General features: G+C 69.9%; 175 protein-coding genes, 1 tRNA gene and 1 pseudogene (1 of these 177 only partly in view). 103 read left to right on the top strand and 74 right to left on the bottom strand.

Annotation, left to right across the window (positions count from 1 at the left end; translation table 11 throughout):
• Window positions 1–330: 330 nt before the first annotated feature.
• The 4 genes from FKR81_RS23090 to FKR81_RS23075 form a co-directional block, all read right to left on the bottom strand.
• Window positions 331–2,883: a CHAT domain-containing protein gene (locus FKR81_RS23090; RefSeq protein ID WP_235921709.1), complete on the bottom strand. Its 2,553-nt coding sequence runs from the start codon at window positions 2,881–2,883 to the stop codon at window positions 331–333.
• Window positions 2,884–3,007: 124 nt separating this feature from the next.
• Window positions 3,008–3,484 carry a carboxypeptidase regulatory-like domain-containing protein gene (locus FKR81_RS23085; protein ID WP_407936542.1) on the bottom strand — a complete coding sequence of 159 codons (477 nt, stop codon included), beginning with the start codon at window positions 3,482–3,484 and terminating at the stop codon, window positions 3,008–3,010.
• Between the two features lie 5 nt (window positions 3,485–3,489).
• Window positions 3,490–4,095: an RNA polymerase sigma factor gene (locus FKR81_RS23080; protein WP_146354230.1), complete on the bottom strand. Its 606-nt coding sequence runs from the start codon at window positions 4,093–4,095 to the stop codon at window positions 3,490–3,492.
• 230 nt (window positions 4,096–4,325) lie between these two features.
• A complete protein-coding gene (locus FKR81_RS23075) occupies window positions 4,326–4,505 on the bottom strand; it encodes a hypothetical protein (RefSeq protein ID WP_146354228.1) in 180 nt (59 codons plus the stop codon).
• Window positions 4,506–4,657: 152 nt separating this feature from the next.
• On the opposite strand from FKR81_RS23075, the gene FKR81_RS23070 reads away from it, so the two are divergent.
• The 5 genes from FKR81_RS23070 (at window position 4,658) to FKR81_RS23050 (ending at window position 9,770) form a co-directional block, all read left to right on the top strand.
• A complete protein-coding gene (locus tag FKR81_RS23070; protein ID WP_146354226.1) occupies window positions 4,658–5,317 on the top strand; it encodes a copper homeostasis protein CutC in 660 nt (219 codons plus the stop codon).
• 88 nt (window positions 5,318–5,405) lie between these two features.
• A complete protein-coding gene (locus tag FKR81_RS23065) occupies window positions 5,406–6,683 on the top strand; it encodes an extracellular solute-binding protein (RefSeq protein ID WP_146354225.1) in 1,278 nt (425 codons plus the stop codon).
• Window positions 6,683–7,561: a carbohydrate ABC transporter permease gene (locus FKR81_RS23060; protein ID WP_146354282.1), complete on the top strand. Its 879-nt coding sequence runs from the start codon at window positions 6,683–6,685 to the stop codon at window positions 7,559–7,561. The genes FKR81_RS23065 and FKR81_RS23060 overlap by 1 nt, the downstream gene beginning before the upstream one ends.
• Window positions 7,558–8,391 carry a carbohydrate ABC transporter permease gene (locus tag FKR81_RS23055; protein WP_146354223.1) on the top strand — a complete coding sequence of 278 codons (834 nt, stop codon included), beginning with the start codon at window positions 7,558–7,560 and terminating at the stop codon, window positions 8,389–8,391. The genes FKR81_RS23060 and FKR81_RS23055 overlap by 4 nt, the downstream gene beginning before the upstream one ends.
• On the top strand, window positions 8,388–9,770 hold the full coding sequence (locus FKR81_RS23050) for a beta-N-acetylhexosaminidase (protein ID WP_146354221.1): 1,383 nt from the start codon (window positions 8,388–8,390) through the stop codon (window positions 9,768–9,770). The genes FKR81_RS23055 and FKR81_RS23050 overlap by 4 nt, the downstream gene beginning before the upstream one ends.
• A 12-nt stretch (window positions 9,771–9,782) precedes the next feature.
• Here FKR81_RS23050 and FKR81_RS23045 read toward each other — a convergent pair whose 3' ends face one another.
• Window positions 9,783–10,007, bottom strand: coding sequence for a PspC domain-containing protein (locus FKR81_RS23045; protein WP_146354219.1), 225 nt, complete (start codon window positions 10,005–10,007; stop codon window positions 9,783–9,785).
• An 80-nt stretch (window positions 10,008–10,087) separates the two neighbouring features.
• Between FKR81_RS23045 and FKR81_RS23040 the strand changes: the two genes are divergently transcribed.
• From FKR81_RS23040 to FKR81_RS23005, 8 genes are all read left to right on the top strand, one after another.
• Window positions 10,088–10,930: an AAA family ATPase gene (locus tag FKR81_RS23040; RefSeq protein WP_146354217.1), complete on the top strand. Its 843-nt coding sequence runs from the start codon at window positions 10,088–10,090 to the stop codon at window positions 10,928–10,930.
• A 19-nt stretch (window positions 10,931–10,949) separates the two neighbouring features.
• Complete coding sequence (locus tag FKR81_RS23035; protein WP_146354215.1) at window positions 10,950–11,957, top strand: vWA domain-containing protein; 1,008 nt, start codon at window positions 10,950–10,952, stop codon at window positions 11,955–11,957.
• Window positions 11,950–13,032, top strand: a complete 1,083-nt coding sequence (locus FKR81_RS23030; RefSeq protein WP_146354213.1) for an XdhC family protein — start codon at window positions 11,950–11,952, stop codon at window positions 13,030–13,032. Before FKR81_RS23035 ends, FKR81_RS23030 begins: the two co-directional genes overlap by 8 nt.
• A gap of 71 nt (window positions 13,033–13,103) precedes the next feature.
• Complete coding sequence (locus tag FKR81_RS23025) at window positions 13,104–13,634, top strand: (2Fe-2S)-binding protein (RefSeq protein WP_146354211.1); 531 nt, start codon at window positions 13,104–13,106, stop codon at window positions 13,632–13,634.
• Window positions 13,631–16,063 carry a xanthine dehydrogenase family protein molybdopterin-binding subunit gene (locus tag FKR81_RS23020; RefSeq protein WP_146354209.1) on the top strand — a complete coding sequence of 811 codons (2,433 nt, stop codon included), beginning with the start codon at window positions 13,631–13,633 and terminating at the stop codon, window positions 16,061–16,063. The genes FKR81_RS23025 and FKR81_RS23020 overlap by 4 nt, the downstream gene beginning before the upstream one ends.
• Window positions 16,060–16,896 carry an FAD binding domain-containing protein gene (locus FKR81_RS23015; RefSeq protein ID WP_146354208.1) on the top strand — a complete coding sequence of 279 codons (837 nt, stop codon included), beginning with the start codon at window positions 16,060–16,062 and terminating at the stop codon, window positions 16,894–16,896. Before FKR81_RS23020 ends, FKR81_RS23015 begins: the two co-directional genes overlap by 4 nt.
• The gene (locus FKR81_RS23010) at window positions 16,893–17,489 is read left to right on the top strand and encodes an SRPBCC family protein (RefSeq protein ID WP_146354205.1); all 597 of its coding nucleotides are present in this window, start codon (window positions 16,893–16,895) and stop codon (window positions 17,487–17,489) included. The genes FKR81_RS23015 and FKR81_RS23010 overlap by 4 nt, the downstream gene beginning before the upstream one ends.
• 26 nt (window positions 17,490–17,515) lie before the next feature.
• Window positions 17,516–18,607, top strand: a complete 1,092-nt coding sequence (locus tag FKR81_RS23005; protein WP_235921708.1) for a CapA family protein — start codon at window positions 17,516–17,518, stop codon at window positions 18,605–18,607.
• Here the strand turns inward: FKR81_RS23005 and FKR81_RS23000 are convergent.
• From FKR81_RS23000 to FKR81_RS22975, 6 genes are read right to left on the bottom strand one after another with little or no spacing between them, the layout of a single operon-like run.
• The gene (locus tag FKR81_RS23000; protein WP_146354204.1) at window positions 18,561–19,379 is read right to left on the bottom strand and encodes a CPBP family glutamic-type intramembrane protease; all 819 of its coding nucleotides are present in this window, start codon (window positions 19,377–19,379) and stop codon (window positions 18,561–18,563) included. The two genes, FKR81_RS23005 and FKR81_RS23000, sit on opposite strands and share 47 nt — an antisense overlap.
• Before the next feature lie 10 nt (window positions 19,380–19,389).
• The gene (locus FKR81_RS22995) at window positions 19,390–20,307 is read right to left on the bottom strand and encodes an o-succinylbenzoate synthase (protein WP_146354278.1); all 918 of its coding nucleotides are present in this window, start codon (window positions 20,305–20,307) and stop codon (window positions 19,390–19,392) included.
• A 34-nt stretch (window positions 20,308–20,341) separates the two neighbouring features.
• Complete coding sequence (phnE, locus tag FKR81_RS22990) at window positions 20,342–21,127, bottom strand: phosphonate ABC transporter, permease protein PhnE (RefSeq protein ID WP_146354202.1); 786 nt, start codon at window positions 21,125–21,127, stop codon at window positions 20,342–20,344.
• The gene (locus FKR81_RS22985; RefSeq protein WP_146354200.1) at window positions 21,124–21,759 is read right to left on the bottom strand and encodes a phosphonate ABC transporter ATP-binding protein; all 636 of its coding nucleotides are present in this window, start codon (window positions 21,757–21,759) and stop codon (window positions 21,124–21,126) included. The genes phnE and FKR81_RS22985 overlap by 4 nt, the downstream gene beginning before the upstream one ends.
• Window positions 21,759–22,637 carry a phosphate/phosphite/phosphonate ABC transporter substrate-binding protein gene (locus FKR81_RS22980; RefSeq protein WP_146354198.1) on the bottom strand — a complete coding sequence of 293 codons (879 nt, stop codon included), beginning with the start codon at window positions 22,635–22,637 and terminating at the stop codon, window positions 21,759–21,761. Before FKR81_RS22980 ends, FKR81_RS22985 begins: the two co-directional genes overlap by 1 nt.
• Window positions 22,637–23,728 (bottom strand): TIGR03364 family FAD-dependent oxidoreductase, encoded by a 1,092-nt coding sequence (locus FKR81_RS22975; protein WP_146354196.1) that lies wholly within the window; start codon window positions 23,726–23,728, stop codon window positions 22,637–22,639. Before FKR81_RS22975 ends, FKR81_RS22980 begins: the two co-directional genes overlap by 1 nt.
• 97 nt (window positions 23,729–23,825) lie before the next feature.
• Here FKR81_RS22975 and FKR81_RS22970 point away from each other — a divergent pair, with 97 nt between their 5' ends.
• Complete coding sequence (locus tag FKR81_RS22970) at window positions 23,826–24,572, top strand: GntR family transcriptional regulator (RefSeq protein WP_146354194.1); 747 nt, start codon at window positions 23,826–23,828, stop codon at window positions 24,570–24,572.
• Window positions 24,569–25,219 carry a phosphonatase-like hydrolase gene (locus tag FKR81_RS22965; protein ID WP_146354192.1) on the top strand — a complete coding sequence of 217 codons (651 nt, stop codon included), beginning with the start codon at window positions 24,569–24,571 and terminating at the stop codon, window positions 25,217–25,219. The genes FKR81_RS22970 and FKR81_RS22965 overlap by 4 nt, the downstream gene beginning before the upstream one ends.
• Before the next feature lie 15 nt (window positions 25,220–25,234).
• Here FKR81_RS22965 and FKR81_RS22960 read toward each other — a convergent pair whose 3' ends face one another.
• Complete coding sequence (locus tag FKR81_RS22960) at window positions 25,235–25,672, bottom strand: hypothetical protein (RefSeq protein WP_146354190.1); 438 nt, start codon at window positions 25,670–25,672, stop codon at window positions 25,235–25,237.
• Window positions 25,669–27,309, bottom strand: a complete 1,641-nt coding sequence (locus FKR81_RS22955) for a DNA repair helicase XPB (RefSeq protein ID WP_146354188.1) — start codon at window positions 27,307–27,309, stop codon at window positions 25,669–25,671. The genes FKR81_RS22960 and FKR81_RS22955 overlap by 4 nt, the downstream gene beginning before the upstream one ends.
• A 56-nt stretch (window positions 27,310–27,365) precedes the next feature.
• Between FKR81_RS22955 and FKR81_RS22950 the strand changes: the two genes are divergently transcribed.
• From FKR81_RS22950 to FKR81_RS43670, 4 genes are all read left to right on the top strand, one after another.
• Complete coding sequence (locus tag FKR81_RS22950) at window positions 27,366–27,995, top strand: LppU/SCO3897 family protein (protein WP_146354185.1); 630 nt, start codon at window positions 27,366–27,368, stop codon at window positions 27,993–27,995.
• 49 nt (window positions 27,996–28,044) lie between these two features.
• Entirely contained in the window at window positions 28,045–28,527 is a 483-nt protein-coding gene (locus tag FKR81_RS22945; protein ID WP_146354184.1) for an LppU/SCO3897 family protein, read from the top strand.
• A 106-nt stretch (window positions 28,528–28,633) separates the two neighbouring features.
• Window positions 28,634–29,170: an LppU/SCO3897 family protein gene (locus FKR81_RS22940; RefSeq protein WP_146354182.1), complete on the top strand. Its 537-nt coding sequence runs from the start codon at window positions 28,634–28,636 to the stop codon at window positions 29,168–29,170.
• Between the two features lie 126 nt (window positions 29,171–29,296).
• Window positions 29,297–30,076, top strand: a complete 780-nt coding sequence (locus FKR81_RS43670; protein ID WP_186763123.1) for an LppU/SCO3897 family protein — start codon at window positions 29,297–29,299, stop codon at window positions 30,074–30,076.
• Window positions 30,077–30,136: 60 nt separating this feature from the next.
• Here the strand turns inward: FKR81_RS43670 and FKR81_RS22930 are convergent, their stop codons facing one another.
• Window positions 30,137–31,117, bottom strand: a complete 981-nt coding sequence (locus tag FKR81_RS22930) for an ABC transporter substrate-binding protein (RefSeq protein WP_146354180.1) — start codon at window positions 31,115–31,117, stop codon at window positions 30,137–30,139.
• A gap of 484 nt (window positions 31,118–31,601) precedes the next feature.
• Here FKR81_RS22930 and FKR81_RS22925 point away from each other — a divergent pair, with 484 nt between their 5' ends.
• From FKR81_RS22925 to FKR81_RS22910, 4 genes are read left to right on the top strand one after another with little or no spacing between them, the layout of a single operon-like run.
• On the top strand, window positions 31,602–34,889 hold the full coding sequence (locus FKR81_RS22925; RefSeq protein ID WP_235921707.1) for a nitrate- and nitrite sensing domain-containing protein: 3,288 nt from the start codon (window positions 31,602–31,604) through the stop codon (window positions 34,887–34,889).
• Window positions 34,886–35,305 (top strand): roadblock/LC7 domain-containing protein, encoded by a 420-nt coding sequence (locus FKR81_RS22920; protein WP_033442969.1) that lies wholly within the window; start codon window positions 34,886–34,888, stop codon window positions 35,303–35,305. Before FKR81_RS22925 ends, FKR81_RS22920 begins: the two co-directional genes overlap by 4 nt.
• 30 nt (window positions 35,306–35,335) lie before the next feature.
• Window positions 35,336–36,058 (top strand): DUF742 domain-containing protein, encoded by a 723-nt coding sequence (locus FKR81_RS22915; protein ID WP_146354176.1) that lies wholly within the window; start codon window positions 35,336–35,338, stop codon window positions 36,056–36,058.
• A complete protein-coding gene (locus tag FKR81_RS22910; protein WP_030470877.1) occupies window positions 36,039–36,644 on the top strand; it encodes a GTP-binding protein in 606 nt (201 codons plus the stop codon). Before FKR81_RS22915 ends, FKR81_RS22910 begins: the two co-directional genes overlap by 20 nt.
• A gap of 118 nt (window positions 36,645–36,762) precedes the next feature.
• On the opposite strand, the gene FKR81_RS22905 is transcribed toward FKR81_RS22910, so the two are convergent.
• Both FKR81_RS22905 and FKR81_RS22900 read right to left on the bottom strand, forming a co-directional pair.
• Window positions 36,763–37,785 (bottom strand): hypothetical protein, encoded by a 1,023-nt coding sequence (locus tag FKR81_RS22905; RefSeq protein WP_146354174.1) that lies wholly within the window; start codon window positions 37,783–37,785, stop codon window positions 36,763–36,765.
• Window positions 37,786–37,901: 116 nt separating this feature from the next.
• A complete protein-coding gene (locus FKR81_RS22900; RefSeq protein WP_146354173.1) occupies window positions 37,902–40,148 on the bottom strand; it encodes a helicase-associated domain-containing protein in 2,247 nt (748 codons plus the stop codon).
• Between the two features lie 64 nt (window positions 40,149–40,212).
• Here FKR81_RS22900 and FKR81_RS22895 point away from each other — a divergent pair, with 64 nt between their 5' ends.
• The 4 genes and pseudogenes from FKR81_RS22895 to FKR81_RS46025 all read left to right on the top strand — a co-directional run bounded on the left by FKR81_RS22895 (window position 40,213) and on the right by FKR81_RS46025 (window position 43,321).
• The gene (locus FKR81_RS22895; RefSeq protein ID WP_146354172.1) at window positions 40,213–40,401 is read left to right on the top strand and encodes a hypothetical protein; all 189 of its coding nucleotides are present in this window, start codon (window positions 40,213–40,215) and stop codon (window positions 40,399–40,401) included.
• A 101-nt stretch (window positions 40,402–40,502) separates the two neighbouring features.
• Window positions 40,503–41,894: an NAD-dependent malic enzyme gene (locus FKR81_RS22890; RefSeq protein WP_146354171.1), complete on the top strand. Its 1,392-nt coding sequence runs from the start codon at window positions 40,503–40,505 to the stop codon at window positions 41,892–41,894.
• Window positions 41,895–41,958: 64 nt separating this feature from the next.
• Window positions 41,959–42,432 (top strand): cyclic pyranopterin monophosphate synthase MoaC, encoded by a 474-nt coding sequence (gene moaC / locus FKR81_RS22885; RefSeq protein WP_146354170.1) that lies wholly within the window; start codon window positions 41,959–41,961, stop codon window positions 42,430–42,432.
• An 8-nt stretch (window positions 42,433–42,440) separates the two neighbouring features.
• Window positions 42,441–43,321, top strand: a pseudogene (locus tag FKR81_RS46025) (molybdenum cofactor biosynthesis protein MoaE).
• 852 nt (window positions 43,322–44,173) lie between these two features.
• On the opposite strand, the gene FKR81_RS22870 reads toward FKR81_RS46025, so the two are convergent.
• From FKR81_RS22870 to moaA, 3 genes are all read right to left on the bottom strand, one after another.
• A complete protein-coding gene (locus FKR81_RS22870) occupies window positions 44,174–44,827 on the bottom strand; it encodes a transglycosylase family protein (RefSeq protein WP_146354167.1) in 654 nt (217 codons plus the stop codon).
• A 415-nt stretch (window positions 44,828–45,242) separates the two neighbouring features.
• Window positions 45,243–45,488: a MoaD/ThiS family protein gene (locus FKR81_RS22865; protein ID WP_146354166.1), complete on the bottom strand. Its 246-nt coding sequence runs from the start codon at window positions 45,486–45,488 to the stop codon at window positions 45,243–45,245.
• Between the two features lies 1 nt (window position 45,489).
• A complete protein-coding gene (gene moaA, locus FKR81_RS22860) occupies window positions 45,490–46,548 on the bottom strand; it encodes a GTP 3',8-cyclase MoaA (RefSeq protein WP_186763122.1) in 1,059 nt (352 codons plus the stop codon).
• Between the two features lie 113 nt (window positions 46,549–46,661).
• On the opposite strand from moaA, the gene FKR81_RS22855 reads away from it, so the two are divergent.
• The 6 genes from FKR81_RS22855 to FKR81_RS22830 all read left to right on the top strand — a co-directional run bounded on the left by FKR81_RS22855 (window position 46,662) and on the right by FKR81_RS22830 (window position 51,590).
• Window positions 46,662–47,126, top strand: a complete 465-nt coding sequence (locus FKR81_RS22855; RefSeq protein WP_146354164.1) for a MarR family winged helix-turn-helix transcriptional regulator — start codon at window positions 46,662–46,664, stop codon at window positions 47,124–47,126.
• 10 nt (window positions 47,127–47,136) lie between these two features.
• The gene (locus FKR81_RS22850) at window positions 47,137–47,925 is read left to right on the top strand and encodes an HAD-IIA family hydrolase (protein WP_146354163.1); all 789 of its coding nucleotides are present in this window, start codon (window positions 47,137–47,139) and stop codon (window positions 47,923–47,925) included.
• A gap of 84 nt (window positions 47,926–48,009) precedes the next feature.
• Window positions 48,010–48,807 carry a metallophosphoesterase gene (locus FKR81_RS22845; protein ID WP_146354162.1) on the top strand — a complete coding sequence of 266 codons (798 nt, stop codon included), beginning with the start codon at window positions 48,010–48,012 and terminating at the stop codon, window positions 48,805–48,807.
• A gap of 60 nt (window positions 48,808–48,867) precedes the next feature.
• On the top strand, window positions 48,868–49,440 hold the full coding sequence (locus FKR81_RS22840) for a hypothetical protein (RefSeq protein WP_146354161.1): 573 nt from the start codon (window positions 48,868–48,870) through the stop codon (window positions 49,438–49,440).
• 76 nt (window positions 49,441–49,516) lie between these two features.
• Window positions 49,517–51,133, top strand: coding sequence for an AMP-binding protein (locus FKR81_RS22835; protein WP_146354160.1), 1,617 nt, complete (start codon window positions 49,517–49,519; stop codon window positions 51,131–51,133).
• Window positions 51,134–51,197: 64 nt separating this feature from the next.
• The gene (locus FKR81_RS22830) at window positions 51,198–51,590 is read left to right on the top strand and encodes a VOC family protein (RefSeq protein ID WP_146354159.1); all 393 of its coding nucleotides are present in this window, start codon (window positions 51,198–51,200) and stop codon (window positions 51,588–51,590) included.
• Window positions 51,591–51,642: 52 nt separating this feature from the next.
• Here FKR81_RS22830 and FKR81_RS22825 read toward each other — a convergent pair whose 3' ends face one another.
• Entirely contained in the window at window positions 51,643–52,017 is a 375-nt protein-coding gene (locus FKR81_RS22825; RefSeq protein ID WP_146354158.1) for a YccF domain-containing protein, read from the bottom strand.
• An 18-nt stretch (window positions 52,018–52,035) separates the two neighbouring features.
• Here FKR81_RS22825 and FKR81_RS22820 point away from each other — a divergent pair, with 18 nt between their 5' ends.
• On the top strand, window positions 52,036–52,992 hold the full coding sequence (locus tag FKR81_RS22820; RefSeq protein ID WP_235921706.1) for a Gfo/Idh/MocA family protein: 957 nt from the start codon (window positions 52,036–52,038) through the stop codon (window positions 52,990–52,992).
• Between the two features lie 131 nt (window positions 52,993–53,123).
• Here the strand turns inward: FKR81_RS22820 and FKR81_RS22815 are convergent, their stop codons facing one another.
• On the bottom strand, window positions 53,124–54,329 hold the full coding sequence (locus FKR81_RS22815; RefSeq protein ID WP_146354156.1) for an Nramp family divalent metal transporter: 1,206 nt from the start codon (window positions 54,327–54,329) through the stop codon (window positions 53,124–53,126).
• Between the two features lie 59 nt (window positions 54,330–54,388).
• Window positions 54,389–54,943 carry a TetR/AcrR family transcriptional regulator gene (locus FKR81_RS22810; RefSeq protein WP_186763121.1) on the bottom strand — a complete coding sequence of 185 codons (555 nt, stop codon included), beginning with the start codon at window positions 54,941–54,943 and terminating at the stop codon, window positions 54,389–54,391.
• Between the two features lie 52 nt (window positions 54,944–54,995).
• On the opposite strand from FKR81_RS22810, the gene FKR81_RS22805 reads away from it, so the two are divergent.
• Complete coding sequence (locus FKR81_RS22805; protein ID WP_146354154.1) at window positions 54,996–55,610, top strand: HAD family hydrolase; 615 nt, start codon at window positions 54,996–54,998, stop codon at window positions 55,608–55,610.
• On the opposite strand, the gene FKR81_RS22800 is transcribed toward FKR81_RS22805, so the two are convergent.
• Window positions 55,585–55,785 carry a hypothetical protein gene (locus FKR81_RS22800; protein ID WP_146354153.1) on the bottom strand — a complete coding sequence of 67 codons (201 nt, stop codon included), beginning with the start codon at window positions 55,783–55,785 and terminating at the stop codon, window positions 55,585–55,587. The two genes, FKR81_RS22805 and FKR81_RS22800, sit on opposite strands and share 26 nt — an antisense overlap.
• A gap of 125 nt (window positions 55,786–55,910) precedes the next feature.
• Here FKR81_RS22800 and FKR81_RS22795 point away from each other — a divergent pair, with 125 nt between their 5' ends.
• Window positions 55,911–56,297, top strand: coding sequence for a cold-shock protein (locus tag FKR81_RS22795; protein ID WP_146354152.1), 387 nt, complete (start codon window positions 55,911–55,913; stop codon window positions 56,295–56,297).
• On the opposite strand, the gene FKR81_RS22790 is transcribed toward FKR81_RS22795, so the two are convergent.
• From FKR81_RS22790 to FKR81_RS22780, 3 genes are read right to left on the bottom strand one after another with little or no spacing between them, the layout of a single operon-like run.
• Window positions 56,298–56,762: a DUF2771 family protein gene (locus tag FKR81_RS22790; protein ID WP_186763120.1), complete on the bottom strand. Its 465-nt coding sequence runs from the start codon at window positions 56,760–56,762 to the stop codon at window positions 56,298–56,300. It abuts the gene before it with no gap.
• A gap of 11 nt (window positions 56,763–56,773) precedes the next feature.
• Complete coding sequence (locus FKR81_RS22785; RefSeq protein ID WP_235921705.1) at window positions 56,774–58,318, bottom strand: MFS transporter; 1,545 nt, start codon at window positions 58,316–58,318, stop codon at window positions 56,774–56,776.
• A 3-nt stretch (window positions 58,319–58,321) separates the two neighbouring features.
• Entirely contained in the window at window positions 58,322–59,092 is a 771-nt protein-coding gene (locus FKR81_RS22780; RefSeq protein WP_146354150.1) for a glutaminyl-peptide cyclotransferase, read from the bottom strand.
• Window positions 59,093–59,150: 58 nt separating this feature from the next.
• On the opposite strand from FKR81_RS22780, the gene FKR81_RS22775 reads away from it, so the two are divergent.
• Together FKR81_RS22775 and FKR81_RS22770 are read left to right on the top strand one after the other, a co-directional pair.
• Window positions 59,151–59,888, top strand: a complete 738-nt coding sequence (locus FKR81_RS22775) for a DUF3027 domain-containing protein (protein WP_146354149.1) — start codon at window positions 59,151–59,153, stop codon at window positions 59,886–59,888.
• Window positions 59,885–62,674 (top strand): sacsin N-terminal ATP-binding-like domain-containing protein, encoded by a 2,790-nt coding sequence (locus FKR81_RS22770; protein WP_146354148.1) that lies wholly within the window; start codon window positions 59,885–59,887, stop codon window positions 62,672–62,674. The genes FKR81_RS22775 and FKR81_RS22770 overlap by 4 nt, the downstream gene beginning before the upstream one ends.
• 252 nt (window positions 62,675–62,926) lie before the next feature.
• Here the strand turns inward: FKR81_RS22770 and FKR81_RS22765 are convergent, their stop codons facing one another.
• Complete coding sequence (locus FKR81_RS22765; protein ID WP_186763119.1) at window positions 62,927–63,190, bottom strand: DUF2530 domain-containing protein; 264 nt, start codon at window positions 63,188–63,190, stop codon at window positions 62,927–62,929.
• Between the two features lie 16 nt (window positions 63,191–63,206).
• On the opposite strand from FKR81_RS22765, the gene FKR81_RS22760 reads away from it, so the two are divergent.
• From FKR81_RS22760 to FKR81_RS22750, 3 genes are read left to right on the top strand one after another with little or no spacing between them, the layout of a single operon-like run.
• Complete coding sequence (locus FKR81_RS22760) at window positions 63,207–64,640, top strand: NCS2 family permease (protein ID WP_146354147.1); 1,434 nt, start codon at window positions 63,207–63,209, stop codon at window positions 64,638–64,640.
• Between the two features lie 39 nt (window positions 64,641–64,679).
• Window positions 64,680–65,108 (top strand): MarR family winged helix-turn-helix transcriptional regulator, encoded by a 429-nt coding sequence (locus tag FKR81_RS22755; RefSeq protein ID WP_146354146.1) that lies wholly within the window; start codon window positions 64,680–64,682, stop codon window positions 65,106–65,108.
• 60 nt (window positions 65,109–65,168) lie between these two features.
• Window positions 65,169–66,416: an MFS transporter gene (locus FKR81_RS22750; RefSeq protein WP_146354145.1), complete on the top strand. Its 1,248-nt coding sequence runs from the start codon at window positions 65,169–65,171 to the stop codon at window positions 66,414–66,416.
• Window positions 66,417–66,425: 9 nt separating this feature from the next.
• Here the strand turns inward: FKR81_RS22750 and FKR81_RS22745 are convergent, their stop codons facing one another.
• Complete coding sequence (locus tag FKR81_RS22745; protein WP_146354144.1) at window positions 66,426–67,727, bottom strand: esterase/lipase family protein; 1,302 nt, start codon at window positions 67,725–67,727, stop codon at window positions 66,426–66,428.
• Between the two features lie 124 nt (window positions 67,728–67,851).
• Here FKR81_RS22745 and FKR81_RS22740 point away from each other — a divergent pair, with 124 nt between their 5' ends.
• Window positions 67,852–68,616 (top strand): ABC transporter permease, encoded by a 765-nt coding sequence (locus FKR81_RS22740; RefSeq protein WP_146354143.1) that lies wholly within the window; start codon window positions 67,852–67,854, stop codon window positions 68,614–68,616.
• 113 nt (window positions 68,617–68,729) lie between these two features.
• On the opposite strand, the gene FKR81_RS22735 is transcribed toward FKR81_RS22740, so the two are convergent.
• A complete protein-coding gene (locus FKR81_RS22735; protein WP_146354142.1) occupies window positions 68,730–69,353 on the bottom strand; it encodes a superoxide dismutase in 624 nt (207 codons plus the stop codon).
• Between the two features lie 92 nt (window positions 69,354–69,445).
• Between FKR81_RS22735 and FKR81_RS22730 the strand changes: the two genes are divergently transcribed.
• Genes FKR81_RS22730 through FKR81_RS22720 form a run of 3 tightly spaced genes read left to right on the top strand, consistent with a single transcriptional unit; the run spans window position 69,446 to window position 72,745 of the window.
• Window positions 69,446–71,059 (top strand): ABC-F family ATP-binding cassette domain-containing protein, encoded by a 1,614-nt coding sequence (locus FKR81_RS22730; RefSeq protein ID WP_146354141.1) that lies wholly within the window; start codon window positions 69,446–69,448, stop codon window positions 71,057–71,059.
• A gap of 23 nt (window positions 71,060–71,082) precedes the next feature.
• Window positions 71,083–71,493: a hypothetical protein gene (locus FKR81_RS22725; protein WP_146354140.1), complete on the top strand. Its 411-nt coding sequence runs from the start codon at window positions 71,083–71,085 to the stop codon at window positions 71,491–71,493.
• A gap of 28 nt (window positions 71,494–71,521) precedes the next feature.
• Entirely contained in the window at window positions 71,522–72,745 is a 1,224-nt protein-coding gene (locus tag FKR81_RS22720; protein ID WP_146354139.1) for a penicillin-binding transpeptidase domain-containing protein, read from the top strand.
• Here FKR81_RS22720 and FKR81_RS22715 read toward each other — a convergent pair.
• On the bottom strand, window positions 72,742–74,238 hold the full coding sequence (locus tag FKR81_RS22715; protein ID WP_146354138.1) for a glutamate--cysteine ligase family protein: 1,497 nt from the start codon (window positions 74,236–74,238) through the stop codon (window positions 72,742–72,744). The two genes, FKR81_RS22720 and FKR81_RS22715, sit on opposite strands and share 4 nt — an antisense overlap.
• Before the next feature lie 211 nt (window positions 74,239–74,449).
• Here FKR81_RS22715 and FKR81_RS22710 point away from each other — a divergent pair, with 211 nt between their 5' ends.
• Both FKR81_RS22710 and FKR81_RS22705 read left to right on the top strand, forming a co-directional pair.
• Entirely contained in the window at window positions 74,450–75,241 is a 792-nt protein-coding gene (locus FKR81_RS22710; protein WP_235921704.1) for a TrmH family RNA methyltransferase, read from the top strand.
• Between the two features lie 42 nt (window positions 75,242–75,283).
• Window positions 75,284–75,898, top strand: a complete 615-nt coding sequence (locus FKR81_RS22705; protein WP_146354136.1) for a DUF2537 domain-containing protein — start codon at window positions 75,284–75,286, stop codon at window positions 75,896–75,898.
• A gap of 159 nt (window positions 75,899–76,057) precedes the next feature.
• Here FKR81_RS22705 and FKR81_RS22700 read toward each other — a convergent pair whose 3' ends face one another.
• The gene (locus FKR81_RS22700; RefSeq protein ID WP_222598369.1) at window positions 76,058–76,489 is read right to left on the bottom strand and encodes a MarR family winged helix-turn-helix transcriptional regulator; all 432 of its coding nucleotides are present in this window, start codon (window positions 76,487–76,489) and stop codon (window positions 76,058–76,060) included.
• Window positions 76,490–76,575: 86 nt separating this feature from the next.
• On the opposite strand from FKR81_RS22700, the gene FKR81_RS22695 reads away from it, so the two are divergent.
• Window positions 76,576–76,995 carry an SgcJ/EcaC family oxidoreductase gene (locus FKR81_RS22695; protein ID WP_146354135.1) on the top strand — a complete coding sequence of 140 codons (420 nt, stop codon included), beginning with the start codon at window positions 76,576–76,578 and terminating at the stop codon, window positions 76,993–76,995.
• A 109-nt stretch (window positions 76,996–77,104) separates the two neighbouring features.
• Here the strand turns inward: FKR81_RS22695 and FKR81_RS22690 are convergent, their stop codons facing one another.
• Together FKR81_RS22690 and FKR81_RS22685 are read right to left on the bottom strand one after the other, a co-directional pair.
• Window positions 77,105–78,940, bottom strand: coding sequence for an ABC transporter ATP-binding protein (locus FKR81_RS22690; protein WP_146354134.1), 1,836 nt, complete (start codon window positions 78,938–78,940; stop codon window positions 77,105–77,107).
• A complete protein-coding gene (locus FKR81_RS22685; RefSeq protein WP_146354133.1) occupies window positions 78,937–80,709 on the bottom strand; it encodes an ABC transporter ATP-binding protein in 1,773 nt (590 codons plus the stop codon). The genes FKR81_RS22690 and FKR81_RS22685 overlap by 4 nt, the downstream gene beginning before the upstream one ends.
• A gap of 121 nt (window positions 80,710–80,830) precedes the next feature.
• Between FKR81_RS22685 and FKR81_RS22680 the strand changes: the two genes are divergently transcribed.
• Window positions 80,831–81,055: a hypothetical protein gene (locus tag FKR81_RS22680; protein WP_186763117.1), complete on the top strand. Its 225-nt coding sequence runs from the start codon at window positions 80,831–80,833 to the stop codon at window positions 81,053–81,055.
• A 419-nt stretch (window positions 81,056–81,474) separates the two neighbouring features.
• Here the strand turns inward: FKR81_RS22680 and FKR81_RS22675 are convergent, their stop codons facing one another.
• The 6 genes from FKR81_RS22675 to FKR81_RS22650 all read right to left on the bottom strand — a co-directional run bounded on the left by FKR81_RS22675 (window position 81,475) and on the right by FKR81_RS22650 (window position 85,558).
• Window positions 81,475–81,903 (bottom strand): hypothetical protein, encoded by a 429-nt coding sequence (locus FKR81_RS22675; RefSeq protein ID WP_146354132.1) that lies wholly within the window; start codon window positions 81,901–81,903, stop codon window positions 81,475–81,477.
• Window positions 81,904–81,981: 78 nt separating this feature from the next.
• A complete protein-coding gene (locus FKR81_RS43665) occupies window positions 81,982–82,371 on the bottom strand; it encodes a hypothetical protein (protein ID WP_186763116.1) in 390 nt (129 codons plus the stop codon).
• Between the two features lie 44 nt (window positions 82,372–82,415).
• Window positions 82,416–82,649, bottom strand: a complete 234-nt coding sequence (locus tag FKR81_RS22665) for a hypothetical protein (RefSeq protein WP_146354130.1) — start codon at window positions 82,647–82,649, stop codon at window positions 82,416–82,418.
• Between the two features lie 106 nt (window positions 82,650–82,755).
• Window positions 82,756–83,691 (bottom strand): septation protein SepH, encoded by a 936-nt coding sequence (gene sepH / locus FKR81_RS22660; protein WP_146354129.1) that lies wholly within the window; start codon window positions 83,689–83,691, stop codon window positions 82,756–82,758.
• A 101-nt stretch (window positions 83,692–83,792) separates the two neighbouring features.
• Complete coding sequence (locus FKR81_RS22655; RefSeq protein WP_146354128.1) at window positions 83,793–84,902, bottom strand: sensor histidine kinase; 1,110 nt, start codon at window positions 84,900–84,902, stop codon at window positions 83,793–83,795.
• A complete protein-coding gene (locus tag FKR81_RS22650) occupies window positions 84,899–85,558 on the bottom strand; it encodes a response regulator transcription factor (protein ID WP_146354127.1) in 660 nt (219 codons plus the stop codon). The genes FKR81_RS22655 and FKR81_RS22650 overlap by 4 nt, the downstream gene beginning before the upstream one ends.
• A gap of 88 nt (window positions 85,559–85,646) precedes the next feature.
• Between FKR81_RS22650 and FKR81_RS22645 the strand changes: the two genes are divergently transcribed.
• The 5 genes from FKR81_RS22645 to FKR81_RS22625 all read left to right on the top strand — a co-directional run bounded on the left by FKR81_RS22645 (window position 85,647) and on the right by FKR81_RS22625 (window position 89,932).
• On the top strand, window positions 85,647–86,156 hold the full coding sequence (locus tag FKR81_RS22645) for a hypothetical protein (RefSeq protein WP_146354126.1): 510 nt from the start codon (window positions 85,647–85,649) through the stop codon (window positions 86,154–86,156).
• Window positions 86,149–87,189, top strand: a complete 1,041-nt coding sequence (locus tag FKR81_RS22640) for a peptidoglycan-binding domain-containing protein (RefSeq protein WP_146354125.1) — start codon at window positions 86,149–86,151, stop codon at window positions 87,187–87,189. The genes FKR81_RS22645 and FKR81_RS22640 overlap by 8 nt, the downstream gene beginning before the upstream one ends.
• Window positions 87,186–87,836, top strand: a complete 651-nt coding sequence (locus FKR81_RS22635; protein WP_146354124.1) for an ABC transporter ATP-binding protein — start codon at window positions 87,186–87,188, stop codon at window positions 87,834–87,836. Before FKR81_RS22640 ends, FKR81_RS22635 begins: the two co-directional genes overlap by 4 nt.
• 35 nt (window positions 87,837–87,871) lie before the next feature.
• Window positions 87,872–88,981, top strand: a complete 1,110-nt coding sequence (locus tag FKR81_RS22630; protein ID WP_146354265.1) for an ABC transporter permease — start codon at window positions 87,872–87,874, stop codon at window positions 88,979–88,981.
• A 66-nt stretch (window positions 88,982–89,047) separates the two neighbouring features.
• Window positions 89,048–89,932, top strand: coding sequence for a DUF2199 domain-containing protein (locus FKR81_RS22625; RefSeq protein ID WP_146354123.1), 885 nt, complete (start codon window positions 89,048–89,050; stop codon window positions 89,930–89,932).
• Here FKR81_RS22625 and serC read toward each other — a convergent pair.
• The 5 genes from serC to FKR81_RS22600 form a co-directional block, all read right to left on the bottom strand.
• On the bottom strand, window positions 89,925–91,055 hold the full coding sequence (gene serC, locus FKR81_RS22620) for a phosphoserine transaminase (RefSeq protein WP_146354122.1): 1,131 nt from the start codon (window positions 91,053–91,055) through the stop codon (window positions 89,925–89,927). The two genes, FKR81_RS22625 and serC, sit on opposite strands and share 8 nt — an antisense overlap.
• A gap of 152 nt (window positions 91,056–91,207) precedes the next feature.
• Complete coding sequence (locus tag FKR81_RS22615) at window positions 91,208–91,807, bottom strand: response regulator (RefSeq protein WP_146354121.1); 600 nt, start codon at window positions 91,805–91,807, stop codon at window positions 91,208–91,210.
• Window positions 91,804–92,862 carry a sensor histidine kinase gene (locus FKR81_RS22610; protein WP_186763115.1) on the bottom strand — a complete coding sequence of 353 codons (1,059 nt, stop codon included), beginning with the start codon at window positions 92,860–92,862 and terminating at the stop codon, window positions 91,804–91,806. The genes FKR81_RS22615 and FKR81_RS22610 overlap by 4 nt, the downstream gene beginning before the upstream one ends.
• Window positions 92,841–93,641 carry an ABC transporter permease gene (locus FKR81_RS22605; RefSeq protein WP_146354119.1) on the bottom strand — a complete coding sequence of 267 codons (801 nt, stop codon included), beginning with the start codon at window positions 93,639–93,641 and terminating at the stop codon, window positions 92,841–92,843. The genes FKR81_RS22610 and FKR81_RS22605 overlap by 22 nt, the downstream gene beginning before the upstream one ends.
• On the bottom strand, window positions 93,638–94,462 hold the full coding sequence (locus FKR81_RS22600) for an ABC transporter ATP-binding protein (protein ID WP_186763114.1): 825 nt from the start codon (window positions 94,460–94,462) through the stop codon (window positions 93,638–93,640). Before FKR81_RS22600 ends, FKR81_RS22605 begins: the two co-directional genes overlap by 4 nt.
• Before the next feature lie 250 nt (window positions 94,463–94,712).
• Here FKR81_RS22600 and FKR81_RS22595 point away from each other — a divergent pair, with 250 nt between their 5' ends.
• Complete coding sequence (locus FKR81_RS22595) at window positions 94,713–95,189, top strand: ricin-type beta-trefoil lectin domain protein (protein WP_186763113.1); 477 nt, start codon at window positions 94,713–94,715, stop codon at window positions 95,187–95,189.
• Between the two features lie 33 nt (window positions 95,190–95,222).
• Here the strand turns inward: FKR81_RS22595 and FKR81_RS22590 are convergent, their stop codons facing one another.
• Window positions 95,223–96,320, bottom strand: a complete 1,098-nt coding sequence (locus FKR81_RS22590) for a citrate synthase 2 (RefSeq protein WP_146354117.1) — start codon at window positions 96,318–96,320, stop codon at window positions 95,223–95,225.
• Between the two features lie 94 nt (window positions 96,321–96,414).
• Between FKR81_RS22590 and FKR81_RS22585 the strand changes: the two genes are divergently transcribed.
• The 8 genes from FKR81_RS22585 to FKR81_RS22550 all read left to right on the top strand — a co-directional run bounded on the left by FKR81_RS22585 (window position 96,415) and on the right by FKR81_RS22550 (window position 104,927).
• Entirely contained in the window at window positions 96,415–97,014 is a 600-nt protein-coding gene (locus FKR81_RS22585; RefSeq protein WP_146354116.1) for an urease subunit gamma, read from the top strand.
• Window positions 97,011–98,687, top strand: a complete 1,677-nt coding sequence (locus tag FKR81_RS22580; RefSeq protein WP_146354115.1) for an urease subunit alpha — start codon at window positions 97,011–97,013, stop codon at window positions 98,685–98,687. The genes FKR81_RS22585 and FKR81_RS22580 overlap by 4 nt, the downstream gene beginning before the upstream one ends.
• Window positions 98,684–99,298, top strand: coding sequence for an urease accessory protein UreF (locus tag FKR81_RS22575; protein WP_146354114.1), 615 nt, complete (start codon window positions 98,684–98,686; stop codon window positions 99,296–99,298). Before FKR81_RS22580 ends, FKR81_RS22575 begins: the two co-directional genes overlap by 4 nt.
• Window positions 99,288–99,923 carry an urease accessory protein UreG gene (gene ureG / locus FKR81_RS22570; protein WP_146354113.1) on the top strand — a complete coding sequence of 212 codons (636 nt, stop codon included), beginning with the start codon at window positions 99,288–99,290 and terminating at the stop codon, window positions 99,921–99,923. The genes FKR81_RS22575 and ureG overlap by 11 nt, the downstream gene beginning before the upstream one ends.
• Entirely contained in the window at window positions 99,920–100,651 is a 732-nt protein-coding gene (locus FKR81_RS22565) for an urease accessory protein UreD (protein ID WP_186763112.1), read from the top strand. Before ureG ends, FKR81_RS22565 begins: the two co-directional genes overlap by 4 nt.
• Window positions 100,652–100,688: 37 nt before the next feature.
• Window positions 100,689–101,852 (top strand): cytochrome P450, encoded by a 1,164-nt coding sequence (locus FKR81_RS22560; protein ID WP_146354112.1) that lies wholly within the window; start codon window positions 100,689–100,691, stop codon window positions 101,850–101,852.
• Window positions 101,853–102,002: 150 nt separating this feature from the next.
• The gene (gene pdxH, locus FKR81_RS22555; RefSeq protein WP_146354111.1) at window positions 102,003–102,659 is read left to right on the top strand and encodes a pyridoxamine 5'-phosphate oxidase; all 657 of its coding nucleotides are present in this window, start codon (window positions 102,003–102,005) and stop codon (window positions 102,657–102,659) included.
• Window positions 102,660–103,664: 1,005 nt separating this feature from the next.
• Window positions 103,665–104,927, top strand: a complete 1,263-nt coding sequence (locus FKR81_RS22550) for an MFS transporter (protein WP_235921703.1) — start codon at window positions 103,665–103,667, stop codon at window positions 104,925–104,927.
• Here the strand turns inward: FKR81_RS22550 and FKR81_RS22545 are convergent.
• Window positions 104,911–105,573 (bottom strand): hypothetical protein, encoded by a 663-nt coding sequence (locus tag FKR81_RS22545; RefSeq protein WP_146354110.1) that lies wholly within the window; start codon window positions 105,571–105,573, stop codon window positions 104,911–104,913. The two genes, FKR81_RS22550 and FKR81_RS22545, sit on opposite strands and share 17 nt — an antisense overlap.
• Window positions 105,574–105,646: 73 nt before the next feature.
• Here FKR81_RS22545 and FKR81_RS22540 point away from each other — a divergent pair, with 73 nt between their 5' ends.
• Window positions 105,647–107,032 (top strand): APC family permease, encoded by a 1,386-nt coding sequence (locus FKR81_RS22540; RefSeq protein ID WP_146354109.1) that lies wholly within the window; start codon window positions 105,647–105,649, stop codon window positions 107,030–107,032.
• Here the strand turns inward: FKR81_RS22540 and FKR81_RS22535 are convergent.
• Window positions 106,986–107,801 carry an MBL fold metallo-hydrolase gene (locus FKR81_RS22535; RefSeq protein WP_146354108.1) on the bottom strand — a complete coding sequence of 272 codons (816 nt, stop codon included), beginning with the start codon at window positions 107,799–107,801 and terminating at the stop codon, window positions 106,986–106,988. The genes FKR81_RS22540 and FKR81_RS22535 overlap by 47 nt on opposite strands.
• Window positions 107,802–107,841: 40 nt before the next feature.
• Between FKR81_RS22535 and FKR81_RS22530 the strand changes: the two genes are divergently transcribed.
• Both FKR81_RS22530 and FKR81_RS22525 read left to right on the top strand, forming a co-directional pair.
• Complete coding sequence (locus tag FKR81_RS22530; RefSeq protein WP_146354107.1) at window positions 107,842–108,726, top strand: aldose 1-epimerase family protein; 885 nt, start codon at window positions 107,842–107,844, stop codon at window positions 108,724–108,726.
• Window positions 108,727–108,924: 198 nt separating this feature from the next.
• Window positions 108,925–109,410: a hypothetical protein gene (locus tag FKR81_RS22525; RefSeq protein WP_146354106.1), complete on the top strand. Its 486-nt coding sequence runs from the start codon at window positions 108,925–108,927 to the stop codon at window positions 109,408–109,410.
• Between the two features lie 17 nt (window positions 109,411–109,427).
• Here the strand turns inward: FKR81_RS22525 and FKR81_RS22520 are convergent, their stop codons facing one another.
• Entirely contained in the window at window positions 109,428–111,170 is a 1,743-nt protein-coding gene (locus FKR81_RS22520) for a CocE/NonD family hydrolase (protein ID WP_186763111.1), read from the bottom strand.
• A gap of 84 nt (window positions 111,171–111,254) precedes the next feature.
• Between FKR81_RS22520 and FKR81_RS22515 the strand changes: the two genes are divergently transcribed.
• Complete coding sequence (locus tag FKR81_RS22515) at window positions 111,255–112,469, top strand: amidohydrolase (protein WP_146354104.1); 1,215 nt, start codon at window positions 111,255–111,257, stop codon at window positions 112,467–112,469.
• Between the two features lie 99 nt (window positions 112,470–112,568).
• On the opposite strand, the gene FKR81_RS22510 is transcribed toward FKR81_RS22515, so the two are convergent.
• Complete coding sequence (locus tag FKR81_RS22510; protein ID WP_146354103.1) at window positions 112,569–113,711, bottom strand: acyl-CoA dehydrogenase family protein; 1,143 nt, start codon at window positions 113,709–113,711, stop codon at window positions 112,569–112,571.
• Between the two features lie 84 nt (window positions 113,712–113,795).
• On the opposite strand from FKR81_RS22510, the gene FKR81_RS22505 reads away from it, so the two are divergent.
• The 4 genes from FKR81_RS22505 to FKR81_RS22490 all read left to right on the top strand — a co-directional run bounded on the left by FKR81_RS22505 (window position 113,796) and on the right by FKR81_RS22490 (window position 118,084).
• Window positions 113,796–114,380 carry a TetR/AcrR family transcriptional regulator gene (locus FKR81_RS22505; protein ID WP_146354102.1) on the top strand — a complete coding sequence of 195 codons (585 nt, stop codon included), beginning with the start codon at window positions 113,796–113,798 and terminating at the stop codon, window positions 114,378–114,380.
• On the top strand, window positions 114,377–115,300 hold the full coding sequence (locus tag FKR81_RS22500) for a carbohydrate kinase family protein (protein ID WP_146354101.1): 924 nt from the start codon (window positions 114,377–114,379) through the stop codon (window positions 115,298–115,300). The genes FKR81_RS22505 and FKR81_RS22500 overlap by 4 nt, the downstream gene beginning before the upstream one ends.
• A gap of 180 nt (window positions 115,301–115,480) precedes the next feature.
• Entirely contained in the window at window positions 115,481–116,794 is a 1,314-nt protein-coding gene (locus tag FKR81_RS22495) for a citrate synthase (RefSeq protein WP_146354100.1), read from the top strand.
• A gap of 72 nt (window positions 116,795–116,866) precedes the next feature.
• The gene (locus FKR81_RS22490; RefSeq protein WP_146354256.1) at window positions 116,867–118,084 is read left to right on the top strand and encodes a cryptochrome/photolyase family protein; all 1,218 of its coding nucleotides are present in this window, start codon (window positions 116,867–116,869) and stop codon (window positions 118,082–118,084) included.
• Here FKR81_RS22490 and FKR81_RS22485 read toward each other — a convergent pair.
• Window positions 118,074–119,252: an ABC transporter permease gene (locus FKR81_RS22485; protein ID WP_146354099.1), complete on the bottom strand. Its 1,179-nt coding sequence runs from the start codon at window positions 119,250–119,252 to the stop codon at window positions 118,074–118,076. The genes FKR81_RS22490 and FKR81_RS22485 overlap by 11 nt on opposite strands.
• Window positions 119,249–120,160 (bottom strand): ABC transporter ATP-binding protein, encoded by a 912-nt coding sequence (locus FKR81_RS22480; RefSeq protein WP_146354098.1) that lies wholly within the window; start codon window positions 120,158–120,160, stop codon window positions 119,249–119,251. The genes FKR81_RS22485 and FKR81_RS22480 overlap by 4 nt, the downstream gene beginning before the upstream one ends.
• A gap of 129 nt (window positions 120,161–120,289) precedes the next feature.
• Here FKR81_RS22480 and FKR81_RS22475 point away from each other — a divergent pair, with 129 nt between their 5' ends.
• The 4 genes from FKR81_RS22475 to FKR81_RS22460 all read left to right on the top strand — a co-directional run bounded on the left by FKR81_RS22475 (window position 120,290) and on the right by FKR81_RS22460 (window position 123,962).
• Window positions 120,290–120,733: a YbaB/EbfC family nucleoid-associated protein gene (locus FKR81_RS22475; protein ID WP_146354097.1), complete on the top strand. Its 444-nt coding sequence runs from the start codon at window positions 120,290–120,292 to the stop codon at window positions 120,731–120,733.
• Window positions 120,734–120,745: 12 nt separating this feature from the next.
• On the top strand, window positions 120,746–121,057 hold the full coding sequence (locus FKR81_RS22470) for a type VII secretion target (RefSeq protein WP_146354096.1): 312 nt from the start codon (window positions 120,746–120,748) through the stop codon (window positions 121,055–121,057).
• The gene (locus tag FKR81_RS45830) at window positions 121,054–122,988 is read left to right on the top strand and encodes a WXG100 family type VII secretion target (protein WP_186763110.1); all 1,935 of its coding nucleotides are present in this window, start codon (window positions 121,054–121,056) and stop codon (window positions 122,986–122,988) included. The genes FKR81_RS22470 and FKR81_RS45830 overlap by 4 nt, the downstream gene beginning before the upstream one ends.
• 137 nt (window positions 122,989–123,125) lie before the next feature.
• On the top strand, window positions 123,126–123,962 hold the full coding sequence (locus tag FKR81_RS22460; protein WP_146354095.1) for an alpha/beta fold hydrolase: 837 nt from the start codon (window positions 123,126–123,128) through the stop codon (window positions 123,960–123,962).
• Between the two features lie 136 nt (window positions 123,963–124,098).
• On the opposite strand, the gene FKR81_RS22455 is transcribed toward FKR81_RS22460, so the two are convergent.
• The gene (locus FKR81_RS22455) at window positions 124,099–125,535 is read right to left on the bottom strand and encodes a glycerol-3-phosphate dehydrogenase/oxidase (RefSeq protein WP_146354094.1); all 1,437 of its coding nucleotides are present in this window, start codon (window positions 125,533–125,535) and stop codon (window positions 124,099–124,101) included.
• A complete protein-coding gene (locus FKR81_RS22450; protein WP_146354093.1) occupies window positions 125,532–126,098 on the bottom strand; it encodes a TetR/AcrR family transcriptional regulator in 567 nt (188 codons plus the stop codon). The genes FKR81_RS22455 and FKR81_RS22450 overlap by 4 nt, the downstream gene beginning before the upstream one ends.
• A 16-nt stretch (window positions 126,099–126,114) precedes the next feature.
• Here FKR81_RS22450 and FKR81_RS22445 point away from each other — a divergent pair, with 16 nt between their 5' ends.
• Both FKR81_RS22445 and FKR81_RS22440 read left to right on the top strand, forming a co-directional pair.
• Window positions 126,115–127,662, top strand: coding sequence for an FAD-binding oxidoreductase (locus FKR81_RS22445; RefSeq protein ID WP_235921702.1), 1,548 nt, complete (start codon window positions 126,115–126,117; stop codon window positions 127,660–127,662).
• Window positions 127,662–128,807, top strand: coding sequence for an amidohydrolase (locus tag FKR81_RS22440; RefSeq protein WP_146354091.1), 1,146 nt, complete (start codon window positions 127,662–127,664; stop codon window positions 128,805–128,807). The genes FKR81_RS22445 and FKR81_RS22440 overlap by 1 nt, the downstream gene beginning before the upstream one ends.
• Before the next feature lie 102 nt (window positions 128,808–128,909).
• Here the strand turns inward: FKR81_RS22440 and FKR81_RS22435 are convergent, their stop codons facing one another.
• The 6 genes from FKR81_RS22435 to FKR81_RS22410 all read right to left on the bottom strand — a co-directional run bounded on the left by FKR81_RS22435 (window position 128,910) and on the right by FKR81_RS22410 (window position 134,373).
• Entirely contained in the window at window positions 128,910–129,926 is a 1,017-nt protein-coding gene (locus tag FKR81_RS22435) for an NADP-dependent oxidoreductase (RefSeq protein ID WP_146354090.1), read from the bottom strand.
• Window positions 129,927–130,061: 135 nt separating this feature from the next.
• Complete coding sequence (locus FKR81_RS22430; protein WP_146354089.1) at window positions 130,062–130,478, bottom strand: hypothetical protein; 417 nt, start codon at window positions 130,476–130,478, stop codon at window positions 130,062–130,064.
• Window positions 130,475–133,240, bottom strand: coding sequence for an FtsK/SpoIIIE domain-containing protein (locus FKR81_RS22425; protein WP_146354088.1), 2,766 nt, complete (start codon window positions 133,238–133,240; stop codon window positions 130,475–130,477). The genes FKR81_RS22430 and FKR81_RS22425 overlap by 4 nt, the downstream gene beginning before the upstream one ends.
• Window positions 133,241–133,492, bottom strand: a complete 252-nt coding sequence (locus FKR81_RS22420) for a hypothetical protein (protein ID WP_146354087.1) — start codon at window positions 133,490–133,492, stop codon at window positions 133,241–133,243. It abuts the gene before it with no gap.
• Between the two features lies 1 nt (window position 133,493).
• Window positions 133,494–133,754: a hypothetical protein gene (locus tag FKR81_RS22415; RefSeq protein WP_146354086.1), complete on the bottom strand. Its 261-nt coding sequence runs from the start codon at window positions 133,752–133,754 to the stop codon at window positions 133,494–133,496.
• A 211-nt stretch (window positions 133,755–133,965) separates the two neighbouring features.
• Window positions 133,966–134,373, bottom strand: a complete 408-nt coding sequence (locus FKR81_RS22410) for a hypothetical protein (protein ID WP_146354085.1) — start codon at window positions 134,371–134,373, stop codon at window positions 133,966–133,968.
• A 50-nt stretch (window positions 134,374–134,423) separates the two neighbouring features.
• On the opposite strand from FKR81_RS22410, the gene FKR81_RS22405 reads away from it, so the two are divergent.
• Entirely contained in the window at window positions 134,424–134,888 is a 465-nt protein-coding gene (locus FKR81_RS22405; protein ID WP_186763109.1) for a GNAT family N-acetyltransferase, read from the top strand.
• On the top strand, window positions 134,885–135,703 hold the full coding sequence (locus FKR81_RS22400) for a PhzF family phenazine biosynthesis protein (RefSeq protein WP_146354083.1): 819 nt from the start codon (window positions 134,885–134,887) through the stop codon (window positions 135,701–135,703). The genes FKR81_RS22405 and FKR81_RS22400 overlap by 4 nt, the downstream gene beginning before the upstream one ends.
• Here the strand turns inward: FKR81_RS22400 and FKR81_RS22395 are convergent.
• Both FKR81_RS22395 and FKR81_RS22390 read right to left on the bottom strand, forming a co-directional pair.
• Window positions 135,693–136,313 carry a response regulator gene (locus FKR81_RS22395; protein ID WP_146354082.1) on the bottom strand — a complete coding sequence of 207 codons (621 nt, stop codon included), beginning with the start codon at window positions 136,311–136,313 and terminating at the stop codon, window positions 135,693–135,695. The genes FKR81_RS22400 and FKR81_RS22395 overlap by 11 nt on opposite strands.
• Window positions 136,310–137,320, bottom strand: coding sequence for a sensor histidine kinase (locus FKR81_RS22390; protein WP_222598368.1), 1,011 nt, complete (start codon window positions 137,318–137,320; stop codon window positions 136,310–136,312). The genes FKR81_RS22395 and FKR81_RS22390 overlap by 4 nt, the downstream gene beginning before the upstream one ends.
• 160 nt (window positions 137,321–137,480) lie before the next feature.
• Here FKR81_RS22390 and FKR81_RS22385 point away from each other — a divergent pair, with 160 nt between their 5' ends.
• Together FKR81_RS22385 and FKR81_RS22380 are read left to right on the top strand one after the other, a co-directional pair.
• Complete coding sequence (locus FKR81_RS22385) at window positions 137,481–138,713, top strand: MBL fold metallo-hydrolase (RefSeq protein ID WP_186763108.1); 1,233 nt, start codon at window positions 137,481–137,483, stop codon at window positions 138,711–138,713.
• Between the two features lie 310 nt (window positions 138,714–139,023).
• Entirely contained in the window at window positions 139,024–139,971 is a 948-nt protein-coding gene (locus FKR81_RS22380) for a LysR family transcriptional regulator (protein ID WP_146354079.1), read from the top strand.
• On the opposite strand, the gene FKR81_RS22375 is transcribed toward FKR81_RS22380, so the two are convergent.
• The gene (locus FKR81_RS22375; protein ID WP_146354078.1) at window positions 139,964–140,725 is read right to left on the bottom strand and encodes an NmrA family NAD(P)-binding protein; all 762 of its coding nucleotides are present in this window, start codon (window positions 140,723–140,725) and stop codon (window positions 139,964–139,966) included. The two genes, FKR81_RS22380 and FKR81_RS22375, sit on opposite strands and share 8 nt — an antisense overlap.
• A 123-nt stretch (window positions 140,726–140,848) precedes the next feature.
• Here FKR81_RS22375 and FKR81_RS22370 point away from each other — a divergent pair, with 123 nt between their 5' ends.
• From FKR81_RS22370 to FKR81_RS22355, 4 genes are all read left to right on the top strand, one after another.
• Complete coding sequence (locus tag FKR81_RS22370; RefSeq protein WP_146354252.1) at window positions 140,849–141,166, top strand: winged helix-turn-helix transcriptional regulator; 318 nt, start codon at window positions 140,849–140,851, stop codon at window positions 141,164–141,166.
• Window positions 141,167–141,293: 127 nt separating this feature from the next.
• Complete coding sequence (locus FKR81_RS22365) at window positions 141,294–142,346, top strand: gamma-glutamylcyclotransferase (protein WP_146354077.1); 1,053 nt, start codon at window positions 141,294–141,296, stop codon at window positions 142,344–142,346.
• A 72-nt stretch (window positions 142,347–142,418) separates the two neighbouring features.
• Entirely contained in the window at window positions 142,419–142,982 is a 564-nt protein-coding gene (locus FKR81_RS22360; protein ID WP_146354076.1) for a DUF4232 domain-containing protein, read from the top strand.
• On the top strand, window positions 142,983–143,459 hold the full coding sequence (locus tag FKR81_RS22355) for an alpha/beta hydrolase (protein WP_146354075.1): 477 nt from the start codon (window positions 142,983–142,985) through the stop codon (window positions 143,457–143,459).
• On the opposite strand, the gene FKR81_RS22350 is transcribed toward FKR81_RS22355, so the two are convergent.
• The 3 genes from FKR81_RS22350 to FKR81_RS22340 form a co-directional block, all read right to left on the bottom strand.
• Complete coding sequence (locus FKR81_RS22350) at window positions 143,456–144,847, bottom strand: P-loop NTPase family protein (protein WP_146354074.1); 1,392 nt, start codon at window positions 144,845–144,847, stop codon at window positions 143,456–143,458. The two genes, FKR81_RS22355 and FKR81_RS22350, sit on opposite strands and share 4 nt — an antisense overlap.
• Entirely contained in the window at window positions 144,844–146,655 is a 1,812-nt protein-coding gene (locus tag FKR81_RS22345) for a dynamin family protein (protein WP_186763124.1), read from the bottom strand. The genes FKR81_RS22350 and FKR81_RS22345 overlap by 4 nt, the downstream gene beginning before the upstream one ends.
• Before the next feature lie 104 nt (window positions 146,656–146,759).
• Window positions 146,760–147,695, bottom strand: coding sequence for an IniB N-terminal domain-containing protein (locus FKR81_RS22340; protein ID WP_146354072.1), 936 nt, complete (start codon window positions 147,693–147,695; stop codon window positions 146,760–146,762).
• A gap of 236 nt (window positions 147,696–147,931) precedes the next feature.
• Here FKR81_RS22340 and FKR81_RS22335 point away from each other — a divergent pair, with 236 nt between their 5' ends.
• From FKR81_RS22335 to FKR81_RS22325, 3 genes are all read left to right on the top strand, one after another.
• Window positions 147,932–149,128 (top strand): Hsp70 family protein, encoded by a 1,197-nt coding sequence (locus FKR81_RS22335; RefSeq protein ID WP_235921700.1) that lies wholly within the window; start codon window positions 147,932–147,934, stop codon window positions 149,126–149,128.
• Window positions 149,125–151,452, top strand: a complete 2,328-nt coding sequence (locus FKR81_RS22330) for a helix-turn-helix transcriptional regulator (protein ID WP_186763107.1) — start codon at window positions 149,125–149,127, stop codon at window positions 151,450–151,452. Before FKR81_RS22335 ends, FKR81_RS22330 begins: the two co-directional genes overlap by 4 nt.
• Window positions 151,453–151,699: 247 nt before the next feature.
• On the top strand, window positions 151,700–153,676 hold the full coding sequence (locus FKR81_RS22325) for a putative bifunctional diguanylate cyclase/phosphodiesterase (protein ID WP_146354070.1): 1,977 nt from the start codon (window positions 151,700–151,702) through the stop codon (window positions 153,674–153,676).
• Here the strand turns inward: FKR81_RS22325 and FKR81_RS22320 are convergent.
• From FKR81_RS22320 to FKR81_RS22310, 3 genes are all read right to left on the bottom strand, one after another.
• Window positions 153,654–154,148: a DUF2165 domain-containing protein gene (locus FKR81_RS22320; protein ID WP_146354069.1), complete on the bottom strand. Its 495-nt coding sequence runs from the start codon at window positions 154,146–154,148 to the stop codon at window positions 153,654–153,656. The genes FKR81_RS22325 and FKR81_RS22320 overlap by 23 nt on opposite strands.
• Window positions 154,149–154,161: 13 nt before the next feature.
• Entirely contained in the window at window positions 154,162–157,947 is a 3,786-nt protein-coding gene (locus FKR81_RS22315; RefSeq protein WP_146354068.1) for an nSTAND1 domain-containing NTPase, read from the bottom strand.
• A gap of 251 nt (window positions 157,948–158,198) precedes the next feature.
• On the bottom strand, window positions 158,199–159,113 hold the full coding sequence (locus FKR81_RS22310) for an LCP family protein (protein WP_146354067.1): 915 nt from the start codon (window positions 159,111–159,113) through the stop codon (window positions 158,199–158,201).
• A gap of 70 nt (window positions 159,114–159,183) precedes the next feature.
• Here FKR81_RS22310 and FKR81_RS22305 point away from each other — a divergent pair, with 70 nt between their 5' ends.
• Window positions 159,184–159,732 (top strand): mycothiol transferase, encoded by a 549-nt coding sequence (locus tag FKR81_RS22305; RefSeq protein WP_146354066.1) that lies wholly within the window; start codon window positions 159,184–159,186, stop codon window positions 159,730–159,732.
• On the opposite strand, the gene FKR81_RS22300 is transcribed toward FKR81_RS22305, so the two are convergent.
• A complete protein-coding gene (locus tag FKR81_RS22300) occupies window positions 159,707–160,678 on the bottom strand; it encodes a nucleoside hydrolase (RefSeq protein WP_146354065.1) in 972 nt (323 codons plus the stop codon). The genes FKR81_RS22305 and FKR81_RS22300 overlap by 26 nt on opposite strands.
• A gap of 74 nt (window positions 160,679–160,752) precedes the next feature.
• Here FKR81_RS22300 and zapE point away from each other — a divergent pair, with 74 nt between their 5' ends.
• The 3 genes from zapE (at window position 160,753) to FKR81_RS22285 (ending at window position 162,950) form a co-directional block, all read left to right on the top strand.
• Window positions 160,753–161,616: an AFG1/ZapE family ATPase gene (gene zapE / locus FKR81_RS22295; protein ID WP_222598366.1), complete on the top strand. Its 864-nt coding sequence runs from the start codon at window positions 160,753–160,755 to the stop codon at window positions 161,614–161,616.
• Window positions 161,617–161,637: 21 nt separating this feature from the next.
• Window positions 161,638–162,405 carry a M12 family metallo-peptidase gene (locus tag FKR81_RS22290; protein ID WP_146354063.1) on the top strand — a complete coding sequence of 256 codons (768 nt, stop codon included), beginning with the start codon at window positions 161,638–161,640 and terminating at the stop codon, window positions 162,403–162,405.
• Between the two features lie 83 nt (window positions 162,406–162,488).
• Complete coding sequence (locus tag FKR81_RS22285; RefSeq protein ID WP_146354062.1) at window positions 162,489–162,950, top strand: GNAT family N-acetyltransferase; 462 nt, start codon at window positions 162,489–162,491, stop codon at window positions 162,948–162,950.
• 86 nt (window positions 162,951–163,036) lie between these two features.
• Here the strand turns inward: FKR81_RS22285 and FKR81_RS22280 are convergent, their stop codons facing one another.
• Window positions 163,037–163,570, bottom strand: a complete 534-nt coding sequence (locus FKR81_RS22280; protein ID WP_146354061.1) for a dihydrofolate reductase family protein — start codon at window positions 163,568–163,570, stop codon at window positions 163,037–163,039.
• Window positions 163,571–163,647: 77 nt separating this feature from the next.
• On the opposite strand from FKR81_RS22280, the gene FKR81_RS22275 reads away from it, so the two are divergent.
• From FKR81_RS22275 to FKR81_RS45080, 4 genes are read left to right on the top strand one after another with little or no spacing between them, the layout of a single operon-like run.
• Complete coding sequence (locus tag FKR81_RS22275) at window positions 163,648–164,340, top strand: class I SAM-dependent methyltransferase (protein ID WP_146354060.1); 693 nt, start codon at window positions 163,648–163,650, stop codon at window positions 164,338–164,340.
• A gap of 1 nt (window position 164,341) precedes the next feature.
• Window positions 164,342–165,424 (top strand): glycosyltransferase, encoded by a 1,083-nt coding sequence (locus FKR81_RS22270; RefSeq protein ID WP_146354059.1) that lies wholly within the window; start codon window positions 164,342–164,344, stop codon window positions 165,422–165,424.
• Window positions 165,421–166,113 (top strand): hypothetical protein, encoded by a 693-nt coding sequence (locus tag FKR81_RS45085; RefSeq protein ID WP_235921699.1) that lies wholly within the window; start codon window positions 165,421–165,423, stop codon window positions 166,111–166,113. The genes FKR81_RS22270 and FKR81_RS45085 overlap by 4 nt, the downstream gene beginning before the upstream one ends.
• Window positions 166,098–166,601 (top strand): PucR family transcriptional regulator, encoded by a 504-nt coding sequence (locus FKR81_RS45080; protein WP_235921698.1) that lies wholly within the window; start codon window positions 166,098–166,100, stop codon window positions 166,599–166,601. Before FKR81_RS45085 ends, FKR81_RS45080 begins: the two co-directional genes overlap by 16 nt.
• On the opposite strand, the gene FKR81_RS22260 is transcribed toward FKR81_RS45080, so the two are convergent.
• On the bottom strand, window positions 166,588–167,421 hold the full coding sequence (locus FKR81_RS22260; RefSeq protein ID WP_235921697.1) for an SGNH/GDSL hydrolase family protein: 834 nt from the start codon (window positions 167,419–167,421) through the stop codon (window positions 166,588–166,590). The two genes, FKR81_RS45080 and FKR81_RS22260, sit on opposite strands and share 14 nt — an antisense overlap.
• A 200-nt stretch (window positions 167,422–167,621) precedes the next feature.
• Here FKR81_RS22260 and FKR81_RS44385 point away from each other — a divergent pair, with 200 nt between their 5' ends.
• On the top strand, window positions 167,622–168,524 hold the full coding sequence (locus tag FKR81_RS44385; RefSeq protein ID WP_222598365.1) for a hypothetical protein: 903 nt from the start codon (window positions 167,622–167,624) through the stop codon (window positions 168,522–168,524).
• Window positions 168,525–168,580: 56 nt separating this feature from the next.
• Here the strand turns inward: FKR81_RS44385 and FKR81_RS22250 are convergent, their stop codons facing one another.
• Both FKR81_RS22250 and FKR81_RS22245 read right to left on the bottom strand, forming a co-directional pair.
• On the bottom strand, window positions 168,581–169,363 hold the full coding sequence (locus FKR81_RS22250) for a hypothetical protein (RefSeq protein ID WP_146354058.1): 783 nt from the start codon (window positions 169,361–169,363) through the stop codon (window positions 168,581–168,583).
• Window positions 169,364–169,575: 212 nt separating this feature from the next.
• A complete protein-coding gene (locus FKR81_RS22245) occupies window positions 169,576–170,091 on the bottom strand; it encodes a DUF6333 family protein (RefSeq protein ID WP_146354057.1) in 516 nt (171 codons plus the stop codon).
• A gap of 171 nt (window positions 170,092–170,262) precedes the next feature.
• On the opposite strand from FKR81_RS22245, the gene FKR81_RS22240 reads away from it, so the two are divergent.
• Together FKR81_RS22240 and FKR81_RS43660 are read left to right on the top strand one after the other, a co-directional pair.
• A complete protein-coding gene (locus tag FKR81_RS22240) occupies window positions 170,263–170,754 on the top strand; it encodes an SRPBCC family protein (protein WP_146354056.1) in 492 nt (163 codons plus the stop codon).
• Window positions 170,755–170,791: 37 nt separating this feature from the next.
• Window positions 170,792–170,947, top strand: a complete 156-nt coding sequence (locus FKR81_RS43660; protein WP_186763106.1) for a hypothetical protein — start codon at window positions 170,792–170,794, stop codon at window positions 170,945–170,947.
• A gap of 17 nt (window positions 170,948–170,964) precedes the next feature.
• Here FKR81_RS43660 and FKR81_RS22235 read toward each other — a convergent pair.
• Window positions 170,965–171,040: transfer RNA gene (locus FKR81_RS22235), tRNA-Arg, on the bottom strand.
• Between the two features lie 151 nt (window positions 171,041–171,191).
• Between FKR81_RS22235 and FKR81_RS22230 the strand changes: the two genes are divergently transcribed.
• The 4 genes in view from FKR81_RS22230 to FKR81_RS22215 are tightly spaced (at most 55 nt apart) and all read left to right on the top strand, a layout consistent with a single transcriptional unit that may run on beyond the window.
• Entirely contained in the window at window positions 171,192–172,043 is an 852-nt protein-coding gene (locus FKR81_RS22230; RefSeq protein ID WP_146354055.1) for a hypothetical protein, read from the top strand.
• A gap of 9 nt (window positions 172,044–172,052) precedes the next feature.
• Entirely contained in the window at window positions 172,053–172,787 is a 735-nt protein-coding gene (locus FKR81_RS22225) for an FkbM family methyltransferase (protein ID WP_146354054.1), read from the top strand.
• Window positions 172,787–173,413, top strand: coding sequence for a Crp/Fnr family transcriptional regulator (locus FKR81_RS22220; protein ID WP_146354053.1), 627 nt, complete (start codon window positions 172,787–172,789; stop codon window positions 173,411–173,413). Before FKR81_RS22225 ends, FKR81_RS22220 begins: the two co-directional genes overlap by 1 nt.
• Before the next feature lie 55 nt (window positions 173,414–173,468).
• Window positions 173,469–174,102, top strand: the 5' portion of a protein-coding gene (locus tag FKR81_RS22215; RefSeq protein WP_146354052.1) for a hypothetical protein. Its footprint extends 230 nt past the window's final position; only the first 634 of its 864 coding nucleotides appear in the window; its start codon is at window positions 173,469–173,471; its stop codon lies off the right edge, out of view.

Raw genomic sequence — 174,102 nt, 5'->3', positions numbered from 1 at the left:
ACACCCCAGCCGAGCGCCTGGCTAAGCTCCTGACCGAAGCCAGTTGATCATGCGTGTTGCAACGATCCCTCGAATCCGCCCCTTGCCCCCGCCTGGGCTCCGCCCCGGACCCCGGCACCACCGGAGGTCCCTGGTTGCTTTTCGTAGATGGTTGCTTTGGTGGTGGGGTCTCCGTACGGCGCACCAGAGGCAGCCGCATTTTTAGGGCGGGGTCAAGACAAAAGACGTCTTGACCCCGCCCTAAAAATATGGCAGGGCTTCGCCTGCGCCGTACGGAGACCCCACCACCCACTGGTTTTCTTGGTCGGCTCGCCTGCGGCTTCACTGTTGTCAGTGGCCTGAGCCGAAGCAGACGAATGGGCGGTGTAGTGGGTCTACCGCTGTTGCCTCTGCCAGTGCTCGGGCGATGGGTTTGCCCTCTGACAGGAGTTTGTGGAAGTCATCCATCGTCAGTGCTGCTGCTCTGTCGCCCACCTTGTTCACCGCTGCTACCACTGTGTGTGAGCCGCTGGCCAGCAATGCGCCTGCGAAGCCCAGGGCTTCGTCGCCTGGGCGGATGTGTGCGAGCGCCAGTTCGCAGGCGGCTAGGACTACCTGCTCCGGGGGGCGTCCTAGGCGTGCTGTTTCGTGGGCGAACAGGGGGCCGTCGAACAGTTCCAGGCGGGAGAACAACGCGTTGTCCGCCGCGTGTACGCCGTGGGCCGCTATGTGAGCCAGGCGGGCACCGTCCAGCTCGTGCAGAACGGTTTCGGTGGTGGCTTCTTCCAGCAGTACCGCTGATGGGTACGTGGTGCGCAGGCGGCGGACCTCGCCGAGGCTTTCGGGCAGGTCTGGGCCGCCTACCAGAACTACGCGGGTTGCGGAGGGCACTGCCTCGGACGCGGCCAGCCAGGCCGTTGCTGACGGAGCTACCACCACTGGGCGGCCGTGCAGTGAAGGCAAAGCGCCCCAAGGGACTGCGTACAGCTCGCCGGTCGGAACCACCACCAGGTCGCGGGTGCCGATCACCTGGTGCAGCGGGGAGATGAGTTGGGCGTCGAGAAGTGCGGCTCGGCGGGATGCGGATGTGGTTACCGCGTCCACCAGCATCGGGGGTAGGTGGTCCGGTGCCAGTACGTCCAGGTCGGCGTGGAGTTGGCGGGCTGTTTCTGCTGCTGTCAGGGCGGAGCCCAGGCGTACCAAGGAGACTGAGCCTGCGGAGACCACCACTGCGGCCAGTGAGTCGTCGTGGACCACGAAGGTCACCAGAGCTCGGTCGGCCAGGGCGGTGATCACGTCTGGGAGTGTCGTCACCGGGCGGGGGCGGCCCCACGGGGACGTGTGCCAGCCCAGGCGGGCCACCTCTCGGCGTAGCGCGTCGAAGCGGGATTCCTGGGCTGCTACTGGGCGGCCCTCCAGGCGGGCCTGTTGCATTGTTCTCGCCAGGGAGCGGAGTTCGGTCACCCGTGAGGCCAGGGTGGGATCGTCTATCACCGGGAGTGGTTCGTAGCGGTAGACCTGGGCTCGGGTTCGTTCCACCCAGTTGAAGATCTCGTGGGGATCGCCTGAGGACAGGACCAGGCCCACTGCCAGTTCGCCGAGTTCGCGGCCGTGTACTGCGGTGCCGCAGAGGAGGTCCAGGCCGCCCATTCTGTCGCGGACCTGGGACAGTTCGGTCATTCCTGCGTTCGCCTCGGCCAGGGCTCGTTGTGGAGTGGTGGCCAGTTCTGCCCGGCACAGGCGCAGGAGCATGCGGTGGTCGATCGGGGTGTGCGGGCCTGGGGACGGGACGGTGGCCACCAGGGCCCTTGCGATTTTCAGGGAGCCTCTGCGGCAGGCCAGGCGTACGGCCAGCATTCTCGCCATCGACGCCTCGTCGGAGAGGCCCTTGGACGCCAAGCGGTCGGCCAGGGCTGTGGCCTTGCTCGGGGACGCTGAGCGGGACGGGGTGCCGGCCAGTGCGATCAGGGCGTCTGCGCGCATGCGGGTCAGTGCTGCTACCTCGGCCCAGGCGCCGCTTCCTCTGCGGGCGAAGCGGGCCCTCGCCGCGCCTGCCATGGTGCGGGCCAGTGGGAGGTCGCCCAGTAGTAGGGCTGCTGCGGCTCGGGCCAGTTCGGCCTCGGCCAGGTCTTGGGAGGCTCGGTTCTTGCGCAGTTCTGGGAGGGCCTCGTCGAGGTGGTCTGCCGCTTCCTGTGGGAGGCCTGCGGCTAGCAGGGCTCTTGCCTGGTCGATCTGGGTGCGGGGGACCAGGTCCGGGGCCAGGCGGCGGAAGATTCGTTCGGCGTGTTCGTGGAAGTCCAGGGCGCCTGGGATGTCGCCCTGCAGTTGGGCGATGTCGCCCAGGTTGCCCAGGGCTTTGGCCTGCAGTACTTCCAGGCCGTGTTGTTCGGCCAGGTCCTGGCTGCGGCGCATGTCCTGCTCGGCCTCGGTGATCTGGCCGTTGTCGATGTAGCTGCGGCCGCGGTTGAGGATCGTGCGGATCAGGACCGCGGGATCGCCCACGCCTGCTGCTCTCGCCTGTTCGAAGAGGGGGACTGCCTTGTCGAACAGGGACAGGGCCTCGGTGATGCGCAGGGCGCGCAGCAGGACCAGGGCGTGCTGGCTGTGGACCAAGCCCTCGAGCTCGGCGCGGGCGGGGCCCTTGGGCACGGCGTGCAGCAGGTCTGCGGCTGTGCCCAGGTGGACCAGGCCGTCGGCCACCGAGGCGATCTCCGCCTCGGCGTAGGCCAGGGTGCAGAGGACTCGGACGCGGACGGCGATGGCCTCGTGGTCGCCGGTGCTCACGGGCAGGGTGCGCAAGGCCTGTCTGAGCAGGCGCACGGCCTCGGCCGGACGGCCCTGTGCGGCTGTCTTCCTGGCACGTTCGCGCAGTGCGGCAGCTGCCTCGACGCCCTCCGTCAGCACTGCGCGGGCCTGTTGGGGCACGACCAGCGAGTGATGAGTACGAGGCACGTACCCAATGGCAACACACCGAGTAGGTCCGGTGCGCCTTCCAAAGGGCCCTGTTCCTAGCCCGATCGGGTCACGTTCACAACATGATCGTCGGGGTGACTACCGTTCTGCCGGGTTCGCCGCGGGAGTTGACCAGGTGCACCAGGATCTGGGTCGTGCCGGTCGGCACGTCCGCCAGCACGAAACGGCCGCCGTCGTCGGCCTTCGTCGTGCTCGACTGGTGGTCGGCCACGCGTACCTCGACCGTGTGCTCGCCCGCGGGTACCAGCCAGCCGTCGATGCGGTGGCGGGAGCCGGTCGACGTGAAGTTGACCATCAGCGTCAGGTTGTCGACGGTGAACGTGATCGTGCCCGTCTGGCCGCCGCGCACGCCCGCGAACGATCCGGCGCGCTCCCAGCGTGCGACCTCGACGTCCAGATCCTCCAGCGCGATCGCGAACTTGACGCGGTCCAAGAGGTCCGCGGGCGGCGGATCGATTTCGTCCACCAGCCTGTTCAGTTCGGAGAGGACAGCGGTGTCCTCTTGGCCTCTACGGTTGTCGCGCGGGTCGATGTCGTTCACCGCGATCCTCCTTCCGTTTCCAGATAGCCCCGCAACAGGGTCAGGCACCGTCCCCTGGTCGGGCCGATGCTGCCGTGCGGCATGGACAGCGCCTCGGCGACCGCTCGGTACTCGGCGCGCCCCGCGAGCACGGTGAGCCGCAACAGTTCCTGGCAGCGCCTGTTCAGCCGCCCGAAAGCAGCCCACAGGCGACGGTCCCTGTCGTCGATGAGCGTCACGTCCTCCGGAAGTCCCGTCTCGGACTCCAGTTGCTCGGCGAACTCGTCCGACAGCGCTGTCTCACGCTTGTTGGGTTGCCAGGTTCGCCGCGCTTCACGCCTCGTTGTGACGACGAGCCACCCCACGAGCGCACGCGGCTCGTGCAGGTTCCCGAGGTTGCGCAGCAGAGCCAGCCAGACCGTCTGCACGACGTCCTCTGCGACGTTCCGGTCGAGACCCTGTCCGCGCGCCACGTGCCACACCAGCGGTGTCAGCTCCGCGACCAGCACGTCCAGTGCGAGCCGGTTGCCGTCCCTGGCCGCCTCGATGCACACGGCGTGGCGTTCGGTGCCTTCCAATCCGTCCCACGGCGGGTGTTCGTCTGCCGTGTGCAGCTCGCCCACGCCCAACACCTCCGATCGGCCGCCCTGGTCAGCGCCGTCCGCCAACTCAGGAGGAACTAACTGGGCGGTAGATACGTGATTCACTCGAATGGAGCAGTATCAGACCGCCGCTGAGTTCATCTTCCTCCGAGAACGCCAACGGCCCGTGACTCCCCCTCGTCATCACGGGCCGTCGTGGCGGGAGCTTGCGATCGGACCCCTCGAACCGATCGCTCACCTCGCCGGTTTTCTCAGGCGACCGGACCGCCGTTGGTCTCGTGGTGGCCGGTCGTCGTCGTGCCGCCACCATTGGTTTCGTGGTGACCGTTGGGGCCAACCACCCACCCCTCTGGGCAGTAGGGGCAGTTCGGGCAGGTCTTCACCGGTGGGGCGTAGCCGGGGATCTGCTCGGTCAGCGTTTGCTCACTCATCGTTACCCCTCCTTAGGCCGACATTCGAGGCCGGCTTACCTGTTCAGAGCAGTCAACTGAGACGCAGATACAGATGCGTGTGAGACGTTCGCGAACCGCGTCCCGTTCACCGTTTCGCCAAAGCAAATTGCAGTTCCAGTATGGTCTAGACCATGGATCTCCTCGAAGTGATCGCACTGGACGCCGCGGACGCCGAGGCCGCGCAGGCCGGTGGGGCGCACCGGCTCGAGCTCGTCGCGGACATGGACTCGGACGGGCTCACCCCGTCGGCCGAGACGCTTCGCGACGTCCTGTCCGCCACCGATCTGCCGGTCCGCGTGATGCTGCGCGACACGACCGGCTTCGCACCCAAGGACCTGAAGGAGCTGCGGCGCACCGCGGCCGAGCTGCGGGAGGCGGGTGCATCCGAGTTCGTGCTCGGTTTCCTCGACGCGGGCGACGAGATCGACGAGGGCGTCTGCCTCAACCTGCTCGCCGAGCTGGACGGCTGCCGCTGGACGTTCCACCGCGCGCTGGACAACTCCGCGGACGTGCGCCGGTCGTGGCAGACCGTCGCCGGGCTGGGCTGCGACACGGTGCTCGCGGCCGGCAGTCCGCGCGGTGTCGCCGATGGACTTCCGGTGTTGCGCGAACTGGCGGCGCAGCAGGACCGCGTGCGGCTGCTCGTCGGCGGCGGGCTGAAGCTGGCGCACCTGGACGAGCTGCGCGCGGCGGGCGTGACGGGGTTCCACGTGGGCAGCGCGGTGCGGTCCGGCTGGGACTCGCCGGTCTCAGCGGTGGCTGTCCGGGAATGGGTGGATCGTCTGGTCTAGACCCTTGCCGCAGACAGTTCTAGCATGCTCGTTGCTTCCTACGAAATAGCTGTTGCAGATAGTGCAACGCAAGATGAGGGGCGGGGTCATGCGGCTTAAGCGATTCGTGGCCGTACTGGGCGTGGGTGCGGTCGTCGCCTGCGCGCCGGTGCAGTCGGGACCGTCGAGCTCTGGTGCGGACGAGAAGACCGGGCAGCTGAGGGTGTGGCTGTTCGACGAGGTCAACCGCGGTCCGAAGGAGGCGGTGGTGAAGGACGCCATCGCCGAGTTCGAGTCCGCGCACTCCGGTGTCACGGTCGACGTGCAGTACATCCAGGTGCAGACGCGGGCGGAACGCTTCAAAGCCGCGTTCAGCGACCCGAAGAGCGCGCCGGACGTCGCCGAGTTCGGCAACACCGACCTCGCGGGGTACGTGTCGGCGGGCGGGTTCTCGGATCTCGACCTGTCCAAGTGGGGCGAGAGCAAGGACCTCGTGCCGACCGTGCTGGACACCGCGAAGGTCGACGGCAAGGTCTACGGCGTGCCGTGGTTCGTCGGCGTGCGCGCGTTGTACTACCGCACGGACGTGTTCGCCGAGCTGGGCATCCAGCCGCCGAAGACGCTCGACGAGATCGCTCCCATCGCGCGCAGGATCCGCCAGGCCAAGCCGGACATGCTCGGCATCTCGGCGGGCGGCAAGTACCTCTTCGCCGCGCTGCCGTTCATCTGGGCGCAGGGCGGCGACATCGCCAAGTCCGACGGCGGCAAGTTCACGTCCACTGTGGACAGCGAGCAGGCGAAGGCGGGCGTCGCGAAGTACGCCGAGCTGGTCAAGGACGACATCTGCCCGCCTGCGCAGTGCGCGGGCAACGGTGGTGACGCGAGCGTCGAGGGCTTCCGCACCGGCAAGGCGGCCATGACGATCGGCGGCGACTTCAACCGCAAGTCCGTCGACGCCAGCGCGGCCGCAGGCAAGTACGGAGTGGTCCCGCTGCCCGGCAAGACCGAGGGCTCGATCGCGCCCGCGTTCGCCGGCGGCAACCTGCTCGGCGTGCTCAAGGGCACCCAGCGCAAGTCGTTGTCGACCGAGTTCGTGCAGCTGCTGGCCAGCAAGAAGTACCAGCAGAAGATGTACGCGGCGATGGGCAACCTGCCGACGTTCAGCGACGTGCAGCAGCAGGTCGCCGAGTCCGACAAGTTCCTGGAGCCGTTCACGGCGACGCTGAAGTCCGGCACGAAGTTCGTCCCGGTCACGCCGAGCTGGGCGAAGATCGAGGCGCAGGCCGTGCTGCCGACGATGATCCAGGAGGTCGTCACCGGCGCGAAGGACGTGAACGCCGCGACCAAGACCGCCGCCGATGCGATGAACGCGGCCTTCGCGTCGTGATGCGCAACCAGGGGCGGGTCGCGTACGGCTACCTGACCCCGGCGCTGCTGGTGCTCGGCGGGCTGCTGGCCTACCCGATCTACCAGCTGGTGCTGATCTCGCTGTTCGACTACGGCCAGGAGCAGGTCAGCGGCGGTGCGCCGCTGACCTTCCTCGGCCTGGGGAACTACCGGACGCTGTTGGGGCAGCAGCAGTTCTGGACCGTGCTCGGGCAGACCGTCGGCTTCGCGGCGGTCTGCGTGGTCGGCTCACTGCTCGTCGGGACTGCGCTCGCGATCCTGTGCACGCGGGTGCGCACGTGGGCGCGGATGGTGCTGTTCCTCGCGGCTCTCGGCGCGTGGTCCACGCCCGCGGTCGCCGGGTCGACGATCTGGCTGTTCCTGTTCGACGCGAACTTCGGGTTCGTCAACGAGGTGCTCGGCACGACCGGGTTCTCGTGGACCTTCGACAAGTGGACGGCGTTCGGGCTCGTCGCGGCGCAGGTGATCTGGTGCTCGTTCCCGTTCGTCATGGTGACGCTGTACGCGGGCATCAAGGCGATCCCGACCGAGGTGCTGGAGGCGGCCGCATTGGACGGCGCGTCGACGGCGCGCACCGCGGTGAGCGTGACGCTGCCGCTGCTGAAGCCGCTGCTGATCGTCGTGACGATCCAGTCGATCATCTGGGACTTCAAGGTGTTCACGCAGATCTACGTCATGACGAACGGCGGCGGCATCGCCGGGCGCAACCTCGTGCTCAACGTCTACGCCTACCAGCAGGCGTTCGCGGCGTCGGAGTACGGGCTGGGCGCGGCGATCGGCGTCGTCATGACCGCGGTGCTGCTCGCGATCACCGTGTTCTACCTGCGGGCGCTCAAGCGACAGGGGGAGGTGCTGTGAGGCGCGGGGTGCTGGAGTCGATCACCGTCGTGATCGCGGGCGTCGTGGCGTTCCCGCTGTTCTGGATGGTGCTGAGCGCGTTCAAGCCGGAGGACGAGGTCATCTCGGCCGACCCGCGCCCGTGGACGCTGCGGCCCTCGCTGGACAGCTTCACCCGCGCGCTGACCGTGCAGAGCTTCGGGCGCTACTTCGTGAACAGCGTGGTCGTGGCGCTGATCGTGGTGGCGCTGAGCCTGTTGATCTCATTTCTCGCGGCGACGGCGTTGACGCGCTTCCGGTTCAGGTCGCGCACCACGCTGTTGATCATGCTCCTGGTCGTGCAGATGGTGCCGGTCGAGGCGTTGACGGTGCCGCTGTTCTTCCTGATGCGGTCGGTCGGCGACGCCGTGCCGTGGTTCGGGCTGAACCACCTCGGCTCGCTCGTGCTGGTGCACCTGGCGTTCAGCCTGCCGTTCGCGATCTGGATGCTGCGCGGCTTCGTCGCGGCCGTGCCGGTCGAGCTGGAGGAGGCCGCCACGCTCGACGGCGCCTCGCGGTTCCGCTTCCTGTGGCAGGTGCTCTTCCCGCTGGTGGCGCCTGGTCTGGTGGCGACGTCGGTGCTGTCGTTCATCCACGCCTGGAACGACTTCCTGTTCGCCAAGACGTTCATCATCTCCGCCGCGGAGAACCAGACGCTCCCGCTGGCGCTGCAGGTCTTCGTCAAGCCCGACCAGAACGACTGGGGCGCGATCATGGCTGGTTCGACCCTGATGACCATTCCGGTGCTGGTGTTCTTCGTGCTGGTGCAGCGGAACCTCGTGTCCGGGCTCGCCGGGGCGGTGAAGGGATGACGCTGCTGCCGCGCCCGGTCTCGTTCACGAGAGGCGAAGGGGAGTACCGCAGCGACGACGCCGTGCGGCCGCGCATCCGGGTGACCTCGGGTCCGCCGGAGGGCTACCGGCTGACGGTCACGCCGTCCGAGGTGGACATCGAGGCCTCCGACGAGGCGGGCGTGTTCTACGCGTGGCAGACGATCAAGCAGCTGCTCGGGCCGGACGCGTTGCGCGCGGCGCCGATCCATGATGAGCAGTGGGTGCTGCCCGCGTGCACGGTCGTCGACCACCCGCGGTTCGCGTGGCGCGGCTGCATGATCGACGTGGCGCGGCACTTCCTGCCCAAGCACGACCTGCTGCGGTACGTGGACCTGCTGGCGGCGCACAAGCTCAACGTCCTGCACCTGCACCTGACCGACGACCAGGGCTGGCGCTTCGAGGTGCAGAAGTACCCGCGGTTGACCGAGGTCGGCGGCTGGCGGCCGACCTCGCGTTATGGCGACCGGCGGGCGAAGCTGTCGACGGACCGGCCGCACGGCGGTTACTACACGCAGAACGACCTGCGTGAGATCGTCGAGTACGCGGCGCGCAGACACGTGACCGTGGTGCCCGAGATCGACGTGCCCGGCCACAGTCAGGCGGCGATCGCGGCCTACCCGGAGCTGGGCACCGATGGCGGTGGCGTGTGGACGGACTGGGGCGTCAACCCGCGCGTCCTCAACGACAAATCGTCCACTTTGGACTTCTATCGCGACGTGTTCGACGAGCTGATGGACGTCTTCGTGTCACCGGTGATCGGGTTCGGCGGCGACGAGGCGCCCGGTGGTGACGGCGAGTTCGTCCGGCAGATCGCGAAGCACCTGGTGCGGCGCGGCCGGCGGCCGTACGGGTGGGACGAGGTCGTCGAGGCAGGCCCGTTGCCGACCGGGACGGTCGTGGCGTCGTGGCGCGGTGTCGACGGCGGGCTGGTCGCGTTGCGCGACGGGCACGACGTCGTGATGTGCCCGGAGTCCTCGGTGTACCTGGACTACCGGCAGTCGTCCTCGCCCGACGAGCCGATCCCGGTCGGGACCGTGCTGTCGCTGGAGGACGTGTACGCCTTCGAGCCGGTGCCGCGGTCGGTCACCGGCTCGGAACCGGGCCGCGTGCTCGGCGCGCAGGCGAACCTGTGGACCGAGCACCTCGACTCGGCGCGGCGCCTGGACTACGCCGCGTTCCCCCGGCTCGCGGCGTTCGCGGAGGTGGTGTGGAGCCCGCCGGAGAAGGACCCCGGTTTCCTCGAGCGGCTGACCGCACACCACCTCCCCCGCCTGGACGCGCTCGGCGTGGAGTACCGGCCCCTGTCCGGCCCCCACCCCTGGCAGACGATGCCCGGCGTCCCCGGCTTCCCCCGTTAGTTCCCCCTGGGGTCACACCTCTTCCTCCGGCATGAGGATCCACGCGGCGATGTAGAGCACCGCCCCCGTGCCGAAGCCGAGGAGGGTGGCGGCCACGAGGCCGATGCGGATGAGCGCGGCGTCCACGCCGAGCAGCTTGGCGGCACCACCGCAGACACCGGCGACCATCTTGTCGCTGCGGCTGCGGCGGAGTTTCTTGATCTCGGTGGTCGCGTTGGCGAAAGCGTCGTTCGTCATGGCATCAATGCTCGTGATTTCGGAGCCCCGGCACATCGGTGACCACCCGGAACCCGACCCTGAGCCTTAGCATCGGACTCATGGACACCCCCGAGGAGCTGGCCTCAGGGCTCTCGGCCACCGGGTACCTGCCGGACGGCGGCATCGCGACGGCGGCGTTCCTCGCCGTCGCGATGGGGCGGCCGCTGTTCCTCGAGGGCGAGCCGGGCACCGGCAAGACGTCGCTGGCACTGGCCCTGTCGTCGGCTTTGGACGTGCCGCTGATCCGGCTCCAGTGCCACGAGGGCATCGACGCCACGCAGGCGCTGTACGACTGGGACTTCCCGCGTCAGCTGATGCACCTGCGGGTGCTGGAGTCGTCCGGTTCGGTCGACGAGGCGTCGCTCTACACGCGACGGTTCCTGCTCGCGCGGCCGCTGCTGCAGGCGCTGGAGTCGGCGCCGTGCGTGCTGCTGGTCGACGAGATCGACCGGGCGGACGACGAGTTCGAGGCGTTCCTGCTGGAGGTGCTCTCGGAGAACGCCGTGTCGATCCCCGAGTTCGGTGAGGTGCGCGCCTCGGTGCCGCCGCTGGTCGTGCTCACGTCCAACCGCACGCGCGAGGTGCACGACGCGTTGAAGCGGCGGTGCCTCTACCACTGGCTGGAGCACCCCACGTTGGATCGTGAAGTGGCGATCCTGCGGCGGCGGTTGCCGGATCTGTCGGAACGGCTCGCCGCGCAGGTCGCGGCCGCCGTGCACCGGTTGCGGGCGATGGACCTGGTGAAACCGCCGGGGGTGGCCGAGTCGCTGGACTGGGCGCAGGCGCTGCTGGCTCTCGGCCGCGACACCCTGGACACCGAGTCCGCGGCGGCGACCCTGGGCGCGGTTCTCAAGTACCGCGAGGACGCCGAACGCGCTCTCCGCGCCGGTCTGGCCGGCTGACTAGGCGCACAATCGAGGGATGAGCGACGCGCTCTCCGTCTGCGTGGGCTTCACCCGCGTGCTGCGCGCGGCCGGCCTCGCCTGCGGCCCGGACCGGGTGCAGGCGTACCTGCGCGCGGCCGGGCACGTCGACCTCTACTGGGCGGGCAGGCTGACGCTGTGCGCGGACCCGGACGACCTGCCGCGTTACGACAAGGCGTTCCAGGCGTGGTTCGGCGGCGAACGACCGCGGATGCGTCCCAGGATCGAGGTCACCGTCGAGCAGCTGCGGCTCGGTCTCGCGGCCAGTGACGTGGAAGTGCTGCGGCACAAGGACTTCTCCGAACTGAACCCGCGGGAGCGGGAAGCGTTCCGGCAGCTGCTGAAACAGCTGCGCCCGGTACCGCCGAAGCGCAGGGCGCGCCGGATGCGCAAGGCGGCCAAGGGACCGGTCGACCCGCGCCGCACGATCCGGAAGATGATCGAGGCCGGTGGCGAGATCGTCCTGCCCGAACACCGCAGGAGGACGCGCAAGCCGCGCCGGGTGGTGCTGCTGATCGACGTGTCCGGCTCGATGAGCGCCTACGCCGACGGCCTCATCAGGTTCGCGCACGTGCTGGCCAGGTCGATGCCCGTCGAGGTGCACACGATCGGCACCCGGCTGACCCGCGTGACGCGCCAGCTGCGGGAACGCGACCCCGAGCAGGCCATGCGGGCCGTCGCCAGGGCCGTGCCGGACTACGAGGGCGGCACCCGGCTCGGTGAGACGCTCCAGGCGTTCACCCGGCAGTGGCGGCAGCGCGGGGCCGTCGTCGTCCTGTTCTCCGACGGGTGGGAACGTGGTGATCCACAACTGCTGGCGGAGCAGATCCGAAGAATCAGAAGAACCTCCCACGCCGTCATCTGGGCCAACCCGCACGCGGGCAAGCCGGGGTACGAGCCGGTGCAGTCGGGCATCCTGGCGGCACTGCCGCACGTCGACCGGCTCGTCGCCGGTCACAGCCTGGAAGCGCTGCGAGAACTGCTGAGTGAGGTGCGTCGTGCGTGACGTGTTGTTCGAGCTGGCCGAACGGGTCGACTGCGGCGAGACGGTCGGGGTCGGCACGGTCGTCGCGACGTTCAGCTCCGCCCCGCGGCCACCGGGAGCGGCGATGCTCGTCGCGCCGGACGGCACGGTCACCGGCAGCGTGTCCGGCGGGTGCGTCGAGGGCGCGGTCTACGAGCTGGCACAGGGCAGTGAGACCCCGGTGCTCCAGCGCTACGGCGTGAGCGACGACGACGCGTTCGCGGTCGGCCTGACCTGCGGCGGGATCATCGACATCTACGTCGAGAAGATCAACCGGGAGAACTTCCCGGAACTACCCGACGTCGTTGAGACCGTCCGGGCCGAGCAGCCGGTCGCGATCGCCACCGTCATCACGAGCCCCGGCCGTCGCATGGTCATCTGGCCGGACCGCAGGGCGGGCACTCTCGGCTCGGCACGGGCCGACGACGCGGTCACCGACGACGCGCGCGGCATGCTCGCCAGCGGCCGCAGCGGGGTGCTCCACTACGGGCCGGACGGGCAGCGCCGGGGCGAGGGCATGGACGTCTTCGTCAACTCGTTCGAGCCGCCGCCGCGGCTGCTGGTGTTCGGCGCGATCGACTTCGCGGCCGCGATGGCCAGGCTCGGCTCGTTCCTCGGCTACCGGGTCACGGTGTGCGACGCGCGGCCGGTGTTCGCGACGAAGACGCGTTTTCCGGAGGCCGACGAGGTGATCGTCGACTGGCCGCACCGGTATCTGGCGAAGATCGCGGACAAGCTCGACGAGCGCACCGTCATCGCGGTGCTGACGCACGACCCGAAGTTCGACGTGCCGCTGCTGGAGGTCGCGTTGCGGCTCAAGGTCGGCTACGTCGGCGCGATGGGCTCGCGGCGAACGCACGAAGATCGCCTCGCGCGGCTGCGCGAAGCCGGGCTGACCGAGAGCGAACTGGCGACGTTGAGCTCACCGATCGGGCTCGATCTCGGCGCGCGCACACCGGAGGAGACCGCGGTGTCGATCGCCGCGGAGATCATCTCCCGGCGGTGGAACGGAAGTGGTTCGCGGCTCAGCGAGCTGAGCCTGCCGATCCACCGCTGATCGGGTTGTGTGAAGGCTCAACCGGGTGGAGGCTGGGGTGACCCTCGTCACACAGCCCCCTGGGAGGGTTCATGCACATCTCGGTCAACGTCGACGGAGTGAGGCACGCCGACGAGGTGGAACCGCGCATGCTGCTCGTGCACTACCTGCGCGAGCGGCTGGGGAAGACCGGCACGGTGGTTGGCTGCGACACGAGCAACTGCGGTGCCTGCACGGTGCACCTCGACGGACACAGCGTGAAGTCGTGCTCGGTGCTCGCGGTACAGGCGAACGGGCACGACATCACGACCATCGAAGGTCTCGCCCGTGACGGGAAGCTTCACCCGGTGCAGGAGGCGTTCCACGCCAACCACGCGCTCCAGTGCGGGTTCTGCACTCCAGGAATGATCATGCAGGCGATCGACCTGATCGCCGACGACCCGAGTCCGGACGACGAGGCCGTGCGCAAGGGCCTCGAGGGCAACCTGTGCCGCTGCACCGGTTACCAGAACATCGTCCGCGCGGTCCAGGACGCGGCGCACCGCATGAGGCCCGGCGCGGGGCCCGACGCCGAACGCGTGCAGGACGAGGCACGCGCGCACCACGTGGTGGGTGGCGAATGACCGCCACGGCGGAGCCCGAGGTAGGCAGGGCCCGGCTCCGCAAGGAGGACGCACGGCTCATCACCGGCCGGACCACGTGGACCGACAACGTCCAGCTGACCGGCCTGCTGCACATGGCCGTCCTGCGCAGTCCCATGGCGCACGCGCGCATCCGCGGCATCGACGTCACGCAGGCCGTCGCCATGCCGGGTGTGCTCGTCGTCCTCACCGGTGAGGACCTCGCCGCCGAGCAGGGCAGCCTGCCGTGCGCGTGGCCGATCACCGAGGACATGAAGGCACCGCCGGCGCCCGCGCTGGCAGTCGACCAGGTCAACTTCGCGGGCGAGGCCGTCGCCGTCGTCATCGCGGACAACGCCTATCGCGCGGTGGACGCGCTCGCGGCGATCGACGTCGACTACGACGAGCTGCCCGTCGTGCTCGACATGAACCAGGCGCTCGCCGAGGACGCCGACCTCGTGCACCCCGACCTCGGCACGAACAAGAGCGCCACGTGGGTGTTCGACTCCGCGGACGCGGGGTCGGGTGGCGACGTCGAGCAGGCCATCGCCGACGCCGAGGTCGTGCTGGAGCGGACGTTCCGCCAGCAGCGGCTGATCCCGGCGTTCATGGAGCCGCGCTCGGTCGTGTGCGACCCGTCGAACGACATGTTCACGGTCACGTCCGCGACGCAGATCCCGCACATCCTGCGCTGGATGCTGTCCGCCGTGCTGGGCATCGCTGAGCACAAGATCCGCGTCATCGCGCCGGACGTCGGCGGCGGGTTCGGCGGCAAGCTCCAGGTCACGCCGGAAGAGGTGCTCTGCGTGCTGGCCGCGCGGCGGATGGGCCGCCCGGTGAAGTGGACGGAGTCGCGCACCGAGTCGATGCTGTGCGCGCACCACGGCCGCGACCAGATCCAGAAGATCACGCTGTCCGCGCGGCGCGACGGCACGGTCACCGGCCTGAAGGTCGAGCTGCTCGCGGACATGGGCGCGTACCTGCGCCTGGTCACGCCGGGCATCCCGATCCTCGGCGCGTTCATGTACAACGCGATCTACAAGTTCCCGTCCTACCGGTTCGTCTGCACCAACGTGTTCACCAACAAGGTGCCGACGGACGCCTACCGCGGCGCCGGTCGCCCGGAGGCCACGTTCGCGATCGAGCGGATGATGGACGAGCTCGCGGCCGAGCTGGGCGTCGACCCGATGAAGCTCCGGCAGCAGAACTGGATCAAGCACGAGGAGTTCCCGTTCACCACGGTCGCCGGGCTCACCTACGACTCCGGCAACTACGAGGCCGCGACCGCGCGGGCGCTGGAGCTGTTCGGCTACGACGCGCTGCGCGCGGAGCAGGCCGAGCGGCGCGCGTCGAAAGACCCGGTGCAGCTCGGCATCGGCATCTCCACCTACACCGAGATGTGCGGCCTCGCGCCGTCCCGCATCCTCGGCGCACTTCGTTACGCCGCAGGCGGTTGGGAGCACGCGTCGATCCGGATGCTGCCCACCGGCAAGGTGGAGGTGATCACCGGGACGTCGCCGCACGGCCAGGGCCATGAGACGGTGTGGAGCCAGATCGTCGCCGACCGGCTCGGCGTGCCGTTCGAGGACGTCGAGGTGCTGCACGGCGACACGGCGTCGTCGCACAAGGGCATGGACAGCTACGGGTCCCGCTCGCTCGCCGTCGGCGGCACCGCGCTGGTGCGGGCCGCGGACAAGGTGCTGGCGAAGGCCCGCACGCTCGCCGCGCACATGATGGAGTGCGACGAGGGCGACGTGGACTTCACCGCAGGCCAGTTCTCCGTGCGCGGCACGGGAACCAGCCGCGCGCTCGGTGACGTGGTGCTCGCCGCGCACGTCGCGCACGACCTGCCGGACGGCATGGAGCCCGGCATGGACGCGGACGCCACGTTCGACCCGGACAACTTCTCCTACCCGCACGGAACCCACCTGTGCGCCGCGGAGGTCGACACGCAGACCGGTCAGGTCAAGATCAGGTCGTACGTGGCGGTCGACGACGTCGGCACGGTCGTCAACCCGCTGATCGTCGACGGCCAGGTGCACGGCGGCATCGCGCAGGGCATCGCGCAGGCCTTGTTCGAGGAGGCCGTGCACGACGAGGACGGCACGCTGACCACGGCGACGCTCGCCGACTACCTGGTGCCGTCCGCGGCCGACCTGCCCAGCTTCACCACCGCCCGCACGGCGACACCCGCGACGTCGAACCCCTTGGGAGTCAAGGGTGTCGGCGAGGCGGGCACGATCGCGTCCACTCCCGCTGTCGTGAACGGGATCATCGACGCGGTGCGGCACCTCGGCGTCTCGGACATCGAGATGCCGTGCACGCCGGAACGCGTGTGGCGTGCCGTTCGCGGGAGCTCGGACGGCGGCTCGACCGCGCCGGAAGCCGCGGGCGGGCTCGGTTCCATCGACGCGCAGGGAGGGCAGTCGTGATCCCCGCGGAGTTCGACTACCAATGTCCGTCCTCTGTGGACGAAGCGATCCGGATGCTCGCCGACGCGGGCGAGGACGCGAAGGTGCTGGCCGGTGGGCAGAGCCTGATCCCGGTGCTGCGGATGCGGCTCGCCGCGCCGTCGGTGCTGATCGACCTGTCCGCGTTGACGGAGCTGACCGGCGTGCGCGACGACGGTGACTCGCTGCTGATCGGTGCGATGACCACGCACTACGAGGTGCAGCGCGACCACCTGGTCCACGAGCACGCCCGGTTGCTGTTCGCGGCGACGAACACGGTCGCGGACCCGCAGGTGCGGCACCGCGGCACGTTCGGCGGCTCGCTGGCGCACGCCGATCCGGCGGGCGACCTGCTGGCCCCGGTGCTCGCGCTGGACGCCGTGATGATCATCGCGGGCCCGAACGGCAGGCGCGAGGTGCCCGCGGCGGAGTTCTTCGTCGACTACTTCACGACCGCGTTGGCTCCGGACGAGCTGCTGCTCGACGTCCGCGTCCCGAAGTGCAGCGGGTGGGGCGCGCACTACGAGAAGCTCAACCGGGTCGCGCAGGCGTGGTCGATCGTCGCGGTCGCCGCGGCCGTGCAGGTCTCGGGCGGCGCGATCACGCAGGCTCGGGTCGGGCTGACGAACATGGGCTCGACGCCGGTCCGCGCGCGTGCCGTCGAGGACGCGCTGGTCGGCCAGCCGGCGACACCGGAGGCGATCAACGCCGCGGCCGAACGGGCCGCGGAGGGCACGTCCGTCGGTGACGACTACAAGGAGAACCTCGCCCGAGTGCTCTGCGGGCGCGCGCTGACCTCGGCGGTCACCGCATGAAGCTGGAACACCGGTTCACCGTCCCCGCACCGCTCGACCAGGTGTGGGAGGCGTTGCTGGATCCGGAACGGGTGGCGCCCTGCATGCCGGGCGCCACCCTGTCCGGGGTCGACGGCAAGACGTTCAGCGGGACGGTGAAGGTCAAGCTCGGGCCGGTGAACCTGCTCTACCGGGGCACCGGCGAGTTCGTCGACATCGACCCGGTCGCGCATTCGCTGGTGCTGCGCGCCTCGGGCAAGGACACGCGCGGCAACGGCACGGCCAGAGCGACCGTGACGGTGCACGTCGACGAGGAGGTGCGGGTCGAAACGGACCTCAGCATCACCGGCCGTCCGGCCCAGCTCGGACGGGGCCTGATCGCCGAAGTGGGCGGGAAGATCGTGGCGCAGTTCGCGGAATCCCTGGCGACGGAGCTCGAGCCGGGGGAAGCTGGCGATGTGCAGCAACAGCATCTCCGAGTCGTCCGCGATGAGCCCGAACCCATCGATCTCATCGGCACCGCCGGCGTTCCGGTGCTGAAACGCCTGCTACCGGTGCTGGCGGTCGCGCTCGTCGTGATCGTCTTCGTCCTGCGGCGCAGGCGGAACCGCTGAACCTCGTCACCCGGCGGCTGGCCCTGGTGCTGGCCGCCGGGTTCTTCGCGTCCGCGTGCACCGGCTCACCCGTCGTCATGACGCCGGTGCCCGCGCCGCCGTCCTCCACGTCGTCGGACTCGCCACCGCCACCGCGCTCGTTCACGCTGGCCGCGGGCGGCGACATCCTGATCCACCCGGCGCTGACCGACCAGGCCGTCGCCGACGGCGGCGGTGGCCGCAACTTCCTGCCGCTCTTCGACGGCGTGCGCAGGGCCGTCGACGCGGACGTGTCGCTGTGCCACCTGGAGGTGCCGCTCGGCAAGCCGGAGGGCCCGTTCTTCGGCTACCCGTCCTTCCTGGCGCCGCCCGAGGTGGCTCGCGGCCTGAAGGACCTGGGTTACGACAGCTGCTCGACCGCGTCCAACCACACGCTCGACCGCGGCCCGTCCGCGATCCAGACGACCCTGGACGCACTCGACGCCGTCGGGCTGAAGCACACCGGCTCGTTCCGCACGCCCGAGGAGGCCGCCGCGCCGCTGATCCTGGACGCCGGTGGCGTGAAAGTGGCGCAGCTGTCGTTCACCTACGGCTTCAACGGCATCCCGCTGCCGCAGCCGTGGATGGCGAACCAGATCAACGTGCCGAAGATCCTGGCCGATGCCCGCGCGGCGCGTGCCGCCGGTGCCGAGGTCGTCGTGCTGTCCGTGCAGTGGGGCGCGGAGTACCAGCACGAGGCGACGGACGAGCAGAAGTCGCTGGCCCGCCAGATCCTGGCCGACCCGGCCGTCGACCTGATCATCGGCACGCACGTGCACGTGGTGCAGCCGTTCGAGAACATCGGCGGCAAGTGGGTCGCCTACGGCCTCGGCAACGAGGTCGCCCGGCACTCAGAGCCGCGCGGCGTCACCGAGGAGGGCGCGATCGCGCGCTTCAAGTTCGTGCAGGGACCCCAGGGCTGGAAGGTCGAGACGGCCGAGTACGTGCCCACGCTCGTCGAGTTGGGGCCGCCCATCCGGTTGGTGGACCTGACGCGGATGCCCGAGTCGCCGCGGCGCACCGAGGCGATCAAGCGGACCGAAGGTGTGCTGCTCAGCATGGGTGCGATGGGTGCAGGCCTGACGCGCGGGAAGCCCTGAGCCGTCCCGGCCGCACGGAGGACGCTCGCGGGATCAGGGCCAGGACCACTGCGGTCAGCAGGAGGTAGGCGGGGACGAGCAGCACCGCGTCGGGCGCGACCAGCTCCGCGGACCACCCGGCTCCGCGCGTGTCGCCGAACAGCACGACCCGGTTGACCGCCAGGAAGCTGAGGTGCAGCCCGACGCACGTCCACAGCGACCCGGTGCGGATCCGGGCGACGAGCAGCGTGATGCCGAAGACCGCCATGAGCACCGCGTAGGCCACCGGGTCCTCGCCCGCCGGCGCGAACGTCAGCGGGTGCGCGGGGTCGATCAGGTGCCGCACCGCGTTCGACGTCAGCGCGGCGCACGTGAACAGCGCCAGCGTGCCGGCGAACTTCAGGCCACGCGGCAGGGCGGTGAACACGTAGCCGCGGAAGACGAGCTCCTCCGGCATCGCCTCCAGCAGGAACGCGATCACGGTGTTGGTGAGCAGGAACAACGCCAGCTGCGGCCAGTCCGGCGTGCCCCACCGCAGCCAGCCGAGCGCTGTACCCGCGCCGAACACGATCGCCGCGGACAGCAGCGTCACCCCGGCACCGAGCACCACCAGACCTGGCCGGACGAGCCCGAGGGTGCGCAGCGGCGCGCGGTCCGCGAAGCGGCGCAGCAGCAGGATGAGCGGCACCACGATCGCGAAGCAGACGACCGCGGTGAGCCACCTGTCGCCCACGGCTCCCGCGACTCCGAGCCCCACCGCCATCACGGCGGTCCCCACCAGCGCCCTGATCATGCCGACCAGACTACCGGGGATTTAGCTCACTTGTGTCAGAAACGCGTTGGAGTCGGGAACGCCACAACTCCGCGGTCTCCTCGTCGGCCGCGAACGCGTCGTTCGGCACCGGTGGTGTGCTCAGGACGGGTATGAAACCGTCGACCGGCACCAGGGACGAGTCCGTCACGTCCCCGGTCATCAGCGCCATCGTGGCCAGTCCGCAGGCGTAGTCCAACGTCGGCAGCGCGCCCGCCAGCGCCAGTCCAGCGGCCAGCCCGACCGACGTCTCGACCGCGGACGACACGACGCACGGCAGCCCGCAGGCCTCGGCGACCCGCAACGCCCGCCGCACCCCGCCCAGTGGTGCCACCTTGATCACCGCGATGTCCGCGGCACCGGCGACGGCCACCTTCAGCGGGTCCTCCGCCCGCCGGATCGACTCGTCGGCCGCGATCGGCACCGAGACGCGCCTGCGGACGGCGGCCAGGTCCTCGATCGTCGGGCACGGCTGCTCCACGTACTGCAGGCCGCCTGCCGCCCGGTCGAGAGCGCGGATCGCCACGACGGCCTGGTCGACGTCCCACATCATGTTCGCGTCGACCCGGATGAAGCCGGACGGGCCCAGCGCGGCCCGCACCGCTTCCAGGCGTTCGCAGTCCTCGGCGAGCGGGGACTCCGCGACCTTCACCTTGGCCGTCGAGCAGCCGGAGGCGGCGACGATCTCGAACGCCCGTGCGGCGGAGACCACCGGAACCGTGCAGTTCACCGGGATGCGCGACCGCACCGGCGCGGGCCACCCCTCGAACGCCGCCTCGCGTGCGCAGGCCAGCCACGGCACGCACTCGGCGTCGGAGTAGTCGAGGAACGGGCAGAACTCGCCCCACCCCGCGGGTCCCTCGAACAGCAGGCCCGACCGGACGGTGATGCCGCGGAACCGGTTGCGCATCGGGATCGAGTAGACGAAGGACACGGACCGATCTTCACACGCCGAGCCGCCGCCTGACGAACGAGGACAGCTGGTCCACCGCGACGACCAGCACGAGCACCACCAGGATGTGCGTGACCATCTCGTCGAAGCGGAACAGCTTGATCGACTGGTTGATGAGGAAGCCGATGCCGCCCGCGCCGACCAGGCCGAGCACGAGCGACGACCGCACGTTCACGTCCAGCCGGTAGAGCAGCAGGCCGGCCAGCGACGGCAGCACGGTCGGCAGCACCGCGTTGACCGCGACCTGGGCGCGGGACGCGCCGGCGACGCGCAGCGCGTCGCGCGGGCCGCGATCGCTCTCGTCCATCGACTCGGCCCACAGCTTGCCCATCACGCCGGTGTTGTGGCACACCAGCGCGAGCACGCCGGCGAACGGGCCGAGTCCGACGGCCGTCACGAAGATCAGCGCGAACACCACGTCCGGGACCGAGCGCAGGAACGACAGGACCGAGCGCGCCGCCTGGGCGGTCACCGAACCAGGCGTCGTCGCGCGAGAAGACAGCAACGCCAGCGCCAAAGCGGACGGGATCGACAGCGTCGTGCCCAGCAGTCCCATGTAGAGGGTCACGACCGCGGCGTCGAGTCCCGCGCCCAGCACGGACAGGTCGGGCGGCAGGGACGACGCGAGGAAGTCGGCCATGCCTCGCCAACCTGAGACCAATGTGGACGGTGAGATGTCCGTGGCGCGCCAGGCGAGCACGTGCGCGGTCACGACGACCAGTGCGATGGCGATCGCGAGCTTCGACGGTGCCCTTCGGCGTGGAGGTGCGAGCGTCATCGCGTCACCTCCGGTGAAGCGGCCTTGCCGTTGTGCAGAGCCACGATCCGGTGCGCGTAGCAGTGGGCCAGCTCGGGCTGGTGCAGCACCGCGACCACGGCCAGGCCGTCGGAAGCGAGTTGCCGCAACAACTCCACGACCTGTGCGGCGGCGGCCGGGTCGAGCGCGGACACCGGTTCGTCGGCCAGGATCACCTCCGCGCGCTGGCACAGCGCCCGTGCGATGGCGACGCGCTGCTGCTGTCCGCCGGACAGCCGCGCGCACCGCTCAGCCGCGCGGTCGGCGAGCCCGACCCGGTCCAGACACTCCATCGCTTCGGACCGCAAAGTGTTGGGGAAGAAGAAGGACCGGCGCAGCGGCAGCCTGCCGAGCGCGCCCGTGCAGACGTTGTCCAGCGCGGTTCGCCTGCGCACCAGGTGGATGCCCTGGAACACCATCGCCGCCGGGGCCGAGGTGATCTCGCCGGCGTCCGGCCGTTCGAGCCCGACGGCGCAGCGCAGCGCGGTCGACTTGCCGGACCCGTTCGGGCCGAGCAGCGCCACGAACTCACCGGGCCGCACGTCGAGGTCGAACCCGTCGAGCACCGTGCGGCCGTCGTACGACTTGCGCAGGCCGCGGATCTCCAGCGACATCAGACGTCCTCTTCGGTGAGCCCGAGCGTGGCAGCGAGGTCGAACAGCGGCCGATAGGTGTCCTTCGTGACCGCGGCCAGCGGACCGGGCGGGTCGACGTCGAGCAGCGCGCCGACCTTCGCGACGTCCGCGGGGCCCAGCTGCAGCAACGCCTTGCGCACCCGGTCCTTGAACGCCGGGTCGAGGTCGCCGCGCACGGTGATCGGGTCGTTCGGGATCGGCTCGGACGTCCACACCGCGCGGAACCGCGTCTCGTCGAACGCACCCGCCGCCTTGGCCGTCGCGAGCTGCTGGCTGTTGATCTCGGCGGCCTCGACCTTGCCGTTGGTGAGCGCCAGCATCGCCTCCGGGTGCCCGCCCGCGTAGTCGAGCCTCGCCGTCACGCCCGCCTGCCGCAGCGCGTACCGGGGCAGCGCGTCACCCGAGGTCGAGCCGATGCTGCTCAACGCGAGCGATTTGCCGTCGAGGTCCTTGACGCTCTTGACCGGTGAGTCCTTCGGCACCCAGATCGCGGCCGTGTACGTGGTGAGTGCGCCCTTGGCGTCGCCGAAGGACACCAGCGGCTCGGCCTTCGCCTTGGTGCTGGCGAACACGTACCCGAGCGGCCCGAACTGGGCGATGTCGAGCCTGCCGTTGCGCATGGCGAGCACCTCGGCGGCGTAGTCGTCGACGACCTGGAGCTCGACCGGGCAGTTCAGCGCGCCCTGCAACGCCTTCGCCAGCACCTCGTAGGCGGGCTTGAGCTTCGCGGGGTCCTCGTACGGTTCGACGCCGAACCGGATCTGGCCGCCGGGGCACGTCCCGGCGCTGGTGTCGGTGAGGGATCCGCACGCGGTCAGCAGGACGGCGGCGGTCATCGTTGCGGCCAGCAGGCGCATCACAGCTCCTGGAAGAGGTCGTCGATCACGGTCGGAGCGAGTCCGAGCGCGGTGGTCATGCCGATGCCGGAGGTCACCGAGACCACCCGGACGTCGTCGGCGGGCGTGGCCACCAGGAACGGGCCGGGCGCGGACGCGTAGACACCGCGCCAGCGCTCGAGCACGGTCAGGCGCGGCACACCGAGCAGCCGCGCGGTCTCGGCGAGCACGCGCTCGTCCAGCTCCTCGGTGCGGTACGGCTCGACGGTCTGCCCGTAGGCGTGGGTGTCGCCGATGGTCAGCGAGCCGTCGGGCAGCTGGGTGAACATCAGGTTGAGCCCGATCTCGACGAGCTCGGGGTGCTCGCGCGCGAGCCGCTCCCGGACGAGCGGGTGGCTGGGACAGCGCGCGAAACCGTTGTAGCGCAACAGGGAGAAGCCGGTCAGCACGGCCGGCTCGACGGTCGTGCCGTGCGGGTCGGCGACGCGCAGCATGCGCAGTTCGCAGCGCCGCACGTCGTGTTGTTCGGCGGTGCCGGGGAAGTGCCGGTCGACGTCGTGGCCGACGGCCACCACGATCTTGCGCGCCGCCAGCGGGCCGCGGCTGGTGCGCACCAGTCCGGGCTCGATGGTGTGCGCGCTGGTGGACCAGTGGAACCGCACGCCCCGTTCCGCGAGGTACCGGGCGATCCGGTGCACCGCTTCGCGCGGGTCCACCCTGATGTCCAGCGGCAGCAGCGCCGCGCCGAGGACGCCGTCGAGCGGCACCGGCAGCTGGCGCGGTGAGAGCAGCCGCACATCGCGGATCTCGGCGAACTCCCGCAGCACGGCCAGTTCGTCGTCGGCGCGAGCGGCGACGAGCGTTCCCTTGTCGCGCAACCAGAACCCGGCTTCCTTCGCGAGCCGCAGCCACGCTTCGCGGGCGACGAGCGCGTAGTCGAGCGCGACGCCGTCCTGCGCGGTGAAGCAGCCGTGCCCGAAGTTGCGGACCGACGCCCCGGTCGCGTGCGCGTCGCGCTCGACCACGGTGACGGAGAGGCCGCGCTCGACCGCGTCGAACGCGTGCGCCAGCCCCACGATCCCGGCGCCGACCACGACCAGGTCACTTGTCATGACATGTACTCTCAGCTGGCCAGGCGGAGTTCGTCAACGCCGATGGTGACGTGTTCATGTGGTGTTCAGACTTGTCATGACAGGTAGGGTTCGGTTCATGGAGACACCGCTGCACGAGCGCATCGCCGCCGACCTGCGCCGGGCCATCGCGTCCGGCGAGCTCGCGGTGGGCGACCCCGTGCCGTCCGAGTCGCAGCTGAGCGCGATGTGGAACGCCTCCCGCGCGCCGGTGCGCCAGGCGCTGTCCGCGCTGCGGGCCGAGGGCATGATCGGCGGTGGTCGCGGCAAGCCCGCTGTCGTGCGGATGCAGGCGCTCAGTCAGCCGTTCGAGACGTTCCTGTCGTTCTCCAGCTGGGCGGCCGGGATGGGGCACACCCCCGGCCAGCGGACGCTGGAGATCGCGTTGCGGCCCGCGTCGGCGGAGGTGGCCGACGCGCTCGGGCTCGAGGAGGGCGCGCAGGTCGTCCAGCTGCTGCGGCAGCGGTCGATCGACGGGCGGCCGACGATGCTGGAGCGCACGACCTTCGTCGAGCCGGTCGGGCGGTTGCTGCTCGACTTCGACTGCGACTCGGGCTCGTTGTACGCGCACCTCGGGTCGTGCGGCGTCGACATGTCCGTTGCGCGGCACCAGATCGACGCGGTCGCGGCGGACGAGGTGGACAGCTCGCTGCTGGACGTCCCGGTCGGCGCACCGCTGCTGAGGGAACGCCGCCGGGCGTCCGGTGTGGACGGCCGGCCCGTCGAGTACTCGGACGACCGCTACCGGCCGGACATGGTCAGCTTCTCGATCGAGAACTCCCAGCAGGCGCGACCAGCTCTGCTGCGGGACTGGAGGGCGTCGTGATCTCACTCGTCGTGCTGGACGTCGCGGGGACGACCGTGCAGGAGCACGGCGCCGTGTACGACGCGCTGCGGGACGCGGTCGTCGCGGCGGGCGGCGACGCGGGCGACGTGCACCGGTGGATGGGCGCGTCCAAGCGGGAAGCCATCGCCGCCATGCTCGGACAGTCCGAAGTAGACGTTGTGGACGCCGCGTTCGCCGACTTCCGGCGACGGCTGGCGGCAGCCTACGAGGCCGTTCCGCCCGAACCGCTGCCCGGTGTGCCGGAGGCGCTGGCGAAGCTGCGCGCCGCGGGCGTCAAGGTCGCGCTCACCACCGGGTTCGACCGGGCCGTCGTCGACGGGCTGCTCGGCACGCTCGGGTGGGACTCCTCGGTGCTGGACGCCGTCGTGTGCGTCTCCGACGTGCCCGCGGGCAGGCCCGCGCCGTACATGATCTTCCGGGCGATGGAGCTGACCGGCGTCCGGTCGGTCGCCGAGGTGCTGGTCGCCGGGGACACCACGCGCGACCTCGAGGCGGGCGTGAACGCCGGGGCCGCGTACGTGGTCGGGGTGCTGAGCGGCGGGCACGACGCCGAGGAACTGGGCGTCGTGCGGCACACGCACCTGCTGCCGAGCGTCGCCGGGCTGCCGGAGCTGCTCGGCGTCTGAGTCAGTCCAGCGCAGTCAGTCCAGCGCCGCGGTGTGCCGCAGCTGCTCGGGCGACGGCGACGTGGCGAGCACGTGCAGCGCGTCGCCGAACCGGTCGAGCCGGCGGTCCAGCTCCATCAGCTCGCGCGACGGCTCGGCCACGAGCGCCGCACGGCCGGGACGGTTGCCCGCCGCGGTCAGCGCGTCGCGGATGGGCAGCGACCGGCGCAGCGCGACGAGCAACGTCCACAGGCGGCGTTCGACGATCGCGAGCTGCGCCGGGTCACCCGAGACGGTCAGGAAGTCCGCGCGGATCGACGTGGCCCTGCGGAGCTGGGCTGGACACGTGAAGTCGCTGCTCCGCACCACCTGTTCAGGGGGCGCGGACGCCGCCAGCGACGCCTCGGAGGGGCGGAAGAACCGCCGGCCCGCCGGACGCGGCGCCGACGGGTTCCACATCCACCAGAACGTCATCCGACCAGGTCGTCCGCGTCGACGATCTTGTACGCGTAGCCCTGCTCGGCGAGGAACCGCTGCCGGTGCGCCGCGTAGTCGGTGTCGAGGGTGTCGCGCGAGACGACCGAGTAGAAGTGGGCCTGCCGGCCGTCGCCCTTGGGTCGCAACAGCCTGCCCAGCCGCTGCGCCTCCTCCTGGCGCGAACCGAACGTGCCCGACACCTGTACGGCCACCGACGCCTCCGGCAGGTCGATCGAGAAGTTCGCGACCTTGGATACCACCAACACGCGCTGCTCGCCGCGCCGGAAGGCGTCGAACAGCTGCTCGCGCTCCTTGTTCTTCGTCGAACCCTGGATCACCGGCGCGTTCAGCGCCTCACCCAGTTCGTCGAGCTGGTCCAGGTACGCGCCGATCACCAGCGTCGGCTCGTCCGGGTGCCGGTCGAGGATCCGCTTGACCACCGGGATCTTCGTGGCCGCGGTCGAGCACAGCTTGTAGCGGTCCTCCGGCTCGGCCGTCGCGTAGTTCAGGCGCTCGTTGTCCGTCAGCGTCACCCGGACCTCGGTGCACTCGGCGGGCGCGATCCAGCCCTGCGCCTCGATGTCGCGCCACGGCACGTCGTACCGCTTCGGCCCGATCAGCGAGAAGACGTCGCCCTCCTGGCCGTCCTCGCGCACCAGCGTCGCGGTCAGCCCGAGCCTGCGGCGCGACTGCAGGTCGGCGGTCATCCGGAACACCGGCGCGGGCAGCAGGTGGACCTCGTCGTAGACGATCAGGCCCCAGTCGCGCGAGTCGAACAGCTCCAGGTGCTTGTACTCGCCCTTCGACTTGCGGGTGATCACCTGGTAGGTCGCGATGGTGACCGGGCGGATCTCCTTGCGCTCACCCGAGTACTCGCCGATCTCGTCCTCGGTGAGCGAGGTGCGCGCCACCAGCTCGCGCTTCCACTGACGGCCCGCCACGGTGTTCGTGACCAGGATCAGCGTCGTCGCCTGCGCCTCGGCCATCGCGGCCGCGCCGACCAGCGTCTTCCCGGCGCCGCAGGGGAGCACGACGACCCCGGAGCCGCCCGCCCAGAACGCCTGGGCGGCGAGCCGCTGGTAGTCGCGGAGCTTCCAGCCGTTCTCGTCGAGCGCGATCGCGTGGGCCTCGCCGTCGACGTACCCGGCCTCGTCCTCGGCGGGCCAGCCGATCTTGAGCAGCAGCTGCTTGAGCCTGCCGCGCTCGCTCGGGTGCACGACGACCGTGTCGTCGTCGATCCGGGCGCCGAACATCGGGGCGATCTTCTTGTGGCGCATCACCTCCTCGAGCACGGCTCGGTCGAGCGAGGTGAGCACCAGCCCGTGCACGGGGCTGTTGTGGAGCACGAGCCTGCCGAACCGGCTCATCGTGTCCACCACGTCGACCAGCAGGGGCTGCGGCACGGGGTAGCGCGAGAAGCGGACCAGCGCGTCGACCACCTGCTCGGCGTCGTGTCCGGCTGCTCGGGCGTTCCACAGCGCGAGCGGCGTCACCCGGTACGTGTGCACGTGCTCGGGTGCGCGTTCGAGCTCGGCGAACGGGGCGATCGCGGTACGAGCCTCGTCCGCCTGCGGGTGGTCCACCTCCAGCAGCAGGGTCTTGTCCGACTGGACGATCAAGGGGCCATCGGTCACGGTCACCAGTCTCTCAACAACGCACAAATCACATCCCTTCCCGTACCTTCCCGCGCATGAGCACCGAGTCGAACGAGTCCGTCGAGCCAGTGGAGTCCGAGGAGCCCTCCGCGGAGGAGACCCCCGAAGAGGAGTCCTCCGAGGAGGAGACCTCCGAAGACGAGTCCTCCGATGACCTGGACGACGACGAGACTCCGGCGAACAAGAACTGGGTGAAGTTCGCGGTCGTCGGTCTGCTGGCGGTCGTGCTGGTCGGTGGCGGCATCTGGCTGCTGACCAGGAGCGCCTCCGGCTGGGCCGTGGGCGACTGCGCCAGCGTCAAGCTGACCGAAGACGGCAAGACGGAGCCGACGTCCCAGTCGTGCGGGAGCGACGACGGGGCGTACAAGGTCGCGAAGATCCTCGCCTCCGACCAGGAGGTCTGCCCGGAGGAGGGCCTCTACGAGACGGCCCCGTGGGACTCCAAGCAGCTGTGCCTGATGCCGAACTTCGAGGAGGGCAAGTGCTACGTGCCCAACGACGAAGGCCTGTTCAAGAAGGGCGGCTGCACCGGTGAGGCGGTCGTGAAGGTGGTCAAGCGCATCGAGGGCAAGCCCGAGAAGATCGAGTGCCCTGGTGAGAGCTCGGACATGCAGTTCAGCGAGCCGCAGGTCGTCTACTGCCTGGGCACCGGCGACACCCCCTGATCCGGTGAATCGGGTCAGTTGATCTGACGACGGCGCCGATACCCAGGCCATGAAGAAGATCGGCCTGGGTGTCGCCGCTGTCTTCCTGCTCGTGCTGGTGAGCGGCTTCGTGCTGTCCCAGCTGCAGGGCAGTGCGTCGGACCAGGCGAAAGCCGGCGACTGCGCGCGCATCACCGGCGTCGAGGACAGCCCCGAGTACCGGGCGGCGGCCTGCGCCTCCGACGAGGCCAACGTGAAGATCGCCAAGGTCCTGCCGAGGGAGGACCGGGCCTGCCCGACCGGCGGCACCCCGTACTCGACCTTCACCGGCAACGCCACGTTCTGCCTCATGCCGAACTTCGCCGAGGGCAACTGCTACGGCCAGAACCCCGAGTCCGGCATCGCGAAGGTGACCTGCGGCACCCCGAACGCGGTGCGCGTCACCAAGGTCGTCACCGGCAAGAGCGACCCCGCTGCCTGCGGAAAGGCACGCTCGGCGACCTTCCCTGAACCCGCTGTCACGTTCTGCCTCGAACGCGGGGACGGCCGTTAGAACACGGTTTGGTAAACCGGGTGCGGTCCGAGCTTCCGTCTGACTACTTTCCTGTCGCCCGTGTCGGGGGACATCTGGGGAATCCACGGAAGCATTGGAAAGTCCATTGAGCACTGAGTCCGTCGCGCCTGCCAGCGAGCCCGTGCAGGAGCCGAAGAAGCAGAGCGTCGGCAAGCGCATCCTGATGTACGTCGTCGGCCTGGTGGTCGCCGGCGTCGCGTTCTACGGCATCAACTACTTCACCAGCGACGTCGCGCAGGCCAAGCCGGGCGACTGCGCCTCGGCCACGGGCACCGAGACGTCGGCCGACTACAAGACCGTGCCGTGCGACTCGGCCGAGGCGAACGTCATCGTCGGCAAGGTGCTGACCACCACCAGCGCGTCCTGTGGCGGCGACTTCACGCGTGAGTTCACCCAGCAGCAGCGCCGCGGCCCGGACACCAAGCTGTGCCTGGTCCCGAAGTACGTCGAGGGCAGCTGCTTCAAGGATGAAGCCGGTTACCCGAAGGTCGACTGCGGCACGCCCGCCGTCATGAAGGTGACCAAGGTCGTGAAGGACGACCCCGCGGCCGACTGCGGTGAGGCGAACGCCTTCTCGTTCACCGAGCCGAAGCTCACCTACTGCGTCGTCCCGCAGCAGTAACACCGTTGTACCGGAACCGGAGTCGCCGCCGCGGCTCCGGTTTCTATTTGGTCAAGTGGCGAGCGGCCGGTCTCGTGACGGGCTAGCGTCTGCGCGCCCGCGCGAAGCGAGAGGAAACCGCAGCAAGTGACGCCTCCCAACTACCCGCAGCAGCCTGGACCGTACGGGCCTCCGCCGCCGGGATACCAGCCCCCGCCGCCGCCGTACGGCACGCCGCCGCAGGGTTTCCCCGGCGCGCCCGGTCAGCCGGGAATGCCCGGTCAGCCCGGCATGCCGGGTCAGCCTGGGATGCCCGGACAGCCTGGGATGCCCGGTCAGCCGGGAATGCCGGGCATGCCGCCCGGTCCGCCGCCGATGGGCCAGCCGTTCGGCGCCGCCCCGATGCCCGCCCCGCCCGCGAAGAAGGCGGGCCCGGCGAAGTTCCTCGGCTGCGGTCTGCTGCTGGTCATCGTGATCGGAATCGGCGTCGTCGCGGTCATGAACTGGGGCACCGGCCCCGGTTCGGCGAAGGCCGGTGACTGCATCAAGGTCAACTCGGCGTCGGTGAGCAACGCGGACGTCGACAAGATCGACTGCAACTCGCCGGAGGCCGCGTTCAAGGTCGCGGTGAACCTCGACAGCAGCACCGACGCGTGCCCGGACGGCGACTACGCCGAGTTCCGCAGCAGCGGCAGGCGCAGCAACGGCTACAAGCTCTGCCTGATGCTGAACGCCAAGGAAGGCGACTGCTTCAAGGAAGAGGGCTCGTTCATCGCGGGCAAGACGACCAAGGTGACCTGCAGTTCCACCGCGACCTACAAGGTCACCAAGGTGGCCAACGCGGTCGACAAGTCGGCGTGCGAGGAAGGCGAGCGGTACACCACGTACAGCCAGCCCGCGACGACGATCTGCCGCGCCAAGCCCTGATCATCCGAGCATGCTGAAGGCCTCCCCGGGATTCCGGGGAGGCCTTTTCGCACTGCCTGGCTAACTGTTGTTCGTGCCTGGTGGCAGCAGTTGCTGGACGTCGAGACGACCGGAGAGGACGTCCTCGGTGTCCATCATGTCCGCCACCCGCTGAAGCCGGATCGGGTTCAGACCCAGCGGGAAGACGCCCACGGACACGAGCGCGGCGGTCGGCTGGTCGACGTCGGCGTAGCCGGTCAACGAGTCCTGCACGCCGAGCTTGTTGTTCGCGGCCGCCTGCTGCGCCTGGCGCAGCACGTCCCTGAAGAGCTTGAGCGTCTTCGGGTTCTGGTCGGCGAACTTCTTCGACGACGCGTAACCGGACATCGGGAAGTCCAGTGTCGGGCCGCGCGCCGTGTCGGTCACGATCTTCGCGCCGATTTTTCGCTGCGCCTTCGTGATGAACGGTTCGATCATGAACGCGGCGTCGACCGTTCCTGAGGTCAGCGCCTGTTCCATCTCGCCGAACGGCATGGTCTTGAACTTGATCCGCTGCTTCTCCACGCCCGCGGTGTCGAGCACCGCCCTGGTGGTCAGCGCGCCGATGTCGGTCTCGTTGTTCACCGCGATCGTGGGCGCCGGCTTCTTGGCGGGGTCGTCGTAGTCGGACGCGGCCGAAGTGACCAGCGCCATCGAGTTCGGACCCGCCTGGTACGCCTCGCCCTGCAGCTGCAGCTCGGTTCCCTCGGCGACCGCGCGGAAGAGGCTCACGTGCGTGGCCCACGTCAGGTCGAGCTGGGTGTCGAGCTGCTTGATGCTGTCGGCTTCGTTGGACTGCGGAACAAGCGTGACCTGCAAACCGGCCTTCTCGAACAGCTTCTCGGTCAGCGCGATCCGCAGCGGTGCGACGTCGACCACGGGCAGGACGCCGATCCGCAGGTTGGTGCGTTCGACATCGGCCGCGACGTTGTCCGACGAGCTGTCGAACAGGCCGCAGCCCGCGGTCAGGGCACACGTGATGAGCACTGCGGTGAGTCGCAGAGCATTGGCTCGGGTAGCCATGGCACCTCTCGCCGGTTGGCCTCGAGTAGTGTCGAGTTGATCAGTGAGTGTCGCCACAAGCCATACTCTCCAGGGCCCAACAGGGACTTCGGACAGGTATGAGGCATGCCGACGACCGGGGATGTTAACCACCTGAACGTATGAAAGGACACCCCGTCTCGATACGGTGAGTGCTTCTGGAGACTTCCCCCGAGGAGGGGGTGGCCGTTACGCTCCCCAGCCGGGTGGCACAGGTCGATGCGGACCACCGTGCCTCTGCTCGGGGGTGGGGCGCCTGACCGGCGCAACCGCCTCTGTGCTGCAATTCGGCCCGTTTGACGAGTCCATGCTCGGTCCTGGGGAGAGACCGGGACACTGCTGCTGGAAGAGGAAGCCCAGAGTGGCCCGACGTGAGAGAGGTCCCAGCCAGTTTGGCGTGGGGAAGTCGCCACGCTCCGAAAGGCCCGAATCGGGTGACGGACTGGCTGCGCTGGGTGACGAACAAGTGACCGACACAACTGTCACCGCGAAGACGGATTCGCAGCAGCAGTCGGCGCGTGCCGCGGGGTGGCGGCTTCGGAACTGGCGTCTGCGGACGAAGCTGTTCGCCGTCCTGCTCATCCCGACCATCGCCGCGCTCGCGCTCGGTGGCCTTCGGGTGCGTGAGGACCTGGGGAACGCGACCGACTTCAACCAGCTCGCGAACCAGATCCGGCTGGAGACCGCCGTAGCCGACCTGGTGCAGCAGCTGCAGCGCGAGCGCGACCTGAGCGTCAGCCACGTCGCGTCCGGCAAGAAGGTCGACCGGGTCGTGCTCGAGCGCCAGCTGAAGCGCGTGAACGACACGAGCGTCGCGTTCAACAACAAGATCACCGAACTGAGCTCCGACCTGCGGCCAGAGGCCGTGGAGCGGTTCCGCCTCGCGGCGGACCAGCTGGAGCGGCTGAACAGCCTCCGGAACGCGGTGCGCGAGACGCAGTACCCGTCCGAGGCCGTCATGCGGACCTACTCGGAGTCGATCGAATCGCTGCTCAACCTGGGTGAGCAGACGATTTCCGAGATCAACAACCCGGAGCTCGTGCGACTGCACCTGTCGACGAACGCGATCGCCCGGATCAAGGAGCAGGAGTCGCTCAAGCGCGGCATCCTCCTCGACGTCTTCCAGCGCAAGGCCTTCACGCCCGGCCAGTCGCGGTCCCTCCAGGCCGCCGACGCCGAGCTCGAGGCCGCGCGCAACGACTTCCGCAAGTCCGCGTCCGCCGACCAGGCCAAGATCTACGACGACACCGTCACCGGCCTCATCGTCGACACCGCGAACGACATGCAGGAGTCCGCGATCAACCGGCAGGCCGCCGGTCAGGACTTCACCGGCCTCACGCCGGAGAAGTGGGACATCGCGTCCACGCTGACCGTCAACCTGACCCGCGACGTGGAGAACCTGCTGCTCGAGAAGCTGCAGGCCCGCACGGACGAGCTGGCAGGCGACGCACGGGAGGCCGCGTACCGCGAGTCCGCCATCGTGCTCGCCGCACTCGCCCTCGCGCTGATCATGGCGTTCTTCGTCGCCCGCTCCGTCCTGAGCCCGCTGCGCACGCTGCGCCGCACGGCACTCGAGGTCGCCGACCACGGTCTGCCGGACGCGGTCGAGCGGATCCTCGCGGACCCGAACCCGGAGGACGCCGCCAAGAGCGCCGTCGAACCGGTGCCGGTGCACACCCGCGAAGAGATCGGCCAGGTGGCGCGCGCGTTCGACGCGGTGCACGGCGAAGCGGTGCGACTGGCCGCCCAGCAGGCCCTCCTGCGCGACAACGTCAACGCGATGTTCGTCAACCTGTCCCGCCGCAGCCAGGCGCTCGTCGAGCGCCAGCTGAACCTGATCGACCGGCTGGAGCAGGACGAGCAGGACCCGGACCAGCTGGCCTCGCTGTTCGAGCTCGACCACCTCGCGACCCGCATGCGGCGCAACTCCGAGAACCTGCTGGTCCTCTCCGGCACGGACCTCTCGCGGCGCCTCACGCGGCCCGTCCCGGCCGCCGAGGTCCTCGGCGCCGCGGTGTCCGAGGTCGAGCAGTACGCCCGCGTCCAGGTCGGCCAGACCCCGGAGCTCACCGTCCAGGGCCGCGCGGTCAACGACCTCGTGCACCTCGTCGCCGAGCTGCTGGACAACGCGACCGCGTTCTCCGACCCGGTCACCAAGGTCACCGTGCGCACCGCTCGCACCCGCAAGGGCGAGCTCGCGATCGAGATCCAGGACCGCGGCGTCGGCATGGGCGACCAGGAGATCATCGACGCCAACGAGCGGCTGGCGGACCCGCCGGACGTGGACGTCGCCGTCTCCCGCCGCATGGGTCTGTACGTGGTCGCGCGGCTGGCGAAGCGGCACGACATCAAGGTCCGGCTGCGCGGCAACGAGGACATCGAGGGCGGCACCACCGCGCTCGTCATCGTCCCCGAGACGCTCGTCGCGACGCCGGGTGCGGCCCCCGCGCCGTACCTGACGCCCGCCGAGCCCACGCAGGACTTCAGCGCGGCCACCGCCCAGCGGGCGAGCGGCATCGCAGGCGCCTTCACCGGCGCGATGCCGCGGGTCGAGGAGTCCAGCCCGAACCTGCAGCACAGCAACCCGCACCTCAACCTCAGCAGCCCGGATCTGCCGGTCAGCTTCGTGCAGAGCGAGCACTCCGGTGCCGGGGCCACCTCGGTGCCCGTGTTCGGTGCCGAGTCGCCGGTCGAGGTCTCCCAGCCGTCGCTGACGTGGCGGCAGGACCAGCTCGACGCGCTGGAGCCGGAGGGCTCCTTCGGTGAGCCCACCCTCTTCACGGCCTACGAGGACCGTCACGAGGACGAAGGCGCCATGGCCTTCGAGCCGGGCTACGAGACGACCCAGTTCGTGCCGATCCCGCCCGCGGAGTCGGACAGCGGGCACGGTGCGGACACCGGTGTGGTGCGGGTGCCCGTCGACCAGGAGCACGCGCAGCGCAACGGCACGTCCGAAGCCTCTCGCAAGGAGGTCGAGCACGACTTGGACGCGCCGACCGAGCGTCTTCCGATCTACGAGGCCGTGCTGTCGCAGTGGTTCCAGGCCGTTGGCAGTGAGACCCCGGCTTCCGCGGCTCAGGCGGTGCCTCCGGCTCCCGCGGAGCCCGCGCCGCCTCAGGCACCCCCGGCGCCCGTCGAGACGGTGGAGCCCGCTACAACAGAGCCGCCGTTAGCCGCTCCGGCGCAGAACGGCGCAGCACGACCCCAGAAGACCGAGGAGCAGGCGCTGCCGACCCGGAGCCCCAAGCCGGTGCCGTCCGTCGCTCCGACCACTTCGTCCGCTGGACTGCCGGTGCGCAAGCCGCGCAAGCAGACAGAGCCCGCGGTCGAGGAAACCCCGCAACCTGCCGAGCAGGAGCCCGTCGTGGAAACGCCGTCCGTCGAGCCGGAACCAGTGGCCGACGAGACAACGGACACCTCGGTGGCGCACACTGCTTCTGAGTCGGCTTGGCAATCGCCTGCCGACGAGGGCTGGCAGGCGGCTCGGGAGCTGCTCAACAAGGCTCCGGAGTCGAAGACGGCCGCGGGATTGCCGAAACGGACACCGAAGGCCCAACTCGTGCCGGGTTCCGCTGCGCCGAAGCCCTCAGCGGCGGAGCAGCAGACCCAGCGGCCGCCGTTGCCGCCTCGTACCGCTGACGCGGTGCGCGGGCGCATGTCGAGCCTTCAGAACGGTGTACGGCGAGGCCGGCACGCACTGATTGACGCATACGCTGGTGACCAGTCGAGCCGGCAGAACGAGGAGCAGGAGTGACGACCGCAGCGCAGCCAGGCAGCTTTGGTTGGCTTATCACCGACTTCGTGCGACGCGTGCCAGGAGTGGCACACAGCGTCGTGGTGTCGGCGGACGGGCTGTTGCTCGCAGGTTCCCAGGGACTGCCCAGGGACCGTGCAGAGCAGCTCTCCGCTGTTGCTTCCGGACTGGTCAGCCTCACAGCGGGCGCAGCGCGCTGCTTCGAGGCGGGCACGGTGAACCAGACGGTCGTCGAGATGGAGCGGGGTTACCTGTTCCTGATGTCGATCAGCGATGGTTCGTGTCTTGCCGTGCTGGCCGCCCCCAACTGCGACATCGGGCTCGTGGCCTACGAGATGACGCTGCTGGTGGAAAGAGTCGGACAACAACTCACCCCGGAACTGCGTGCGCAGCTCCAGGGTGTCGTCCGCCGCTAGACCTCACTGACCGTACGGGGTGAGAGGGAAATGGCTGGAAGACCTGGCGCCGGTGGCCGTCGCTTCGGTAGGAACTTCAACTACCAGGAGTGGGCAGCCGGCGGGTTCCAATTCGACGAGCCGGAAGCCGACCACCCCGAACTCGAGGAAGCCGAGGACGCACCCCACGATGAGCGGGTTACAGGGCAAGGGCTAGGCGATATGTCTCAGCGTGAGGTGGATGACTCGTCGTCGTACCCGTACGACGACGTGCCGAACCGGTTCGACATCGACGGGTACGGCAGCGGGCTGTTCGGTGGCCCCGGAGCTGATCTCTTCGGTCAGCACGAGGTCCCCGAGGCGGTGCCCGAACAACTGCCGTACACGACCGGCCCCCAGCCGGCGGTGCGGCACGAGGAGAGCTCGGCGGCCGATTCAGGCTCGCTGGTCCGTCCGTACACTCGCACCGGCGGGCGTACCAGGCCGGACTACGACCTGGCCATCGAGGCGCTGGTGTCCACCAGCGAGCGCGGGTTGGAGCGGGATGCCGCCGTTCTGCCCGAGCACAGGTCCATCTGCGGGCTGTGTGTGGACACTCGGTCGGTGGCCGAGGTCGCGGCACTCCTACGCTTGCCACTTGGCGTCGTGCGGGTGTTGATCGGCGACATGGCAAGCATGGGATTGGTTTTGATTCACCAGGGCGGCTTGGTCGTGGGGGACCGGCCTTCCATTGAATTCCTGGAGAGGGTGCTCAGTGGGCTTCGCAGGCTCTAGTCCCCAGGGCGCCGAGGGCGCACGGAAGCCGACGACGTCTGCCAAGATCGTGGTGGCGGGTGGCTTCGGTGTGGGCAAGACGACGTTCGTCGGCTCGGTGTCCGAGATCGTCCCGTTGACCACCGAGGCGGTGATGACCGAGGCCAGCGCGGGGGTGGACGACCTCTCCGCCACGCCGAACAAGGTCACCACGACGGTCGCGATGGACTTCGGTCGTGTGTCGCTGGACAGCGACCTGATCCTGTACCTGTTCGGCACACCGGGTCAGCACCGCTTCTGGTTCATGTGGGACGACCTCGTGCGGGGTGCCATCGGCGCCATCGTGCTGGTCGACACCCGCAGGCTCGCGGACGCGTTCGCGTCGATCGACTTCTTCGACGACCGGCAGCTGCCGTACGTCGTCGGCGTCAACTGCTTCGACGGCCTCCTGCACCACCGCTTGGAGGACGTGCGCGAGGCGCTGACGATCGACGAGTCGGTGCCGATCGTGACGTGCGACGCGCGCAACCGGCAGTCGACGAAGCAGACGCTCATCACGCTGGTGGAGCACGCGATGCGCCAGTGGATGTCCGTCCGCGCGGGCTGACCAACACCTGAAAACGCGAGACGCGCACCCCTGTCACGGGGTGCGCGCCTTTGTTGCGGCCAGATTCAGTTGGGAACGTCCAGCGGCGCTGTCCTCTCGTCGTGGGTGTGCTCGTTGATCAGCCGATGGTGAGGTTGGCGCCGACGTAGGCGTTGGCGCTCACGTCGCCGCTGCCGAGGTCGACGCTCGCGTCCACGCTGGCGTCCACACCCGCGTCGACGGTCAGCAGGTTGCTGTCCACGTTGACGCCGACACTCGCGTCGGCGTCGGCGTCGACGCTCGCGTCCACGTCGAGACCCGCGTCGACATCGACGCTGGCGTCGACACCGAGGTCCGCGTCCACGTCCGCACCCACGTCCGCGGATGCGTGCAGGTTGCCGAGGTCCAGGTCGACCCAGTTGCCGTTGCCCAGGTTGAGCGTCACGTCCGCGTCGGCGTTGATCCCGCCGACCGAGGCGTCCACATCGGCATCGACGTCCGCGTCCACACCGAGGTCGGCATCGACAGAGGCGTCCACATCAGCGTCCACGTCCGCATCGACGTTGGCGCCGACGTTCACGTTCAGCCCGCCCAGCAGGCTGCCCGCCGCGTGGAGCACGCCGTCCACGGTGCCGCCGAGGTCGACGCTCGCACTGATGCCGGCGTCCACGTCCGCGCCCACCGAGGCGTCCGCGTCGACGGACGCGTCCGCATCCACGTCCGCGTCGACTGAGGCGTCGACATCCGCATCGACATCCGCATCGACGTCCGCATCGACATCCGCGTCGACTGAGGCGTCGACATCCGCATCGACGTTCGCACCGAGGTCCACGTCCGCGCTGACGTCCGCGTCGACCCCGGCGTCGAGGCCGACCGAGGCGTCGACGTGCGCTCCGCCGCAGAGACCCAGCGCGACGGCGATGCCGGCGTTGGCCTCCAGGTCGAGCGTGACGCCGCCGCCTGTGTTGACGCTCGCACCGAGGCTCGCGGCGACCGGCACGGAGTCCAGGTTGCCGCTGACCGCGACGTTCGCGCTGACGTTGTTGTCGCCGAGGATCTGGATGATCGGATCAGCCTGAGCTGTGCCGGTCGAGAACGGCAAGGCGAACGCCAGTGCCGTGGCGGTGAGGACGGCTCTACGCGCCCACCGGGTGATGGCCATTGCGCTGCTCCTCCTTCGTCGATGCGAACGTCGGGAACGTTCACGCCAATCGACGCTAGGTGGCGAAGCGATCACGCACGGGTGGACGTGCGTCTCCAGAGGGGGATGACTGTCCGTCAGTCCTCGTCAACCAATGCGGCGGATGTGATGCGATGAAGGGGGAACCTTCGTACCTCGCCGTAGCTGTGGTCGAAGCCTTCGAGGACGCCGCCGCCCACGATCGTCGGCTCGATCACGCGCTGCGCGGCCGTGCCGTGCGAGTCGACGAAGCCGACCAGCACGCTCCGTCGCGCCCGCGCCGCCTGCTGGAGCAACGACAGGGTGGCCGACGGCCCCGCACCGAGGTTCGCGGGCACGGAGATGCGTTCACCCCGTGGTGTCGCAGCCGCACGATCACCCGCGCGCACCAGCCTTATGAGTTCACCCAACTGCTCGTCGCCGGGCACGGAGGGCGACAGGGGGCGCCGGGTGGCGCGGGCCCTCGGCGTGATCCGGCGTCCGCCGGGTCGCAGGTCGAGCACGCGTCCGTCCGGTCCTTCGGCCGCGGGCGCGAAGCCCGCCGAGCGCAGTCCGTCCAGCACGTCGGCCAGCGGCAACGGGCTGACCAGCACTGTTGGTGCGATGCGTTGCAGTTCGAGCTGGTGTGCCGCGGGGTGCGCGAGCACCTCGCTCACCAGCGCGAGGTCGTCGCAGCGGAGGAACGAGGCCGCCGCGCCGCCGCGCAGCCTCCCATGCCGCCGCGCGGTGTCGTCGACCAGGTAGGTCAACGACTGCGGGACGGGTGTGCGTGAGCGGCTCCTGAACAGCTCGTGCAGCTCGTCCGCGGTGCGCCCGGCGTCGAGCGCGCGCCGGATGGTGTGCTCGCCGACCCGGTAGACCGTCGCGCTGCCCGCCGACTCGACGTCCGCGACGAGCTTGATCTCGTCGGCGAGCTCCGGCTCGAGCCTGCCGGGCGCGATGACGGTGAGGTCGGCCTGGACGAGCACGTGGTCGATCGGCGCGGGCAGCGACTCGGCGAGCTGCTTGGCGGCGACGCCGGGGCCCTCGTCGAGCAGCACGCGGCCGGCCGACGTGATCGCGCCGTGCGCGAAGATCGCCACCGCGGTGGCCTCGTCGAACGTCCAGCGCACCAGCTCGTCGCGCTGCCGCCCGCCCCGGCGCGGTGCGCGCCAGCCCAGCACGGCGGCGAGCGCGGCCGGGTCCGGCACCGACGTGCCGGGCGGGAGCGCGGCGACCGCGTCGAGCACCCAGCGCCGGTCGCGCGGCGCCTGCTGGCGGCGGACCTCGTCGGCCAGCGGGTTGATCAGCTTGTCCCTGTCGTCGCGCTGGCCGACCAGCGCGGGCAGCCGCGGCAGGTCGAGCCACGCCTGCGCGAGCGTCGCCCAGCGGTTCTCCGCGTTCGCGGCGATCCAGACGTCCGCCTTCGTCGTCGGCACCCACTCCGGCTCGGTCGCCTCGCTGTTGCCGACGAGGTCCGCGCTGACGACGAGCTCGACGAGCAGCGCGGCGCGCCGCTCGTCCACGTCGACGTCCTTCGCGACCTTGCGCAGCTCGCGCACGCCGAGGCCGCCCGCCTTGAGCACCGGCGGTGGTTCCGCGGACCAGCTCGCGATGAGGGTTTCCACGTGCCGCACCAGCTCCAGCGCCTCACCGCCACCCGTCGCGTCCACATCGGACGGCGTGAGGTCGCGGGTGCGCAGCTTCGGCTCGGTGAGCTGGATCGTCCCCATCGGACGGTCGCCGCGCAGCACGAGCGCCACCTCGCGGGGCAGCTCGACGGTGATCGGGTCGCGGCGGACGAGCAGTCCGCGCGCGAGCAGCCGCTGGATCGGCGTCTCGGCGTTCTCCAGGCTGACCAGGCGCGCCGCGTCGCGGGTCTCGCCGATCGGGCGACCGGCGGACAGCGTGTCCAGCACCCGGCGCTCGGCGTCGGTCACGCCGGTCAGGTCGACGAGCTGCCCGGTCGAGCGGCCGAAGCCGCCGGGGAACTGCCCGAACGCCTCGCGCGTCACCGGCGGCACGCACAGCAGCGGGTCCTCGCCCCAGGCCAGCGCCCGGTCGCGCAGCCGCTGCACGGCCTGCTTGACCTGCTTCGGCTTGAGCTTGAGCAGGTCGGTGAGTGTGTTCAACGACACGGGGGCTGTGTCCGCGTCCAGCACCACCAGCGCCTCGAGGACGGTCAGCGTGAACGTGTCGAGTTCCTCGCAGGCCCGCGCGACGCTCGCCCGCGTCCCGATCCGCGTGGCCAGCACGGCCATGTCCGCAGGTGGGGGCGTGGCGATGTCGGGACGCGTGCGCAACAGCGCCACGAGCGTGGCGTCGTCCTGTGCGCGCAGCCAGTCGGCGAGTGTGATGCCGGACATCTGCACCACGGTATACGGGCGTGAGGCACACTTGTCCGGACACAGGCATCACCGAGGAGGAATCGTGGCCAAGGCCGCACGCCCGGAGCGGGTCGACCCCCAGTGGCCGGAGGGCCCGGACGGCGGGTACCCGGTGAGTGAGCTCGCGAGCGACATGCAGGGCGCGCTGTCGCCGTTCGGCATGGTGACGTTCCCGCTGCCCGCCGAGGAGATCGGCTACACGCACCCGGTCACGGAGATCAACAAGTCCTGAGTCAGGACAGCCTTAAGACTCGTCGAGTCGCGTGAGTTCCACAAAGGGGCCGGGGCTAGGCTCACTTCCCGCGTGAGCAGCAGATTTCGTGGGAGGATTCGATGCCGGTCCCCGGCCCTGGTTACTCGATCACGGTGCGCCTCGAGGCGCCGCCGTCCGCCAGCGCGGCGGGCGACCTGACGAGCGCGGTCGGCCGCGCCGGCGGCGTGATCACGGCGTTCGACGTCGTCGAGTCGCACGCCGACCGGGTGGTCATCGACCTCACCTGCAACGCGCTGTCGGCCAACCACGCCAAGGACATCACGGACACCCTGCAGACGCTGCCGGGCATCGTCGTGCGCAAGGTGTCCGACCGGACGTTCCTCGTCCACCTCGGCGGCAAGATCGAGATCTCGTCGAAGGTGCCGCTGCGCAACCGCGACGACCTCTCCCGCGCGTACACGCCGGGCGTCGCCCGCGTGTGCCAGGCGATCTACGAGAACCCGGACGATGCGCGCCGCCTGACGATCAAGCGCAACACCGTCGCGGTCGTCACCGACGGCTCGGCCGTGCTCGGTCTCGGCAACCTCGGCCCCGCGGCCGCGCTGCCGGTGATGGAGGGCAAGGCCGCGCTGTTCAAGAAGTTCGCCGGCGTCGACGCGTGGCCGGTGTGCCTGGACACCCAGGACACCGAGGAGATCATCCGCGCGGTCGAGCTGATCGCCCCGGTCTACGGCGGCATCAACCTGGAGGACATCTCCGCGCCCCGCTGCTTCGAGATCGAGGCGCGGCTGCGGGAGAAGCTCGACATCCCGGTGTTCCACGACGACCAGCACGGCACCGCGATCGTGGTGGTCGCCGCGCTGCGCAACGCTCTGCGCGTCGTCGGCAAGGACATCGGCGACTGCAAGATCACCGTCTGCGGCGTCGGCGCGGCGGGCTCGGCGATCATCCGCCTGCTGCTGTCGCAGAACCCCGGTGACGTGATCGCGGTCGACGTGGACGGCATCGTGCACCGCGACCGCCCCGGCCTGGACTCGAACCTGAAGTCCATCGCGGCGACGACGAACAAGGACAACACGTCCGGCCGCCTGCACGACGCGCTCGTCGGGTCGGACGTGTTCATCGGCGTGTCCGCGCCGAATCTGTTCGGTGCCGCGCAGGTGGCGACGATGGCCAAGGACGCCATCGTGTTCGCGCTGGCCAACCCGGACCCGGAGATCGACCCGATGGAGGCGCAGCAGCACGCCGCCGTCGTCGCGACCGGCCGGAGCGACTTCCCGAACCAGATCAACAACGTGCTGGCGTTCCCCGGCGTCTTCCGCGGCCTGCTCGACGCGCACGCCAGGACGATCACCGACGCGATGCTGCTGGCCGCGGCCACCGCGATCGCTGATGTGGTCGACGGCGACCGCCTGAACGCCTCGTTCATCGTGCCGTCGGTGTTCGACACCTCGGTGGCGCCCGCCGTCGCCGAGGCCGTCCGGAAGGCCGCGACCGAACGGACCTCGTGACCGCGCCGGGAAAGAAAGCCGATCGCAAGCGCGGCTCCCGGTTGATCAGGCATAACATCGCCGCATGACCAAGCAGTTCACCCACTTGGACTCCAGCGGCGCGGCCCGCATGGTCGATGTCTCCGGCAAGGAGGCGACGACGCGCACGGCGGTGGCCACCGGGGTGCTGCGCACGACGGCCGAGGTGATCGGCCTGCTCGGCGCGGACGACCTGCCGAAGGGCGACGCACTGGCCACGGCCAGGATCGCCGGGATCATGGCGGCCAAGCGGACCTGGGAACTCGTCCCGCTGTGCCACCCGATCTCGCTGTCGAGCGTCGCCGTCGAGCTGGCACTGGGGCCCGCCGAGGTGCTGATCACCGCGACGGTCCGGACCAACGACCGCACCGGGGTCGAGATGGAGGCGCTGACCGCCGTCTCGGTCGCCGGCCTGACCCTGCACGACATGGTGAAGTCCGTCGACCCGGCGGCCTCGGTGACCGACGTGCGGGTGGAACGCAAGGAAGGTGGCAAGTCCGGCCTGTGGGTGAGACCTTGATCGCTCGGGTGGTCACCGCGTCCAACCGCGCCGCGGCGGGCGTCTACCCGGACCGCAGCGGCCCGATCATCGTGTCGTGGCTGCGCGACCGCGGCTACGACGTGCCCGACGCGGCCGTAGTACCGGACGGCCCACCGGTCGCCTCGGCACTGCGCGACGCGGTGGCGTCCGGCGCGTCAGTGGTGATCACGACCGGCGGAACCGGGATCAACCCGACAGACCGGACACCCGAAGCCACCCGCGAGGTGCTGGACTACGAGGTGCCGGGCCTGGCGGACGCCGTACGGGGCGCCGGTTGGCCCCGTGTGCCCGCGTCGGTGCTCTCGCGTGGGGTGGCGGGGGTCGCGGGTCGCACGCTCGTCGTGAACCTCCCCGGCTCCACCGGCGGGGTGCGGGACGGCTTGGATGTGCTCGGCCTCGTGCTGGAACACGCGGTCGACCAGTTGCGTGGAGGTGACCACCAGTGAGTGTCGTACTGCGGGCGACCGTGACCGAAGAGCCGCTGTCCGTCGAGGAGCACGCCGCACTGGTCGCCGACGCTGCCGCGGGCGCGGTCGTGACGTTCTCCGGCGTCGTGCGCGACCACGACGGCGGCCGTTCGGTGCGCGAGCTCGAGTACCAGGGCCACCCGAGTGCGGCGGACATCGTCGCTTCGGTGGCCGCTGACCTCGTTGGCCGTTACCCCGGCGTGCGGGCGCTCGCCGTGTCGCACCGGGTCGGGCCGTTGAAGATCGGTGACGTCGCGCTGGCTTGCGCGGTGGCTGCTGAGCACCGCAAGGAGGCCTTCGCGTTGTGCTCCGACCTCGTCGACGAGGTCAAGAAGCGGTTGCCGGTGTGGAAGCGGCAGGTGTTCGCCGATGGCAGCGACGAGTGGGTCAACTGCCCCTGAGCCCGGCGGGCTGAGGTGGTGGCGGGCCGCGTGCGAGCCTGGGGCTCAGGTGGCCCCGCGCCGCGAACACGTCATGTGCGCCTGCTGCGGCGGCGAGCTTCGCGGACCAGTGGTGCCGTCAGCTCGCGAGTTGGGCGGTTCGCCGCCTGCCCGCGTGAGCTCACGTTCGCGCTGCTGCCGCGAACCTTCGTGCGCGGACCGGGCGGGTGTGCGTCTGCCGCCATGAGGCCGAGCACGGGCCCACACCGCCGCGAACACCTCAGGCGCGCCTGTTGTGGCAGTGAGCTTCGCGGAACAGCGGTGCGGTGAGCACTCGAGTTGGCCAGGTTCGCGCCTAGCTCTCCTGAGTTGTCCACAGGGCGCCAGTTGTCCACAGGGGCCGCTGTTGGCGCGCCGAACTGTCGGTGCTCGCTGGGAGAATGAAAGTCAGGGGATCCCCCGGCGGGGACGCCTGCGTGAGCTCGCGTTCGCTCGGCAGCTGTGATCTGTCCGGTGTGGTGACCGAGTAGATGGGCTGGGTGTGCGCTTGCCGCCATGCGGCGAGCGCCGGCTCACACCGCCGCGAACACGTCGTACGCGCCTGCTGTGGCGGTGAGCGCTTTGCGGAACAGTGATGCGGTGAGCTCGTGAGTTGGCCGGTTCGCCGCCCAGCCCGCGTGAACTCACGTTCGCCCCGCCGCCGCGAACGTCCTGCGCAGCACCGGGCTGGGTGTGCGCCTGCCGCCCTGAAGCGAGCGCCGGCCCTACACCACCGCGAACACGTGCCCGCGTTCACCGCGAGACAGGTAGGGCCCCCACCGCCGGGGGGACGCGGTGAGGGCCCTAGGTCTAGCTCCTGCTCAACTGCTCAGATCACTTGGTGGCGATCTTGTGGCCTGGGTAGATCAGGTCCGGGTTGGTCAGGAACGCCTTGTTCTTCTCGACCAGTGCCTGCCAGCCGCCCTGAACCTTGAGCTCGTCGGCGATCTTCGACAGGGTGTCGCCCGGACGGATCGTGAAGTCACCGTCGGGGTTGTTCTTCGAGCCCTCGGCGGTGGCGGCCACCGGTGCCGGGGCGCTCTGGCGCTGAGGCGCCGGAGCGGTCTTCTTCTGCGCCGGAGCCGGCGCGGCCTTCTTCTGGGCCGGCGCGGGCGGTGCCGCCTGGCCGGTCAGGCCCTTCGGGCCGCAGTTCGGCCACGCGTGGATGCTCTGCGAACGGAGCGTGTTCTCGGCGACGCGGATCTGCTCCTCGCGGGAAGCCTGGTGCGGCATGCCGGAGCCACCGTTGGCACGCCACGTCGAGAGCGAGAACTGCAGGCCACCGTAGTAGCCGTTGCCGGTGTTGATCGACCAGTTCTGGCCGGACTCACAGGCGGCGACGACATCCCAGTTGACTGCGGGGGCGGCCTCGGCGGTGCCGATGGCCAGACCCAGCGGAGCACCGGCGATGACACCGGCGACCGCGACCTTGGCGATGCTGCGAGCGGCGGAACCCTGCTTGCCGTGCTTGCCTCGGTTAAAAGCCATTTCCCTCTCGGCCCACCACACCTGCGGCGGGGAACTCGGGTTCGGGGGCCCGGTGCGTTCCCTCGTTCCTGTCCGGCGGTTTCTCTCGCTCGGGGTTTGTTCCGGAGTGCCTGCTGGACAGGATGCGGTGTTCGGCCCTCCGGGTCGTGCTCGTGGCTGGTCGGGGCCAGCCGAGAAGCGACGGTACGTAACCGCGAGCCGGTGCACCAAACGTTCCGAGCTGTGACGCACGTCACAGTAACACTCTGACAACGCTCCGATTTGGCCTCTTTCTGCAGGTCAGATGGGCCGTTATCGGTCCGTTTTCTTTCTGAGATTGGTCGTTATACATCACGCAAAGTGAGGCTTGCGTCACGTGGTTTGGGCCATCGGAGACGCCCCGCTCACGTCTGGGGGAGGCGATCAGGGGAGACGATCAGCCGCCGGCGAAGGGCGGCAGCACGTCCAGTTCGGCGCCCGCGTGCACGCGGGCGTGGCGGTCGCGGACGGCGACCCCGTCGAGCAGGAAGCTGGACGCCGCGAGCACGCGGCCCAGCTTGTCGCCATGGCGCTCGCCGACGAGCGCGAGCACGTCGGCCACGGTCGGCTCACCGGTCAGCTCGATGTCCTCGTAGGCCGTGCCGGTGGCCGCGCGGGCACCCGCGAAGTAGCGAACCTTCACTTCATCCTCCGATCGCGCTCATGGGCCGGTCGGGCTGGTGGAACCCGGCGTCGTTGATGCCGTGTCCCGCCGCCTTGGCCCACGAGTTGCCGCGCCACAGATCCGCGACCTCGTCGTCCGAGGCGCCCGCGCGCAGCGCACCGCGCAGGTCCGTCTCCGACTGGCTGAAGAGGCAGTTTCGCACCTGGCCGTCCGACGTCAGCCGGGTGCGGTCGCACGCGGCGCAGAAGGGCCTGGTGACCGACGCGATCACGCCGACGACCGCGGGCCCGCCGTCGACCAGCCACCGCTCGGCGGGCGCGCCACCGCGCGGCGCCTCCTCGGGCGTGAGCGTGAACGCCGTGCCCAGCTCGGTGAGGATCTCGGCGGCGGTGACCATGTTCGTGCGGGTCCAGCCGTGCTGCGGGTCGAGCGGCATCTGCTCGATGAACCGCAGCTGGTAGCCGTTCTCCACGCAGAACTTCAGCAGCGGGACGGCCTCGTCCTCGTTCTGCCCGCGCAGCAGCACCGAGTTGACCTTCACCGGGGTCAGCCCGGCCTCGCGGGCGCCGCGCAACCCGGCGAACACGTCGGAGATCCGGTCGCGCCTGGTGAGCGTGCGGAAGCGGGCGGGGTCGAGCGTGTCGAGCGAGACGTTGATCCGGTTGAGCCCGGCCTCCTTCAGCCCGGCGGCCCGCCGGTCGAGGCCGATGCCGTTGGTGGTCATGGACATCCGCGGCCTCGGGTGCAGCTCGGCGGTCGCCGCGATCACGTGCTCGAGCCCCTTGCGCAGCAACGGCTCGCCGCCGGTGAAGCGGATGTCGGTGACCCCGAGCCCGGTGACGGCGATCCGCATCAGCCGGACGAGCTCCTCGTCGGTGAGCTGGTCGGACTTCGGCAGCCAGTCGAGCCCCTCGGCGGGCATGCAGTACGTGCACCTGAGGTTGCACCGGTCGGTCAGCGAGACGCGGAGGTCCGTGGCGACCCTGCCGAAGCGGTCGACCAGCAGGGGGGAGTCCGGCCGGGCGGTCACATCGGGGGTGCCCCGCACGACGGGTAGGCCCAGATCCACTGCTGTCACCCATGCCAGGGTAATCCCCGAACTCTTGTGGGTGTCGCTACAAATAGGCCATACCGCGGCGTGACGATTGGCTCATCCCACAACGAGGTCTCTTAGTGGCTAAGATGTTTAACATGGAACGTGCTAACGAGGTCCCACCGGACGTGCTGGAGCGTTTCACCTGGTACATGCGCGAGCTCAGTGCGTTGACCGTCATGTTCCACTCGCGCATCGCCGAGCAGATGGGCCTGTCCGCGACCGACGAGAAGTGCCTCGACCTGGTCGCGCGCGCCGAGGGCCCGGTGACCGCGGGCCGCATCGCCGAGCTCTCCGGCCTGTCCACGGGTGCTGTGACCGGCGTGATCGACCGCCTGGAACGCGGCGGCTTCGTGCGCCGGGTCCGCGACCCGCACGACCGCCGCAAGGTGCTCGTCGAGATCGTCCCCGCGGACATAGAGAAGTTCATGCACCTCTTCGAAGGCGCCCGCGCGACGACCATCGAGGTGCTCGAGCACTTCACCCCCGAGGAGCGCGAGGTGCTCGACCGCTACCACCGCCTGCAGATCGACACGTTCCGCAGGCGTGTGATCGAGCGTTGATACTTGCTCCATGGCGGAGCAGTGGCACTACCTCATGGACATGGACGGCGTTCTGGTGCACGAGGAGCACCTGATCCCCGGCGCCGACGAGTTCGTCGCGGAACTGCGGGCGGCGGACACCCCGTTCCTGGTGCTCACCAACAACTCGATCTACACCCCGCGCGACCTCCGTGCCCGGCTGCAGCGCACGGGCCTGGACATCCCCGAGTCGTCGATCTGGACCTCGGCACTCGCGACCGCCAGGTTCCTGGACTCCCAGCGCCCGAACGGCTCGGCGTTCGTGATCGGCGAGGCGGGCCTGACGACCGCGCTGCACGAGATCGGCTACGTCCTGACCGACCGCGACCCCGACTACGTGGTGCTCGGCGAGACCCGCACCTACAGCTTCACCGCGATCACCAAGGCCATCCGGCTGGTCGAGGAGGGCGCGAAGTTCATCGCGACCAACCCCGACGCCACCGGCCCCTCACGTGAGGGCTCCCTTCCGGCGACCGGCGCCGTGGCCGCGCTCATCTCCCAGGCGACCGGCCGCGAGCCCTACTTCGTCGGCAAGCCGAACCCGCTGATGATGCGTTCCGCGCTGCGCGCGCTGGGCTCGCACTCCGCGCAGGCGTTGATGATCGGCGACCGCATGGACACCGACGTCCGCGCCGGCCTGGAAGCGGGCCTGCAGACCATCCTCGTGCTCTCCGGCATCTCCGCGGCCTCCACGGCCGAGATGTACCCGTACCGCCCGACCCGCGTGATCGACTCGATCGCGGATCTGGTCGGCCACGCGGCCAAGCCGTTCGGCCCCTGATCAGGGAGTACACGACCGGTCTCACAGCGTGGGCCCTGGGAAGCGGACGCACCGAAGCGGTCCCGATCGCTTATCGTCGCGTCCGTGGACACCGATCGACGCCCGCTGCACGTCGTGGGAGATGTGCATGGGCACCTGGCCGAGCTGGCCAGGGCCCTGCACAACGCGAACCTCATCGACTCGGAGGGGTCGTGGTGCGGTGGCACGGCTGAGCTGTGGTTCCTCGGTGACTTCGTGGACCGGGGCCCGGACGGCGTCGGCGTGATCGAGCTGGTCATGCGCCTCGGCGAAGAGGCGCGTGAGGCGGGCGGCACGGTCGACTCGCTGATCGGCAACCACGAGGTGCTGCTGCTGGGCATGCACCGGTTCGGCGACACGCAGGTGCCGGAGAGTCCCGGCCCGCGGTCGTTCGCGCGGAGCTGGTTGCTCAACGGCGGGCTGCGCAGCGACCAGGACAGGCTGACGGACAAGCACATCGAGTGGCTGACGACGCGTCCCGTGCTGAAGCTGGTGGACGACCACCTGCTGATGCACTCGGACACGACGGCGTACCTCGAGTGGGGTCAGTCGATCGACGAGGTCAACACGGCGGTCGAGGGCGTGCTGAAGGACGACGACCTCGGCAACTGGTGGGAGTGCTGGCGCAAGATGACCACGCGGTACGCCTTCCGCGGGCCGCAGGGCGGTGACGTCGCCGAGGAGCTGCTGGACGTGCTCGGCGGGAGTTCCATCGTGCACGGCCACAGCGTCATCGCCGACCAGGTCGGTCTCCCGCCCGAGGAGATCGACGGGCCGTTCCGGTACGCCGACGACAAGGTCCTCGCCATCGACGCGGGCCTGTACAGCGGCGGTCCCTGCCTGGTCGTCCCGCTGCCGTACTGAGCGGCACCGTTGGGGTGACTCGCCGTGCGCCGCGGCGACGGCACTGGCACCTTCCACCGAATGAGGATCAGGATCGCCGCGCTGGTGCTCGCCATCGCCATTGCCGGCACCGGCCTCACCTCGACCGGTGCGGACGCGGGTGCCGACCTCGGCTGCCCAGCCTTCGCGACTCCCGACGACGAGGTGCTCGTGGAGCAGCTCGCCGAGCGGATGACGGGTCTCATGCGCACGCACCTGAGACCCGCGACCGTCGCCTGCGCCAGAGCCGTCGTGCTCACGGTCGAGTTCCGCGGCCTGCCGGAGCACGCGGCGACGATCGCGATCACGACCGCGATCGTCGAGACCTACGTCCGCAACCTCGACCACGGCCACGGCAGCAGCGTCGGCCTGTTCCAGCAGATCAACTCGTGGGGCACCTTCGAGGAGCGCACGGACCCGGTGTGGGCGACGGACGCCTTCCTCGAGGAGATGGTGCAGCTCTACCCGGACGACTCGTGGACGTCGCCGCCGGTCGGCGAGGTGTGCCAGGAGGTCCAGCGGTCCGGGTACCCCGAGCGCTACGAACCGGAGGCGGGCGACGGGCGCACGATCGCCCGCGCGCTGTGGCGGTCGACGGCCGCCCCGGAGCGATGACAGGCCGAAACCCGGCCAGGTTTTCTGGGAGAAGTATGGGGAGACATTCGCACTCGGCGTGCCTACGTTGAGTGGCATGACCGTCAGCTACTCATCTGGCACTTCGGACGTTCCGCTGCTGGGCGACACGATCGGCGAGAACTTCGACCGCACCGTCGCCGCGTTCGGCGACCGCGAGGCGTTGGTCGAGTACGCCACCGGCCGCCGATGGACCTACCGCGAGGTCGCGCGAGAGGTCGACGCGCTCGCGCAGGGCCTGCTGAACCTCGGTGTCCGGGTGGGAGATCGCGTCGGCATCTGGTCGCCGAACCGCGCGGAGTGGTACTTCGTCCAGTACGCGACCGCCAAGATCGGCGCGATCATGGTCAACGTGAACCCGGCGTACCGGGTGCACGAGCTGGAGTACGTGATCAACCAGGCGGGCATCCACACGCTGATCGCCGCGCGCGAGTTCAAGACCTCCGACTACGCGGCCATGATCGACCAGGTCAGGCCCGACTGCCCGGACCTGCGCAACACGATCCTCTTCGACAGTCCTGAGTGGACGGATCTGCAGAAGCCTTCGGAGCGAAGGGAATGGCCGGAGCTCGGCGCCGACGAGGCGATCAACATCCAGTACACCTCAGGCACCACGGGCTTCCCCAAGGGCGCGACGCTGAGCCACCACAACATCCTCAACAACGGCTACTTCGTCGGTGAGCTCTGCGGTTACACGGAGAACGACCGGATCTGCGTGCCCGTCCCGTTCTACCACTGCTTCGGCATGGTCATGGGTAACCTGGCGGCCACCAGCCGCGGCGCGTGCGTCGTCATCCCCGCGCCCGCGTTCGACGCCACGCAGACGCTGGAGGCGATCGCGCGGGAGAAGTGCACGAGCCTCTACGGCGTGCCGACGATGTTCATCGCCATGCTGGACACGTCAGACGACTACGACCTCTCGAGCCTGCGCACCGGGGTCATGGCGGGCTCGCCGTGCCCGGTCGAGGTGATGAAGCAGGTCATCGAGCGGATGGGCATGCGCGAGGTGGCCATCTGCTACGGCATGACCGAGACGTCTCCGGTGAGCACGCAGACCCGCAAGGACGACTCCATCGACCGGCGCGTGTCGACGGTCGGCCGCGTCGTGCCGCACGTCGAGGTCAAGGTGATCGACCCGGAGACGGGCCGCACCGTCCCACGTGGAACGCCCGGCGAGCTGTGCACGCGCGGCTACTCCGTGATGCTGGGCTACTGGAACGAGCCGGAGAAGACTCGGGAGTCGATCGACGCCGCGCGCTGGATGCACTCCGGCGACATCGCGGTGATGGACGAAGAGGGCTACGTCAACATCACCGGCCGCATCAAGGACATGGTCATCCGCGGCGGCGAGAACATCTACCCGCGGGAGATCGAGGAGTTCCTCTACACGCACCCGGACGTGCTGGACGCGCAGGTCATCGGCGTTCCGGACGTCAAGTACGGCGAGGAGCTGATGGCGTGGGTGCGGATGCGCCCGGACGCCGAGCCGCTGACCGCGGAGGCGCTGAAGGCGTTCTGCACGGGCAAGCTCGCCCACTACAAGATCCCGCGCTACGTGCACGTCGTCGACGAGTTCCCGATGACGATCACGGGCAAGATCCGCAAGGTCGAGATGCGCGCGGAGGCCGTGCGACTGCTGAGTTTGGAGGCGGCGGCGGCCACCAGGCACGCCTGACGAAAGACCCTTGTCAGCGCGCGGACCGGGGCGCACGATAGGCCATCTGGTTGAAGGAGGCGCCATGCTCACTGCCACCAGGACCACGACGATGCTGCCCGTTTCGGACCCCGAGCGCGCGAGTCACTTCTACGCGGACCTGCTCGGCCTCAAGGCGGTCATGTCGGCTCCGGACGGCACCAGGATCTTCGAGCTCGGTCAGGGCGACGCGCTGGGACTGATGCCTGCGGAAGCCGGTGCGCAGACCAAGCACACGGTGATCAGCTTCGAGGTGCCGGACCTGGAGTCCGAGATCCGCGAACTGGAGGGCAAGGGCGTCAAGTTCGCGGACTACGACCTGCCGGACCTCAAGACGGTCAACCACATCGCGGTCATGGGCAGCGAGAAGGCCGCGTGGTTCTGCGACACCGAGGGCAACATCCTCTGCCTGCACCAGCTGACGGACAACGGAGCCTGACAGCGGTGCGAATGGTCCCCTGCGGGTGCCCCCGACACCCGCAGGGGACTTTTCACACGACCTCGACGATCTGCTTGCCCAGCGGCACCAGCGACACCGGCACGAGCTTGAAGTTCGCGACGCCCAGCGGGATGCCGATGATCGTGACGCACAGCGCGACGCCTGTGACGATGTGCGAGAGCGCGAGCCACCACCCGGCGAAGATGATCCAGATGATGTTGCCGAGCAGCGAGCCCGCACCGGCACCCCGCTTGTCGACGACCGTGCGGCCGAACGGCCAGAGCGCGTAGTTCGCGATGCGGAACGACGCGATGCCCCACGGGATCGTGATGATCAGCGCGCAGCAGATGAGACCGGCGATCGCATAGCCCACGGCGAGCCAGAACCCCGCGAGCACCAGCCAGACCACGTTCAGGATGAGACGCATACCCCTATGCTCCCGTACGTGCTGAACTGGGGAGTCGTCGCCACGGGCGGAATCGCCGACGTCGTGACCGCCGACATGCGGAAAGTGCCTGGTGTGAACGTGCTCGCGGTGTCCTCCCGGCAGCTCGCCAGAGCGCGGGAGTTCGCCGCGAAGCACGGCGTCGAGCGCGCGTACGGCGACTACCGCGAGCTGCTCGCGGACCCGGACGTCCACGTCGTCTACGTGGCCACGCCGCACGGCCAGCACCACGAGGTCGCCAAGGCCGCACTCGAAGCGGGCAAGCACGTTCTGTGCGAGAAGGCCATCACGCTGACCGTCGCGCAGGCCGAGGACCTGGTCGCGACGGCCCGCGCGCGGAACCTGTTCCTCATGGAAGCGATGTGGACGCGCTTCAACCCGCTGATCCGCGACGTCCGCGCGCTCGCGGCGAACGACGCGATCGGCGAGGTGCGCACGATCCGCGCGGACTTCGGCTTCCAGCACGACTTCGACGCCCAGGACCGCCTGTGGGCCAAGGAAGCCGGCGGCGGCGCACTGCTCGACCTCGGCATCTACCCCGTGGCGCTCGCGCACGCGCTGCTCGGCGAACCCGAGTCGGTCACCGCGGTCGGCGCGCTTGCACCGACCGATGTGGACGCCGACGCGGGCGTGCTGCTCAGCTACCCGCACGGCGCGCACGCGCTGCTGAGCTGCTCGCTCGTCGCGACGTACGAGACGAAGGCCGAGATCGTCGGCACCGCGGGCCGCATCCAGATCGCGGACCCGTTCTACAACCCGACGCGCATCGTCGTGAACGGGGTCGAGCACACCTGTGCGGACGGCGGCTACACGCACCAGATCCGCGAGGTCGTCGAGCGCGTCACGGCGGGGGACACCGAGAGCCCCGAGATGACGCTGGACGACACGCTCGCCGTCATGCGCACCCTCGAAGCCGCGCTGCACCAGATCGGCGTCGACTACACGACGGTGGCGTAGCCCGCGCGAACGCGTCGGGCGTAGTTGTCCACAGGCTGCGTCATCGCGCCCCGAAATTGTCGGTGTCGAGTGGGAGAATGAAATCAGGGGACCCCCTGGCGAGGACCCCTGCGTGAGCATGGTGTCGCCCATCAGCCGCTGACGGTCAGGTAGATCAGCGCCACGTTCAGCACCACGACGGCAACCGCCACGACCGAGGCGCCCACCGTCACCCCGCACCGGTTCGCGTAGGCACCCATCACGGACCGGCGAGCGGTGAGCCACACGAGCGGCACGAGCGCGAACGGGATGCCGAACGACAACACGACCTGCGACAGCACCAACGCCCACGTGGGATCGACACCGAGCGCCAGCACCCCCAAAGCGGGCACGAGCGTCACCAACCGCCGCACGAGCAACGGAATCCGCACGCGCAGCAAGCCGTCCATCACGACGGCACCCGCGTAGCAGCCGACCGCGGTGGACGCGAAACCCGAAGCCAGCAAAGCGATCGCGAACAACAGCGCGATCCCGCCACCCAAGGTGGACGCGACCGCCGCGTGCGCGCCTTCCAGAGTGTCCACACCGGACGAACCCTGCAGCGAGGCAGCGGCCAGCAGCAGCATGGCCATGTTCACCGCGCCGGCGAGCACCATCGCGATGACCACGTCGACCTTGGTGGTGGGCAGGAGATGAGGCGCGCGGCCGTGGCGGGCACGTGCCAGAGCGGAGTGCAGGTACACCGCGTGCGGCATCACGGTCGCGCCGAGCATGCCCGCGGCGAGCAGGACGCTGTCGGCGTCGGCGAAGCGGGGTGTCAGGCCGCCGAGCACGGAGGGCACGGAAGGTGGTGCCACGAACAGGCCGGCCGCGAAGCCGACGGCGATCACGACCAGCAGGGTGGTGATGACGCGCTCGAACGGGCGTTGCCCGCCGCGGTCCTGCACGAGCAGCAGCACGGTCGACACGACGCCGGTGATCAGGCCGCCGAGCAGCAGGGGCAGGTCGAACAGGAGGTGCAGCGCGATGGCGCCACCGAGCACCTCGGCGAGGTCGGTGGCCATCGCGACGACCTCGGCCTGGCCCCAGTAGGCGAGCCGGACCGGGCGCGGCAGTTCGTCGCGCACGGCCTCCGGCAGTGACTTGCCGGTGACGAGGCCGAGCTTCGCGGACAGGTACTGCACGAGGCCTGCCATGACGTTCGCCACGACCAGCACCCACACGAGCAGGTACCCGTACCGCGCACCGGCCGCCGTGTTGGTGGCCACGTTGCCCGGATCGACGTAGGCGATCGCGGCGACGAACGCCGGTCCGAGCAGCGCGGCACCCGCGCGCAAACGTGTGCCGACGGCGACCACGACGAACCCCCTCTGTTGCCAGTATCTTGCAACAAGGGGTCAGTCTGTGCGAACAGGGGTCAGCGGGACAAGGTCACCTCCATGGTCGCTCGGGAGACGGTGATCACGGCGTCGATCGCGTGGTCGATGTCCCCGGTCGGCAGCAGCAGGTGGCTCAGCGCCAGCCGGATGGTCGTCTCCGCGCACAGGTGCACGTCGGCGCCGGGGAAGTGGCGCGTCAGGTGCGCGGCGATGACCGCGGTGGCCGGCTCGAGCACCGGCATGCCCCGCGTCGTCAGGAACGGCAGCAGGTCTTCGGCGTCGGCGCCCGTCAGAACGGCCGACACGAGACGATCCTTCGCGGTCTGCTCGAAGGTGAACTTGAACGCCGACCGCATCGCTTCCCACGGCTCGCCGTCCTCCTCGAGCCTGGTCGCCACCCCCTTGAGGTACTCCGTGGTCCGGTGCGCTGCTACCGCCTGCACCAGACCTTCCTTGTTGCCGAACTCGTTGTAGACGGTCTGCCTGCTCACTCCTGCGCGGCTGGCGACCTCGATCATGCGCAACCCCTGGAACCCGTGTGCGGCGAGCAGGTCAGCGGCTGCGTCCAGTAACAGCGAGGTGATGTCGCTCACCTGATCAGCTTTACAGCTCAGTGGGAGTTGTAAAGACGTAAAGTGCCGCATTGTGGCGCTGACCGTGGGCTTCGACCTCGACATGACGCTCATCGACCCCAGGCCCGGCATGGCGGCCGTCCTCAACGAGGTCGCGACCCGCACCGGGTACGACCTCGACGGTGAGCATTTCGCCGCGAACCTCGGCCCGCCTCTCGACATGACCTACCGCGAGATGGGCGTGCCGGAGGAGGAGATCCCGGAGCTCGTCACGCTGTTCCGGTCGCTCTACCCGGAGCTCGTCATCCCGAACACGGTCGCGCTCCCAGGTGCCGCGCAAGCGCTTGCCGCGGTGCGCGAGCTGGGCGGGCGCACGATGGTCGTCACCGGCAAGTACCGCAAGAACGCCGCGCTGCACCTCGAGGCGCTCGGCTGGGAGGTCGACCACCTCTTCGGCGAGCTCTGGTCCACCGGCAAGGCCGAGGCGCTCAAGCTGCACGGCGCGTCGGTCTACGTGGGCGACCACGTGGGGGACGTGCACGGTGCGAAGGCCGCGGGCGCGCTGGCCGTCGGTGTCCTCACCGGACCGTGCAGCGGCGAGGAACTGGCCGAGGCTGGCGCCGACGTGGTGCTGGCCGACCTGACCGGCTTCCCGGCCTGGCTCAGCTCTTCCGGCGTGCGTTCCTGACCGCGGCGGCGACGCCGACCGCCAGCCCGATGGGGGCGAGCAGCGTCGCGGAGACGTTCAGCCACCACGGCAGGTCCGAGTAGCCGAGCGCGAAGAGCACGAAGACCGCGACGATCGCGAGTACACCGAGGGCGAACACGCCCACAGCCAGCGGCATCACCTTGTTAGCGGTCATGCGCGTGAGCGTAGTCGCGCTAACGGAGGTGCCTTCACAGCGGTGTTCTGGATACGCTGGTGTGACGCGTCCTGGGTACGCCTGGGGCGCGTTCGTTGTGTGGATTAAAGAAAATGGTGAGCGCGGTGCCGACCGGCAAGGTCAAGTGGTACGACACGGAGAAGGGCTTCGGATTCGTCACCCAGGACGGTGGCGAAGACGTCTACGTCCGCAAGTCCGCGCTACCTCCGGGCGTGCAAGGCCTCAAGGCCGGGCAGCGCATCGAGTTCGGCATGGCCGAGGGCAGGCGCGGCCCGCAGGCGCTGTCCGTGCGCCTCGTCGACCCCGTGCCGTCCGTCGCGGAGGCGCGTCGCCGCCCCGCAGAGGAGCTGCACGGCCTCATCGAGGACATGATCAAGCTGCTCGAGGCCAAGATCCAGCCGGACCTGCGCCGCGGCCGCTACCCGGACCGCAAGAACACCAAGCTGATCGCCGAGGTCGTCCGCGCCGTCGCGCGGGAGCTCGACCCGTAGTCAGGCGACGACGTCGACGACCCAGGCGCCACGGGGAGCGAGGCTGCCGTCGTCCAGCACGACGGCAGCGATCTCCTGCACCGCGATCTGCGTGATCTGGTCGGCCTTGTCGGGCACGGTCACCGTGTACGTGTAGTCCTCGCCGCGGCCGAGGATGTCCTTGCTCTGCTCGCCGACGACCTGGCTCTCGCTCGCGTCGACGTAGGTGAACGTGACCACCCAGCGGCCTGCGGCCAGCTGACCGGGCACGGAGATCTGCACCGGCTGGCCCGGCGGGACCTTCATCGTCGCCGGCTCGGCGCGCTGCCCGCAGTTCTGCTCGCCGCGCGCGTCGTCGCAGTAGAACGTCGGCGTGAAGCGGATCGTCTTGCCCGCGCTGTAGAACGTGACCTCGGGGTCGCGCGGGGTGCCGCAGCCCGTCAGCACGAGCGCGGCGCAGGCCAGGACAGTCAGAACTCGGCGCACGGTCAGCGAGCCTACGGGGTGAGCGGAGCGGGCCTGCGGATCGGGCGCAGGACGACCTGGCGCAGCGACGTGCCGTTGCGGTAGAGCCACGTCTGCGCCAGCCCGACCGCGAGCAGCACCGACATCACGGTGAACCCGAGCCAGAACCACGGCGGCAGCAGCACGCCGAGCGCGCCGCCGAACACCCAGGTGAGCTGCAGGATCGTCTCGGAGCGGCCGAACGCCGACGCGCGCGACGCCTCCGGCAGGTCGTCCTGGATCACCGCGTCGAGGCTGACCTTCGCCAGCGAGCTGGCCGTCGCGCCCAGCAGGCCGACGACCGCGGCGGTGGTGATGCCCGGCAGGACGGCCGCGACGACCGTGGCCGCGAGCGCCGCGGCCACGCAGCCGATCACCACCTCGTCCGGCTTGCCGAACTGCTGACGCGCGCCGATCGCGTTGCCGAGGAAGCTGCCGATGCCCGCCGCCGCGGCGATGCTGCCCAGCAGCAGCAACTGCCGCACCGCGTCGCCCTCGGTCTGCGCGCGCACGACGAACGCAGCGAACAGCGTGAGGAACCCGGTCAGCATGCGGATGGAACCGTTGCCCCACAACGAGACCACGATGTGCCTGCTGATCGGCTGCCTGGCGGGCTTCGGCGACAGCGATGCGGGCACCTCGCCCTCGGTCACCTCGACCCAGGCCGGGATCCGCATGCACTGCACGGCGTTCACGACGCACAGCGCGGCCATGAACCACAGCGCGCCCGGCGAACCGAAGATCTTCGCGAAGCCCGCCGCGAACGCGCCGAACACGGCGCCCGCCGCGAGGCCGAAGACGGTCATCCGGGCGTTGGTCTTGGAGAGCGTGATCTCCGGTGGCAGCACGCGCGGCGTGATCGCGGACTTGAGCACGGTGAACGACTTGGACAGCACCATGCTGCCCAGCGCCGCCGGGTAGAGCAGCCAGTTGTCGAAGTTCAGCGCCATCACGATCGACAGGAACACGCGCAGCACGCAGGAGAGCGCGAGCGAGATCCGGCGGCCGCGCTGGATGCGGTCGAGCAGCGGGCCGATCACCGGCGCGATCAGCGCGAACGGCGCCACCGTGATCAGCAGGTAGAGCGCGACCTTGCTCTTCGACTCGGCGGACGCGGCGCTGAAGAACAGCGTGTTCGCCAGCGCGACGGCCATCGCGGCGTCGGCGGCGTAGTTCATCATCACCGCGTAGGTGACGGCCGACATGCCGGACTTCTTCGCGCCGTCGGCGTGCGCGGCCCTGCGGAACGCGGCGACGGCCTGCTGCGAGAGCTGCTTGCCGCGGAACAACGCGACCCGCGTGACCGTGAGCTTCTTCGGCATCTTCGGGGTCGGTGCCGTGTCCTGCTCGTCGATCGGCAGCGGGCGGGTGTTGCGCGGCGGCTGGGGCGGTCCTTGCGGTGGACCCTGGCGCGGATTCCGGGGCGGTGGTTGCAGCCGGTGCTCGTGCTGACGCGGCTGGTACTCGTCGTCCTGCCACGGGTAGCGCTTCGGCTCGTCCGGCCTCCCGCCGTTCGTCCTGCCCCGGTTCCACGTCACACGTCAATCCTGCCTGACGCCGGTGAACCGCACACGGAAGATGGAAGGCCAGTTCTTGCCTGTGACCAGGAACTCGTCAGTTCCGGGGATGGCGGCGATCCCGTTGAGCACGTCCTCCTCACCGGTCTCGGACGGACGGAGCGAGGCGAGGTTCACCGTCGTGGTCACCTTTCCGGTCTTCGGGTCGATGCGGACGATCTCGTCCGACTTCCACACGTTGGCCCACACCGCGCCGTTCACGCATTCCAGCTCGTTGAGCTGCGTCAGCGGCTGGCCGTCCCGCGTGACCTGCACGGATCCGGTTTCGGCGAACGTGGCCGGGTCGCGGAAGGCGAGCTTCGCGGAGCCGTCGCTCATGATCAGCCGGTCGTTCGCGAGGCAGAGACCCCAGCCCTCGCCCTCGTACGCGATGCGCCGGGTCTCGGCGAGCGTGCCCCGATCGCGTTCGATCGCGAAGCCGTTGCGCCACGTCAGCTGCCAGATCCGCGGGCCGACCACGGTGATGCCCTCGCCGAACAGCTCCTGCGGCAGATCGACCTTCTTGCGCACCTCGCCGGTCGCCGGATCGAGCGCGCGCATCGTCGACTCGCCCTCGAGGCCCGTTCCCTCGTAGAGAACTCCGTCGACCAGTTCGAGACCCTGGGTGAACGCACCCGTGTCGTGCGGGATCTTCTGCAGCACTGTGACCTGCGGGGAAGCGGATTCTTGCGACGCTGGTCCCGCTGAGCAGGCGGCCAGGGACGCGACTACTGCTAGCCAGAGGAGGGGGCGCACCCCGTGGAGGGTGGCACGAGTTTTCGTCCCGGCGTAGACCTGCGGCACAATTCACCTCGTGACCGCCACGACTTTGCTCGCCGATGCCATTGACCTCGCTCGTGCCGCAGCGCAGGACGAAGCAGGCGCGGAACGCGTCGGTGCTCACGTCGGGGTGCTCGCCGAGGACGAATACTCGGTGACCCACCTGTTCGAAGCCGACCACGCCGGCTACCGCGGCTGGAACTGGGCGGTGACCGTCGCCTACGCGGGCGAGGGCACGCCGGTGTCCGTCAGCGAGGTCGTGCTGCTGCCCGGCAACGAGGCGCTCGTCGCGCCCGAGTGGGTGCCGTGGAGCGAGCGCGTCAGGGCGGGTGACCTCGGCGTCGGCGACCTGCTGCCGACGCGTGAGGACGACCCGCGCCTGATCGAGGCCTACGTCCACTCCGACGACCCCGCCATCGAGGAGGTCGCGCTCGAGATCGGTCTCGGCCGCCAGCGCGTGCTGTCCCGCGAGGGCAGGCTGGACGCGGCGGACCGGTGGGCCGTCGGTGACTTCGGGCCGCGCAGCGAGATGGCGCGCAGCGCGCCCGCGCACTGCGCCACCTGCGGTTTCTACACGCGGGTCGCCGGAGCGTTCGGTGCCGCGTTCGGCATCTGCGCGAACGAGATCTCGCCCGCGGACGGCCACGTCGTGCACGTCGAGTACGGCTGCGGCGCGCACTCCCAGGTCGAGGTCGACGCCAGCCCGCTGGTGCCCGTCGCCGACCTGGTCTACGACGACGCCCAGCTGGACGTCCTGGACGACTCGGAGTGACCGACCCCTTCGGGACCGCGGCACTGAGGGCCGCGGTTCTCTCCGCGTGGCGCGACTCCCCGACCCGGTTCCGCGAGGACGCCAACGCGGAGGAGGACCTGCGCATCGGGTCCTACCGCGACCGGCTGTTCGTCGAGCTGGCGCAGAACGCCGCCGACGCGGCACCGCCGGAGGGCGGGTTCCTGCGGATCTCGCTGGTCGACGGTGAGCTGCGCGCGGCCAACACCGGCGCCCCGCTGACCACCGCTGGCGTGGCAGCGCTCGCGTCGCTGCGCGCGTCGGCCAAGGAGAGCGGCGTCGGGCAGTTCGGCGTCGGCTTCGCCGCCGTGCTCGCCGTGACCGACGCGCCGCGAGTGGTTTCTCTTTCCGGTGGTGTGGAGTTCTCCGCGGCTCGCACGCGTGACGAGGTGCCCGAGCTGGCGGCTCAGCGCGGCGGTGACGTGCCCGTGCTGCGGCTCGTGTGGCCCTGCGTCGAGGACGTGCCGGACGGGTTCGCGACCGAGGTGCGCCTGCCCGTTTCGGGCGAGGTGTCGCTCGACTCCTTCGCTCTGCAGGCACCCGACCTGCTGCTGGCGCTGCCCGGTCTGCGCCGCATCGAGGTCGGCTCGCAGGTGTGGGAGCGGTCCGAGTCCGCCGACGGTGTGGTCACCGTCGGCTCGACGCGCTGGCTCGTGGAGCGTGCGTCCGGTGAGGTGCCCGCCTCGTTCGTGCAGGGCGTCGAGACCCGTCCTCAGTGGACGGTCACCTGGGCCTACCCGCTCGACTCGCCGTTGGGTGAGGACGTGCTGCACGCGCCGACGCCGACCGACGAACGGCTGTCGTTGCCCGCACGGCTGCTGGCCACGCTGCCGGTCGAGCCGTCGCGGCGGCGCATCCTGCCCGGCGAGGCGGCGTGGTTCGTGCTGGACCAGGCAGCCGCTCTGTACCCGGCGCTGGTCGCGCGCATCCCCGCTGTCGAGCGGACTTCTCTGGTGCCGCTGCCCGGCTTCCCCCTGTCCGAAGTGGACTCGCGGCTGCGTTCCTCGCTGCTGCAGTCGTTGCGGACGGCCGCGTGGCTGCCGTTGGCGAGCGGTGAATGGGCCGCGCCTTCGGCTGCTCGGGTGCTGGACGTCGTCAGCGATGAGCTGGTCGAGCTCGTCGAGGACGCTCTTCCCGGGCTGCTGGACGCGTCGTTGTCCGAGCCATCGCACGCGAAAGCCCTTGCTGCACTTGAGGTTCCGCGTCTCTCGGTGGCCGAGGTCGTCGCTGCCCTGTCGGGCGTGGGTGGCGATCCGGCGTGGTGGCGCGACGTTTACGCGGCCTTCGAGCCGCTGGCTGATGTTTCCTCGGACGTGCGCGAGGCGTTGTCCGCGCTCCCGGTCCCGCTGGCCGACGGCCGCCTCGTGACCGGTCCGCGCACCGTGCTGATCGCCGACGAACCGTTGCCGGGCCTGCGGATCGTGCACCCGGACGCCGTGCACCCGCTGCTGACGCGGCTGGGCGCGGTCGAGGCGGGCGCGTCGGAACTGCTGGACTCGGCCGGTCTGCGCGAGGCCGTGCAGCGCAGCGTCGAGGACGCCCAGGCGGGCCTCGACGGTGCCGAGCTGGTGGAGACCGTGCTGCGCCTGGTCGACCGCTCGTCGGTGCGTCCGGGTGAGCAGCCGTGGCTCTCGGCCCTGGCGTTGCGCGACTCCTCCGGCGACTGGCGCCGAGCCGACGAGCTGGTGCTGCCGGACTCGCCGTTGCGCGAGGTGCTGGAGCCGGACGCGTTCGCCGTGCTGGACAAGCGCGTCGCCGACGCGTGGCCGCGCACCGCGCTGGCCGCGGTCGGCGTGCTGGACGGGTTCCAGGTCGTCGTCGACGACGAGGCGACCGAGCCGGACCACGACCTGCCCGACGAGGGCTACTGGTGGGACTCGGCTGAGGAACCGCCGTCGCGCGTGATCGGCGTGCGCGACCTCGACCTCGTGGCGGACTGGCCCGCGGCTCTGCGCCTGCTGGCCGCCGACCCGGTGACGTGGCGCGCGGTGACCGAACCCGACGGCTACACCGGCTGGTGGATCTCGCAGTACGCGCGGCTCGCCGGCCAGGCGCCGGGGACGTGGTGCCTGCCGGAGGCCGCCGACCTGCTCGGGCTGTACGACCCGGTGCCCGATCTCGACCTGCCCCGGCACGCGCTCGTCGCGGCAGGCGTGCGGTCCGAGCTCGTGCTGCGCGGCGACGACGACGTGACCGACCTCGTCGCGCGGCTCGGCGATCCGTCGCGCGCCGTCCCGGACGCGCTGGCTCTGCGTGCTCACGCGGCGTTGGCCGAGGTGCCGCCTTCGGGCGATGTGCTCGACTGCGAGCGCGTGCGGGTGCTGTCCGGTGAGGCCGTACCCGCCGACGACGTCGTGATCCTCGACCAGCCGTGGCTGCTGGGTGTGCTGCCTCCTTCGCGGGTGCTGGCTTCGGCGGTCGCCACCGAGGAGCTCGCCGAGCTGCTCGACCTGCCGTTCGCCTCCGAGGAGGTGGGCGGGACCCCGTCGTCGGACGGGGAGCCGGTGCCCTGGCACTCGCTCGGTGCGGTGCGGGTGGCGTGTGAGCTGCTGGAGGTCGAGCTGCCTGCCGGGGTCGTGGTGGTGCACGACTCGCTGGTCGTGTCCGGGCAGGTCGTCTCCTGGTGGATGGTCGGCGGTGAGCCGCACGCCGAGGACACGCCCGAGGGGCTGGCCCGTGCGCTCGCGTGGACGACCGGGCGGTGGGCTGACCGGCACACGTTCGCCGCTCTGATCACCGACCCGACGCCCGCGGTGCTGCTGGGCTAGTCGGTGCTGCTGGGCTAGTCGGTGCTGCTGGGCTGGCTGTCCACAGGGTCCGAGTTGTCCACAGGGCTCGCCGCGGGCGCCCCGAATTGTCGGTGTCTCCTGGGATTCTGAAAGCAGGGGACCCCTGGCGGGGACGCCTGCGGCAGCGCGCTCGCGAAAGCGTTTGCGGGGCCGTGCTTGCGGGACCGGTGTTGAGCGTGCCTGCGAAAGCGCGCCGGCGGGCAGCTCTTCGGGGGCGCTGTCGAGTCTCGGCTAGATGTCCTCGAGGCCGGACTGAGCCGTCCGCGACCCTCGGCGCGCGGCGCGGCGTTGCCAGCGGAACACTCCATACCCGATGATCCCGAGCACGCCACCGGACAAGGTCGTCCAGAGCAGGGTCCCGTTGGCGCGGTCGAAGATCAGCACCAGCAGGAACCCGAGGAACCACAACGCGGTACCTCCGAGCACCACCGGCACCGGATCGGCGAGCCTGTGCGGCAGCGGCGGTGGACTGGGCGGGTTGTCGCGTTCGGACACGCCGTAAGGAGACCAGATGCTGGACGGGTTCTTCAAGATTTCCGAGCGCGGGTCGACGGTGAGTCGTGAAGTTCGCGGCGGTGTCGTCACGTTCTTCACGATGGCCTACATCGTGGTGCTGAACCCGTTGATCATCGGCAGCTTCGCCGCCGACGACGCGGGTGCGAAGAAGGACGTGCTCGGCAACATCCTGCCGGTCGGGCAGGTCGCGGCGGTGACGGCGCTGGTCGCGGGCGTGATGACCATCCTCTTCGGACTCGTCGCGAACTACCCGTTCGCGATGGCCACCGGCCTCGGCATCAACTCGTTCGTCGCGGTGGCGGTCGCCACGAAGATGACCTGGCCAGAGGCCATGGGCCTGGTGCTCGTCAACGGGCTCGTGGTGCTGATCCTGGTGGTCACGGGCGTGCGCACCGCGGTGTTCAACGCGGTGCCGAACGAGCTGAAAGCGGCGATCGCGGTCGGCATCGGCCTGTTCATCTGCTTCATCGGGTTCGTCGACGCGGGCTTCGTGCGCAGGCTGCCGGACGCCGCGAACACGACCGTTCCGGTCGGGCTCGGCATCAACGGGTCGATCGCCAGCTGGCCGACGCTCGTGTTCGTGCTCGGGCTGGTGATCACCGGTGTGCTGTTCGCGCGCAAGGTGAAGGGCGCGATCCTCATCGGCATCGTCTCCAGCGCCGTGCTCGCCATCGTGCTGGAGGCGATCGTCAGCGCCGGGCCGTCGCGCGGCACCAACCCCAAGGGCTGGAACCTCGGATATCCGGCGTTGCCCGACACGGTCTTCGGCATCCCGGACCTGTCGCTGCTCGGCGACGTGTCGTTCGGCGCGTGGACCCGCGTGCCCGCGCTGACCGCGGCGCTGCTGGTGTTCACGCTCGTGCTGACCGACTTCTTCGACACCGTCGGCACGATGACCGGACTCGGCAAGGAAGCCGGCCTGATCGGCAAGGACGGCCAGCTGCCGAACGTCAGCAAGGCGCTGTTCGTCGACGGGCTCGGCGCGGTCGCGGGCGGTGCGGCGTCCAGTTCGTCCAACACCGTCTACATCGAGTCGGCGTCCGGCATCGCGGAAGGCGCGCGGACCGGCCTGGCGAACGTCGTGACGGGCGTGTTGTTCCTGCTCGCGATGTTCTTCACGCCGCTGTACCAGGTGGTGCCGATCGAGGCAGCCGCACCGGCGCTGGTGATCGTCGGCGCGTTGATGATGATGCAGATCCGCGAGATCGACTTCGGCGACTTCACCGTCGCGCTGCCCGCGTTCCTGACGATCGTCGTGATGCCGTTCACTTTTTCGATCGCCAACGGCATCGGCGCGGGCTTCGTCAGCTATGTCTTGCTGCGAGCTCTGACCGGACGAGCGCGCAGCGTGCACCCGCTGATGTGGGTCGTCGCCGCTGCGTTCGTCGTCTACTTCGCCATCGGCCCCATCCAGGCCGCACTGGCCTGACGTTCGGCGGGAAACAATTTCGTGAGGTATGCTAAATACGTGGCGGAGACCGAGCAGATCGGGTTGGCGAGCAGGCTCAGACTTGCCGTCGTCCGGCTGAACCGACGACTGCGCGCGCAGCGCACCAACACGTCGGTCTCACTGACCCAGGTGTCCGCGTTGTCCACGCTGCACAAGTGCGGACCGCTGACGCCGGGTGAGCTCGCCACCAAGGAAGGCGTGCAGCCGCCGTCCATGACGCGCGTGATAGCAGCGCTGGAGGACTTCGGCTTCGCCACGCGGCGCCCGCACCCGACGGACGGCCGTCAGGCCATCGTCGAGCTGACGACCGCGGGGCTGGCCTACCTCGAGGACGAGATCACCGCGCGAGAAGCGTGGCTGGACAAGCGGATCGCCGAGCTGGCGCCGGAGGAGAGGGAGTTGCTCTCCCGCGCGGCCGAGATCATCGACAGGATGGCGGGGCAGTAACGCGTGTCGGGTTACGTGGGTGGCGAATCTTCGGACACATCGCCATCCACGCGTACCGGCATGTTCCGTTCGTTAGCCGTGCGCAACTATCGTCTTTACGCATCAGGCCAGGTCATTTCCCTGATGGGCGTGTGGATGCAACGCATCGCACAGGACTGGCTGGTGCTCGAGCTGTCCAACGGCTCACCGGTCGCGCTCGGCATCGCCGCGTCGCTCCAGTTCTTGCCCGCGCTGGGCCTGTCCCTGTGGGCCGGTCTCCTGGCGGACCGCATGGACAAGCGGAAGTTGTTGCTGGGGCTGGAAACCGCGCTCGGCCTGTGCGCGCTGGTGCTCGGCCTGCTGGACGTCACGGGCGTCGTCGTCCTGTGGCAGGTGTACGTCCTCTGCTTCCTGCTCGGCGTGTTCGCCGCACTGGAAACCCCGGTGCGCCAGTCGTTCGTGGTCGAGATGGTCGGCCGCTCGCAGCTGACCAACGCGGTGGCCCTGAACTCGATGATGTTCAACCTGGCCCGCATGGTCGGCCCGGCGATCGCCGGTTTCACGATCGTCAGCGTCGGCACCGGCTGGGTGTTCCTGGCCAATGCGATCAGCTTCGTCGCCGTCGTGCTCGGCGTGTACCTGATGGACCCGGCGAAACTGCACCGCGCGGACCCGGTGCCGCGCGAGAAGGGCCAGCTGCTGTCCGGGCTGAGGTACGTGTGGCACCGCCCCGACCTGCTCACCGTGATGGTGCTGGTGTTCTTCATCGCCACGTTCGGCATGAACTTCTACATGACCCTCGCGATCATGGCCCGCAACGTGTTCCGCGGCGACGCCGACGCCTACGGCCTGCTGTCGACGCTGATCGCCGTCGGCACCCTCGCCGGCGCCACGTGGGCCGCGCGCCGCAAGAAACCCCGCCTCGCGGTGTTCATCGGCGCCGCCGTCGTGTTCGGCGTGCTGGAGATCGTCGCCGGCCTGATGCCCACGATGCTGTCGATGGGCCTCGCGCTCATCCCCGTCGGCATCGCCATGATGACCTTCAACACCACCGCCAACGCCACCATCCAGCTCGCCGTCGAACCTGCGATGCGCGGCCGGGTCATGGGGCTCTACATGCTCGTGTTCCTCGGCGGGAACCCCGTCGGCGGACCGTTGATGGGGTGGCTCGGCGAGCACGTCCACGGGCGGGCGCCGATCGTCATCGGTGGTGTCGTGTCCGTGCTCGTCGCCGTGGTCGCGTGGGTGATCCTCCTGCGGCGCGGGGACGTCCGGCTGCCGCGGCGGCTGTGGTTCCGCCCGCGCCGAGAGGTCGAAGAGCTCGTCTGAGTACGACCGCTAGGACCACGCGACGACGTTGCGGATCTGCAGGATCCCGTCTCCTCGTTCCTCGAGTCCCTCGTTGATCCTCGGCCCGAAGATGGCGTAGAAGGCCTCCGCGAGGCTGGAGAAGTCGAACTGGATTCGCATGGCGTGCCATTCGCCGTCCGCGTAGTGCGCCAACGGGATGAACGAGCGCTGTCGGAACGGCGACCTCGGGTTCCGGTGGTCGCCCTGGACGTTCGTGCCGACCTCGATCAGCCCGGCTCGCCCAGGACCGGTCTCCTGCATCGGGATCACCGCGAAGTACATGTGCCCGCGGGATCCGCCCGAGTCCGCGACGCGGTATTCGAACTCGATCGTGCCGGACGTCATCGGGAGCGACTTGTTCAGGCCGACCGACTCCTGAAGCTTCGACTGAATTGCGAGTACACCGCGGTCTCCGACTGGGAACTTCTCCGGACGCACACCTCGCTCTGCGGTGTAGGTCCAGGTCCGCCACGCGTCCGCGTCGCCGCGACTGTCGTACTTCACGGTGGTGGGTGGTGCGGGTTGCGCCTGGTCGAACTGTGTGGTCGTCGAGCTCGGCCGGCGGTCCTGCTCGCCTCGGTCCGGGTTCAGCACGGCCTGCAGGTTCCACTTCAGCGTGGTGTACGACCGGTGGCTGAGCGAGTCGGGTCTGATGATGGAGCTGTGGTCACCCGGTATCACGCCGACATCCCGGAACACGCTCTTGGCCGACGACGGGGTGACGATGTTGTCCGAGTCGCCGGCGTAGGCGAACATCCGGATCGGGCACGTGGTCTCGGTGATCTGCTTCGCGGAGATCACGGAGTGCACGATCGTTCGCTGCGTCGCGGTGATGGACTCGTTGATGGGACGGAGTTCCTGCTCCTGCGGGTGCTTCCAGAACCGCAGACCGCGCCGGATCGTCAGGCCGAGCTCCGAACCGGAGTTGGGGCACGCGAACATGACGATCCTGCGGATCTTCGCCAGCTCGTAGCCGCGCGAGTCGGCGAGCATCCTGGCGAGGAATCGTTGTGCGACGAGGCCGCCCTGGCTGTGCGATATCAGCGCGATGCTGTCGTACTGGGTGGTTTCCACCTCGAAGAAGACCGCCAGGCTGTCCGCGATGTCGTTGAAGTTGGGGATCCGGCGCACCGGGTTGAGTCGCATCACCGGCGATTGGTACGAGAAGTGCAGGACGGCCAACCCGCGCAGGTCAGGATCCTGTTCCAGCAGGCTGTCGACGGCGGACCAGGTCGCCGGGGAGGAGAACAGTCCGTGGATGAAGATCGCGGCGGTCCGGCTGTCGTTCATCCTGGTGTTCCCCCGGTGAGAGTTCAGCGAGTGCAGGGCCGAAGATCCTAGGGGCGTTCGCGCGAGCGTCACCAGAGCAGAAGGTCATCGCGCTCTCGGTGCGCGAGTGCGGTGAGATCACCTCATGGTCATCGCGACGGACTGGCCCCGGCTGGCGATCATCTGCGTCCTCTTCACCGCCGCGGCGGGAGGCGTCGCGTGGTGGGCGGCCCTGACGACGGCCAGGCCCTTCGTCAGGGCCGCCGCGAGAGCGGTGGTCCAGCTGGCCGTCGTGAGCGCGGTGATCACCGTCGTCCTCACCCGGCTCCCGCTGACCGCGGCGTTCCTGGTCCTCATGGCATCGGTGGCCACGGCGACGAGCGCGGCCCGCACCAAGACGGGCAAGAAGGGCATCTGGGTGGGGGCGGCCATCCTGGCGGGCACGGTCCCGGCCATGGCGGCACTGATGCTCAGTGGCCTCGTCCCGCTCGAGGGCATCGCGCTGATCCCGATCGGCGGCATCCTGATCGGCGGCGCCATGACCGCGACGACCCTGTCGACGCGACGGGCGCTGGACACGCTGAGCGACCGCTACGGCGAGTACGAGGCGGCGCTCGCGCTGGGGTTCACCGTGCCCGAAGCGACGCGGGAACTGATCCGCAAGCCGGCCGCGGAGGCGCTGCTCCCGGCGCTCGACCAGACGAGAACGGTGGGCCTCGTCACACTGCCGGGCGCGTTCGTGGGCATGTTGCTCGGCGGCGCGCCCGTCTGGCAGGCCGGAGCGTTGCAGCTCGTGGTGCTGTTGGGCCTGCTCGCGGTGGAAGTCGTGGCCGTGACCACGGTGATCGAACTCGTGGCGAGAGGCCGGGTGAGACGGGCTTCCCAACAAGGCGAGCTTAGGCTAACCTAAGTCACGTCGCTTCGTGGTGGGAGCGGCAGTCAGTTCGGGAACAGAAGAGGCCCCGCTCCTGGGCAGGAGCGGGGCCTCTTCGTATCCAGCAGCAGAGCTTGTCGGAGCATCCACTACTGAAGGTTGAGGCCGTTCCGGCCGGCGCGGGCCGCCTCGAAGCGGGCCGAGACGTCCGTCCAGTTGACGACGTTCCACAGCGCGTTGATGTAGTCCGCCTTGAGGTTGCGGTACTGCAGGTAGTACGCGTGCTCCCAGATGTCGAACGCGAGCAGCGGGGTCGTCGCGATCGACAGGTTCGAGTGGTGGTCCTTCAGCTGCTGCGTGATCAGCTTCTGGCCGATCGGCTCCCACGCGAGGACGCCCCAGCCGGAGCCCTGGATGGACGACGCGGCAGCGTTGAGCTGCGCGCGGAACTTGTCGAACGAACCGAAGTGCTCGTCGATCGCCGCGGCCAGCTCGCCGACCGGCTTGTCGCCGCCGTCCGGGCTCAGGTTCTTCCACCACACCTGGTGCAGCGCGTGACCCGCGAGGTGGAACGCGAGCGTCGTCTCCAGGCCGACGATCGAGCCGAACGCGGACTTGTCGCGCGCCTCGTCGATCTGCTCGAGGGTGTCGTTCGCGCCCTTCACGTACGCCGCGTGGTGCTTGCCGTGGTGCAGCTCGTTGATCTCGCCGATGATCGCCGGCTCCAGGTCGCCGTAGTCGTAGTCGAGATCCGGCAGCACGTACTGGGCCATTGCCAACTCCCCATGTTGCAACTTCTTCTTATTTGCAACCTACTGGCAATAAGCGAAGTAATCCAGTTGCCCCGGCACGTACCGTCGAAGGCGTGTCCGTGCTGACAGCTAGGAACCTGTCGCTGTCGTTCGGTCCGAGGACCGTGATCTCGGAGGTTGATCTCGATGTTTCGCCTGGTGACCGCGTCGGCCTGATCGCGCCGAACGGTGTCGGCAAGTCCACGTTGCTCAGGTTGCTCGCCGGTGAGCTGACGCCGGACGGTGGCACCGTCTCGCGCATGGGGACCGTCGCCTTCCTGACCCAGGAAACCCAGGTGCGGGCAGGGGAGTCGCTCCGCGACCACCTCGCGCGGCGCACCGGTGTCCAGGCGGCGGAGGAGTGGCTGCAGAAGGCCGCTGAGGCGCTCGGGACCGGTGGCGGCGACGACTTCTCCGCGGCGCTCGACCACTGGACCGCTGTCGGTGCCGGTGACTTCGCCGAACGCGCGGAGGTCGTGTGCCAGAAGCTCGGGCTGCCCGCCGACCTGCTCGACGGGCGGGCCGCGCACGAGCTGTCCGGCGGGCAGGCCGCGCGGCTGCGGCTCGCGTCGGTGCTGCTGGTCAAGGCGGACGTGCTGCTGCTCGACGAGCCGACGAACGACCTCGACGCGTCCGGGCTGGACCTGCTCGAGTCGCACGTGCGCGGGTCGAACGCGGCGATGGTGCTGGTCAGTCACGACCGGGAGTTCCTGGCCCGCGTCACGACCGCGATCGTCGAGCTCGACGAGTTCACGCACGGCGTCACCGTGTTCGGCGGCGGCTGGGACGCCTACGTGGCGGAGAAGGAGAACGCGCAACGCCGTGCGCACGACGAGTACGAGGCGTACGCGGCCAAGCGCGACTCGCTCGTGCAGCGCTCGCGCCAGACGCGCGAGTGGTCGCGGCAGGGCGTGACGCGCAACGCGAAGTCCGACGAGAGCGACAAGTTCATCAAGTTCTTCCGCAAGCAGGGCGCGGAGAACCTCAGCTCCAAGGCGTCCATTGTGGACCGCCAGCTGGACAGGCTGGACGAGGTGGAGCAACCGCGCGAGGCGTGGGAGCTCCGGCTCACCCTGCCGTCGGCCGGACGCGGCAGCTCGATCGCGTTCACGCTGCGGCGGGCCGTCGTGCACCGCGGCGACGTGACGCTCGGACCGGTCGACCTGACGATCGGCGCGGGGGAGCGGTGGCGCATCACCGGCCCGAACGGGTCGGGCAAGTCCACATTGCTCGGTGCGCTGCTCGGCAGGCTCCCGCTGCAGTCGGGCGAAGCGACGATCGGGCCCGGTGTGGTGGTCGGCGAGGTCGACCAGCTGCGCGCGGAGTTCGCGTCGGACGAGACGGTGCTGCGCATCGTCGCCGACGCGACCGGCATGCGGGACGTCGAGGTGCGCACGCTGCTCGCGAAGTTCCGGCTGGGCGCGGACGCCGTGCTGCGACCCGCGCGCGAGCTATCGCCGGGTGAACGAACTCGCGCCGGGCTGGCGTTGTTGCAAGCTCGTGGCACGACGTGTCTGGTCCTTGACGAACCGACCAACCACCTCGACCTGCCTGCCATCGAACAGCTCGAGCAGGCGCTGGCGACCTACGAGGGAACGTTGTTGCTGGTCACCCACGACCGGAGGCTCGCGGAGGCGGTGCGCGTCGATCACGAGATCGACGTGTGCGACCTGCTCACGTTTGACTGAGCTGAGGGTGGAAGATAGACGTCATGACCACCGAGGAGGACTGGCCGGTCGAACAGACCTGGTCGATGCGCAACACCCACTGGCACGCCTACGTGGAGCACACGTCGCTCGACCACGCCTCGCCCCGGCAGGTCCGCCTGGAGCGCACCCCCGAGGAGGTGCTCACCAGCCCGGCCGAGGTGGCCGCGTGGCTCGAAGTGAACCTGCGCAGTGCCACCAGGCCGGAGGAGGCCGGCAAGAAGCGCGTCAAGGACGAGCGCGACTTCACGGACTCCAACCGCGTGCACGCCTCGCTGGCGTCACGTGGTGAGTCGATCTACACGGGTGTGAAGGGCATGCTGACGCTGGCCGTCGAAGCCGTCACGCCGGACGAGTGCCGCATCTCGCACGACGGCGCGGACGTCGCACCGCTGAAGTCGGGGCGCAGGCGGTAGATTCGGCCCCACTTGGCTGGGGGGTCGAATGAAGAAGCTGCTCGGTGTCATCGGCGTGCTCGCACTCGTCATCGGACTGGCGGTGTGGCAGCGGTCCGACGACGCCCCGCCGCCCGCGGTCGTGCTGAAGGACGTCGTGCTGCAGTACGCGGACGGTTCCGAGCTCGAGCGCATCCCCGGCAGCACCGCGCACGCGCTGAGGCTGAGCCGGGTCGCCACGCAGGTGGTCGCCGAGCTGCCGCGCACCGGGATGACGCTCGACCAGCTGCGCTCGGGCGGCGCGACGATCCGGACGACGCTGGACCCCAAGGCGCACACCGTCGCCGCCACCACGGCCGACCTGACGACCAGGGGACAGCCGGAGACGCTGCGCACGTCGCTGACCGCGATCGACCCGGCTTCGGGTGCGGTGAAGGCGTACTGGCCGGGCAAGGCGTACAAGGAGGACTACGCGCGCGGCATCCTGCGACAAGCGGGCTCGACGTTCCTGCCGATCGACCTCGTGGCCGCGCTGCAGGCGGGCAAGACGCTCGACACGACCTACGACGGCCGCTCACCGCGCAAGATCGGCGGGCAGACCATTCGCGGCCCGCAGCAGTGCAGCGCGACGTGCACGTTGCGCGAGGCCCTGGCGAAGTCGAGCTACCCGGTGTTCTACGACCTGGTCGTCAACGACACCGGCACCAACGGCGTCAAGAAGGCAGCTCACCAGGCAGGAGTGCCGCAGAGCGTCGAGCTGGACGGCAAGAAGGTCGCGCTGCTCGTGGGCGAGGACGGCAGTACGCCCAACGGAGGGATCGCGCTCGGTGCCGACAACGCGGAGCTGCGGCCGTTCGACCTGGCCGCGGCGTACGCGACGCTCGCGTCCGGTGGCGTGCGGAACGAGCCGTTCTTCATCGAGAAGATCACCGGCGCCGACGGTGCGCTGCTCCACCAGGCCGTGGCCAAGCCGGTCTCCGCGTTCCACGACGACCACGTCAAGAGCGGCGACATCGCCGCGCAGATCACCGGTGCGCTGCAGGCGAACCCGATCTGCGATGGCAAGGCGTGCCAGCCCGGCGCGTACGAGTCGCCGGGCAGCGCCGACCAGAACTCGACCGCGTGGATGGTCGGCTACACACCGACTCTGGCCGTCTCCGTGTTCGTCGGCTCCGATGACGAGCACACGGCGTTGAAGGACGCGGCCGGTGCGCCGATCGACGGCACCGGCCTGCCCGCCACCATCTGGAAGGGTTTCCTCGCCGGGCTCTAACCGACCGGCCAGCTGTGCACCGGCTCGCCGGCGTGCATCAACTCCATGTACCGCATCAGCATCCCGGCCAGCGCGGACTCCCGGTCGGCGCCACGCCTCTCCAGCAGCGCCACGGTCGCGCGCTGCCACGAGGAACCCGTGCGCCGCGCGAGGCAGCGCTGCTCGATCACGCCGAGGTAGCGCTCGCGCACCTCGTCCGACACACCGCAGTCGCGCAGGCCGTCGTGCGCCATCGGCAGGAGCTTGCGCAGCACCAGTTCGTCCGCGGGGATCCAGCCGATCCCCGGCCAGTACAGCTGGGCCGCCATGCCGTGCCGCGCACCGGTGTACAGGTTCTCCTCGGCCGCCTGGAACGACATCTGCGTCCACAGTGGACGTTCCTGGGACGCCAGCGCCCGCTGTGCGCCGTAGAAGAACGCCGCGTTGGCCAGCGTGTCGATGACGGTCGGACCGGCGGGCAGCACGCGGTTCTCGATGCGCAGGTGCGGCACGCCGTCGACCACGTCGTAGACCGGGCGGTTCCACCGCCAGATCGTGCCGTTGTGCAGCCGCAGCTCGGTGAGGTTCGGTGTACCGCCGCCGCTGAGGACGCCGACCGGGTCCTCCTCGTCGGTCTCCGGCAGCAGTGCGGAGAAGTACCGCGCGTTCTCCTCGAAGAGGTCGAAGATCGACGTGATCCAGCGTTCACCGAACCACACCCTCGGCCGGACGCCCTGGTTCTTCAGCTCGTCCGGGCGGGTGTCCGTCGACTGCAGGAACAACGGGATGCGCGTCTCGTGCCACAACGCCTTGCCCAGCAGGAAAGCCGAGTTCGCCGCGATCGCCACCTGCACGCCGGCCAGGCACTGCGCCGCGTTCCAGTGCGCGGCGAAGTCCTGCGGCTCGACCTGCAGGTGCAGCTGCACGGACGTGCACGCCGCCTCCGGCAGGATCGACTCCGCGTAGCTCAGCAGCTTCTCCGGGCCGTGGCCCGGCATCGGCGACCCTTCCATGTTCAGCACCATCTCCTCGCCGCGCGCGGCGAAGATCTGGTCGTTGAGCAGGCTGTAGCGCGGGCTCTGCGAGAGCCACTTCTTGTCGAAGTGCTGATCCCGCAACGTCGGCAGCACGCCGATCATCACGAGGTTCGCACCCGCGTCGTTCGCCTTGGTGTCCGCGGCGTTCAACGAGGTGCGCAGTTCCTCCTCCAGTCCGATGACCTCGTCCCCGTCCAGCGCGCGTGGCGGCACGTTCAGCTCGATGTTCTGCTGACCGAGCTCCAGCGTGTACGACGGGTCGTTGATCTTCTCGAGCACTTCGGCGTTGGCCATCGCCGGCCGCATCACGTCATCGACGAGGTTCAGCTCGATTTCCAGCCCCATCTGACGGCGGGGAAAGGAAAAAGTGTCCTCTGCCAGCATGGTCGCCAGTGCGTCCAGGCACCTCTGCACCTTGGAGCGGTAACGCTGGCGATCCTCCCTGGTGAACGTGCGGCTGGATACTTCGCTTCCCATGCCGCTACCCCTTCGGTCGGCGCCGGTAGGCGCGGGCCAGGCGGAAGTTCAAACGTGACACAGCGGTAACTTCGTTTCCATCGTCCATATCGGTGCTCTCAGTCACATGCGAGTAACAGCCCGCGATCATGTGCTGGTGGGCGCCTCGCTGTTCCGCCCTCTGGACTACCCGACCGTGTTTCCACGTCAGGCGGGGTGCGAAACTTCCGCGGTGGCGGAAGTGACCGAGATCAACGACCCGGCGGATCCGCGCCTCGACGACTTCCGGGACCTGTCGACCGCGGACCGTCGTCCTGACCGGCCGGGAGGTCGCGGGCTCGTCATCGCCGAGGGCGTCGTCGTGGTCGAACGACTGCTCGCCTCGCCCTATCCCGTGCGTGGTCTGCTGGGTGTGCGCCGCCGCATCGAGGCTCTTGACCTCGAAGAACTCGACGCGCCCGCTTATGTTACTTCCGCCGAGGTGATGGCGGAGGTGGTCGGATTCCACCTCAACCGGGGCGTGCTCGCGGCCGCGGACAAGTGCGCTCAGCCCTCGCTCGAGGACCTCGCGTCGAGCGCCCGCAGGCTCGCCGTGCTGGAGGGTGTCGGCGACCACGAGAACCTGGGATCGTTGTTCCGCAACGCCGCTGCGCTGGGCATCGACGGCGTCGTGCTCGGCCCCGGTTGCAGCGACCCGCTGTACCGGCGCAGCGTGCGCGTGTCGATGGGCCACGTGCTGCGTGTGCCGTTCGCTAGCACGGATGACTGGCCCGCAGGGCTGAACGTGTTGCGACAAAAGGGTTTTATCGTTGCTGCTCTCACACCGCGCGCGTCGGCCGCCGGACTGGCCGACGCGGGTCTGCGCGGTGAGCGGGTCGCGGTGCTGCTGGGCTCGGAGGGACCTGGCCTCACCGAGGAGGCCATCGAGGCGGCGGACCTCGCGGTGCGCATCCCGATGGCGGACGGCGTGGACTCGCTGAACGTCGCGACCGCTGCCGCGATCGCGTTCTACGCACTCGTCTGAGTCCGATACGTTTGGCTGCGGAGAAGACCGTAGGGAGGCTTCGTGGAGTTGCGCGTACGGGACGGCCGCGCCGTGCTCGCCGGTCAGGACGACACGGGTGAGCGCGAGGTCGACCCGCACAGCCTGCCGCTCGGCGCCGAACTAGCCGACGCCCTGCACCAGTGGGCCCAGGTCGCGGACGCCGTCGTCCGCACCGAGACGCCGGCGGACGGCGTGGCCACCGCGCTCGTCACGAGACGCGGCCGCCAGCTGGCGGGCCGCATCGCCGCCGCCATGGGCTCGCCCGTCGCGTACGTGGACCCGGTCACCGGCGAGCTGGTCACCGTGGAGGCACCCAGCCCGTCCGGCGCACCCGGTGATCCGGTCGCGGTCGAGCCGGTCGCCGCCGTCGAGGCGCCGGAGCCGACGCCGTGGGCCACCGGGCTCACGGTCTCGATCATCACCGCCGCGATCGTCACGGTGACCGTGGTGTCGCTGTCGCTCGGTCTCGGTGAGACGTCGCAGTGGCTCGCGCTGATCGCGAACGTGCTGGTGGTCGGTGGTCTCGCGCCGTCGGTGTGGCTGGGGCGGAAGACGCCCGTGTGGCGGTGGGTCGCCTACGGCGTGGTCACCGGCGTCGGCGTCGCCTGGTTCGTCCTGATCCTCACCCTGCTCTAGTGCGGTGACCACAATCCTCGCCGGCAATTCCGCGCCCAGGAGGCCGGCTCGCGGCACCTCCCCCACGCCCCCGTACTACCAGTACGAGGACGTGGGGGCGGCACCACGATCCGGCCGCCTGGACACGAAATGGCACGGCAAGGGTTAGCGGCCACCGCACTAGCCGGGCCGGAAGGCGTCCGTGGCGCGGGCGAAGTAGTCGAACAGCGTGTCGAGCTGCTCCGGCGAGTAGCTCTGGAGCACCTCGGCGACCTTGCGGCGTGCGGGTGCCAGCGCCTCGTCGAGCTCGGCGGGGGTGCCGACCTGCTCGACGATCACCTTCCTGCGGTCGCCCGGATCCGGGACCCTGCGCACGTAGCCGGCCTGTTCCAGGCGGTCGATCAGACGCGTGGTCGGACCGGTGGTCAGCCCGGTGCGGGCGGACAGCTCGCCCGGCGTCATCGGCCCGGTCGCACCGAGAACGTTCAACGCGTACAGGTCGGTCGCCCCCAGCCCGCACGCGCGCGCGGCCGCGAGCCCGTTGAGCATCACCGCGCCCAGGTACCGCCGGTAGACCTCGGTCGCGTCGTCCGGCATCCCCGTCGTTGACATGCGCCTGCCCTCTTCCTAATCTCTTCCTCAGAGAAGATAAATCTCTGAGGAAGTAACTTCCTCTACGAAGCTACCAGGGGGCTGCTGTGGGCACCATCGAGGACCTGTTCGACCGCCACCGCGACGCGTGGAACCGCGGCGACGGCGCCGCGTACGGCGCGACCTTCGCCGCCGACGCGACCTACGTGTCGTGGCTCGGCACGCTCTACCGGGGCGGCGAGGAGATCGGGCGCTCGCACCAGGCGCTGTTCGAGAGCTACCTCAAGGGCACCCGGATGACCGTGGAGGTGCTGGACGTCCGGCACTACGGGCCTGATGCCGCGGTCGTCACCACGCGCGGCGACGTGGGGCGGAAGGCGCCGGGCAGGCTGTCCAAGGTGCAGACCTACACGGTCGTGCGGCAGGACGGGGAGTGGCGGATCGCCGCGTTCCAGAACACCAAGCGCGCACGCCTGCGTGAGGCGGTGTCGTTCAAGCTCCAGCCGGAAACGGGCCCGAGGACATGACAGCCCACGACCGACTTCCCGGCGACCGAGCCGCCGTCTGCGGAGCAGCGGCAATCGAGCACAGCGGGGTTCGTGCCCCATCCCCAAGGGCACGAACCACCACTCCCTCCTACGCGAGCGAGTCGCGCCAGGCTGTGTGCAGAGCAGCGAACTGGCCGCTCTCGCCGATCAGCTCCTCCGGTGAGCCGTCCTCCACGACGATGCCGCCGTCCAGCACCAGCACGCGGTCGGCGATCAGGACCGTGGACAACCGGTGGGCGATGATGAACGCCGTCCGGTCGGCCAGCACGGTCTCCAGCGCCGACTGCACCGCACGCTCGGTCGGCACGTCCAGGCTGGACGTGGCCTCGTCGAGCACCAGCACCGCCGGATCGGCGAGGAACGCGCGGGCGAACGCGACCATCTGCCGCTGGCCCGCGGACAGTCGGCCGCCGCGCTTGCGCACGTCGGTGTCGTAGCCGTCCGGCAGCGCGGCGATGAACTCGTGCGCGCCGACGGACGCGGCCGCTGCCTCGATCTCGGCGCGCGTGGCGTCCGGGCGGCCGAGGCCGATGTTGTCCGCGACCGAGCCGGAGAACAGGAAGTTCTCCTGCGTCACCATCACGACCGCGCGCCGCAGGTCCGCGTCCGTCACCGCACGCAGGTCGGTGTCGTCCAGCCGGACTGAACCGGACGTCGGGTCGTAGAACCGGGCGACCAGCTTCGCCAGTGTCGTCTTGCCGGCACCGGTCGCGCCGACCAGCGCCACGGTCTGACCCGCGGGCACGTGCAGCGAGAACTGCGGCAGCACGACCCGCGTCGACGCGGTGTAGCGGAACTCGACGTCCGAGAACCGCACATCACCCCGCGAGTGGCCGAGCGGAACCGGTGAGGCGGGCTCGGGCACCGACGGCTTCTCCTCCAGCAGGCCGGAGATCTTCTCCAGCGCCGCCGTCGCCGACGAGTACGAGTTCGCGAACATCGCCAGCTCGTCGAACGGGTCGTAGAACCGCATCACGTAGAGCATGAACGCGGCCAGCACACCCAGTTCGAGCGTGCCGTTCGCGACCCGCCAGCCACCCCACGCGAGCACGATCGCGAGCGACACGTTGCCGATCGTGCGGATGGTCGCGATGAACACGGCCATCACCGACAGGGCGTCGGTGTTCGCGTCGCGGAACGACGAGTTGAAGCCCGTCATGATCTTCTCGTTGCGGTCCTCGCGGCGGTACGCGAACACCGCGCGGATGCCGTTCATGGTCTCCACGAACTGCACGATGATCTTCGCGATCGCGCCTCGGGTGCCGCGGTAGGCGAGCATCGAGCGGCGGCGGAACCAGCGCCAGATGAAGTACACCGGCAGGAAGCCCGCGACCACGACCATCGCCAGCGGCCAGTCCAGCCACAGCAGCACGACGGTGATGCCGATCAACGACAAGCCCGCGTAGAACAGGCTGTCCAGGCCTTCCTCGACGAGGTCCTGCAGCGCGTCGACGTCGGACGTCAGCCGCGCGATGACCTTGCCGGACGTGTACTTCTCGTGGAAGCCGACGGACAGCGTCTGCGCGTGGCGGAAGATCCGCTGCCGCAGGTCGAGCAGCACGTCCTGGCCGATCCGCCCGCACAGCCGCAGGAACGCGTACCGGGTGGACGTGGTCAGCACGGCGCACGCCAGGTACCCGGCGACGCACCACAGCATCGGGACGTAGTCGCCCCTGCGCGCCGCCGGGATGGCGCTGTCGATCGTCGCCGCGATCAGCAGCGGGAACGCCAGGTAGCCCAGGTTCGTGGTGATCACGGACGCCAGCGCGACCGACGCTTTGCGCGCGTGCGGGCGCAGCAGCGAGCCGAGCAGCTTGCGCGACCGCGCCTGCAGCTTCACGCCGGTGGCGTGGTCGAGCTCCTCGATCTCCTCGGACGCGACGCCGCGCCACGCCTCTTCTTCGGTGTCAACGGGTGTGGTCACGACGCCACCTCCTCCTCGATCAACTCTTCATCCATTGTGGACAGAAGCCTGCGGTACTCGTCGTTGGTGTGCAGCAGGTGCCGGTGCGTGCCGACCGCCGCGATCCGGCCGTCGACCAGCATCGCGACCCGGTCGGCGAGCTGCACCGTGCTCGGCCGGTGCGCGACGACCAGCGCCGTCACGCCGTGCAGGACGCGCCGCAGCGCGGCCTCCACCTCGGCCTCGGTGTGCACGTCCAGCGCCGAGAGCGGGTCGTCCAGCACCAGCACCGACGGCCTGCCGACGACCGCGCGCGCCAGCGCGAGCCGCTGCCGCTGACCACCGGACAGGGACATGCCCTGCTCGCCGATCCGCGTGTCGAGTCCCCACGGCAGCGCCTCGGTGAACTCCTCCGCCTTCGCGACCCGCAGTGCTTCGCGCACCCGGTCCTCGCCGACGTCCGGAGCACCCAGCGCGACGTTCTCCGTCACGCTCGCCGAGAACAGCACCGGCTCCTCGAACGCGGTGCCGACCACCCGGCGCAGCTCGGCCAGGTCCAGGTCGCGCACGTCGACACCGTCGATCGTCACGCGGCCGCCGGTCACGTCCGCGAGCCTCGGCACCAGCGCGGTGAGCGTCGTCTTGCCGGACCCGGTCGCGCCGACCAGCGCCACCGTCTCGCCCGGCCGGACGTCCAGGTCGACGCCGGCGAGCACGTCCTTGCCGTCGCCGAACGAGAAGTGCACGTCTTCGAACCGCACGTGCCCGGTCACCTGCTCCGGCAACGACTTCGGCTCGGCGGGCGACGTGATCGTCACCGGTGCGTCGATCACCTCGACGTACCGCTCGACCGCGGACGCCGTCTGGTTCGTCTCCGCGAGCAACCAGCCGATCGAGTCGACCGGCCAGCGCAGGTAGGCGGTCACCGTCACCGAGGCGACCAGCGTGCCGATGGTCATCGTGCCGTTCGCGATGCCGATCGTGCCGACCGCGAGCTGCCCGGCGATGCTCACCTCGGGCAGCGCGATCAGCACCGCCCACAGCGCGGCCAGGATGCGGACCTTCGCCAGCTCCGTGCTCCGCAGCTCGCGCGCCTGGGCGGCGAACTTCTTCGCCAGCTCCGGTCCGCGGCCGAACGCCTTGAGCACCCGGATGCCGAGCACCGACTCCTCGACCGTCGTGGTCAGGTCGCCGGCCTGGTCCTGCGCCCTGCGCGCCACGACCTTGAACTTCGCCTCGAACAGGTACGAGATCACCATCAGCGGCGCCGCGCAGCAGAGCGCGACCAGGAACAGGTGGAACGACAGCGTCGCGATGATCGACATGCCGATCAGCACGACCAGCGTGTTCACCACGATGAAGACCACGCCGAACGCGACCCACCTGCGCACGGTCACCAGGTCGTTCGTCGCGCGGGACAGCAGCTGGCCCGACTGCCAGCGGTCGTGGAACGAGACCGGCAGCCGCTGCAGGTGCCCGTACAGGTCCCCGCGCATCCGCGCCTCGACCTCGGCCGCGGGGCGGGCGACGACCCTGCGCCGCACGTAGAACAGCATCGCCTCGCCGATGCCCAACGCGGTCATGCCCGCGATCAGCAGCGGCAGCTGGTCGGTCGCGTGGTTCGTGATCGGTCCGTCGATGATCCGCTGCACGACCAGTGGAATCGTGATGCCGCACAGCATCGCGCCCATCGTCGCCGCGAACACGACAGCGAGCCGCGCACGGGCGGGCCGGACGTACGGCCACAACCTGCGCAGCGTTCTGAGTGTCGAGTTGCCTTGCTCGCTCACGCCGAGATCCCCTCTGGTCCTCACGACAGTACGAAGGACCACCGACAGTCGGCATCCGGTTTTCCGCCCCGACGAGCGTCCCGGCTCGACTTAGGTGGAGGTCAAGCGCACTATGAGGCACATGACAACGCGCTATCTGCGCAGCGAGGAGACCATGGCTTTTCCGCACGGCAGGCTGCTCGCGGCGACCGACGGGCACATGTTCGTGCTGGCGCCGGACGGGTGGGATCTGCTCGGCGGGACACGTCCGCGGCGGGCCTCGAGCCTGTCCCGCGAGGAGGCGGAGGACTGGTGCGAGCGCGAGGGGTGGGACCTGAACCTGCTGGACGCGCTACCCGCCGACTGAGTCCTTCGGGGCGGGTTGTCCACAGCCGGTGAGTTGTCCACAGGCTGCCTGCTGACGGCCCGGATCTGTCGGTGTCGAGTGGGAGAATGAAATCAGGGGACCCCCTGGCGAGGACCCCTGCGTGAGCGTGGTGTCGGGAGCGCGGCGTCGCGGGGCGGACGCGCTACTTGCCGATTGCGCGACGGATGCGCGACTGGGCTGCGGACGCGCGACCTGCTGACTGCGGGGCGGATGCGTGACGTGCCGGCTGCGCGGCGGACGCGCGACTTGTCGACTGCGGGGCGGACGCGTGACCTGCCGACTGCGGGGCCGACACGCGACCTGCCGACTGCGGGGCCGACACGCGACCTGCCGGCTGGGCAGGACGCCCGACATGCCCGACTACGCGGCGCACGCGCCCTGAGCGCGGTGTCGGGTGACTACCGGCCCGCCGACGGCCGGAACGTGATCAGCCCGACGACCCCGTAAGCGACGGCGGCCAGCGCGGCCTCGGCGTGGTGGCGGTTCGCGAACCACTGCAGCAGCGGCTCGTGCACCTTGAGGTACAGACCGAGCCCGAGCAGCACCGGGCCGAGCAGGATGATCGGCCACACCGGGCGCACCCCGAAGAGCCGCAGCAGCGGGCCGGCCAGCAGGAGCGACAGCACCAGCGCCATCGGCAGGCCGACCAGCACGAGGATCAGGAACTGCGACAGCGACGTGCTGTCGAGCCACGACTTCAGCCAGCCCGAGTCGTAGGCCCACGTCCAGCCGAGCACGAGCCCGGCGCCGACGACCATCGACATCAGGACGCGCATCAGCAGCCTGCGGCCGGTCCGGCCCGCGCTGACTGGAGTCTTCTCGGTCACGCGGGTCACCGTAACCACGTGCGGGCGGCCGGGGCTACACCGAACGAGTGGCAGGGTCCGAAGAGGACAGCGAATGCGTCAACTCGGAGTCCCTCGATTGATCAACGGTTCAGCCGCGAGCGCGGCCACGGCGTACGCGATCGCCCCCAGCGTGCCCAGCGCGATCACCGGGTCCGCGGAGAGCTTCAGGTCCACGGCGTTCACGAGGAACCCGATCACGAACACGAACACCGGGCCCAGCCCGGCGATCAGCCACGTCGGCCGCACCTGCGCCGCGGCCAGCACCAGCCATGCCAGCGCGGTCCACACCATCACCAGCACCGGTATCGCGAGGAACGCCACGCCGAGGCACTCCAGGCCTCCCGACCGGCACATCGCGTCGACCCCGTGCTGCAACGCGGGTGTGTAAGTCGCGCCGGCCACTCCGCCGACGACACCACTGATCAGAAAACGTCCCCAAACCCCCATGCGGAAATGATCGCCGAGCACCGAGGGAAAAATCTTGAGTAGGACTACCCGAAGATCGCGGCGAGCGCGTAGGTCGCGGCGAACACGAGCGGCGCCAGCACCGGCATGCCGGGCACGAGGATCAGCGCCAGCACCCCGATGACCGTGCCGAACAGGGCCACCAGCCACGGCATCCGCACGGAGAACGACCGCAGCGCGAACGACCCGAGCGCCCAGGCCACCACGGCGAAGATCGGGACCGAAACGACCGCGACACCGAGGCAGCCGAAGTTGTCCATGGAACAGACAACTCCGGCTGCGATCAGTTCGAACAGCCCCCACCAGGCAAGGCCCAGCAGGGCGCCGATTCCGGCTGCCAGGGAGAGTCGACGACCCACCACAGCGTCACCTGTTCGAGCGGACGCCCAGTAAAACGTCTTCCCACGAAGGCACGATGGGGTGGTTCTTCTTCCCTCGCTTCGGTGCTTCCTTGCGGACCGGCTTCTCCGCCGCGGGCTCCGCCTGCGGCTTCGGCTGAGCCGGAGCCTTCGGCTGTGGCTTCGGAGCGGGCTCCGGCTCCACGACCGCCTCGGGCTCGGGCTCGGGCAGCGCCTCCTGCACCGGCTCCGGTGCGGGTGGCGGCGCCGCGGGTGCCGGTGCGGGAGCAGCCGGTGCCGGAACGGGCGCGGCCTGCTGCTGAGCCTCCAGAGCCTGCCGCGCCAGCTGCGTCACCGGGCGCACCGTCCGCAGGGTGCGGTTCGGCTGCGGGTCCATCAGGTCGACGGCCGAGTCGTCCAGCGCGGTCACGGTGCCGCCCTGCGCACCGGGGTGGAACGCCCAGTGCGCACGGTTGTCCGACCGACCGGCCTGCCAGTGCAGCTGCACGACCCAACGGCCGTCCTCACCGCGCCACGAGTCCCACGAGACGTCCGTGTACTCCTGGCCGCGCAGACCGAACGAGTGCGCGACGACCTCGCCCAGCGTCTGCACGTCCGGGCCGTCCTCGCGGACCGGGTGCGCGCGCTGCGCGAGCTCGGCCGTGCGGGACCGCTCCAGCAGAACGGGGTAGGCGTAGCGCTCGACGCGGTGCGCGGGCAGACCGGAGGCAGCCGACACCTGCTGGATCGACTCACCGGCGCGAATGCGGGCCTGGATCTCCCGCGGCCGCATCTGGGCCTCGACCTCGATCTCGATCTGGCCGAGCCGGGTCAGGTCACCGCGCGCCGCGGCACGCAGGCGCTCGTCCGCGGGGAGCTCATAACGCTCGCCGCGGTTCTCGGGGTCCTCGAGGATGACGGACTTGCCGTCCTCGCTGAGCCCGATGACTCGCAGCGCACGCATCATGGCCTCCCTGAAATTGCACCTCGCCAGCGGATCACGTTAGGACAACGAGCCCCGTTCATGTGGGAGACTCGCCGATATCGCAACGTGATCTTGCCAGTTCACAGGGGCTGTCGCACCTGTGTTTCCCCGAGGTTCACCTCGACGACGAGACCACCTCCCCCGTTCGGACGCGCGCGGACCACACCCTGGTGCGCGCGAACCACCGAACGGACTATCGACAACCCGAGCCCCGAACCGGTCGTGCTGCCGGTGCGGTCGGCGCGCAACCTGCGGAACGGTTCGAACAGTCCGGGCACCGCGTCGGCGGGCACGACCGGCCCGGAGTTGGTCACCGTGAGGCTGCCGTCGACCCGCACGTCCACGTGGCCGCCGGGCGCGTTGTGCAGGATCGCGTTGCGCAGCAGGTTGCCGACGAGCTGCGCGAGCAGCACCGGATCGCCCTCGACGACCCACCGGCGCACGACGCTCTTGACCTCCACGTCGCGCTCGGCCGCGAGGTAGGCGCACGACTCGATCTCGTCGGTGACGATCTGGTCGAGCCGCACCGGTGACCGGGTGGCGAGGCCGCGGTCGCTGCGGGCGAGCTGCAGCAGCCCGTCGATGAGCCGTTCGCTGCGCTCGTTCGCGTCGAGCAGGTGCCTGCCGAGCCGCTCCAGCTCCGGTGTCGACTCGGGACCGCTCATCGAGACCTCGATGAGCGTGCGCTGCACCGCGAGCGGGGTGCGCAGCTCGTGCGACGCGTTCGCGACGAAGCGCTTCTGACTGTCGAACGCGCCCGCGAGCCGGTCGAGCATGCCGTCGAACGTGTCCGCGAGCTCCTTCAGCTCGTCGTCCGGGCCGTCCAGGCCGATCCGCTGGTCGAGGCGCTCGGCCTCCAGCCGGTGCGCGGTCGCGGTGATCGACTGCAGCGGTTCGAGCACCCGGCCTGCCACGACCCAGCCGAGCCACACGGCCAGCACGGCCGCCGCGACCAGCGCGACCACGGACCAGAGGAGCAGCGTGCCCAGCACGTCCGACCGGTACTCCTCGATCAGGAACACGCGGTCCTGCACGAGCCCCGGTGTCGCGGGCTCGGCCGCCGCGACGGCGAAACCCGCCGCGTCGGGCAGTGCCGCGACGGTCAGGAAGTAGTTGATCGCGATGAGCGCCGCGCCCGCGATCAGGAACACCCCGCCGTACCAGGCCGTCAGCCTGGTGCGCAGGTTCACGGGCCGAACCGGTAGCCGGCGCCGGGCACGGTCTCGATCACCTGCGGCTGGCCGAGCTTGCGCCGCAGCGTCATCACCGCCACCCGCACCGCGTTGGTGAACGGGTCGGCGTGCTCGTCCCACGCCTTCTCCAGCAGATCCTCGGCGCTGACGACCGATCCCTCCGCGCGCATGAGCACCTCCAGCACGGCGAACTCCTTGGGGGACAAGGGAAGGAACCGTCCGTCGCGGGACGCCTGGTGGCGCGGCAGGTCGAGCACGACGCCCGCGCACCGCAGCACCGGCGGCAGCGCGGGACGCACTCGCCTGGCCAGCGCCTGCACCCGCGCGACCAGCTCGGCGAACGCGAACGGCTTGGTGAGGTAGTCGTCCGCGCCCAGCCCGAGCCCGGCGACCCGGTCTTCGATCTCGCCTGCCGCGGTGAGCATCAGCACCCGCGTCGCCTGTCCGGCGCCGACCACGGCCTTGCACACGTCGTCGCCGTGCACCAGCGGCAGGTCGCGGTCCAGCACCACGACGTCGTAGTCGTGCACGCCGACGCGTTCCAGCGCCGCGTCACCGTCGTAGCAGACGTCCACCGCCATCGAGAACCGGCGCAGCCCCTCGGCGATCGTGTCCGCCAGCAGCTGCTCGTCCTCGACCACCAGCACGCGCATGCCGACAGTGTCCACGTATCGGGCATAAGCACCGGATAAAGCGATGCGCTTAGCGTCCCCAGATCACCCCGTCCGTAGACCTTCAGCCATGAAACCGACCATCGCGGTGCTCGTGCTGCTGCTGGCCGTTGGCTGCGGTAGCGCGCCGAAGGACAAGGTCGCCTCGGTATCCGGCGACGGCAAGACCACTTCCGAACAGCCGAAGAGCGACGGCGACGGGAAGTTCGACGAGAAGAAGATGCTCGAGTTCACGAAGTGCATGCGGGACAACGGCGTCGACATGCCCGACCCGGAGACGGACAAGGGCGGCGTCGCGATGCGCGTCGAGGAGGACAACGCCGAGCAGATGCAGAAGGCGACCGAGGCGTGCAAGCAGTTCCTGCCCAACGGCGGTGAGATGCGCAAGCCGTCGCCCGAGGAGATGGACAAGATCCGCGAGCAGACGAAGTGCATGCGGGAGAAGGGCTACGACATGCCGGACCCGGACTCGGACGAGCCCGGTGCGCTGGCGCTGCCGTTCGACGCCTCCGAGAAGACGGACAAGGACATGAAGGACTGCGGCTTCAAGATGGACGGCAAGGTGACGGTCGGTGGCTGATCGCACGCGCTGGCTGCTCGCCGGCCTCGTCACCGTTCTCGTCATCGGCACCGGGTCGGTCGTGGTGGTGACGCGGGTCGCCGCCGACCGGGCGAACGCCGAACCACCCAAGGCCGAGCCGGTGAAGACCGCTCCGGTGACGCGCACCGACCTCGCCGACACGCAGACCGTGTCCGGCACGCTCGCCTACGGCGCCGAACGCCCGCTCGCCGGGCGCAAGCAGGGCACGATCACCGGTCTGCCCGCGCAGGGCGCCGTCGTCGACCGCGGCAAGCCGCTCTGCTGGGTGGACGCCAAGCCGGTTCCGCTGTTCTACGGGCAGACGCCGCTGTACCGGGACATCTCCGTCGGCGTCACGAACGGGCCGGACGTGAAGGTCGTCGAGGAGAACCTGCGCGACCTCGGGTTCACCGGGTTCGGCGAACCGGACGAGAAGTACACGTCCGCCACCGCGACCGCGCTGCGCAAGTGGCAGAAGGCGAACGGGCTGGAGCAGAACGGCGTGCTCGGCATGGCCGACGTCGTCGTGCAGCCGGCTGCCGTGCGGGTCGCGTCGCTCGCCGCGCAGATCGGCGGCCCGGCTGGCGGTGAGCTGATGAAGGTCACCGGCACCGACCGCGCGGTGACCGTCGAGCTCGACGTCTCGAAGCTCCGCTCGAAGCAGGGCGAGAAGGTCGAGCTGGACATCGCGGGCGGCAAGCGCACGACCGGCACCATCACGTCGATCACCAAGACCACCAGCTCCGAGCCGGGCGCGAAGCCGAAGGCCGTCCTGACGATCTCCGTCGACGACGCCGCGGCCGCCGAGGGGATCGACTCCGCGTCCACCTCCGTGGTGTTCACGGTGGGCAAGCGGCAGGGGGTGCTCGCCGTTCCGGTGGGTGCGCTGCTCGCGCTGGCCGAGGGCGGTTACGCGGTGGAGACCGAGGATCGCAAGCTGATCCCGGTCAAGACCGGCCTGTTCGCCAAGGGCTTCGTCGAGGTCACCGGCGACGGGCTGCGCGAGGGCGTGAAGGTGGTGACGACGTCGTGATCGCGGTCGACCGGGCGAGCCGGACCTATCCCGGCGGTGTGGAGGCGTTGCGCGAGGTCTCGCTGACCGTCGGGGACGGTGAGATGGTCTCGATCGTCGGGCCCTCCGGCTCGGGGAAGTCGACGCTGCTGCACCTGATGGGGACGCTCGACCGGCCGACCACCGGCCGCGTCGAGGTGGCCGGTCAGGACGTGGCCACGTTGTCCGACCAGGGTTTGTCGGCTCTGCGGGCGCAGGAGATCGGGTTCGTCTTCCAGCAGTTCTTCCTCACCGACGGGCTGTCGGCCGTGGAGAACGTCGCGTCCGGGCTCGTGTACGCGGGTGTGCCTCGGGTGAAACGCCGTTCGCTCGCGATGTCCGCTTTGGACAGAGTGGGTCTGTTGCACCGCGCGTTGCACAAGCCGCACGAGCTGTCCGGCGGTGAACGCCAGCGCGTCGCGATCGCGCGCGCCGTGGTGAACCGGCCGGGCATCGTGCTCGCCGACGAGCCGACGGGGAACCTCGACACGGCGACGGGCTCCGGCGTGCTGGAGCTGCTGGCGGAGCTGAACTCCGACGGCACCACGGTCGTGATCATCACCCACGACCGGGACGTGGCGGCGTGGACGTCGCGCAAGATCGAGGTGCGCGACGGGGTGATCGTGTGAGCTTCCTCGACCTGGTGCGCCTCGGGTTCTTCGGGATGCGCACCCGACCGTTGCGCGCGGTGCTGTCCGCGCTGGGGATCGCGATCGGCATCGCGGCCGTGGTCGCGGTGATCGGGATCCCCGCGTCGAGCGCGCAGTCGTTGCGGGACAAGATGTCCAAGCTCGGCACGAACCTGCTGATGGCCGAGCCGGGCCAGACGTTCTTCGGTGACAACGCCTCCCTGCCGGACACCGCGGTGCCGATGGCGCGCCGGATCGGGCCGGTCACGGGCGCGTCGGCGACCGGCGCCGTGTCCGCGAAGGTGCGCCGGTCGGACGTCGTGCCGACCAGCGACACGCTCGGGTTGTCCGTGCAGGCCGCGCACCCGGACCTGCTGGACGTGCTGCGCGGCAAGGTGCGCACCGGCAAGTTCGTGTCCGACGGCAAGACGGTCGTGCTCGGGTCGACGGCGGCGTCGCGGCTCGGCGTCGAACGGCTGGGCGTGCAGGTGTGGATCGACGGCCAGTGGTTCACCGTCGTCGGCATCCTGGAGCCGATGCCGCTGTCACCGGAGGTCGAGCGGTCCGTGCTGGTGTCGTGGGACACCGCGCGCGAGGCGTTCGGCTTCGACGGCCACCCGTCGACCGTGTACGTGCGCACCGACGAGGACGCTGTCGAGGACGTGCGCGGTGTGCTCGGTGCGACGCTGAACCCGGCCAACACCAACGAGGTTCGCGTGTCGCGGCCGTCGGAGGCGCTGGAGGCGGCGCGCATCGCGGAGAGCTCCTACAGCGGCCTGTTCCTCGGTCTCGGCGCGGTGGCGCTGCTGGTCGGCGGCGTCGGCGTCGCGAACACGATGGTGATCTCGGTGCTGGAGCGGCGCAGGGAGATCGGACTGCGGCGGGCGCTCGGGGCGACCCGCAGGCAGGTGCGAGGGCAGTTCCTGGCGGAGTCGGTGCTGCTGTCCGGGCTCGGGGGCCTGGTCGGCGTGCTGGCCGGGATCGCCGTCACCGCCGGGTACTCGGTGTCGCAGCGGTGGCCCGCCGTGATCCCGCTGCCAGCCCTGCTGGGCGGAGTGGGCGCGGCGATGCTCGTCGGGATGGTCGCAGGGGTCTATCCCGCCGTGCGCGCGGCCAGGCTGTCGCCCACGGAAGCCCTCGCGTAGAAGGGATGAGGGGATCTTTCCTCGACGTGATCTTGAGGTGAGATCCCCTCATCTACCGTGTGCGGAGTGACTTCACCTGTGAGATGCGCGTGCTGCGGTGCGGAACTGGCCGATCCCCAGCGCATCGACGTGCGGTTCGGGCTCCCGGACGCCGCGCTCTCGCTGCCGGAGGACGAGGTGCTCCACGTCAACGGCGGGCTGCTCGCGGTCAAGGACCGGGGCTCGTTCGCGCGGTGCCTGCTGCCGGTGTCGCTGAGCGGTGACTTCGAGCTGGTGCTCGGCACCTGGATGAAGATCTCCGACGCCGACCTGGAGCGCACGGCCGCCGTGTGGGAGGAACCGGAGTACGCGGAACTGGTGCTGGGCGGCACGCTCGCGAACGACATCAGGCCGTGGGGCATGCTCGGGGCCGAGCTGACCGCCGAGGTCCGCGACACCGAGGACATCCCGTACGCGGCGTCGTCCACCGACGGGCTGCTCGACCGCGTGCTGCACGGCGTCTGGGACCGCGACGACGTGCTGAGCTGCTTCGGCCACGAGCTCCCGGTCGCCGTCCGGACCTCGCTCACCGAGGAGTGGAGCGTCGAGCGGTCGGCGGGTCTCATGGGCCAGGTCGTCGACGGCCGCTCGGAGTTCGCCGCCGAGGACCGCGCCGTCTACACCGAGGTGCTCATCGACAACGGCACGCGCACACCGGAGGAGTTCCTGGAGTCGATGCTCGACGGCGCGCCCGAGGTGCCGCCCGAGCACAGGACGACCTTCCGCGCGGACGACGGCATGCTGCGGCACGCGTTCTGGCACGCCGTCGAGGTGGACGACGAGGAGCGGCAGCAGTTCTACGGCTTCGTCGTCCGGCCGGGCAGCGCGGTGGTCGTCGGGTGCATGTACGGCGACCCCGCGCTGCACGGCTGGGCGATGCACGTGCTGCGTTCGGTGAACTACGTCAGCTGATCTGCTCGACGACCCACTCGATCGCCTGGGTCAGGATCGTGACGTCGTCCGGCTCGATGGCCGGGAACATCGCGACGCGCAGCTGGTTGCGGCCGAGCTTGCGGTACGGCTCAGTGTCCACGATCCCGTTGGCGCGCAACACCTTCGCGACAACAGCGGCGTCCACCTCGTCGGTGAAGTTGATCGTGCCGACGACCTGCGAGCGGTGCGCCGGGTCCGCGACGTACGGCGTCGTGTACGCGGTCTTCTCGGCCCACGAGTAGAGCCGGTCCGAGGAGTCCTTGGTGCGCGCGACGGCCCAGTCGAGCCCGCCGTTGCCGTTGATCCAGTCGATCTGGTGCCCCAGCAGGAACAGCGTCGACACCGCGGGGGTGTTGTACGTCTGGTCCTTCGTGGAGTTGTCCAGCGCGGTCGGCAGGGACAGGAACTCGGGGACCCAGCGGCCCTTGATCTCCTCGATGCGCTCCAGCGCCTTCGGCGACATCAGCGCGATCCACAGACCGCCGTCCGACGCGAACGACTTCTGCGGCGCGAAGTAGTAGACGTCGAAGTCCTCGGCGTCGACCGGCAGACCACCCGCGCCGGACGTGGCGTCGACGGCGATCAGCGCGTCACCCGAGCCCTCGGGGCGCAGCACCGGCATCGAGACACCGGTGGACGTCTCGTTGTGCGCCCAGCCGACCAGGTCGGCGCCCTCGGCGTAGAACAGCTCGGGCGCGGTGCCCGGCTCGGCCTTGGTGATCAGCGAGTCCTTGAGGAACGGCGCCTCGTTCGTCACCTTCGCGAACTTCGACGAGAACTCGCCGTTCGTGAAGTGCTGGGCCTGCTCGCGGACCAGTCCGAACGCGGCCGCGTCCCAGAACGCCGTGGTGCCGCCGTTGCCGAGCACGACCTCGTAGCCCTCGGGCAGCGAGAACAGCTCGCGCAGGCCGGAGCGCACCTGGCCGACCAGGTTCTTCACCGGCTTCTGGCGGTGCGACGTGCCGAGCAGCGCGGCACCCTCGGCCGCCAGCGCCGCGACGGCCTCCGGCCGCACCTTGGACGGGCCGCAGCCGAAGCGGCCGTCGGACGGCTTGAGCTCGGCGGGGAGGACCAGCGTGGTCGGGTCGGCGGTCTGGGTCATGTTCGACGCCTCCGGGCGGGGTACAGGGAACTGCCTGACCGGCGCCGTTGCCGGGCCTCCAGTGTTGCAGCCGGGTGGCCGACACGTGACGGCCGGGTGTCGGGGGTCACGACGCTCACGTCACGGTAGCCGTGGAGCAGCGGCGAAATTCCCTACAACAGCCCGCGATCCATCGCGGTCGTCACGGCGGCGGTCCGGTCGGACACGCCCAGTTTGTTGAACGCCCGCAGCAGGTGCGTCTTGACCGTGGCCTCGCTGATGAACAGGGTCCGTCCGATCTCGACGTTCGACAGGCCGCGGGCCACGCACTTCAGCACCTCGACCTCCCGTGCGGACAGCGGCGGCGTGCGGACCTGGCCGACCAGCTTCGTCACCATCGACGGCGCCAGCACCGTCTCGCCGCGCGCGGTGGCGCGGATGGCGTTGATCAGCTCCGCGGGCGTCGAGTCCTTCAGCAGGTAGCCAGAAGCACCCGCCTCGACCGCGCGCAGGATGTCCGAGTCGGTGTCGTACGTCGTGAGCACGAGCACCCGCCGTCCGGTCGGGACGATCTTCGCGGTCGCCGCGACCCCGTCCATGCCGGGCATGCGCAGGTCCATCAGCACGACGTCCGGGGTGAGCGCGGCCGCCTGCGCGACGGCCTCCTCGCCGGAGCTCGCCTCGCCGACCACCTCCAGGTCGTCGGCGACGAGCATGCCGCGCAGCCCCTGCCGCACGACCGGGTGGTCGTCCACCAGCAGAATCCTGATCACAACGGCACCTCCACCAGCACCGACGCCCCCGGAGCGCCGCCGAGCGTCAGCCTGCCACCCACCTGCTCCAGCCGTGCGCGCATCCCGCGCAGCCCGAAGCCCTCGGGTGCGTCACCGAACCCGCGGCCGTCGTCGCGCACCTCGAGCGACACCCCGGCCGGGTCGAACCGCAGCACCACGGCGACCGTCTTCGCGCCGGAGTGCTTGCGCACGTTGTGCAACGCCTCCTGCGCGGTCCGCAGCAACACCACCTCCACCGAGGTCGGCAGCGCGGCCGGATCGCCTATCACGCGGAACGACGACTCGACCTCGCTCGCGGACACCAGGCGCCGCACCGCGTCCTCGAGCGAGCTGCCGTCCAAAGGGGACGGTGCGGTCGCCGCGACGAGCGCCCGCGCCTCGCGGAGGTTCTCCCGCGCCGTCCGCAGCGCCAGCTCGACGTTCGGCTGCTGGGCCTGCAGCAGCGTGATGATCGACGTGAAGCCCTGCGCCAGCGTGTCGTGGATCTCCGCCGACATCCGGGCCCGCTCGGCCTCGAGGGTGAGCGACTCGATCTGGTCCAGCAACGCGCCGCGCTGCTCGTTCTGCTCGGCGATCCTGGTGATGGCCCAGCCGAACGCGTGCGAGAACACGATGATCAGCACCGCGAGCGCCAGCTGCAGAGCGGGTGACTGCCCGCTGATCAGCGTGAGGATCGACGGCGTCAGCACGAACAGCGCCATCGGCCAGAACGCCCACGACAGCGGCAGCACCATGTACAGCTGCGGCACCAGCCCGAACAGCGCGAACGTGGCCGAGCCGCTGAACCACACCGCACTGGCGAACGTGGCGAGCGACCCGGCCGCGTAGATGAACCCGCGCCAGTCGTCCGGGTGCCGCTCGACGAGCCTGCGGCCGTAGACGAGGAACCACACCGCGTTGAGCGCGAGGAACCCGGTCGCCGTCATGCGGCCGGCGACCGGGGTCTCGCTGTCGAACACGACGATCGTGGAGGTCGCGAGGTACGTCATCGCGAACAGCACGTACCAGGTCGTCAGCGGCGCTCGTTGTGCCACCGGAACGTCCGCGTCACCAGCACCAGCCCGACGACGCTCCAGACCCCGAGGATCAGCGCAGCCTTCCCCAGTTCCCATGACCCGGCCACCTCCTGGAGCGCGTACTCGTCACTGAAAGCGAACACCGATCGGAAACCCTGGCACACCCACCTGAGCGGGAAGATCGCACCTGCGGTCTGCAGCGAGCCGGGCAGTGCGCTGATCGTGATGAACACACCCGAGATGAACTGCAGGATGATGTACGGCAGGTTCAGCACGGCGGGCGCGCTGCGGGTGGACCGCGCGATCGAGCTGACGACCATGCCGAGCAGCGAGCACGAGACCACGCCGAGCAGGAACACCCACGTGAACGTCAGCCACTTGGCCGGGTCCGTCGGCACCTCGACGTCGAACCGCAGGATCGCGACGCCCAGCAGCAGCGCGACCTCGGCGAGGCTCGCCACCAGCACCATGATCGCCTTGCCGATGAAGTACGACGCGAGCGGCATCGGCGTGGTGCGCAACCGCTTCAGCGTGCCGTCCTCGCGGTCCGCGGCGACGCTGATGCCCAGCCCGACGAAGCTCGTCGAGATGATGCCGGCGCCGATCATGCTGGCCGCGAACATCTGGCCGTGGATCGGCTCGGTGACGTACACCGAGCCCAGCAGCAGCATGATCACGGCGGGCAGCGAGAACGTGAACACCACGTTCTCCTTCTGCCGGAAGAACTCCCTGAGCTCGGTCCCACCCCTCGCGAGGCCGAGGCTCAGAACTCCGGGCAGTGCGGCGACGGTGGTCATGCGATCAGCTCCAGGTACACGTCTTCGAGGCTCGGTCGGGTGACGGTGAGTCCGGCCAGCTCGCCGTGTCGTGCGAGTTCGGCGACGACCTTGGTGGGCTCGGACGTGAACAGCTCGCGCGGTCCGTTGGGGTCGGCCCACCGGATCCGCGCGTCGGCGTGCGCCCGGCCGCCCAGCGTCTGCGGCGTCCCCTCCGCGACGATCTTTCCCTTGGCCAGCACGGCGACCCGGTCCGCGAGCGCCTCGGCCTCGTCCAGGTAGTGCGTGGTGAGCAGGATCGTGGTGCCCTCGTCGGCGAGCTCGCGGATGAGCGCCCAGAACTGCCTGCGCGCCTCCGGGTCGAAGCCGGTGGTCGGCTCGTCGAGGAACACCAGCTCGGGCCGTCCGATGATGCCGAGCGCCACGTCCAGCCTGCGCCGCTGCCCGCCGGACAGCGTCCGCACCCGCGCCTTCGCCTTGTCGGTCAGCCCGACCAGGTCCACGACCTCGTCCGGGTCGCGCGGGTCGGCGTAGTACTTGGCGTAGTGCCGCACCGACTCGGCGACGGTCAGCTCCGCCGCGTCGTTCGCGGTCTGCAGGACCACCCCGATGCGCGACCGCCACGTCCGCGGCGCCTTGCCGGGGTCCTGCCCCAGCACGTGCACCTCGCCGCCGTCGCGCACTCGGTGCCCCTCGAGGATCTCGACGGTCGTGGTCTTGCCCGCCCCGTTCGGGCCGAGGACCGCGAAGACCTCACCGCGTGCGACGTCGAGGTCGACTCCGTCCACCGCCTGGTGGTTCTCGTAGGCCTTCATCAGGCCCCTCACTCGGATCGCGTTCATGTCCTCAATGCTGGTCCGGAGAGGGGGTCCGGCGGGACGACCGCGCGACTGACTCCGGCTGTCAACCGATCGGTGGACAGAGGGGTGCAACGGGAATTGCGCCGATTGCATCTTTGCCCGGCCTCACTCCAGGCGAGTACGGTTCTCGTAGCTGGGGGCTATTTGGGGGCTTCTGGTTTCTCGTGCGCCTTTTTGGGGAAAGGCTGTCTGAGTTATGGCTAATAGAAAGCTGGGTACGTTCCTTCTAGGATTGCTCGCGGTCGTGATGATGGTGTTCACGGCTGCGCCTGCTTCCGCGGCCGTGGATCCGTCGTCACTGGCGAAGGCGCCGAACACGGGAGACGTCAGTGCGCAGGCCTTTCGCGTGCTGCGCAATGTCGGCCTTTCGTCCGGCCTGTGTCTCGCGAACCATCATCCGGACGTGTTCCTGTTCGGCGGGTGCACCGGCCAGTACGCGGACCAGTACTGGCAGTGGTTCCCGAACGGTCAGATTCAGAACGGGCACAGCGGCGCGTGTCTCACCATGCATCCTGGCGGCAGGGTTTTCACGCATCCCTGCGTGCCGAGGTATGACGACCAGTTCTGGCGGAATTACAACGGCATCGCCGGAATGATCGAGAACGTGTTCCACCCGGGATGGTGCGTCGCGGCGCACGCCGACGGAAACGTGTTCGGGTTCCCGTGCACGTCCGCCTACAACGACCAGTACTGGTACTGGACCAACTAGGGTGATCGGTCGCGTGACCGTCCTGAGCGGCGGTCACGCGATCTCGGACCACCCCTCCACGTCCTCCGGCTGCCGGGGCCCAGGCCCGATGTAGGCGGCGGACGGACGCACCAGCCGCCCGGTCCGCTTCTGCTCCAGCACGTGCGCCGACCACCCGGCCGTCCGGGCGCAGGTGAACATCGCGGGCATCATGTGCGGCGGCACCTGGGCGAAGTCGAGGATGACCGCGGCCCAGAACTCCACATTGGTCTCGATGGCCCGGTCGGGCCGCCGGGTCCGCAGCTCGGCCAACGCGGCCTGCTCCAGGGCCGCCGCCACCTCGTAGCGCGGCGCGCCGAGTTCGAGGCACGTGCGGCGCAGCACCCGAGCCCGCGGGTCCTCGGCCCGGTAGACCCGGTGCCCGAAGCCCATCAGCCGGTCGCCCCGATCGAGAATCCCGCGCACCACAGCCGAAGGATCACCGCGTTCCGCCGCCTCGATCATCGGCAGCACGCGTGCGGGCGCACCGCCGTGCAGCGGCCCGGACATGGCACCGATCGCGCCGGACAGCGCGGCGGCGACGTCGGCGCCGGTGGAGGCGATCACGCGCGCGGTGAACGTGGACGCGTTGAGGCCGTGCTCGGCCGCGGACACCCAGTAGGCGTCCAAGGCCCTGACGTGCAACGGATCCGGGTCGCCGCGCCACCGGGTCAGGAAGCGCTCGGTGACGGTCGTGCACTCGTCGATGCGCCGCTGCGGCACGGCGGGCCGTCCGATGCCGCGCGCCGACTGCGCCGCGTACGACAGGGCCATCACCGACGCGCGGGCGAGCTGGGCGCGGGCCTCGGGAAGCGAGATGTCGAGCAGCGGCTCGTAGCCCCAGATCGGCGCGACCATCGCCAGCGCGGCCTGCACGTCCACCCGGACGTCGCCGGTGTGCACCGGGATCGGGAACGGCTCGGCCGGCGGCAGGCCGGGGCCGAAGCGGCCGTCGACGAGCAGTGCCCAGACGTTGCCGAACGACACGCGTCCGACCAGGTCCTCGATGTCGACCCCGCGGTAGCGCAGCGCGCCACCGTCGCGGTCCGGTTCGGCGATCTCGGTGCGGAAGGCGACCACGCCCTCCAGACCCTCGGCGGCAAGCTGAGTCATGACCCAACTCAACGCCTGTTGAGACGCTGACACAATCGTTTCGGGCTTGTTTCCACTCTGCGGTAGAGCGCTTCCGCGTGATAGACCATGTCGCATGCACCTGACTCCGCACGAGCAGGACAAGCTCCTCGTGCACGTCGCAGCGGACGTGGCTCGCCGCAGGCTCGAACGCGGTGTGCTGCTGAACTACCCGGAGGCCGTCGCGCTGATCACCGACCACGTGCTCGAAGGCGCGCGGGACGGGCGCACGGTGAGCGAGCTGATGCAGAGCGGACGCGCGGTCCTCGCGCCGGAGCAGGTGCTGCCCGGTGTGCCGGAGATGATCGAGTCCGTCCAGGTCGAGGCCACGTTCCCGGACGGCACGAAGCTCGTCACCGTGCACGGGCCGATCGCGCCGAGCGGTGCGCCCGCACCGGGTGAGGTGGTCGTCGGCAGCGAGCCGGTCGAGCTGAACCCCGGCCGGGAGCGCCGCACGCTCGTCGTCGTCAACACCGCGGACCGGCCGGTGCAGGTCGGGTCGCACTTCCACTTCGCGGCGGTCAACACCGGGCTGGAGTTCGACCGCGAGGCCGCGCGGGGCTACCGGCTCGACATCCCGGCGGGCACCGCGACCCGGTTCGAACCGGGTGTCGAACGCGAGGTCGTCCTCGTTCCACTCGCCGGGCTGCGCCGAGTTCCTGGACTGCAACGATGACGATCGATCGCGAGCGCTACGCCGAGCTCCTCGGCCCGACGACCGGTGACCGGATCCGGTTGGCGGACACGGACATCTACCTCGAGGTCACCGAAGACCGCTGCCGCGCCGGTGGTTCCGGCGACGAGGTCATCTTCGGTGGCGGCAAGGTCATCCGCGAGTCCATGGGGCAGGGCATGGCGACCCGTGCCGAGGGCGCCCCGGACCTGGTGATCACCGGCGCGGTGATCCTCGACCACTGGGGCGTCGTCAAGGCCGACGTCGCCGTCCGCGACGGCCGCATCGAGAAGATCGGCAAGGCGGGCAACCCGGACACCATGGACGGCGTCGACATCGTGATCGGCCCGTCGACGGAGATCCTGTCCGGCAACGGGAAGATCCTGACCGCCGGTGGCATCGACTGCCACGTGCACTTCATCTGTCCGCAGATCGTGGACGAGGCGCTGGCGTCCGGGCTCACCACGTTGATCGGCGGCGGCACCGGGCCCGCGGAGGGCACGAAGGCCACGACGGTGACGCCCGGCGCGTGGAACCTGGGCCGCATGCTGACCGCGATGGACCACCTGCCCGTCAACGTCCTGCTGCTGGGCAAGGGGAACACGGTTCGCGACGAGGCGTTGCGCGAGCAGCTCGTCGGCGGCGCGGGCGGGTTCAAGCTGCACGAGGACTGGGGCACCACGCCCGCCGCGATCGACGCGTGCCTGCGGATCGCCGACGAGTCCGGCGTGCAGGTCGCGATCCACACCGACACGCTGAACGAGGCGGGCTTCCTGGAGTCCACAGTGGACGCCATCGCCGGTCGGTCCATCAACGCCTACCACTCGGAAGGCGCCGGCGGCGGGCACGCGCCCGACATCATCCAGATCGTCTCCGAGCCGAACGTCCTGCCGTCGTCGACGAACCCGACCCGGCCGCACACCGTCAACACGCTCGACGAGCACCTCGACATGCTGATGGTCTGCCACCACCTCAACCCCTCGGTGCCCGAGGACCTGGCGTTCGCGGAGAGCCGCATCCGGCCGAGCACGATCGCGGCCGAGGACGTGCTGCACGACCTCGGCGCCATCTCGATGATCAGCTCCGACTCGCAGGCCATGGGCCGGGTCGGTGAGGTGATCATCCGGACGTGGCAGACCGCGCACGTGATGCTGAAGCGGCGCGGCGAGGACAACCTGCGCGCCCGGCGTTACGTCGCGAAGTACACGATCAACCCGGCCATCGCGCACGGCATCGACGACGAGGTCGGCTCGGTCGAGCCGGGCAAGCTCGCGGACCTCGTGCTGTGGGAGCCCAAGTTCTTCGGCGTGCGGCCGTCCGTCGTGCTGAAGGGCGGGTTCATCGCGTGGGCCGCGATGGGTGACGCGAACGCGTCCATCCCGACGCCGCAGCCGGTGTTCGCGCGGCCCATGTTCGGTGCGTCCGCCGGTGCGCAGAGCAGCGTGCACTTCGTGTCGGAGCAGGCGATCGAGGACGGCATCGCGGACCGGTTCGCGCGGCGCGTGCTGCCGGTGAAGAACACCCGCGGCGTCGGCAAGGCGGACATGATCCTCAACGACGCCATGCCGCGCGTGCGCGTGGACCCGGACAGCTTCGCCGTGCACGTCGACGGCGAGCTGATCGAGCCGCAGCCCGCCACCGAGCTGCCCATGGCGCAGCGCTACTTCCTGTTCTGATGATCACCGCGCTCATCCTCGCCGACTCCCGCTTCCCCGGCGGTGGTCACGTCCACTCGGGAGGGTTGGAGGAGGCGGCCGCGCGCAGGCTCGTCACGGACGAGAAGTCGCTGGAATCCTTCCTGTACGGGCGTTTGCACACCGCCGGACTGCTCGCGGCGGGGTTCGCCGCCGCGCGCGGGGACCTGGACGAGCTGGACGCGGAGCTCGACGCGCGCACGCCGTCACCGGCGCAACGGGCGGCTTCGCGAGCGCAGGGACGCGGCATGCTCAGGGCGGCACGGCGCGCGTGGCCCTCTGCGCGGCTCGACGAGCTGCCTCGCAACCCGCACCACCCGATCGTCGTCGGCGTGCTCGTCGAAGACCCGTACGAGGCCGCGCTGACGTGCGCCTATCTCGCCGTGAGCGGACCGGCGAGCGCGGCGGTGCGCCTGCTCGGCCTGGATCCCTTCGGTGTCAACGCGATCGTCGCGCGGCTGGCGCCGGACCTGCGTCAGGTCGCGGAGCAGGCGACGAAGGAACTACCGGCCATCGGTTCACCCGCACTCGACCTGCTGGCCGAGGCGCACGACCGCCACCACCAGGAAGAGGTGCGTCTCTTTGGGAGCTGATCACGGTCCCGACCAGCACGATCACCACCACGGACCGACGTTCCGCATCGGCATCGGCGGACCTGTCGGCAGCGGCAAGACCGCGCTGACCGCCGCGCTGTGCCGCGCGCTCGGCGAGCAGCTGGAGCTCGCCGTCGTCACCAACGACATCTACACCACCGAGGACGCGGACTTCCTGCGCAAGGCGGGCGTGCTCGACTCGGCGCGCGTCGAGGCCGTGCAGACGGGCTGCTGCCCGCACACCGCGATCCGCGACGACATCACCGCGAACCTCGATGCCGTGGAACGGCTGGAGGAACGCTTCGGGCACCTCGATCTGATCATCATCGAGAGCGGTGGCGACAACCTCACCGCGGTGTTCAGCAGGGGACTGGTCGACCGGCAGATCTTCGTCGTCGACGTCGCGGGCGGCGACAAGGTGCCGCGCAAGGGCGGTCCCGGCGTGACGACCGCGGACCTGCTGGTGATCAACAAGACCGACCTGGCGCCGTACGTCGGGGCGGACATGGACGTGATGACGTCCGACGCGCACCGCATGCGCGGCGAGCTGCCGGTGATCACCCAGTCGCTGGTCGAGACGCCGAACGCGCCCGACGTCGCCAAGTGGGTGCTGGACCAGCTGTGAAGGCTGCCGCGTTGGTCACCGTCACGCGGGACGCGCACGGCAACAGCGTCGTGCGCGACCTGCGGTCGATGACGCCGCTCACCCTGGTGCCGCACCGGAAACCGGGCCCGACCGCGCTCGTGCACCTGGTCAGCTCGGTCACCGCGCCGCTCGGCGGGGACGAGCTGACGCTGACCGTGCGGGTCGGCAGGGGAGCGCGGCTGGACCTGCGCGGTGTCGCCGCGACGGTGGCGTTGCCCGGCCCGCGCGACGACGGCAGCCGCATGACGGTGGACGTCGAGGCCGAGGACGACGCGGAGATCGTCTACCTGCCGGAGCCGACCGTCGTCACCTCCCGTGCGCGTCACGAGGCCGTGCTCTCGGTGTCGCTGGCCGCCACGGCCGTGCTGCACGCGCGGGAAGTGCTGGTGCTCGGGCGTTCCGGCGAGCAGGCGGGTCACCTGGCGAGCACGGTGCGCGCCAGTCGAGACGGGAAACCGTTGCTGCACCAGCGGGTCGTGATCGGTGACCCCGGTGTCGACCGGAGTCCGGCCGGACTCGCGGGCAAACGGGTGATGGGGTCTCATTTGGTGCTGGACAACGGGAATCCGGCGGTCGTCAGCGGCGACTGGTATTCGCTGGTCCCGCTCCCACGCGGCGGGTCGCTGGCGACGGTGCTGGCGGACGACGTGGTCACCGCCACTCGGCATCTCTCCGACCTCAATCGGCGTTTGATGCGTTGTCCCTGATGTGCACTCTGACGAACTAGAAGCGACCCTCCTGTCGTTGTGGACCGCGGAAGCCGGCATCGCCGACCCGTACCCGGTGTACGACGAGCTGCGCGAACGGCAGCCGGTCTACTTCAACGCCAACCTCGGCGCCTACTTCCTCACCCGCTACGCGGACGTCGAACAGGTGCTGACCGGCCCCGAGTTCCGCACGCCGGACGGCGCGTGGGCCGACGAGAACAAGCCGGGCTGGCGCGACCACCCGTCGACGCGGTTCATGCACACTTCGCTGCTGTACCAGAACCCGCCGGACCACAGCAGGTTGCGGCGGCTGCTCAGCAGGGGCTTCACCACGCGCCGCATCGAGGCGCAGCGCCCGACCGTCGAGGAGAACGTCGACCGCGTGCTCGGCAGGCTGGCCGACCTCGGCGCCGGTGGCGCGGTGGTGGATCTGCAGGACACCGTGTCGTTCCCGCTGCCGGTGTCCGTGATCGGCGACCTGGTCGGTGTGCCGCGGCCCGACCAGCCCCAGTTCCGCTGGCTGATCGACGACATGTCGAAGCTCTTCGACCCGGTGATCGACGGCGACACCCTCAAGCGCGCCGACGACGCGACCGTGCAGGTGCGCGCCTACTTCCAGGACCTGCTGACGTTCCGGCGCGGCACGCCCGCCGACGACCTCGTCTCGGTGCTGGCCGCCTCCGACGCCGAGGACGACGAGGCGATCGACCTGCTCGCACTCGTGTTCGGCGCCGGCTTCGAGACCACGACCGGCCTCGTCGGCAACGCCACGCGCGCGTTGGTGACTTTTCCTGATCAGGCACGCTTGCTGCCTGAGTTGGCGACCGCGGTGTTCGACGAGGCGCTGCGCTGGGACTCGGCCGCCCAGATGGTGCTGCGGGTGACCGGCAGAGCCACTCGAATAGGGGACGTGGACGTGCCCGAAGGCGTAGCCGTCACAGGCTTCCTGGGTGCGGCGAACCGCGATCCGGCCCGCTTCCCGGACCCCGCGTCGTTCGATCTGCGTCGTCAAGACGCACGTCCGCTGAGCCTCGGCGGCGGCACGCACTTCTGCCTCGGCGCCGCGCTCGCGCGGCTGCAGGCCGACGTGTTGTTCGCGCAGTTGTTCACCAGGTTCCCGAACCTCACCCTTGCCGGGGAGCCGGTCCGCCGGAAGGTGTTGGCCATGCGCGGATTCGACTCACTGCCCGTGGTCATCTGACTCGATCACGTGCTCGATAAAGAACGGCAACCGCACGGACAGTTACGAATAGGGGTGTTCGTCATCACCGCGCAGGCGGTTCCGTGATCGGTCGTTAACCCGTACGGTCGCTGGTCCGAGGACCACAAGTTCCCGCGCTGGAGGTAACCGATGACGGAGACCACGAACATCGCGCTGCCGGCGATGCGCGTGTCGTACGAGCAGGGCTCGCTCGGAGAGTCCGAGCTCGCCGCCACGTGGCACGAGCAGCTCCAGCTGTGGCTGGACCAGGCTGCCGGTGCTGGTCTCCCGGAGCCCAACGCGATGGTGCTCGCCACCACGGACACCAAGGGGCGTCCGTCGTCGCGCACCGTGCTCGCCAAGGGGCTCGACGACCGCGGGCTCGTGTTCTTCACCAACTACACGTCCAACAAGTCCCACGACCTGATGGCCACCCGGTACGCGTCCGCCACCTTCCCGTGGTTCGCGATGCAGCGGCAGGCCCATGTGCGTGGCACCGTCGAGAAGGTCGGGCCCGTCGAGACTGCTGCCTACTGGGCTTCTCGGCCTCGTGGGTCGCAGATGGGGGCTTGGGCTTCTCCCCAGTCGCGCGTCGTCGGTGGGCGGTCCACTTTGGAATCCGCGTTGCACAAGATTGAGCGGCAGTTCGCCGATACCGAGCAGATTCCTGTTCCTCCCCACTGGGGTGGGTGGCGGATTCGGCCCGAGGAGGTCGAGTTCTGGCAGGGGCGGCGGGATCGGATGCATGACCGGTTGCGGTTCCGGCTTGGGCGGGATGGGTGGCAGTTGGAGCGTGTTGCTCCCTAGAGCTTTGGGTTGCGGTGGTGGGTGGGGAGGGTCTCGCTGATCACCAGAGGTCGCCACATCGAAAATGCCCTGTCAAGGCGGAAAAGCTGCCTTGACAGGGCATTTTCGATGTGGCAAGGCTGCGCCTGATCAGCGAGACCCTCCCCACCCCCTGCCCTCCGGGAAAGTTTGTTCTGTTTATTTGGCCGCCGGTTTGTGCTCGGGGGCCGCGCCCGTTCGGCAGTGCGGGGGTTGCTAGCGCGGCGGGCGCTCTTTCTTTTGGTATCTGCCGGTTCGCTGGGGCTCCCTTGGCGCCTGCCGGTTGGGTGGGTGCTCCCTTGGTGCTTGCCGGTTCGGCTGGTGCTCCCTTGGTGCTTGCCGGTTCGGCTGGTGCTCGCTCGGCACCTGCCTTGGCCGTTGTGCCCGCCATGCACCTGCCGGTTCTCGCTTTGCCCTCTTCCGTTTCTGCGGGCGCAGAGTTGTCGGTGCTGGCTGAGAGCATGGATCGGGGGGTTCTCACGTGCGGGGACGCCTGCGTGAGCACGGCCGCGTGCCGTGTCCGCCACGCTTTTCGGCTCGGCTCGGCTCGGCTCGGCTCGGCTCGGCTGGTGCTCGCCGTGTTGACCGGTTGGTGTGTGGGCGGCCTTGGGGTCTGCCGGGTTCGTGGTGGGCCGCTGGGCGTGCTGGCCTCGCTCCGCTCGCGGGGGTCTCCGCCGCCCCGCAGAAAGTGCGGCCTTCCGTACCCCGGTTTCGCGGCTGACGTGTCGGCGCGGCCGGGATTGTCGGTGCCGGCTGCGAGCATCGATTCGGGGGTTTCTCGTGTCCGGGGGACGCCCGCGTGAGCGCGGGCGCGACCGGGCGGCCCGATGGGCATGTGCGTGAGTGGCCCGTTTCTGACCTGCGGGCCGTGTGTCGACGCGCCTGCGGAGCGCGGGGCGGGGCACACCGGCAACCCGCCTGAGCGGCTGGTCGTGGTCTCCGGCACAACCAGGTAAACCCGTTGTTAGTTGTCGTAAGCTAACCAACGTGGCTGCTCCGGGGGTTCGCGCGCGCTCGTTGTTCGTGATCGACACGCGTCCGCTGCGCATCCCCGCGTACCGGAGGTTGTGGCTCACCACGATCGTCACCGCGATCGGCAGTCAGCTGACCGCCGTTGCCGTGCCCAAGCAGGTCTTCGACCTCACCGGGTCGTCGGCCTGGGTCGGGGTCGCGGCGGGTGTGGCGTTGGTGCCGTTGCTCGTCTTCGGGGTGTGGGGTGGCGCGATCGCGGATACGCGTGACCGGCGCAAGCTCCTCATCGCCACGAACACCGGTATTGCGGTCGCCTCGGTGTTGTTGTGGGTGCAGGCTGCGTTGAACGTCGGGTCGGTGTGGCTGGTCATCGCGTTGCTGGGGTTGCAGCAGGTGTTCTTCGCGTTGAACTCGCCTGCGCGCAGTGCGTCGATCGCGCGGCTGGTGCCTGCTGAGCTGTTGCCTTCGGCTGGGGCGCTCGGGTCCACGGTCATGCAGTTCGGGGCGGTGCTCGGGCCGTTGCTCGCGGGTGCGTTCATGCCGGTCGTCGGACTGTCCACCTTGTACCTCGTGGACGCGGTGGCGTTGGTCCTCACGATCTGGGCGGTGTGGAAGTTGCCGCCCATGCCTCCCCTGAGCGGGCAGTCGCGGAGGGCCGGTATCCGGGACGTGCTGGACGGTTTCAGGTACCTGGCGTTGCAGAAGGTGCTGCTGGCCTCGTTCGTGCTCGACATCGTCGCGATGGTGTTCGGGATGCCGCGTGCGTTGTTCCCCGAGATGGCGCAGGAGACGTTCGGTGACCCGCCCGGTGGCGGGTTGGCGCTGGGGGTGTTGTTCGCGGCCATTCCCATCGGCGCGGTGGTGTGCGGGCTGACGTCCGGGTGGATCTCCAAGGTGTCGCGGCACGGTGCGGCGGTCGTGTGGGCCGTGGTCGCGTGGGGGATCGCGATCGTCGGGTTCGGGCTCAGTCACGCGCTGTGGCTGGCCGCGGTGTTCCTCGCGCTCGCCGGTGCCGCGGACATGGTGTCCATGGCGTTCCGGGGTGCGATTCTGCAGTCGGCTGCCACCGACGAGATGCGCGGACGCATGCAGGGCGTGTTCATCGTCGTGGTGGCCGGTGGGCCGCGGATCGCGGATCTCCTGCACGGCACCACGGGCGCGATGATCGGTACGTCCGGTGCGGTCGCCGGTGGTGGGGTGCTGGTCGTGGTGGCCGCCGTCGGGGCGACGTTGTTGTTGCCCGCGATCTGGCGGTACCGGTTCAGCTCCGCGGGCTGATCGAGTCCGGGCTCGGGGCGCTGATGTCGGCCACGGCGCCCCAGCTGAACGACGCCTCGTCCACGATCGGGCCCGTTTCGGAGGGCGTCGACACCACGATCCTGGTGGGCAGGCCGCCCTCGACGGTGATGGTGAACGTCGTGACCTCGACGGTCACCGCGTAGGTGGTCTTGCCGTCGCGCTCGACCGTCGACGTCAGCTTGCCCTGTGCCACGGCCTTCAGGTGGTGCTCGGTGAACAACGCCTGCTGCGCCGCCGCGTCGAAGTAGGCCAGCATGCCCGCGGTGAACTCGTCGGTTTGAGCCCGGTCGAGCTTGACCCACGGCTTCGCCTGCGGCAGGTCGAACACCGGGGGCAGGAGCACGTAGGTCTGGTCCGTGGAGACGAAGCGCAGGCGCTCGGGTTGCCCGCCGGTCCGCACGACGCGGTCCAGGGTCACGTCCAGCGACGGGCGGTCGGTCAGGCGCACGGTGCCGGACGCCGGGCCGCTGCGGGACGTGAGGGAGAAGCTGTAGCCGCCCTTCGCGCGTGCCGCCTGGGTCAGGGTCGTGGCCAGCTCGCCGGCCGTGCCCAACGCAGGGGGTGGCGTGTCCTCGGCACATGCCGTGAGCAGCGTTGTTGCCATCAGGAGACACGCGAGGCGCATGTCTTACACCATACGGGTGACGATCACGATCACTTCCGCTGGTCGTCTGGCATGTGGGGCACAATCTTCTGGCATGGCTGAAGCGACTCCGTCGACGGAACAACCGGAGCTCAAGCGGGCCATCGGCCCGAAGCTGCTGCTGTTCTTCGTGATCGGCGACATCCTCGGAACGGGCATCTACGCGCTCACGGGCAACGTCGCGGGGAAGATCGGTGGGGCGCTCTGGCTGCCCTTCCTGCTCGCGTTCGTCGTCGCTTTCCTCACTGCCTTCAGCTACCTCGAGCTGGTGGGCAAGTACCCCAAGGCCGCGGGCGCCGCGTTGTACACCAACAGGGCGTTCAAGATCCAGTTCTTGACGTTCATGGTCGCCTTCGCGGTCATGAGCTCCGGCATCACGTCCGCGTCGTCGGCGGCGCTCGCGTTCGGACGCACGTACCTGCAGTCGGTGATCAAGGAGTTCTTCTCCGACACGTTCACCGTCTCGGCGACGCTCGTCGCGATCCTCTTCATCATCGCGCTCGCCGGCATCAACTTCCGGGGTGTGTCCGAGTCGGTCAAGGCCAACGTCGTGCTCACCTGCATCGAGCTGTCGGGCCTGCTGATCGTCATCGCGATCGGCATCTACGCCATCGCCGTCGGCGACGGCGATCCCGGCAGGCTCACCGAGATCCACACCGCGCCCGGCCAGACCGCGCTGCTCGCGGTCACGTCCGCCACCGCGCTCGCGTTCTTCGCCATGGTCGGGTTCGAGGACTCGGTCAACATGGCCGAGGAGTGCCAGGACCCGGTGCGGATCTTCCCGAAGGCCATGCTGTGGGGCATGGGCGCCGCCGCGCTGATCTACGTGGCGGTCGCGATCACCTCGTCGCTGCTCATCCCGTCCGACGAGCTCGCCAAGGCCGGTAGCAGCGCGCTGCTGCGGGTCGTGCAGGTCGGCGCGCCCAGCTTCCCGCTGTGGGTGTTCTCCCTGATCGGCCTGTTCGCGGTCATCAACTCCGCGCTGATCAACATGCTGATGGCCAGCCGGTTGATCTACGGCATGGCGAACGAGCGCATCATCCCGAGATTCTTCGGGACGGTGCACCCGTTCCGCCGCACGCCGTGGATCTCCATCGTCTTCACCAGCGGCATCGCGGTCATCCTGGTGTCCACCGCGGACATCGCGAAGCTCGGTGGCACCACGTCACTGCTGCTGCTGATCGTCTTCACCATCGTCAACGTCGCGGTTCTGGTGCTGCGCAAGGAGAAGGCCGAGCACAAGCACTTCCGCGCGCCGACGTGGGCGCCGGTGCTCGGTGCGATCACCTGTGCGTACCTCGCGATGCCGGTGCTGTCCGGCCGTCCGTGGGACGACTACAAGATCGCCGGTTACCTGCTGGCCGCCGGCCTCGTGCTGTGGGGGATCAACCGCGTCACGCACGGGCGGGTCGAGATCCACCCGGAGAAGCTCTCGAAGTGAGCTCGACCGGATCGTGGGCGCAGAACACGTCGACCTCGTCGGCGTGTTCTGCCACCAGCTCCCGCAACCTGTCCTGATTGGACAGTCGCAGCTCGGGAACGGTCTCGACGGCGCGCTGGAACGTCTTCAGCAGCCAAGGACACGACGGCGGTCGCTGCACCTCGCCGCGGAAGAAGTACGCGTCACCCGCGTGCAGCAGCCACTTGTCGTCACCGCGCACCGCGACACCGGTGTGGCCGCGAGTGTGCCCGACGAGCGGCACCAGCAGGATGTCCTCCGGCAGGCCGGGGATGGACCTCACGGCCTCGAAACCGAACCACGGCTCGCCGCTCGCGGTGTGCGTCGCCCAGTTCTCGACGCCTGACCGCTGGATCGCCGGGTAGCGGCCGCGGTCGCCGCGGGTGACGGGGTTCATCGCCGCGGCCAACTCCTCTTCCAGCACGTGCACGGTGGCGTCCGGGAAGTCCCGCAGCCCGCCCGCGTGGTCGAGATCCAGGTGCGTGAGCACGATGTGCCGGACGTCGGAACGCTGGTAGCCGAGCCGCTCGACCTGGTGCGCGGCGGTCTCCGCCAGGTCGAGCGCGGGTCTCATCGCGGTCCGGAACAGCCGGTCCATCGTTTGCGCCGGCTCGCGCACGTCGTGCGTGCCGAACCCGGTGTCGACGAGCACGAGGCCCTGCTCGGTCTCGACGAGCAGCGTGTGGCACACCAGCTCGCCGCCGCCGAGCAGCGGCCGGAAGGTGCCGCAGTTCAGGTGGTGAGTCTTCATGGGCGCGAATCTCCTCCTCGGACCCGTACTCTTCTGCAACATGTTGGGGATCTCATACGGCGGCTCCAGCGCCGTGATCACGCTGGTCGGCGCGGGGCTCAGGTCGTTCGAGTCCGACGGCGTGCCGTACGTCGAGTCGTTCGGCCCCGACGAGAAACCCCCGATGGGCGCGGGCTCCGTCCTGGTGCCGTGGCCCAACCGCACCGCGGGCGCCACGTGGTCGCTCAACGGAACCGTCCAGCACCTCGACGTCACGGAACCCGCGCGCGGCAACGCGATCCACGGCCTCGTCCGGCGCAGGCCGTGGGACGTCGTCGAGCACACCGGGTCGCTGGTGGTGCTGGAGACGACGATCGAGCCGCAGCCGGGCTGGCCCATCGCACTGCACACCACGGTCAGCTACGCGCTCGACGAGCACGGCTTGACCGTCACGCACGGCGTCAACAACGTCGGTGACGGGCCGACCCCGTTCGGCGTCGGCACGCACCCGTACCCGAGGGCCGGCAACGCGCAGACCGACGACTGCGAGCTGACCCTGGCCGCCACGACCGTGCTCGACCTCGACCCGCAACGCATGGTGCCGACCGGCCCCGCGCGGAGCGTCGAGGGCACCGAGTTCGACTTCCGCGCGGGCAGGCCGTTGCGGACCGTGCACCTCGACACCCCCTTCGGCGGCTGCGAACCGGATTCTGACGGGCTGATCCACCACGTGCTGCGCGGCCCCGCTTCCGGCGTCGAGGTGTGGGCCGACCCGGACTTCCGCTGGGTCCAGGTCTACACCCCCGACGGGTATCCGGACCGGGGCCGCGCGTGCGCGATCGAGCCGATGACGTGCCCGCCGGACGCGCTGAACTCGGGCACCGGCCTCATTCACCTGGCACCGGGTGAGTCCTGGGGCGGCCGGTGGGGCATCCGTCCGCTGTAGTGCGGTGCCCGGCGAGTGCACAAAAGCGGGGTCGCCGCGCGTCTGGTGATCGTGGACGACTCGGGCGCCAGACGGCGCGGCTTCTGGTTGCTGCTGGGTCTTGTGTTCGTGGGTGCGCTGTTGGGCGGGATTTCGCGGAAACCCCGCCGACGACGCGCAGTTCGGCCGGTGCGAGCCGAAGCGACCCACCGCCCTCCGGTGGAGGTGGAAGCCGCCGGCGAGGGGTCGCTTGAGGATCCTCCCAGGGGCGTCGTGTGGCTGGCGGTCGCTTTCGGCTTCGCCGGTGTGCTGGTCGGTGGGTTCGTCTTCGAGCCCGTCGACCGCCTGCTCGACGCGCTGTACTGCACGCCGAGCGGGTGCTACTCCCTTCCGCTGGCCCTGTCGGGCTGGGCGCTCGCCGCTCTGCCGATGGCGGCCTGCCTGGTCGTGCCGAGGTACGCGGTGCACCTCTGCGTGTTCCTGGTGAGCTTCTTCTCCGTCTACTTCTGGACGGCGGCGCCGGATCACCCGTGGCGCGAGGAGGTGTGGCCGTTGCCGCTCAGCTACTTCCTCGTGCTGCTGCTGTTCGCCCCCGCCAGCTGGGGCTTCTCGTGGTTGTTCACTCATAGCCGGACCGCACGGCTCGCGATCGCCGGGGCGTGTCACTGGGTGCTGCTCGCGGCGCTCATCATCTGGCTGGCCTAGTAGTGCTTTTGCGAGCCCTAGCGCCGTGCGATGGGCAGGCTGATCGATCCGCTCCTCACGGTGATCTCGCCGGACGGCTGGGCAGGCCGGTAGGGCCACGAGGGGCCCGCCGCGTTGTTCGCCGCGATCACCACGCCGATGCGGTGTCCCGCCTTGAAGACGTAGTCGTTCGGCTGGAGCTCCCAGCGGAACGTCTCCGGCACGCCCGGCGTGAGCGGGAAGGCGCGGCTCAGCGTGTAGCGGTGCGCCGCGTCCAGCGTGCCGCGGGTGACGATCCGGTACGGGGCCGTCTTCGTCGCGTACTCGTAGTTCCGGTAGCAACCGGTGTCCGCGCCGAGCCCCTCGCCGAAGCACCGCTCGGGCCCGGCGACCACCTGCAGGCCCCATCCGTCGTCGACGACGCGGGTGTCCTCACCGAGGTCGACGAGGAACGCGTTCAGCGGTGTGTTGGGCACGTTCGCGGATACCCGCAGCGTGATCTTCGGGGTGCCGCTCATCCTCGAGTCGGAGGTCAGCGGCTCGGTCACGTGCAGCAGCCGGTGACCCTCGCCCTCCGGCCCGACGAGCTGGTCGCGGGTCAGCTCCGGGTCGTCGGTGAACACCTGCCCGCCCAGCGCGATCGTTCGCTGGGTGCCGGGCACGGGCCAGGTCCGGCTGGACTCCCAGATCTGGGGCGAGCGCTCCACGTCGACGGCGGGCTCGCGCATGATGCCGGTGTCGATGCCCCGCAGCCAGTGGTCGAACCAGCGGTGCACGGTCGCGACGTAGCGGTCGGGCGCGAAGTAGTGCGGGTTGGCGTGCCCGCTCTGCGACAGCCAGAGCTTGCGCGGCGCCTTCAGGTTCTGCCACCAGCGGCTGAAGTGGCGCGTGGTCACGTTGGTGTCGTTGAGGCCGTGGATCGCGAACACCGCGGCCTTGACCTTGTGCGCGTCATCGGTGATGTTCCGCTCTGCCCAGAACGAGTTGTAGTCGGCGTTCTGCTCGGCCCGCCGCACGAGCTCGGCGTGCTCCTCGGCGCACTTCGGCCGCGACTGCGTGCTCATCACGAGGTCCGCGAGCCAGTCCGCGTGGTCGGGGCTGCGCTTGATCCCGTCCACGCGCGTGTAGTCGTACCAGCTGGAGATCGCCCCGTTCGGCACGATCGTCTTCAGGTTCGGCACGTCCGTCGTGGCGACGTACTGGGGCAGGGTGCCGTCCCACGACGTGCCGTACATGCCGACGTTGCCGGTCGTCCAGTCCGGCGTGACCCGCCTGCCGTCGCGGTCGAACGCCTTCGCCCTGCCGCCCAGCCAGTCGATGACCGCCTTGGTGCCGAGCACCTCGTTCGGGCCGCCGAGGTCCGGGCAGCCCTCGGAGAACCGCGTGCCCGCCATGTCCACCGCGACGACGGCGTAGCCGCGCGGCACGAAGTAGTTGTCGTAGAAGTACGGGAACAGGTCAGGGTGCCCGTCGTCGACCAGGTCCTTGTGGCCCGAGTCGTGCGGCACGACCTGGTCCTCGTTGAACGCGGTCATGTTGCTCCACGGCGCGTGGTACGGCGACGCGCCCATGAGCACCGGGATCTTCTTGGTCGTTCTCGGCCGGATGACGTCCGCGACGATCCGGTCGAGCCGGCCGTCTCCGTCGCCGTCGATCGTCGACTCGACGTACACCGTCTCGCGGATCGCGTCCGCGTACGAGTAGATCGGCTGGGTCAGCTGGGGCGCGGCAGGCGAGGGCGGTGTGAGCCCGAGCAGGAGCAGGGTGACGAGTGTTTTCACAGCACGGGATGGTCGCGCTCTCACGTGCAACTTTGGGCTGGTTGAAGCTGTCGAGACGCTGATTCTTTGTTAGCGTAGCTAACCATGACAATCGCGATCACTGGCGGATACGTCGTCCCGGTCGAAGGCGAGCCCATCGACGGCGGGACCGTGCTCATCGAGGACGGCAGGATCGTCGCCGTCGGACCGGCCGGGTCGGTCGAGGTGCCGGACGGCGCGACCGTCGTCGACGCGGACGGCTCGTGGGTGCTGCCCGGCTTCGTCGAGGCGCACGGGCACCTCGGCGTGCACGAGGAGGCCGAGGGCTGGGCCGGTCAGGACACCAACGAGATGACCGACCCGATCGGCGCGCGGATGCGGGCGCTGGACGCGATCAACCCCGCTGACCTGGGCTTCGCCGACGCGTTGTCCGGTGGCGTCACCACCGCGGTGATCAAGCCGGGCTCCGGCAACCCGATCGGCGGCCAGACCGTGGCCGTGAAGTGCTGGGGCCGCACGGTCGACGAGATGCTGATGCGCGAGCCCGTCTCGGTGAAGTCCGCGCTCGGCGAGAACCCCAAGCGCGTCTACGGCGACCAGAAGAAGGTCCCGTCGACCAGGCAGGGCGTCACCGCGGTCATCAGGGACGCGCTGATCAAGGCGCAGGACTACAAGGCGAAGCGGGCCGAGGCGCAGTCCGACGGCAAGCCGTTCGACCGCGACGAGACGTGCGAGGTGCTGGTGCGCGTGCTCGACGGCGAGCTGCCGTGGTGCCAGCACGCCCACCGCGCCGACGACATCGCGACGGCCATCCGCCTGTCCGAGGAGTTCGGCTACAAGCTGATCCTCAACCACGGCACCGAGGCGCACCTGATCGCGGACGTCGTGGCGGAGAAGCAGATCCCGGTGATCATCGGGCCGCTGTTCACCACGCGGTCCAAAGTGGAGCTGCGCCACCGCTCGCTGCGCAACCCCGGCATCCTCGCGCGGGCGGGCATCGAGCTGGCGATCACCACGGACCACCCGGTCGTGCCCATCCACTTCCTGGTCCACCAGGCGACGCTCGCCGTCAAGGAGGGCTTGGACAGCGACGTCGCGCTGCGGTCGATCACGATCAACCCGGCCCGGATCATGGGCCTGGACGACCGGGTCGGCGCGCTCAAGCCCGGTCTCGACGCGGACGTCGTCATCTGGTCCGGCGACCCGCTCGACGTGATGAGCCGCGCGCTGCGGGTGTTCGTGCAGGGCCGCGAGGTCTACACGTTCTCCGAGGAGCTCGGTGAGGGCGTCGTCGCCGACCCCTACTACCGCGAGTCCTGATCTTTATATCGGGGTGGGCGGGTCGTCCCACGGGCGCGACGTCGTGCTGTCAGGCGCCTCGCGGGGCCCTGCCCACCCCCTGGTCTCACTTCCTCAGTGCTACTTCCTCAGCGACCGGCCGATCACCAGTCGCTGAATCTGGTTGGTGCCCTCGAAGATCTGCAGCACCTTCGCCTCGCGCATGTAGCGCTCGACCGGGAAGTCACGCGTGTAGCCGGCGCCGCCGAGCACCTGCACCGCATCCGTCGTCACCCGCATCGCCGCGTCGGTCGCGACGAGCTTCGCCACCGACGCCGCGCGCTGGAACGGCCTGCCGCGGTCGCGCAGCCGGGCCGCCGCGATGTACGTCGCGCGCGCCGAGTCGACGGCCGCCGCCATGTCGGCCAGCAGGAACTCCAGGCCCTGGAACTCCATGATCGGCTTGCCGAACTGGCTGCGGGTCTTGGCGTACGCCACGGCCTCGTCGAGCGCGGCCTGCGCCAGCCCGACGGCGCACGCGGCGATGCCGAGCCTGCCAGAGTCCAAAGCGGACAGTGCGATCTTGAGGCCGTCACCCTCGGCGCCGATCAGGCGGTCCGCTGAGAACCGCACCCGGTCGAACGTCAGCTGGGTGGTCACCGAGCCGGTCAGCCCCATCTTGCGCTCGGGAGTCGCGGCCGACAGACCGTCCGCGACGCCGGGCGCGAGGAAGCAGCTGATGCCCTTGCCGCCGTCCGGCGACGTGCGCGCCATGAGCGTGTAGAAGTCGGCGACGCCGCCGTGCGTGATCCACGCCTTCTGGCCGGACACCACGTACTCGTCGCCGTCGCGCGTGGCACGGGTCGACAGCGCGGCCGCGTCGGAGCCGGCGTGCAGCTCGGACAGCGCGTACCCGCCGAGCAGCTCGCCCTCGAGCATCTCGGGCAGCCACTGCTCCTGCTGCTGCCGCGTGCCGAACGTCGCCAGCCCGTAGCAGGACATGACGTGCACGGAGAGGCCGACGGCGACCGACATCCACGCCGAGCCGATCTCCTCGAGCGCCTGCAGGTACACCTCGTAGGGCTGCTCACCACCGCCGAACTCCTCGGCGTACGGCAGACCGAGCAGACCGCTCTTGCCGAGCAGCCGGAACATCTCACGCGGGAACTGCGCGTGCTCCTCGGCCGCGGCGGCACGGGGCGCCAGCTCGTCGCGTGCGATCTCCCTGACCAGCTCGATCAGGTCTTCCGCTTCAGTTGTGGGCAGCAGCCGCTCGGCGGGCATCCTCGACCTCCGTTGAGTACTCTCAGCAGTACTGTAGGACGTACCAGAGTACTGTTTCTACTAGATGTGGCAGGCTCCTCAGGTATGACGAGGGGTCTCACGACGCGGCAGGCCGAGCTGCTGACCAGGCTCGAGGCGCTGTTCCTCGCGGAGGGCTTCGCCCACTTCACGCTGGACGACCTGGCCGCGCGCCTGCGCTGCTCCAAGTCGACGCTCTACGCGCTCGCCGGCAGCAAGGAGCAGCTGGCCGTCAAGATCGTCGGGCTGTACTTCCGCGGCGCCGCCCGGCGCATCGAGCAGCAGATCGCACCCATGACCGACGTGCGCAAACGCGTCGGCAGCTACCTCGCGGGCGCGTCGCAGGAGCTGCGCAAGGCCTCCGAGAAGTTCATCGAGGACGTCGGCGCGTTCCCACCGACCCGCGCCACCTACGAGCGCAACGCCCGCGCGGCCGCCGAGCGCATCCGCACGTTCATCCAGGACGGCGTGCGCGAGGGCGTGTTCCGCGAGGTGCACGCCACGCTGTTCGCCGAGATGGCCGGCCTGCTCATCGAGGGCATCCAGACGGGTGTCCTCACCAAACGGGCGGGCGTTTCGGACGCCGAGGCGTTCACCGCGCTCGGTGAACTGTTGTTGGATGGGCTCCAGAGAGATGGGAGTCCCAAGTGATCGTGGTGGCTGGTGAGGCACTGGTCGACCTGGTGCCGGTGACCGACGGCGAGCTCGCCGACCTGGCGCCGCGCCTCGGCGGTGGTCCGTACAACGTCGCGGTGGCCGCCGCGCGGCTCGGGGCGCCCGCGAGCTTCCTGTCCCGCGTGTCCACCGACCTCTTCGGTGAGGCGCTCATCGCCAGGCTGCACGCGTCGGGCGCGCGGACGGACCTGGTCCAACGTGGACCGGAGCCGACGACGCTGGCCGTCGTGGGGCTGGCCGAGGACGGTTCGGCCCGCTACTCCTTCTACACCGACGGCACCGCGGACCGGCTGGTCACCGATCCCGGCCCGCTGCCGGAGGGCGCGAAAGCGGTTTCCCTCGGCACCCTCTCGCTGGTGCTCGAGCCGGGCGCGACGACGTACGAGCAGGTCCTGCGCAGGGAGAGCGGCCGGGTGCTGACCGTGCTCGACCCCAACATCCGGGCCGCGCTCATCCGGGACCCGGACGCCTACCGGGCGCGGTTCCGGTCGTGGCTGCCGGACGTCGGGCTGCTGAAGGTGTCCGTCGAAGACGCCAAATGGCTGGCCGACGGCGGTGATGTGATCGAGATCGCACGGGGCTGGCTGAAGCAGGGACCGGTCGCCGTCGTGCTCACGAAGGGGGGCGACGGGCTGGCCGTGCTCGCCGGGAACGACCTCGTCGAGGTGCCGCCGACGAAGGTCGACGTGGTCGACACGATCGGTGCGGGGGACACGGTCCAGGGCGCTCTGCTCGCCTGGCTGCACGAACACGACGCACTGGCCGTGGAAAAAGTACGTGCACTCACAACTGATGAATGGTCAGAAGCTCTCACATTCGCCGCCGCGGCCGCCGCGATCACGTGTTCTCGCGCCGGGGCCGAACCACCCTTTGCGAGCGAACTCACCGTCCGGTGAGCTGGATTAGCGCGACGAACGGACTACCGTGGGGTAGCACGCTAGCTACCAGCCATTCACTTGGTTCTGGTGCCGCCGACTAACGTGCGAGAACTGACTGGATCCCAACGGGGTGGTCCACAAGACGACCGGCTGACCAAGCTGACCAGCCACCCCGTCCGAGCGTTGAGAGGGACTTGAATGCCCGACGCGACGACTGCGCCGAACGACACCCGTACCGTCGCGCTGCGCCACGATGGCGGAGAGCTCGAGATGAAGGTGGTGCCGGCGAGCGAGGGCTCGGCCGGTGTCGATCTCGGGAAACTGCTGGCCACCACCGGACTCGTCACACTCGACTCCGGTTTCGTCAACACCGCCTCCTGCTCCTCCCAGATCACCTACATCGACGGTGACGCGGGAATTCTGCGTTATCGCGGCTACCCGATCGAGCAGCTGGCGCAGCGTTCGAACTTCATCGAGGTCAGCTACCTGCTGATCTACGGCGAGCTGCCGACCACGGCCCAGCTCGAGGACTTCTCGCAGAAGATCAGCAGGCACACGCTCCTGCACGAGGACCTCAAGCGCTTCTTCGACGGCTTCCCGCGTGACGCGCACCCCATGCCGGTGCTGTCCTCCGCGGTGTCCGCGCTGTCGACCTTCTACCAGGACAGCCTGAGCCCGTTCGACGCCAACCAGGTCGAGATCTCCACGATCCGCCTGCTGGCGAAGCTGCCGACCATCGCGGCCTACGCGTACAAGAAGTCGGTCGGCCAGCCGTTCCTCTACCCGGACAACTCGCTGGGTCTGGTCGAGAACTTCCTCCGGATGACCTTCGGCTTCCCCGCCGAGGCCTACGACCTCGACCCGGACCTGGTACGCGCGCTCGACCTGCTGTTCATCCTGCACGCCGACCACGAGCAGAACTGCTCCACGTCGACCGTGCGCCTGGTCGGCTCGTCCGAGGCGAACCTGTTCGCCTCGATCTCCGCGGGCATCAACGCCCTGTTCGGCCCGCTGCACGGCGGTGCGAACAGCGCGGTGCTGGAGATGCTCGAGAAGATCAAGAACGACGGCGGCGACGTGAAGTCGTTCGTCAACAAGGTCAAGAACAAGGAGGACGGCGTCCGGCTGATGGGCTTCGGCCACCGGGTCTACAAGAACTACGACCCGCGCGCCGCGATCATCAAGAAGACCGCCGACGAGATCCTCGGCAAGCTCGGCGCTGACGACCAGCTGCTCGACATCGCCAAGCAGCTGGAGGAGACCGCACTCGCGGACGACTACTTCATCCAGCGCAAGCTGTACCCGAACGTGGACTTCTACACGGGCCTCATCTACCGCGCGATGGGCTTCCCGACGAAGTTCTTCACCGTGCTGTTCGCGCTCGGCCGTCTCCCCGGCTGGATCGCGCACTGGCGCGAGATGATCCAGGACCCGGCGACCAAGATCGGCCGTCCGCGGCAGATCTACGTCGGCCCGACCGAGCGGGACTTCATCTCCATCGAGAACCGCTGATCGTTCCGAGCACTGACGAAGCGCGCCTGTTCTGCAGGCGCGCTTCGTGCTTTGTAGGTTCACCTGGTGAACATCGTGTGGTTCCGCCGAGATCTGCGCACGGCCGACCATCCCGCGTTGCTGGCCGCCGCTGAACGGTCGGGACGCGCGTTGGGGTTGTTCGTGCTCGACGACCGGCTGCTCAAGCCGTCGGGCGAGGCGCGCGTGCGGTTCCTGCACCAGTGCTTGCACGCGTTGAACGAGCAGCTCGGCGGGCGGCTGATGGTCGTGCACGGCGACCCGGCCGAGGTCGTCCCGGCTGTCGCGCGTGAGGTCGGTGCCGCGAGCGTGCACATCTCCGCCGACTGCGCGCCGTACGGCCGCCGCCGTGACGAGGCTGTCGAGAAAGCGTTGGGGGACATCGAGCTCGTGCGTTCCGGCTCGCCGTACGCGGTGACGCCGGGGCGGGTGCGCAAGGCGGACGGCACGCCGTTCAAGGTCTTCACGCCGTTCCGCACCGCGTGGCTCGCGCACGGGTGGCGCGCGCCGGCCGACACGGACGCGTCCATTGTGGACTGGATGGAACCGCCGCGCGGCAACGAGATTCCCGCGGCCGAACCGCTGCCGGACGCGATGGCGTTGTGGGAGAGGTTCCGCGACGAGCGGCTGCCGGACTACGACGAGACGCGTGACCGTCCCGACCTCGACGCCACCAGCAGGCTGTCGGCGTTCCTCAAGTTCGGGGTGCTGCACCCGCGCACGCTGCTCGCAGGCTGCGACGGCGCGTTCCGCTCCGAGCTGGCGTGGCGCGAGTTCTACGCGGACGTCCTGTGGCACAAGCCGGAAACCGCGCGGCAGAACTACGACCGCCGGTTCGACGGGATCGAGCACGACGACGACCTGGAGCTGTTCCGCGCGTGGCAGGAAGGGCGCACCGGTTTCCCGATCGTCGACGCGGGCATGCGGCAGCTGCTCGCGGAGGGCTTCATGCACAACCGGGTGCGCATGATCGTCGCGAGCTTCCTGGTGAAGGACCTGCACCTGCCGTGGTGGTGGGGCGCGCGGCACTTCATGAAGCACCTCGTCGACGGCGACATCGCGTCGAACCAGCACAACTGGCAGTGGGTGGCGGGCTGCGGCACGGACGCCGCGCCGTACTTCCGGATCTTCAACCCGGCGACGCAGGCCGAGAAGTTCGATCCCGACGGCGAGTACGTGCGCCGGTACGTCACCGAGGTCGTGGAACCGGTGGTGGACCACGCGGTCGAGCGGCAGGTGGCGCTCGACCGCTACCGGCGGATCAGGTCCTGAGCGCCTCGCGCAGCTTCACCCGGCTGCCGACGCGCAGCACCGCGTTCGCGTAGACCTTGCCGCCGAGCCACGTGATGGCGGCGATCGCGCCCAGCGCCAGCACGACGGCCACCAGCACCTGCCACGCGGGCGCGACGCCCATCGCGATCCGGCCCGGCATCAGGATCGGGGCGAACGGCGGCAGCATCGACAGCACCGTCACCGCGGTGCCCGCGGCGTTCTGGATCATCAGGTTGATGCCGACGACGAACGCGATGATGATCGTCATGCTGATCGGCGTCAGCACGGACTGAAGCTCCTCCTGTCGCGACACGAGCGACGCGGCGGCCGCGAACACGGTGGCGTACAAGAAGAAACCGAGCAGGTACCAGAGCACGCCGTTCGCGACGACGCTGCCGCCGACCCCGCTGATGCTCAGCACGCCGGACCCGCTCGCGAGCAGCAGGCCGACGCCGCTGATCAGGACGAGCTGCACGAGCCCGACCGCGCCGAGCCCGATCACCTTGCCCAGCAACAGCTGCCACGGCCGCAGCGTCGCGAGCAGGATCTCCACGACGCGGCTGGACTTCTCCTCGACCACGCCCTGCGCGACCATCGTCCCGTAGACCAGCAGCGAGTAGTACAGCAGCGCGGCGACCACGAGCCCGACCGCGAGCCGTTCGCCGCGCAACGGGTCCGCCGGTTCGAGCGCCGTCACCGCGACCCGGACGTTCTGCAGCTCCTGCGCGATCGTCTGCGGCAGGCCGGCCTCGGCGAGCTGCGCGGCCAGCACCTGTTGGCGCAGCACGTCGTCCAGCACGTTGCGGAGCACGTCGTCGCCCTGGTCCTTCACGATCATCCGCAGTGCGGGCGGCGCGCCCGTGACGAGCGCGTCCAGCTCGTCGTCGCGGACGAGCTGCTCGGCGTTCTCCGCGGTCGTGACGTCGCGCGTCTCGACCTCGATGCCGAAGGCCTTCGCCTTCTCCCGCAAGGGATCCGCCAACTGCACGGCCTGGCCGGTCAGCCCGACCACGCTGCGCTGGCCGTCCGAGAACAGCGCGGCCTGCAGCAGCACGTACCCGGCGAGCACCGCGATGATCACCACCGTGCCGATGAGGAACGACCTGGTGCGCACCTTGGCGACGAACTCGCGCCGCGCCACCAGCGTCACCGACCTGAAGGGGCTCACGCCGTCCTCTCCTCAGTGACCACGTTGCGGAAGAGCTCGGTGAGCGACGGGCGTTGCCGGGAGAACTCGTGCACCGGGCCGGTGGCCAGCGCGGCGTGCAGCACCACCTGGTCGTCGACGCCGTGGTCCAGTTCCAGCACCGTGCGGCGTCCCTCGGACCCGATCACCCGCACCCCGTCCAGTCCTTCCGTCCAGCCGTTCACGGCCTCCGGCACCTCGACGACCAGCCTGCTGGTGCCACCGGCGCGCAGCTCGTCCACCGTCCCACACGCGACGAGCGACCCGCTGCGCACGATGCCGACCCGGTCGCACAGCCGCTCGACCAGGTCGAGCTGGTGGCTGGAGAACACGACGGGTACCCCCGCGGACGCCTTCTCGCGCAGCACGTGGCTCATGACGTCGACCGCGACGGGGTCGAGCCCGGAGAACGGCTCGTCGAGCACGAGCACGTCCGGTTCGTGCACCAGCGCGGCGGCGAGCTGCACGCGCTGCTGGTTGCCGAGGCTCAGCTTCTGCACCTCGTCGGTGCGCCGGTCGCGCAGCCCGAGCCGGGAGATCCAGTTCTCCGCGGAGCGGTGCGCGTCGTTCGTGCTCATGCCGTGCAGCTCGGCCAGGTACACGAGCTGGTCGAGGACCTTCATCTTCGGGTAGAGCCCGCGCTCCTCGGGCATGTACCCGATCCGGCGACGCGTGTCGATGTCGATGGGCTTTCCGTTCCACCGAACTTCACCAGAATCGGCGGCGAGCACACCCAGCGCGATGCGCATGGTGGTGGTCTTCCCGGCACCGTTGCTCCCGACGAAACCGAACAGCTCGCCACCACGAACGTCGAACGACATGTTCTGAAGTGCGACGACCTCTCCGTAGCGCTTGGAGACCCGGTCGATCTCCAGCACCCCCTCGACCACGGTGAGGTCCTTTCGTTAGCCCAGATGGCGGTATTCGGAACGTAAGTATCGACGATCAGGGAACGAGTGAAACGATACGGGCGTCTACGGCGAATCGAACCGTCGAAGGATTCACTCACGGGGGTGGCCATGCAGCCCGACCAATGGCTGGCGCAGTACGACTCGAAGATCGCGGCAGCCAAGCAGAAGTCCGAGCAGGCGACGTCGCAGCTCGGGGAGGTGGGAGGCAGTGCCGAGTCGCCGGACGGGCTCATCAGGGTCTCCGTCAACGCCTCGGGCGCGCTGACCGCCCTGGACATCAAGCCCGCCGCGCGGGGAATGGACCCGGACGAGATCGCGTCCGCCATTCTGACCGCCGCGACCCAGGCGCAGCGCTCCGCGTCCGGCAAGGTCGTGGAGATCATGACCGAGTTCGTCGGCGAGAGCCCGGCGCTCGACTTCGTGAAGCAGCAGATGCCTCACGGCTATTCGGGTGACGGAACCGACGAGGAGGAACCGGAGTCTGAGTTGAAGCGTCGGGACACCAGGCCCGACGACGACTACTTCACCAACCCGCCGGACGTCATGGCATAGCAGGGGGTAGGGATGTTCCACTCGTTCAACGTGAGCGTCGAGGAGTTGCGGACTCATGCCGCGACCATCGACCAGCTCGCGGCCCGCATGCGCACGGCGACGGACACTGCGGATCCGTCGTCGCTCACGACCGAGGCGTTCGGCATCTTCGGCAGCTTCCTCGCTCAGTTCATCCTGCAGATCGCGGGCAAGTCACAGGACGGACTCGGCAACGCCGCCGACTCCATCATGGACATGTGCAACGGCGTCAAGCAGGTCGCTGATCTCTACGAGAACGTCGATCTCGACAACGCGTTCGGCTTCCAAGGAAAGGGAAGAGGATGAGCGCCCCCGCGACGCAGTCGAAGGGCACCGACCCGGCCAAGCTGTTCAACGACGTCCAGGGGACCGTCTCGGCCGTCGAGCGCGGTGACTGGATCAACGCCGGCCTCGGCATCGCGAACACGGCGATGGACATCGTCGGCGTCGCGTCGAACCCGCTGAGCGGTTTCCTCTCCGCGGGCTTCAGCTGGGCGATCGAGCACGTCGACTTCCTGCGCGAGCCGTTCGACGCCCTGCTGGGCAACCCCCAGGCCATCCAGCAGATGGCGCAGAGCTTCAAGACCGCGGGCGGCCAGGTCCAGGGCATCGCTACCGAGTACCGCCGCGTCGCGGTCTCGCAGACGAGCCAGTGGACGGGCACGTCCGCCGACGGCTACCGCGCCGCTGCCGACAAGCACGCGGGCGGCATGGACTCGCTCGCCAAGGCGTGCAACGGTGTCGCCGCGGCCGTCTCCGGCGCGGGCCAGCTCGTCGCGACCGTCCGCAAGATGATCATGGACCTGATCAGCCAGGCCGTGGCCGACATGGTCATGAAGATCATCCAGTGGCTCGCGGCGTCGATCTTCACCTTCGGTGCGGCCATCGCGGGCGCGATCGCGGACATCGTCAGCACCGCCTGCAAGTACGCGAAGAAGCTCTCGGACTTCCTGTCCAAGCTGGCCGGTTCGCTGACCAAGCTGATGGACCTGGTCAAGAAGGTCTCCGAGATCGCCAAGGTGGCCGAGCAGGTCATCCAGGCCATCTCGACCATCGCCAACAAGGGCAGCAGCCCCGGCGGCGGCAGCACACGGCCTTCCGCGGGCGGTCTCGGGCTGACCGAGGGCCAGATGAACCAGGCCTCCCAGGGCGCGGGCGGGCAGTACGCCCAGAACCCCGGTGGCGGCGGCACGCACGCCTCCGGCGCGGGCCCCGGTCCGCACGTGTCGGCTCCGCCGAACATCCCCGGTGGTCCGGCCGGTGGGCAGGGCGGCTACGCCCCCGCCGCGGGTGGCGGTCAGGTGAATCAGCCGCCGAACCTGCCCGGTGCCGGTGGCTACGGCCCCGGTGGTGGTTACGGGCCTGGTGGTGGTTACGGGCCCGGTGGCGGTTACGGACCTGGCGGCCCTGGCGGTTACGGCCCCGGCGGTCCCGGTGGCTACGGTCCTGGCGGCCCCGGTGGTTACGGGCCTGGTGGACAGGGTGGCTACGGCCCCGGCGGTCCTGGTAACCCCGGTGGCTACGGTCCTGGTGGTCCCGGCAACCCCGGTGGCTACGGCCCCGGTGGACCCGGCAACCCCGGCGGTTACGCCCCCGGTGGTCCCGGTGGCGTCGGCCAGCCGACCGGTCCGGGTCGCTGGGAGGACGGTCACTACGACCAGTCGACCGGCAAGTGGGTCGAGGGCCACTGGGAGAAGGGCGCCGCGACGAACACGGCCGGCGGCGGTCAGGTCGGCGGCACGCCGACCACGCGTCCGGGCGACTGGTACCGCCCGACCACCATGCCGGGCCTCGGTGGCCCCGACAGCATGATGGGCTCCGGTGGCCCCGGTGGGCACATCCCGACGGGTGGGCCTGACCTGACGACCCACGCGGCCGGTGGCGGTGGCGGCGGCGGTGGCATCCCGAGCGGCGGCATGCCCGGCCTCGGTGGTGGCGGTGGCGGCGGCATGCCCCACGGTGGCCCCGGCGGTGGCGGCACCGGTGCGTCGATGACGCCCGGCGGTGCGGCCGGCGTGATGGCCGCTGGTGGCGGCGGCGTGATGCCGTCCGGTGGCGGTGGCGCGTCCGGTGGTGGCGGTGGCGGTGCGGCCGGCGGCGGCATGATGGGCGGCGCGCCGATGGCCGGCCAGGGCCAGCAGGGCGGTGGCGGTTCCGACCACAAGCGCAAGGTGAAGCTGGAAGGTGAGAAGCTCGTCGACCCGCCGAAGGCGTCGAAGCCGATCATCGGCGAGTGAGCACACGCATCTCGTGACAGGGGTCCCCCGCGCAGGGGGACCCCTGTTTTTCACACTGCCACAAGGCACCGACAATTTCGGCCGGGCTGAGGCGTGAACGGCCCGTTCACGCATCGAATTCGGCATAGGTTGGTTCCATGACCGAGGAAATGGTGCGCGCCAACGGTGTGGAACTGTGCGTCGAGACGTTCGGCGATCGCACGGCACCGGCGATCCTGCTCATCTCCGGCGGCGCCGCGTCGATGGACTACTGGGATCCCGAGTTCTGCCAACGCCTCGCGGACGGCAGGTTCGTCATCCGCTACGACCACCGCGACACCGGCCGCTCGGCCAGCTACCCGCCGGGCGAACCCGGCTACACGTCGTCCGACCTGGTGCTGGACCCGCTGGCGCTGATCGACGTGCTGGCGAACGGCCGCGCACACGTCGTCGGCCTGTCGATGGGCGGCGGCATCGCCCAGCAGCTGGCAGTCGAGCACCCCGCGCACGTCGCGACGCTGACGCTGATGTCCACGAGCCCCGGCCCCGCAGGCGACCTGCCGCCGATGGCGGACGAGCTCAAGGAGGTGTTCGCGAACCCCGTGCCCGAGCCGGACTGGACGGACCACGCCGCGGTCGTCGACTACCTCGTCGAGGTGGAGCGCCCGTACGCGGGGTCGTTCGACGAGGCACGCGCCCGCGCGCTGATCGAGAAGGTCGTCAGTCGCACGGTGAACCCCGAGTCGGCCACCAAGAACCACTGGGCTGCCCCAGGTGACGGCGCCAGTCTGCGTCCGCGGCTGGGTGGGGTGACCGCGCCGACGCTCGTCATCCACGGCACCGCGGACCCGATGTTCCCGCCGGGCCACGGTGAAGCGCTGGCGCGGGAGATCCCCGGCGCTGAGCTCCTGCTGCTCGACGGCGTCGGCCACGAGTGGCCACCGCCTCGCACGTGGGACACCGTCGTGCCCGCCATCCTCCGGCTCACGAGCTGACGCAGGGTCCCCGCCGGCTCCAAGCTCACGCAGGGGTCCCCGCCGGGGGATCCCCTGACATCATTCTCCCAGCCGACACCGACAATTCCGGTCGGTCATCCACAGGCAACCGGGGATTTGTCCACAGGCCAGCGGCTCAGAGTCCGGCCAGCGAGCGTGACACGAGGTCCGCGACAACGGGCTCAGCGGCAGCCCGATCCGCGGGCACGAGCCCGATCCGCGTCCGCCGGTCCAGCACGTCACCGGCGTCGAGCGCCCCCTCGTGCCGCACCGCCCACACGACATCGGCTCCGGTCACGCCGCACATGATCTCCGCGCCGAGCGAGGAGTCCACATCGGACAGAGCGGCGACCCGAGCCGAGTCGTCGACCAGCCGCAACGACGCGGTGCGAGAAGGTCCGGACGCCAACCCGACGGCGTCCACGGCGTCGGAAGCCATTCGCCGATAGGTCGTGAGCTTCCCGCCCACGATCGTCACCACACCGTTGGGCGCGGTCAGCACCGCGTGCCGCCGCGACAGGTCGGCGGTCGAACCGGGCGCGTCCAGCAAAGGCCGCAACCCGGCGTACGAACCGAGCACGTCGGCGCGCGTCAACCCGACGCGCAACACCTGCGAGGTAACGGAAAGCAGGAAATCCACATCGGCCGACGGGACGGGCACGACATCGGGAACGGGCCAGTCGACCGGCGAGTCGGTCAGCCCCAGGTACACCCGCCCGTTGCGCTGGGGGAGCAGCATCGCGAACCGGTTCCGCTCACCGGGCACCGGGAACATCACCGCGGTACCGACGATCCCGGTGGCAGCGGCGTCCAGCACGAGGTGCGACCCGAGCGACGGCCGCAACCGCACGCTGGGCACCAGCTGACCGGCCCACACCCCGGAAGCGTTGATCACCGAACGGGCCCGCACGGAGAACGAGTCCCCGCTGACCCCGTCGACGGCCGACGCGCCACTGCCGGTCAACGTGGTCACCCGAGCACGCGTGATGATCCGCGCGCCCAGACCAGCCGCGGTACGGGCCAGCGCGACGACGAGCCGTGCGTCGTCGACCAGCTGGCCGTCGAAGCTCAACAGCCCGCCGCGCAGCCCGGTGGAACGCAGTCCGGGCACCAGCGCGGAAGCCTCGGCGGCGGGTACGCGCCGCGGTCCGGGAAGCACGGCGGACGGGGTCCGCGCGGCCCGGCGGAGCAGGTCGCCCGCCCGCAGGCCGGCCATGATCCGCATCCCGTTGTCCTTGCCGTGCAACGGGAACAGCATCGGCAGCGCGCGCACCAGGTGGGGCGCGGTGGACGTCATGAGTATGCCGCGCTCGACGGCGCTCTCGTGGGCCAGCGCGACGTCGCCCTGCGCGAGGTAGCGCAACCCGCCGTGCACGAGCTTGCTCGACCAGCGCGACGTGCCGTACGCGAGGTCGTGCGCCTCCAGCAGGCACACGGACAGCCCGCGGGACGCCGCGTCGAGTGCCACGCCGGCACCGGTGACGCCGCCGCCGACCACGAGGACGTCGACGACCTCCTCCTGGACGGCGTGCAGGTCCTCGGCGCGGCGGTGCGCGTTCAACGACGTGTTCACGGCCTCAGTGCTCCGTCCAGTTGGGTGGCGAGCTCGGCGAGCAGCGCGTCGAACTCGAGTCCCGACGTCGCGGGCCGGGTCGACAGGACCATCGACTGCGTCGTCAGCAGCACGACCCGCGCCTGCAACGCGGCGTCACCGCGGCGGATCGAGCCGTCGTCGTGGCCGAGCCGGATCTGCTCCAGCAGGAACTGCTCGACGAGGCGTTGCGTGCTGCCGAGCCGTTCGACGAGGTACGGCAGCATCAGCTCGGCGTCCAGGTCCAGCACGCGCTGCATCAGCGGGCTCCCGGACAGCAGGCGGATGGCATCCACACCCCGGCTGACGAGCTGCTCGCGCGCGTTGCCGGTGCCGGTCGTCTGCCCGAGCAGCGCGGCGAACTCCCTGGTCATCAAGGCCCTGACCAGGTGGTCCACGTCCGGGAACCGCCGGTACAGGGTCATCCGGCTGACGTTCGCGCGCTTGGCGACGTCGGTCAGCTTGGTGCGCCGCACACCCACCTCGAGCACGCAGTCGCGGGCGGCGTCCAACAGCGTGTCATCGCTGTGACGATTAGACGTCATATGTCACACTGTATCAGTGACGAGAGCCAGATGGACCTCAGAAACGACGCCGTTGCCGCCGCACGCGCTCGCGTGGCTGAGCACCCGGATCGGGCTCGGCACACCGCTGGACGAGGTGCCGGTGACCGTGCCCGAGTCGGCGCTGTCCGAGGACGCCTTCGAGGCGCTGGAGGCCGTCGCCGAGATCAGCCTCGACGCCGGCGACCGCCTCGGCCGCGCGGGTGGACTGTCCTACCTGGACCTGATCAAGCGACGCGGCTGCGGTGAGCTGACCATCCCGGACGCGGTCGTGCTGCCGTCCTCGCCGGAGGAGGTGCAGGAGGTCCTGCGCGTCTGCGTCGAGCACGACATCGCGGTCGTGCCGTTCGGCGGCGGCACGTCGGTCGTCGGCGGCGTCGAGGCGCTGCGCGGCGGCAAGGACGCCGTCATCGCGCTCGACCTGGCCAGGCTCAACCGCCTCGTGTCGATCGACCCGGTGTCCCGGATCGCCGTGCTCCAGGCGGGCACGACCGCGCCGGACGCCGAGAACCTGCTGGCGGAGCACGGTTTCACGCTCGGCCACGTGCCGCAGTCGTTCGAGCGCGCCACCATCGGCGGCTTCGCCGCGACGCGTTCGGCGGGCCAGGCGTCGTCCGGCTACGGCCGCTTCGAGGACATGGTCGAGGGCGTGCGGGTCCAGACGCCAGCGGGCGAGTGGCGCCTCGGCAGCGCGCCGGCGTCCGCGGCGGGCCCGGACCTGCAGCAGCTCGTCATCGGCTCCGAAGGCCTGTTCGGCGTGATCACCGAGGTCGCCCTGCGCGTGCGGCCGAAGCCGGAGAACCCGGTCTACGAGGGCGTCGTCGTCGACGGCTGGGAAGCGGGCACCGCGCTCATCCGCGACCTGGCGCAGCGCAACGCGCTCGCCGACGTGACCCGGCTGTCCGATGTGGACGAGACCGAGGTGGCGCTGGCGCTGACCGGTGGCCGCAAGGCCGAACTGCTCGGCAAGTACCTGCGGTTCCGCGGCGTCGAGCAGCCGTGCCTCGTCATCTTCGGCTGGGAGGGACGTTCGCGCGACGTCACGATGGGCGCCACGTACGGCCACAAGCTGGTGCGGCTGGGGCGCGCGATGGGCGAGTCGTGGCGGCACGGGCGGTTCAACGGCCCCCGTCAGCGCGACGCGCTGCTCGACGCCGGCGTGTGCGCGGAAACCCTGGAAACCGCGACCCACTGGTCGAAGCTGCCCGCGTTGTACGACGCCGTGCGCGGCGCGTTGAAGGGCGCGCTGGGCGACCCGGTGGTGATGTGCCACGTGTCGCACGCGTACGAGACGGGCGCGTCGCTGTACTTCACCGTCCTGGTGCCGCGCGACGTCGAGGACCCGGTCACGCAGTGGCAGCAGGCGAAGGCCGCCGCGTGCGAGGCGATCTCCGGCATCGGCACGATCACCCACCACCACGCCGTCGGCCGCGACCACGCGCCGTACCTGGAGGCGGAGATCGGGAGCCTCGGCGTCGAGGTGCTCCGCGCTCTCAAGTCGACATTCGACCCGACGGGCATCCTGAACCCTGGCAAACTCATGTGATGCTGATCCGTTCCGTGCGCCCGTGGGGCGGCGACGAGGTGGACGTCCGCTGCGAGGACGGCCTGATCACGCAGATCGGCCCGAACCTCACCGGCGACGACTGGGTCGACGGCAAGGGCGGCGTCCTGCTGCCCGCGTTCGTCGACGCGCACGCCCACCTCGACTCCACCCGCCTCGGCCTTCCGTTCCGCAGGCACACCGCGGAACCGGGCCTGGCCGGCCTGATCGAGAACGACCGCCGCAACTGGCGCACCGCCGAACGCACCGTCGCCGAACGCGCGACGCACACGCTCGGCCGCACCATCGCGTCCGGCGCGACCCGCGTCCGCAGCCACGCCCAGGTCGACGTCGACTCGGGCTTGGAGAAGCTCGAGGGCGTCCTCGCGGCGCGTGAGGCCCACCGCGATCACGCCGACGTGCAGGTGGTGGCGTTCCCGCAGTGCGGCATCCTGCGCGAGAAGGGCACCGCCGAGCTGCTGGAAGAGGCGCTGCTGCTGGGTGCCGACCTCATCGGCGGCCTCGACCCGGCAGGCTACGACCGCGACCCCGTCGGCCACCTGGACGTGGTGTTCGACCTGGCGTCGCGCCACCAGCGCGGCGTCGACGTCCACCTGCACGACGCGGGCTCACTGGGCGCGTTCCAGGTGGAGCTGATCTGCGAACGCGTTGCGGCACTGGGCATGCAGGGCAAGGTGACGATCAGCCATTGCTTCGCGCTGCCCGGCGAGGGCCTGGTCGACCTGCTCGCCTCGCACGACGTGGCCGTGACGACGGTCGCGCCGGGCACGCGGGACCCGTTGCCGCTGCAGGAACTGCGGTGGGCCGGGGTGCGGGTGGGGCTGGGGCAGGACGGCATCCGCGACTACTGGTCTCCGTACGGCGACGGCGACATGCTCGACCGGACGTGGCAGCTGGCGTTCCGCAACGGTTTCCGGCGCGACGAGCAGATCGAGATGTGCGTGGACGTCGCGACGCGTGGCGGCGCCTCGGTGCTGGGCGTGGAGTCCGGCCTGAGCGAGGGGGCGCCCGCGGAGCTGGTCGTGGTGCCGGGTGACTCGGTGGCGGCCGCGGTGATGGACCGCGCACAGCGCACTCTGGTGATCCACAAGGGCAACGTGGTGGCTGCCGAAGGCGAGCTCCTCTAGCGAGCGCGACACCACAACGCAAAACAGGGGTCCCCGCCGGGGGGACCCCTGTTTCAATCATCCCACGCGACCCCGACAGTTCCGGGAGCCGCAAGATCAAGATCAGCCCAGCTGGACCAGCATCTTGCCGGTGTTCTCGCCGCGCAGCATGCCGAGGAACGCGGCGGGAGCCTGCCGGACGCCACCCTCGACGACGGTCTCGGTGTACTTGAGCTCACCGGAGGCGATCCAGGCGCCCATCTCGGCGACGAACTGCGGCTGCAGCGCCTGGTGGTCGCCGACGAGCAGACCGCGCAGCGTGATGCGCTTGCCGATCAGCTGCACGAGGTTGCGCGGCGCGGCGGGCGGCGTGGTGTCGTTGTACATGGAGATCGCACCGCAGAGCGCGGCCCGGCCGTGCGGGTTCATGACGGCGATGGCGGCCTCGAGGTGCTCGCCACCGACGTTGTCGAAGTAGACGTCGATGCCGTTCGGCGCGAGAGCGGCCAGCTGCTCGGCGACGGGGCCGTCCTTGTAGTTGAACGCGGCGTCGAAGCCGAGCTCGTCGACCAGGTACTTGACCTTGTCGGCGGAACCGGCCGAGCCGATGACGCGGGAGGCACCCTTGAGGCGGGCGATCTGGCCGACGAGCTGGCCGACGGCGCCGGCGGCGCCGGACACGAACACGACGTCGCCCTCCTTGAACTCGGCGGTCGCGAGCAGGCCCGCGTAGGCGGTCAGGCCGGGCATGCCGAGGACGCCGAGGTAGGTGCTGAGCGGCGCGACGGCCGGGTCGACCTTGAGGGCCTGCGTGCCGTCGAGGACGGCGTACTCGCGCCAGCCGAGGCCGTGCAGGACGTGGTCACCGGGCTTGAGGCCGTCGAAGTTGGACGCGACGACCTCGCCGACCACGCCGCCGTCGAGCGGCTCGCCGATCTGGAACGGAGCCGAGTAGGACTTGACGTCGTTCATCCGGCCGCGCATGTACGGGTCGACGCTCATCACGACGTTGCGGACCACGATCTGGCCCTCACCGGGCGACGGCACCGAGACCTCTGCGATCTCGAAGTTCTCATCCGTCGGCCAGCCGTGGGGGCGGGAGGCGAGGCGGACCTCAAGTGCGGTGCTCGGCACAGACATCGTGTGTTCGACCCTTCTGAATTCGAAACTGATCGGTACCTGTTCGAACAACGCGATGCCGGAGAGTGTTCCCGGTGTGACCTAACGCTCAAGACCGACGCGGCGGCCATCCCCGCCGCGTCGCGAAAGAACTGGTCAGCGCCGACGCAGCAGAGGCTTCTTCTGCAGGCTGGCCTCGAGCACGTCGTACGCCGCGTCCATCGCCGCGTTGTACTCGCCCTGCGGCCGCGGCGGAACGGACTCGTCCGGCTTCGGGAACACCGTCATCCGGAACCACGTTTCGTTCCACAGCTGCTTCTTGGCGGCCTCCCAGTGCAGCTCGGCACCGAACCGCACCATCTGCTCGCGCTCGCTGATCTCGGCGACGCGCTCCTGCGTCTGCCCGATCCGCGCGCTGAGCTCCGCGTTGCGCGCCGCGTCGTGCGCCCGCATCCGCGCGTGCGCTTCCGTCGCGGTCGCGACGATCTCCTTGTACCGCTCGATCGCCGACCCGGCGGGCTCAGGGACGTCGGACTCGTCGGACCAGTCCACAAGCCGAAGAACTGCGCTCATAGGACTTCCTCCCTTGTGTCGAACGGGATGACCACCTGCGGTCGCGAGTGCTCGAACCGGTCGAAGAACAGGCCGCGCTGCGGTCGGGGTGACCACGCCATGACCTGCTCGGGCCCGAGCGACAGCAGTTCCTTGCCCTGGACGTCGAAAGCGACCCACGCACCGATGTCGTCGTACACGCCCGGACTCAAGCTGCTCTTGAGCCGCTGCACGCCACGCCACCAGCCGAGCACGTGGGTGCGGTTCTCCGGGCCGTGCTTCAGCACGGTGCGCAGACTGTCCACTCCGGACGCCCGCGTGGTTGGGTCCTTCTGTTCGAGCAACGTGTGCGCGGCGTCGACCGCGTACAACACGAGGTAGTGAGGTTTCGGCGGCGTCTCCGCCGTTCCGGTGATGAACGAGTTGATCTGTCGTGCGGTGTCGTCGAGCAGCTCGCGCACGCCGTCGACGCGGATCAGGTTGACCGTGTGGCCCGCCGCGACCAGTCGCTTCTCCAGGTGGCGCGCGTTCGGCAGCGCCTCGTCGACCAGGCAGCACAGGCTGAACGTCGCCTCACCCGGTTCGTGTTGCCTGCCAAGGGAAGCGGCGGCGCCACCGAGCACGGCCGCGGCGTCCTCGACGACCGAGCCGATCACCGCGATGTTGCGGCCGGGCGTGCGGGCCAGGCGCACCTTGGCCGCGCTGCCCGCCACGTCGATGACCTGTCCCAGCAGGATGGTCGGGTTCGGGTCGCCAGGACCGAGGTCCAGGAAGTCCGGCAGCTCGTCGAGCAACGGCGTCCTGCTGCCGTCGAACAGGCTCGGCGGCTTGGAGTGGTCCCTGTTCCACAGCACGTTCTGCAGCAGGTCGAACGTGCCCTTGGTGGTGGAGTCCGGGATGCGCGCGATCTCGTTGCCCGGCTTGACGCCCGAGTCGTGGTTGATCACGGCGTGCCAGCGGGGCAGTTCGACGGCCGCGTCGTTGCCCGGCTCCGCGAGCACCCGGCGCGCCTTCGGCAGCGCGATGCGCACGGTGAACTGCTCGAAGATCGCCGACTTGCCCCAGAAGCCCTCGATGCCCGCGACGTCCTGCGACGACAGCACCAGGTGGATGCCCTGCGAACGACCGCGCCGCGCCACGTCCTCCAGCAGCTGCGTCGCCTGCGCGGTCACCTGGTCGCGCTCGCCGAACAGGTACTGGAACTCGTCGATCACCGCGACGATCCGCGGCCAGCGGCCCTCCGGGTCCTCCTCGCGGAGCTGCTCCAGCTTCGTGACCTCGTGCCGCTTCGCCGCGTCCGCGCGGCGGCGCATCTCGTCCGCGAGGAACTTCAGCAGCGCCACGCCGAACTCGCGGTCGGTGTTGACGTTCACGCCGACCAGCCGCGCGTGCGGCAGCCAGCTCTTGTCCTTCAACCCCGGCGCGAACTGCGCGAAGGACACGCCTTCCTTGAAGTCCAGCAGGTACAGCTCCAGCTCGTCCGGCGAGTAGCGCGCCGCGAGGCTGCCAAGCATGGCGTACAGGAAGTTCGTCTTGCCGGAACCGGAAGGTCCGCCGATCAACGCGTGTGGTGACGTGTCGCCCAGCCGCACGCACACCGGCTCGCCGTCGTCGAAGCCGACCGGCGCCAGCACGCACGTCGCCGCGTTCTCCGTCCAGTGCGGCTCGCGCGTCAGGTCGGCGAACGCGCCCATCCGGTTGCGCCGCTCCTCGCGCTTCTCCGCGATCGCCGCGCACGCCCGCGGCACCTTGGCGCGCGGCAGCGCCGGGTCGATGGTCACCGTGACGTGCTTGCCGGTCATCGTGCACGCCGCGGTGCCGTTGTCGTGCAGGCGAATGGTCTCGACCGGCGAGTTGACCGTGATCGGGATGTCCACGATGAACAGCTGCACGCCGGACGCCAGACCGTTGCGCGCCACGCGTTGCAGCTGCTGCTGGTGCTCCTCGCGCAACGGCTGCCGGTTGCCGAACAGCACGGCGACGTGCCACGGCTCGGTCCGCCTGCCCTCGTTGCTCACCGAGTGCAGCGTCAGGTGCCCGTCCACCAGCACCTTCGTGTGCACCCGGCGGATGTGGTCGGACAGCTCGTCCAGCATCTCCTGCAACCGCGACGGGTCGTGCACGGTCAGCAGGCCAGCGCGGGTCAGCGGGTAGAGCCCCGGCAGCGACCCGGTGAGCTGGTTGACGTCCCACACGTGCACGTGCACGAGACCCGGCTGGAAGTGGCTGAGCACCCGCAGCAACAGGTTCTCCACCAGCGTGTCCGCGGTCGATCGCGTGTCCACAGTGGACATCACGTGCAGGTGCGAGTGGTCGAGCAGCGGCACGGCGACGGGGAACGGCTGCTGCTCGGGCGCGCTCGGCACCACGCCGGTGCCGACGCGCCACAGCTCCGGCACGCCCTCGCTGCCGTCGTGGTGGCCCGGCTTGCCGAGCCAGTCCTCGTGCGGCAGCGACGCCGGGCTGTTCGCGACCTCGACGAGCCGCGCCAGCCGCGAGGGACCGTTGTCCGTCCACTCCCTGAACGCGTGCTCGCGGTCGCGCAGCACCCCGAGCAGCCGCTCGCGGAACCGCGGGTTCTGCAGCGCGGGCTGCAGCACCGGGTCGTTCAGCGCCTTGTCGACGCCCTCGCCGCGCACGATCAGCTCGAACATGTCCTGCGCGCGTTCCTCGGCGAGCAGGCGGTGCTCACGCGACACGGCGCCCAGCGCCGCCGACACGGCGACGCGGAACTCCGCGAAGGCCTCCTCGACCTTCTTGCGCCGATCGTCGCGCCTGCTCATCTACAGCTCCGCCGAGAGTCGTTGGATCCGTTCCAGCGTGGTCACGATCAGTTCGAGCACGTCGGGGAACCGCTCCTTGGCCCGCGCGAACTCGGGCGGCAGCAGCGACTCGTGGTGCGTCTCGCTCACCTCGGAGAGCAGCGCGACGGCCTCGTCCAGGTCCTGCTGCGCACCCCGCGCGGTGCGGTACGACTCGCGGAGCTGCTCGCAGACCTGCTCGAGTGCGACCTGGACCTCGGCTATGGACGTCACGTCAGAGCCTGGCGTTGATGCCCTCGGCCGAGGAGATCCCGGCTCCGAGGAAGTTCTGCAGTTCGCCGACGCCGCCGACGACCTGTGCGAAGTGCGCGTTCGTCTGCTCGACGTCGTTCTGCACGCTGCCCTGGGTCACCGAGGACAGCAGCGCCTGCGCGTCCTCGGCGAGCTGGGCGGCTTGTTGGAGAGCGGCCTGGCTCTGCGTGGCCTTGTCGACTGCCTGGGCAATTGCGGCACGGACCTCTTCGATGCTGGCCATGTCGGCTCCCGACCCTCCAACGGACACGATGAGCGGCACTGAGGCCACTCTCAGTAGACATTTTCGCAAATTTTCACAGGCGAGACGCAAGATGAGCTATCTGGGTGCGCCCTGCAGCACGTAGTCATGCGTTTGATCTAATGGTCAGTTAGCCCAGCGTGCAGATGGTGCCAGCGGACGAGTGAAGATCAACTGAATCGATGCCCGCCGGCTACTGCGAGTGCGTACTCCAAAAGGGGTCGACGCCGGCCCACGCCTCGACCAGGATGCGCTCCCCGCCGGGCACCAGCACGTCGATCAGATCGGGGTCGTCGAGCACCGTCCATGCCGTCGGCGGCTCGCACGACACGCGCGGCGTGGGGAACCCGTCACCCAGCCTGCGGACGAACGTGCGCACCGCCCGCCCCAGCGCACCGCTCACGCTGTGCGTCGCCTTCTCGTCCGTCGCCACTGTGATCGCGACGGACCAGCAGCCGGGCTCCTCGTCCGAGCAGTCCCGCGCGGCGACCACCACACCACCCGCACGGCTGACGAGCTCGTCGCAGGCCGCGCGGGCCTGCTGCTCGTCGGCTGCCCCGACCACGATCGTGACCAGCAGCTCAAGGTCCTCAGCGCCCATAGCGAGGCGAATTGTCCCGCAGGCCGCTATCACCCAGGCACCATGGGCTCGTGGAACTCGTGCCGTGGGGGAATGAGCACTTCGACGACCTGGTCCGGCTCGCCTCGGATCCGCGGGTCGTGGAGTACGTCGGCGACGGGAAGCCGTGGTCGCCCGACCACGCCGCCGAGCGGCACCAGAAGGCGCTCGCGCACTGGGCCGAGCACGGCTTCGGCTGGTGCGCGGCGCTCGAGCGGGGCGCGTTCGTCGGGCTCGGCTCGATGGTCGACCACGGTGACGGCGTCATCGAGATCGGCTGGTGGGTCGACCCCGAGCACTGGGGGCGCGGCATCGCGACCGCCATCGCGACGGAGCTGCGGGACGCCGCGCTCGCCCGAGTCCGGCGCGTCGTGGCCGGGTACGTCGACGGCAACGGCGCGTCCGAGCGCGTGATGGTCAAGATCGGGCTGCGCTACGACCGGAGCTTCCGAGCCGCAGGAAGACTCCAGCACGTGTATGCGTTGGAGCGGGCATGACGGAGGTTCTGCGGTACAGCGCGTTCACGGACGATCCTCGAGGCGGCAACCCGGCTGGCGTCGTGCTCGACGCGACGGGGCTGACCGACGACGACATGTTGAAGATCGCGGCCGATGTGGGCTACTCGGAGACCGCGTTCGCGGTCCGGACCGGAGACCGGGCGTACGACGTCCGGTACTTCAGCCCGCTCGCCGAGGTCGCCTTCTGCGGCCACGCCACCATCGCCACGTCCGTCGCGCTGGCCGAGCGCGCCGGGCCCGGCACGCTCACGTTCGCGACCAAGGCCGGCGTGATCGACATCGCCACCACAGCGGGAACCGCGAGCCTCACCAGCGTGCCCACCAGCACGCGGCCGGCCACGCCCGAGCTGGTGAGCCAGGTGCTGGAAGCGTTGCACTGGAAGGAGAGCGACGTCAGCCAGGACCATCCGGTCCACATCGGGAACGCGGGCAACGACCACCTGCTGATCGGCGTGAGCAGCCGGGAACGCCTGGCGGAACTGGACTACGACTTCGAGGCGCTCAAGAACCTCATGCACGCCAACGACCTCACCACCGTGCACCTGTTCTGGCGCGAGTCGCCGGAGCTCGTGCACGCGCGCGACCCGTTCCCGGTCGGCGGCGTCGTCGAGGACCCGGCCACGGGTGCCGCGGCGGCCGCGTTCGGCGGTTACCTGCGTGATCTCGAAGGGCCGCAACGGTTCGTCATCCGGCAGGGCGAGGACATGGGACGGCCCAGCAGGCTCGAGGTCGACGCCACCGGGGAGGACCGCCGCGTCACGGTCTCCGGTGGGGCCGTACCGATCACAGCCTGATGAGCCGTCGGTCGACCGCGGCTTTCACGGCCGCGGTCCGGCTGTCCACGCCGAGCTTGTCGTAGACGTGCGCGAGGTGCGTCTTCACGGTCGCCTCGCTGATGAACAGCTGACGGCTGACCTCGCGGTTGGACCGCCCGGCGGCGATCAGCTCCAGGATCTCGATCTCGCGCTGCGACAACGCGAGCTGCGGCGCGCGCACACGCCGCATCATCCGGGACGCGACCGGTGGCGACAGCGCCATCTCACCGGCCGCCGCGGTGCGCAGTGCCGCGAACAGCTCCTCGGGAGGTGACTCCTTCAGCAGGTAACCCGCGGCACCGGCTTCGACGGCGCGCAGGATGTCCGCGTCCGAGTCGTAGGTGGTGAGCACCACGACCTTCGGCGGCGCGGGCAGCGCGGTGATCTGCCGGGTGGCCGTCACCCCGTCCACGCCGTCGCCCATCTGCAGGTCCATCAGCACGACGCACGGGCGCAGCGCGGCGACGAGCTGCACGGCCTCCGCGCCGTCGCAGGCCTCGCCGACGACCTCGAACTCGTCCGGCACGGACAGCAGTGCCCGCAGCCCGGCCCTGACCACCGGGTGGTCGTCGACGATCAGCACCTTCACGAGCCACCTCGCGTCGGTAGGGACAGGGCCAGCACGGTGCCCTCGCCAGGAGCGCTCTCCACCGTCACCCGTCCTCCCAGAGCCTGCACGCGCTGCTCGGTCGCGCGCAGGCCGAAGCCGCGGCAGGCCGAGGCGTCGAAACCGACGCCGTCATCACACACGTCCAGCGTGAGCTCGCCGTTCAGGTAGGTCAGCGTCACGACGACCCGTGACGCCGACGCGTGCTGCTTGACGTTGGCCAGTGCGTTCTGCGCGACGCGCAGCACCGCGATCTCCACGTCCACGTGCACGGGGTAGGGCTCGCCGACGATGCGCACGTCGTCGGTGAGCCTGCTCAGCGCGTCCGGCAGCGAGCCGCCGTCCAAAGCGGGCGGTGCGAGCTCGCGGACGAACCGGCGGGCCTCGGCCAGGTTCTCCTGCGCGGTGCGCGCGGCCTGCCGGACGTGCTCGCGCGCCTTGCCGGGCGCCGTGTCCCACTCCTGGTCGGCCGCGTGCAGCAGCAGGTGCATGCTCGACAGGCCCTGCGCCAGCGTGTCGTGGATCTCGCGGGACAGCCGGACGCGCTCGGTGAGCCTGCCCGCCTCGTGCAGGTTGCGGAACAGCACGAACGCGAGCACGGCGATGGCGACCGGGGCGATGATCGGGCTCGGATCCCACGCGGTCAGCGCGTGCACCGTGCCCTCCACCGCCGCGAACGCGGTGATGCCGACGACCAGCACCAGCGCCGTCCGCGCCGGGAACGTCCGCAGCACCAGGAAGAAGAACGGCACGGCGAGCCAGGTGAAGCTCGCCGCCACCAGCGTCAGCACGACCCAGCCGACCAGCACCGCGACCAGTCCGGCGCGGCCGGTCGTGAACGCGAAGGCCAGCCCCAGCACGGCGGCACCGCAGACGACCGGCAGCGCGCTCGTGACCAGGCCGCTCCACCACAGGTACCGCACCGTGCAGGCGGCGAGCACGACGAAGAAACCGGTGCGCACGATTCGGTCGAACCGCTGGGTGTCCACATGTGCCTCCGCGCGTGAGTGTAAAACGAGCGAAAGCGCTCTCACGGGACCGCGCATCAACCTTTTGGATGACCGTCACCTCACTCGCACTGCTGAACCGGGCAGCGGCGTCAGCGCAGAGCCTGTGCACAAGCCGCCCAGAGCGAGAGGACGACCACCCGTGTGCGACACCTGCCCGTCCGAGAAGCCGACCCGGCGCAGCCTGATCAAGTGGAGTGCCGCTGCCGCGGCTGCGGCAGCCGCGGTCCCGCTCGCCGGCACCGCGCAGGCGGCCGGCCTGAGCATCGCGACCGGCGCCAAACGCGGCGCCGCCTTCTACGTCGCTCAGGCCGGTGACACGCTCAAGACGATCGCGGGCCGTTTCCTCGGCAACGTCGACCGCTGGAAGGAACTGCTCGCCGCCAACCCCGGCCTGCACGGCAGGGACCCTCGGGCGGGGCAGAAGGTGACGCTGCCCGAGTCGCCCGCCGGTCCGAACACCCGGACGTTCGCGCCGATCCCCGCGGACTCGAAGCCGACACCGTTCGGCCCGGAGGGCTACCGGCTGACGAGGTTCGGCGACCGGGGCTACGGCGTGCAGGTCGGTCCAGGGCAGAGCGCCTTCGTGGTCACCGACACCGGCGTCGTCGTGCTCGACGCGCCGTCCAGCCACGCGGCGGTGCTGCCGAAGGTGATCGCGTCCGTGACGGACAAGCCGGTGACGCACTTCGTGTACTCGCACAGCCACAGCGACCACGTGGGTGCCGCGAACCTCTTCGCCAACGCCGTCCTCATCGGACACGCCGACACCGCCAGCACGCTGCGCGCCGCCAAGGACCCGGCGCGCCCGGTGCCGACGGTGACGTTCACCGACCAGCACGTGCTCGACGTGGGCGGGCAGCGGCTGGTGCTCAGCTACCCCGGCCCCAACCACGAGTCCGGCAACATCATCATCCACGCGCCGCAGCAGCGGTTCGCGATGATGGTCGACGTGGCCGTGCCGGGCTGGGCGCCGTTCCGCGCGTTCGGCAGCGCGGACAGCGTGCCGGGCGTGCTGCGCGCGCACAACGAGCTGATGAAGCTCGACATCGAGCACTTCGTCGGCGGCCACATGCACCGCTACGGCGGCAAGCAGGACATCGCCGTCTCACGCGAGTTCGTCTTCGACATGTGGAACGAGACCACCAAGGCGATCGCCGCGACGCCCATCGCGCCGTTCTTCGGCCAGGTCGAGGCGGGCAACACCTGGGCTGCGGTGGAACTCTGGTACGACGCGATCGCGGTTAAAGCGGAGGACCCCATCATCAGGAAGTGGACCGGCCGCCTGGGAGCTGTCGACGTGTGGCTGCGCGAGAACCTGAAGACCATGGCTGTCTCGGCTCGGGTAGACCAGCCGAAGGATCTCGGTGTTTGATTGCCGCTGCTCCGCAGACGGCGGCGAGGTCGCCTGAAGTCGGTGTCTTCCCTCGCGGGGCCTGATCGAGCACCAAGACTGGAAATTCGGTCGGTGCGCTGCCGATAGCTGAGGCGCCACTCAACGTCCTTGTGCGCCAGGGACATCGACGCTACTGCCGCGCCTTGCAGGGTGCGCGGCAGTAGCGTCGGAATAGGGGCCCGTCCGCGCTGTCGCTGCCGCTAGCGATGCGCGGCCGCCGAGCCGCAGACACCAACTATGACCCGATCGAGGGGTGGCGGCTCATACAGAAGGGGGATAGAAGGTCCTTATGCCCGAGTTGGAACTGCGCCACCTGCGAGCGGTCAGGACCATCGCGGAAGAAGGCAGTGTGACCAGAGCGGCCACCCGGCTCGGACTGACCCAACCAGCGCTCAGCGCCCAGTTGCGCACCGTGGAGCGGCTGGTCGGCGGACAGCTGTTCGACCGTTCGCCGAACGGCTGCGTCCCAACGGATCTGGGCAAGCAGGTGGTCGGCACGGCGCGGCTCGTGCTGGACGAGGTCGCGCAGCTGGTCAGCTCCACCAGACCGGGCCGCAACGGGCCGCTCGTCGTCGGCGGCGTGCCGATGCTGTTCTTCGCGCACTTCGTCGAAGGCCTGCGCGTGCTGTGCCCCGAGGTGCGCGCGGACGCCCAGTCGTCGTCGGCCGAGGTCGTCGACCAGCTGCTGGCGGGCCAGGTGCACGTGGCGATGTTCGAGTACTTCGACGGCATGCAGAGCCGTGAGCTGCGCGGCATCGAGCTGCGCAAGCTCGTCTCCGAACCGCAGTTCGTCGCGGTCTCCGAGCACGACCCGCTCGCGCACCACGAGGAGATCGACCTGGCGCAGCTCGCGGCGCACGACTGGGTCACGCCACCCGCCGAGCAGATGGGCAACCGGCTCCAGCTCTTCCGTGCGTGCGCGGACGCGGGGTTCACGCCGCGCCTGACGCACCACACCAACGAGGCCGGTATGGCGCGCGGGCTGGTCGCGAACGGGGCCGTGTCGCTCGCCTCAGCGCCGTCCCGGACCGGCGACGGCATCGTCATCCGGCGGCTGCGCGGCATGCCGATCATGATCGACCTGTACGTCGCGACCCACCGCGAGTCACCGCTGGCCGGGCGGGCGCACGAGGTGTTCGCGTGCGCCGCCGAGGCCTACAAGTCGGTGCTGGACCGGAACCCGGACTACCGCCGCTGGTGGGACGCGCACCCGGAAGCGCACCCGGAGATCAGCTGATCGGCGCCGGCGTCCTGCCGAGCAGCTTCTCCAGGTCCGGGCGCACCTGCGCGAACACGCCCTCGCGCGCCCTGGCGAAGATGTCGACGATCACCTCCGGCAGCCCGGCCGCGCGGAGGTCGTCGTCGGTGACGCTCCTGAACCGGTCGCCCGCCAGCTCGGGGAACGACCACGCGGCCGGGCCGGTGAGCTCGTGGACGGTGTTCTCGTACCCGTCGCCCGCCGGCACGATCGCGGCGGCGAGTGCGAGGTCGTCCCTGGCCGCGCTCGCGATCCGGCCGTCGCCCGCGGACGTCGCGACCTCGTCCGCGGCGAGCAGGCCGAGGTAGTTCTCGTGGTACATCCCGTTGCGCAGGAAGGAGAACGGGATGCCGGTGGCGCGGATGCGTTCCTCGGTCGCCTTGTGCACCTGCGCGAGCAGGAGCGGCGAGGTGTCCGCGTCGGTGACGCTCGTGTAGGCGATGAAGCCGACGCCCGCCTGCTGCGCGGCGGCCACGGCGTTGGCGTGCTGGGCGATGCGGTCGTCGTTGTCGCCTTCCGACGACACGAGCAGCAGCTTGTCCACACCGGAGAAGTCGAGCGTCTGCGGGCGGGTGAAGTCGCCCTGCCGCACGTCGACACCCCGGTCGGCGAGGTGCTGGGCCTTGCGGGGGTCGCGCACGGAGACGGCGAGCAGCTCGTCGGTCCGGTCGAGGAGGTGGCGAACGGCCGCGCCGCCGAACTGACCGGTCGCACCGGTGATCAGGATCGTCATGTGAACGACGCTAGGGGTTGCGCTAACTATTCGTAAGTACCTACTTTGAAGTGGGGTACTAACGAAGGAGTAAGTGTGCTCGCCGCCGACGTGTACGACCGGAACTGTCCGTCCAGGCCGATCATGGAGCACGTCACGAGCCGCTGGGGCGTGCTCGTGCTGCACGCGCTGCGGTCCGAGACGCTGCGGTACGGCAGGCTCCGCCGCAAGATCATCGGCGTGAGCGAGAAGATGCTCACCCAGACGCTGCAGACGCTGGAGCGGGACGGCCTCGTGCACCGCGAGGTGTTCCCGGTGATCCCTCCGCACGTGGAGTACTCGCTCACCCCGCTCGGCGAGGGCGCGGCGGCGCGCGTCGCGGCGCTGTTCGCCTGGATCGAGGACCACACGAGTGACGTCGTGGCCGCTCAAGATCGCTACGACGACCGAAAAGTGTCCTGAGTCATCGGAGTTTTCACCCGATTGCCGCGTGATAGTCGCCACGAAACACCTAGATATCCGGGCAAAAGCTCGGATGTATAACGGTTGGGGGAAGCGGAGAAGACCAAAGTGTTGACACAATGGACCAATGGCCCAACCTTTCACGGACGACAGGCATCCGGCGGAGCCCTATCCGGGCACCCGTCCGGAGCACTGCTTCGTGCACCTGGACGAAACGGGCTGGCCAGTGACACCCGACCTGGCCATGGAGTCCGGGTGGCGAGTTGAGCCGGAGAACGTGGATCTGGACCAATGGCTCGCGGACCGCGGCGAGCCGCCACTCGCGGGCCGGATGCCGGTGCTCGGGTACGGCAGCAACGCCAACCCGTCCAAGGTCACCTGGCTGCGCGACGAGCTCGGCCTCGTGGGCCCCGCGGTCGTCCTGCGCGCCCGGTGCGAGGGTCTCGCGGCGGTGTGGGCCGCCGGTCTGCGCACCCGCGACGGGCAGCGCTGCGCCACCTTGGCCGCCGCTCCCGGCTCGGCCGAGGAGCACTCCGTCTGGTTCGCGACGCCGGAGCAGCTGCGCGTGCTGGACCGCTGCGAGGGCCGCGGCCTGCGCTACCGGCTCGTCCGGCTGCACACCGGGCGCGTGACGCTGCAGAACGGCGGCGTGATCGACTCGGTGCTCGCGTACACCGCGGCGTCGAAGAACCGGCTGCCCGTGCTGTTCAACGGGCGCATGGTGCGGTGCAGCGAGATCGAGCAGGAGTACACCCGGCACCTGGGCGACCGGCCGGTTCCGTCCGACGGCCTGGACGTCACCGAGGTGCACGGCGCCCCGTCGGCCGACGACTGGCCCGAGCTGCTGTTCGTCTACGGCACGCTGATGCCGGGCGCAAGCGCTTGGCACCTGATGGAACCGCACGTCACGGGCACCCCCGACGTCGTGCGCCTCGCGGGCACGCTGCACGACACGGGTCTCGGCTACCCGGCATTCCGCCCCGGCACCGGGCCCGGCGTGCCCGGCTACGTGGTGCGGCTGCGGTCGCCGGAGGACGCGTTGCCGCTGCTCGACGAGTACGAGGGCGACGAGTACCGCCGCGTGCGCGTCGTGCTGCCCGGCGGGCGCATCGCGTGGACGTACCTGTGGACGTCGCCGATCGAGAACATGCCGGTGCTACCGGACGGCTGGGTGCACTAGATCCGGTGAACTTCGCCCCGCGTGGTTCAACTCGCGCGTCGGTGGCTACGTCCTCCTGATAGGAGGTGCGTCATGACTCGACGGGTGCTCGCATGCGGACTGGTTGTGTTTGCGCTGGCGACGGCGGCGTGCGGTGAGAGAGCTCAGCCCGCCGCGGGTTCGCTCTCGGTGAGCTCGTTGCCGCCGACGACCTCTACTTCCCCCGCCGCGCCGGTCGTCAGCCGGTGCGACGCGGCCGTCCTCAAAGGTGAGATCACCCCGACGGACTCCGGTGCGGGCAACAGGTACGGCAAGCTGTTCGTCACGAACAGCGGCGCCGCACCGTGCACTTTGAACGGCTACAGCGGACTCCAGCTGCTCGCCGAGGACGACAGCGCGGTCCCGACGAAGCTGGAGCGCGTCGCGACCCCCGGTCCGACCCCGCTCGAGCTGGCGCCCAGCGGCAAGGCCGCGGCCAACCTGCACTGGTCCGTCGTGCCCGCGGGCGCTGAGCCGGTCGACCAGCCGTGCCAGCCCGAGGCGCGCAAGGCGGCCGCGATTCCACCGGACGACACCAAGCCGATGAGCCTCACCTGGGACTACGGCCCGGTGTGCGGCGGCGGTCGAATCGAGATCAGCGCGTTCTACCCTGCCTAGATGACATCGGACCGGTGGCTCGCCGTCCTCGTGCACAGCGCCTTCGCCGAGGCGCTCGAGTCCGCGGGCGTCCACGTCGTCGTGACTGACGACGTGGACGCCGTCGTGGGTGCGGCGGACGCGCCGGTCGTCCTCATCGGACACTTCACCGGCGCGCCGGTCGCCGCCAGGTACGCGCAGCACCACGGCGCGCAGCTCGCCGCACTGGTGCTCGTGTCGCCGGTGCTCGGCATGTGGGACGGCGCGTCCGACGAGTTGGCCGACCTGATCGACGAGGTCAACTTCGGCCCGCACCTCGGCGCGCTGCCGACGTTGTGGCTGCACGGCGAGGCCGACGAGATCGTGCCGATCTCCGACACCCGTGCGGGCACGGACCGCATCCGCGGCATGGCGTTCGAGGAGCACATCGCGCCGGGCCTGCTGGACCCGAAGGACGCCGTGAACGCGATCCGCGACTTCGTCGACCGCATCCTCTAGATCAGGCCGGTCAGCAGGCCTTCGCAGGAGCGGACGACGATCTGTGCGGCACGGCGGTGGTCGCCGCCGAGGTGCGGGTCGGTGGCCTGGGCCTGCCAGCGGGCCAGCGCGTCGAGCAGCACCGAACGCTGCTCCGCGGGCGTGGCGTCGTAGTCGAAACCCAGCCGCGCCAAGGAAGTCGTGCCCTCGGCGCCGACCAGGCGCATGGCCTCGGTCTCCAGCTCGGGCGGCAGCTTCGTCCTGCCGCCCTGCAACGCCGCCACCAGCCGCAGCTCGCGGAAGTCGTGCGCGGAGGCCACCGCGCGCTCCAGGTCGGCCATCAGCTTGCGCGCACCGGGCCGGGGTTCCATGCGCAGCACGACGTCCAACGCCAGCAAGGCGGACCGCGCCTTCAGCACCTCGCGCCGTTCCACCAGGTGGATGGCGATCGAGTCGCGCAGCTCGCCCAAGCCGCTGCGCTGCACCAGCTGGCCGGTCAGCTTCACCGTCGTGTCGAACCCCTGGCGCACCAGCGCGCAGCACAGCCGCACGCCGAACAGCCCGAACCGCTCCAGCAACCCCTGCCGCACCGCGGGATCCAGGTCCAGCGGGAACGCCGTGCCGACGAACCGGTCCGCCGACAGCAGGTGGTCCTCCAGCTCCTCGCGGCCCAGCGCGGCGAGTGCGCGCAACGCCTGGAACTCGTCCTCGCGCATCGTGCGCGCGGCCACCGCGATGAGTCCCGCGCACGCGACCACGTTCTGGCACAACGGTTGCACCTGCACGTCACGCCGGTAGCGGCGGGCGATCTGCTTCGCCGACGACAGCGCGTCGATGCGGCCGCCGCCGATCTCGTCGGCCCGCGCGAGCACGCCGATCGTGTTCACCGCGGCGACGCGGGCGATGGGGTGGTCGTGCGCCGAGCGCAGGAACTGCAGGTCGTCGTCCTTCAGGTGGCGCATCAGGTACACGACCGCGTCGGCGTCGGCGAAGATCTGCTCCGGCGCGGCGGACGCGGGGGTGTCGATCAGCACGAAGTCGCGCAGCGAGCGGGACGGCCAGTCGACGACCACGCGGTCGACGGTGTCCCACGACCCGGCGTCGACGGCCATCCGGCCACCCCGCCGCACCACCGGCGCCTCCGCGAAGCGGCCGCCGCTGAACACCTGCGCGTGCGCGGCGGAACCGTTGCGGTACCAGGAGAACGTGGGTGCGGGCGCGAAGGACTCGCCGATCAGCGCGTTGGCCAGCGTCGACTTGCCGATGCCCGGCTGGCCGGCGACGGCCACCCGCACCGGCTCGGTGAAGCGCTCGACGTGCGAGCGCAGCCACCCGAAAGCGCGCGGACTGTCGCGGTACACGGCCAAAGCTTCTTGCAGGATCGACCAGGTGACGTGGTCGATTTTCATGCGCTCAACTCCATAGCGGCCCCGCCACCGAGCGCCTGCACCCGCTTGTACAACGTCACCAGCTTGTCGAGCTCGCGGCGCGCCTCGCGCTGGCGCTGGTCGCGCTGGGACGCGTCGTCCTGCACGGCGCGCTTGGCGCTGCGGGCGGACTCCAGCAGGGTCTCCTGCATCTCCTCGGCGAGCGAGGCGAAGTGGTTGCGCAGCGAGCGCTGGATGTAGCGGCCGGCGTCGCGGCAGTCCTTGCTGAACTTGATGAAGAAGTCGTCGACGTGCCGTTGCGCGGCCGCCTTCGCCGCGGCCTGACGCCGCTTCAGCCTGGCGTCGCTCTCGTCCTTGATCGTCTTGCCGCCGAACAGGGCGCCCGCGCCCAGCGAGATCACGTTGATCAGCGGCATGCCGGCGAGCGACGTGACGAGACCGAACATCAGCACGCCGCCGTAGGACCCGCGCAGGCCGGTGAACACCTTCTGCGTGATCGTGAACGGCTCGATCTTCGGCTTGTCCAGCTTGCCGACCGGGTCGAGCACGTCGTCCGGCAGGATCGAGCCGGGCAGGATGTCCTCGCGGTAGACCGGGAAGTTCCGCGCGACCTTCTCCGCCACCCACTCGGCGCGTTCCATCAGCCACGCGAAGTTGGTCGTCGCCGCGTCGTTCAGGTTGTCCTCGAGCCACTGCTCGAACTGCTCCCAGCCCTGCGCAGGGTCGGCCTCGTCGAACGTCTTGTCGACCTCGCGCAGGATCTTGCGGGTGCGGTCGCGCAGGTCGTACTCGACGTCGGAGACCAGATCGGCCATCTCGTCGTTCAGCACGTTCTGCCAGCGCGCCGACCGCCTGCGCAGCTCGTCGACGCGGCGCTGCGCCTCCTGCAACGTCGAGATCGTCGCGGCCGTGTGCGACGAGTCGTGCGTCGTCAGCTCCTCGCGCAACGGCGTCACCAGCTGGCTGATCACCGACGACGCGACCACGGACACCGCGCGCCGCGCCAGCAGGTCGGCGCTCGCGACGATGTCCCGCTGCAGGCACGCGAGCAGGTCGGGGAAGCCGGACTCGGTGTTCAGCACCTGGTCGCCGGTCTTCGCCGCGCGCAGCCGCAGCGTCGCGGACACCGGCAGCAGCTTCGCCGGGATGCCCGCCCGCGCCAGGTGGGAGCGGTTGCGCTCGACCACCGTGCGCCACTGCGGGCACAGGTCGGTCTTGGTGATCACCACGGTCACGTTGGGGCAGGCCGCCATGACCTTCTTGAGCAGCGCCAGCTCGGCCGAGGTCAGCTCGCCGGTCGCGTCGGACACCATCAGCACCGCGTCCGCCTGCAGCACCGTGGCGAACGTGCTCGCGGTGTTCGCGGACCGGGTGTCGCCGATGCCGGGGGTGTCGATCAGCACGAGGCCGCTGGTGAGCAGCGCCCGCGGGATGCCGATCTCGGCCCGGACTAGCTCGCCCGAGTGAATGGCGCTCACCTGTTTGGTGACCTGCTCGATCGGCACGGCCACGCGCTCGGTCGGCGCGTTCATGATCGAACGGCGGGACGACGCGTTGCGCACGAGCGCCGCGGACGGGGTCTCCGAGTGCTGAACGAAGGTCGGCACGGTGGTGGTGATGTCGTCGCCGACGGCGCAGACGGGTGCGTTGATCAGCGCGTTCACCAGCTGGCTCTTGCCCTGTTTGGACTCGCCGATCACCAGTACGCGCAGCTTCGGGTCGACTTGCTGAGCCCGCTTCTCGCGCAGCCGGGCCTCCAGATCGGGCCTCCGGTGCGTGGCGCAGGCCCCGATCGTCTCGTCGAGAACGTCGAGCCAGGGCGGTGCCATCACCCGACTCAGTGTGCCGTGTTCACCCCGTTGGGTGAAGACCGGATACGACGAACCGGCCCCGCCCTCAGGGGCGGAGCCGGTTCGTGGCGCGGCCAGATGGCTCAGAACAGCAGGTCCGTCACGCCGAGGCCGTCGACTGCGTCGCCCGCCACGTCGGTGACGTTGCTCACGACGCTGCCGGCACCGGCCGAGTGCGCGACGCCGTTCGCGGTGTCGAGGACGCCGCCCACACCGGCCTGGTCCACGACGCCGGTCGCGGTGCCGACCAGGTTGCCGACGGTGTCGTCGCTGTAGATCTCGACGTTGCCGTTGGCGTTCTGGCCGAGGCTGGTGACGTCCAGCGCGGAGGTGACGCTCGCGTCGCCGCCGCCCAGCGCGCCGACGGCGCTGTGGACGATGCCGTTGACGGTGTCGACCGCACCCAGGTTCACGGTGCCGAGCAGCGAGTCGGCGCCGGGGACCAGCGACGTCGCGGTGTGCGCGGTCGAGTCGACCGTGGCGGTCGCGGTGTCGAGGGTGCCCAGCGTGGTGTCCGCGACCGGCGTGGTGGCCGTGGACGTGATGCCGAAGACGTCGTCGACGAACGAGAAGTCACCGGCGATGGTGGCCGAGCCGGCGCCGTAGGTGCCGAGGGTCTCGTTGCCACCCCACACGGTCAGGCCCTGCTCGTCGGCCGCGAGGACGCCGGCGGAGGAGGTGTTGAGGTCACCGAGGGACAGGCCCGACGAGGTCAGCTGCGAGGCGACCGCCTGCAGCTGGCTGATGGCGCCGGCCGTGCCCGACTCGAGAACCGTCTCCGGCAGACCCTCGAACGCGAAGCCGTCGAGCGCGAGGCCGTCAACGGCGGGCAGGCCGTTGGCGGCGGGCAGCGTGTCGAGGACCAGCGGGATGACCTCCTGCACGTCCACCGCGCTGATGTCGCTCAGGCCGGCCTGCTCGAGCGCGCCCTGCGCGTCGATGTCGAACGCGGCCTTGGCGGACGGGTCCGTCAGCAGGTTGAGGACGAAGTCGTGGATCGTGCTGGGCGACGTGGTCACGAGAAATCTCCTGGTGGGGCACGTATCAAATGGGTTGTGACCGACCGTATTGGGACGCCGGCACCCGAACATCGGGGATCACGCCCAGTAGATCCCCGTTCCCTGAAGGGGTGACGCTCGTTGACCCCTTAGGGGATTAGGGGCACAGCTTGAGCGCACGCGTTTCACCCGTGTAGCAACAGGGCACTAGTGCGAACAGGTGAGGATGGGCAGTGCCGTACGTACTCGGAGTCGACGTGGGGACAACCCACACCGCCGCTGCTGTCTGCCGTCTCGGCGACAGCACGCGGGAAGCCGAGATCGCGGTCGTCGCACCCTCGTTGTTGCAGCTCACGGACGCGGGGTCGTTCGCGGTCGGCGACGTCGACCCCGGCGGCTGGACCGCGTGGGGCTTCAGCAGGCGGGTGGGCGACGCGGTGCCGCTCGTGCTCGGCCCGGAGACCTGTTCCGCCGAGGAACTGACCGCGCTCATGATCATGTGGATCGCCGGGCAGGTCATGGCGCGCGAGGGCGTGCCAGCACAGCACGTAGCCGTCGCTCACCCGGTCGGGTGGGGTCCCTATCGGCGTGGGCTCCTGCACCAGGCCCTGCGCCAGGTCGGCATCGACAACGCCACGCTGCTGCCCGAGCCGGTCGCCGCCGCGGAGAATCACGCGGCGCGTGACCGGGTGCCGGTCGGCTCGACGCTCGCCGTCTACTCGATGGGCAGCCACGCGTTCAGCTGCTCGCTGGTGCGCCGCACGCCCGGCCGCACGTTCGAGGTGCTGAGCGGCGTCGACACCGTCGACCACCACGCGGGCACCGACTTCGACGACGCGCTCGGCACGCTCATCAGGGGCAAGCTCGGCAAGGGCGCGAACGAGGTGTCCGCACTCGAGTGCGGCAAGGCGAAGACCGTGCTGTCGCACGCGCCGCACGTCGACATCCGCGGCGTCACGATCACCAGGGCCGAGTTCGCCGAGGAGATCCGCCCGGCCGTCGAGCACTCGGTGCAGACGCTCGTGCGCACCGTCGGCGACACGAAGCTGGACGCGGTGCTGCTCGTCGGCGGCGCGGTCCGGGTGCCCGCGATCCCGGACGCACTCGCCGCCGCGCTGGACTGCCGGATCCTCGCCGAGGCCGCGCCGGAGACGTCCGTGGTCAAGGGTGCCGCGCTCGCCGCGCGCCTGCTCGTCGAAGGCCCGGAGGAAGAACCGGAGCCTCCGACGACCTCGGTGATGGCCCGCTCGGACGACCTCTCGCTGCGCTTCCCGGTCGGTGAGATCGTCACGCACGACCAGGAGATCACCGCACCACCACCGCGTCCGCCGGTGGACATCACCCCGCTGGACCTGCCCGAGCGCAGCTCGGTGAAGCGGGTGGTGCGCGGACTCAAGCCCGCCGGCGCCCGCCGGAGCACCCATGACGACGACGATGACGAGGACAGCCGTTGAGCAGTCGAGCAGGTACCCGGTCGCGGCTCGTGCTGGACGAGCGCACGCGACGCACGCTGGACGCGTTCACGGATCCCGGCGCGCGGCTGCGCGTCGCCGTGGTGGCGCCCGGTGGGTACGGCAAGACAGCCCTGCTCGGCGAGATCGACGCCGCTGACGTGAAGGTCGTCGACGACGCGCACCTGCTCGACGACGGGACGCTCGCCGAGCTGCTGACCGAGCCGAGGCTCGTCGTCGCGTACCGGCCGTGGCCGCGCAGGCAGGCGCTGTCGGCGCTGGCCCGCGGCTGCACCGTGCTGACGCTGCACCCGTTCACCAAGGACCAGGTGCGCGAGCACCTGCCGCACGCCAACCGCGGCGTCGTGGACTTCGTGCACGCGCAGACCGGTGGCGTGCCGAGGTTCGTCGACCTGCTCGGCGCGACCACCGAGGTGTCGGCGGACGCGGTCGCGGCGTTCCGGCACGACCTCGAGTGGCTGGACGCCGACCTGCAGAAGTTCCTGCTCGCCGCCGAAGCCGGGGTGGGCCTGCGGCTCGACCTGCTCAGCGCACTGCTGAACACCGACTTCGACGCGGTCGGCGACGTCATCGACGCGGGCCGCGCCACCGGGCTGCTCGCGGAGGACGGCTCGCTGCACCCGATCGCGGCACGGGCGGTCGCCACGCTCAGCCGCACCGAGCGGCGCATCGCCGTGCGCCAGCGGCTCGCCGAGCTGCAGCTGGAACGCGGCGGCCCGGTGCTCGACCTGATCAAACCGGTGCTGGACACCGGTGGCGTGCACGCGAACGTGCTGCGCGCCGCGGCACGCGAGGCGCTGCCGGTCGACGCGGCGCTGGCCGCGAAGCTGCTCAGCGCGTCCGCCGGTGGCGGCACGCCGGAGCCGGAGCTCGCGGCCCGCTGGGCGACGGCGTCCGCGATGGCCGGTGACCTCGACGCCGCGCTCCGCCTGTCCGACCAGGTGATCAGCGGTGCCGAGACGCCGCACCGGCGCACCGCGGCCGAGGTCGCCGCCGTCGCGCTCGCGCACCGCGGCCAGCTGGCCCGCAGCACCGAGCTCTTCCGCTGGGCGGCCACGCCGTACGCGCAGGCGTTCGCGGGCATCGGGATGATCGGCACCGGGCACCGCACCGACGAGGTCCCCAAGCAGCCGCCGACGATGCTCGGCGGCGCGGCGGACCTGATGCTGCGCGGCATCCAGCAGTCCGTCTCCGGCGCGGAGACCGCCGCTCTGTCCACTTTGGTCAGAGCGTCCGGTCTGCTGGAACCGGCCGGCGCCACCGTGTTGCTGCCGGACAGCCCCGCCTCGCTGGCGGCGCTCGTCGCCGTGCACTGCGGTGAGCCGGGTGTCGCGGAGAGCGTGCTGGAACGCGCGGTCGAGACCGGAACCGGCGGCGTGCTGATGTCCGTGCGGCACCGGCTTCTCCAGGCGTGGCTGCACATGCTGCGCGGCAACCTGACCGTGGCGCGCGAGTACCTGATGTCCGTGCGCGGCGTGTTCGAGCCGCGCGACTGGATCTTCGCGGTGGCGCTGGAGGTCGGGATCGCCAGGCGCAACAGCGATCTCGCCACGTTGCGCCGCACGTGGGAGCAGGCGTGCGAGGCCGTGCTGCGGCACCCGGTCGACCTGTTCAGCTTCCTCCCGCTCGGCGAGTTCGCGGCCGCCGCGGCCCGGCTGCGCGACCAGGACCGGCTGCGCCCGCACCTCAACGAGGCGCGCGCACTGCTGCGGCAGCTGGGGAACCCGCCGCTCTGGGCGACGACGCTGCACTGGAGCCTGCTGCACGCGGCGATCATCGACGAGAACCACGAGAGCGCCGAGGAGCACGCCGCCGCGCTGGCCGAGAACCGCGGCCACACCAGGTACTGCGCGATCATCTCGTCCGCCGCGGAGAGCTGGCTGGACGTCGTCGCGGGCAAGGTCGACGCGGACCAGGTCGAGGAGGCCGCGCGCGGCCTGCACGCGGCGGGGCAGTGGTGGGACGCGGCGCGGCTCGCCGGGCAGGCCGCGATCCGGACGTCCGACCGGCAGGCCATGGTGCGGCTGCTGGACTGCGCGCGCCTGCTCCAGGGCCGTGCCGTCACGACGCGTCGTGCGCACGACAGCGAAGTACCCGTGGTGGTGGAGGACACCGGCAAGCTCAGCGAACGGGAACGCGAGGTCGCGGAGCTCGTCGTGGAGGGAATGACCTACAAGCAGGTCGGCGACCGGCTGTTCATCTCGGCCAAAACGGTCGAGCACCACATGGCCAGGATGCGGCAGCGGCTCGGCAGCACGAGTCGAAGTGACCTGCTCGCTCAGCTACGCTTGATTGTTGGAAGCTGAGCAGGTTCACCCGAGGCACGGCCGTCTGCGGACCTCACGCTCTGAATCCCCTCAGTCGCCCATTAGAGCGAATGGGGGCGACCGGTAGGAGCCTGCGGTTTGCTGGCGGTAGGCTTCCGAACCGTTGCTCGTCGAGCAGGTCAGGTGGATCGTTTTGCCGAGCCAGGACGACGCGGGAAGTGCCGGCCCTCGCGGGCGGGATGACCTTGCGCGGGAGTGGGCTCTCCTCCTCAGCGCGACCGCGTACGTGCCCTTCTCGACCAACAAGCTCGCCAAGCAGCTTCAGCCGTTGGTGGGACGCCTGTTCGACGCGATGCAGGGTGACCCGGAGACGGCAGCGACGGTCGGCACGCGCCTGGTCGAACTGCACTGCGTCGGCGCGACGAGCCTGCGCGCGACGATCGACGTGCTGTCGAAGTACCTTCCGTACCAACCGGAAATCGCCGCCATCGCCAACCTGCCCGAGCGCGTCGGGCTGGTGATCGGCGCCGTCGCGGCCGGGTACACGGACAAGATGCAGGCGTTCGTGCTCGAACAGCAGGAGTCCGTGAGCCAGGCGCTGGTCCGCGCGAACAAGTCGGTGCAGCTCAACCTGAAGGTGAGCGAGCAGCAGTTCGAGGAGCTCTTCACGTACTCGGCCAGCGGCATCGCGATCACGGACCTCGACGGCACGGTCCAGCGCGCGAACGCGGCCCTCGGCAGGATCCTGCGCCGTGAGGTCGAGGAGTTCGAGGGGCTCACGCTCGCGGACCTCGTCGTGGAACCGGACCTGCCGCTCGTGGAAATCGCTCTCACGGAGCTCGTGGAGGGCGGCAAGCACCGCGCCGAGGAACGCCCGCGCATGCTCGACGGCGACGGCGAGTCCGTCCGCGTCGTGCTCGCGGCGACGATGCAGCGCGACGTCGACGACGTGCCGAACAAGTACGTCCTGATGATCGACGACGACAGCCAGCTCACCCTGCTCGGCGGCCAGCTCCAGTACCAGTCGCTGCACGACCCGCTGACCGGTCTGCCGAACCGCCAGTACCTCACGACTCGCATGGAGTCGTTGATGCACGCCGAGCCCGAGCACGGCGTGACGCTGTACCACCTCGACCTCGACGCGTTCTCGGTGATCACCGACGGCCTCGGCAGGCAGATCGGCGACCGCGTGCTGCGGCTCGTCGCCGAACGCCTCTCCACGGTCTTCGCCGAGGAGAAGGCGATGGTCGCGCGGCTGGAGGGCGACGAGTTCGCCGTGCTGGTGGAGAACGCGCCGACGACGCCGGACGTCAACGCCACGATCAGCCGCATCGAGGCCGAGCTCTCCGAGCCGGTGTTCCTCGAAGGTCACGGCGTCGCGGTCTCCGCGTCCGTCGGCGTGCTGCCCCGGCTGCCGGTCAACACGACGCCCGCCGAGATCCTGCGCGCGTCCGACATGACGTTGCGCCGCGCCAAGCGCAGCGGCCGCAGGCAGTGGGGCCTGCACGACGCGACCGCCGACAAGCAGGAGCAGAAGGAGTTCGGGCTCGCCGCCGTCATGCCGGGCGCGTGGGAGAACGGCGAGATCTCCGTCGTCTACCAGCCGGTCGTGGCACTCGGCGACCAGTCGGCTGTGTGCATCGAGGCCGAGCTGCACTGGGAGCACCGCGACGCGGGCGTCATCACCCACGACAAGTGCGTGTCGATGGCCGAGCACACCGGCCTGATGCTGCCGCTCGGTGAGTGGGTGCTGCGCCAGGCTGCCGCGGAAGCCGTGTCGCACACCGGGATGCTCGCCGTCTGCCTCACCGAGAGCATGGCGAACAACCCGGACCTCGTGCGCGACGTGCGCCGCGTGCTCGACGACACCGGGCTGCCCGCGTCCCGGCTGCTGCTCGGCTTCCCGGTGCACGTGCTCGGCTCGGACAACGGCGAGGCCATCGACAACCTCGACATGATCGCCGAGCTCGGCTGCGCCATCGGCGCCCGCGACTTCAGCGGCTCGTCCACCGAGGTCGAGCTCGTGCGGTCGCTCGGCGTGAAGGCCGTCCGGATCAAGGGCCGCACCATCAGGCCGGACGAGCTGATCACGCACGTACTCGAGGACCTCGTGACGTTCGTGCACGCGGCCGGTGGGCTCGTCGTGATCGACCCGGTGGAGACCGAGGAGCAGGCGTCCTGGTGGCGCGAGATCGGCGCGGACGCCTGCGTCGGTCCTCTCTACTGCCCCGAGCCGGGCGTCAGCTGGCCTGTTTCCTGCTGAGGTGCACGAGCACCAGGCCGAACGCCGCGATGATCACGTTCTGCAGCGCGGCCTGCAGGCCGTTCCACTGCTCGGACTGCCACATCACGAACCACTCGCCGCCGACGGTGATGAACCCGCCCAGGAACAGCAGCACCTGCATCAGCCAGCCGGTCGACGACAGCGACGCGGCTGACGCGCGGCCGCGCAGCCAGGCGACGAAGCCCGCGGTGAGCACGAGCGCCGTCAGCGCCTCCCACGCGATGATCGCAACGTAGACGACCGTGACGACGGCCGGGCTGGTGATCGCCCGCCACATCGTCTTGTCCGACTTGAACGTCGTGTCCATCGCGAGGACGTGCTTGACGAAGGCCTCGTTCGAGCCGTAGTCCGTCACGTTGCCGAACACCACGAGGAGCATGTACAGCGCGCTGATCCCGGTGAGGACCGTGACCACCGCGTTCAGACTGCCGACCCTGGCGAGAATGCGCATGGAGTGACGATAGCTACGCGCAGGGTGGCCGGTAGTCCAATTGAGGCAGATGTTCATCCCACGTTTGTTCCGTCAGGACACCGGGCGTCGACGCGCAGATCCGGTTGATCGCGGCCTGCTCGTCCAGCGACCACAGCCGCACCGAGCGATCACGGGTGCTGGCCGCGACCACGTTCGCGCGCGGGCTGAACACGGTCTCGAAGCTCGTCTCGACGTACCCGGTGATCGGGACGGACGTGCCGCTCGCGACGTCCCACTCCCGGATGGTGCCGTCACCGCTGCCACTGGCCAGCCGGGTGCCGTCCGGACTGAACGTCACGGCGCTCACGCCCTCGGTGTGCCCGTCGAGCGAGCGGACCTTCTTGCCCGTCGCCACGTCCCACAGGAAGATCCGGTGGTCACCGCTGGAGGTCGCGAGCAGCGTGCCGTCGGGGCTGAACGCCGAGCGGTTGACCGGGCCGATGTGGCCGGTCAGCTCGTGCCGCAGCACCGGTTTCGCCGGGTCGCGCACGTCCCACAGCCGCGCGGTCTGGTCCGCGCTCGCGGTGGCGAGCAGCGTGCCGTCCGGGCTGAAGCCCGCCCAGTTCACGTATCCCTCGTGCCCGGTGAGCGGCGTGCCGACCTTGACCGGCTTCGCCGGGTCGCGGGCGTCCCACAGCTGCACGGACTTGTCGTCGTCGCCGGTCGCGAGCAGCCCGCCGTCCCGGTTGAACGCGATGGGCGAGGAGTACCGGGTGCCGAGCCGCAGCGGCTGGCCGAGCGGGCCGCGGGAGCCGACGTCCCACAGCCGCACGGTCTTGTCCTCGCCCGCGGTGGCGAGCACCTCGCCGTCCGGACGGAACGTGAGCTGCCAGACGTCGCCCTCGTGGCCGATCATCGGCGCACCGATCTGCTTGCCGGTCGCCGGGTCCCACAGCCGCACGGTCCGGTCCGACGAACCGGTCGCGATCATCGCGCCGTCGGCGCGCCACGCGGGTGCGGAGACGCCCCCGCGGTGGCCGAGCATCAGCCCCTCCGGCAGGTGCCACAGCCGCACGACGCTGTCCTCGCTGCCGGTCGCGAGCGTGCGGCCGTCCGGGCTGAAACCGACCGCGAAGAGCCCGTTCGCCTGCGCCGTCAGCGGACTGCCGAGCGTCGCCACGTGCTCGGGGTCCGAGACGTTCCACAGCCGCACGGTGCTGTCGCTGTTGGCCGAAGCCAGCGTCGTGCCGTCCGGGCTGAACTTCACCGACCACACGCCACCTGAGTGCCCGGCCAGCGGCAACGGAATCGGCCGCGGTGCGCGCGGATCACCCACCCGCCACAGCCGGATCGTGCCGTCCTCGCTGCCGGTCGCGACCAGCGTGCCGTCCGGGCTGTAGGCGACGGTGTGCAGTCCTTCGACGTGCCCGCTCGGCACGTCGCTCAGCAGCGCGTGGTCCGCGACGTTCCACAGCTTCAGCGTCGTGTCGTCGCCGACGGTCGCGAGCGTCCGGCCGTCCGGGCTGAACGCGATCGACCGCACCTGGTCGGTGTGGCCGCGCAGCGGTTCGCCGAGCGGTTTCGGGTGCTCCGGATCGGCCACGTCCCACAGCCGCGCGGTCTTGTCCTCGTTGGCGGTGGCCAAGGTCTTGCCGTCGGGGCTGAACTCGACCAGGTAGATCGTGCCGTTGCCGCCGTCGATCGGGTCGCCGATCCGCCGGGGGTGCTCGCGGTCGCGGACGTCCCACAGGATCACGGTCTTGTCGTCGCCCGCCGTCGCGAGGACGGTGCCGTCGTTGTTGAACACCGCGGAGCTCACCCAGCTGCGGTGCCCGACCAGCGGCGCGCCCAGCTGCCTCGGGTGCGCGCTGTCGCTCACGTCCCACAGCCGCGCGGTGTTGTCGTAGCTGGCGGTCGCGAGCGTCCTGCGGTCCGGGCTGAACGACGTCAGGTACACCGCGCCGGAGTGCCCGAGCAGCGGCGCGGCGAGCGGACCCTGTTGCGTGGACAGGAGAAGCCCGCGCACGTCCGCGTCGTCCGGCCGCATCCGGTACGCCACCAGCGCGAGCTGCGCGGCGAGCGACGGGTCCTGCTCCTGCAACCGGTTCGCCTCGGCGACGACCTGGCGGAACACCGCGTCGTTGCGCTGCCGCACCGCGATCACCGCGGCCGACGCGGCGATCAGCGCGAAGACGGCCACCAGCGCCACGGCCGCGCGCCGCATCCACGCCGTCCGGCGCCGCTGCCGTTCCGACGCGGCGAGGAACTCACGCGCGCTGGCTGTGACCTCCTTCGCCACCGGCTTCGCGGTCTCCAGCCGGGCGCCCCGGTAGAGCAGCGACGACTCGCGTTCCTGCTTGACCCACGTCGCCGCGTCCTCCTCGACGCGCTGGCGCAGCAGGTTGCCCGCGCGGTCCTCGTCGATCCAGCTGCGCAGCCGCGGCCACGCGTGCAGCAGCGCCTCGTGGGTGATCTCGACGGTGCCGGCGTCGAGCGTGATCAGCCGGGCACGGGCCAGCACCTCCAGCGCGGTCTCGGTCGCCGCCTGGTTGCCAGCGGCCTCCAGCAGCCGGATGCGGCTCGACCGGCGCCGGGTGTCCTGCGTGTCGTCACCGACTCGGACCAGGCGCAGCAGCAACGACCGCGCGGCCTGCTGGCCCGGCTGGTCGAGGTCGGCCCACGCGCGTTCGGCGGTCGCGGCGACCGCGCCCTGGATGCCGCCCGTCGCGCGGTAACCGGCTGTCGTCAGCCTGCCGGCCTGCCTGCGCTGCCACGTCGCGAGCAGCGCGTGCGACAGCAGCGGGAGCGCTCCCGCGTCGTAGGCCTCCTGGCGCTTGCCGTTCTGCGCGCCGAGGTCCCGGAGCATCAGCTCGACGAGTCCCGGTTCCAGCTGGAGCCCGGCCGCCTTCGCCGGGCTCGCCACGGCCTCGCGCAGCTCGGCGCTCGTCATCGGGCCGAGCACCATCTGCCGGTTCTGCAGCGCGTCGGCCAGCTCCGGGTAGTCCAGGCAGCGCGCGTAGAAGTCCGCCCGCACCCCGAGCACGACCGACGTCCGCTCGGCCGCCGCGTGCAGTGCGCTGACGAACACCCGCAGCCGGTCCTCGTCGCCGCCGAGCGTGAACGCCTCCTCGAACTGGTCGACGATCACCACCCGGTCGCCGACCGCGACGCACACCCGCTCGGCGAACTCGGCGACCTCGTCGTGCAGCGCCGCCCTCTCCAGCGTCTCGATCAGCTCGGGAACCTGGAGCGCGAACTCCTTCAACGGATCGTTTCCGGGCGTGAGAACAATTGATTTCTTCTGCAACGCGGGCAGCAGGCCGGCTTTCATCAACGACGATTTACCGGCACCCGAAGCGCCGACGAGCATCGTGATTCCACGGTCTTCGATGCGATCGAGCAGCGCGGCCGTGCTGCGTTCACGTCCGAAGAACCAGTTCGAATCCTCGGACCGGAAAGCGGCCAGGCCGCGATAGGGGCAGACACCGGAGTCGTCCTGCGGTTCCTCGGCCTCGCCGACCGGGCTGGCGAGCGCCTCCTCCCACAGCGAGCGCCACGCGTCCAGGTCGTACAGCCCGGTGCTCGCGGGCTGCGGGCGGCGCTTGCGCGCCTCGCCGATGAGGACCTCGAGAACGGCCGACAGCGCGGTGAACCGGGCGGGCACGTTGCGGCCCCGCCGCCAGTCGCTGACCCGCTGCGCCGGTACCCGGACCGGACGGCCCTGCTCGTCCGTTCGGCGGGCACGCGCGACCGACTCGGTGACCCTCTTCAGCGGCGGGTCGCCCGCCTCCGCGTAGAGCAGCGCGAACCGCTCGGCGAAGACCCCGCGCGGCCCCATCCGGCCTCCACGCCCGTCCGGTCCGGAAAACCCGCGCGAGCCGCCTGAGCTGCGGTTGCGGGCACCGGAGTTGACTTCGGGGGCCCACCCTAACGATGTCTGCTGACAAGCTCGACCGCACGTGCCGATGTGATCGACGAAAGGGTCGAGATGATCTCGCACGCTGGGGGCAGAACTTCCACGGCTGAGGAGCACTGGGGGTCTCCTCAGCCGTGGGCCCTGCCCGAGTGGAACGGCGCGCCCTGCCTCGATCAGGCGGCGCCGACCAACTCCCACAGCTGATCCGCGTCCGGCTGCTTCGGCTGCACCCGGTTGGGGTCCGGCTCGTAGGGTTCCGTCGGAAGCGTCAGGTACGCGATGTTCGCCGGATTCAGGCCGTGCAGCTTTCCGGCGAGGTCCGCCAGTTTCGCGAGTGAACCGAGTCCGGAATCCGTGACGATCGATTTCGTGGCGTCCTCGGCGAGCCGATAGGTTTTCAACGGATCGCCGAGCCAGTTCTCGTCGCTGAGTTTCCTGCTCAGCGCCTCGAGAAACCGGTGCTGCATCTTTATCCTGTTCAGGTCGCTGCCGTCACCGATGCTGTACCGGGTGCGCACGAAAGCGAGCGCCTGCTGGCCGCTGAGCTTGGACGTCCCGGCCGGGAGGCTGAGGCCGCTCTTCTCGTCGTCGATCGGCTCCTGGAGCTCCACCTCGACGCCGCCGATCGCGTCGATGATCCGCGCGAAGCCCGCGAAGTCGATCTGGATGAAGTGGTCGACGCGCACGCCGGTCATGGCCTCGACGGTCTTGACCGTGCACGCCGCGCCGCCGGTGGAGAAGGCGCTGTTGAACATCACGAGGTTCGCGGGCCGGACGGACCCGCACTGCGGGCGCGGCACCATCGTGTCGCGCGGGATGCTGATCACCTTGGCCCGCTCGCCGTTCGCCGAGACGTTGACGAGCATGGCCGTGTCGGAGCGCCCGTCGTCCTTGCCGAGCACCAGGATGTTCATGGTCTTGCCGGGCGTGGCAGGGGGACGCGCGGCAGCGGGGCCGATCTCCTCGTCGAGGTTCACGGTCTGCACGTTGCGGTCGAGCCGCCAGTAGAGGTAGCCGGTGGTACCGGCGGCAGCGACCACCACGACGGCCGCCGCACCGAGCCACCGTTTCAAGTGGACTGATGCCATGGTTTCGACGGTGCCGACCAGATGTCCGGAGCGCGTCCGCGAAATGTCATGGTTCTGCAACGATGGCGGTATGCCCACTTTGGTTCGTGACGTCGTCGACGAGAAGGACGCCCTGCTGGCGTTCCTCACCGAGCAGCGCGGTGCGTTGCGCCGCTCCGTGCTGGGGCTCACCGACGCGCAGGCGCTCGAGAAGCCCGGTGTCAGCGCGTTGACGCTCGCGGCGCTGCTCCGGCACGCGGCGATCGTCGAGCGCAACTGGACGGGCATCCTCATCGGGAAGCCGTCCGAGGGAGTCAGCGGCTTCGACGTGCCGGAGGGCGCGACGGTCGCCGACCTGCTCGCCGACCTCGCCGCGGCTGCGGCGGAGACCGAGGCCGCGGTCGCCGGGGTCGACCTGTCCGCGCCGGTCGACATCGGTCACGGCGTCGTCCCCGCGGGCACTTTCCGATCAGGTAGGTGGATCGTGCTGCACCTGATCGAGGAGTTCGCCAGGCACGCCGGGCACGCGGACATCATCCGCGAGTCGCTCGACGGCGCGGACGCCGTCCGGCTCGTGCTCCAGTCCGGTGACTGGCCCGAGCTGCCGGACCTGCTCAGGCGGGCGGGGTACAGCATTTGATCCGGTCGAGGTGCCGTTCGAGGAACGTCGCCGTGTCGACCGTGACGGCGTACTTCGCGGGCGTGCGGTCCTTCGCGATGTCCCGGTCGAACGGCGAGCCCGGCGCGAGGTAGCGCAGGTCGGCGACGAGCTGGCCGCGCGTGTGCCGCCCGGTCAGCTCGATCGCCAGCCGTTCCTCGCGGTACGTGGCGAGGTCGGGGTCGATCATGATCGCGACGGCCAGCGAGTCGTGCGGCACGAAGCCGGGCTTGCCGAGGAAGCTCTCGTAGAAGTTCGCGTAGAAGCCGACGATGTCCCGCGCGTACTTCGCGATCGGGCCGTCGATCTCGGCGAGCCGGGTGAGCCACGCGGTGTCGGCGTGCGACTCCATGGTCACGTCCAGGCCGATGATCGTGAGGTCGCCGAAGCCCGCGTCGAGCACCAGGTCCGCGGCCTCCGGGTCGTGCCAGAAGTTCGCCTCGGCGTAGGACGTGATGTTGCCGGGCACGGTCAGTGCGCCGCCCATCACGACCACCTTGGCCAGCAGCTTCGGCAGCTCGGGCTCCAGCTGCAGCGCCAGCGCCACGTTCGTCAGCGGGCCGAGCGCGAGCAGGGTGAGCTTGCCGGGGTTCTGCCGCGCGAGCCGGACGAGCTGCTCGGCGGCCGACTCGTCGACCGGCTCGGTGCGCGGTTCGGGGCCGGCGAAACCGCCGAGCCCGTCGTCGCCGTGCACCGCCTCGGCGGTCATCAGCGGCTGGGCGAGCGGGCGGAGCGCGCCGCGGGCGACCGGGACGTGCTCGAGGCCGAGCAGCTCCAGCAGCCGCAGCGAGTTGGCGGTGGTCACCGGGGTCGGGGCGTTGCCGTGCACGCTGCCGACGGCGACGATCTCGACGTCCGGTTCGGCGGCGAGGTAGAAGAGGGCGAAGGCGTCGTCGACGCCGGGGTCCGTGTCCACGATGATCCGCATGAACCCCAGTCTGCCCTGGTGAGCTGGGCAACGTTGACCGATTCGCGCGGATGTTCCGGCGTAGCTTCGAGATCGTGGGCTTGGGGGAGCACTTCCGACTGACCGCCGCGGATCACGGGTTCGCGCTGGACGCCGCGCAGTCGCGGGCGGTCTCGGCCTTGGAGGGCAAGCGCGGCGTCTACCTGTGGGGACCGGTCGGCCGCGGCAAGACGTGGCTGATGGACGCGTTCTTCGCCGGTGTGCACGAGAAGCGCAAGCAGCGCTGGCACTTCCACGACTTCTTCCGCTCGTACTACGCCGGTGGCCTTGCGCTGGACGGTCTGCGGCTCGTGTGCTTCGACGAGTTCCACTTCCACGACCCCGGTGACGCGATGATCGTCGCCCGGCTGATGCGGGAGCTGTTCGAGCGGCGCATCCGGCTGGTGACGACGTCGAACTACCCGCCGTCCGGACTGCTGCCCAACCCGCTCCACCACCACCTGTTCGAGCCGACGATCGAGCTGATCACCGCGCGGATGGACGTCGTCGAGCTCGCCGGGCCGGTCGACTACCGGTCGCTGGACGCGACCGAGCACTGGGGCGTGTACTCGTGGCCCGCCTGCGAGCCGTCCGACGGCGTGCACTTCACGTTCGACTTCCTGTGCCGCGGGCCGCGTTCGGTGCAGGACTACCTCGGCTGGGCCGCTGAGGGCCGGAGCTGGGTGGTGACGGGTGTGCCCGCGTTGGCGGCTGTCTCACCGGATGCGCGGCAGCGGTTCCTCAACCTGGTGGACGTGTTGTACGACAAGGGGATACACCTGGTCCTCAATGGACAGTTGCCGCTGGACGCCGTGCTCGCGGACGTGAACCTGCCGGACTTCGCGCGCACCGCGAGCAGGCTGCGGCTGTTGAAGCAGGTGTGGCGAAACCATGACACGGTGCCTACAAGTTCTTCATAGTTGCCCGACAGCCTGACCCGCATGACCCGAATCCTGCTGGCAGCGCTGGCGATGCTCGTGGCGGCCGCGCCGACGGCGTCCGCCGACGAGCTGCCCGTTGTCGACGTCCTGGTCCTGTACACCCCGAAAGCCCTGCACGGCGCCGGCGGCGTGGAGCAGCTGAAAGCCATCGCTCAGAAGAACGCCGACTACACCAACGGCGCGTTCATCAACAGCTACGCCGAGGTGCGCACGCGCATCGTCGCCGTCGAGCCCGCGCCGGACTACAACCCCTCCGGCAAGGAGGAGAGCCCCGCCGCCTACGACTACACGGTCCGCACGCCCGCGTCGGCCGCCGCCGTGCGCGACCGCGTGCGGGCGGACGTCGTGCACGTCATGGCGGCCGAGGTGGGCGGCTTCTCCAACAGCCAGCGACGTCCCGTGCCCACCACCAGTGAGGGGCCGGGCAAGAAGGTGCTGGTGGGATTCGACCGGCCGGAGACCTTCTTCGCGCACGAGCTCGGCCACCTGCTCGGCCTCGACCACGACGAGCACCTCGGCCCCGGCCGCGGTGACGGCTACGACTACGTCCGCGGCTACGTGGCGCCGTCGCTGAAGTGGCGCACGATCATGGCCTACGAGACCCAGTGCAAGGACGCGGGCACCACCTGCCCGGACGTCCAGTACTTCTCCAACCCGTCGCTCACCTACGAGGGCGAACGGCTCGGTGTGCCGAAGGGCGAACTCCACGAGGCCGACGAGGTGTCGATGCTGAACGAGTCCGCGCCGATCGTGGCCGCCTACCGCTAATCCGTTGGTGCCGTCAGGGCCACATTTGCGACCCTCACGGTTGTGAAGGTGGCCCTGACAGCACTCCGGGGGTGGCTGTGAGCGTGCGGCGGGCAGTGGCGGCGGACGCCGAGGCGATCGCCGAGGTGCACACGCGGACGTGGCAGGTCGGCTACCGAGGGGTCCTGCCCGACGAGTTCCTCGACGCGATGGACTGGCGGCAGCGCGTCGAACCCTGGCGCCGCAACCTGGAGAACGGCACGGTGCACGTGGCCGTCGCCGGCCCGGTCGTCGGGTTCATCGCCATGGGGCCCGCGCGCGGCGTGCCGGACACGTACGAGCTGTACGCGATCTACGTGCGGCCCGAGTCGTGGGGTACCGGCGCGGCCGACGAACTGATCGCCGTGCTGCCCGCGCAGACGACCGTGCTGTGGGTGCTCGCGGAGAACCCGCGCGCCCGCAGGTTCTACGAGCGGCACGGGTTCGTGCTCGACGGTGAGACGCGGGTCGACACGATCGGCGGCCGCGAGGTGGCCGAGGTCCGCTACACCCACGTGTCGCCCTAGTACGTCGGCAGCGGCTGCCTCGACCTCGGCTCCTACGCCAACGGCTCGCCCGCGAAGCTGGCCAGGTGTGCGAACAACGTCGCGAGTCAGTGGCGCCTGGAGTAGGTCAGCAGCACGACCTGGCCGTCGAACGTCCGTGACTCGACGAGCTCCAGGTCGAGACGTGCGGCGGGGTCGAGGAACGTCGGCTTGCCGCCACCGAGCACGACCGGGTGGACGAAGATCTTGTACTCGTCGATCAGGCCCCGCTCGGTGAGCGACGCGGCGAGCTCGGCCCCGCCGAACAACACGAGGTTCTCGTCGCCGAGTTGGTCGGGGCTGCTCACGACCCTGGTGTTCCAGCCGGCCTCGGTCAGCGTGCGCGACACGACGACCTTCGCCCGTTCCCGCCACACCGGCGCGAACTTCAGGTCGTGCGGGTGGTCCGAAATCTCCTCGGCGTTCGGCCAGAAGCTCGACATCATGTCCCACACCTTGCGCCCGTAGAGGAACGCGTCGGCGCTACCGGTGAGCTCGTGCGAGGCGGCGGACAGCTCGGGGCCCATCACGGGCCAGTCGAACTCGCCGTTCGGGCCCTCGATGAATCCGTCGACGGACTGGTGCACGAAGTGGGTGATCATGGCTCCTCCATCTCGGTCAGTGGGGCAGACCGGCGCCGCGCGTGGAACTCATCTGTGACCTGCGGCACAGTAGCTGGATGACCTTCGCTGTGGTGCCCCGCGACTACGACAGCACGCCCGAGCGCTACCGGCTCGGCATCGGCATCAGCAAGGCGTACTCCAGCCACGATCTCTGCGGACGCGTCGCGGAGCAGCTGCGCGGCCGGGAGCTGGTGCTGGACGTCGGCTGCGCTGAGGGCGTGCTCAGCGCAGCCGTGACCGGCTCTCGGCTGGTGGGGCTGGACGCGTCGATGACGCTGCTGCGCGGCCACCCGGAGCCCCGAGTGCTCGGTGACGCGGTGGCGCTGCCGTTCCGCGACGGCGTGTTCGACGCGGTGACGGCGATCAACGTGCTTTACCACCTGCCGGACCCGGCGGTCGCGCTGCGCGAGGCGCACCGCGTGCTGAAGCCGGGTGGACTGCTGGTGGCCGCGACGATCACGCGCACCGACTCACCGGAGTTCTCGGCCTACCGCGTCCGCGTTCCGTCCACCTTCGACGCGGAGGAAGCACCGTCCATTGTGGAGTCGGTGTTCGACGCGGTGGCCGTGGACGCGTGGGACGCGCCCTACGTGACGCTGCCGACGCGCGAGACGGTCCGCGACTACCTGCTCATGCGGCGGGTCGCCGCGGAGGCCGCCGAGCGGGCCGCCGCCGAGCTGCCGGTTCCGCTAACGGTCACCAAGCGCGGTGCACTGGTGATGGGGACGAAAGCGGCTTACCGTCACTGACGTGCGCGTTCTCTTCTCGTCCACGGCAGGCGCCGGGCACTTCGGGCCGTTGGTCCCGTTCGTCCGCTCGTGCCTGCGCGCGGGCAACGAGGTCATGGTCGCCGCACCCGCCGCGCTGGCACCTGCGGTGTCACCGACCGGCGCCACGTTCTGGCCGTTCGACGACCCGCCGCCGGACGAGATGGGTGCCGTCATGGGCGGGCTCCACGGGATGTCGCACGACGAGGCCAACCGCACGGTCGTCGGCGAGATCTTCGGCAGGCTCGACGCCACGGCCGCCGTCCCGCGGCTGCTGACGCTGATGGAGTCGTGGCGCCCCGACCTCGTCGTGCGCGAGTCCGCCGAGTTCGGCTCCGCCGTCGCCGCCGAGCTGCACTCGGTGCCGGTGACGCGGGTCGGCATCGGGCTGGGGGAGATGGAGGACATGATGATCTCCATCGCGGCGCCCAACGTCGACGCGCTGCGCCGGTCCTACCGCCTGCCGTCGGACCCCGACGGGGCCGGCCTGCGCAGGAGCAGGTACTTCACGCTCTTCCCCGCCGGGATCGACGACCACCCCGCCACCCGGTTCCGCGACCCGTCGTGGATGCGGTCCACCGGCGCGGATCCGTTCGTGTACGTGACGTTCGGCAGCGTGGCCGGCGGGATGCCGCACGTGGCCCACGTGTACGCCGAGGCGCTGACCGCGCTGGCCGGACTCGACGCGGAGGTGCTGCTGACCGTCGGCCGCGGCGTCGACCCGGATGCTTTCGGGACGCCGCCGCCGAACGTGCGCGTCGAGCAGTGGGTGGACCAGGCTTCCGTGCTCACGCGCGCCACGGCCGTCGTGTGCCACGGAGGAGGTGGCACGACGGTCGGCGCGCTGGCCGCGGGCGTTCCGCTGGTGATCGTTCCGCTGTTCGCGGAGGATCAGCACGTGAACGCACGACACGTCGCGGCCTTCGGGGCCGGGTTGTTCGTCGCACCGGCCGACATCCGGTCCGCTGTGGACAGTGTGCTGGAAGACGGCTCTTACCGTGCTGCCGCTCGTGCTCTCGCTGACGAGATCGCCGAACAGCCCAGCACGGAGGAGGCGTTCGCGTGACCGACCTGGCCGTGGGCGGTCGCGTGCTGCACGAACAGATCGCGGAGGACCTGCCGAAGTACGCCTCGCTCGTGCTCGCCGAGGTGACGTCGCGCATCCCCGCGTACGGCCTGCTGCCGTCCGAGCAGCTCGCGGGCGACATCACGCGGGTGATCGAGCAGAACCTGCGCTCGTTCGCCGACGTGCTGCGCACGCGAACCCTTCCGGGACAGGAGGAAGTGGACCTCCTGCGCGAGTCGGCCGCACGCCGTGCCGAGGAGAGCATCCCGGTCGACGTCGTGCTGACGGCGTACCACATCGGCGTCCAGGTGGTCTGGGAGTCGCTGATCCCGCAGGCACTCCCGTCCGACGTCGCCGATGTCATGGCCGTCAGCGCGCTGTCCCTGCGGTACCTGGAGCTCGTCGCGCCCGCCGTCGCCGCGGGCTACCTCGACGAGCGCCAGACGATGTTCGGTGAGGAGCAGTCCGCGCGGCACACCCTGCTGACGGCGTTGCTCGAGGGGACTTCGCTGGACGCCGCCGTGAGCCGGACGGGCCTGCGGCTGCCGTCGCACTACCTCGTGCTGGCTTTCGGCGTCGGCCCGCATCCCGACGAGGAGCGTTCCGGTGTCGTCGCGGGCGCCGGAAACTGCGCCGGCTGCGCGGTGAGCTGGAGCGGCAGAGCGGTGAGCCGGTGCTGTCGGCGTTGACCCCGGAGGGCGGGATCGCTCTCCTGCCGGGCTTCGACCGGGCTCGGCTGGACCGGGTGGTCGCGGACGTCGGCAAGGCCGCCGGTGCTCCGGTGTGGGTGGGCGCGGTCTCGGCGGAACCGTCCGAAGTGGCCGGTGCGGCTTCGCTGGCACGCGAGGTGCTCGAGGTCGCCACGTCGTTCGGCAGGCCACCGGGTGTGTTCCAGCTCGACGACGTGCTGCTGGAGTACCAGATGTCCCGGCCCAGTCGGGCCCAGGACCGCTTGGCGGCGATCCTGGATCCGCTGGACGACGACCTGCTGCTCACCCTGGAGACGTTCCTGCGCCGGGGAAGTCGTCGCCCGACGGCCACCGAGCTGCACGTGCACCCGAACACCGTGGACTACCGGCTGCGCAAGATCTCCGAGCTCACCGGCCTCGACCCGTCGAGCGTCAGCGACATCGCGCTGCTGACCGCGGCCATGGCCTCCCGGCTCAACCGCCGTTAGCCGCGGCGGCGACGGCGTTGCCGAACGCCACCATGCCCTGCGCGTTCGGGTGCAGCGGTGCCGCGATGGTCGTGGGGATGAGTCCTTCGAGGTACCGGTCCTTCGGCGCGGCGCAGATGTCGTGCCCGACCGTGACGGCGGCGAAGTCGACGAACACGGCGTTGCGCTTGGCAGCCTCTTCCTTGCTGTGCAAGGAGATCCGGCTCATCACGCTCTGCAGGTAGTTGGCGTCGCGCGCCCACACCGGCTGGATCGGGTGGCAACCGTTGTGCCGCACGTACGTGCCGTACCCGGTGACCACGATCTTGGCTTGCGGTGACCGCTTCTGGATCTCGTCGAGCGCCTGGCCGAAGTTCGGCGCCCACGCGTCGACGGCCTCGGCGAGCTGGTCCCTGCCACCCGCGGTGAACCGGTCAGCGCACGAGATGCCGACGGGTTCGGGCAGGAAGTTGATGCACGACAACGCCGTCTGGAACAGCCCGATGTCGTTGGCGCCGATCGTGACGGAGACCAGGTCGGTGCTCGGCTTGATGGCGTCGAACTGCGGCGCGAGGATGCCGAACCGCCGGTTGGCGAGGTCGTCCGTCGTGGCGCCGGAACAGGAGACGTCGGTGAGCTTCGCCTGCAGTGCCTTGGCCGCGACGGCCGGGTAGTCGCGGTTCGACCGCAGGCACAGCAGGTTCGGGTCCTGCGTGGGGATGAGCGGCCCGGCGGCGGCGGAGTCGCCCAGCGCCACGTATTCCAGCTCACCCTGCGCGTGCGCGGGTGTCACCGTCATCGCCAGCCCGCCCGCCAGCAGCACTGCCACGAGTCGCCGCATCCCGACCTCCACGTCGTTGTTACCGGTCAGTCACATCGTGGGGTCAGATCACTGGCGTGGTGCTCGGAATCTCCCCAGATTCTTCTTCGGTCCGTTGTTACCGATCACAAAGCCCTATGACACTTTCGAGTCACCTCGTAACGGCTCCTCCGGTCCCGCGCGATGCACCGTGCACACGTCGCCTTCGACTGGAGTCACCCGTGATCGAAAACTCGCCTGCCGGTCTCGTGATGCTCGAATCCGAGGTGATGGTGACCGTCATCGGCGAGGAGCACCACCAGGCCGCACTGGCCCGTTTCCCCGTGGCGCAGGGGATGCAGCGCCACGTGGTCGTCGAGCTCGCCTGGTGCGTCATCGCGTCGGGCAAGTACCGCGGTCAGCGCGCCATCGAGGTCAGACTGGACGGCCAGCGCGTCGGTTCGCTGACCCACCTCATGTCGCAGCGCTACGCACCACTCGTCGCCCAGCTCACCGCGCGCGGCGCCCGTCCCGGCTGCCAAGCGTTGATCCAGTGGGGCAACCGCGGCATCGAGGTGCTGCTCCGCTTGCCGCGCAACGGCAACGTCGTGATTCCGCTACCCGCTCCGCCGGTGGCGCACGTGCCACCGCCGGTGCGCCGCAGCTCGTCCCAGGCGCCGAAGTGGATCGCCGCGGCGGTCATCGCCCTGATCTTCGTGGCGGCACTGGCCAGCACGGACAACGACTCCCCGTCGACGACTCCCGCCGCCCAGCTGGCCACGTCGACCTACGAGACGACCGCAACTACTTCTTCCACCACCACAACTTCTTCCACCACAACGACTGTTGCGCCTACGACGACGACCACCACTGTTGCCCCGCCGGTGGCTCCGCCGCCTGTGGCCCAGAACCCGGTCAACACCCCGGCTCCGCCGCCTCCGGCAGCTCAGCCGCAACCCAAGCCCCAGCCTCAGCCTCAGCCGACGTGCGACTCCAACTACAGCGGCTGCGTCCCGATCGCGAGCGACGTGGACTGCGCGGGCGGCAGCGGCAACGGCCCCGCGTACGTGTCCGGCCCGATCCGCGTGACCGGCACGGACATCTACGGCCTGGACAGCGACAAGGACGGAATCGCCTGCGAGTGAACGAAAAGCGGGCCCCGACCGCTGCCGGTCGAGGCCCGCTCTACGTCAGCTGTTGATCAGCCGATCAGTCGCGTACCGCCCCAGCCGCTGCCGCGGAGTGCGACGTGCCAGGTGTTGTCGGACTCGGTGTAGGTGAACTCCAGCAGAGTGCCGTCGACACCGTCGATCACGACGAAGTGGTTGACGTCCGTACCCGCCATGAGACGAGCCCGCGAGAAGTCGGAACCCTCGAACTTGGTCTCCTGCAGACCGTTGAAGTCGATCCACTCGGACAGCGCGCTGACGCCCTGCGGGTCGGCGCCCTTGACCTCCATGAAGTCGAGGTCACCGAGCCCGGTGATGCTCTTGGTGTTCTCCCAGCCCGTGCCGCGCACCGTCGCGAACAGGTTGTTCGCGGCGTCGAACGTCCACAGGACGAGGTTGCCCTGCTGGTTGATCTCCAGGAACTTGTTGGCGGAGACACCGGTCACCAGGCGGGCGTTGTTCCAGCCCGAGCCGACGATCTGCTGGATGTAGGTGCCGCCGTTCCACGTCCACTTGGCCAGGCGCCCATCACCCTTGACCTCGAGGAAGCTGTTCGCGGACAGCGTGGAGATGATCCGCGTGTTGTTCCAGTCGGACCCGCGAACCTCACCGTAGAAGGTCTCGCCGGTACGACGCCACAGAACCAGCTGACCGGCAGAGTTGATCTCCATGTAGGAGTTGCCGTCGGTGGTGCTGGCCTGAACGTCCTGCTTGCGCTCGACCCCGCCCGACGGCAGGTAGTCGTGCCCCTCAGCGGAAGCTGGAACGCCCGTCACGACGGACAGCGCCGCCGCCAGACCCAGGACAGCCGTCATTGCACGCTTGAATCGCACTGTTCAATTCCCCCAGAGTTCTGTCTTCGTCAGACGACTCCATCCTTACGCGCCCGAGCCGCAGGTCACAACCGCTTTGTGGTCTAGACGAAACATTCGCGACACGCGGAGCGATGTACCCGATGCGCGGTGGTCGGCCGTCTCCACGAGTTGTTCGTCGAATGACCAACCCGGTGGCTGCAGGCGCGCCGCGACTAGTCCACGGCGGCCAGCCAGATGTCTTCCATGTGGAGCATGGCTTCTTCGGTGTGGCGCACGCGGAAGAGAGACATCTTGAGTTCCGCGAAGCCCCATGGGTTGTACGGATCCAGCAGCTGACGGCCGAAGTGCTCCCAGGGAACGGTCCACTGCTCCTCGCCGAGGTCGATGTAGGCCGAAGCGAGGACTTCAGCGCTGATGCCGAGCGCGCTCACGACGGCGTGCGGGTCACCATCGATGTAGAACTGACCGGCGGCGGGCCAACCTTCGGTGTGCAGCTTCAGTCCACCGGGCAGGTGAACAGCGGTCTCGTCGTGGTTCTCCCCGCGGTCGATGTTCGCCGCCCCGACGATCCTCGCCTCGGGGTAGCGCTCGGCCAGAGCGCTCGTCACGGTCAACAGCGTGCAGTCGAGACCGTCGTCCGCGTTGACTTCCTGGTCGTCGATCACGCCACCACCGTAGCCAAATCGAGGTTTCAGCCTGCTGATGTCACTGAACGCGATCACGCTCACCACCGGTCGTCCTGTTAGGACAGAGCACCCGCGTGGTGGCGGCCGGGATGAGCATGGGAAGCCGGGGCCGTCGTGACAGACAGCTCAGGTGCTCGGCACACTACCCACACATTGACTGGGCGAGGATGCTGGTGAACGCTCGTTCACTCGGGAACCCTGGAGCGCGCCGCAATGAAGTACACCGTCTCGATCGAGATCGCTCTGCCGCGGGAGAGGGTGGTCCAGCTGCTCGCCGACCCGGCACACCTGCCGAAGTGGCTGCGGGGCCTGGTGCTGCACGAGCCGCTGAGCGGGGTGCACGGGCAGGTCGATACCAAGTCGCGGGTCGTGATGCAGATGGGGCGGCAGAAGATCGAGTGCACCGAGACCATCACGCGCCGGGAACCGGCAGACCTGCGCGAGATCCCGACAGGGAGCGTCGTTCACTTCGACCGCGAGATCGTCGGCGAGGGCATGTGGAGCGCCGTGCGCGACCGGCTGACCGAAGCCGGTCCGGAGACGACGCTCTGGGTGAGTGAGAGCGAGTACCGGTTCAGCGGCGTGCTGATGCGGCTGGCAGGGGTCCTGATGCCCGGTGCCTTCCGCAAGCAGTCGCAACAGCACATGCAGGACTTCAAGGCGTTCGCCGAGCTGGGAGAGGACGTCCGCGAAGCGAAGGACTGATCTGCTCGGTCTGCGGCCACGGACCCCAGGAGCTGGCATGGCTCTACGAGTGAGCTCGTCGGTGTGGCGCTGGCAGGTGGTCGAGTCGTTCGCAATGGTTTCGCGGATGGTGGCAAACCGGGCCGGATGGTGGCAGACGGTGACCGATGAAAAAGATCAAGCCTTGACCGCATTGCTGCTGGTCAAGGCTTGATTTCACCCGGCGAAAGGTGGTGCCCCAGGCAGGATTCGAACCTGCGACACACGGTTTAGGAAACCGATGCTCTATCCCCTGAGCTACTAGGGCCAACGCGGACATCCTAGCGGGACCAACCCCCCGCCCCGGCCCCAGGGTCCCGCTCACCGTCCGTGAGAACCACCCGAGACGCCTGCCGCCGTTGGAGGGAAGTGAGCCAGGCCACCTTCCCGCAGGCCACGGCGTCAGGTAAGGAGTAGCCGTGAGCGGCAGACCTTGGCCTGATACCCGACCCGGCCCACTCGGGGCGTTCGGCGCGTGGTGGCGTCGGCGTCGTGACCTGGGGCGCGTCGAGGATTTCACGTACGCGGTGCCGCAGTCTTCGCACCAGCAGGAGTTCGAGACGCCGTTGCCGAGTGCGGTGTACGGGCTGGACTTCCGGGTGAAGTTCACGGTCGTCTACCGGCTCGATCTGCACACCGGGCTGCGTCATCACGCGCCGCGCAGTGCGGCGATCAACAGCATCGTGCAGCGGGCGCGGGCGATCAGTTCGCAGGCGATGCTCGTGCATCACGCGCCGTTGCAGCACCAGCTCGGGGCTGAACTGGCTGAGGAGCAACAGGTTCCGGAGACGCACGTGTGGGCGCGGGCCGAGCAGGTCAAGATCTCGGTCGACGAGGGCGACCTGGAGATGGCGCGCAAGCACATCGAGCTGCTCAGGAACTCCACTGTGCGGCACGCCGAGCGGGAGCTCGAGCGGGCGGAGATCCGGTATCTGCGCGACGAGGTGCTGACGGACGTCGGGACCGCCACGATCTGGTGGTTGCAGCGCAACGGGTACGAGGTCGAGCGGGCCGTTCAGCTCGCGGGTGAGTTGCAGGAGCTCGTGCGCATCGCGCGGCACACCAGCGATCCGCACTGGGCGGAGAGCCTGGTCAGCAGCTTCGAGCGGGCGTTGCCGCGGTTGGACGACGGGCATCGGCGGGATCTGCGGCAGCACCTCGCCAAGGCGCTCGGCGTGTACGGCGGGAGCTCGGTGGCCGCCGAGTTCGCCGACCAGGTCGGACTGCCCGCGGCGGAGCAGCACATGAACGGGAACTCGCCGCACGTCTAGGCTGTGCTGATGACCGAACTCCGTGGCGCCGCCGTCGCCGCCGGCCTGCGCGTGCTCGCCAGGCTCACGCCGTTCGCAGAACCCGAGCTCATCGGGCTGGAGAGAGTCGTCAAGCCCGGTGACGTCTGCATCGACGTCGGCGCGGCCCTCGGGCTGTACACGGTCACGCTCTCACAGCTCGTCGGTCCACAAGGGACTGTGCACAGCATCGAGCCACTGGTGTTCGCGCACCCCACGCTGAGCATGATCCTGCGGCCGCGTGAGGGGCGGAACATCAAGCGGCACTCGGTCGCGCTCGGCACGATCGAGGACGGGCGGGACGTCATGAGCGTCCCGGTGCGCCACGGCAGCCCGGTGACGGGACGCAGCTTCCTCACCGCGGGCGCCAGCGGGCTCGGGTCCAACGCCGAGTTCGACGACCACCTCGAGGTGTTCGTCCGCACCGACACGCTCGACGGGTTCGTCAAGAAGAACGGCATCACGCGGCTCGACTTCGTCAAGGCCGACGTGGAAGGCGCCGAGCTGAAGGTGCTGCAGGGCGGCGAGGAGACCATCGAACGGTTCCGGCCAGCCATCCTGCTGGAGATCGAGGAACGGCACGTCGAGCGGTTCGGCTACCGGGCGCAGGACGTCGCGGACTGGCTCGTCGACCGGGGCTACCGGATGAGCGTGTGGCACGCCAACGAGTGGCGGCCCGCGGTGCGCGTCAACGACCACGTCAGGAACTACCTGTTCCGAGCTTGATGAGCGGGTTTCGCGCCCTGGTCCCGGTCGTGGTCTGGCACGACCTGCTGCGGAGTGCCGAGCGCGCGGACTTCAAGGTCAACGAGAAGCTGCTGTACGAAGGCGCGCCGGGCACGTTCCTGCTGGCGCTGCAGACCGGGCGGGTGGCCGTGCTGAGCTCCGCCCGGCTGATCGCGTTGCGCGGTCCGGGCGACCTGCTGGGTGAGATGGCCGCGCAGGACGGCCGGGCGCGCTCGGCGACGGTCACCGCGCTCGAGCCCTGCGTCGCGTACAAGATCCACGCCGCGCCGTTCAAGCGGCTGCTCGACCGGCACCACGTCGGCAACGTGCTGAACGAGTACGTCCTCGCCAAGTTCCGGCAGTCGCTCGCGTTCGCGGCGACCAGGTCGGAACGGCCCCTGTGGCGCACGGCCGACCTGTTCGTGCGGCTCGTCGAGCTCGCCGATCCGCAGCACCCCGACCCCCACCTGATCCCGATGTCCCAGGCGTTGCTCGCGCGGTCGTTCGAGCTGTCGCGGCGCGTCGTCGTGCAGGCCGTGGGGGAGCTGCGGGAACGCGGGCTGCTCAGCGACACCAACCCGATCCGGGTCGCCGACGTGGAAGGGCTCCGCCGGCTCGCCAGCTGAGGAGGTGTTACCTCGTGCGCACCTCGCTCGCCGCCGCGCTGCCATTGTGCAAGGCATGACTCAGCCAGCGACCGTGCGCGATCTGCCGCCCTACCGCGCGGTCGTGGTCGTGGACATGAAGGACTACAGCCGTCACCCAGGCGCCGAGCAGCAGCAGCTCACCGAGACCATCCCGGTGGTGCTGGAACGCGCGTTCGGCCAGGCGGGCCGGCCCGAGATCTGGGCGGCACGGCGGTTCCCGGACAGCACCGGCGACGGGTACGCGGTCGGCTTCGCACCCGAGGTCCTGCCGTTCCTGGTCGGCCCCTTCCTCGACAGCCTGCAGCGGGAACTCGAGTACCGCGACCAGGTGCTGCGGTCGGTCAGCCGCTCCGCACGGATGCGCATGAGGGTCGCGATCACCGTTGGACCTCTCGCGGAGGCGGAGGGCGACGGCGACGGAACCGGCGACAGCCGCGTCGAAGCACACCGGCTGGTCGACGCGGACGAGGTGCGCCGGCTGCTGGACGAGTCGGACCCCGACGTCACGTTCGTCGCGGCGATCCTCTCGGACCGCGTGCACCGCGACGTGATCGCCGCCGGGTACGCACCGAAGCCGGCGACCGAGTACGTGCGGACGTCCGTCAGCGTCAAGTCGTACCGCGGCGAGGCGTTCCTCCACGTGCCCAAGCCGTCGGACCGGTTGCTGG

The organism is Lentzea tibetensis, from assembly GCF_007845675.1.
In the GTDB taxonomy this organism is placed as follows: domain Bacteria; phylum Actinomycetota; class Actinomycetes; order Mycobacteriales; family Pseudonocardiaceae; genus Lentzea; species Lentzea tibetensis.
Note: the sequence above shows the minus strand (reverse complement) of the source record. Positions and strands in the feature narration are given on the sequence as shown.

Coding starts and splice junctions, on each gene's coding strand:
- FKR81_RS23075 (WP_146354228.1), bottom strand. CDS start 4,505: ATGAGTGAGCAAACGCTGACCGAGCAGATCCCCGGCTACGCCCCACCG.
- FKR81_RS23070 (WP_146354226.1), top strand. CDS start 4,658: ATGGATCTCCTCGAAGTGATCGCACTGGACGCCGCGGACGCCGAGGCC.
- FKR81_RS23065 (WP_146354225.1), top strand. CDS start 5,406: ATGCGGCTTAAGCGATTCGTGGCCGTACTGGGCGTGGGTGCGGTCGTC.
- FKR81_RS23060 (WP_146354282.1), top strand. CDS start 6,683: ATGCGCAACCAGGGGCGGGTCGCGTACGGCTACCTGACCCCGGCGCTG.
- FKR81_RS23050 (WP_146354221.1), top strand. CDS start 8,388: ATGACGCTGCTGCCGCGCCCGGTCTCGTTCACGAGAGGCGAAGGGGAG.
- FKR81_RS23045 (WP_146354219.1), bottom strand. CDS start 10,007: ATGACGAACGACGCTTTCGCCAACGCGACCACCGAGATCAAGAAACTC.
- FKR81_RS23040 (WP_146354217.1), top strand. CDS start 10,088: ATGGACACCCCCGAGGAGCTGGCCTCAGGGCTCTCGGCCACCGGGTAC.
- FKR81_RS23035 (WP_146354215.1), top strand. CDS start 10,950: ATGAGCGACGCGCTCTCCGTCTGCGTGGGCTTCACCCGCGTGCTGCGC.
- FKR81_RS23025 (WP_146354211.1), top strand. CDS start 13,104: ATGCACATCTCGGTCAACGTCGACGGAGTGAGGCACGCCGACGAGGTG.
- FKR81_RS23020 (WP_146354209.1), top strand. CDS start 13,631: ATGACCGCCACGGCGGAGCCCGAGGTAGGCAGGGCCCGGCTCCGCAAG.
- FKR81_RS23010 (WP_146354205.1), top strand. CDS start 16,893: ATGAAGCTGGAACACCGGTTCACCGTCCCCGCACCGCTCGACCAGGTG.
- FKR81_RS23000 (WP_146354204.1), bottom strand. CDS start 19,379: ATGATCAGGGCGCTGGTGGGGACCGCCGTGATGGCGGTGGGGCTCGGA.
- FKR81_RS22995 (WP_146354278.1), bottom strand. CDS start 20,307: ATGCGCAACCGGTTCCGCGGCATCACCGTCCGGTCGGGCCTGCTGTTC.
- phnE (WP_146354202.1), bottom strand. CDS start 21,127: ATGACGCTCGCACCTCCACGCCGAAGGGCACCGTCGAAGCTCGCGATC.
- FKR81_RS22985 (WP_146354200.1), bottom strand. CDS start 21,759: ATGTCGCTGGAGATCCGCGGCCTGCGCAAGTCGTACGACGGCCGCACG.
- FKR81_RS22980 (WP_146354198.1), bottom strand. CDS start 22,637: ATGCGCCTGCTGGCCGCAACGATGACCGCCGCCGTCCTGCTGACCGCG.
- FKR81_RS22975 (WP_146354196.1), bottom strand. CDS start 23,728: ATGACAAGTGACCTGGTCGTGGTCGGCGCCGGGATCGTGGGGCTGGCG.
- FKR81_RS22970 (WP_146354194.1), top strand. CDS start 23,826: ATGGAGACACCGCTGCACGAGCGCATCGCCGCCGACCTGCGCCGGGCC.
- FKR81_RS22960 (WP_146354190.1), bottom strand. CDS start 25,672: ATGACGTTCTGGTGGATGTGGAACCCGTCGGCGCCGCGTCCGGCGGGC.
- FKR81_RS22950 (WP_146354185.1), top strand. CDS start 27,366: ATGAGCACCGAGTCGAACGAGTCCGTCGAGCCAGTGGAGTCCGAGGAG.
- FKR81_RS22945 (WP_146354184.1), top strand. CDS start 28,045: ATGAAGAAGATCGGCCTGGGTGTCGCCGCTGTCTTCCTGCTCGTGCTG.
- FKR81_RS22930 (WP_146354180.1), bottom strand. CDS start 31,117: ATGGCTACCCGAGCCAATGCTCTGCGACTCACCGCAGTGCTCATCACG.
- FKR81_RS22915 (WP_146354176.1), top strand. CDS start 35,336: ATGGCTGGAAGACCTGGCGCCGGTGGCCGTCGCTTCGGTAGGAACTTC.
- FKR81_RS22905 (WP_146354174.1), bottom strand. CDS start 37,785: ATGGCCATCACCCGGTGGGCGCGTAGAGCCGTCCTCACCGCCACGGCA.
- FKR81_RS22900 (WP_146354173.1), bottom strand. CDS start 40,148: ATGTCCGGCATCACACTCGCCGACTGGCTGCGCGCACAGGACGACGCC.
- FKR81_RS22890 (WP_146354171.1), top strand. CDS start 40,503: ATGCCGGTCCCCGGCCCTGGTTACTCGATCACGGTGCGCCTCGAGGCG.
- moaC (WP_146354170.1), top strand. CDS start 41,959: ATGACCAAGCAGTTCACCCACTTGGACTCCAGCGGCGCGGCCCGCATG.
- FKR81_RS22870 (WP_146354167.1), bottom strand. CDS start 44,827: ATGGCTTTTAACCGAGGCAAGCACGGCAAGCAGGGTTCCGCCGCTCGC.
- FKR81_RS22855 (WP_146354164.1), top strand. CDS start 46,662: ATGGAACGTGCTAACGAGGTCCCACCGGACGTGCTGGAGCGTTTCACC.
- FKR81_RS22850 (WP_146354163.1), top strand. CDS start 47,137: ATGGCGGAGCAGTGGCACTACCTCATGGACATGGACGGCGTTCTGGTG.
- FKR81_RS22840 (WP_146354161.1), top strand. CDS start 48,868: ATGAGGATCAGGATCGCCGCGCTGGTGCTCGCCATCGCCATTGCCGGC.
- FKR81_RS22835 (WP_146354160.1), top strand. CDS start 49,517: ATGACCGTCAGCTACTCATCTGGCACTTCGGACGTTCCGCTGCTGGGC.
- FKR81_RS22830 (WP_146354159.1), top strand. CDS start 51,198: ATGCTCACTGCCACCAGGACCACGACGATGCTGCCCGTTTCGGACCCC.
- FKR81_RS22825 (WP_146354158.1), bottom strand. CDS start 52,017: ATGCGTCTCATCCTGAACGTGGTCTGGCTGGTGCTCGCGGGGTTCTGG.
- FKR81_RS22800 (WP_146354153.1), bottom strand. CDS start 55,785: ATGACCGCTAACAAGGTGATGCCGCTGGCTGTGGGCGTGTTCGCCCTC.
- FKR81_RS22760 (WP_146354147.1), top strand. CDS start 63,207: ATGCTGGACGGGTTCTTCAAGATTTCCGAGCGCGGGTCGACGGTGAGT.
- FKR81_RS22750 (WP_146354145.1), top strand. CDS start 65,169: ATGTTCCGTTCGTTAGCCGTGCGCAACTATCGTCTTTACGCATCAGGC.
- FKR81_RS22745 (WP_146354144.1), bottom strand. CDS start 67,727: ATGAACGACAGCCGGACCGCCGCGATCTTCATCCACGGACTGTTCTCC.
- FKR81_RS22740 (WP_146354143.1), top strand. CDS start 67,852: ATGGTCATCGCGACGGACTGGCCCCGGCTGGCGATCATCTGCGTCCTC.
- FKR81_RS22735 (WP_146354142.1), bottom strand. CDS start 69,353: ATGGCCCAGTACGTGCTGCCGGATCTCGACTACGACTACGGCGACCTG.
- FKR81_RS22725 (WP_146354140.1), top strand. CDS start 71,083: ATGACCACCGAGGAGGACTGGCCGGTCGAACAGACCTGGTCGATGCGC.
- FKR81_RS22720 (WP_146354139.1), top strand. CDS start 71,522: ATGAAGAAGCTGCTCGGTGTCATCGGCGTGCTCGCACTCGTCATCGGA.
- FKR81_RS22715 (WP_146354138.1), bottom strand. CDS start 74,238: ATGGGAAGCGAAGTATCCAGCCGCACGTTCACCAGGGAGGATCGCCAG.
- FKR81_RS22700 (WP_222598369.1), bottom strand. CDS start 76,489: ATGTCAACGACGGGGATGCCGGACGACGCGACCGAGGTCTACCGGCGG.
- FKR81_RS22680 (WP_186763117.1), top strand. CDS start 80,831: ATGACAACGCGCTATCTGCGCAGCGAGGAGACCATGGCTTTTCCGCAC.
- FKR81_RS43665 (WP_186763116.1), bottom strand. CDS start 82,371: ATGGGGGTTTGGGGACGTTTTCTGATCAGTGGTGTCGTCGGCGGAGTG.
- FKR81_RS22665 (WP_146354130.1), bottom strand. CDS start 82,649: ATGGACAACTTCGGCTGCCTCGGTGTCGCGGTCGTTTCGGTCCCGATC.
- sepH (WP_146354129.1), bottom strand. CDS start 83,691: ATGCGTGCGCTGCGAGTCATCGGGCTCAGCGAGGACGGCAAGTCCGTC.
- FKR81_RS22650 (WP_146354127.1), bottom strand. CDS start 85,558: ATGCGCGTGCTGGTGGTCGAGGACGAGCAGCTGCTGGCGGACACGATC.
- FKR81_RS22645 (WP_146354126.1), top strand. CDS start 85,647: ATGAAACCGACCATCGCGGTGCTCGTGCTGCTGCTGGCCGTTGGCTGC.
- FKR81_RS22630 (WP_146354265.1), top strand. CDS start 87,872: ATGCGCACCCGACCGTTGCGCGCGGTGCTGTCCGCGCTGGGGATCGCG.
- serC (WP_146354122.1), bottom strand. CDS start 91,055: ATGACCCAGACCGCCGACCCGACCACGCTGGTCCTCCCCGCCGAGCTC.
- FKR81_RS22605 (WP_146354119.1), bottom strand. CDS start 93,641: ATGACCACCGTCGCCGCACTGCCCGGAGTTCTGAGCCTCGGCCTCGCG.
- FKR81_RS22600 (WP_186763114.1), bottom strand. CDS start 94,462: ATGAACGCGATCCGAGTGAGGGGCCTGATGAAGGCCTACGAGAACCAC.
- FKR81_RS22590 (WP_146354117.1), bottom strand. CDS start 96,320: ATGACTCAGCTTGCCGCCGAGGGTCTGGAGGGCGTGGTCGCCTTCCGC.
- FKR81_RS22585 (WP_146354116.1), top strand. CDS start 96,415: ATGCACCTGACTCCGCACGAGCAGGACAAGCTCCTCGTGCACGTCGCA.
- FKR81_RS22580 (WP_146354115.1), top strand. CDS start 97,011: ATGACGATCGATCGCGAGCGCTACGCCGAGCTCCTCGGCCCGACGACC.
- pdxH (WP_146354111.1), top strand. CDS start 102,003: ATGACGGAGACCACGAACATCGCGCTGCCGGCGATGCGCGTGTCGTAC.
- FKR81_RS22545 (WP_146354110.1), bottom strand. CDS start 105,573: ATGCGCCTCGCGTGTCTCCTGATGGCAACAACGCTGCTCACGGCATGT.
- FKR81_RS22540 (WP_146354109.1), top strand. CDS start 105,647: ATGGCTGAAGCGACTCCGTCGACGGAACAACCGGAGCTCAAGCGGGCC.
- FKR81_RS22535 (WP_146354108.1), bottom strand. CDS start 107,801: ATGAAGACTCACCACCTGAACTGCGGCACCTTCCGGCCGCTGCTCGGC.
- FKR81_RS22530 (WP_146354107.1), top strand. CDS start 107,842: ATGTTGGGGATCTCATACGGCGGCTCCAGCGCCGTGATCACGCTGGTC.
- FKR81_RS22515 (WP_146354104.1), top strand. CDS start 111,255: ATGACAATCGCGATCACTGGCGGATACGTCGTCCCGGTCGAAGGCGAG.
- FKR81_RS22510 (WP_146354103.1), bottom strand. CDS start 113,711: ATGCCCGCCGAGCGGCTGCTGCCCACAACTGAAGCGGAAGACCTGATC.
- FKR81_RS22505 (WP_146354102.1), top strand. CDS start 113,796: ATGACGAGGGGTCTCACGACGCGGCAGGCCGAGCTGCTGACCAGGCTC.
- FKR81_RS22495 (WP_146354100.1), top strand. CDS start 115,481: ATGCCCGACGCGACGACTGCGCCGAACGACACCCGTACCGTCGCGCTG.
- FKR81_RS22475 (WP_146354097.1), top strand. CDS start 120,290: ATGCAGCCCGACCAATGGCTGGCGCAGTACGACTCGAAGATCGCGGCA.
- FKR81_RS22470 (WP_146354096.1), top strand. CDS start 120,746: ATGTTCCACTCGTTCAACGTGAGCGTCGAGGAGTTGCGGACTCATGCC.
- FKR81_RS45830 (WP_186763110.1), top strand. CDS start 121,054: ATGAGCGCCCCCGCGACGCAGTCGAAGGGCACCGACCCGGCCAAGCTG.
- FKR81_RS22460 (WP_146354095.1), top strand. CDS start 123,126: ATGACCGAGGAAATGGTGCGCGCCAACGGTGTGGAACTGTGCGTCGAG.
- FKR81_RS22450 (WP_146354093.1), bottom strand. CDS start 126,098: ATGACGTCTAATCGTCACAGCGATGACACGCTGTTGGACGCCGCCCGC.
- FKR81_RS22440 (WP_146354091.1), top strand. CDS start 127,662: ATGCTGATCCGTTCCGTGCGCCCGTGGGGCGGCGACGAGGTGGACGTC.
- FKR81_RS22435 (WP_146354090.1), bottom strand. CDS start 129,926: ATGTCTGTGCCGAGCACCGCACTTGAGGTCCGCCTCGCCTCCCGCCCC.
- FKR81_RS22430 (WP_146354089.1), bottom strand. CDS start 130,478: ATGAGCGCAGTTCTTCGGCTTGTGGACTGGTCCGACGAGTCCGACGTC.
- FKR81_RS22425 (WP_146354088.1), bottom strand. CDS start 133,240: ATGAGCAGGCGCGACGATCGGCGCAAGAAGGTCGAGGAGGCCTTCGCG.
- FKR81_RS22415 (WP_146354086.1), bottom strand. CDS start 133,754: ATGGCCAGCATCGAAGAGGTCCGTGCCGCAATTGCCCAGGCAGTCGAC.
- FKR81_RS22410 (WP_146354085.1), bottom strand. CDS start 134,373: ATGGGCGCTGAGGACCTTGAGCTGCTGGTCACGATCGTGGTCGGGGCA.
- FKR81_RS22400 (WP_146354083.1), top strand. CDS start 134,885: ATGACGGAGGTTCTGCGGTACAGCGCGTTCACGGACGATCCTCGAGGC.
- FKR81_RS22380 (WP_146354079.1), top strand. CDS start 139,024: ATGCCCGAGTTGGAACTGCGCCACCTGCGAGCGGTCAGGACCATCGCG.
- FKR81_RS22375 (WP_146354078.1), bottom strand. CDS start 140,725: ATGACGATCCTGATCACCGGTGCGACCGGTCAGTTCGGCGGCGCGGCC.
- FKR81_RS22370 (WP_146354252.1), top strand. CDS start 140,849: ATGGAGCACGTCACGAGCCGCTGGGGCGTGCTCGTGCTGCACGCGCTG.
- FKR81_RS22365 (WP_146354077.1), top strand. CDS start 141,294: ATGGCCCAACCTTTCACGGACGACAGGCATCCGGCGGAGCCCTATCCG.
- FKR81_RS22360 (WP_146354076.1), top strand. CDS start 142,419: ATGACTCGACGGGTGCTCGCATGCGGACTGGTTGTGTTTGCGCTGGCG.
- FKR81_RS22355 (WP_146354075.1), top strand. CDS start 142,983: ATGACATCGGACCGGTGGCTCGCCGTCCTCGTGCACAGCGCCTTCGCC.
- FKR81_RS22350 (WP_146354074.1), bottom strand. CDS start 144,847: ATGAAAATCGACCACGTCACCTGGTCGATCCTGCAAGAAGCTTTGGCC.
- FKR81_RS22345 (WP_186763124.1), bottom strand. CDS start 146,655: ATGGCACCGCCCTGGCTCGACGTTCTCGACGAGACGATCGGGGCCTGC.
- FKR81_RS22320 (WP_146354069.1), bottom strand. CDS start 154,148: ATGCGCATTCTCGCCAGGGTCGGCAGTCTGAACGCGGTGGTCACGGTC.
- FKR81_RS22315 (WP_146354068.1), bottom strand. CDS start 157,947: ATGGGGCCGCGCGGGGTCTTCGCCGAGCGGTTCGCGCTGCTCTACGCG.
- FKR81_RS22310 (WP_146354067.1), bottom strand. CDS start 159,113: ATGGCATCAGTCCACTTGAAACGGTGGCTCGGTGCGGCGGCCGTCGTG.
- FKR81_RS22305 (WP_146354066.1), top strand. CDS start 159,184: ATGCCCACTTTGGTTCGTGACGTCGTCGACGAGAAGGACGCCCTGCTG.
- FKR81_RS22300 (WP_146354065.1), bottom strand. CDS start 160,678: ATGCGGATCATCGTGGACACGGACCCCGGCGTCGACGACGCCTTCGCC.
- FKR81_RS22290 (WP_146354063.1), top strand. CDS start 161,638: ATGACCCGAATCCTGCTGGCAGCGCTGGCGATGCTCGTGGCGGCCGCG.
- FKR81_RS22280 (WP_146354061.1), bottom strand. CDS start 163,570: ATGATCACCCACTTCGTGCACCAGTCCGTCGACGGATTCATCGAGGGC.
- FKR81_RS22275 (WP_146354060.1), top strand. CDS start 163,648: ATGACCTTCGCTGTGGTGCCCCGCGACTACGACAGCACGCCCGAGCGC.
- FKR81_RS22260 (WP_235921697.1), bottom strand. CDS start 167,421: ATGCGGCGACTCGTGGCAGTGCTGCTGGCGGGCGGGCTGGCGATGACG.
- FKR81_RS22250 (WP_146354058.1), bottom strand. CDS start 169,363: ATGACGGCTGTCCTGGGTCTGGCGGCGGCGCTGTCCGTCGTGACGGGC.
- FKR81_RS22240 (WP_146354056.1), top strand. CDS start 170,263: ATGAAGTACACCGTCTCGATCGAGATCGCTCTGCCGCGGGAGAGGGTG.
- FKR81_RS43660 (WP_186763106.1), top strand. CDS start 170,792: ATGGCTCTACGAGTGAGCTCGTCGGTGTGGCGCTGGCAGGTGGTCGAG.
- FKR81_RS22225 (WP_146354054.1), top strand. CDS start 172,053: ATGACCGAACTCCGTGGCGCCGCCGTCGCCGCCGGCCTGCGCGTGCTC.
- FKR81_RS22220 (WP_146354053.1), top strand. CDS start 172,787: ATGAGCGGGTTTCGCGCCCTGGTCCCGGTCGTGGTCTGGCACGACCTG.